The sequence below is a fragment of the uncultured Dysgonomonas sp. genome (assembly GCF_900079725.1).
Lineage (GTDB): Bacteria > Bacteroidota > Bacteroidia > Bacteroidales > Dysgonomonadaceae > Dysgonomonas.
Window position 1 is genome coordinate 1325530 of sequence record NZ_LT599032.1, and the last position, 230686, is coordinate 1556215.

Consider the following 230686-nt stretch of genomic DNA (forward strand, 5'->3'; position numbering starts at 1 on the left):
TATTTTCACTGTTCCAATTCCAATACTTGGAAGAAAAATTCTTTTGAAAAAAACTAGGACTTATACTTTTTATATACCCATTTGCTTTTGCCGAAACCTGCTTACCGAAAATATTCAGCATGGTGGTAATTTCCCCTTCGAGTTTATAATCCTTCCCATCCAGAATATTAAATTCTGCCGAGGCTTTATATCTCAGATATTTTCCTTTTTCTTTTGACAAAACACCGCCAATAGTCAATGCATTTTCGCTATACCTGTCATGCAAGCCTGGCAATCCTCCCGGCATTGAATATTTACGCATATCGTATTCGGCAAAGGCAGTCAGCCCGAACTTAGTCCATTTACGGAAACCTTCATTCATGGCCAACGCAAATGTATTCTTAAATGAATAATACGACATAAAGTCATTTACATTACTCATATATTTAGGCTCCAAATCAACACTTTCTCCGTCTATATTATTATAATAATGATATAAGGTATCCATCCCTGCATAATCGGACAGAAAACGACGTTTCTGATCTGTATAATGAGTTGTGAATATCACACTGGCCGGAGAAATATAATCTGCTTTCTTGCGCCAGGCTTTGGTCGTATCATTTACCATGTATTCCTCTTCGTCATTGCCCAGATCGTAGCGATTGGTCACATAGAGATGCTTACCCCGCATCTTATTCCATGTACTCTGCATTCTCACGGGAATGTCGAGAGAATTGCCTCTGAATTGTGTCTGTACTATTTCATCCGAATTAGGATTGGTAATATATAAAGGATTGGTGATACCGCCATTTTCTATATTGTTGAAATTATTATTTGACAGAAAGGCATGCATCTTATATTTATCGCCTATATAGCTAGCATAAAAATCATAATTCATCTGCTTATTAGACAGCGAAGTATAATTTCCCCGCGAATATATATAGTCGAAATCGAAGCCAACGTTCAGTTTCTTACCCAGATTCATGGAAATCTCCGTCTGCAAACGCTGTTCAGCGCTCTGCCCTCCGCCTCCTGTCTGATAGCGGACATTAGAATACGGTACTTTTGTATTGAGATAATATTTATCCTGCGGATCTTTACGCCAATAGTGCATGGCATCGAGAAATACAAAACGGGAGGATTCCGGGCGATCAAAAAATATCATCGATTGTGCCGGAGAACCGACATTCCCCAGATACCCCACATTAACATCGAGACCATCAACCAGCATACTCTGATGAAAATTAACGATAGCGGTATCCATCGGTAAGAAAATGCGCTCTCCCAGACGAGGAGAAATCTTCCATCCATATATAGGGGGTACTTCGACCTTGGCAGTATCTACCGTCGTACCCGTTACCGGAAAGTTATCCGGAACCGGTGCTACCGAATCCGTTTGTTGCTTTTGAACGGTGGGAGTAGTCCGATTGGGTCTACGCCTGCTATCCTGAGCATTCAGCACGGAAAATATGGCAAAAAATAGAAATGCTGTCAGTATATATTTTTTCATCGGTGCAAACTTACACAAAAAATGAAAAATTAGAAGTTAATGTTTCTATAAAAACAGAGATTAGCATTTATTTATTGTATCAAAATAACCAAAGAGTCAGATTACTCCTTTAGTAGATGGAAGTTCGTAGTTGAAAATATCTCGTTTCTTTGCCATCTTAACAGCACGGGCAAAAGCCTTAAATATACCTTCTATTTTGTGATGTTCGTTTGCTCCTTCCGCTTTTATATTCAGATTCATCCTCGCAGAGTCGCTCAACGATTTAAAGAAATGCAGGAACATCTCAGTAGGCATATCCCCCACCCTCTCGCGATGAAACTCGGTATCCCATACAAGCCACGGACGTCCTCCGAAATCAAGAGCTACAGAACACAGGCAATCGTCCATCGGCAAGTAATATCCATAGCGCTCTATTCCCCGTTTATCTCCAAAAGCTTTATAAATTGCTTCCCCCAGGGCTATCGCAGTGTCCTCTATCGTATGGTGTTCATCCACATTGAGGTCGCCTTTTACTTTTATGGTCAAATCCATACCCGAATGCTTGCCTATCTGATCGAGCATATGGTCAAAGAATCCAAGACCGGTAGTAATATTGCAAATACCTTTTCCATCGAGATTCAAGGCAATATAAATATCTGTTTCTTTAGTCGTACGTTTTATTTCGGCTTTTCGTTCTCCGGCAAAGAGGAATTCACTGATAATATCCCAGTCTGTAGTCTGCAATACACAAGCATCTTTCAATTCCTCGGGAACTTCCATATCGTCGCGAAGAAAAATTGCTTTTGCCCTGAGATTCTTTGCCAGTTCTACGTCGGTAAGACGGTCACCGATTACGAATGAATGTGCCAGATCATATTCTTCATTCATATACTTACCCAATAGTCCTGTACGGGGTTTCCGGGTAGGCGCATTATCTTCAGGGAAGCTGCGGTCGATAAGTATATCGTCGAAAGTAATCCCTTCACCCTGCAATGTTTTCAGCATCAGATTATGTGCCGGCCAGAATGTATCTTCGGGAAACGATGAAGTCCCCAGTCCATCCTGATTAGTTACCATCACAAATTCGAAATCCAGATTTTTACGGATAAAGTAAAGGTTACGGATAACTTTAGGATAGAACTCCAGTTTTTCAAGGCTATCCAGTTGATAATCTACCGGTGGCTCTATCACAATTGTTCCGTCACGATCTATAAATAATGCTCTTTTCTTCATTTCAAATATTTCTCAAAGTCTCTATCAATTTCTTATTTTCCTCATCTGTACCCACTGTAATACGCAGACAACCCGCACAGAGAGATACCGAATTACGATTGCGCACAATCACGCCTTTATCGGCCAGTTGCTTATATAAACTGTTGGCATCGCCAACATTTACCAGTATAAAATTGGAATCGGTAGGATATACTTTTTGTACAAAAGATAGTTTTAGCAATTCCTCATTCAGATAGTCGCGTCCTTTGAGTAAGGTTTGAATCCATTCTTTCCTTAACTCCAGTTTATCCAGTTCGCCGTTCACAAAGTTCTGTGTGAGGATATTTACATTGTACGGATATTTTACCTTATTGAATAGTTTGATAATTTCCGGTGATGCAAAAGCCATTCCTAAACGGACAGCGGCTAATCCCCATGCTTTGGAAAATGTTTGCAAAACTATCAGATTCGGGTATTTTTGCAAATCATTCAGCCATGTTTTTTCAGCTGCAAAATCTATGTAGGCTTCATCGACGATTACAATACCGGAAAAAGAATCCAACACTTTTTCTATTTCTTTTCTGTTCAGCAGATTTCCTGTCGGATTATTCGGAGAGCAAAGGAATATCAATTTTGTATTTTCATCTGTCTTTTCCAGCAATGTACCGGCTTCAAGATCAAAATTGCTGTCCAGTAATACTTTGCGATATTCCACATCGTTTACATCGGCACACACCTGATACATACCGTATGTAGGATCAATAGCCACAATATTATCGATACGGGGCTCGCAAAATATACGAATGACAAGGTCTATGGGTTCATCACTCCCATTGCCCAAGAAAATCTTCTCCGGCTGAATATCTTTTATTTTCGATATTTTTTCTTTCAGTGCCCATTGCAATGGGTCGGGATAACGGTTGTACTTATCGTTTAATGGATTTTCATTTGCATCCAGAAATACGGAAGCCTCCCCTTTAAACTCGTCACGGGCCGAAGAATAGGCCTTCATATTCCATACATTCTTGCGGACTAATTGTTGCAGATTCATTGTTTATTCAATTATCATTTAAAATCAATGCCCTTTGCACAAATCAAAAGCTTAGCACAAAGGACATTAAAACTATTTATCTTCGATCAGCCTGCAAAAGCTGACTATTTATAGCTCTACCCTTACTCCCAGCAATTTATAAAACTCCCTTAATATAGCAGGATGTCCCGGCCATGCAGGGGAAGTTGTCAGATTACCGTCTGTAATAGCTTCCGTTGCCGGAATATCTTTATAATTACCTCCGGCCAGTGTAACTTCCGGACCTACGGCGACATAACATGTCAATGTACGTCCTTTTACCACATTGGCGGCTGTCAGTATCTGAATGCCGTGACAAATAGCAGCTACAGGCAAATTCTTTTCGAAGAAATAGCGTGTGTATTCTATCACCTTAGGGTCGAGACGAATATATTCAGGTGCACGCCCACCTGTGATATAAAGCCCGGCATAATCTTCCAGTTTCACACTATCGAAACTCTTTGTCAGTGTAAAATTGTGACCTCTCAATTCCACATATGTCTGGAAACCTACAAAATCGTGTATTGCTGTTGCTACCTGATCCCCGGCTTTCTTTCCCGGACATACCACATCGACATGAAAGCCAATGCTGCAAAGAGCCTGATAAGGCACCATCAACTCGTAATCTTCGACAAAATCACCTGCCAGCATCAATATTCTTTTACCCATAATACAATAGATTTAGAAATTCGACAATTAATAAACTAGCCTAAATATAAGGATAATTGTTAAAATCGAACAGGTTCCTATAGTAAAAAATAATTAATCAGACCTTTTCGTATGTCGTTACCACAAATATGATCAACGGCTCATCACCGGTATTGATGATAGAATGGTAATTATCATCTCCCTGTATGGATGTCACATTTCCTTTTTTCAGGTTAAATTTCCTTGTTATTTTATCCTGCCCTTCACGTTCTATATATTCTCCTTCGCCATGTACAAGCACATACAGTTCCTGTTCTTTTTTGGTTCCATGCTCATGAAACCCCGCCTGATCACCCTTATTCAGAAGAACCATATATGTACCGATACGATTGTTTACCAACTCTCCTTTTTCAAAGACAGAGAGCATATATACCACACCATTCCCGCCGTACATAGGGTCACGCTTTTCTACATCGATCACACCACGCTGCGGCTTACCAAAAGGAGTAAGTGTAATGTCGATATATTTCGAAACTTCGTCAATTACCTGTTGTTTTTCTTTTTCCATTTTTATTTGCTTTTCCATTTCGAAGTGAGGAATACCCACCTCTGTAAATTCATCTCCTATTATTTTATAATCATATTTCCGATAAAAATCCACAGCGACCTTGCGGGCATGCAGCACGATTTTTTCAAATCCTTCCCTCTCGGCCACATATTCGGCAAAAGAGAGCATACTCGTACCGAGTCCGCTTTTTTGTACGTCTGTGTCTACGGCCATTTGCCGCATTTTAACTACTTTATCATCAATGCGGGTAAGGATACAGCAGGCGACCATCTTTTGAGTCTCGGACAGAACAAGCCCAAGAAGAATATCATCCCTGTCCTTTAAGATGTCGCCCTCTGTAAATATCAGACCTAAAGGCTCCCGCAATATTTTAGTGCGAAGAGTGAGCATTTCTCGGTAGTCTGCACTCTCGTATTTTATAATTTGTGGATATATCATCTCTTTTTTAATTTGTTAAGCCAAACATATACTTTCTAATGAATGATACTTTATTTAACTTTGGCAAAACATACAAAAATAATACTATAAAACTAAAAGAGAGCACATAATACTCTATATCATTATTTGCCAACGCCTTAGATAGCAACACAGGTAACATATGCCATAAATATATTGACATTGAGTTAATTCCCACCCATGTTAAAAATTTATTCTGATAATTATTTTGTAAATGACTGATTGCAAAATAAGCTAAAGAAATATTGAGTAATAGAAAGCAAAGGGGAATGAAAGAGCTTTTGGGATAAGAAAACAAGAACAAGTATCCTACAATAGACAGCAAGAGAATAGCCTTATTCAAAAAGCTATCTTTCAATTCTCTTTTTCTTAAAATAACTCCTAAAGTAAAAAATAAGATATAATATGGTCGAATACTCAAATTTAGAATATCATAATATGTATTTTCAAACAAATCAAATTTAGATATTAATTTAGTTATTATATATATACTAATAGATAGTACAATCATAAATTTAAACGACCCATTCAATTTAAAAAAGCTCCAATATACTAATATACAAAACAAATAAGATAAGATAAAATAAACCACAAATGATAATATATATAAGCTAAATATCCATCTTGTAAATAAAGTATTAGATTATAAACAATTAGAGCGATTATAAAAGGAATAATAATACGAAACAAATATTTATGAATCAAAGCACTAAAAGACAATTCTTTAATCTTAGAATAATTAAATAAATATCCAGAGACACAAAAAAACAAAGGCATATGAAAACTATATATCACATATCTAACAATGTTTTTATCAATTGTCCCTTGCAAAATATGTCCTAAAACAACCAATAATATCAAAAAGCCCTTTAAACTATCAATTTGTTGAATTCTAGTCATTCTTTCAACCGTAATGTTACAGCATTTTTATGCGCATATAACTCCTCATTCTCCGCCATTACTTCTATTGCCGGACCAAGATTACGGATACCGTCTTTTGTGATTTTCTGGAAAGTGATTTTCTTGACAAAGCTATCCAGGTTTACACCGCTGTAAGCTGTTGCATAACCGTTGGTAGGCAAAGTATGATTCGTTCCCGAAGCATAATCTCCCGCACTTTCGGGCGTATAATGTCCGAGAAAGACCGAACCTGCATTAATGACCTCATCCGCAATATCCATATAATCGGATGTTTCTATAATCAGATGCTCCGGCGCGTATTGATTCGTCATATCTATTATTTCATTGTTGTCTTTTAACAGAATAAGTTTACTATTCTGCAAAGCCTTTTCCGCTATTTCACGGCGGGGTAATTCAACCAATTGCAGTTCTATTTCCTGCAATACATCCGCAATAAACTGTTCGCTGGTAGTAGTCAGTATCACCTGACTGTCAGCCCCGTGTTCTGCCTGAGATAATAAATCCGCCGCCACAAATGCCGGGTTTGCCGTATCATCAGCTATTACCTGCACTTCCGATGGTCCGGCAGGCATATCTATTGCCACATCGCAAAGGCTTACAAGCTGCTTAGCCGCCATTACATACTGGTTGCCGGGCCCGAATATCTTATATACTTTGGGGACAGTCTCCGTACCATAGGCCATGGCTCCGATGGCCTGTATCCCCCCTATCTTGAATATCTTATCTACTCCGGCTTCCTGTGCGGCAAAAAGTATTGCCGGATGTATTTTACCTTCTTTATTCGGTGGAGAACAAAGTACGATTTCTTTACAACCTGCAATTTTTGCCGGAACGGCAAGCATAAGTACTGTGGAAAACAAGGGTGCTGTCCCTCCCGGAATATATAAGCCGACCTTTTCTATAGCTACAGCTTTCTGCCAGCATGTAACACCCTGAGTAGTCTCGATTATCTTACTTTCGAAAATCTGGCTACGGTGAAAAGCCTCTATATTTCTTTTTGCTAAACGAATAGCCGCTCTCAATTCTTCAGAAACCAAAGATTCGGAAGCCTCTATTTCTTCGCGGGTTACTGTTAACGAAGAAAGTTTCACTTTATCAAACCTTTCTTCATATTCAAGAATAGCCTTATCTCCTCTCCCCCTTATATCGGCAAGCACCGCACTCACTGTATTATTCAACGAAGATGTATCAAATTGAGGGCGAACCAATATAGAAGCCCACTCCAAACGTTCCGGATATCTTATTATCTGCATTTGTCTAACCTTTGTATTCTTTTTTCAATAAACTATATACTGCAATATCAGTAAATACATTATCAACGAGCAATTCACCATCTCGCTCAATCCCCTCAAGCTGAAAGCCGAGCTTTTCAGGTATCCGTCTGCTTTTGTGGTTGTTTACTGCTACTTTTATCTGTATGCGGTTTATATCCATTTCGGTAAAAGCACATTGAAGCAATTTTCTGACAGAATGTACCATAATACCTTTTCCCTGCGCATATTGTGACAGCCAGTAGCCTATCTCGATCTTTTTATTGGTTGAATCAGTATCTTTAAAGCCGACTAAACCTACAAATTGTTCCTGAAAATAAATGGTAAACTGCTTATCTGCTGTCTGCAAAACATGATTTACAAAGCTGGCGGTATCTTCCACTTCTTTCGTAGTATCCACAAAGGGCAGCCACTCGCGCATATATTCACGTTCGTCATTCAACGTATTGAAAATCTTAAAAATGTCATCTACTGACAACGGATATAAAACTATATCGTCCGAAACCTGTATCATAATATCATTTTTTCGATTGGTAACACTAATATTCCTTCTGCACCTAAGGATTTCAGTTTACTAATCACTTCCCAGAAACGCTTATCTTCCACTACTGATTGCACCGAGCACCAGCCTTTTGTTGCCAGTGGAGTTACAGTAGGACTACGCATCCCGGGGAGAATATCTATAATTTCCTCCAGTTTATCTTCAGGCGCATTCAAAAGTACATATTTTTTATCAGTCGCAGTTTGTACAGCTTCAATTCTGAATATCAATTCGTCAAGGATATCCTTCTTTTCTTGCGAAAGATTCTTTGTTGCTATTAACAAGGCTTCAGATTGCATAACGACTTCTACTTCTTTCAACCGGTTACTGACAAGCGTACCTCCAGAGCTGACAATGTCGAAAATTGCATCCGACAATCCGATACTCGGTGAAATCTCTACAGAACCTGTAATAATATGTATATCGGAATTAATACCCCGCTCTTTCATATATTTATTCAGGATAAAAGGATATGAAGTCGCTATTTTCTTTCCCTCGAACCATTTTACACCTTCATAATTTTCATCTTTAGGAATGGCCAAAGACAGGCGGCATTTACTAAAACCCAGCCGTTTAATAACTTCTGCGTCCTCATTTTTTTCCACGTATTCATTCTCTCCTACCACTCCTATGTCGGCAACTCCCGTTGCTACGGCCTGAGGAATATCATCATCGCGCAGGAAAAGTATTTCGACAGGAAACCCTTTTGCCGGGACAAGTAGCGTGCGCTTAATATTGTTCAGTTTTACACCTGCTTCCTGTAGAAGCTCCATCGTTTCTTCAAATAACCGGCCTTTCGATTGTACTGCAATTCTTAATACCATAATATATATTTCAAGATTTAATAATTTCAAGATTTAAAGATTGTAAGTAGACAACCAATATCTGTAAACTGAAAACAAAAAAAGAGCCTACCCTTATCAGGTAAGCTCTTACTATATCTTTGCTATCATCACATCAATATATGTTACTTACCAATGGCAGTAATATAAAATGATGATGATGTGCTTTATTGTACATAATTATAATCTTTACAAAAACAAAAGTATATATTTTTTACAATAAAACAAACTTTATGTCAAATTATTTTCGTTGTCCTTGTCGATGCGGGTTTGCTTTTCTGCGCTCTTCGATCTTTTTCAGCATATGCTCTTTGAATTTCATATCGACCGCCCGATATTTCTCAATCTTCTGAGCAGATAATACCTCTCCAAATTTTTTGTAATATTCTATCTGAAGCTCAGCCTCCCGTTTTTCCGATTCCAAATTCAATTTGGTTATACGTTGGTAATCTTCTTCTGTTTTGTTAGGCTTCTCATTCAACGCACGGGTTTCCCTGCGTGCATCCCTGTTTACTGCAAACTTTCTGGACATAAACTCCGACTCCAAGGGGATAAAAACCTTGGCTTCGGCATCTGTCAGCTCCAACTCTTTTATCAGGAAAGCTGCTTTTTCTTTCTTTATAGTTTCTATATCAAAACCGCCTCGCTTCAGACCCTGACCTTTTATTGAGAGTGTCGTAAACACTGCAAGAATCAATAAGACCAGAATACTTCTAAACTTCATATAAACATCGTTTTTTTTGGTTTAATTACTATACATCACATCCCTGTATTTAGCTCTTGCCACTTCATCCTCAAGAAACAAATAATAATCTTCTTCTTCTGAAGAGGAAGCCATAGCAGAAGCTACAACAGGCTCAGGTTCGGCTATCGTTTTTTGATTCAGTATTCCCGTTGAAAATATGACTCCACAAAATACGGCTGCCGCTGCTGTCCAAGGCAACACCTTTTTCCACAACGGGACAATCTTCCTTTTTTCTATTTCTTTTTCAGGAAGTTTACCCATTATTTCAGCATTAAAATTCTCGAAATAATTATCGGGAACCTTAAATGGACTCTTCTTTTTGTCAAAATTATCCAACATAACTACTATTCTTTAATAACTCCATCTATACTATAGACTGTAAATAGATAAAAAGGTTTAATCGTCAGTAGATAAAAAATCTTCAATTTTTTTCACTGCATGATGATATGATGCTTTCAGAGCACCAACCGAGGTTTCCAGTATATCCGACATATCTTCATACTTCATTTCATCGAAATACTTCATGTTAAAAACGATACGTTGTTTTTCAGGAAGTGTCAATATCGCTTTCTGCAATTTAAGTTGCGCTTCGTCTCCATCAAAATATTCATCACCTTCGAGGCGCGAGATAAGAAATGTATCTGCATCGTCCATCGATATATTGTTTTGCGCTCGTTGTTTATTCAAAAATGTAATTGCTTCGTTTATCGCTATACGATAGAGCCAGGTCGACAGTTTGGAATCTCCTCTGAAATTCTCGATGCTGGTCCACACTTTAATAAGAGTATTCTGAAGGACATCATTAGCATCGTCATGACTAAGCACTATTTTACGAATCTGCCAATAAAGCACCTCACTAAACTCTTTTACAAGTTCAGAAAAGGCAACCTGCTGGGTTTTGGGATCATGCAGCCTTTCTACTAAGTTATTCTCTGTATCCTGTAACATTTATTTCAAAATCCTTATTTATTGACCGCTATCTTCCAGATCGGAGTCATCTCCGAAATAGGCATCATCTTCCATTCCGCCCTGTCCGTTTTCGAACCACTCGATAAAGTTATCAACATTTGTCTTATTATTCTCCCACCATTTAAGTGATTCGGGAAAATATGCAACACTCACATAGCGACAATAGGTATCGAAATGTCCCGATCCCAAGATTTCCTCATAAGTAGGCACAAAGAAATACCATAAAAGACCATTCTGAGAATCGTTTTGCATCTGAGCCAATGTGAAAAATATCAATTTAGATGATTCTACAAAAAACGTATATTGGGAAATATCGTCTGTCGCTCCTGTTTTATGTTTTTGTATAGCATCATAAAGGTATCGTCTGTCTACTCCGTCTTCGGGCGATAATTTCTCCGAACCGGAATCTATTTTTGCTGAGACTATATCAAACATCTCTCCGAATGCATCTTTCGAGCGTTCTGTATTAGGTTCGAGTAACAAGAAGAAATGAAAGGCATAGAAACTTTGCACCCATCGCCCCAAATCATTCAGTGCATAGGCATAAAGCAAAAATGCGCTGGAATGAGTGGCATCTATTTCAATCGCTTTGCGCAAATGCTGAACAGCCATACGATTGTCCTTATTATTGAAGTAGCACAAACCCAGATTGAAATGCAGCAAATATTCATCGCCACATTTCTCTAATGCCTCATTAAGGGTCCTAAGAGCATCTCCCATTTTATCCTGATTGGCTAGTGCCGTACCTTTTACAATATATGCATCCATCAATAAAGGCTGAAAATTAGCCGTAATTACTTTTGTACTGTTGCGAATGGCTTTATCATAATCTTTGAGTTGCAAGTATGATAATGACATCTCGTAAACAGCAGACATTGATGTCGGATTCACTTTCAGCGCTTCTTCATAACAGGCTATTGCCTCTTTATAACGTCCTTTATCATGCAATGCCACACCCTGCCTTATTAATTTTTCGGAAGATGGTTGTGAATATATTGTTAAAGTTGTGAATAATAAGAATAATATAATTAAGCCGTTTCTCATGCAATAAATATTTACTTTTAAAAAATACAAAAGTAAGAAAATACTCTATAAATGCATTCTCTGTTCAGATTCTTTGACATTTTAAAGAGAAAATGGTTTAAACCGAGATAATAAAATGAGCTCTATAGATGATTTATTGTCTTGTTTTAATGTTGGATTCTTTTCGACATAATTACCGTCTTTGTTTATTTCTGGATACTTGGCTCAATTCTGCCGCGCCCTCCCGGGCTTGCCCTCACTTTTGGCATCGCCCAAAAGTAAGCAAAAGGCTAGCGCTAAGTTCCTCGGCGACCCACAATCGGCTTGCCGGCTGAAAGGGACGAACGGGCTATCGCCCCGTCCCTTTCCACCCCGCCTGCACCGTGTGGGTACCCCGCCTGCGGAACTAATGCGCGTCCGCTGGCGCCTTAGTGGAGCGAAGCCCTTTGAACTCAAATAAGACAACCTCTTGTCGTCGCATTGCGACCACGGCCTCGTCCCGCAGGCGGGTACCCAATCCGTAAAGCGGAGGTGTAGAGCAAAATAGGGCAGCTGCTATACCCGGTCGATAATCCGGCTAAAGATGACTCCGTATTATTTTGCTCCACCGAAGCTACGGCTTTGGGTCGCCGAGGGATGTAGCCTTGATTTTTTGGTTCGTTTTGCATCAAGGCAAAATGAACGTTCAGACGAAACGGAGTGAAGTCGAAAAGAATCCAACATTAAAATGTATCATTAAATCTATTGATTATATATAATTAAGCAGAATTTCTATCTTATTTTTCTATCAATGATAAATAGAATCTCTCACAATAGCCCTATATCACATTTCAATATGTCTTATTTATCAAAACAAACAATTACAAATTTCCACACATAAAGCCTTAAAACACAAAATTATCACAAAACAACACCCCACTAAAAACATAAAGACAAACATCAGATCTGTCGAATTTTAGAATTAGCCTAAATAGGAATGTCATATAAAAGACGCCATATCATAGAATATTTTTATTATTTTTGTTAGTTCAGGGAAATTAAAAAATTAACTAAAAACTTCAATTATAATGAAAAGTACCACTTTTGATATAGATATGATTCGCAAATTTTACGAATCTTACCCATCAAAGGTTGAAGAGGCTAAAAGCAAACTAAAACGCCCTTTGACACTGTCCGAAAAAATTCTTTATGCACATTTATCAACAGATGAACCTATTAAAGATTTTGTGCGCGCAACGGATTATGTCAACTTTTCGCCCGACAGGGTTGCCATGCAGGACGCTACTGCACAAATGGCCTTGTTGCAATTGATGAATTCGGGACGTACCAAGGTGGCTGTCCCATCGACAGTACACTGCGACCACCTGATACAGGCATACAAATCGGCAAAAGAAGACCTGAATACTGCCGAGGTTACAAACAAAGAGGTCTTTGACTTTCTGACCAACGTATCCAATAAATTCGGAATCGGTTTCTGGAAACCCGGTGCAGGCATCATCCATCAAGTAGTACTCGAAAACTATGCTTTCCCCGGCGGAATGATGATCGGGACAGACTCACATACGCCAAATGCCGGAGGACTAGGTATGGTAGCCATAGGCGTAGGTGGTGCCGATGCGGTAGATGTAATGGCGGGAATGCCCTGGGAACTGAAAATGCCGAAAATCATAGGGGTTAAGCTGACCGGAAAATTATCGGGTTGGGCTTCACCAAAAGATGTCATACTAAAACTAGCAGGTATACTTACTGTAAAAGGGGGAACAAATGCTATTATCGAATATTTTGGCGAAGGCACTGCGTCATTATCTGCTACAGGCAAGGGTACTATCTGTAACATGGGTGCGGAAGTAGGTGCAACAACATCCATTTTCCCGTATGACAAAAAATCGTCTGAATACCTGAAAGCTACCTTCCGTAGTGACGTGGCAGAACTGGCCGATAAGATAATGGAACATCTGCAACCTGATGCAGAGATAGCAAATAATCCGCAAAAATATTTTGACCAGATAATCGAAATAGATTTATCAACTCTCGAACCATATGTAAACGGACCTTTTACACCCGATGCGGCACACCCTATTTCTCAATTTGCCAATGCGGTAAAAGAAAACGGTTATCCCAGGCAGATGGAAGTGGGTCTAATCGGCTCATGTACAAACTCGTCATACGAAGACATGTCGCGTGCGGCATCGATCGTCGCTGATGCCAAAAAGAAAAATATAAAAGTAAAAGCCCAATTTATAATCAATCCCGGTTCGGAACAAGTACGCTATACTGCCGAAAGAGATGGCATATTACCTATCTTTGAAGAAGCTGGGGCGACTATTATGGCAAATGCCTGCGGGCCTTGCATCGGACAATGGAAAAGGGAGTCGGATAACCCGGAACGTCCCAATTCAATCGTAACATCGTTTAACCGCAACTTTGCCAAACGAAACGACGGCAATCCGAACACCCATGCCTTTGTTACATCACCGGAAATTGTGGCTGCACTAAGCATTGCCGGAGATTTATGTTTCAATCCGATGACAGACACATTAGTGAATGAAAAAGGGGAGCATGTAAAATTGCAAGAACCTCAGGGATATGAATTACCGCCGAACGGATATAAGAAAGATGATGAGGGATTTATAGCTCCGGCAGCAGATGGTTCAAAAATCGAAGTAAAAATAGCTCCTGACTCACAACGCCTGCAAGAACTGAAACCGTTTCCTGCGTGGAACGGGAAAGATATTATCGCTCAGCCGCTATTAATAAAAGCAAAAGGCAAATGTACCACCGACCACATTTCGATGGCCGGACCATGGCTTCGTTTCCGCGGACATCTGGATAATATATCCGATAATATGCTGATAGGGGCCGTCAATGCATTCAATGATAAAACAAACGCTGTTCTGGATGTGGAAACCGGCGAATATATCGCTGTTCCTAAACTTGCCCGGAAATTCAAAGCCGAAGGACTGGGCTCCGTCGTAGTAGCTGAAGAAAACTACGGAGAAGGCTCATCTCGCGAACATGCAGCAATGGAGCCCCGGTTCCTGAATGTAAAAGCCATACTCGTCAAGTCTTTTGCCCGCATACATGAAACCAACCTAAAAAAACAAGGTATGCTTGCCCTTACCTTTATCGATAAGAATGATTATGATAAGGTACGTGAAGATGATAAAATAAGCATACAAGGACTAACCGATTTCAGACCGGGAAAGAACCTTACCGTCGAACTCACCCATAAAAACGGTGAAAAAGAATCGTTCGGGGTAGCCCACACCTATAACGATACGCAGATAGAATGGTTTAAGGCTGGCAGTGCCCTGAATTATATGAAACAATAATAACCGGAGTCTGCATGATTTTCAATATACTTCTTTTTCCCGGTTTTGAAACACTCGATGTATTCGGGCCTGTGGAAATATTCGGTAAGGTTGAAGGTAGTACAATCAGATATTATTCTGAAACCGGAGGCCTTATATGCAATGCAGATAATATTAAGATCAAAACCAACCCGGTAGAATTATTAATACCGGAAGAAACGAATATACTGCTTATTCCCGGAGGAATGGGTACACGAAAGGAAATAGAAAATCCTGTCTTTATAGAGAAGATAAGGACATTAGCCATTGCTAGTCAATATACCCTTACTGTTTGCACGGGTAGTGCATTATTAGCTAAAACCGGTTTACTGGATGGCAGAAGTGCGACATCAAACAAACGTGCTTTCGAGTGGGTGGAAAGTGCTTCTTCTCAAGTAAACTGGATAAAACGGGCACGCTGGGTGAAAGACGGCAAGTATTATACCTCATCGGGTGTCAGCGCCGGAATGGATATGGCTTTAGGATTTATTCGTGATATGCTGGGGACAGAAGAAGCCCGGAAGATAGCTTTCAGAATAGAATATAATTGGCAGGAAGATGAAAGTGCCGACAACTTTTGCAATCAGTAAATTAAATGAATATAGATATACAGCCCATAAAGGAATCAGACTTTGAAGAGTTAATTACCCTCTTTCTGGAATTTGCCACCTTTGAAAAATTACCCGAAAAGATGACTAATTCCGTCGGACAGATGCTGAAAGAAAAGGATTATTTTCACGGCTTTGTTGCCAGGGATGTGGATGGCTCCATTATCGGGTATGCGACTTACTTCTTCGCTTATTATACATGGACAGGCAAATCCTTGTACATGGATGACTTATATGTCAGGCAAACATACAGAGGAAAGGGCATAGGTACACTCCTTATCAACAAAGTGATTACTTATGCAAAAGAAGAACGATGCAATGGCCTGCGCTGGCAGGTTTCGGAATGAAACCATCCGGCGATAAAGTTTTATAAGAGTCTGGGCGCAACAATTAATGAAGTGGAAAGAAATTGTGACCTATTATTTTAAGTCATAATTCGAATTCAAAATATAAATCATATAAAAAACATACTATGGAGAGATTACTGGATAAGGAAATAGTGGATAAAATATCGGCAACAGTGGGCGTAACGAGTAACTTCGACCCCGAACTGTTCCAAAAAATGAATGTAAAACGCGGCCTTCGCAACGAAGACCATACCGGTGTAGTTGTAGGACTTACCAAAGTAGGCGACGTTGTGGGATATGAACGCAGCGAAGACGGCAAGCTGACGCCTATCCCCGGCAAACTTATATACAGGGGAATCAGCCTCGAAGACATAGTCAGGGGTGCCCAGAAAGAAAACAGGCTGGGATTTGAAGAGGTAGTCTATCTTATCCTTTCGGGCAATATGCCGAACAAGGAAGAACTGAAAGAATTTTCGGAACTGATGAGTTGCATTATGGACCTGAAACCGAAAATTGTAATGCACATACTCGACCTCGTAGGAAATGATATTATGAATTATCTTTCCCGTTGTGTACTCGAATTATATACATTCGACGACAAGCCCGACGAAACCACCCCTGAGAACCTGATACGCCAATCTCTGAACCTTGTTGCCACTTTCCCGACCATCATCGCCTATGCACACAATGCATTAAGGCACAGCAATGGCAAGTCTCTCCACATCAGACATCCGCAAGCAAACCTGTCGCTTGCCGAAAACTTTCTGTATATGATGAAAGGGCACCACTATACACAATTGGATGTGAAAATTCTCGACCTTGCGCTCATGGTACATGCCGACCACGGGGGAGGTAATAATTCTACTTTTACGGTACGTGTGACCAGTTCGACAGGTACTGATACCTATTCGGCCATCGCTGCGGGTATAGGCTCTCTGAAAGGGCCTCTGCATGGAGGAGCAAACCTGAAAGTCATCGATATGATGAAAAATATTAAGACCAATGTGAAAGACTGGACAAGTGTTGAAGAAGTAGATTCCTATCTGCTGAAGATATTGAACAAAGAAGCTTATGACAAGACAGGCCTTATATATGGTATAGGGCATGCTATATATACAATATCCGACCCACGTACCATGCTGCTCAAAGAAATGGCCCGCGACCTTGCCATAGAGAAAGGACGGGAAGAAGAATATAACTTCTACAAGCTGCTGGAAGAAAGAGCTATCCTCAACTTTATGGAGAAAAAAGGTAAGAATGTCAACAAGCAGGTATGTGCCAATGTGGACTTCTATTCGGGTTTCGTATACGATATGATAGGTCTGCCTCAGGAAATATACACCCCATTGTTTGCAATGGCGCGTATAGTGGGCTGGTGTGCACACCGTATCGAAGAACTCAACTTCAAGCAAAAGCGTATTATCCGCCCTGCATACAAGAATGCCGCCGACATAAAAGAATATATACCTATTGCCGATAGAAAATGAAACAAACAGTATTAATTATTGCTGCTATATATGGAATGCTCTCGGTGATATTGGGAGCATTCGGTGCACATGCACTTAAAGACATACTCACACCTGAAAAGCTGATCAGCTTCGAAACCGGCGTGCGTTATCAGATGTACCACGCCATTGTATTGCTAGCCATAGGGCTGACACAGCCATTCGTATCACCATTAGAAAAATGGGCTGCTATCTGCATGATAGTAGGTGTGGTCTTGTTTTCATTCAGCATCTATTTTCTATCCTTTGCCGAACATTGGGGGATAAATCTGCGTTTCTTAGGGCCAATAACTCCTCTGGGAGGATTGTTTCTCATTACAGGATGGCTGTTATTGATCCTGTTTTTTATTAAAAATAAAATTTTCTGATTTTTTTCCATTTTGATGTAACCAAATTAAAAAAGGATGCGTCATACCTATAAATAATCATTTCAAAAAAGAATATTAAGATGAAAACACTATTGTACACAATCGGTATTACGCTATTAGTTTTAAGCGCCCAATCCTGTTCATTCAATTCAGTGAGAGGAAATGGAAACATAACAGAGAATGAAGTCAATATCTCAGATTATAAGGAGATAGAATTTAGTGGAGGCTCAAGCATTGTATATGAACAAAAACCTGATGCCGCGCCATATCTAAGGATAGAAACAGACGAAAACATTTTCCCTTTGTTAATTGTAGAATCCAATAACGGCATTCTTTCTATCAAAAATAAAGAAAATGTGAGTCCTACTAAATATAATATCTATACCAATTCGACAGCCTTGGCCCGGGTAAGTGCCAGCGGTTCTATTAAACTCCATATCAAAGGTAAACTGGAAACTACCGATCTAGTATTGTCTGTTTCGGGTAGTGCGAATATCCTCGGTGACAGCATTGTAGCACAAAGCGTAGTTACAAAAGTCTCCGGCTCAGGCGATATCACAATGACCGGTAAAACCACCAAGATGGAAAGCAGTATATCCGGAAGTGGAAAAACCAACACCATGAATATGATAGCCGACACTGTAACCTGTTCCGTATCAGGCAGTGGTAATTTCTCCGTATATGCCGAAAAGTTGCTGACCGTGAGAGTATCGGGTAGTGGTAACGTAGAGTACAGAGGAAATGCTCAGGTAGACCAGGCCATATCAGGCTCAGGAAAGGTTGTCAAAGTACAGTAATAATATCTCTCAAAATAAAAAGGCCGTGAAAAACAAATGATTTCACGGCCTTTTGTTTTTTTAGGAGGCTTCACATTCCTATCTGAGTCTTGATGTAATGATTCGCATCATCTTCTGTTAAAAAGTACAATAAGCCTTTAAACTCAAACGGGAACTTATCGACAGGCATCGGAAATGATCTTGACTCTCTCTTCTCCATCACGAAGTTTTCATGAGTAGTCGGTGCCTGCTGCTTCTCATCAGCATTACTTATCCGAAATACCTTTACTGACAATCTTTTGGGGTCTACTCTGTATAAAATATCCCCAACTCTTAAAGTTCCTTTTAATCTCATAGCTGCCTTCACTTTAAAAGATGAAACATAAGTGGTGTATTAATTACAAGGAATAAGGTATATAAATTGTTCACCCAAAGCGTCAATTTAACACTATATTTTAATGCAAACGTATTTATTTAAATATATTTTCACAGTTTCACCGTCCATTTAGAATAGAATATAACAGGCGTCATCGAATATTCCCAAGAGAACTTTATCTATGTATATAGCCGAAAGCTATTGGGTTCTTTGAAAGATTGATCGGCTCCCTAAATCCGCCAAGGGGACAGGGTTGTTAAGTTCTATTTTTTTATACTCTCTGTGTCATGTTGAACGGAGTGAAACATCTCGTTTCTCAGGGTCGAGATCCTTCGTTCCACTCAGGATGACAGCAGGAAATAACAGAACAAAGTAGAGAACTTAACAGCCCTGCCCAAGGGGGGGGACTTACAATGAGGGCAAAAAAGAATAAGTAGAAAAAGTGTAACCTTTGTTACCTTTTGAAAAAGGGTACAAGTAGACGAGGTACAAGATCTGAGTTGTTGACTGTAAAAGGTGTAACCTTTGTTACTTTTTACAAGTCGTAAGTTATATGAGATACGAGTAGACAAGATACAAGTTGTTAGCTGTTCACTGACGAGAAGCCTCGCTTTACCCTGCAAGACAAGCTAATTATTAATTTTTCATTATTAATTATTTTCAGTGTTATTTTTGTTACCTTTTGACAAGTAATAAGTATTGAGCAATAAGTATAAAGGAGTCCTAATCATTGACTGTTTACTGCTAACTGTTTACTGTCTACTATAAACGATGTTAGCTTTATTACCTTTTTGGGACAGAAAAAGTAACAATAAAAAATGCAGCAAAAGTGTCAACTTTGTCAGGTTTTTGAAAAAGTAACCAGAGAAAGCATTATTAATCATTCATCTTTAACTTTTAATTGTTTCCGTTACTTTTCTTACCTTTTTAAGAAAAGGAATCAGAACTAAAAAGAATAAATACAGCTGAAAAGCATGGATTTTTATCATTCAATAACAACAAACTTCCCGAAAAAAAATGATACTTTAATGTTAAAAAACAAACATTTAGAAAACGAAAAACACATATTGCACACTTTCTGTCATACTGTGCAAAAACAAAGTTTTTTTACAATTTTAATTTCGTTGTCTTATAATTTAATAGTACCTTTGCGCGGAACTAAATAATAACTTTTTATTCAGATAAAATCATGGATATTTCACACATTGAACATTTAGGTATTGCTGTAAAAAGCATCGAAGAACAACTACCTTATTACGAGGGTGTTTTAGGTCTAAAATGTTATAACATTGAAGTTGTAGAAGACCAAAAAGTAAAAACTGCATTCTTCAAAGTGGGACAAACGAAAATTGAGCTTCTGGAGCCAACTAGCCCTGATAGCACAATTGCTAAATTCATTGAGAAAAAAGGAGAAGGCATCCACCATATCGCATTCAGCGTAGCAGACGGAGTAGCTAACGCTCTTTCCGAAATGGAATCGAAAGGTGTACAGTTGATAGACAAAGCTCCTCGCGGTGGTGCAGAAGGCTTGAGTATAGCTTTCTTACACCCGAAATCAACAGGAAGTGTCCTCACCGAACTATGTGAACATCCAACCAAATAAAGTAAGAATGACTTTACTCACCAGATGATGATGTAAAGTCATTTTTATGTTGAACAGATTAATTTATTAGAATCTAAAATATTAAAACATGAGCCAACTTGAAAAGGTAAAAGAGCTAATGGAACTTCGTGCTAAAGCCCGTCTGGGTGGAGGTCAAAAAAGAATCGACTCTCAGCACGATAAAGGCAAATACACAGCACGCGAACGTATAGCTATCCTCCTTGACGAAGGTAGTTTCGAAGAATTCGACATGTTCGTAGAACACCGCAGTACAAACTTCGGAATGGACAAACAAAAATTCCTGGGAGACGGTGTTGTTACAGGTTGCGGTACTATCGACGGCCGTTTGGTTTATATTTTTGCACAGGACTTCACTGTAATCGGTGGTTCATTGTCAGAAACTATGGCTTTGAAAATCTGCAAAGTAATGGATATGGCGATGAAAGTAGGTGCCCCTGTAATCGGAATCAACGACTCGGGTGGCGCACGTATTCAAGAAGGTGTTAACGCTTTAGCGGGTTATGCTGAAATATTCCAACGTAACATCTTAGCATCCGGTGTTATCCCTCAGATTTCAGGTATCTTCGGACCTTGTGCCGGTGGTGCTGTATACTCTCCGGCTCTTACCGACTTTACGCTGATGACAGAAGGTACTTCTTATATGTTCCTTACCGGACCTAAAGTGGTAAAAACTGTTACAGGTGAAGACGTAACTCAGGAAGAACTTGGAGGTGCAAGCGTACATACAACAAAATCGGGTGTTGCTCATTTCTCTGTAGCAAACGAAGACGATGGTCTTGCACTTATCCGTCATCTATATAGCTTCCTTCCTCAAAACAATATGGAAGAAGCTCCTCGCAGAGAATGTACCGACCCGATTGCCAGAATGGAAGATTCATTGAATGAAATCATTCCTGACAACCCGAACAAGCCTTACGATATGTTCGAGGTTATCGGTGCGGTAGTAGACAATGGAGAATTCCTTGAAGTACATGGTAATTATGCTAAAAACATCATTATTGGTTTTGCCCGTATGAACGGACAATCGGTAGGTGTGGTAGCAAACCAACCTAAATATCTGGCTGGAGTGCTTGACATTAATGCATCACGCAAAGCTGCTCGTTTCGTGCGTTTCTGCGATGCTTTCAACATTCCGTTGGTAACATTGGTAGACGTTCCGGGATTCCTTCCGGGAACAGGACAGGAATACGGCGGCGTAATCACTCACGGAGCAAAACTGCTCTATGCTTACGGTGAAGCTACTGTACCTAAGGTAACTGTGACTCTTCGTAAATCTTATGGTGGCTCTCACATTGTGATGAGCTGTAAACAACTTCGCGGAGACATCAACTATGCATGGCCAACTGCCGAAATCGCAGTAATGGGTGCTGATGGTGCTGCTGAAGTATTGTATGCTAAAGATATCAAAGAGGCTGAAAACCCTGCTGAAGCACTTGCCGCGAAGAAAGCTGAATACAATAAACTATTCTGCAATCCTTTCAATGCTGCACGTTATGGATATATCGACGATGTTATCGAACCACGCAACACTCGTTTCCGTGTGATCCGTGCTTTGGAGCAGTTGAGAACCAAAAAGCAAGTTAATCCTGCTAAAAAGCATGATAACCTGCCTCTGTAATCCTTCAAAATAATATAACAATGAGCGATCAGAATATATCAAAAGAAGTATTGGCGGCGATAGCACTGGCTATATATGACACACAGCATCAGCATGATATAGAAAGCAATGTGCTTACTATAAAACATGTATCGAAAGATTATTTGCCTTGGGCCGACAAAAGGGAGGCTATGCTTCAAATGCCAATAAGAAAATAAAATTCGGAAAACATCATGAAACAATTCATATACAGAATCAACGGCCAGGAATATATCGTAGCCGTAAACAAAATGGAGGGTGACCTTGCAGAAGTAGCTGTAAACGGAACTAACTACAAGGTAGAGTTGGTAAACAGCGACGAGGATGTAAACTTTGTTGCCCGTCCTGCTGCGAAAGCGGTACCAGCGCCAGCAGCAGCGCCAAAAGCAACAGCAGCTGCCCCAAGTGCAAACAAGCCTGCCGGAGGCGGTGCAGGTACAGTGAAATCACCACTACCGGGTATCGTTATCGGAGTTCAGGTAAATGTGGGCGATGAAGTGAAAAAAGGCCAGACAGTAGCTATGCTTGAAGCCATGAAAATGGAAAATGCTATACAGGCACCAGTAGATGGTAAAGTAACTGAAATATATGTCAACGCAGGTGACTCTGTGCTTGAAGGCGTAGCCTTATTGGCAATAGGATAAAGAAAAATATCCCCAAATATGTAAAGAACACTGTATAATTTTATCTATACAGTGTTCTTGCTTTATGACCGGTCTCTATCCTGTAAAAGTAAGACTTGCTCTTTGACATCAATATTCATATGTTTGAGGAAAATATCCTGTAACAATGCAAGTTCTTTTTTATAAATTGTTTTTTTCCTCTGGGCAAAATACAGCGTATTTTCTATTGGAGTGAAACCTTCCCACACAAGTTGGATATTTCCTTCTTCCAACTGCTTACGGCATAAAAAATCCGGAATAACAGCAAAACCTTCCTTACCCGATATGCAACGTATAATCGAACTCATATTAGGTACAATATAGTTTGGCTTAAAATCGGGCCTTTTCTTGAAATTATGCAACCAAAAATTGCGGAGATGTTCCATATCGCCTGTTGTTCCAAACCAGGCCTGTTTATTCAGCCAGTCTTCAGCAGTTTTGGTATTACGGGTATTCACTGCCTCTGAGAATCCCGATACATCGCTCTTACTTCCGGCTATCAGTATCAGCCGCTCTTTGGAAAAAGGGGTGTACTGGATATTAAAGGTTTCATCTTTTTGCGGCGAAATCACAAAATCGAGCAGGCCTTTATCCAGATCATTCAGCATATCCTGATACACTCCAAACTTTGTAATAAGATTGAAAGGCAGTTTACTGATAAAAGGCTCGAGCACATACTGAAATGTTTCGAAACACATACCGATACTTACACTCGGCCTACCAGAATCTGCATTCCTGTAAAAATGCCCTTCGGCTTCCTCCAGTTTCTTCACGGCATCCACAATGGAATTATAGAGCATATTTCCGTATTCTGTCGGCAACATCTTACGTGTCCCCCTGTCGAATAGCTTATTTCCAATATGTGCTTCCAATGAATTCAGATGAAGACTGACTCCTGGCTGCGATATATAGAGCTTGTTGGCAGCCGAGGTTAATGAACCGGTTTCATATATTGCTTTAAATGTTCTGAACCATTCCAGATTTACCATAATATTTATTCATCATAATTATGATACAAATATATAATTTATATTATTTTATTTATCGATAAAAAGGTTATAATTTTGTAGCAGAAAATTAAAAATGAAAAATAATTATGAAAAAAATATTTGTAATAAATGGAGCGCCAAAGTTTGCTCATTCGGGTGGAGAATTTAACAAAACACTAACAGAGTGGACAGTAGATTACTTCAAAAATAATAAAGGTTATGAAGTAAAGACCACAGATATCAATGACAGTTATAAACCTGAAGAAGAGGTAGAAAAGTTTGTATGGGCAGATGTAATTATCTACCATACACCTATATGGTGGTTTCAGTTGCCTAACGATTTGAAAAAGTATATAGACGAGGTTTTTACCGCAGGTCACCAGAACGGTATCTATTTCAGTGACGGCAGGCGCTCTGCCAACCCTACGCGCAACTATGGCACAGGCGGGCTGTTACAGGGACGGAAATATATGCTGACAACAACATGGAATGCTCCGGTTGAAGCATTTACCCTGGAGGATGAGTTCTTTAAACAACATAGCGTAGATAAAGGGGTGATGTTCGGCTACCACAGGATGAATGCATTCGTAGGCTTAAATCCTCTTGATAGTTTTCATTTCTATGATGTAATGAAGAATCCAAATATCGAGCAGTCGGAAAAGAACTACCGTGCACATCTGGAAAAAGTATCCAAAGAGCTATAAAATAGATCATTAAGAAGAATAAAGGCTCAGAATAATTTATCATCTGAGCCTTTATTGTTTCTATATTTTCATTTTAGCGGGTAAATACTCTGTACTCCCATGCTTTTAGAGTATTAGGTAATTTATCCACTTTCTTTCCTGTGAAATAGTCTACATAATTGTCCCTGTTCAAAGCGTCGTTACTCTGATAAGTAACGTTCTTAGCAGACAGGTTCAGCATTACCATTATCTCTTTTCCTGCCGCTTCACGCGAATAAATCAAAATATCTTTGCTCGCCGAAGAGGTATAAAACCTGAGCTTACCACCTATCTCGCCTGCACGCAATGCCGGATGAGTATGTTTAAGTTCGTTCAGCTTTTTATAGAACGCAGTGGTTGCATTGGCTGTCCACGACGGCACCATATCTTTCTCGAAGAAAGAAAGGCGCTTCTTCAAACCGACTTCCTGCCCTGTATAAATCATTGGCATGCCATTCAGGGTATAAGTGAGCACGGCAAAAGTTTCCACTCCTTTTCCATAACGTTCAAACTCGGTACCATTCCATGAATTCTCGTCATGGTTAGTAAGAAAGTTCATTTTATAACCATCAGGACACATAAGAGTATCCAGTTTCTGAACGTATGCCTGAATATCTTCTGCGGTTTTGGTTCCTTTATTCACATCAGCCATCATATGCATCAGTTCCCATGAATAATTCGCATCGAAAGCATGTTCCAGTAAGTCATAGTTTTCAGATTCGGCCAGCATAAATACAGGTTTGATACTATCTAATGCAGGGCGAACATCGTTCCAGAAATCAGTAGGTACTTCATGCGCCATATCGCAACGATAACCGTCGATATTGAAATCTGTCACCCAATATTTCAACGCATCCGTCATAGCCGTACGCATATCCTTATTATCGTAATTCAACTCGTAAGTATCCGTCCAGTCATATGGACTTTTTGGATTTCCGGTCTCATCCTTTACATACCAGTCGGGATGGTCAGAGAGCCATACATTATCACAACCTGTATGGTTGGCCACCCAGTCCAGTATCACCTTAAATCCGGCTTCGTGCGCTTTATCGACAAGCCGCTTGAAGTCCTCTTTTGTTCCGTACTCAGGATTTATTCCTTTATAGTCCTTTACTGCATAGTAACTACCCAGAGTACCTTTACGGTTCTTCTCGGATATCGGATGTATGGGCATAAACCAAAGCACATCCACACCAAGTTCTTTTAGCCGTGGCAGATGTTGCTCGAATGCAGCAAATGTGCCTTCTTTGGTATATTGTCTTACATTCACTTCGTAAATAACGGCATTGCGCGTCCAATCGGGATGTTGTACAGTACACTTTTCCTGTGGTTCATAAATTGCTGTCTGTGGCTTTTGTTTACATGAATAACTCATAAGGGTTATTAAAGCGACCACAAATAATAGTTTATTTCTCATAAATTATATTTTAAATGAATATTACATTATATTCTCCGGTTGTACTTCTGCATTCTTATCCTGCACAAATGCGACAGAGATTGCAGCCAGTAGCATGGATATACCAGCTACTACCAGCATAGAGACAGAACTTCCTCCCACAACATATTTCAATATCAACCCACCTGTTATACCCGCTACAATTTGCGGAATAGTTATAGTTGCATTGAATATTCCCATATATACACCCATTTTACTGGCAGGAAGCGCAGCCGACAGGATGGCATAAGGCATTGCCAATATAGCCGCCCAGGCAATCCCCACACCAAGCATAGATACCAGCAGCATATATTTATCGTCGAAAATATACATCGAAGCCAGCCCTAACGCTCCCATAAGCAAAGCGAACGAATACACTTTCTTACGCCCCAGCTTATCGGCTATCCGAGCCATAAATATAGAAAATACTACTGCAAAGATACCGTATACCCCGCTCAGTACACCATTCCAGTTGCCGGCATCATTATAAGCCTGAGACAAAGGATCTGTCGTATGCCACACATTTTCGGCTATTCCTCCAATGGAATATACCCACATCAGGAACAGGGCAAACCAGGAGAAGAACTGCACAACAGCCAATTGAAGCATTGTCTTAGGTGTGCTTTTAAGAATCTCAATAAAAGACCGCTTCTGCTTTTCTTCCTCAGTGATATTATTGTATTCTTCGTATTCTTTCGGAGGATATTCCTTAACCCTGAAGCTTGTCCATAAAACTGTCAGCAATAGAGCCGTCCCCCCTATATAGAATGACCAGATTACCGATGGTGCTACTTTTTCTCCTATGGCAGGTATATTTTGTATACCAATCCATGTAAGGATAAAAGGCAGGAAAGAGCCTACAACCGCACCTACATTTGTCAGGAAACTCTGAGTAGAATAACCCAGATTCCGCTGTTTGTCATTTACCATATCACCTACCAGAGAACGGAAAGGCTGCATAGAAACATTAAAAGCACAATCCATGAACAATAACATAAATGCTCCGAAAAATACAGGAGGCATAATAGCTGCAACGAATTCCGAATTAGGCATAAAAAACATAGCTATTGCCGAAACTATTGCTCCTCCGAGGATAAACGGAATACGCCGTCCCAATTTCGTCCATGTGCGGTCACTCGACATCCCTATTATCGGTTGCACAATCAAGCCTGCTATCGGAGCCGCAAGCCAGAATAAGGGTAAGTGATGAGGATCGGCTCCCAAGGCTGACAATATACGGCTCGTCTGCGAACTCTGTAATGAATATCCTATTTGTATGCCTAAAAATCCGAAGCTGAGGTTCCAGATCTGCCAAAAGGTAAGTGTTGGTTTTTGTTTCATGGTATATTTTAGTATGTATTAATCAATCTCCTCCTTCGGCAGGCAATTCCCGTGTGGTTTGCCTTGCTATCAGAGAGGTCTTTATCAGTCTGTTTTTTCGCGATATATTTTCCGGGTTTTCTATTTTCTCCAGCATAAGCTGCATCGCTTCCTCCCCTACTTTTTTAGGATGTTGATCCATAGTAGTAAGCATAGGATCGGTATCCTGCGATATATTGGAATTGGAAAAGCCAAAGATAGAAACCTCTTCCGGCACTTTCAATCCGAGCTTTTTTGTAGCCAGCAATATACCCGAAGCCGTATAATCGTTCATCGCCATAAATGCATCCGGTCTATTCGGTTCCTGTAATATCGCCATTGCTCTCTCATAACCGAGCTGCTTGGTATCAGCTATACGCATCAGATTTTCATCTATCGGCAGATGGTATTTGCGCAATGCATCCAGATAGCCATTCTTCCTGTTCTTGGATATTTCGAGGTGCAACGGGGCCGAGAAAAAGGCTATACGCTTACAGCCTGTCTTTATCATATATTCCACTGCGGTAAATGTTCCCGAATAATCATCTACTACAACCTTATCCGAATCAATTCCCGTACAAATACGATCAAAAAAGATGACCGGGATATCATTATCTATCAATTCCTGAAAATGATCGTATTTCGTAGTCATTTTCGATTGTGAAATCAACACTCCACATACACGGGCCTTGATAAGAGTCTGTACATTCCGTATTTCTTTCAGATAATCTTCCGACGACTGACACACAATCACATGGTAATCCTTCTCCTCAGCAATAGTTTCCATACCGGATAATACCCCGGAAAAGAAATGGTTTGCCAGCTCAGGAACGATAACCCCGATAATATTGGTATGTTGTGTTCTCAGACTCAAAGCCAACGCATTTGGCTTGTATTTATACTTTTTAGCATAATCCTGCACCAATTTCCTGGTTTCGATACTTATATCAGGATTATCTTTCAAAGCCCTCGACACTGTCGAGGGCGATATATTCAAATCTTTAGCAATATCTTTAATTGTTAACGGCCCTTTTTTCATGGTCTCCAAATTTTGAATTTACTTTGTATAAAAGTAATCAAAATTCTAATACCAAGACACTTCGAGGCGGCAATGTTAAAGACCCGCTACTTAAGTTTACAATATTTTCACTTATAGCATCCTTTGCCTGACTCTTCGGCAACACTTCTTTATATGGTGAAAGGTCTATTGTTTTTTCACTATCCGATCCTGACAGGAATACAACAACGGACTTATCATTATACTTACGCTCATAAACATAAACACTATTATTTGTCACAAAATGCTTTAGAGTTCCTTTTGATATGGCTTCATTTCCTTTTCTCCATTGCAACAATTTGCGGAGGTAATTGAAAGCCTCATTCTGCTGTGAAGTTCTGTTAGCCGAAACGAACATATCTGTCTTGTCTCCTTGCCATCCCCCAGGAAAATCGCGACGCAAATAACCGTCTCCCTCTCCCTTATCGGCAGCCATCAATATTTCAGTACCGTAATATATTTGCGGGATACCACGAGTAGTCAACAGAAATGCAAGAGCCTGTTTGTAACGGTTCAGATTCGAAGTTTGTTCTTCCGTTTTGTAAAAACGCGATGTATCATGGTTATCAAGGAAAATGAGCAATTCCATAGGATCGGCATAAACTACATCCTGAGCCAGATATTCATGTATGCGCGACAGACCTTGCCCCCAGTCTGTGGTTTCCTGATCGAATGCACTATTCATTATATCTGTAAGGGGGAAATCCATCACCGAACGCAGGTACGAATTCTTCGGATAAGCCAGCTTGCTGTCTTTCTGCCAATAAGCTACTCCTACATTGGTATTGAGCCATGTTTCACCTACAATATTAAAATCGGGATATTCCTCTGTAACTTCCCGGCACCAGTCAGACATCATGTCATAATCGGCATACGGGTGCGTATCCTGGCGAATGCCATCGATACCGGCATATTCTATCCACCAGATACTATTCTGGATAAGGTATTTGGCCACATGCGGATTTCGTTGGTTCAAATCTGGCATAGACTCTACAAACCAACCATCTGCAGATCTCTTAAAATCGTATGCTGACACGTGCGGGTCGAACTGAGTAACTGTCTTATATGAGGTTTGCACATATCCGTCAGGGTAATTGAACCAGTCTTTAGATGGCCTGTCCTTAAAGAAGAAATGTTCACTACCACAGTGGTTGAATATCATATCCATCACCACCTTCATCCCTTTACTATGAACCTTATCTACTAAGTCTGCAAACTCTTGATTGGAACCGAAACGACGGTCTACTTTATAATAATCTGTAGTTGCATATCCGTGATATGAACCCTCCGGCATATCATTCTCCATCACCGGATTGAACCAGATGGCAGTTACACCGAGATCGTGTATATAATCCACACGGTCGCTTACTCCTTTAAAATCTCCACCATGACGGGCATATTGTCCGTTACGGTCTATTTTAGCTTCGCGCATCCCTGCAATCACATCATTCGATGTATCTCCGTTTGCAAAACGGTCGGGCATAATCAGATAAAGCACATCCGAAGCATTGAAGCCTTCGCGGTCAGCAGAACCTGCCTTCCGTTCTTTTACTTCATATGGAATTATTTTTTTTTCTTTACCCTGCTGTAACACAATATCGAACTTCTCCGGTTGAGATTCAGATAAGTCGAAATATAAGATAAGATAATTAGGACTCTCTAACTTTACAGTTTCTTTCAGTCTTACCGATTTTGAAGTAATACTTACGTCCGATTTAGCCACACCTTCCCCGTGTATCAATACCTGCAATTCAGGATTTTTCATCCCCGACCACCAAAAAGCAGGATCTACTGTTTTTATATCGATTGAAAAAACCGATAAACTCAGAAAAACAAGTAATAATACTAAATAGATTTTCTTCATGTACTATATAATTTATATTTGATTTACATCGATTTTGCGACTCTTTTATTTTTCGGTTAACAACTCGTAACTAAAAAAAGTAACAGCCTTTTTAGCCTTTGTACCCTCTGTGATTTCTTTCGTGTACTTAGAGGTTAAAGCTCTTTACCACAAGGAACACAAAGGTTTACACAAAGAACACTATACAAAAGGTAACAAAAGTAACACATATACCAGTTATCAGTGAACAGTCAACAACTTCTATCTCGTTTCTTGTCTACTCCTATCTCATATAACTTACGACTTGTAAAAAGTAACAAAGGTTACACCTTTTACAGTCACCAACTCGTATCTTGTGCCTCGTCTACTTGTACCCTTTTTCAAAAGGTAACAAAAGTTACACCTTTTACATATTTTCCACATTGTTACTTTTCTATCGACAACACGCTTGCTATCTGCACTCTATAGATAAAGTTATAAAAAAAAGTAACACCTATTCCCTCCCCGATGAACCTACCATCGACTTAACCCTCCGGTTAAAATCTGTAGCTTCAAGTAATTCTTCCAGAGTAAGATGCATCCTGTATCGCCAATAGTGTTGCGATACGGCCGGAATATTTATGCGTTCATCTTCTGCAACCGGACGTTTCAGATTGTCGTCTATCGACAGCCAGTCCTGAAGCGGCAGGATAGCCAACATAGCAGGAGAATATAAGTGATTCCCTACAATCTGCGCACATAAATCAGACGTACATTCTTCGGGAGCAGCACCCTGCTTCCACAATACCTGATTGTAATATTGCTGGGTCAACTGCCTGTCTTCTTTCCACCACAAACGGAGAGGTGACATATCGTGGGTCGATGTTGTGCAAACACTCAGGTATGGCAAATGATGCAGGTCGTTGAATAATACCTCCCGTTCTTTTGGCATCCGTTCTATCTCAAGGCTCAATATCTGAAGTTCGTTCATCACCGAAGGCACAGATTCGGGAACCATACCCAGATCTTCGCCGCATACCAGCATCGAGGTCGAAGAAATAAGAGTAGGTAGCTTCGTCATCGCCTGATCGCGCCAATACTGCGAATGGCGGCGATAGAAAAATTCATTATATAACCTGTTGAATGCATCTTTGGCTCCATCGTCCAGATCCCTGTACGAATAGTTGTACTGGGCGGTTATACGGGGATGAAACTTATAAGGCTCACGTTTATCCCTGACAAACAGCACTTCATTGCACAGGCTGTATAAACCATCCCGGATATAATTGGATTTCTCATCATCCCTCCCGGTAAAATGTTCCTTAATCTTGGCTTGCGTATCGAATTCTTCTTTCAGTTCGAAACGCTGCCATCCGGTAGGACGAAGGTATTTTTCAATAACCTCAGGCACATGACTACCAAATATATCAGCCAGGAAACTTTCGTGAATATAATGTTTCAGCATCCTGTCCTCATCGAACCAAAGACCGTAAGAACGGATTTCGTCGGCCGTAAGAGGAAGAGCCGGACTAAAATATCCCAACAATCCCTGAACGGATGACAAAGGTATTTCCCAGATGCGGAAAAATCCCAGAATATGATCGATACGGTAAGCATCGAAATAGTCTGCCATTTTGCGGAAGCGTTTCAGCCACCACCGGTAGCCATCCTTAGCCATTTCTTCCCAATTATATGTAGGAAATCCCCAGTTTTGTCCGAAAAACGAAAAATCATCAGGTGGCGCCCCCGTCTGTACATCCAGATTGAACAGATGCGGCTCTACCCATGCTTCCACACTGTCGCGGCTGATACCGATAGGGATATCACCTTTGAGAACGACCTCATTCTGGTGTGCATATTCTTTAACATCTACCAGTTGCTTGTGAAGCAAGTATTGTGTGAAACACGACAATTCGATACGATGTTTTGCATCTTTGTCTGTTTCGACCAGTTTAATAAGTTTCTTTTTATCAAAAGCACTGTTTGTCTTCCAGTTTCTGAAATTGGCGGTTTCATATTTATCCCGAAGATAAGAGAAGCAAGCGTACGGGAACAACCATTCTTCGTTCTGCTCATAAAAGGCCAGGTAGTCTTTGCTTTTTAATGTATTTGTGCCTGATTGGGTGAAAAGATCTTTTATATAACGCCATTTCAAAGCCAGAACTCTGTCATAATCGACATTCTCCAGAGCGTTGAGTTCGCCTGCTTCTCTTTCGTATTCTTTATATAGATTTTCATCTTTCAATGGATATGCTTTCAGTCCCAGATAGATGGGATGCAATGCATAAATGGAAATAGCATTGTAAGGGTACGAGTCTATCCAAGTGTATGTGATGGTAGTATCATTGATAGGCAGTACCTGTATTATTTTCTGTCCGGTCGCTACTGCCCAATCTATCATCTTTCTCAGGTCTGAGAACTCACCTATACCGAAACTGTCGTTCGAACGTAATGAAAATACAGGGATGGATACACCCGCCGCTTTCCAGTTCAACCAGCCATAACGATAGGCGATGGATTCCACCTTAACCAAATCTTCTTTTGCCGGGGAGGAAGGCAATGGTGATAAGACACGGTTGAAACCTTCTTCCCAATGTACAATTTTCTTTGTGCTATTATCATAGATCGCAAGTTTGTATTCTAATGTAGTTTTTATCTGTGGCGCATTAATCGCTACCTGCCAACTCCCAAATCTTACCTGTGTAAGCTCCAGAGCATCTTCGGGCTTCCAATTTCCTAATGTCTCCGAGGCTCCGCAAAGTATCAGTTTCTGATTTTTCTTTACATTCACACAGGTAACATTAATAAGGATGGTCTTCTTGTAATATTTGACTTTAGCATTGTCTCCATGAGCAAAAAAACTTTCTGAGAAACACGATGTGTAAAGGAATTTTTGTTGAGGTACACCCCGCCATACATCCTGCACCTCGAACCGTTTATCAGTATCGGTTCTTAACCAGTGGGGGCTACCCCATTCGTGTGCTATTATATCGTTTTGGTCTTTTACCAGATATTGGTATTCTATATCGGTGGCATCACCGGCTTCTATCTCCAGTTCCCATATGGATGGAGAGATATTCTTCATTTCCGCGGCTTTATCCTTCTCCCAATTACCTAAAGCAGGCACTGAACCGCAAACATATACGGTCTGTCCCCAATCGGTATGGTAATCTATTTGTAGTTTTAGTCTCATGAATGATGCATTTTATGGTTTTTAGACTTATGCGTTTTTATGCATGGCTTTGTCCTAAACAAATCTACATAATAATGAATAAGAATATATTCGGTATCTTATTATTTTAGGCGAAATTAACTTGCAAACGATTGCAAGGAGTATACAAATAAGTTACAGTCGGCGATATACAAGTTGTTAACTGTTACCAGTAAACTCTTAACTGAAAATTTCTATCTTTGCATCAGAATTGTATATAACAATGCCGGAATTTAGAAATATAAACGAAAAAGAAAAGATATCAGCACAGCGGTTTGCCGACCTTATACTCGACATAGGGACATTCCTGCTGGCATCAGGTGCACACTGCGGGCGTCTCAGTAGCAATATAGGAAGGCTGGCCTCGACCTGGGAATTCGATATAAACATGAGCCCTACCTTCAATGGGCTCACAGTCACAGTGAAAGACAAGAACGACCCGTCCAATTCCGTCACCTGCTATAAAAACTCACCTCCACATAGTGTACATCTGGCTATACTGACAGCCGTATCGCACATGTCGTGGAAAGTACAGGAAGAGAACCTGCCCATTTCATACGTGGAAAAAGAGTTTGCCAAAATAAAAACCAAGCCTAACTACAAAGATATTGTGGTGGCCGTAGCCGTCGGATTTTCGTGTGGCGGGCTTTGCCTGTTCTCGGCAGGAGATGAGAAAAACGCTTTAGTAGCTTTCGTTGCCGCATTTATTGGCTATCTGGTAAGGGTTTTCTTTGCCAAGAAGAAATTCAATCCGATGATATGTATATCTATCGCGGCTTTTATTACCACATTGATAGCAGGGCTCGGCAGATTATACGGATTCGGGGAGCATCCCGAAGCCGCGATGGCAACTGGAGTTTTATACCTGATACCGGGTGTACCTCTGATAAATTGTGTCATAGACCTGATAGAAGGTTATTTGCCTTCGGCTCTGAACAGGGCTTTGTTCGGAGGATTTATCCTGCTTTGTATTGCAGCAGGTATGACCCTATGTATCACACTGTTGGGAATAGGTAATTTTTAATCAGAAAATTAGCAAATGGAAGAACTGACAATCATAAATATATTCCGCGACTTTATCATCGCTTTCCTCGTAGGCTTTTGTTGGGCAATACTATTCGGCTCACCGAAACGTCTGTTGTGGGTTGCCGGACTGCTTGGCGGTATGGGGCATGCCCTCCGTTTCATTCTCATACAGCTCGATTTCGGGATGATAACGGCTACATTAGCCGGTTCGGTACTGATAGGGTTGATCGGCATTTTCGCAGCGCACAGGGTAGACAGTCCGCCCGTAGTATTTACCATGCCGGCATGTATCACAATGATTCCGGGCATGTTTGCCTATAAAACGATGTTGGCGGGAATAAAGGTCACCGACCTCCCTACTGTGGAACAAAACCCGCATATACTGATAGAGATGTCGCACAACCTGATGCTTACCATGTCACTACTGTTTACATTGGCGATAGGCATATGTATAGGGGCCCTGCTTTTCCGTAAGTCGAGCGTGAAGAATATATCGTTTAAAGATGTGATAGGAAAGGGTTAAGAAAATGCCTTTTCCCGCTTGCTTTTCTGAATGGCTTTCACTATCCAGCGAGAAGCGAGAAATACAACTATCTGCGTAAAGATAATAAACACCCCTGATGGAACATCCAATACCGCAGACAGAAACAAGCCTACAATACACCCAAAGAATCCGATCAGGATAGAAAGAATAATCATCTTCACAAAATTGGAAGTAAACAGGTTGGCTGTCATCTGAGGAACGGTAAGTATCGACATCAGCAGCACAATGCCTACCAAACGGATAGAAAGTACGATTGTAATGGCAATCCCCATCATCATGGCATACTTTATCAGATTGACGGGCAGATTGCGAGTCTTTGCAAAATCGGAATCGAAAGCCGCGAACAGTATATGGCGGCCAAAGAGCAAAAAGACAATAATCAGCACTATGGACAAGATGGCCAGATAAGTTATATCCGGCTTTGTGATAGTAAGTATATTACCAAAGAGATAATCCGAAAGATTAGGAGCGAAGCCGGGTTTGAGGTATATAAAAATAATCCCCACGGCCATTCCCAACGACCAGAAAGAGCCGATTGCCGAATCTTCCCTCACCCCCTGCCTCGATGATAACCATTCGATACCGAAAGCCGACAAAATGGAAAAGACCATAGCGGCAAATATCGGATTCCATCCGAAATAGAAACCCATGCCGATACCTCCGAGCGAAGCATGCGTTATTCCCCCGCTGATAAATACAAGGCGGCGTATAACCACATACGAGCCTACGATGCCGCAGGCGATACTGGCAAAGAGACTACCCAGTAAGGCATTCTGGAAAAAAGTATATGAAAGGAGGTCTATAAATTCCATAACTACAATAACTCAGTTTAGTAAAATATTTATTGTCTTATTTAAATGTTCCATTAACTTTGACTTCACTTCGTTTCGTCAGAATGTTCATTTTGGCATTGCCCAAAACGAACCAAAAAGCTAGCGCTTCATTCCTCAGCGACCCACAATCGGTTTGCCGGCTGAAAGTGACAAACGGGCTATCGCCCCGTCCCTTTCTACGCCAACTGCACCGTGTGGGTGCCCCGCCTGCGGAACTAATGCGCATCTGCTGACGCACCATAAGCTGACGCGGCTTTGGGCAAAAGGAACACAAGGAATTTTAATTCCGCGTAGAAAAATTTATATAAATTAATTAGAACAATTAAACACATCATTTATTTTTTTGATTACTTAATTGAATCTGATACTATCAAACGAACTGATTGTATATCGTAAAAACGTGAGTAACATTCATTCTCCCAATACTCAGGATCATCAGACAGATCGGATAGGTAATATTCCTCCGGCAAATCGAACCTCTTGGTGAAAACAATGTCATACTCGCCTTTATGCTTCTGCACAGCAATATATGCTTCACGCTCAGTCCAGAAGGAAGTTACATAGGTCAAATTATTACATACCGCTCTATACTGAAAGCCATATATCACGAACAATGCAACGAAGACAATAACAGCAGGAACCTTCAAATAGTTCGCCCTGAAATCTATATTGGCCAGCATAATCCCTACCGGTATAAGTAGCAGAACAATAATTCCGAATAATGCCCTTTCGGGAAAGATCGGAGAAACTACCATTGCTACAAGGGCAGCAGCCGCAGTCAGGATAAAGAGGATAGAACTGTATATTACTTTCTGCTTATCTTCTTTCTCTTTCGGATGCTTATTGTATATGAACAGTAGCATAAGATAGACAGCTAAAATTATTAGCAGATGATTCCAGATATGGGTCAGTATATAGTTAATACCCATCAGAAATATGTCTTTATACATTATCTCTGTCTGACCGAAAGAGGTCGTAACATCCTCAAGACGGACATAATTACCCGGAGCGGCCAGCATAATAATGCATCCGACAATTGTCCCTGCAAGCCCTGTTACAGCCCATGTGGGAATCTTTATCTTCTCATATTTATACAGGGTTAATGAAGCTATAATATAAAAGATAAGCGCTATTGACATATTCTCGTTCGTCCATCCGGCAATGATACCGAACAGGAAGAAAAGAACAGCTTTCAGCATATTATTAGTCACCCGCGAACGATAGTATGCATAATACGAATACAGAAACAGAAGTATAATCAGTGTCCCCCACAAATAATTTGCTGCCCCCGTCTTCCACAGGATAGTTGCAAAGAAAGCAGGCTGGGCAAACCAGATAAGCAGGCTGAACAAGAAGAACAACACAGGATTCGGTTTATTACCCCTGTTAGCTATCATGTACATCACATAGACGAAGGCAACGAAGGCCAGCGAATTCAGCATACACGTCCAGAAAAAACCGGTCATCAGCATCGTTTCTGCGATAAAATGGACTACGCTGCGCCCGCCCCAAGTCATATAATGATTGTACTGAGAGGTAAATATATCAGAGAACGATTTTATTCTGGTAGCTGCTTCGCCGTGAACGAAGCTGTAATTCCAATCATCGGCATACAGTGGATATAAGCTATTCAATATATAGATCAGGATAAACATAGCAAGCCCGGCCAGAAGCATAAGCGATAGCCTGACTTTATTATCCTTCAATATATCACTGGAAGATTCTTTCATTAAATCATATCAGATTTGCACTCAAAAACTTACGAATCTGTTCAGCATCCTCACCCCTTCTTTCTATATATGCCTGTAACTGGTCGTCGAGTATATTGCCTATATTGAAATATTTGGATTTAGGATGTGAAATGATAATACCGCTCACCGAAGCATTCGGAAGCATCACACCGTTTTCAGTCAGCTCTACACCTATTTCTTCGGATTGTAACAAGTCCTTATTCAGCAGGAAATTGATCGACTGGTCAGGTATGGACGGATAGCCCACTGCCGGACGGATTCCCTGATATTTAAGTGTAAACATATCATTTACACTTATATTTTCATCAGGTGCAAAACCCCAATACTTCTTTCTTATTTCGGCATGCAGCCATTCGGTAGTTGCTTCCGCCAGACGGTCTAAAACCGACTTGAGAAGCAATACTTTATATTCATCGCCCTGACGTTCATACTCGCTCATCAGTTCATTCGCGCCTACGCCTGCCGTTACGGTAAATCCTCCTACATAGTCTTTCTTTCCGGAAGACTTCGGCGCAACGAAATCGCATAGAGAGAGGTACTCCTTTTTGTCATTTTTCTTCTGTTGGCGTAGCATCGGAAAGCGTACACCGTCGATATACAGGGATTCATTATCGCTATATGATTCATAAACACCGAATACCGCATTGATATAACCGACCTTGGCATATACCAACTGGTCTAACAACGCCTTGGCATCTTTATACAATTGCATACCCTCTGATGCCTTTTCCCTCTCGTGTTCGGGGAAAGTGTTCAGCCACGTAGCCTTGCATGAAGGACAATCATCGATATTTTGCACAGTGGCGTAACGTGCCGACAGATTCCACGAATGGAAAAAGAATTTCCAGTCTATATAAGGTACAATAGTCTCAACGGGAATATGTTTCAGCGTCTGACGTCCTTTCACCTGTGGTTCGGGAGTTTTATAATCCCCCCAATTCAGTTTCATACCCTTATCCAGTACTTCGGATAATGGCAGTAAATCCGCTTTCTTATCACCCGCCGTATCCCTCAATGAAGCATATTCGGAACGTACATCTTTTATATAATCCTCCTTTGTCTTCGGATTTATCAGCTTGCCTACAGCCGCAGGCGCTTGAGAAGCATCCTTGACATATACCACCGAACCGTTATTGTATTTCGGATCTATCTTAATTGCTGTATGCAACTTCGATGTAGTAGCCCCGCCAATCATCAACGGAATGGTAAAGCCCGCCTTTTCCATTTCATGTGCCACTATACTCATTTCCTCCAGAGAAGGGGTTATAAGGCCGCTCAGACAGAGTATATCAGGTTGTTCTTCTTTTACTTTCTGAATAATCACTTCCGGCGGAGTCATCACCCCGAGGTCTATTACCTCATAGTTGTTACAGGCAAGGATAATAGATACGATATTCTTACCTATATCGTGTACATCGCCTTTCACGGTAGCAATAACCAGTTTTCCGGCTTTGTTGCTCCCTGCCGAAGATGCTTTCTGCGCTTCCAGAGTCGGTTGCAGAATGGCCACGGCACGTTTCATTGTACGGGCAGTCTTTACAACTTGAGGAAGGAACATTTTACCGGAACCGAAAAGATCACCGACTTTGTTCATACCATCCATCAGCGGTTTGTCGATAATATCTACGGCCTTCGGATACACCTGAAGCGCTTCCGTCAGGTCTTCTTCCAGATAGTCACTAATTCCCTTTATCAAAGAATATTGGATACGCTCATCCAGTGGATAAGAGCGCCATTCTTCTACCTTCTGCTCTGTTTGTCCTAAGCTTTCATTCTTAACTTTCTCTGCATATTCGATCAGTTCATCTGTAGATTCTGCCCTGCGGTTGAAGATAACATCTTCAACAAGATTTCTCAAATCGGTAGGAATATCATCATATACAACTGATTGTCCCGGATTTACAATACCCATATCCATGCCCCGCTGAATGGCGTAATACAGGAATACGGCATGCATAGCCTCACGCACATAATCATTTCCACGGAACGAGAACGAGAGATTACTTACCCCTCCGCTGATTTTGGCATGCGGCAGATTTTCTTTTATCCATGTTATCGTTTCCAAAAAGTCGACCGCATAGCCGCGATGTTCTTCTATACCGGTAGCAATTGCAAGTATGTTGGGGTCAAAAATAATATCCAAAGGATTGAATCCGTCATTGACCAATAGGTTATAAGCCCTCTCACAGATTTCAATCCGGCGGGCAAATGTATCGGCCTGACCTGTTTCGTCAAAAGCCATGACAATGACTGCCGCACCATAAGCCTTAACCAGACGTGCCTGACGAAGAAAATCTTCTTCCCCGCCCTTCAACGAAATAGAGTTAACAATCGGCTTACCTTGCACGCATTTCAGTCCGGCTTCGAGGACCTCCCACTTCGAAGAGTCTATCATTACAGGAATACGTGACACATCAGGGTCGGACGCCATCAGATTGAGGAAAGTAGTCATCTCCTTCACTCCGTCCAGCAAGCCTTCGTCCATATTCACATCCAATACCTGCGCACCGTCTTCTACCTGCTTGTGGGCAATAGTCAACGCTTCCTCGTATTTCTCCTCCTTTATCAGACGGAGGAATTTGCGGGAACCTGCAACATTGAGGCGTTCCCCTATATTTATAAAGTTGATTTCAGGCTTCGCTTCCAGCAACTCAAGCCCCGAAAGCCACATATATTTTGGCTTTTCCACAGGCTTGTGCGGAGTAGCGCCTTGTACAAGATCTACATATTTTGCAATGTGGTCGGGAGTTGTACCGCAACATCCACCCAGAATATTTACAAGACCTTCATCAATATATTCCTTTATCTGGCCTGCCATTATTTCGGGCGTCTCGTCATATTCTCCAAACTGATTCGGCAGTCCGGCATTCGGATAAGCCGATATGAAATTAGGAGCTATGCGTCCCAGTTCTTTCAGGAATGGTTTCATATCCGATGCCCCGAACGAACAGTTAAGTCCGACAGATAAGAAATCGATATGACTTACCGATGCTACAAATGCGCCGACTGTCTGACCAGACAATGTTCGCCCTCCTTTATCGGAGAGAGTAACCGAAATCATTATCGGCAGGTCTATATTACGTTCCTTTCTTACCTCATCGGCAGCAAACAAAGCGGCTTTAGCATTCAACGTGTCGAATATTGTTTCGATAAGTAATAAATCCACGCCTCCGTCTGCAAGTCCTTCTATCTGCTCTTTGTAAGCATGATACAGATCGTCGAAAGTCACTGCCCGGAATATCGGATTCTCAACTTTGGGACTCATCGAAGCTGTCTTGTTTGTCGGCCCTATAGAACCTGCAACAAAACGGGGTTTATCGGGGTTTTGCTTCGTATAATCGGCGGCAGCCTTCTTTGCCAGTCTGGCCGCTTCAATATTTATTTCCTTTACCAAATCGGACATATGATAGTCTTCCATGGATATGGAAGTAGCATTGAACGTATTCGTCTCAATGATATCAGCACCCGCTTCGAGATACTCACGATGGATGGCTTCTATCACATCGGGGCGGGTAAGGCAAAGCAAGTCATTATTGCCTTTCAGTAATGTAACCGAATCTTTAAACCTGTCTCCGCGGAAATCCTCCTCTGTCAGTTTATAACGCTGTATCATGGTGCCCATAGCACCATCGAGGATAAGTATCCTATCCTTCAGTATATCGTGTATATTACTCATTTTTATCTTCTATTTTCTTTATTCTTATGGTATTTACACCCATATATAACCCAAATTTCTCGATCCAGAAATGTCCTTCTCCCACATAAGCTTCTTTCAGCGTGAAAGTGGCTAAAGAGGATGCTTCCGATTTGAAATCGGTATATACTATTATATCTTGTATTCCTTCCTTTTTCTGTTGTTCTATTTCCTCAACCCATTCATTGTACCGCATATCAAACAACTTCATCTCTGAATATGTTTCTTTTGCGGAATAAATAAATATAACCAGCGCAACTATAACCAGAACATAGTTTACTATCCTCAGAGGCAGGAACGACATATCTATGTTAGCATATAATATCATAATAGCAACTATCAGGAAAATAAAAATACCACACCATGCCCGAGACGGAAAGTATGGCGCACCCGACATGACCACTGTTGCAATAAGTGCTACACCCAGAAACAGCAAGGATAAAATTAACTTTTTCTTCCGCTCTATCTTATCCTTTGGCCCTTTCCACAAGTATATCAGCAATACACCTGCATATATAGCCATTGGCAAAAACAGATACATATATGCCAGTTTCATAACTGTGACAAAACGGTAAAAATAGAACGATAGACTAACCTCTTCAAACCCGTGTACATTCAGCAGTTCAAACTTTCGCCTTATATTATTCCCCGGTGAGACTTGCAATATGATGCATCCTATAATAAATCCAACGATACCCAATATCATCCATTTGGGAACAGCAATCTTTTGATATCTCATTATCAAAACTAATGCAATCAGAAAGACAACAAAAGCCAACGACGTATTTTCGTTAGTCCATCCGGCAATAACACCGAACAACAATAAAAAAACACTTCTGAATGAAACACGATTTCTTTCCCGCGTATCTACATAATAAGATACAAACGGATAGATAAACATCAGAATAATCAACGATCCCCAAAGATAGTTGGCACTACCAGTTATCCAGAATAAATTCTGGGACAAGTCGGGCAGTAAAAACCATACCGACACAAGCAATACAATGAAGAATACGATATTTGTCTGGTTATTCTTGTTTGCTATAGCATAGATAAACAATAACAGGAGTATAAATGCAGCAGCATTGAGCATATCGGCCCATACAGGATTTATCCAGAGTAAAAACTGAGCTATGAAGTGGCCTACACAACGCCCACCCCATGTAAAATAATGACAATATTGACTTACAAAAATATCCCAAACAGAAGTAATCTCACTTTCGTCGCAAGCGCTGAATGCATACGCCCAATCGTCCATATACACAGGATACAGCTGATTGAGAAGAAAGCAGTATACTCCCAATATAAGTATAATTGAAGCAAAAACAACCTTTACTACTTTCGATGAAGTATCACTGTCTTTCTGCATCGATTTAAATAAGTCCATCTTTGATATATTATTGTTTCATCGCCCTGTCCATAGCCCGTTTATCATCTTTTTCACGTAGGCTCTGACGTTTATCATATTGCTTTTTACCTCTTGCAACAGCTATATTTATCTTTGCAAGCCCTCTGTCGTTAAGGAAGACACGGGTAGGAACAATGGTGTAGCCGGTCTCTTTCACAAGGCGCTGCATCTTCTTCAATTCTTTCTTGTTCAGAAGCAATTTGCGGTCGCGGCGTGCCGAGTGGTTATTATAAGAACCATAGAAATATTCGGCAATATACATATTGCGCACCCACAATTCGTTTTTCTCGAATATGCAGAAAGTATCCACCAGACTGGCCTTCCCTAAGCGTATCGACTTTATCTCTGTTCCGGTAAGCACAATCCCGGCAGTATATGTTTCGATAAACTCATAATCGAAACTTGCCCGTTTGTTCTTTATATTTATGTTCGGTTGATTCATACTTTTCGCTCTGATAACATAAGGTCACAGACCTGTTTATTAGTTTTATATCCGTAGCAGCAATAGTCGGTTACCGTAAAATAGTGCCACATCAGATACTTTCCTTTATTTATTTCTTATTAGAACCTACAAAAATAGTAAATATTAGGCTATTATATTCATTCGGGTATGCATTAAGTTCTCCGGAATAATTATTAGCCTATAAAACATATGAAAAAAGATTGTAAGCAAAAAAGAAAAGTTTCACATCTTAGCATTTACAGAACAATACAAAGACGAATAAGATCAATTTTCACAATAAACTCCGACACACCTCTTTCTTATTCACAATATAACGTATATTTCAGACCATATATACGATTTTTACCAAAACATCCTACTATTTGTGTACAAATCTTTGACAGGTATCAATTTCCTTTGTCAATATAAAAGATAAAAGTAGAAATAAAGATAAGAAGGACAAGAATAGAATTATAGTTCAACTATGCTATAAAGGGGGGAGACTTATGTGCGCTCTCCGGACAGACAAACAAAACAATCATGCTTCACATTCAAAATAATGCAACACACCAACACATTTTTTCTCCTGAACATTTGGGAGTTAGCATTATTTTACTAGAGAGAGAGAGAGAGAGAGAGAGAGAGAGAGAGAGAGAGAGAGAGAGAGAGAGAGAGAGAGAGAGAGAGAGAGAGAGAGAGAGAGAGAGAGAGAGAGAGAGAGAGAGAGAGAGAGAGAGAGAGAGAGAGAGAGAGAGAGAGAGAGAGAGAGAGAGAGAGAGAGAGAGAGAGAGAGAGAGAGAGAGAGAGAGAGAGAGAGAGAGAGAGAGAGAGAGAGAGAGAGAGAGAGAGAGAGAGAGAGAGAGAGAGAGAGAGAGAGAGAGAGAGAGAGAGAGAGAGAGAGAGAGAGAGAGAGAGAGAGAGAGAGAGAGCATAAACCAAAACTAACCAGACTCCGAAAGCGCACACATGCACTACACGCATCTACGCATCAGGTAAGAATAAAATCCGAAAAAAACAAAAATCCTGTAATTTTTATCCAAAAAAGATTACTGAGGGTATTGCTGTGCCTTTTTTCCTGCCATATATGTATTATTTGTCTTCACTATCTGACGGATTGTTTGAGAAAACGGGCTGCAGAATTTTTCATGGGCAGGGAGAAGGCATGGCTTTTCAAGTTTACCTCAAAACAAACATACAAAATTATAAAACCTATGAGAAAAATTTTAACTTATGGCCTCATGTGCTTATGCATGACAATTCCTTCCTTTGTTGCCGCACAGGTAACCATAGGCAGCGAAAATGACCCCAATCCGGGGGCACTGCTCGATCTGAAAGAGGAGGTATCAACAAATGATGTTACCGCTCTGAAAGGGTTACTTATGCCAAGAGTCAAACTTACCGACAGGGATAAACTATTTCCGATGTTCGATGCGGTTAGCGGAGCAAACTACACAAAAAACGGAGATGATTATGACAAGGATACACAGGATGCCATACATACGGGGCTATCGGTTTATCATATAGATAAATGCAGTTTTAACGGAGCCGGTATATATGTGTGGGATGGCCAACAATGGCAACCCTTATTAGAAGGTAATGCATCTGGAATAAATCTTCCGACAGACAAACTTTTTTTACCTAGTGGGCATGATTTACGTACACTCAATCCAGGCTATACTTTCGATATTAGCTGGACACCATCGGGAAGCGGAACAACCCCTCCCACATGGAGCTATGAACCGGGAGCAACGCTCATTCCTACCAGCCTCACTCCAGCCAGTGGTTCATTGTCTACCACCTCTCCACAAACAATGACTTTGATAGTACCCAAAATACCTGATGCTGTCATATCTGCTAACTTATTTGCCAGCCGTGAAGCAACAGTAAATTTCGAGTCCAGTGTATGTGCCGATTCTAAAACGTTTATCATAAATCAAACAAACAAAGCTCTACTCGTGAATGGCACTACAACACCAGGTATGAAATTATACGCTGCACCTGCTACTAATCAGAAGCTTAATATAACCAGTAATGCCAAATGGAAGCTTTCAGTTTCGCCTGCCAGTAATTCAGCTATCAGTAATACAAGTCCTGTAGAAGGCAGCATTCTAGGGAGCGAAGAAGAGAACAATGCTGCTGCACCGGATGTAATCCAAAGTTTCGACGTAAGCACTGGAGCCAATCTTCATCGTTATAGTTTTCTTACATTTTCGGACACACAGACACCTAAACGCTTCGGCGATGTATTGTATACGATTAGCCAATGTAGCGGAGAACACGACCTTACACTGAGAGAGTATGTAGATCTGTGGGAACAGATATACGGTCTGATAGACGGTGTAGATGAACCAGACAGTGACGGCAACACCACGCTAAACAAAAATAAGGTTCGCTGGCACTATACACGCCCCGACCTTGCCCCTGACGACCCTAAACAAAGTATTTTTTTCTCTACTATATTTGGTACAGAGCGCTGGATGAGTACCAATCTGTCGAACAAATATTATACGCCTCGTACAGGTGAAACCGGAGAGTGGACAGCTGCGCCTGCTTTAACTAACAGCTACAATGTGACCACACTTCCTCACAAAACTGCTTACTGGGGATATCCAAACATAGAGGGAAATACCGATCCGTCCGATGCATCTCTCTACAATACTCGTCAACGCCTGGGGCTTCTCTACAATTGGTCTGCCGCTACAGGCAACCAAAACAGCAGCAAAGGCGAACAAATAAATACTGTTCATGGCCCTCATCAGGGTATCTGCCCTTCGGGATGGCATCTGCCTACCAACTTAGAATGGAGTAATTTACTTACTGAACTGGAGGCTAATCCAAGAAAATACTCTACCAACAACGTCGGGATTAGTACCGGTTACACAGCTAAAGATGCATGTGAGGTCGTTGCTGGCACAGGTAAGTCGTTCGGTATACTCGAAGGTGGCTTTAATTATCTCTTTACAGGTTATGCAAACTGGCAAACCTATGACTATGGCAATTATGGCTACTACTGGACAGCGAGTAGCGGCTGGCCCAGCAGTAATGGAGAAGTTGCATATTATCGTATATTGGATATCATTTTCGACGAAAGCGTAGTGGCTGATGGCGGACAAAGCCGTAGTGGGCACTTCTCCGTCCGTTGCAAAAAAGATGAATAATAGTAAGAGTTCCAGAAAGTTCGAGAACAAATAATAAGAGAAACTTAGACATATACCTATAGGCAATTTGAGAGTTATAAGCTGATAAGGCAATTTTTTATTTATCTTTACATCCGAAAAGAAGTAAAGAAATGAAAAAGCTTTTATTTTTAATACTCCCCGTAATGATTGCTTTCGCTGCTTGTGGAAGTGATGATGGAATAAGTCCTATAAAAAGATGGACGGGAACAAACGACATTAGTGACTTTCAAGCGTATATCGGTGCAACAGGAGGCGCAAAGCCGATCGCATATGCGCTGGATACAATGGGCAGGATCGATAGTGCGAGAAACGCCTTTTATACAAGGAAGATGAACTCTGCGTACAATGCCAACCTGTTTAAAGAGATGAGTGTCTACTTTAACGAAGACAAAGTAACATATGTCGATTCGATGGGATATTATAAAATAGTATCAACTTATCATTTCAAAAACGATTCTCTTTTCGTTCTGAAAGATGGTAATAAAGATCTGTTTATAGCTTTGGGAAGTATGGATAGCTTATACAGGACAAAAGGTTATGCCCGCTATATAAGCCCTAAGACAGGGAATGATACGACCTCATATCATGATTTCCCTCTCACAGCGGACATAGTGGCCCGGCTGGCGGGATTCTCCGGAACAGCTGCTATGACCAATACAGAAGATACCATCGTGTGGCTCAACGCCAAATATATATTTAAATAACAGAATCTGAAGAATATTTTTTAACGGTTTGTATTTTACAAGCCGTTTTTTATTTATCTCAGATTCCGATAAAAATACGTACCTTTGCAGCAAAATTTAAAGAGTACAAGTATATTATGGGAAATTTAGTAGCTATAGTCGGTCGCCCCAATGTGGGTAAATCAACATTATTCAATCGTTTGACCGAAAGCCGGCAAGCTATTGTAGACGAAACTTCAGGAACAACCCGCGACCGCCAGTACGGAAAAACGGAATGGGGCGGCCAGGAATTCTCTCTGGTAGATACCGGAGGTTGGGTTGTGAACTCGGATGACGTATTCGAAAGCGAGATAAACAAACAAGTATCCATAGCGATAGAGGAAGCAGATGTCATCCTTTTCCTAGTGGATGTAATGAACGGGCTCACCGATCTGGATTCGAGCGTAGGCAATATGCTTCGCCGCTCCAAGAAGCCTATCATATTGGTATCCAACAAGGCTGATAATTTTAACCTGCATCACCAATCGGCAGAGTTCTATGCTTTGGGATTAGGTGATCCGGTAAACATTTCAGCTATCAACGGAGGTGGAACAGGCGATTTGCTGGATTTGATCATCACCAAGTTTACAAAGAAAAGTGAGGAAGAACACCTCGAAGACATTCCGCGCATAGCTATTGTCGGACGTCCGAATGCAGGAAAATCTTCTTTTGTAAATGCTCTGATGGACGAGGAACGGAATATTGTAACCAATATAGCGGGAACTACCCGCGACTCTATATATACCCGGTTCGACCGCTTCAATATGGATTTCTACCTTGTAGATACGGCAGGTATACGCAAAAAAGGAAAAGTGACGGAAGACCTCGAATACTATTCGGTTATTCGCTCTATTAAAGCGATAGAAAACTCCGATGTATGCGTGCTGATGCTCGATGCCACACAAGGTATAGAAAGTCAGGATTTGAATATATTCTCGCTGATTCAGAAAAACCGCAAGGGACTCGTTGTCTGCGTAAACAAATGGGACTTAGTAGAAAACAAGGAACAGATCGTTATCAAAACGTTCGAGCATGCCATACGCGAACGCCTGGCGCCTTTTACCGACTTCCCTATAATTTTTGCTTCAGCCGTAACTAAGCAAAGGGTGCTAAAAGTATTGGAAACAGCTAAAGAAGTATTTGTCCGCAGAAAGACAAAGATACCTACTCACAAACTGAATGAGGTATTACTTCCTATCATAGAGCACACTCCACCGCCATCGAACAAAGGAAAATATATTAAAATAAAATATATCACACAGTTGCCTAACACACAGGTCCCTACGTTTGTATTCTTCTGTAATCTGCCACAATGGATCAAAGACCCTTACAAACGATTTCTGGAGAACCGTATACGAGACAACTGGGACTTGTCTGGTACACCTATCAATGTTATTATCAGGGAGAAATAGAAAATCAGATATCTTTAAGCACAAAAAAAGGACAACCCATCAGGTTGTCCTTTTTTAATATTATGATTTTCTATCAATATGCCCATTTCAGATATAAAGCACCCCATGTGAATCCGGCACCGAATGCTGCAAGGATGATATTATCTCCTTTTTTCAGTTTCGATTCCCATTCATACAGGCACACAGGGATAGTCCCCGAACTAGTGTTGCCATATTTCTGTATATTCACCATCACCTTATCAGCCGACAAACCCATACGGTTACCTACAGCTTCGATGATACGGATATTTGCCTGATGCGGAACAAGCCACGCCACGTCTTCTTTCGACAAATTATTGCGCTCCATTATTTCTACAGAAGCATCTGCCATCCGTGATACTGCATGCTTGAATACAACCTGACCTTCCTGATATACATAGTGCATATCATTATCCACAGTTTCGTGTGAAGCGGGATAAACCGAACCTCCTCCACGCATATGCAGATGTGGTATACCCACACCGTCGATATGTAACGAGGAATCGATTATACCGACTTCTTCAGTAGTAGGCTCCAACATTACAGCTCCTGCGGCATCACCAAACAGAGGACAGGTAGTGCGGTCTTTGTAGTTAGTTATTGCGGTCATTTTATCTCCGGCAACTACCACTACTTTTTTGTATTGTCCTGAGCGTATGAAATTAGATCCGATTTCCAGTGCATAGATAAAACCTGAACATGCAGCTTGTATATCAAAGCCTAAAGCATTTTTTATACCACAAGCTTCGGCTGTCATTGCTGCCGTAGACGGAAATATAAAGTCGGGAGTAGTGGTGGCAAAAATTACAACCTCAACTTCCTCCGGCTTCGTATTTGTTTTTTGCAACAACTCCTTCACTGCTTCGGCTCCCATTACAGAAGTGCCGAGACCTTTGTCTAATACATGACGTTCTTTGATGCCTACACGCGACATGATCCATTCGTCGGTAGTATCAACTATTTTCGCTAATTCTTCATTGGTCAGAATATCCTTGGGGATATATGCGCCAATACCGGTAATTGCGGCTCGAATCATTATTATTTTCTGGTTTTGTGAGTACTTAATAAAAAAAATGCCCTATGCAGGGCTTGGAGTTTTAGTAAAATATAAATTAAACTGCAGCTCCTTTTTCTATAGCTAATTTGCCTCTGTAGTATCCGCACTCAGGACAAACTGTGTGGAATACATGCCAAGAACCACAATTAGAACATACAGCCAATGTAGGGGCTACTGCTTTGTCGTGAGTTCTTCTTTTAGCCGTTCTTGATTTCGACTGTTTTCGCTTCGGATGTGCCATTTTCTTGTTTTATTTAGTTATTTTTATTTATCTGAATTAGAAAAATCAATTTTCTATTATAGTATTCAATCTTCGTCTACAGGGACGTCTTTAAGACCATCCCAACGGGAATCGGTAAATGATGAATCATCTTCGTCCAGTGATATATCATCATCGGAATCGTCGTCCGAATCATCATCCGTACTCTTGGCCCTATGTTTATTTAACTTAGAAGACATCGCTTTATTGCATGTACCCGGAGGATGTACTTTTTTTGCAGGCAGGCTCAATATAATAAACTCATATAAAAACCATGCAATATTAATTTCGCCGTCTTCTTCGGGTATAATGACTATCTCGTCGCTCTCTTCTGAGTACTCTTTTCCGAATTTGACGATCAGTTTGTTCTTTGTATCGACATCCATCGATATATCATCCAGACATCTGTCGCATGGAACATGGACTGTTCCGGTTATATCAAAATTCAATTCGAAAGTAACGGATGTCTTCTTCAAAGATACCACAACTTTCAAATCTCCTTTTTTAACGTCGGCTGTACCGTCGTCAATCAGAGCGAAAAAGCTTTTATCCAAGTCGTACTTGAACTCATGCTTTCCTTCCGACAAACCTCTGAGAGGTATATTATATAAGCTAAACTTTCCCACGTCTGTATATATAACTCAAAAAAGAACGGCGCAAAGGTACAAAGTTTTTTTTGAATTAAAGAATAAATAATTCAAGTTTTCAGAAATTGGCTTTATCAGGCTTTTCTTCCTTTGATTTTGTATTTCGAAATGAGTGTGACCAGAATAAATTGTAAATATGAAATTCATTTATCTATACAGAAAAAGCTGTAGCTTATACCTGAGCGCTCTTTGAAAGATTGATGGCCCCTTCAATCCCCCAAGGGAAACTTACAATGAGGGTAAAAAGTAATAAGTAGAAAAAGTGTAACCTTTGTTACTTTTTAACAAGTAATGAGTTTTAAGTACTAAGTTGAAAGAACTGTATTTCTGTTTACCGTAAAGTTACTTATGCGATAACTTAAGCTAGCGACTAATAGCTATCAGCTAAAAGCTGAAATATGTGTAACCTTTGTTACCTTTTACGCTTTAGCTATGTGTGAAATACTGTTGACTGTTAACTGATATATCTGTTACTTTTGTTACTTTTTTTGAATTACCAAGCACAGACTACTAATATTAGTAACAGCATTAGGAGTCAGACTCCAAACTTTATCTAACTTTAAGATGTTGATTTATATGAATCTCAAATTTAAGAATCATGACAAACGATCCTGAAAATATTCTTAGCACATCGGACATCGAGAAAATAATAGAGGGTGAAGATATCGTAGATATATACAACCATAATCTGTCGGGAATAAGAAAAAATTGCGTTTACGCAATGTTACTCTGTATCCCTATATTGATTATAGCTATATTCTTTAATAAAATAAATTATGCCAATTATATCATGTGGGCACTGGCTACTCCGGTAGTCGTCCTCTTTGGAAAACAATTCTTCATTAAAGCATGGATACAAATCCGTCACTTCACAACTAATGTAGATACATTGGTGGCGCTGAGTACTGGCACAGCCTATATTGTAAGTGTGTTCAATACTTTTTATCCTTCTTTCTGGGCAGCTAAAGGACTACAGGCACATGTATATTTCGAAGTATCAGCGGTGATCGTTGCATTTGTACTACTGGGTAGGTATCTGGAGTATAAGGCAAAAAGGAATACTACCATCGCTATCAAACAACTGATAGGATTACAACCAAGTACAGCTACAATAGTCAAAGACGGCCAACTGGTAAAGACCGCGATAAAAGACATCTGTATAGGAGACAAAATATTTGTAAAACCGGGTGAAAGAATTGCCGTAGACGGGAAAATCACCCAGGGCAGCTCTTTTATTAACGAAAGTATGATAAGCGGGGAAGCAATGCCCGTGGAGAAATGTGAAGGAAAAAAGGTGTATGCAGGAACAATCAATGAGGCCAACAGCTTTTACTTCGAAGCATATAAGGTAGGCAAAAATACCCTGATCGGCCAAATCGTAAAAATGGTACAAGAGGGAGAGAACAGCCGTCTCCCGGTTACAAAAGCGGTGGATAGGGTTTCATCTATATTCATTCCCATTGTAGGGATTGTTGCCATCCTTACATTTTTGACATGGTTGCTACTGTCTCCCGAGGGTGGCTTTACACAGGGACTTTCGTCGATGATTGCCGTGTTGATAATGGCCTGCCCATGTGCATTGGGGCTTGCAACTCCGACCGCGATTATGGCAGGAATAGATAATGGCGCGGCTAACGGCATCCTGATAAAAGGAGATGAAGCCCTCGAAAACGCCAAGGAACTAACGGCAGTTGTTCTGGACAAAACAGGAACAATAACCGAAGGCATATTCCGAGTTACAGATATGAAATGGCTGACAGAAGCTACGCCTGAACTGAAGGGGATATTATATGGTATTGAATCATATTCGGAACACCCGCTTGCCGATGCTGTAAAAAACTATATAAGAGACGACATGCGGACAAAACCCGAGATGACAGTATCTTCTTTATCGGGACGCGGACTGATGGGAGAAACCGCGGCCAATAAATATTATGTGGGGACATCTAAACTCATGGGAGAATACAATATAAAGATTTCGGATAAAGAGAAAGATTGGATAGAACAGGAAACCGAAAAATCGAATACAATTGTCCTCTTTGCAAATGAGAGTTCCTTATTAGCTATTATAGCTATAACCGACGCGGTAAAAGAAACGTCCATGAATGCTATTGAAAAAATGAGGCTGGCACGATTGAAGCTGTATATGCTCACGGGAGACAGCAAACGCTCAGCCGATATGACTGCCAAAAAAGTGGGGATAGATACGGATAACGTTATGGCCGGAGCTTTACCGGCAGGCAAAGCAGCCTTTGTAAGAGACCTGAAGATACAAGGTGAAACGGTGGCCATGACCGGAGATGGCATCAACGATGTAGGTGCTTTGGCAATGGCTGACGTAAGTGTAGCTATGGGCAAAGGCAGCGACATAGCGATGGAAGTGGCACAGGTTACAGTCACCTCATCCAATCTGAATAAACTGATACAGACGATAAATCTGTCTAAAGTAACAACGAAAACGATACACCAGAATCTGTTTTGGGCCTTTATCTTCAATGCTATCGGGATACCGGTTGCGGCAGGAATACTATTTCCTGTAAACGGTTTTCTATTAGACCCCCTGTTTGCAGGGATTGTTATGGTATTAAGCTCGGTGAGTGTTATCTGCAATAGCCTCCTATTGAGAAGAAAACCAATATAAAAGGTCCGATACACTTATAAACAGAACAGCGGAAAAGAGTTCTTTGACATATTGACCCATAAAAAACAAGACCGCCCTTTCGAGCGGTCCTGAAATAGTAGTTGCAAAGTGTGAAACCTTACTTATTTTGCAGATGTGCAATAGTTAGATTTTTTAGATGCCCACCAGAGAGGTGTCGTTACTTTATCCGGTCCTCCCAATTTACTTACACCATCATCATATTTAGGCTTATTATTTATACTCTGAGTTTGAGGGTATATACTACGTTGATAATAATTTATAGGGTTGTATATATCTCCATCTTTCGGCCAGTTACCATACCCATCATCCCGGACCTGAGCTATATCCATTGCCGGAAGATTCAGTCGGCGTTTGTCATTCCACATCTGATTGGAAAGGTCCGTGAAAAGCCCCAGATAACGTTGTGTTACAATTTTCTCAAGATTGGTATTGCCGGCAGCAGAGGTATTATCTCCATATTTGGCAGAGGTACCCCATGTATTTCGCATTGTAGAGGTAAGATAATCTGCTGCTTTATTTTCAATTCCCCAACGTTTGAATGATGCTGTTACCCCTTTTGTATACCAGGATTCTGCTGTACCTCCGGCTTCAGCTGAAGATACAAAGCTTCTTTCCACGGCCTCGGCAAGCATAAAGCATGTTTGAATATAAGTCAATTGATCTAAAGGCCTTCTGTTGTCATCCTTAATTCTCTGACTTATTCTTGCACAAGCCGCATTATTATTTACTGTTGCTGATACATTTGTACCCTGAAAGTTAGAAGAAATTGCCGGATTCTTATCGTCTACAGGACTCGGGTCAAACCACATTACAGCTCGAGGATCTACATATTCAGGATGCTTATTTGTAGCCGTTCCATCGTACTTCATACCACCTATGCCTGTTACTATTTTCTCCATCGTAGTAGTCATCACAAAATTATTCCAACCTATCATGCCATATGCAGGTCCATTTCCCCATGAGTCATACCAACGGCCCAGCACATCGTCAGCGTCACTCTGTAGCAAACCTCCATCTGCAACAAGGGCGGCTTTCATCTGAGTCTTTGCTAACTCAGGATCTATCTCTGTAACTTTCAGAGCTAGATTGAATCTTAGAGAATTGGCAAACTTCTTCCATTTAAGCATATCACCACCAAAGATAAAATCATCTTCACTAATCATGTTCTTTGCAGGATCGAATAACTCTACAGCTTCTTCCAGATCAGCAAAAAACTGTTTATACAATCCGTCAACAGCCATATAGTCCGGGCTTACAGCAGCGGGGTCAGATGAGAATGGTACAGGTCCAAAAAAATCTGTAAAAGTAGACAGCATATAAGCCCGCCAAATAAGCGCTACAGCTTTTGAATTTTCCCGGCCTACATTTTTATCGGCATCTCTGATAACGCCATTAAGTAAAGCCATCCATGTTCCATAATTGGCAGTCCAATAAGGTTCGATCAGGTTATTTCCGGGATTCCCTCCCCAGACAACAAAATACTGACTCCAGGTTTCCCACAAATTATTCTTAACACGGTCGAAAAGGTCCCCTCCTCCGGCTTTATCTCCACTTGTGAGAATATAGTCTAAATTGCTACCATACCGGAGTGCAGCACCGAGGTCTGCCATCGAAAAATCGTAGTCTGAGTCTTTCACCCTGTTCGGGTCTTCATTCAGGTTATCAAGATCTGTACATGCAAAGCCTATAGACATAGCACCCAGCAATGATAGTATTATATGTTTTGCTTTCATATTTTTATTTAAATTAGTTGGTTAGAATGTAAGATTTACATTAAATCCTAAAGAGCGTAAAGTAGGCATAGAACCAGTTTCGATACCCTGAGCATTTCCGGTAGAGAATCCGGCTTCAGGATCGAATCCATCTGTCTTACTGTAAATCATCCATAGATTACGGCCAACAAAGCTTATCTTTGCTCCTTTGATAGGCGTCTTAGCTAATACTTTTCTTGGGATGCTATATCCGATACTTAATTCACGCAATCTGATATTTGTAGCATCATATATCCAAGGTTCAGTACCTGTTGCTAATCGTCCCCAATAACGTTGAGCGTTGGTCTTTCCAACTACAGCATTGCCGTCTTGGTTTACTCCATGTACCTCTAAGCTACCATCTGCACGATTAGCTTCAGTAAAGTCTAACGTTCCTGCAGAAGCACCACTTCTGTACGATCCCATATACACATCACCTCCATAGCGCATATCTATTTGGAATGACAATGTAAAGTCTTTATACCTAAGTGTATTTGTGAGTCCACCCATCCAATCAGGATTATAATTTCCTACTTTTTCAAAATTGCTATTAAAGGTTGGAAGCCCATCCTCATCGAGTATAAGATTTCCATTATCATCTCTCATATATTTTCTGCCCTTCATGTCACCGAAAGAACCACCTTCTTCTGCAACAACAATAATCTGACCTTGATAAGAAGCATCACTCAAGATTTGTGTTGTAATTCCTTCTCCAAGTTCCAATATTTTATTGCTATTCTTAGACCAGTTTAATGCAACATCCCAGGTAAAATCTTTGGTTGCTACCGGAGTTCCTGTAAGTAATACTTCAACCCCTCTATTTCTCACATTACCAGCATTAACAAATTTATAACTATAGCCTGCAATTTCAGGAGGAGTATTCATTCTCAATATCTGATCTTTAGTTTCCTTATTATAGAAAGCAAAATCTAAACCTAATCTATTGTCAAATGCTCTCATTTCGAGACCAACTTCCCAAGAGTTAACTGTTTCATTCTTCAGATTGTAAAAAGCTTCTACCTGATCTTTATTTCCTAACAATGTACCATCTTCAGCAACCTGAATGTTTCTATAGTTATACAGTCTGTAAGGAGATGTATCATTACCTACCTGAGCCCAAGACAGTCTGATTTTTCCATAATTGATAGGGCCTGTATTGATATTTGCTTTATGCAACGTTTCTGTCACCAACCAACTGGCTCCTATAGACGGATAAAAATAAGAACGGTTATCAGAGTTTAATGATGAAGACCAGTCGTTACGAGCGCTCATATCCAGATATAGCATATTATCCCATGCAAATGAAGCTGTACCATAAACAGAGTTTATCTGTTTGCGATAAAGAGTATTGGAAGCAAGTGGTCTCAAACCGTTTGAAAGGCTGTAGAAATGTTCAATTTTCAGACCATTAGCAGAAGACCAAATACCGTCGCTTCTATTATACATTATATTACCTCCGGCAGTAGCTACAAGCCCTAACTTATCAGTTAATTGCTTATTGAAAGTAAGCAGTACGTCTGCATTCATTTCATAACTGTCATTTTTGCTTGTCGATATATTACCACCTTTTTCTAAATACCATGTTGGAGCGCCTGTTGCCTGAATATCTTTCAGTTGAGAATTGGTATAATCGATACCATAGCGTCCTTGTATATTCAACCATTCGGCAAATTCATATTTAAGGGAAGCCAAACCTATAAACCGTGTTTTTCTGTCGTTTGTCGTATTCATATAAGTCGACCAGTACGGATTAGCCACATTACCTGCAGTTGGATCTGCATAACTTACAGTTCTACCTGTCATATCTATACCTGTAGCCGTTTTAGTACCATAAGGAAATGCATATCCTATGACTCTGTTTTATAACTAGACACATAGCCTTTATCTCCCAGATCGAAATCACTAAGTTGCACAGAACGAGGCATCAGCAAGAATTGATAGAAAATATTATCCGGACTAGCTCCCAACTTCACCATATTATCAGTATTCTGTTTAATAAAGCTACCTTTCACATCCACTGACAATTTATTTGTAAGTTGTGCCGTAGCTCTTAACGTAGCAGAGGTTCTACTGAAATCATTATTAGGGACAATGCCTTTATTTCTCAAGTCAGTAACTGCAAATCTGATACTATTTTTATCCGAAGAGCTGGATACCTCCACACTATTAGTCCAAGAAGTACCTGTACGTAGAAAATCTTTCATATCAGCTCCGGGAGCATACTTAACCTTCCGACCCACATAATCAACAACCTCTTTACCATCCATTTCATAACCCCAGCTATTAGCTGCATTGCTTGTTGCATATTCTCCATTTACCCCCTGCCCGTATTTGTTCTGGAAGTTAGGATACATCATTGGAGACTCAAATGTAAGGTTTGTACTATAAGAAGCGCTAAAGCCTTTCGACTCTTTTCCTGTCTTGGTCGTAATCATAATTACCCCATTACCGGCCCTAGACCCATATAACGCTGCCGCTGCAGGACCTTTCAATATAGAAATACTAGCAATATCATCAGGAGAGATATCTGACATACCTGAACCTCGGTCATATACTCCTTCACCCCAGATATTATCATTATCTGCACCTGTTCCAGCATCGATTGGCACACCATCCACAACTACCAATGGTTGATTATTACCATCAATAGAACTGTTTCCACGAAGAACAATACGGCTCGAACCACCTGCACCTGAAGCTGCCGACTTCACTTGCAACCCGGCAACCTTACCAGTCAATGAGTTTGCAATATTAGCATCTCTCGTTTCTGTCAGTTGATCTCCTTTTACCTCAGACAATGCATAGCCCAGAGATTTCCGGTCACGTTTAATACCTAAAGCTGTCACTACGACCTCATCAAGTACCTTGGAATCTTCAGTAAGCGAGATATTGATTGTTGTTTGTCCATTAACAGCAACCTCTTTCGAATTAAATCCGACATAAGTTGCAGTTAATATCCCATCAGAAGCAACCGATAAAGAAAAGTCACCATCAATACCAGTCATTGTTCCATTTGTCGTACCTTTCTCTGACACTGTTGCTCCAGCCAACGGTTCTCCGGTGGCGTCAGTAACTACACCTTTTACTGCAATCTTACTTCCTGTTTGCGAGTAAGCAGCACCACTCAGCATCATGAAAAATGTAAGAAGATAAATGAAAGCATGGACATTACGTCCAAAAGGATTAATCCTTTTTCTTTTAATTTTACACATCATAGTTTTTTTTATTTAAGGGTTCAGCACATTTGTTTTGTATATGCAAATGTATAAGAGAAAATAATAGAAACACAGCACAAATTGTTAATTAACACTTTAGTAACCCAAAAACTTAACACAGTAAGATAAACAATATAAATAATTGATTTAAAGATATATAAACATAAAATAGTCAATTTTAAACAGAGTTAATTTGTGAAAATGTGTTATTAAACATATTTAAACAAAAGACAAATAGAGGCGAAAATTAGAAAAAAAATCTCCTCAAATCTTAATTAACATTTGATAAATATATTTATAAACCAATAAACACAATATATAATACAAAAAAGAAAAATCAACAACACCAAAAGACATCTTTCAACTCAAACAAGACACGCAGTATATAATATTTATCTATAACATCCATATGTATATAATTAAATTCTATAAAACACACTATCCAAAACACCTTTAAAGGCAATTTGCAATCTACACTGAACAAAATGCTATATTTTTGTCTCAGTGCGCATTTAAATAACAATATCAATAAAATATATGAGTCATTTTATTCTTTTTTGACAAATAAAAAAAGTATATTTGTGTCCTGTAAAACAAAGTATGTTAAAAAGGAAATTATGAGTTCAAATCTATATGATTTTTTACCCATATTGATGCAGATAGCTTTTTCTGTCGTATTTGTCTTTGCCACAGTACTTGCATCAAATATGTTAGGTCCGAAACGCAAAAATGCGCGAAAGCAGGCAAATTTCGAATGCGGTCTCGATCCCATAGGCAATGCACGTTCGCCTTTCCCTATTAAGTATTTTCTGGTTGCGATACTCTTCGTTCTGTTCGATATAGAAATCGTATTCATGTACCCTTGGGCGGTAAACTTCAAGGCTATCGGATGGGATGGATTATTGAAAATGGGCGGATTTATTGCATTATTACTTGTAGGTTACCTATACATCGTGAAGCGTAAAGCTTTAGAGTGGGAAAAATAACTAAAAGAAGATATATAAAGTTATAATCCAGAACCATTACCCGCTATCATTGTTATCACAAAAGAGAGGGTTAATAAGGTTTTAAGATTTTAATATAAAAGAAATATGAGCAAGTCTTCTAATATAAATGTAGTACCAGCTCCTGATGGATACACAGGGCATGGATTTTTTGCTACAAAATTCGATTATGTCATAGGACTGGCACGCGCCAATTCACTATGGCCTTTACCATTTGCCACATCATGCTGCGGCATCGAATTCATGGCTACAATGGCTTCAACCTATGATATGGGACGTTTCGGCGCAGAACGAAACAGTTTTTCTCCCCGTCAGGCCGACATGTTACTCGTTATGGGAACCATATCAAAAAAAATGGCTCCTATTCTCCGTCACGTATACGAACAAATGGCCGAACCTAAATGGGTCATCGCCGTAGGGGCATGCGCTTCATCAGGTGGCATATTTGATACCTACTCCGTATTGCAGGGTATAGATAAGGTTATTCCGGTAGATGTATATGTGCCCGGATGCCCTCCCCGCCCGGAACAGATACTCGATGGAGTGATGCAATTGCAGGAACTCGTAAAACACGAATCTATCCATCGCAGAGGTTCGGACAGATACGAAGAATTACTTGAATCATATAAATTTGAATAAATAGGCATAATGGCACTTGAAACTACAGTTATTGAAAGTAAGATAAGTGAAAAGTTCGGGTCAGAAGTTCTTAACTTCAGAATGGAACACGATATTTTTGTATTCGAGGCTACACCTGCTGTCATTAAAGACGTGATCCGTTTTATGAAAGAGGATGAAACGCTACGTTTTAACTTCATGACTGACCTTTGCGGTGTACATTATCCCGACAATGATAAAAGTGCGCAATTTGCTGTAGTATATTTACTACACAATTGGATAGATAATGTTAGGGTAAGAATAAAGACGTACCTGAACGGAGACAAACCGGAAATAGATACTCTGGTGGAAGTTTTTGCAACTGCCAACTGGATGGAACGCGAAACCTATGACTTTTACGGCATTATCTTCAAAGGACACCCTAACCTGAAGCGTATATTGAACGATGAAGGCATGGTCTCTTTCCCTATGCGCAAAGAGTTTCCTCTCGAAGATTCGGGCCGTACAGACAAAGACGACCGTTTCTTCGGAAGAACGCCTAACAACTATGAACCAAATAAATAAAGCAAAGTAAGGAAATGTCAGACCAACTAATAAATCCCGAACATCGCTTTGCGAAAATAGTAAGAGAACAGAAGTTCGATGACGGAAGAGAGTTGAATATATTAAACTTCGGCCCTACTCACCCATCTACCCATGGTGTATTCCAGAATATACTGCTGATGGATGGTGAACGTATTCTGGATGCAGATACTACGATCGGATACATTCATCGTGCTTTTGAAAAAATTGCCGAACGCAGAACGTTCTATCAGATCACAACACTTACCGACCGTCTTAATTATTGTTCCTCCCCCATCAACAACATGGCATGGTGGATGACTGTAGAAAAAGCGTTGGGCGTAGAAGTTCCAAAGCGTGCGCAATATATGCGTGTAATCGTAATGGAGTTAGCACGTATCACAGACCACCTTATCTGTAATTCTATATTAGGTGTCGATCTGGGTGCATATACCCCCTTCCTATACGTAATGAAATATCGTGAGCTCGCATATGAAATCTATGAAGAAATCTGTGGAGCCCGCCTAACCACTAATATGGGGCGTATCGGAGGTTTTGAGCGTGACTGGAGTGAGGCTGCATGGCGCAAACTGGATGAATTCCTCGAAGGATTCCCTAAAGCATGGGGACAACTCGAAGCTCTTTTTGTTCGCAACCGTATATTTATGGACCGTATCGTCGGAGTTGGTGCAATCTCAGCAGAGAAAGCAATGAATTACGGCTTTACAGGCCCTAATCTCCGTGCTACCGGTATCGACTATGATGTACGTGTGGCAAAACCTTACAGTTCATACGAGGATTTCGACTTTACCGTTCCTGTCGGAGAATCGGGCGACACTTACGACCGCTGGTGTGTACGTGCTGCCGAAATAAAAGAAAGTCTGAAAATCATTCGTCAGGCACGTGACAATATGCCTGAAGGATCATACCATGCAGATGTTCCTGATTATTACCTTCCACCGAAAGAAGAAGTATATACAGAGATGGAAGCACTGATACAGCACTTTAAGATTGTAATGGGTGAAGTTCCCGTTCCGGTAACCGAAGTATACCACTCGGTAGAAGGTGCAAACGGAGAATTGGGTGTATATATGGTTACAGACGGTTCGCGTGTACCATATAGGGTTCATTTCCGCAGGCCGTGCTTTATTTATTATCAGGCATTCCCTGAAATGATAAAAGGAGGGCTGTTTTCGGATGCCGTGGCAACCCTTTCAAGTATAAACGTTATTGCCGGAGAATTAGATGCATAATCTAATATACCAATATGAAAATGTGCCAATTGAATATAATAATATAAAAAAGCTAATAGCTAAAGGCTAACAGCTAACAGCTAAAAACAATGGAACAAGTAAGAGATTACAAACAAATAATAAACATGTCGGAAGAATTGATGGCACGCATAAATGAATTGTTGAGCCATTATCCTGCCGACAAGAAAAAATCGGCGTTACTACCTGTTCTTCACGCAGTTCAAGATGCTCACGACAATTGGCTGAGCCTCGAACTCATGGATAAGGTAGCCGAAATATTAGAAATAACTCCTATCGAGGTGTACGAAGTTGTGACATTCTATTCAATGTTTAACCAGAAGCCTATAGCAAAATATATGTTTGAATTCTGCCGTACCGCTTGCTGCGGATTACGCGGTGGCGAAGACCTGGCAGAATACACATGTCAAAAACTCGGTGTTAAGCAGGGTGAAATCACTCCCGACGGTATGTTTAGTGTTGTGGGCGTAGAGTGTCTCGGTGCGTGTGGCTATGGCCCCATGCTTCAATTGGGAGACAACTATCACGAAAACCTCACTAAGGAAAAGATAGATAAGCTCATAGAAGATTGTAAAGAAGGAAAAGTAAACCTATATTAATTGCGATGGCTAAAAAGATATTATTTGAAAAATTAGATATTCCCGGAATACAGGAATACGAGGTTTATCGCAAGAACGGCGGTTATGCATCTGTAGAAAAAGCGCTGAAAACAATGACTCCCGACGAAGTCGTTGAACAAGTGAAAACTTCAGGCATGCGTGGTCGTGGAGGAGCCGGTTTCCCTATGGGTATGAAGTGGAGCTTCATCGACAAGAAGTCGGGAAAGCCACGCCATCTGGTAGTAAACGCCGACGAATCGGAACCGGGTACATTCAAAGACCGTTTCCTGATGCACCACATTCCTCATTTACTTATCGAAGGTGCTATCGTTTCCAGCTATGCTCTGGAAGCAAATCTCTCTTATATCTATATCCGCGGAGAATACATGTGGATATTCAAGATATTGGAAAAAGCAATAAAAGAAGCCTATGCCAACGGTTGGCTGGGTAAAAATATATTAGGTACAGGATATGACCTCGACCTTTATGTACACTGTGGTGCAGGAGCTTATATCTGCGGAGAAGAAACCGCACTGATAGAATCCCTCGAAGGTAAACGGGGAAATCCACGCATCAAACCGCCATTCCCTGCTGTAAGCGGACTTTGGAATGAACCTACTGTAGTAAATAACGTAGAATCCATCTCTACCGTTTCATGGATAATAAATAATGGCGGTGAAGAATATGCAAAAATCGGAGTCGGCAGATCGACAGGTACTAAACTAATGTCAGCTTCGGGACATATCAAAAATCCGGGAGTATACGAAATAGAATTGGGCATGTCCGTTGATGAATTTTTTAATTCGGATGAATATTGCGGGGGTATGCTGGACGAACGTCCTCTCAAAGCTGTTATACCGGGCGGATGTTCCGTACCGATCCTGCCTCCTCAATATATATTCAAAACAGCAAACGGAGAAGACCGTCTCTTATCTTATGAGTCTCTTTCCGACGGTGGATTTGTAACAGGGTCATCATTAGGTTCAGGAGGATTTATTGTATATAACGATACAGCCTGTATTGTTCGCAATACCTGGAATTTCTCCCGTTTTTTCCATCACGAAAGCTGCGGACAGTGTTCTCCTTGCCGCGAAGGAACAGGATGGATGGATAAAATACTTCACCGCATCGAAACCGGTTTCGGCCGCGAAGAAGATATAGACCTTCTGTGGAGTATACAAAGCAAGATAGAAGGAAACACAATATGCCCGCTGGGTGATGCCGCCTCGTGGCCTGTGGCTGCTGCCATACGTCACTTCCGTGAAGAATTCGAATATCATGTCCGTTTCCCTGAAAAGATTAAGGACAGGAACCACTTTGTAAATGAACCGATGGAAAAAGTCAGACATTTATTGAAGCCGTTAGCCAGTAGCCTTTAGCTATTAGCAAAACGGATTATCATTATATATTTATATTATTCTAAAAATGCTAATAGCTATAAGCTAAAGGCTAACAGCTAAGAAAATGAAAGTTACAATAGATGGACATACTATAGAGGTCGAAGCAGGAACTACCGTTCTGCAAGCTGCACGCATGATTGGCGGAGCCAGCGTTCCTCCTACTATGTGTTATTACTCCAAACTCAAAGATTGCGGTGGTAAATGTCGCTGTTGCTTGGTAGAAATAAGCAAGGGTAGTGAGAGAGACCCCCGCCCTATGCCAAAACTTCAGCCATCGTGCGTCACAGCCGTACAGGATGGAATGGAAGTATTAAGTGCCGACTCGCCGCGTGCATTGGAAGCCCGCCAGGCTGTTACCGAGTTTCTGTTAATCAACCATCCGCTCGACTGCCCTGTTTGCGACCAGGCCGGAGAATGTGATTTGCAAAACCTTGCATATGGCAACGGGAACTTTAAATCGCGCTACATAGAGGAAAAACGCACTTTCGAACCCGAGAATATCGGTCCTTATATACAATTGCACATGAATCGCTGTATCCTGTGCTACCGCTGCGTAAAACTGGCCGACCAGCTGACACCTGAACGTGTTCATGGTGTAGTCGGACGTGGCGACCATGCAGAGATATCCACTTACATCGAGCGGGCAATAGACAATGACTTTTCGGGAAATGTAATCGACGTATGTCCTGTAGGGGCACTGACTGATAAAACATTCCGCTTCAAATCGCGTGTATGGTTCAACAAACCGTTCAACGCGCATCGTCATTGCACCAAATGTTCGGGTAAAGTCACATTATGGATGTTCGGGGATACGGTTCAACGTGTTACTGCACGCAAGGATGAATGGCATGAGGTAGAAGATTTCATCTGCAACGAATGCCGTTTCGAACATAAGAATGTAGAAGACTGGATTGTGGAAGGCCCTCGTAAGTTTGAGAAGCCATCTGTAATCAATGTCAATAACTATACCACTCATCTGAAAAAGGTAAAAATTGAAACCGAAGAGCTTGTACTCGAAGGCAGGGATGAAGACCGGAAGAAAATAAGTATGGCCGGTTCACCTTACGATGAAAAGGAAAAAGAAGCTATAGAGAAAACAAAAGAAGAATGATATAAATGATGAGTTATAAGTTATGAATGATGAATTCACATCATGATAGCTGTTAACTGATGACTGATAACTGAATTTATGGAAGTTGCATTTATTTTAGAAAAATTGATTTTTATTGTTCTGGTATTTGCCGTTACAATGCTGGTTGCCTTGTACTCCACATATGCCGAACGTAAAGTCGCCGGATTCCTGCAAGACCGTTACGGGCCTAACCGTGCGGGTCCATTTGGGCTATTGCAACCTATTTGCGACGGCGCTAAACTTTTCTCGAAAGAAGAGTTTATGCCCAACACGCCCAATAAGATACTTTTTGTTGTAGCTCCGGCTATTGCTATGTCTGTATCCCTGCTGGGTGTTGCCGTAATCCCCTGGGCTGAAAAGTTTGACATACCGGGCTATGGCGAAGTGATGGGTTACATCGGTGATGTGAATGTAGCTGTACTTTACATCGTTGCTGTATTATCCACCAGTGTTTATGGAGTAGTAATCGGCGGCTGGGCATCAAACAACAAATACTCACTGATGGGTAGTATCCGTGCAGGTGCGCAAATGATTTCCTATGAGATAGCAATGGGACTTTCCATTATTGCACTGGTGATGATGACAGGTTCGCTCAGCCTTGTAGAGATTACAGCACAACAAGGCGGTTGGAACGGAATGCAATGGAACGTTATTTTTCAACCTCTTACTTTCATCATTTTCCTCGTATGTTCTTTTGCAGAATGCAACCGGACACCGTTCGACCTAGCCGAGTGTGAATCGGAGCTGGTAAACGGTCACCATACCGAATATTCATCTTTGGGGATGGGATTTTTCATGTTCTCGGAATATGCAAGTATGTTCTTTTCTTCGGCTTTCATATCCGTTCTTTTCTTCGGAGGATATAATTATCCGGGAATCGACTGGGTAAGGGAAAACTGGGGTATAAATTGGGCAAGCGGATTTGGAGTGTTAGCCCTAATGGCTAAAACGCTATTCTTCATCTTCTTCTATATGTGGGTACGCTGGACAATACCGAGATTCCGTTACGACCAACTGATGAAACTGGGATGGAAAATGTTGTTCCCGCTAGCTATCGTGAATATCTTCCTTGTAGGAATAGCTATTCTGATTTTTAAATAAAAAATAAGGATTTGAGATGTCATCAATAAAAGATATATCGTTATCAGGCAAGAAAGTAGAAGTTACCGATAAAAAAATGACTTTTATCGAGAGCATTTATTTGCCTGCTATTGTGCAAGGGATGTGGATTACGATAAAGCATTTCTTCAAAAAGAAAAATACAATCCAGTATCCCGAGCAGCAACGTGAGTTCAGTCCTGTATATCGCGGCCAGCATGTACTGATGCGCGACGATCAGGGACGCGAACGTTGTACTGCCTGTGGTCTATGTGCCCTGGCTTGTCCGGCAGAAGCTATTACAATGGTAGCAGCCGAACGAAAGAGGGGCGAAGAACATCTTTATAGGGAGGAAAAATATGCCGCCACATACGAAATTAATATGCTGCGATGTATATTCTGCGGACTGTGCGAAGACGCTTGTCCTAAAGAAGCGATTTTCCTGACCAAATCAAAACTTTTGGTAAAACCGAAACTGGAAAGAGAAGCATTTATCTATGGCAAGGATAAACTGGTGATTTCGGTAGAAGATGGTAAAGCCCGGAAATACGATTAGCCCCCTAATCCCCCAAGGGGGACTTAGAATGAAATAATGAAATGACGAGAAAATATAATAATATAACGCTCTCCATCGTGGTTTTACCACTCCTCCCTCTGGGGAGGTCGGGAGGGGCTTTAACTAATAATATATGATATCTGTAATTTTTTACATTCTGGCAGCCATTACACTCGGCACAGGTATTTTGACTGTAATATCAAAAAACCCTATCCACAGTGCTGTGTATATGATTATCTGTTTCTTTTCCATCTCAGGACATTTTCTGTTGCTGAATGCTTTGTTTCTGGCAGTAATAAACATTGTAGTTTATGCCGGGGCGATTATGGTATTGCTACTCTTCACACTCATGTTGATGAACCTCAGTGAACAGCACGAGCCTAAAAAGAAAGTGATCAGCCGTATAGCAGCCACTGTATCATCCTGCCTGATGGGTATTGTATTACTGGCAGCATTGATAAAATCCGCGCCTGTGGTAGAGACATATAAGGCTGAAGGGCTGGATTACCAGTCGGTAAATATTATCGGACAGGTACTACTCGACGAATACCTTGTTCCGTTCGAGTTTGCTTCTATACTGTTGATAACAGCCATGATCGGAGCCGTATTAATTTCTAAAAAAGAGAAAAAAGCTTAAGCTATGCTGAATAATATATTAGAACAAGTAGGAATCGACAATTACATCTACCTCTGCATACTTTTGTTTACAGTGGGTGCGATAGGGTTGTTGTATCGTCGGAGTACGATAGTGATGCTGATGTCGGTAGAACTGATGCTTGCAGCCGCCAATATGTTGCTTGCAGTATTTTCGGTTTACCATCAGGATACCAGCGGACAGGTGTTTGTAATTTTCTCGCTGGCAGTAGCCGCCGCCGAGGTTGCCGTAGGACTGGCTATTCTGGTAGCCATTTACAGGAATATAGGCACTATCGATATTGATGAATTAAAAAACTTAAAAGGATAAACACGGATGGACACACTATTAGTATTAATACTTCTGCTTAGCCCCTTTGTTGGTTTTTTAATCAATCTGCTCGTTGGCAAAAAATTTCTGGGACGGACAATGCCCGGAATTATCGCCACGTCGGCTGTACTTGTCAGTTTTGTTATCTCACTCGTATTTTTTCTCCGTGTACTTTCTTCGGGTGAAGTTGTACATGTAGACTTGTTTCAATGGATTGCTCTCGGTGAGTTCACAACAAACTTGGCCTTCACGCTCGATCAACTGTCTTTGTTATGGTTGTTGTTTGTGACTGGTATCGGCGCGCTGATCCATATCTATTCGATGGGATATATGCACGATGACAGGAATATAGACCGGTTCTTCGCTTATCTCAATCTCTTTATCTTCTTTATGTCGGTACTGGTAGCAGGAAGCAACCTGCTGGTTATGTTCATCGGCTGGGAAGGCGTCGGCCTGTGTTCTTATCTCTTGATCGGGTTCTGGTCGAGAAATCAAAAATACAACGATGCTGCAAAGAAAGCCTTTATAATGAACCGTATCGGGGACTTAGGCTTCCTTATAGGTATCTTTACACTGGCTTATCTGTTCAAGACAGTGGATTACGACACATTGAAAACGGCCGTATCCACAACATCCAATCCTGAAGTTTCCACATTACTCGGCGTTGCTACTTTAGCTCTATTTGTTGGAGCAACAGGTAAAAGTGCGCAGATACCTCTATATACATGGTTGCCTGATGCAATGGCGGGACCTACTCCGGTTTCCGCACTGATACATGCCGCTACAATGGTAACAGCAGGTATCTTTATGGTGACACGCCTTAACTTCTTGTTTGATTTAACAGAAGGTATTCGATTATTAATAGCCGTTGTGGGAGCAGTAACAGCATTATTCGCCGCATCCATAGCTATTGCACAGACCGATATAAAGAAAGTGCTGGCATATTCCACCGTATCGCAATTGGGACTTATGTTCCTCGCTTTGGGACTGGGAGCATATCATGTGGCCGTGTTCCATGTTATCACACATGCTTTCTTCAAGGCCTGTCTCTTCCTTGGTTCAGGTTCGGTTATCCATGCGATGGGTGGCGAACAAGACATGCGCAAGATGGGCGGACTAAGGAAAGCCATGCCTAAAACATACTATACATTCTTAGTATCTACACTATCCATATCGGGAATACCTCTTTTTGCAGGTTTCTTCTCGAAAGACGAAATAATGCTGACAGCTTTCGAGCATAACAAGATACTATGGATACTCGGCGCTTTGGCATCACTGCTGACAGCCTTCTATATGTTCAGGGTACTGTACCTGACATTCTTCGGAAAATTCAGAGGTACGGAAGAACAGAAGCATCATTTGCATGAGTCACCGAATACAATGACAATGCCATTAATCATATTAGGATTCTTAGCTGTATTCGGCGGAGTTATCAGCCTTCCTTCTTTCCTTGGTGTTCATAGCTGGTTAAACGGATTTCTTGCTCCGATACTGCCAAGCGCAACAGCAGAACATCCGCCTCTGGACATGCAGCTGACCACAGTGATAATCTCTTCTCTGATCGCATTTATTGGTCTGGGACTGGCTTACTTCAAATATATTAAGAAATCGGAAGTACCTGCCGAGGATAGTAAAATCACAGGATTTGGAAAAGTGCTTTACAATAAATATTATATCGACGAAATATACAATGCATTATTCGTAAAACCAATCTATGCTCTGGCTAATTTCTTCGATAAGTATATGGAACAATGGCTCAAAGGCTTCTTCAAAGGAGGAGGCGAACTTGTAGAAACTGTATCACCGTACTTCAAGAAGTTGCAGAACGGAAGCCTCGGATTTTATCTGTTCTTCTTTGTGTTAGGTTTCAGTGCGCTAATAATCTGTTTATTCCTTGTATAAAATTTTTAAAGAAACATGAATATCGCTATTATATTAATCATATTATTAGTAGGTGCAATTCTTACTTATTTTTCAGGGAACAGATTTGCCTCCAAGGTTGCTATCCTGTTCAGTGTCGCAGCAGCTATATTCTCTGTTGCCCTATGTCTAAAATTCGGTGCCGCAGGTACAAACTACAGTGCAGAGTGGATAAGCAATCCGAATATATCATTCTCGCTCAAAGCCGACGGATTGGCCATCGCCATGATCTTGTTAACAACGATTCTATTACCCATCATTATACTGGCCGCGCATAACCGCGAGTTTAAGAACGAAAAGCTCTTATACAGCCTTATCATGTTTATGGCTTTTGCCATGACAGGGGCTTTCCTGAGCAGTGACGCGCTACTATATTATGTATTCTGGGAAATGTCGCTTATCCCGATTTACTTCATCATCATACTATGGGGTAACGGAGAGATGGCTAAACGCCGCAAGGCAGCCATGACATTCTTCCTGTTCACATTCGCGGGTTCATTGTTTATGATGGCTGCAATTATATACATGTATACGAAGACAGGCAGTTTCCAGCTAGAAGCATTTTATAATGCCAATTTGAGCAATACGGAACAGATATGGATATTCCTTGCCTTCTTCCTTGCTTATGCTATTAAAATACCTATTTTCCCATTCCATACATGGCAGGCTAATGTTTATCAGAAAGCTCCGGCTGTAGGTACAATGCTGTTAGCGGGTCTGATGTCGAAAATGGGTGCATACAGTGTTATACGCTGGCAAATACCGACAACACCTTATGCAGCACAAGAACTAAGAACAATTGTTCTTATACTCTGTATTATCGGAGTGGTATATGGAGCAATAATGGCTCTGAGGCAAGACGACCTGAAACGCTTTATGGCTTATGCCTCACTTTCGCATGTAGGCTTTGTGGCTGCAGGTTCATATGCGCTTACGTATGACGGATTGCAAGGAGCGGTGGTGCTTATACTTGCGCACGGTTTCGGTATTGTAGGGCTGTTCTACTCAGTAGACATAATACAAAACCGTACAAATACATTATCTATAAGCAAACTTGGAGGAATCGCATCGCATACACCTAAATTTACAGTTGCATTCTTCCTTGCCATATTGTCTTCTATCGGGGTTCCGTTGACATTCAACTTTATCGGGGAGTTTACCATTATGTACGGTCTCTATGAAGTAAATCTATGGTATGCCCTGACAATAGGAACATCATTATTTCTGGGAGCATTATTTATGCTGCGGATGTTCCAGCACGTTATGCTTGGAGAGCCTTCCGAAACTAAGTTCAGGGATCTGTCCAAAACCGAAATTTTCGTATTCAGCCTGATCGTCGCAGTACTATTATTCTTCGGGGTATATGTAAAACCGGTGACAGACCTTGTATCTTCGAGTTTAGAAGAGATTGTAATGTATATTAACAGATAAAAATTTAGTCAGATATATAATGAGTACATTGATAGCCATCGCGGGATTAGGAATTATTTGCCTGTTATTAGAGATTCTCAATTTAAGAAAGATCCTCATACCTGTCACCCTTATCGGTTTGATAGCAGCATTGGGATTGACTGTTACCGAATTTTATCTGGGAGAGTCATTCCTTGGCACGGATAAATACAACATGGTGGTAACAAGCGGATTTTCGCAAGGATTTTCCATCTTATTCATTGTGCTTGCCATTCTCATCCTAACGATGAGCCCCAAATTCTATCAGGACAAGATGGTAAAAATCGCCGACTATGTAGCCCTGAAAGTATTTATGCTTGCAGGAGCTGTAGCAATGGTTTCGTTCGGTAATTTTGCCATGTTCTTTATCGGGCTCGAAGTACTTTCCATTGCAGCCTATGTATTGGCGGCAAGCGAACCCAAGAACTTGAAAAGCAATGAAGCGGGTATGAAATATTTCATCATGGGTGCATTTGCTTCCAGCTTCATTCTCTTCGGCATTGCGCTGGTATACGGGGCAACAGGCTCATTTGATATAAACGAAATATCTGTAGACTCGATGACATCGGGAATGCCTGTATGGTTCAATATCGGCTTCATTATGATATCTGTCGGTATGCTCTTTAAGGCATCTATCGTTCCGTTTCATTTCTGGGCACCCGATGTATATGAAGGCTCACCTACCCTTGTCACTGCTATAATGAGTACGCTGGTAAAGGTAGCGGCAATAGGCGCTTTATACAAAATAGTAAGTGTTCTTGCTGCTGGTATAACCCCGGCTTATCAGATAGCCCTGATCGTACTTTCGATACTGACGATGACCGTAGGTAACATCACTGCTATGAAACAGTCCAACATCAAGCGCATGATGGCTTACTCGGGTATCTCGCATGCGGGATTTATGATGATGACATTACTGGCTATAGGAAGTTCGGCCAATACAGTTTTATATTACGCTGCGGCGTACAGTCTTGCCGGCGTAGCAGCATTTGCTGTTATACTGGGTGTATGCAGAGGTAAGGACAACGAAGATATTTCCAATTTCTTCGGACTCATCAAACGGCAACCAACGATGACAGGAGTAATGATATGTGCATTTCTTTCACTGAGTGGTATCCCAATCTTTGCCGGATTCTTCGCCAAGTTCTTTGTATTCGGGCAAATGTTGCAAACAAACCATCTGATACTGGTTATATTCGGTATCATCAACTCCGTAATAGCCGTATCATATTATCTGGGTGTTGCCAATGTAATGATTACAAAAGAGCCTGAAACAACCGAACGGTTGAGAGTACCTTTCGAATATAAGGCGGTTGCTATCACAGCTATTGCACTGAACTTATTACTGGGTATCTTCCCCAATCTGATTATGGGGTTGACTTTGTAAAGAAGAAATAAAAAATGATATATGGAAAGAGCAGGCTTGGTAGTCTGCTCTTTTTTATAAATATTCCTCAATGCTTTAATTTTATCTCGAAAATTTATCTATATAAAAGAAGTTACAGGCTTGATTATCTTTGATGTATTTTGATAAAAGGTCAAAATATGATAATAGAAGAAACTGTATCAAAAGTGTTACTTTTGTTACCTTTTATACTTTAGTGAAACAAGTAGAAAATATTCAATTATTCTTAACAAATATGTGTTGCTATTTAATTGACATACCTGTTACTTTTGTTACTTTTTATTTTTATCAGTAAAGAGAATCTTATAATAAATATCTATAATATAGGATATATTAAGAATATATTGACGCTTATAGTCTGTAATTAGCTAAATAATAATTTGTAACTTTGAGAATCTTAATTAAACGAAAAATCTAAAAAAACAAATGAAAAAAGTAAGTGTGAGCTTATTGCTCTTCTTTGTATTTTCGATAACTGTTTTTGCCCAGCAACAGTATCGAAGACCTGTAAAACCGACAAAGAATGTCATAGTAATGATACCGGATGGAACATCTATCGGAGTTGTTTCTGCTGCACGCTGGTATCAGATTTATAATAAGCTGGGCGGTGAAAATCTTGCTATCGATCCTTATCTGTGCGGAACAGTGAAAACATTTTCGTCCAATGCTCCGATAGGAGACTCTGCCCCGACTACCTCGTGCTATATGACAGGGATGCCGCAACGTACAGGCAATGTTTCTATTTATCCGGTTGCCGATCCGGCGAATGATCTTATACCTGTAGATCCGACTATGGCCTACCAGCCTTTGCCTACGCTATTAGAAGCAGCTAAATACCAACAGAATAAAGCAACTGGACTAGTGGTGACAGTAGAATTTCCGCATGCTACCCCTGCTGATTGCTCGGCACATTATTATGCACGTGGCAAATATGAATATATAGCGTCCCAAATGGCATACCAGAATCTGGATGTAATGTTTGGAGGAGGAAATTCGATATTGACAAATGATATTAAACAGCATTTCAAAAATACTGGCACCACGCTGATTCAGGATGATGTCAAAGCTTTCAGATCTTTTAATGGAAAAGAAAAAGTATGGGCATTATTCAATGAAAGAGAATTACCATACGATCTGGACAGGGATCCTGAAATAATTCCATCGCTACAGGAGATGACCCAAAAAGCATTAGACAGGCTGTCTCAGAACGAAAACGGATTTTTCCTGATGGTAGAGGGTAGCAAAGTAGACTGGTCGGCACATGGTAATGATGCCGTGGGATGTATTACAGAATACCTGGCCTTTGATAAAGCAGTAGCTACAGTAATGGACTTTGCGAAGAAAAATGGTGAAACAACAGTTATAGTACTTCCCGATCATGGAAACAGTGGATTCACTATCGGTCGCAGAGACTTGAAAAGCTATGATAAAGCAACCCTTGATGACTTGTTTAAGAATGTATCGAAATTCAAGAAGACTGGCGAAGGATTAGAAAGGATCTTGCTGAAGTCTAAACCGGAAGATTTTAAAGCGATATTCAAAGAATACACAGATATTGATCTGAACGAGGAAGAGTTAAATCTGTTGTTGAGTTCAAAGAACTATAAAGAAGCAGATTATATGAAGGTCAGCAACAGCGTAAATATGGGTTCCAGCATTATTAACATTATGGATTCACATACTTACTTTGGCTTTACTACCGGAGGACACACCGGAGAAGAAGTATTCCTAGCTGCCTATCATCCCAGTGGTGATATACCTGTAGGTATGAATACAAATGTAGAGATCAATCAGTATCTATGTGCTGCACTGGGATTGAAAACTTCTTTACCTGAAATGAGAGAAGAGATATTTGCAAAACATACAGATGTGTTTAAAGGCATGGACTATACAATAGATAAATCTGCTGATTTTCCTGTATTGAAAGTAAAGAAAGGGAATGTGACTCTATCTGTTCCCGCCTTCAAATCGGTAGTGTACTTAAATAATCAGCCTATTGCACTGCCTTCCGTAGTAGTCTATATAGATAAGAATGATACATTTTATCTGCCGAAGAGTCTAGCCGCAAAGTTATAATTGATATGATGGATAAAATAAAAGGACTGAAAAAATTCAGTCCTTTTATTTTATCTTCCTAAACTTGCCATGTTTATTGAATCTAAGACGGTTGCCATCTTCCCTTTATGGAGATAGTACCAAACAGGATTTTTACTTACAGGTTTTACTGTAGCATCCGGCTTATAGAAAGTTCTTTCTATATCGTTATCGCAGGTAAAATATTCAGCCAGATCGACAGGTTCATTACCTTTGGACGTTACGATAAACATTCTTCCCCCGATTACAAAATAGCCATACGGGTTTTCGTCGGCACGGAACATATTGCACCACGAGTTGTCTATTGCTGTGACGTCGAAGTAGAGTTGACCGTCTTTTTTGGAGAATGCTATTTTTGTAGCCGGCCATAAGAATCCTTTATTCTTCCGGAGAATCATACTATGTATATCGGAAGCTGCAAATTCAATGGCTTCGTCTTTCACTTCAATATAGGTTAGAGTAACCTTGTCTTTCTCTATTTTTGTACGGGGAGGTATAGCAAATGTTTGTAATGAACAAAATGTGATGAGAATAAATAGAAGTCTTGCTTTAATCATAAGTAAAATAAGTATATATAATTAGTTCCAGTGCAAAAGTATAAAACTTTATTAGTTTTATCTATATTAAAATCAAAATGCTATAAATAGTTAATGTTTTTTTTCAAGTCGAACTATTATTTTACATTTGTGATCAGGAAATTAATGGATCATAACAGGTTAAGAATATGCGGAATATAATACAGAACATAAAGAAAATAACATTGTTTCTTTTCGGTGTTATTCTCATTGTCTCAGGCTACAGAGTAAATGCAGCGAATAATACGGCTAAGGCTGAAGAAGAGAAAGATAAGGCCACTAAGGAAGTAGAAGTTCTACCTATAGCTGCAACAGAAAAAGAAGATGACAACCCCCAAACAGAACAGCCGGCAGAACCGCAAGCAAAAGAGGTGAAGAAGGAAACTCCTGTGAATACTCCGGCGAAACCGAAAGCTGCATCTACTGTACCCGCTGTAAAAAAAGAAGTGGAGAAGAAAATAGAAGAAGAGCCGAAGAAAGTAGAAGAACCAAAACAAACAATAATAGAAAAAGCGATTCCGGAAGAAGCTTCAGGAACCGAGTAATAAATAATGGAGTTATTATACAAGGCACAGACGCGTTTCCTGTTTCATGCTCATATAAAAATTAAAGTATCAGCATTTTATGAAGATGATATTTTTGATGAATTGTATGCTGTTTTGGAGAATGTAAACAAAAAGTATAATTCCTATCAGCCGGATTCGTATATTGACCGGATAAATAAACATGCAGGACACTTTGTTGAGGTTGACGATGAAACGGTTAAGATATTAGAGCGGATTATCAGCTTTTCCGCCTATTTCGATGGTACATACGATATTACTATCATGCCGCTGCTTCGTCTATGGGGTTTCTACAAGGATAGACAACGAGGAATACCCTCTTCTGAGGAACTCATAGCGGCAAAGAAACTAATTGATTACCGCAGAATTGAAATAGAAGGAAACCGTGTCAGGATAGCAGAAGGTCAGGAGATTATCACAGGTTCGTTTATCAAGGCTTTTGCAGTTGACAAACTTGTGGAAAAGATGGCCAATATTGGTATTACGGATGCTATTATCAATGCAGGAGGAAGTACTATACGGGCAATCAATAACGAATCGCATCCGGCTTGGCAGGTAATAGCAAGAAACCCTGATGATGAGCAACTGCTTTTTAACTTGGATATCAGTAACCAATGCTTCTCAACTTCATCCCAAGACAAGACTTTTGTGAATATAGAAGGGATAAAGTACGGACATATATTGAATCCTAAAACTGGATTTCCATCCACCACTAAACAAATTGGTATAATAAGCGATAGTTGCATGGTTGGAGACATACTCTCCACCGCATTGTTTAATGAAACGGCGGAAGGATTTCTGCAAAAAGCAGATATCCTGGCTCCCTATTTCACGTTTGAAGGCTTCATTATAGATGAGAATAACAGGATGACCTGTACTAAAGGATTTGATGCTTTAACTCATCATTTATAATTCATAACTTATAATTAACATCCGGCTTATGATGCATATTTTTTCGATGAAGAGTAAGACTAAGAAGCTGAAGATTCAGCCTCTCGAAGATGCCCCCCTTCTTTACATTCCTTTGCTCAGATCCTATGGCAGTATGCCCGAACCGGTTGTGAATGTAGGCGACAAGGTAAAGAAATACCAATTGATAGCACGGAGTATAAACCATATGCCGGCTAATATGCATTCTCCCGTTTCGGGTATAGTGACCGATATAAAGGAAGCTTTGCAGGCTGACGGTTTTATGGCGACTACAGTTGTGATAAGTAACGATTTTGAGGAGGCAGAGGTAGAACTGTCCAAAGATGATACTGATCCATATACCCCTGAGCAACTAATAGAACTGATAGAAGCAGCCGGAATAGTCGGCGAGGGTGGAGCTCAATTTCCTACGTCACTAAAATATAGGCTTGAAGGCCATAAAATAAATACGTTTATTATTAACGGAACAGAATGCGAACCGTACCTGACGGCCGATTATGCTTTGATGGCAGAACGTACAGAAGAACTATTCAAAGGGATTGGCATAGCAAACAGAATACTTCAGGCAGATGATACTGTCATCACTATCGAAGAACAGAATAAGGAACTTCTGAAGATATTCAGTCCACTTCTTCAAAAGGCCGAATATAAGAACTTCCGTGTTGTAGTGCTCCCTAATGAATATCCTCAAGGTGGTGAGCTCCAGCTTATCCGGTCAGTAACAGGCATTGAGATGCCCCGTTCTCAGCGTCCCCGCGATATAGGAGTTATTGTTAGTAATGTAGGGACTATTTGTGCCATATATGATGCAGTGGTAAACCGCCATCCGGTAATCAGCCGGACAATAACCATATCGGGAGAGGAATCACTCAACGAGGGTAATTTTGAAGTTAAGATCGGTACACCTGTCGGTCATTTTATAAGCCTGCTTGGCCTGTCGGTCACCAATAAAACAGTTGTATTGGGGGGCCCTATGATGGGACGGGGTATTACCGACTGGAATGTACCTGTATCGAAAGGCTCATCCGGAGTACTGTTTTTCCGTAAAGAGAAAATTAAACGAAGCAATTGTATATCTTGTGGCTATTGCGTCGATGTATGCCCTATGCATTTGATGCCGATGAAGTTTGAAGAGAATTTTCGTAGGGGAAAATACTTCAATCTCGAAAAATATAGTATCAGCAGCTGTATAGAATGCGCTGCTTGCGAATACATTTGTCCGAGTAATGTGCCCTTGATTGAAAGTATAAAGGAGGGAAAAATCAAATTAAAACAACTGGCAGATGCAATACGATAAAATGATATACGCTCCTTTTGTAAGGAAAGATGTAAGTACCAGTAAAATAATGACCGATGTCATTATCTCTTTACTTCCCTGTATAGCCATATCATATCTGGCTTTCGGCTTTGTTCCGTTGATGGTGATACTCGTAGCGGTGGGCAGTGCATTGGTAACCGAATTTATCTTTTCCGCTATCTTTTTCAAACAGACTGATTCTGTCGCCGATGGCTCAGCCATTATAACGGGCATTCTGTTATCGTTTACCATAGCACCTTTTACGCCTCTGTATGTTGTTGCGTTCGGCGGAGCCATGGCTGTACTATTCGGGAAACTTCTTTGGGGCGGAATGGGACGCAATGTATTTAATCCGGCATTGGTTGGTCGCGAATTTATGGCAATATTCTTTCCTGCAGTAATGACTTCCCGTAGCATATGGTATGATAAAACAGCTGTGAATATACCCGAACTCAATCTTATCGGAGATAAGTTTTTCGACCAGTTGATATATAAAGCATCCGGGGCAATAGGAGAATACTCTGTTTTGCTGTTAGTCGCAGGAGGAATATTTCTTTTGGTACGCCGCAGGATTTCGTGGCATATACCTACTGCTTTACTAGTTGCATTCACCATTTTATTATTAACATTCTCCACCTTTACTTCATATAGTATACAGTTTTCGCTGGGAGGTCTTTTATTGGGCGCCATCTTTATGGCTACCGATATGCCATCAAGCGCCTCTACAAAGTATGGGAAACTTTACTATGGTGCAATGATAGGTATTGTAGCCATTATTTGTATTCTCAATGATGTGAAATACGAATATATGTCTTACTCGATTCTTCTGCTCAATGCTTTTGTAAATCCTGTCAATTGGGTATTCCGCCCAAAAGTGTGGGGTGAGAAGCTGGATGTATATACTCGTCTGTGGCAGGCATTATCCGTTACAGCTGCCATCCTGATTGCGACATTTGCTGTAATATACCTACACCATTTAGGGGCTATTATGTATCTGATATTTGTCTTTATCCTATATTGCGTGGTTAGATTCATTGCTAAGGATATGAGGCAGGATACTGTTAATAGCTAACCGGCGCAGCAAAACAAATGAAGTTAGATGCTATATACAAAATACTTAAAATATATATCAACCATCAGCACTAAGGGCACACAAAGGATATGCACTGTAAAAGATTTAAAAATTATTGACGTATCTTTGCTTATTAACAAAACAATGATAAATATAAACGCAAAATAATGGAGAATAAGAAGCCTCTGATACTGATAACAAATGATGACGGGTATCAGGCTAAAGGTATAAATGAATTGATAGAGAGCGTAAAAGGATTAGGTGAAATAATAGTAGTAGCTCCGGACGGCCCCCGTTCGGGAATGTCGAGCGCAATAACATCATTGCAACCATTGCGCGCACATTTAATCAAAGACGAAGCAGATCTGAAGATATACAGTTGTACCGGAACTCCTGTCGATTGTGTGAAATTGGGTATAACCGAACTGACCGAACGTCAACCCGACATTGTACTTTCAGGAATCAATCATGGTTCGAATGCAGCTGTTGCCGTACTATACTCAGGAACGATGGGTGCTGCAATGGAAGGTGCTGTATTTAAAATACCATCTATCGGCTTTTCGCTCTTGGACCATGACCATCATGCAGACTTCTCTGCCTGCCATAAGTATACACGCATGCTTACATCTCAGGTACTAAAGGACGGATTACCGACGGGAACATGCCTTAATGTAAATATACCGAAAGGACATGGCATAAAAGGCCTGAAAATATGCCGTCAGACATCAGGAAAATGGACGAATGAATTTGTTCTGTCGAAAGATGGCGCTAACAAGCAAATATATTGGCTCGCCGGGGAATTTACCAATGATGAGCCATATGATGAAAATACAGATGAATGGGCATTAGTCCACAATTATGTTGCGGTTGTTCCCGTAAAAGTGGATATGACAAACCATGATTACCTGGAACCAATAAAGGCATGGGAGAATTTAATTTAGTTATAAATTATAAGTTATGAGTTATGAGTTGAAGTCATCCATACGATGCATGACTGTTAACTGTTGACTGATAACTGTTAACTGATATTTATGAAATATTTTCTTGTAGCGGGAGAAGCCTCCGGCGACCTGCACGGGTCGAATCTGATGGCTGCATTGAAAGAGCAGGATGCAAATGCAGAGTTCTGTTTTCTGGGTGGTGACCTCATGCAGGCACAGGGAGGCAGACTGGTAAAGCATTATAGAGAAATGGCCTTTATGGGCTTTATACCTGTATTGCTTAATCTCAGGACGATTCTGCGCAACATGAAAATGTGCAATGAGGAAATTATCAGGTTTCAGCCGGATGTACTTATACTTATAGATTATCCGGGCTTTAACCTTAAAGTCGCCAAATATATAAAGACACATACACAGATACCTGTCTATTATTACATCTCGCCTAAAGTCTGGGCATGGAAAGAATACAGGGTAAAATCATTCAAAAAGTATGTGGATGAAATGTTGTCGATCCTTCCATTCGAAGTGGATTTTTACAAAAAGCATAACTATCACATCGACTATGTAGGCAATCCTGTAGTAGATGCAGTAGCAAATTTCAGAGAAGAAAACAAAGATGACACGCGGGAAAAATTTATCTCAGAAAACAAACTGGATAATAAACCTATTATTGCACTGTTAGCAGGAAGCCGCCAACAAGAGATAAAAGACAACCTGCCGGCTATGCTGGAATCGATAGAAAGATTCACGGATTACCAACCCATCATAGCCGGAGCTCCTGCAATAGAAGCAGATTACTATAAGAAATACATTGGAGATAAGCCCTGTAAGATCGTTTTCGGGCAAACATACCGTTTACTCGAATACGCAGAAGCAGCTCTAGTCACCTCAGGTACAGCGACACTGGAGACGGCCTTGTTCCGGGTTCCGCAGGTTGTATGTTACGAAACCCCGATACCTCATGTCGTATACTGGGTATTTAAGAACGTACTTCACACAAAATATATTTCGCTTGTGAATCTGATTGCCGACAAAACAGTAGTACAGGAATTGTTCGCCAAATTCTTTTCGGTCGAGGCTATAAGAAATGAAACTGACAGGCTATTGAATGACATTCCTTATCGGGACAAGATGTTATCGGAATATGATGAAGTAATAAATATACTGGGTAAGCCGGGCGCATCCGGACACGCAGCGACGATTATTATAGATAAATTGAAAAAGGGGAACTAAATCCCCTTCTCTCCTACTCTCTATCTGTTTAATATTTAAGGCAATGGTGTTAATGTCACGTTCCTAAACTCAACATCTTTGCCTTCGCTCTGTAAACCGATGTAACCTTCCTTGATTTTATTTGTACCCTTATTCTGGAAGGCACCGTTTATATATATCGTAATTACTCCGTTGCGGCAGTATACATCAGCACAATTCCATTCTCCGGGAACTTTTTCCGTCGAAGCCTTAGCCTTCGCTATTACCGGAAATTTAGGACGTCCGCTTTCAGGATTCTTGTATTCAGCCAGATCGGAACCGTTGAGTAATACAAAATCACCTGCGTTTCCGGCTTTCAACTGACATTCTATACCGTTTGGAAAAGGATTCTCCGGTTTTTCTATCAATAAGAAAATACCGCTATTCGATGCTACACCTTCAGGCCAACGCCATTCTGCATGTAAATGATAGTCGCCGTATTTCTGCTTAGTATACATATATCCAAGTGGCTCACCTGTAATGTGAATCAAACCATCCTTTACATAAAATACCTTTTCTGCCGGTATACTATTCTTATCCAGCACAAAATTCCAATTAGATAAGTCTGTTCCATTAAACAGCTTTTCCACTTCCTGAGCTTTCGCCTGCCCGGAGAACGATGTTACAAACAAAAGAGTCAGCGCTACTACATTAAAAATCTTATTCATCAGAATTTATTTTAAGAAATCACTTATTTTATCGAAAGTTAAACGGAACTGCTTATCCACCTCATCGGCAATCCTCGGAAGTGCCGGGAATGGGTCTTCATGGATATATTTATATGGATAATCCAACGTCTCTATCCTGATAGGAATATCCCTGTCCGAACCCTGCAATGTATTAATAACCTCATATGCAGGCACAACTTCATCTTTAGCTAATGTAATAGCATAGAATTGATGGCTCATTTCTCGGAAGCGGTTTTCTCTGGCTATCGTTTGTGACCGGTAGTTGAGCATGCTTCTGAAATTATTTCCCTCGGGATGGGTATGCATATAATGGCGAAGTACTTCGTCGCGTTTCATATGACTTTCAAGATGCTCCACCACATAAGAGTATAGGCTTACATTGGCTTCGCTATCGAGAATAAACTTCGATACGGGCGATAACCTATTAAATACAGCCCCCCCACAGAAGGTCGCGTATTTTGATTTCGCAAAGTGTCCATCCTTATTGCTCATCATTAGTATCTCGCCGAGGAATGTACCAATAGAGTAAGAGAAAAAATCAATTGAAGCATCCTTTTCTATTGCCGGGTGCAGTCCCTCTTTAAAAGCTTCGACAAAATCAATTACATCATAATATGTTTGCAGCCCCGACCACAGAAACCGCTGTGGCTTGTTATGCAAACGGGTACTGATAGCGACATTAGACAGGCTGGAACAGATAACATCAGGGTGACGTTGCTTACGTTGTTCGCTCACATGATACATCTCCCGTGAGTTACTCCATGTGGCAGGCGCACGGTTCATATGAAAAGCTATAGGGAACATCACTATGGATTTACCTGTTTTCTCCGCTATATATTTTGCCCAGGGCAAATATTTATTCCAGTATTTTTCATTAAAACCATGAAACATAAAGATAATACCTTTGGCCTTCTGCTCATTCTTTGGCATTATCATATGATAGCGGAACTTTATATTTTCCATAATCTCCGCATCCTTCTTATTCAGCATTTGCTGAATAACGTCAGGCTCATAATCTTCTGGTATACTTGGAATATACTCATAGTCGTCATTATTGCCAAGTCCCCCGGGAAGGATAAAACGATAATTCGATTCGAAAGTAAAATTACGCATAACAAGATGACTATCAATTTCAATCTCGCTATCGGTATAATTCTCTATTTTTTTAAGATGATTAAAAAGGTCTATATATTTCATTTTAGTCATAGGTTAATTGATTTGGTAACTGTTAACTGGTTAATAGTTGATGTCCCACCCTACAAAATAAACATTTCCTGGGCTCGCAATACTCGTGCTTGAGTTGAATCATAGCCTGCGAATCGGCAGCATTATTCAATGGCATTTTCAGTCTTTCGAAATGTTTCGTTATCGAATTTCTCTCCGGCTTCAATATCTCAAGAAAACGAAGTGCCCGCTCGCAATGTATTTCACTATCGATAGTCCTCCCATAAAAAAATAGAATCGGAGCTACCGTATTTATAAGTATAATGTCGAGAGAGGCATCTCCAAGGTATTTTACCTTTCGTTCGGATGAAACTCCGAATGCATAATGCGTCTGCCAATATTCAGAAGCGTTTACATGAAACATCAACCTGATGCGTCCCATATCATCGCAGGCTGTAATTTTAGAAAATAATCCATGTGAATTATGTAATAAAGCCGCTAACTGGGCTATCCGAATCTGAGGAAAAGCAGTTGGCCGCGTTCTTAAACTTTTGAATACATAAGATTCTAACGGGTTCAGTTCATATTTATTTTTCAGGAAAGCATATTCTTTTTGTAATAAAGAATAATAATCGTCATTTACTTTAAGATTGTCCAGCATGCCTGACTGCCCAAACAACAAAGCTTCTATCTGAATAAGGTTATCACCCTGCTTCCGGATATATTTCAATGGCAGGCTCAGTGCTAATCTCTCGAAAGAATCGGAATTTAATCCAAACCCGAAATTACGCGAAAGAATTACATAAAATACATCTTCCCACGAGTTATTATATCGCTCGAGTAATTCCTGTATATGTTTTGATTTTCGTTCCAAACGTTCTATCAACAACGTATTCATCCACGAATTGAGATGAAAAGATGACATGGAGCCAATATAATTGCAGCAAGGAATATCAGTATTGGAATGAATGAGGAAATCATAATTCTCCAATATATGTTTCGGATAAGTTATTTCGCATTGCATAACCGGTTGCCCCGATTCGTTATACACCTCACAATTAGCTTTTTCTACAATATGAAGTATAACAGAATTATAGTTCTTATTTACATCATGCTTATGCTTCACCCATTGATCCGACGATTTATGGATCTCTACATTACCGGCCCAAATCTTATCTCCTATCTTAATCTTAGCATTAAAGAAATCGGGACCTTCATTTGTGTTAGGCAGACCAACATCAATCACTTCTACTGGCTGACCTGTAGTAGTTTTCAGTCCTTTCTGAAAAAGCCTGAATTTCCATATGTAATGTAGTATATCTTCCATAATGTATTAGTTAAGCCCCCTAAATCCCCCTCAGGGGACTTTAGCAAAGCCATAAATTAATATCAATAACTCCCCACCCTTTCGGGGACGATGGGAGGGGCATCAAAGCCCTGTTATTCCCATTTTTTTCATCAGGAAACTTGCGTTCATATTCTGAGCCACCCCTTCCCTTATCTTGTATGTAAAAGACAATTGCTCATCCTTTATATCAGCCTCAAATCTGTAATTCTTTATTGCATCGGGGAATTCTTCTTCCAGATTACCCAATACGAGATCATGTGTGGCAATTATACCATTACCATCGAGCGAAACCAACTGTTTCATAAGAGCGATAGAACCTTTCTGCTTATCTTCCGAGTTGGTTCCTTTCAGTATTTCATCCAATATAATAAACAATTGCTCACCCGATTGTAAGCGATCTATAATCATTTTCAACCGTTTAAGCTCTGCAAAGAAATAAGACTCGTTATCTGTCAGTGAGTCTGAGGTACGCAAGTTTGTAACCAATTTATAAGGATAAAACTTTAGGGATACCGCACATACAGGTGCGCCTGCGCAGGCCAGAATTAAGTTTATACCGATTGTACGCAGATATGTACTTTTGCCAGCCATATTTGCCCCCGTAACAACCAAGAAATAAGGATGGCGGCTTATGGTTACATCATTGCGTACACAAACACATCTATTAAGCATCGGATGACCTAAATCTTTACCCTCCAGCATAAAAGTATCCGCAACTTCCGGATATGTGTAACCAGGGTTATTATAGGCAAATATCCCGAGAGAAACAAGGCTGTCGAATTTGGCTAATACCTTAAACCAACTGATAATATTATCTTTATGTAAAGTTATCCATCTTTCTATCTTTATAGAATAGATAACATTCCAGAAAAAGAAAGGGTTAAGGAAAAGAAGTCCCAGAATATTCGATGACTGGTCAAGGTTATTACTATACGACCTCAGTTGATGTATAGCTAGAGAAGCCGATTCTCCGCTGTTTATCTTGTTCTGTATGTTAATCAGCAATGTAGATTCAAATTTTTCCTTCTCTATTATTTTAAATAGCTTGGAGTATGTCCTGAGTGTCTCTATCTTTTTTTCAAACAAACTTTTCTTTAGATTAATATCCTTTAATGGAGCAAGACTCAGCAGGAAAAAAATTGTCCAGACAAGACCTAATACTGCATATGGAAGCAGACCTGCAATACATAGAATAAGAACCGTAATGGATACAACAGGAGCGATATATATAAAATATCTCCAGAAGCTTTTGGATAAAAGCTTTGTCTGCATAAACTGCTGTGAAAAGAAATGGATATTCAAATCTTCCGCATCAGTCATTTGCCCTATCGCCCTGAAATGGTCGAGTAATTCGGTCTTCCCCCTTAACTCTTTCAATGCTTCCTGCTGAGCTACAATATCCTCTTTCCTCTCGAAAGGGTAAAGCAGTGTATCTGCCAGCCTGTCTTTTCCAAAAGATGTCACAGTCCTGTTTATTGATTGGAAGAATGAATGATTGCCAAACAAGTCCAAATCTACACTGTAACTATGGTTTGCATCTGCTTTTTCGGGTGCGCCATCGAATGCAGAAAAGTCATAATCAATCCCTTTCAGTTCGTTCTCCGCATTTAGAATAAGTAATTCGCAATATTTTTTTTGAAGAAATAACCGGTTATGATATTTCATAAAAAAGAGATAAATCGCTACGGATATACCTATTGCAGTCAACACTACAGGTGTATCACTCCAGAAGATGTAACTTATGGCAATACAGGTCAATACGACAACCAACCGTATTGTCCCTACCTGAAATATAACCCTCTTTAGTCGGGATAACGTTGCTTTCTCTTTATCGATACGACTTTTATACGAATTCTTTACTTCCTCCAATGTCATAGATGTTAGTTATATATTACAAGTTACGAATATATGAAATTCCACTTAGAAACCCTATTAAAACAATTCATGCAATACATCCAACGATTTCAAGCCGGGAAAATCGTAAAGATGTAAGCGATAGTACTCCAGCACCTTATTTATTATATTTATCCTATCTTGACGTGAAAAGACAAAATGATGCATATTTTCATATGAGATACGAGCTAATAACGAAAGAGATTTACTGTCTGTCCTGTTCAGAAAGTGTTTATGCAAAGGCTGATAGAGCACAAATTCTCCATTCATCATATCAAACAGGCTATTCTCCCTGTATTCCTCCAAATTAGGGTAAAAGCCTAAAAAATGACTGAGTTTAAGCATGAATACCAAATGGAAATTAGAAATGCTCTTATCTGTCATTTCCAAAATCTGTACCGATTGTTCCAGAAAGCTAAATAGCAGGCGGCTATCGTTTGCATCCTTCAAGACCCTGGTAAGAAATTCGGAAAGGAAAAAAGCCATGGATGTCTTGCCCAAATCACCTGATATATCATACAAATACATATCTGCACGGGCTTCGCGTATTCGTTGTATATCACGGGAAGCCTGGTGCTCTACTTCCATATCGAGGATGGCAAGCGGCGAGAATAAAGATTTAGGCACTTTCGAACTCTTTCCTCTGACTTTCGACACCATATAAGTTACCCGCCCGAATGATTCAGTAAAAACCTGGGCAAGAACGTATTTATCGTTATAATTAATGGTGTTGAGGACGACCCCTCTTGTTTTATGAAGCACTTTACTAATGTTTTAATATTAACAAAAATACAAATACAAATTTGAAAATAACGGCTCTTAAAGAATAAATAACTAACTTCGTGCTATTATAGCACAAAATGTAATTTTTTAATTTTATGAGCAAAAAGATTAAGAACATTCTGTTCGACTTTGGCGGTGTGATAGTAAGCCTGCACAAACAAACTGCATTAGATCGTTTTACAGCACTGGGATTTCCTAATATCAACGAATATCTGGGAGAATTTCGTCAAAAAGGGATTTTCCTCGAATATGAAGAGGGTAAGATAAACCGCGAAGATTTTGTTACCGAATTTCGCAAATTATCAAATAATCCGAATGTAACAGCAGAACAGATAGACAATGCATGGTTAGGTTTCCTGGCCGATATCCCTGATTATAAATACGAGTTGCTGAAAGAACTCCGTAAAAAATATAAAGTTTATCTACTCAGCAATACCAATCCTTCAGTAATGGGATGGGCCATGACACATGAGTTTTCTCCGGAAGGGTTACCTATTAATGCTTTTTTTGACAAGTGCTATTTATCTTATGAGATAGGGCATGCCAAACCGGATCGGGAAATTTTCGATTTCATTATAGCCGATTCGAACATGGATCCGGCCGAAACCCTGTTCTTCGATGACGGAAAAGCAAATGTAGAGATTGGTGAGAAGCTGGGATTCCAGACTTACCTGACCGATCAGAATGAAGACCTGCGAAAAGTATTTACAGATAGGGGATTACTATAAAAAGTAGCCATATATGTTGCTTATAGACAGAGAACATAAACTTCAACATGCGCCACTAGTAGCTACAATAGGCTTTTTCGATGGCGTACACACCGGCCACCGCTTCCTGATAGACCAGGTGAAAGAAGAGGCCGCTAAGCGTGAACTACCATCTGCCGTCATTACATTTCCGGTACATCCGCGAAAAGTCTTGCAAAAAGATTACCAACCTGCTTTGCTTTGCGGATTTGATGAAAAAACAGAACGCCTGGCTTCTACCGGAGTTGATTATTGCATATGCCTCGATTTTACAACGGAGATTTCCCAACTATCAGCCAGAGAGTTTATGAAAGATATACTAAAAGATAAACTTTCGGTAAACACGTTAGTTATCGGATACGATCATCGCTTCGGACATAACAGGGAAGATGGTTTTGCAGACTATAAACGCTACGGTAGCGAAATTGGGATCGACGTTATTGAAGCCCGGGAACTTCCAGGAGAAGAACATGTCAGTTCGTCCCGTATCCGTAAATTACTAGTTGAAGGATATATCCGCAAGGCCGCTAAATTGCTCTCATACAACTATACTATCTCGGGAAAGATAGTGGAAGGTTTCAAAGTGGGACGGACAATCGGCTTTCCTACGGCAAACATACAGGTATGGGAAACATATAAAGTAATCCCGGCTTTTGGGGTATATGCAGTGTATGTGCATGTAGAGGGACAAAGGTATGATGGCATGCTATATATAGGCAAGCGCCCTACTCTCCACAACGGAGATAATATAAGCATAGAGGTGAATCTGTTCAACTTCGACGGAGACCTGTACAATAAGGAATTAACAGCCGAATTTATCGATTTTGTACGTCCTGACGAAAAGTTCATCGACATAGATACGTTAAAGAAACAAATAGGAAATGATAAGGATACAGTAATCAGTGTTATTGAAAATTACAAGAGGTTCAATTCCTGACATTTTCAGTCATAATCATACAATAAAATATAAAAAAGCAAAGCGTAACAAAAAAATAATTGGTTAAAATGCTAAATAACTGATTTTTATTTTTACATTTGCTATCGCATAAGAGTTCTTAAGTGTAGTTTAAATTTTTCTTTTCAAGTCATTTCCCTTCTTTGGTAACCTTTCTTGTCTAGTTTCTTTTAGCTTTCCTATTTATTTACATCTTCTGCATAGAGTATTTATTATTTAATTTTATTTTTTTACAATGAACATTTTTATCGCAGGGTTGAGCTACAGCATCAACGACAATGATTTGAAGGATCTATTCAGTGAATACGGAGAAATCACTTCAGCAAAAGTTATTATGGACAAAGCTACTGGCCGTTCTAAAGGTTACGGTTTTGTTGAATTAGCTGACAATGCAGCTGGCCAAAAAGCTATTGAAGAACTGAATGGTGCTGAATATGACGGAAGAACTATTTCCGTTTCTGAAGCTCGTCCTCGCACAGAAGGTGACCGTCCTCGCAGAAGTTATGACAATAACAGAGGTGGTGGCAACAATGGTGGATACAGAAGACGTGAATATTAATTGTCACTGACAAAATACATGAGGAGCCATACTGTAATAGTATGGCTCTTTTGTTTTCTTAATATCAACTACTACCCTCCTCTTCCGCAACATAAGTATAATTCCTATCCATATGCGCCCAATAAATCAGCCGGCAGAAGTAGACCGGAAAATATTTTCTCCTTCCTTTTTTAGGGCAAATGACGTTTATTTTTTTTTGAAAAGTTTATCTATATATTAGGAAGCTTTTGGCTTTTAGCTCTTTGAAAAAAATGATTAGCAGATTTGTATATTAGCATATCAGCAAATGAGTGACAAGTGTAACCTTTTAACTCCCCCCAACCTTCCCTCGGGCCAGAGCTGTTAAGCTCTCTACTTTGTTGTTATTTTCTGCTGTCATCCTGAGTGGAACGAAGGATCTCGACCCTGAGAAACGAGATGTTTCACTCCGTTCAACATGACACAGAGGGTATAAAAAATTAGAACTTAACAGCTCTGACCTAAAGGGAGGGTGCAGAGAGAGTAAAAAGCTAATTAGCTCCGCTGACCGTTGGTTCTTAATTTTTCATTCTTAATTATTAATTGTTCTTTGTGTTACCTTTTTTAAGAATCACAAGTTACTTCGCCTTGCAGGCAGTTAAGAGTTACGAGTAGGGAGACTGTTTACTGATATATCTGTTAGCTTTGTTACCTTTTTAACCACATATGGTTAATTGACGTAAAAACAATAAAATAAAAATGGTAAAATGTGTCAGAAGTGTCAGGTTTTAACATTGTACCATTAATTAAATTAATAAAAACAACGTGTGATTATCCTTGCCAATTTTCAGGCTTGCCGATATGACATCAGCAATCTGATTTTCATATAAAATTTTTCAGTATAAGATATGAAAATATGCTTTCATATTTATCTATATATACAAAAAGCCAGCAGCTCGTAACTAACGATTTTGCAGCTATAGTCTATAATAAAAAACATCAATGAGAAATCCGAGTAAAAGTGTCACTTTTGTAATATTTTTTTTATAAAAACGATAAATAGTTTTATATAATAAAAACCAATTGGAAAAAATTCTATTATTCCGGCTTAAAAAGCGCATAAAATGTCAGAAATATGCTTTACGACATACTTTCAGTAAATTAATATTCATAAACATTTTTATACATTTACTCTAATTTAATTAACCTAATATTATGAAAAAGATTGCCCTCTTCATTCTATTTATTTTTGCATTTCTGAATAGTTACAATTGCTATTCGCAATCAAAGTATGGTAATGCCACAGTTGAAGAATTGTCTATGACTTCATATCCTCAGGATACAACTGCCGCCGCTGTTATGTTACTAAAAAAAGGTGATACCCGCTTTGTGTATAGTAATCTATATGGTTTTCAGTTTGAATACACACTTCAGGTGAAAATAAAAATACTTAAAACCGAAGGCCTTGAGTGGTGCGACCAGGAAATATCATATTATCAGGCCAGTACTTCATCAAAAGAAGATATCAAAGGGCTATCCGGCACAACTTACAATATGGAAGGCGGTAAAGTAGTGAAGACAAAATTATCAAAGGACTTTATTTTTGAAGAAGATACCGATAATAAATGGAAAGTACGAAAATTTACGATGCCTGCGGCAAAAGTAGGATCTGTTATAGAATATAAATACACAATTGTATCCGATTTCTTCTACGATCTCCGCGATTTTAATTTCCAATCATCTATACCGATTCTCTACACCTCATTCGATGTCACACTACCTGAATACTTCCGGTACCACTTGAATTCCCAGGGATATATTGCACTAGCACCAAAAAAAGAGCCTGTAAACGAGACATTTCACATCCAATACAAAGATGAAAACGGGCGTACGCAAGGGACTCAAGTACGATGTTCTGCCGATCGTTATACTTTTATAGCAACTGATGTTCCGGCCATTAAGAACGAATCTTATTTATGGACAATAAACGATTATATATCGAAAGTTTCTTTCGAACTCCAAAGCATACAAATGCCATATTCCACAGTAAAAAATTATTCTTCGTCGTGGAGTAATATCGATAAAGAAATTATAGAATCCAGTATGTTTGGCGGTAATCTGAAGAAAGCAGATCTATTCAAAAACGAAATTACCAAAGGGGATGTAAGCTTCGACAGAGCAAAAGAAATACAGGATATGATCAAATATAAAGTGAAATGGAATGACCAGAACGCTTTCTATCCCAAGAACCTGAAAGATGCCTTAAAAAACGGGATTGGCACAAGTTCGGAAGTAAACTTCCTGTTAATAAATGCACTCCAGGCGGGAGGATTCGATGCATTCCCGGTAATATTGAGTACCAGAAGTAATGGCCGCATGCCAATTTCACATCCTAGTATATCAGCATTCAATTATGTAATCACAGGTGTCAAAATAGATACTACGATGTACTATACCGATGCTGCAGCCAAATACGGAGACTGGAATTTGCTTCCCGAAAAATGCATGGTACCGCAGGCACGTATCCTGAGGGCAGATCATTCGAACTGGGTAAACCTTACTGAAATTTCGAACGGTTCAATATTAAAAACAATAAATTTAACGATTAATGACTCTAAACTTATAGGTAAATCGACCGATACACGTAAGGGTAATGCGGCATACAATACCAAGGTCAGCTACTATAACCATAAAGATCAAAATGACTACATAGAATCGGTAAGTAAAAGAATTTCATGTGAAATAGACAGTTTTTCGATATCAAATCTGGATAATACAAGCGAAGCCTTAAAGATGAATTATATACAATCCTCGGATATCGATATGGCTGATGAATTTATATATATCACTCCACTTACTGATAAACCATATTCCGAAAATCCATTTAAGAAAGAAACCCGTGAATATCCCATCGAATTTGACTACCTCACTAATTTTGTACAAATAATAGATTTTATAGTACCAGAAGGATATACAGTAGAAGAGTTGCCCAAAGGAGAGAGAATGGTACTCAACGATAATGATATGACCCTTACATACCGGGTTGTTCTATCAGGCAGTCAGATCCGGCTTCATTATCAGTATCAATTGAAGAAGTTGCAATTCTTACCTGCAGAATATGAAAATCTGCGCGATTTCTTCTCAAAATTAATAGCTAAGAGCTCAGAGCAAATTGTACTCAAAAAGACGCCAAGTGCAGAATAAATTAGAACCGGAACTATTATGTACAGACACTTCATTTTAACTCTATGTATATTATCATCTGCAATAGTATCTGCAAATGGTAATTCGATAAACCAAGCCTCCGACAGCCTTCGTGAAAATGCAGTTGCGATTGTTCAGAACTCCGATATAGTCATAATCCAGTCGGATATGAATAATGCGACATGTAAGGTAACGAAAACAATGACAATCCTCAATAAACAAGGAGAAGGTTTTGCCCATTTTTATGCTTTTAATGATAAGTTCAGGGAAATGAAAGATTTCTCTGCTGTCGTAAAAAATGCATCAGGTAGTGTTATTCGGAAAATAGGAAAGAAAGACTTGACGATATCGTCCATGTCGGACCAGATGGCAACAGACGCCTACTCTATTGTCTACGAATACAAGATTCCCACATATCCATACACGATAGAATATACATATGAAGAAAAATGGAAGAACGGCATAATCTCATACCCTGCTTTCACTCCTATTCAGAGTTATATGCAATCGCTGGTCAATGCCAGTTACAGGATAGAACTGCCCGCGGATATGAATCTGAGATATGATGCAAATTTCGATTGCAATGTTAAAGATGAAGTTGTAGGTAATAAACACATATATTCATTTACGGCACACAATCTTAAAGCAATTAACAGTGAACCTTTGGCTCCGGCCCTAAGGGATATATATCCGAGAGTATTGATTGCTCCGGCTGATTTTTGCTATGATTCATTCTGTGGTAAAATGTCCAGTTGGCAAGATTTTGGAGTCTGGACATCTAAACTTTTAAAGGATAGAGATAATGTATCCGAAGCTTTCTCTAATAAGCTGATAGAATTGACAAAAGATGCCCGAGACAATAGAGAAAAGGTAGAAATACTATACAAATATTTACAGGATAACTGGCGTTATGTGAGCATTCAACTTGGTATTGGCGGCTTACAACCAATAGATGCAGCATCTGTAGCCAAGACTAATTTCGGAGACTGTAAAGGCTTATCAAACCTAATGAAAGCTATGCTCAAAGTTGTTGGCATACCATCCAATTATTGTAAGATATACATGGGGAGCAAGAAATATTTTCCTGAAAAATTCTCAAATGCCAATGAGACAAATCATGTAATCCTACTTGTCCCCCTCAAGAATGATAGTATATGGTTGGAATGCACGTCACAAACAATACCTTTTGGATTCGTTCACGATGATATTGCAGGGCATGACGCACTAGTTGTCACCGAAGATGGAGGCAAGCTATGCCGGCTTCCAATTTACACAGATAAACAGAATAAACAGCAATCATTCGTTGAAATCAATATTACTGAAGATGGTAGCTCGAAAGGAAATATGCGTTTTATAGAACATCTGAACGGATATTTATACAATGTGTCTGCAATGACATCTAAGGACAGGGAAAAAGTAATCGGATACATCAACCGCAATATTAAATTTCCTAAAGTGCAAATCGATAACATAAACACAAAAGAAGATAAGTCATCATTACCGTCCTGCTCTTTATCTGCAGACTTTGTAGCTACTGATTTTGTAAATAAAACAGGTACGCGTTTATTCATCCCGGCATGTCCTCTTGAAAAAGGGAGCTATAATATGCTTTCATCCAATACGCGCATTCAGGACATTGTGATTAATAATGGATTTTCAGAATCCGACTCTATTATCATCAACATTCCTGAATCATATACAACCGAATCTTTACCCAAGAATATATCCCTGACAACTCCCTTTGGTAAATTCGCAACAGAAGTAAAACAAGATGGGAATAAGATTACATATATTCAAAATATTGATATCTTTACAGGACGGTATAATAAATCGCAATATAAAGAGATCAAGGCTTTTTTCTCTGAGATTACTGCTGCCACTAAAAGGAAGTTAGTATTAAGGAAATCATGATCAATAATTATAGTAAACACTAAGCATCTTAACTGAGCATCAAGACTAAGCTAAAAAGCTGAGAACTAACGCTCTCAGCTTTTTATTTTTTTCTCTATCTCGGCTATCTCGTCCCGGAATACTTTGTCTACCTCCATTTGCTCTTTTACAGTCCTACATGCATGCAGCACAGTAGCATGGTTCTTCTTACCAATGAGGGATCCTATCTGAGCCAGCGACATTTCAGTATAGCTCTTCGACAGATACATAGTCACCTGTCTAGCCTGAACTATCTGCCGCTTACGGGAAGCGGTATGAATCAACTCACTCTTTATATTATAGAAGTCACAAACAACAGATTCTATCGCGCTGATTGTTATCTTCTTTGCTTCAATCTTCTTTATCGCTTGTCCGATAACACGTCGTGCAAGGGACAAATCAATCTCTTTATTGTATACCAATGAATGTGCCATTATAGATACAATGATTCCTTCCAAATCGCGGGCATTATCAGTTACATTCTCTGCTATATAATCGACCACATCCTCTGGTATGGACAATCCATCGTGAAGAATCTTATTTTGAAGGATCTTTAACCTCAAACCCTTATCGGGATGATCTATTTTCGTGGTCAACCCCCACCTGAAACGTGTAAGCAATCGCTCTTCCACTCCCTGAAGTTCAGACGGAGCTTTATCAGACGTAAGAATAAGCTGCTTATTATTCTGATGCAGGTGATTAAATATATGGAATAGTGTATTCTGAGTCCGTTCTATTCCGGCCAATTCATGTATATCATCTATGATAAGTACGTCGATACCCTGATAAAAGTTGATAAAGTCATTGGTCGTATTATAACGTCCGGCATCAGCATACTGAATTTTAAATAAGTGAGCCGATACATATAATACCCGTTTTTCGGGATACAGTTCTTTGATACGCGTACCTATGGCATGACAGAGATGGGTTTTACCCACACCAGATGTACCATGAAGAAATAATGGATTAAAGGCCGTTTTACCGGGATTCTTTGTTATAGTTTCACCAGCTGTCCGGGCCAACTTATTACTTTCGCCTTCAAAAAAGTTATCAAATGTATACTTTAGATTCAGTTGCGAATCAAAATCATCCGCTACAACCTTCTGGAAAGGATTGGGCACCTTATTAGTACTTTTGACAAAACCTTTTTCTGCTGGTAGTGTTTTTGCATCACCTCTATAATCTACAACTGTATTAGTTGTATTCTCCATCAATATGCGATACTGTAATATTGTATCTCTACCAATTTCGCGATGCAGAGTAGTTTTCAGTAAGTCGACAAACTTATCTTCCAAATACTCATAAAAGAATTGGCTTGGTACCTGTATCGTAAATACCTTATTTTCATAAGATAAGGGAACAATAGGTAAGAACCATGTTTTGAAAGCCGCCTCAGGTATATTATCCTGAATGACCGTTAAACAATTAGCCCATAATTTTTGAGTTGAAGAAGAATCCATTTATTAGTTTAGTTATTTTGTCTATATTACTCTCTCGATTTCGTAATGTAAATTTCATCATTTATTTCATAAAAAAAAAGTGCCTCCAAATTTGGTTTTCTAGTTTTAGAAACATCTATTTTAATTTCAATGACTTATGACGTTATTACAAAATCACCCCTTTTGGTACAAATAACCAACTAATTATCAGTCGATTGTGTTTTTAATAGCATTTTAATTACGTTTTAACAATTTCGTAATACTGCCCGAAAAGTATAAGGGTGACACTATTAAGCAAAAAAATTATTTTTACTTATTTAGACCAATTCTAAATAGAACAATTTAGAAGACTTTTACATTAATATAACGGGATGGATTTTGCCTTACATCCTTAAGTAACAACGAAGCATTACTAATTGTTCCGTTAATACTATCATATAATTGACGATCATTCAATAATAATCCCAAAGAATTATCTTTAGATGTGATTTTCGTAGAAAGATATTCTATATTTTTCATAGTAGAATCTACAGACTTGAATGTAGAAGCCAAATCCATCTGATTGATCTTACCCGATACACTACTTAGGTCGTTAGACATTTTCCCCAGATTACCGGTTATGGTAGGAAGATCCTTATTTAATGTAGTCATCATCGAATTTAGCTGCTTGGTCGATTTAGCCAAATCGCCCGTAATCTGATTGATATCTGTCAACGACTGGTTCAACGCCGGATTGTTTACCAATGTTTGGAGACCGATAAGTATTGAATCAATCTTGGGTATGAGCTGTTCTACCTGAGGTAACATAGTACCTGCAGCATCTAGCATACCTTTTACCCGGATACCTTTTATAGTATCGGTCGAGGACAGATTTTCTTTTGTATAAGGATTAGTCTCAAGCATGATTGTAGCCGACCCCAAAACAGAGACATCCAATGACATCTTGCTACCCTTGGGTATCTGCATACCTTTGTCCATGTTCAGATATACAATCACACGTTCTTGATTTTTCGGGTCTAGTTCCATGGAAGATACCAGACCTACCTGAAACCCATTCAGCGTAACAGGTGTCGACTGGGTTAGACCTGACACATCGTCAAAGACGACAATATATGAATTTGATGGTTTAAAAAGATTTACACCTTTCAGAAAACTGATACCGTAATACAAAAGGAAAATTGCGATTACAAAGGCTATACCTATCTTTACTTCTTTCGATATTTTACTCATAACTATTAAATTATGTAATTGTAAGGTCACAGACCTATTTATTATTTTGTTAAGTTTAAATACTACAAATAGCTTTATTGAAATAATATACTATCAAATACCATCTTCTATCCACATAGTGGTTTGTCATTATCTATTTAATACGTTCCCCGTTTCTAAATTTAACGACAAACGCATCTTTAAACTTAGCCCTTACTTGACGTTGTATTTTAATTATCTCATTATAATCAGTGGTTGAACCACATGTATATTTATAGCTATTACCATCTTTATAGAACATTATAGGCGAAAGACCTTTAAATTCTTTCGAAGTATCCGGGAGTTTCTTTGGTGATACCAAGAACTGCACCCGGTACTCCACCTTGTTACTAACATTTTTCGTAACCGTACTATTTTCCTTCGTCGAGGTTTCAGCTATATTTCTAGTGGTTTCACCGATTTTTTTAGGAGTTTGTTCTCTTTTCTTTGGGGCCGCTACCATGTTTTTCACTCTGGCTGATTCTTTCACAACCGGAGTATCGGTGTCCTCAACAATATAAGTATCTTCAACAGCTACTTTCTCTTTTACTATAGCTTCGTCGATTGCAATATCATCAAGCAACTCACTTTTATCCGGCGCAGCAACATAACGGCCTTGCTTTTTATCAAATTCTCGTTTATATTTTTTGAACCCGGAGTATATCGCAGTCGCCATTGCCCTTTGTCCCAACCTGGAGGATAAATATTTAGCCTCAGCCTGATTGTTTATAAAACCCAACTCGATAAGCACACTAGGCATACTTGTCTTTCTCAACACGAGAAATCCCGCCTGACGCACACCTCTGTCTGTACGCTTTGCTATACTTTTAAAATCTTTCTGTATGTAATCCGCAAACTGCAGGCTTTGTTCCATATACTTATTCGACATAAACTCGAATATGATATACGACTCCGTCGAATTAGGATCGAAACCCTCATATTTTGATGTATAGTTATCTTCCAATAGAATTACAGAGTTCTCTCTTTTTGCCACTTCCAGGTTTTCAGCACTACGGGCTAGCCCCAATATATAGGTATCAGCTCCGGAGGCGTTTGTAGTCTTTGCAGCAGTTGAGTTGGTATGAATGGATATAAACAGATTGGCTTTTGCCCGATTAGCAATTTGTGTCCGCTTGTCCAAATCTACAAAAACGTCAGTCTTACGGGTATAAACTACTTTGACATCATTAAAGTTTGCTTCTATCAGTTCTCCTAAAGTTTTAGCCACTCCCAGGTTTATATCTTTCTCCTTATATATACCTCTCACAGCTCCGCCATCCTTACCTCCATGCCCTGCATCGATAACAACAACGAACTTAGAATCAGCCGCAACGATGATCCCAAGAAATGCGAATATATAAACAAAAAGAATAAAGAACCGTTTCATACTTATAATTCTAACTGTATGAAATTTACACTAAGCTTTATTATATACAACCTCGTTTTTCAACTCTTTACCGTTGAAGAAATCAAGGATATTATTCATTGTTGTGTGCGCAATATTCGACATTGCCTCCTGAGTAAAAAAGGCCTGATGAGATGTCACGATCACATTATTGAAAGACAGCAACCGGGCAAGTACATCATCAGTCATCACACTATCAGAATGGTCTTCATAAAAATAAGCCCCTTCTTCTTCATACACATCTAAACCTGCATAACCGACCTTACCGCTAAGCAACCCTTCTATCAGGTGCCTGGTATGGATCAACTTTCCACGGCCAGTATTGATTATCATCACACCTTCTTTCATTTTGGCTATGGATTCATCACAGATAAGATATTCAGTTTCTTTTGTCAGCGGGCAATGTAATGTAATAATATTGGCATTAGCATATAATTCATCCAGCGACACATATTTAACACCTGTAGCATCAGCCCATTTTGTATCCGGATATAAGTCGTAAGCCAGAACATTCATACCTAATCCCTGAAAAAGACCTGTAGCGACCTTCCCTATCTTACCGGTACCTATCACTCCGATAGTCTTGCCATACATATCGAATCCCTGAAATCCTATCAAAGAAAAGTTACCGTCGCGTGTACGCAAAAATGCCCGATGAACCTTTCTGTTAAGACAAAGCATCAGGGCCAAAGTATGCTCAGCGATAGCATGGGGGGAATAATCAGGAACACGTACCACCTTTATGCCTTTTCTGGCGGCAGCAGCTATATCTACATTATTAAAACCGGCACAACGTAATGCTATCAGCTTTACACCATAAGAATGGAGCTTAGTCACAACCGCCTCATCTACCTTTGCATTTACAAAAATACAAACAGCATCTGTACCACTTGCCAAAAGCACATTATTCTTATCGAGATGTTCCTTATGATAGACCAGTTCGAAACCATATGCTTCGTTCGCCTTATTGAAAGTAGCCATATCATAAGGCTTTGCGTCAAAAACCGCTATTTTATATGCCATTGCTTTACCTACTATATATATTATTAATCCTTTATACCTGATTGCAAAAGTAATTAAAATAACCTTTATCCTCAAAAACTACATTGATTAGTTCTTTTTAAGCCTGCTTTTTTCATTTTATTTACATACTGTTTACCTAAAAAGATGACAAAGGTAACACAGAAAACAATTAATAATTAATAATTAAGAACCAACGGCCAGCGGAGCTAATTCGCTTTTTACTCTCTCTACACCCTCCCTTTGGGTCAGAGCTGTTAAGCTCTAATTTTTCAGACCCTCTGTGTCATGTTGAACAGAGTGAAACATCTCGTCTCTCAGGGTCGGGATCCTTCGTTCCACTCTGGATGACAGCAGAAAATAGCAACAAAGTAAAGAACTTAACAGCCCTGCCCCGAGGGGAGGCTGGAGGGGGTTAAAGGGTGACACTTATCATTCATTTGCTAATATGCTAATTTACAAATCTGCTAATCCATTTTTTCAAAGAGCTAATAGCTATCAGCTAAAGGCTAACAGCTATCTACATAGATAAACTTACCTCCAGTTCTTACATTTTTCTCCCCGACCTCAAAAAACACATTCAGATTGTGACCTTTTAGGGATAATAGCGACTTATATAAGACACCTCTGAAAGATCAGAGTTACACACTTCTTTTCTTAAAACAAAAAAACGGAGACAAAGTTTGTCTCCGTTTTTTTATTGTATAAAATCTGTTTCTCTTACTTAGCGTAACTCACAGCACGAGTCTCACGTATAACTGTAATCTTAACCTGTCCCGGATAAGTCATCTCGTCCTGTATCTTCTTTGCAATATCGGCCGATAGTTTTTCTGTTTCTACATCATCTATCTTATCCGCACCTACTATTACACGCAGTTCGCGTCCTGCCTGTATGGCATATGTCTTCAACACACCGGGATATGAAAGAGCTAGTTGCTCAAGGTCATTCAACCGTTTGATATATGCTTCTACAATTTCACGGCGTGCACCCGGACGTGCACCTGATATAGCATCACAAACCTGTACAATTGGAGCCAGAAGACTTGTCATCTCCACCTCATCGTGGTGAGCACCGATAGCATTGCAAATATCCGGTTTTTCCTTATATTTTTCTGCAAGCTTCATACCAAGTAATGCGTGAGGCAATTCCGGCTCATCATCAGGCACCTTACCTATATCATGCAACAATCCTGCTCTTTTTGCTTTCTTTACATTCAACCCAAGCTCTGACGCCATAATAGCACACAGGTTTGCTGTTTCGCGGGCGTGCTGCAATAAGTTTTGTCCGTATGATGAACGATATTTCATCTTACCTACAAGACGTATCAACTCTGGATGCAAACCGTGGATACCTAAATCGATAGTAGTACGCTTACCGGTTTCGATAATTTCTTCTTCAATCTGTTTCTTCACTTTTGCTACCACTTCCTCGATACGTGCAGGATGGATACGACCATCTGCAACAAGCTGATGAAGTGCCAAACGTGCTATTTCGCGTCTTACAGGGTCAAAACCTGAAAGTACAATTGCCTCAGGGGTATCGTCTACTACAATTTCTATACCTGTGGCTGCTTCCAATGCACGTATATTGCGTCCTTCACGGCCGATAATACGACCTTTTATTTCGTCTGACTCTATATGGAAAACTGTGATAGCGTTTTCTATAGCCGTCTCTGTAGCTACACGCTGTATAGATTGTATCACAATCTTCTTAGCCTCCTTGTTAGCTGTCATCTTAGCCTCTTCCATTATCTCATTGATATATGATTGGGCATGAGATTGCGCCTCGTCTTTCAAGGCCTCTACAAGCTTTTCCTTCACTTCCTCGGCCGACAATCCGGATAGGGCCTCGAGCCTTTCCACCTCTTGTTTGTGAAGCTTGTCCAAGTCCAGCTTCTTCTTTTCCACTATCTCAAGTTGACTTTCCAGATTGGCTTTAACCGTATCAGCTTCACTTTTCTTACGTTGGAGTTCCTCCTGTTTTTGATTCAGGCTCAACTCGCGTTGCTTGATTTTGCTCTCTGCTGCCTGTATTTTAGAGTTCCGTGCATTAGCCTGTTTCTCAAATTCAGATTTCATCTGCAAAGCCTGCTCTTTTACTTCCAGCAATTTATTTTTCTTGATTACTTCAGCTTCCAGTTCCGCCTCTTTCACCTGACGTTTGAACTTCGAATTCGCCATAGAATTCAAAGCTACCCACGCCACGGCTGCTCCGGCAAGGAAAGCTATTACATAAAATAATATATCCATAATTTATTTTTCATTATTTAAAAACTCAATTTATATAAACTAAAAAGCACTAATTTAAGTATGAACAATACCCTCATACTTAAAATTAGTGCTCTAGATTTTCCTCAGTACTATAATTTTATTTTACATGACCTCTCAGATAATTTTCCAATTCCTGCGTCAATTCTTTCATCCTGAACTCAAATTCATTCGCCCGTAACTGATGCTCAACCTTCTCTGCTACAGCTTGTATTGCTGTCATTGCCATATAATCGCTATTCTGCAATGAATGGGATGAATCTCCTGTAAAATAATTTTTATATTGAACTATTTTATAATCTATTTCCTCCGCAGCTTTTCTGAATACTTCTTCCTCCTGCCTTTTTATCCGGAGAGGATACCTCATATCAGCTACGCGTAGATTAATTATTAAATGCTCGTCCATATCTTTGCCTTTATTCGTTAATTTTTCAGCATGGCGATACACTTATCTACATCTCGCACTAATTTCGACAATCGCTTCTTTGCTTGCAATGTATCATCCTCATTCTCCGAAGAAAAAGATTTTACAAACTTCAGATTGTCATATTTTCTTTTCAGCCCTTCTACTTCCGATGTTAAATTCTCAATTGTCACGCTTCTTTGTGTCAATTGCTGCTTCAACAAGGCGTTTTCTTCCTTCAACGTATCACAGAGGTACATTAATTGCCGCATCCTTATTTCAAATTCGGCCAGAAGTTTTTCATCATTTTCAGTCATAAAGTAGCCAAAATGCTAGACAAAAATAAATAATACCAACGAATTAACAAAATTATTACTCTTCTAAATTTATTAAAAAGAAGCCGAACCTAAACAAATAAAAAAAAGAGCCGCTTATGCGAAAGATAAGCGCCTCTTTTATCTGAAAATGTTGTTTCTGCTTTTTACAACAAAACGACCTGCAAGTCGTCTTTTAATTCATTGAAAGCTATTTTGCCTTCTCTTGCTAACCAGCCTAAAGCAGCATACATATCTTTTTCTGTCAATTTGCATGCTTTTTTGATGTCTTTAAGAGGCTTGCTTCCTTCTGCATCTAGGTAAGTCCAAATAATACCTGCGTTTGATCCAATTTTTTCTTTCATAATGGGTGCTTGTTAAAAAATTAAACTCGTTATTATTTCGATGACAAAAGTACATAAAATGAACCATCTATACAATTTTACACTGTAAATTTTAACATAAATGTAAGATTATGACATTTCCGTTAAGCTTTCAAACTGTTTGATTATTAATTAAAATCTTGTAGATTTGTGTAAAAATGAATCCCCTTGCAATTCTTTAGCTTACATAAGAAAAAAGAATCGGATAGTGACGAGACACTCTTGTCAAAATTTAAAGAAACGCGTAAAGCTGAATATTTCCAACAGCTTTACGAACGCTATATTCCCCTTATTTATGGTCTTTGCCTTAAATACCTGCAAAGTCCGGAACAATCGCAAGATGCAGTAATAGATATTTACGAGAACCTGTCTCAAAAAATTCTGGATTACGAAATCAAGGTATTCAAAAACTGGCTTTATAGTGTAGTAAAGAATCACTGCTTTCATATCCTGAAAGAAAATAAGAAGGAGATTATTGTTAATTTCGATTCCCAGCTTATGGAATCCGACAGCTCTTTTACTCTATTTGATGAGAGCAGAGATGAAGAAAAGGAAAACGCACTGAATGAGTGCCTGGAGAAATTACCGGAACCCCAACGGATAGCGGTGGAAAAGTTTTTTTACGAGGACAAATCGTATGCGGACATCGTGGATGAAACAGGCTTTCATCTCAAAAGCGTAAAGAGTTATATACAAAACGGAAAACGGAATTTGAAAATTTGTATCGAAAAAAATCTGAAAGAATGAAATTCTTAGATTACATAAAAGGACAAAAAAAAGGTAAAGATGCCCATCGGATAGAAAAAGATTCGATGAAGGATCCGTTTTTGTACGAGGCTATAGACGGTTTCGATAGCATCGACGACAACCACATCGAACGTATCAACAATATACAAAACCGGCTAAAAGCCAGATCGAAGACAAAAAACAAAACAAACGGCAGACAGATGTGGCAAACGGCAGCTGCTGCTATTATCATTATAATAGGCATCGGAGGGTATTTTCTGACCGACTATCACAAATCGGGACTATATGCTCAGCAAGCTAACGAAAATTCCATCATCGAGATCTATGTGCCTGAAGAATATTATACTGAAAACATAGTAGTGATCGCACAAAAGAATGCTGAACTGGCAAAGGCTTATAAGCCGGATATTTCCCGCTTCAGAATAGAGAGCGAAGAAAGTGCTTCGATGAGTAAAGCCGAACAGGAAATCTTGTCGGAAGACACCAAGCGTATGAATGAAGTACCGATAGAAATATATGTACCCGACGATTTCGAGAGCAGGACATCTACTCAGGAAGAAACAAATAGCAGTAAACCTGAACCCATAGGCGGCTACGAAAAATACAATGAATATCTGAAAAAATCGCTCCGTCGACCAACAGACGATATCTGCAAAGACCGTAAGGGCAAAGTAGCTGTGGAGTTCTCGGTCAATTCATTGGGTCGTCCATTCCTTTTCGAGGTAAAATATAGCCTATGTGGCACATCCGATAATGAAGCCATACGTCTGATTCAGTCGGGTCCGCGCTGGACTACCGGGAGCAAAGAACGGGTGACAGTAAAGGTCGAATTCTAAGCATCTACTATTAAAGATTTATTCTTCACTTTTTAACAAGTCGGGACGTAGCCTTTCGGTGCGCTCCATTGCTTGTTGTAGCTTCCACTCATCTATCTTAGCCTGATGACCCGACAATAGTATATCAGGCACCCGCCATCCTTTATATTCTGCCGGGCGAGTATAAACGGGCGGCGCAAGTAAATTGTCCTGAAAAGAGTCAGACAAAGCCGACTGCTCATCTCCTATTGCACCCGGAATAAGCCGCACAATGGCATCTGCCATCACTGCAGCGGCAAGTTCCCCTCCTGTAAGAACATAATCCCCTATCGAAATTTCACGTGTAATCAGATGTTCCCTAACACGATAATCGATTCCTTTATAGTGCCCGCATAATATAATGATATTTTCATACGCTGACATCTGATTGGCAATCTTCTGATTGAAAACTTCGCCATCGGGCGAAGTATATATTACTTCATCATATGTCCGTTGTTGTTTTAAAGATGTAATAGCATTATCAATCGGCTCTATCTGCATCACCATTCCGGCTTCTCCGCCGAAAGGGTAATCATCCACATTACGATGCTTATTGGTAGAATAATCTCTCAGGTTATGAAGTACAATTTCCGCAAGCCCTTTATCTTGCGCCCTTTTAAGAATGGAGCAATCTATCAGACCACTAAACATCTGAGGCAGAACACTTATGATATCTATACGCATATTCAAATTATTATAACGCACAAAGGTAAAAAAAAGAGTGTGCCCGACAAAGGCACACTCTCTTATCCTGATTTATTTTATATTACTTCTTCTCTTCTTTATGGAACATATTGCCATTGGCTTGTGCTGTCGGCATCACCAACATATCCTGTATATCTACATGTGGTGGCTGGGACACTGCATAAAAAACAGCATCGGCAATATTTTCAGCTGTCAGTGCATCGTATCCGTCATATACCAAATCGGCTCTATCCTGATTCCCTTTGAAACGGACAAGAGAGAATTCGGTATTCACTGCACCCGGACACACCTGTGTAACACGTATCCCATATGGCAACATATCCATACGCATACCCTGGCTCAATGCATCCACTGCATGCTTGGTAGCACAATATACTGCTCCGTTAGGATAAACTCCTTTTCCTGCAATAGAGCCAAGATTGACGATATGTCCCGATTTTCGTGCGACCATTCCCGGAGACACCGCACGGGTCACATATAACAAACCTTTGATATTAGTATCAATCATGCGCTCCCAATCATCAACAACCCCCTGCTGTATAGGATCCAACCCCACGGCAAGCCCCGCATTATTGACAAGGATATCGATTGCCTTCCATTCTTCGGGCAGATTAGCTATGGCTTCCTCTACTTCACTGTACACACGTACATCAAAGCAAAGCGAATATACCTTCGATTCGTATTTTATTTCAATCTCCCGTTCCAGTTCTTCCAGTCTATCCTTGCGGCGTCCGGTTATGATTACATCATATCCTTCCTTTGCCAATCGCAAAGCTATCGCTTTACCTAAGCCGGAGGTAGCCCCGGTAATTAAAGCTATTTTTCTCATGAGCTTCTATTATTCTGTGATTATTTTATCCAAACGTTCAATATTTCACCCAAATATGTTTTATCCGATGCAGCCTTTGGATCGGAAGACGGCATTACCCCTGCTTTTTTGCATTCGATAACCATCCATGCTTCTGAAAAGACAGGCGTACCTGAAGGTGCAATAACCGGCGTAAGCCCGGAAGCCTTTATTTTGTCATTAATATTTCCTTTCGTATTTTCAAATTCTTTCAATGCATCACCATACACCTCGGTATAAAAAGATATCGTATAGGTTCCGGCTCCATCCGGCACTCCTGCATATTGTGCAGTATTGACATTACTTAATGCTACCGGTTTTTCCATTAATGAAGTGACACCTCCCCACGATGCTGGAACAATAGAAGGACTACTCAACGATCCAGAAACAATCAAGGCCTTACTTCCTTGCAAACTGGCGGGTATTTTGCCAGTATCAACTTTTTTGAACCCTGTAAAGGAAGCTTCAGCAAGAGCATCTTTTCCTGCCAACACCGGAGCAATAACCTCATGCGTATCGGCAATACCCACTGACACAGCCGCGGGAACTGCCGAGGATACAACACCTGTTGTAACTGTGCTATTCAGATATTTATCGATAGAATTAAATATACTGTTGATACTGTCAACTGTCTGTCTGCGGAATTTATCATAATACCGATTCAGTTTATCTCCTTTTTTACTCAATGCAAATTCATCTGTTATCATTTGTTCGGCAGGCAAAGGTGTTTTACTGTCCGAATATTCATACTTAATATAACGTACAGTAGCATTACATTTACCTCCTTCTATATCCAGAATTAGCTGATAAACCATTTTAGCCTGATCTAACACGAAAGCACTCTTCTTAAACACGAGATATTTTTCGCCCAGACATGCTATATCTTTTTCTTCGGGATTAGACAACAAAACCCTGTTATCCAAATCTTCTTGAATATTAGTCCCATAATTGTCATTTGCCCATTTATCCATAATATTAAATAGATCGGCATCAGATATAGAGTTCTTCACTGGTATCGATTTGGAAAAAATGACTTTACCGTCAACCTCAGGCACAGCACCTGCTAAATACTTTGCATCCTCCTGGGCATATGCCAGAACCGAGATAATTGCACATAATGAGATTAAAAGGAATTTATTCATATTCGCCGGATTAAATTTGTTTATTGTATAAAATTAGCATAAAATCAGAAACCGACAAACAAAGTCCCGGCCTTTTATCATTTATTAAAGCTGGATTCTATTCAAAAAAAATGGCATCAGCAAAATGCTGATACCACTTATATTGAGAATTATTTAATAAATTAAAAGTTATAAGCAATCCCTACTCCTATCATTTCTTTAAACTGAACTTTCGGACCGCCGGTAGTACCGTCTTCATTCACGATTTTCACATCGTCATCATATTTCAATGTAGTATTTACACTAGCTGACAGAAACTTATTAACTTTCATACTAATCAGTAAGTCCCAGTTCACATCCACATTACCAAAAGACTTGTCATATGCTGTAAAGAAATCGAGCGTCGATATAGCTTTTACGTTTTCCATCAATGTTTTTTCGGCACGGGCCTTGAAGTAAGCTCCCAATTCGGCTTTGAACTTATCTCCGGGATCTACTCCGAATGCACCGATACTGGAAAGATAATCATCTTCTACAAACGTCAATTTTCCGGCAAGTGGTGATAAGTAAAGGGAATAGCTTGTATTGGGTCTGTACTCGAAACCTATTGAGATGTTGGAATAAGCCGGCGCGAAAAATTTCGATATATAATTCGTCTTATCCGGATAATTATATCCTTTGTAGAACTGTGATTTAAAATCACCCATTATAGTATAGTACCATTTATTATTGGTAGAGTACCCTAGTTGAGTGGTAAAATCTATTTTATCGCTTGTTTTTTGTGTGCCCAACGATTTGGTATTTGTCAACCCATACTCTAAAGCAAGTGCATTTGAAAAAAGCCAGTTTCCACTTTTACGAACGAGAGACCCATTCAGATACGCTGTTCCAGCCATTGCATTTTCACCCCCGGCCGACCAGTTACTTACCGCTGTTTGCGAAGCATTGAGTCCTGTAACCCCTTTCAAATACCATTTTCCATCTTCGAGTTTATCCTTATCATCCTGCGCATAAACACTCATTGCCAATATAAAAAAGGCGACTGTAAAAAATAATTGTTTCATTTTTAATAAAAATTCAAGTTTTGTGTTTTAATTTTCATCTTAACTTTAAAACATCTCCTTCTTCAGGAACATATTCAAAGTCCTTTTTGTTCATTTTGTAAAGATTCTTGACTTTTATACCATATAATTGCGAGATACTATGCATCGATTCCCCAACCTGCACCACATGGTCGTAATAAGGTTTATCTGCTTTCGATTTCTTCTTCTCAAAGTAGACTAGATCCCCTTGCTTAAGCGGGAAGCCTTGCGGCACTTCGTTGTATTTATATAGATCTTTGGGTTTAAATCCAAATTCGGCAGCTATGGCTTCGTATGTATCTCCATCTTCTGCTCTCACATAGATCAGATTATGCGTTTTGTAAGGAGTATGCTTGTATTCTCTTATTACTATTTGCTCTTCCTTGTCTTTATCCTTGTCCTTTCCTCCGCCTTTTTTGTCATGTTGATAAAGTTCATAGTCTTCAATAATCTTTATCAGCTTGTTTGCATATGCTTTGTCTGTAGCATATCCGCATTGCTGCAAACCTTTAGCCCATCCCCGGTAATCAGTTATTTTTAGAGAAAAAAGGGATTTATAGCGTGGCTTCTCTGCCAAAAAACGGGAATGGTCTTCATAGGATTCTTCCGCTTTTTTATACTTCCTGAAACAGTCATTCGGGGTATCGTCTGCTTTGTATACCCGCCCGCCTTTCCAGTCATTATGGCATTTAATACCAAAGTGATTATTAGAACTCTGCGTCAAAGAGCTTTTGCCGGCACCCGACTCCAACAAACCCTGAGCGAGCGTAATACTTGCAGGAATTTTATATTTCTTCATATGATCTATCGCAATACCCTTGTAGGTATCGATATAATCGTCATAAATTTTATATCGCTTGGCCTGAGAAAAGGCAGATAGAGAAGGGAATAAGATAAGCAGAGATAATATAATAAATTGGGATAAAGTCTTCAGACAATAAGCTTTTTTCATATATCTATAATGTTTAATTAAGGTCTCGAACCTTTTTATTACATTTGTAAGTAAAACAACGATAGAAGGTTACATCCTGCAAACGAATCGTCAAATGTTTACTTCTACTAATTAACAACATTCACTATGGAAAGTTTAAGTTTAACTACAAAGATACTTGTTTATACCTTTGATGAAGGCACTGAAAATATAAAAAAGCTTATAAACGAAGCTAAATTAGCTACAAAAAATGCATATGCGCCCTATTCCGGCTTTCATGTCGGCGCAGCTGTGCTTCTATCGGGTGGTGAAATTATAACAGGGAATAATCAGGAAAACGCCGCATATCCATCCGGATTATGTGCTGAACGGGTAGCAATATTCGCCTCCAATTCTCAAAAACCGGATACTTCTATAGAAGCGATTGCCATCGCCGGATTTCACGATGGGGATTTTACGGATTTACCCTGCTGTCCTTGCGGAAGTTGCAGACAGGTCATGATAGAAGTGGAAAATAGGTTTGAAAAACCTGTAAGAGTAATTATGTACGGAAAAAGTAAAATTTATGAAGTAGAGTCGGCAAAAGACCTACTGCCTCTTAGCTTTGGAAAAGAATCGTTGTCTGAGTAGTTTATTATTTGATTAACAATGGCGAAGGTAACTAAAAATAGGTTATTGATATTTTCGTTCACTTGTTTACTCACAACTAAATTCTATTTACCAACCAGTATGGAAAGATTTCAGTTCTTTCGTCAGTTCTTTGGCTTTTCCATCGGAGACTTTATCCAACAATAGCCAGAAACCCTCTCCGTGATTCATTTCTTTGGTATGGCAAAGTTCATGGAGTATAACAAAATCAACGAGGTGTTCGGGCAATAACATACAATGATAAGACAGGTTTATCCCCTTCTTCGAAGAACAGCTGCCCCAACGGGTACGACTCTGATTGATTTTTACACTCGAAAAAGTAAAACCATGACGATGCGCCAATACTTCTACCTTCTGAGGAAAAAGACGTTTAGCCTCATAGCGTAATGCTTTCTCTATTAAACCCCTTATTGTGGTTTGCACAGCAGAGCTGTCATAATCCGTATCCGGCGGGCAAGATATAGATAAAATCCCGTCTTTCAGTTTCAGGTAATAGTTACTCGTCGAAGCACTTTCGAATATCTTCAGAGTAAAGCTAAATGTTTTGAATTCTGTCTCCGGAGTGAATAAAGATTCTGTCTTCTTCTTTTCCAAAAGTTTAAACAAACGGGGCTTCATTTCCTCTATTGTTTTTTCTATATAGGACATACTTACCCCCGGAGGGTATGTCAATTGCAGATAATCATCTTTGCGACGGACAATAATCCTCCGGGCCTGTGCATTCTTCACAAGCCTTATATCACCCAGGTCTTTATCTTTAATCACCATACTTTATACAAAAAAAGCTTAACTGTCCGGTTAAGCTTTTCTTTTCATATATCTTAATAACTTATTTTGCCTTATGATTCTCTTTTATGAAGCTTTCCAGAGCAGCAGTCATTGATGGCACACCCGGAAGCGGTGCTTCACAGTCGAGCCTCAAACCTGCATCGCGAACAGCCTTTGCTGTAGATGCTCCAAAACAGCCAATCGCTCTTTCGTCCTGTTTGAAGTGGGGAGCATTCTTAAACAGGGATACAATCCCTAAAGGGCTGAAAAATACCAGCATATCGTATGACAGGATTTCCTCTTCGGTAATATTGTTACTTACTGTCCTGTACATGATGGCTTTTGTATAGTTTATCTTCTTTTCATCAAGCACAGCGGTCAAATCTTCTGTATGTACATCAGACACAGGAACGATAAATTTCTCCTTATTATGCTTAGTCAAAGCAGTTGATAAACCATCCATTTTACCTGTAGTACTGAAAAATATTTTACGTTTTCTGTAAACAATATATTTTTGCAAATATAAAGCAACTGCTTCCGAAATGCAAAAATACTTCATTGTCTCAGGCATTGCAATTCTAAACTCTTCGCACAAAGCAAAGAAATGGTCAATTGCGGTTTTTGCAGTGAATACAACAGCCGTGTAATCCTGTATATTTATACGTTGTTGTCTAAATTCTTTAGCGTCTAATCCCTCTACTCTTATAAACGGTCGGAAGTCCAGTTGCATATGATATTTTTCGGCAATATCATAATATGGAGATTTCTCCGTTGTGGGCGCAGGCTGCGAGATCAAAACCTTTTTTACTTTTAAAGCCATAGTGTGTTAAATACGTCAATTCTATATAAATAAACCAAGCCTATCATTAAAAATATATATGGTAATATTTCAAAGGTGCAAAGGTACGCAATCAGATACAAAAAGTTAAATTTTTCCCTAATAAAAAAGATTATTATTTGGTAAAAAAGTATTAATTGAACTATTAGAAATAAAATAAACATGAAAACAATAATCTGCAAATGGTAGTAATTGGAATAGATAAGCAGTAGCGTAGGTATAAAATAAAGCATACCCAGAATTTCTATACCAATAATATACGTCCGCCTCCATACCCCCATCCGTTTCTGTTCATCGAAAATATATCCCAGCATAAGATACAGGACATCTTTTATTCCCAGAAACAAACCAATCAGCACTATATAAGATAAAATGGAAATGAATGGCCGCTGAACAGCTTCCGACCGCGCATCAAACTCAATAAAAATATTATATATACAGATAGAGATTAGAACTATTGTCTGAAAAATAAGAAAATAACTATACAAATATTCCCTTACAGTTGTCTGGCGATGTATTTTTTGGCCTTTCTCCGAAGAGAATAGCAGAGATACGTTTTCTTTGAGGAAAGCAATTCCTCCGTTGTATATATGCGCAAAGAATAGAAAGCACACTAGTAGCAATCCGAATACACCATCAGCCTGCTCGATATGAAATGGAATATGAATACCATCATGCCCGGCTTTCTCCTTTGTGGTACTTTTCTCTGTATACAGATTATAATTGGTATTTTCATCAGCCACATCAAATACTTCCCCCTGAACCGACCGGAGTCCGAAGTAGTCCTGACGGGTAGAATCGATTAAAGCGACACTATCCCTTGCAAGAGTGATATGAGGTATGGAATCTTTTACCAAAATAGTCCGTTATTACATATTACTACAAAGGCGCAGACTCTGTATGTACGGAATCTGCACCTTCTGATTATTCTTATTATAAACCAAATTCTTTTTTCACGATATCTACATAATCCAGTTTTTCCCAAGTAAACAGTTCTACTTCACGAGATACTCCTTCCGGATTGTAGCGCGACTTAAACAATTTAGTGACCACTTGCGGCTCACGTCCCATATGACCATAAGCAGCAGTTTCGGCATATATAGGATTACGCAATTTCAATCTCTGCTCGATAGCTTTAGGACGCATATCAAAGAGCTTTTCCACCGTCTTGGCTATCTCTCCATCTGTAAGATTCAAATTGCTCTTACCGTATGTATTTACGTAAATATTCATCGGTTTGGCTACACCTATGGCATATGATACCTGAACCAATATTTCGGAAGATACACCTGCTGCCACCAGATTCTTCGCAATATGGCGGGATGCATAAGCTGCCGAACGGTCTACTTTAGACGGGTCTTTTCCCGAAAAAGCTCCTCCACCGTGGGCACCTTTTCCTCCATATGTATCAACTATAATTTTACGACCGGTAAGGCCGGTATCCCCATGAGGTCCCCCGATAACAAAACGTCCGGTAGGATTTACGTGATAGATAATATTATCATTGAATAATTTCGAAATATCCTCTCTGAACTTATATTTTTCTTTTACACGAGGTATCAGAATATTGATAACATCGCTCTTTATTCGAGACTGCATGGCTGCGTCGTCCCCAAATTCATCGTGCTGTGTAGAGATTACAATGGTATCTATGCGTAACGGTGTTCCGTTATCATCATATTCTATCGTCACCTGAGATTTCGCATCAGGACGAAGGTAAGGCATTAATTGAAGTTCATTCTTACGGATTGCTGCCAGTTCCAATAAAAGAGCATGAGACAGATCTAGTGCCAAAGGCATATAATTATCCGTTTCAGAAGTTGCATAACCGAACATCATCCCCTGATCTCCGGCCCCCTGATCCATCGGATCGGATTTACCATCGACACCTCTGTTTATATCGTCTGATTGCTCATGTATGGCAGATAAAACCCCACAAGATTGTGCCTCAAACTGATATTCACTTTTCGTATAACCGATACGCTCAATCACCCTACGGGCAGTCTCGGGTATATCAATATATGCTTTTGATTTAACTTCTCCGGCTAATACGACCTGTCCGGTAGTAACCAGTGTTTCACAAGCTACTTTGGAATTTGCATCATATGCAAGAAACTCATCTAACAGAGAGTCTGAAATCTGGTCTGCAATTTTATCCGGATGTCCTTCCGAAACAGATTCAGATGTAAATAAATAACTCATTTGTATATAAGAATTTTACTGTTAAAAAAACAGGAAGGATATGTATAATGCAGTGCAGAAAATGGTTTAGCATTTTTTCATGTGGTTGCAATCAATACAAATCTATCCACTTAATTAGCTGCAAAGATACAGTTTTTTCTCTATTTAATCATTTTTTTTACAAAAAATAACCCGGACTTAATCAAGCCCGGGTTATCTCAAGTATATTCGTATGAATTATTTACCGCTTGCAAATTCGAATAAAGCTTTACCATTTGCATTTTCAGGATCTAATTCCAGAACCTTTTCTGCATATAATTTCACATTAGCTTTATCTTCTGCTTTTTTAGTTTTATCAAACTGTAAATAATAGAAGTAGCTTAGGTAGCTGTATGCTTCTATCAATATTCTGGTGTTCTCACCATCGTTTTTAGCAAGAATAACTTCAATAGTCTTCTCATAATGAGGTCTTGCTAAACCAAGTTCACTATCCGGGTCCAATTCAAAGTTTGTACGTGCTCTCTGATAAAAGCCAAGATAGCTATCAGGCATTCTTTCACTAACAGTAGCAAAGGCTCCGTCTGCTAATTTATAGAATTCTACAGATTTTGCTTTAGCTTGCTCTGCACTCACATTGATAGTATCAGCTTTTGCTGCTCTACCTGCATTAGTATAATATAAACCTAACTGATAGTAATCCTGAGCGTCGATCTTTTCGCCGCCAAGTTCTGTATATTTTTTGTAGAACTCTGCTGCTTCCGGATACATTTTCTCATTTGCACAAATAGTTGCAATCTCTTTGTATATGTCTACATTAGAAGGATCCAGTTCTATCAGTTTCTTATATTGCTCAATTGCTTTCGCTTTATCTCCGGTTTCACTCAAAGAGTTTGCATAAGCCAGATAATCTTGTTTCAGATATTTGATTGTATCATTCGCTTTCGGAAGGCTAAAGAATTTGTCTCCGGCTGACACTGCTGCAGCATAATCCTTCAGATCTGCGCTGGTATACATCGACAGACGATTTAATACAAAGTTATTTGGTTCTTTGCTTAAGCCTTCGCTAATTAGTGTTTTTGCTTCATTATACTGTTGAGTAAAATATTCCGCTGCTGCATAACGGGTAATATCTTCGATTGTATAATCACCACCTTTGAAATATTCCTTATAGGCGGCAATAGCATCCGGATAGAAACCATCACGATACGATACGTCAGCCAAAGCTTTGTAAGCAATACTATAGTTCGGATTTATTTCAATTACTTTCTTCAACATATCTGTAGCTGTTTTACGATTGATAAACTCGTAAACTCTGGCTCCTTTCATATAGGCAAGGACACAGTTAGCATCGAAGTTGATAGCCTGGTCGTATTGCATAGCAGCATCACCCGGTTTATTTTCCTTAGCTAACATATCACCTTCAAATATATATATATATGGAGATTTTTTATCCGCTTTGCGGGCATCCTGCAATTTCTCCAAAGCTTTTTCTTTCATGCCATTATCAAGATATGCCTGAGCAATAGCAAGAAGTACCGTCACATCTTTCTTATTTTTCTTCTGAATTTCCTTCAGTTGATCTTCTGCACCTTTCGGATCCGATTTTAATTGTAATTTAGCTAAACCAATAGCACCTAATGCAGACTCTGGATTACCTGCTATAGCTTGTTCGTAATAAGACTTAGCTTCAGCAGTTTTACCTTCCTGGAATGCAATTTCACCAAGATAGTAATTAGCTTCTGCCGGAGACTGTCTTAATACTTTTTGAAAATATTCTTTCGCTAACTTCAATTCTCCGAGACTCAAGTAATCCGCCCCTGGGCTATTTTGCGCTAAGGCCGAAATGCTGATCATAAGGCTCAGAAAAGAGCCTAAAAAATACTTCATTTTCATCTTTCTAAGTAATATTTTTGTGATTAATGATTTCTATTTTATATTAGTTGCCATATTATATCTACAGAGAAGGCCTTACACTCACTACTCTGGTTAAACCATATGCGGGGTAAAGACCAGCCTTATATACAATACGTTGTCCCCTTTCGCCAGCTGCAAAGTTAACAAAACCTGATGGTAATCCACCTCTCACATCGGAAATTATTATATACAGACTCCGGCTTAAAGGGTATTTTTCTAGTCCTATATAAGCCGCAAAAGGCTGATAACTATTTCTATCAGTAGCCTCTTCGGCCCTACTGACAGCCATCACATTGATTTTATTAATAAAACTTAAATTGGTTGTATCGGATGGATTACTAATCCAGTTCACTCCGATAATACCTAAAGCATTGGGTGTGGATGCAACATAATCTATCACCTGTTGGTTAGGTGTACGCTCCGACAAATCAATCGTTCTGGTACTATCTGAAGCTCTTGCTTTCAGATTATTCCCCAGTTTACCTCCACAGATAGAATCTCTGAGGAATCTGACTGTACTTGAATTGGGGCTATCGAATGTCACGGCGATTTCACCTAACGATGATTTGGGATTAAGCTCTTTCCATGTACGAACCTCCCCGGTCATTATTCGTTTTATATCTGCTACTGTTATTAATGTATCAGTATTCGCTTTATTCACAATCAAAGCAATTGCATCTGTACCATACTTCTGTGAACGAACAACCCGGTTTCTTTCCTTTATTATCAGTCCTTCATTCGGTGTCAGTTCGCGAGCTGCTATAATAACACGCACACTGTCTTTCATGAATAAGTCGAAAGCTTGATTTTCACCGGTATAAATAGGGATAATAGTAGCATCTCTGTTCAATGCTTCGAACACATCGACTTGTTCCTGGACGATAGGTGCGAAACATTCATCAGCAACTATTGCTGCCAAGCCACTGGTCGGTGTATCGGTACGTGTAACCTTAGGGCCACTGCACGAATACAGAACCAATGATAAGATGATGAATAAAATAAAGCTCAACCTTTTCATAAACCTTTTTTTAATTGTCAAATTTATTCTTTCCAAGCTCTGTAAGCTCTGAACAAACCATATACAATAAGTAAAACTCCTCCGATGGTACGAGGTACTCCAACCGGAATAATATTTTCTAATACTGCTGTAAACGACAATGCACAACCTATTCCAAAATAGAATAGAGACATAAAAAATCCATATATTTTTTTTACGGGAGTCTTGTTTTCTTCTTTCATATCTTCTATTATTATTGGAAAAGAAGAGAAGATGACTTTTAATTTCAAACTTCTCTTCTTTACTTAGTTTTATGTTTGTTATTTAAACAAATACTTAAAAAACATGCATTATTGTTTCAAGCGGAACACAATCGGAAGGGTAAAGTAAACCGGTACATTCAAACCGTTTTGCTTACCTGGAATCCATTTAGGCATCGCTTTCACAACCCTTACTGCTTCTTTATCACAAGATGGGTCGATACCACGAATTACCGTTACATCAGAGATTGTACCTGTTTTGGTAACAACGAAACGAATAGTAACACGGCCTTGTATTCCTGACTCCTGAGCTACAACCGGATATTTCAGATTATCATTGATAAATCTGTGCATCTCAGTTTCACCTCCGGGGAAGCTAGGCATCTGCTCTACTGTAACGAATGGTTTTTCTTCTACAGGTTTTTCTTCCACAATTTGCTTGTGCTCTCTCAACTCTGCGATATCTATACCATGTTTGTCGTCAGTACCTTTTACGTCAGCTACCGAAATCTGGATTTTAGTTTCCTGTATCTCGTCCTGACCTACCATCTTTTCTTCAGCTACTTCTTCGTCCTTAGCAATTGTTGGCGGAACGAATTTCACTGTTGTTTTCAACGGTGGTGGCGGTGGAGCTGTTTCTTGTTTAATAATGTTCTCTTCCGGAATTTCTTGTTCTACCGGAATATTAGACATCTCATATGCTTCATCCATTGGTCCGGCCTGGTTCTGCGTAAGCTTTTTGATTTCACTTACCAATCCTGGTAAAGCAGATACAAAACCCGCAAATACACAAACGACAAGGAATGCTACGATATGTCTCTTCGAAGATGATTGACGTAGTCTGTAGGCACCATACTGTTTATTTTTCCCTTCAAAAACTACATCACACCATTCTGCGGAATTTAATCTGATATCTTTTGACATAATTTACTCCTTTTTATAATGTGATTACTTTTTTGGTGGTGCTGCCTGTGCCCCATAAGCTCCCTTAGTCTTGAGATTTTCCAGAAGGAATTGATCTCCTTCAGTCATATCCACGATAGCATACTTGTCAATACTGCAAATCTGCATTTCATCCAGAGCATCTACAAGATTCGCGTAATTGGCGTCGGCTGTAGGTTTTATTACAACAACCTGTCCATCCTTATCGCCTTTTATTTCTTTAGATCTTGCTTGAAACTCTTCATCAGACATTTTCTTATTGGTCACAAATTTTTCATGTTTAAGTTCCTTCATTTTTGCCACAATGGTTTTGTTTCTGTCCAAAAGTAGCGAACGAAGTCCTTCCGGTGAAAAATCCGTTTCTTTCAAAGTTGTATAGTCTTCATAATTTGGTATACCTGTATAGTAATATACCTTATTATTTTCTCCTAATATAAGGGTGATTGCTTTTGATTCTTTCACCTTTACTTCTTCATCTTCGTTCAGTTTCTCATTGGTAGGCATCGCGATATCCATCACCTGCGGTTTACTCAATGTGGTACAGAACATAAAGAATGTGATCAAAAGCATGTTCATGTCTACCATGGGGGTAAAGTCTACCCTTAGGGTTTCTTTTTTTGGTTTTCCTTTTTTTACTTCTCCTCCACCGGTATCTATTGAAGCCATAATCTTTTCTTTTTAAAATTTTTAAATTTGATTATTACAAGCCTTCCGGCATTTTCTTGAGAGTTGTAACGAGGCTATACCTGTTTTCCTTCATCGCCACCAGAATTTTCATCACTTTATCCACTTCGGGATATGGTGTTGTCTGATCTGATTTAATTGCAATCTGGAGATTTTCTCCACCTATTTCACGTGCATGTTTCACCCAACGTGTCAACTGATTGTTAGTACTGTCGGTTGGAACACCCATTTTTTTGATTTCATCATCCTGCGCACTCAATGACTTGTCTAAGAAAGCAGACATTCTACTCATAGGCACACCAATGTGTGATTGTTCTACGAAAGATCTTACCTGTTTGTCATTAAACGTAATGCCATAGTCTTGCCCCATCAACTGTAATACCGATTTTTTGGTATTAGCATCGTCCAAATTCAAAAATACCCTTCCTTCTGTGTCTATCAATATAGTTAATACATTATATTCAGAGACTTTACGTTCGGATACTGATGCCGGTGTCAAAACCTGTACCGGCTCTTTTGGCAAGAATGTTGCTGTAAGCATGAAGAATGTGAGCAAGAGTACAGTAACATCACTCATCGCGGTCATGTCGATGAATGTGCTCTGTTTTTTTACCTTAATCTTTCCCATCTTCTTGTTTTTACTTATTAGAGTAGAATTTCACAGAAATTCCACAAATTATTCCGAAAAATTTTAATTATTTAGCTAAGCCACCGTGTAAATTAGTGTAAGTCTGGCCAATAGCAAAACCCACTTCGTCTACAGCGTTAGTCATATCTTCAACTTTTCCGGAGAAGTAAGAATAAGAAATGATAGCACAAGCACCAGTACCGATACCCATTGCAGTATTCATAAGTGCCTCAGAGATACCGAGTGCCAATACTGTAGAGTCCGGAGCTCCTTCTTGCGCCATCGCACCAAACGACTTGATCATACCAAGTACCGTTCCGAATAGTCCCATCAACGTACCTAATGTAGAGATAGTAGCGATAACTGACAAGTTTTGTTGTAAATATGGAAGTTCCAATGTTGTAGCTTCTTCAATTTCTTTCTGAATGATTGCAGCTTTTTCGTCATTGTGCAGGTCTGTCAATTTCTCAACATCTGCATATCTGATCAAACCAGCTTTAAGAATATTAGCAACCGAACCTTTTTGCTCGTCGCAAAGTTTAGATGCACCAGCGATATCACCAGCTTCTAATTTAGCTTTTGCGTTCATCACAAATTTAGCTGTACTTCCTTTACCGCTTGCTCTGTTCAATGCGAAAAATCTTTCAACAGAAAGAGTAAATACTGTAAGCAACAATGTGATTACGATTGGAATTACCCATCCACCTTGATAAAGTGTTCCCAGTATGTTTCCTCCTATCGGATGACCTTTTTCGTCGAAGTTACTGTCTGCACCTGCTACCAGATAGAAGAATAGGTGAGCTACGATAGCACATCCAATAACTACTACAAAAGCTGAAACACCTTTTGATCTAGGCTTTTTGTTCGATTGTTGTTTTTTAGTTTCCATAATGATAATAAATAATTTAAGTTTAGTGAATCAATTTTTTGTTTTATAATTGTTATACATTCAATATTTCAAACTCAAAAAAAGCCATTCAGGGCGTCAATTTAGGTTACAAATATACTATTCCGTTTTATCTTTCAATGTATTTTGTTCCAAAATTGCACTCCGACTAACGCTTTCAGTTAAATATAACGTAAAAAATAGGTTTTTATTTTTCGAAAAAAACAACTCTATAAAAATTATTACTAATAAATTCAAAGGTCTATATATCTGTATACGTGGAGTTTCTACATCTAGATGTGTCCACTAGGTATTAAATCTGCAAAATATTCCATTATTCCAGCTAACAAAAATAGAATTAAAAATGATTCTACACAATTAAAAAATATAAAAAAAGTCTTATTAAATCTATTTATCTATGCATAATTCATCATTGAGCGCTATTACAGCGTCATTGTAAAATTCTCTTTTTATTACAAACTGCATATTTACCTGGCGTAACGACTGCCCGAAACTTTCTACATTAATACCCCTGTCAAACAATGCTTTTGCCGCTCTGTACAAAAATCCCGGCAATGCGATATTAGTACCCATAGCGCAAACCAAAGCAACCCGCTCTACAACTACCTGATAGAAATTCTGTTCTAGTTCGGCAATCAGTTCGCGCGATTTATAATTATCCCAGACAATGTTAGTTATGGAGTTAGCGTTAGTCGACTTCAGTATATAACTCACTCCATATTTGGCAAATATCTGCATTATTTTAAGGTCGAATCCTACTTCCCCTACCATCATAGGGTCATGCACTTCGATAGCCAATACCTTATTTGTACCGGAAACGATCTCTATTTTAGGTACTTCCGAAACATAATCCCTCGTTATCAAAGTACCGGGATGTTCCGGCTCAAATGTATTCTTTATACGGATATCTATATTAGCCAATTCCAATGGTTTAGCTGCCTTAGGATGAATTGCCTCCATACCAATATCGGCCAACTGGTCAGCTATAATATAATTCGTTCTTCCTACAGGAACTGTTTTTTCAACCCCCACAATATTAGGATCAGCACTCGAAAGGTGGTATTCTTTATGTATAATAGCCTCATTTGCATGGACCTCCACTGCTACTTTACTAAAAGTAACTTCGGTGTAACCCCGGTCGAAAGCACGCATAATTCCCTCTGTACCTTTAGTATATCCGGTAGTTATACATAAGTCTTTACTAAAGTCAATCCCTTTAAATGCTCTGTGAATCCGTTCATCAATAGTCAGTGGCAATGAGTCGTTAAACCCGCACAGATCTATAAACCGTGCCGATATACCATTATTATTGAGAATATTAACTGAATTCCACGCAGAATGCGCTTCTCCGAGTGATGCCAGGATTTCACGGGCTGCCAGACAAATATCATCTGCATTTACATAGCCGGACGCCATTACCTTGCTCAAGCTGTGCAACATGGTCTTGGCCTGCTTGATACGATAAGTGATGAACTCGCGAGCTTCGAGCTGATCGAGTCCTATTTCTTCAAAACCTTTGTTAATCAACAATAAGCGTTGGCACAGACTATCGAGCCCTATGCTATAATCACTGTTTTCGAGAAACTGTACATACACCCCAGGCTCACCCGTTTTTTTGTGTTCCAACAGCCAGTTGGTCACATTATTATACGCTGACACCACAAATATACGGTTATATAATTCGTCCGGTGTTCTTTTTCCTACAATCACGTTTTCCAGTACATCTTTAAACTGGGACATGGAGGTTCCGCCAATTTTCTCTACTGTAAGCATTTTATTATTTAAGACTTCAACTTTTTTTAAACTGCGCAAAAATAATAAAATTATCCTATTTTCTACTCATTTATAGAATATTGTCATCTTTTTATAACAAAAATTTAACCTTAAGTGAAAATGAGATGTTCAGATAATAATAATTCTGATATATTTGTAATCATTTTTAGTGATGTTAATTAACGAATATCCCGATGAAACATCTTCACGCCCTCATTCTCTTAACCTTATCTTTGGCATACATACCTGTATCTGCACAAAATTTCAAAGGTAAGATCACTGACAAGTCGGGAGAACCACTGTATGGAAGTTCCATATATATCAAGGAAGTAAATCAAGGACTGGTATGTAACGACAATGGATTTTATCAGACAAATCTCACGACCGGCAGTTACAATGTAGAATATAAATGCTTGGGTTTTAGAAGGGTGGAACGAAAAATACAAATAAGAGAAAATGAGACTCTCACTCTCGATATTATACTGGAAGAAAATCCATATACTCTGAAAGAAGTCACTGTCTCCAACAATGAAGACCCCGCCTACCCTATTATCAGAAAAGCGATAGAAAAGGCTCCTTTATATGCAGGAGCAATAAAAGAATACACAGCTGATGTATATATAAAAGGAAACGGGGAGATACTGAAAGTCGGCTCCCTGGTAGACAGATTGTCGAAAAATGCGGAAGGGATTAAATTATCGGAACTGCAAAACCAGATATTTGTACAGGAATCTTTTAATGAAGTACAATTCACCTCTCCGGATAAGTATAATCAAACTGTAAAAGCATTTTCGAGCAGTATACCCGACAATCTCGATGCAAAAGATGCGATGGGAGTCATACAATCATCCCTATATATGCCTAAGGCCGGTATGTTTATATCCCCGCTAAATCCTAAAGCCTTTACTTACTACAGATTCAGGTATGAAGGTTTCTTCGAAGACGGCGATGCAACCGTAAATAAAATAAAAATAGAGCCGAAAATGAAGGACCCCATACTATATAGCGGGTATATCTATATTGCAGACAATACATGGCACATTTATTCTGCCGAACTGACCAGTAATGTATATGGCGTAAAAGAAGAGCACACCATCACTTACCAGGAGCTGAAAGAGAATGCTTTTCTGCCTGTTTCTTATCTGATAAATTCAAACATAGACATTCTGGGGAATAAATTCACATTCAGTTATTATGCTTCACTGAAATACAAGGATATAGAGATTAATAAAGAAATATCAAAAGAACTTGCTGAAAAGAAAAAAACGAAGAAAAGAGATTTTGAGATAAAAAGAGATTCCCTTTATAAAACGGAATCAGACAGCCTTGCTACCAAGCGTGATTCTGTATATTGGGCAAACATACGCGTGATCCCATTGGAAGAGAGGGAAATAGTAAGCTATGTAAAAAAAGACTCTATACAGCAGCATCTCGATTCGGTACGTAAGGAATACCACAATTCGAAATTCTCTTTCATGGATATTTTCAGCGGAGGAAAAATAGGAGGAGATTCCACCCGCTTCACATTCAAGTTTGATGGCCTACTGCTCGGTGTACCTGAATATAACTTCGTTGACGGGTTATGGTTGGGACAGAAATTCGATTTAACAACCAAAATCGGAAAGAACAATAAACTAAGTATATCTCCTTACATATATTACACAACTTCGCGAAAAAGAATAGTTGGAGGTAGCGATATAAATCTGCTCTACTCGCGTATGAAGATGGGCGAACTGATAATTTCGGGAGGCTCTATGAGTGAAGATTTCAATCCTACAGGCATACACCGGTTTAATAATGCTACCAGTTCCCTGATCAGAGGAAAGAACTACAACCACTTTTATCAGAATGACTATATATCCGTATCCAACACTATAGAGCTGAGCCATGGGCTGACACTTATTACTGGCCTTGAAATAGCAAAACGCTCCGGCTTGTCAAATCATACTGATTATACCTGGGGCAAGAAAAGCTGGATAACTCCGAACATGTTTTCGGGTGACCGTTTCGACAAAACAGCCTATAATATAGGAATAAATTATATACCATATGTATATTATACAGTAAACGATGGGGTGAAAAGGTATCAAAAAATCACCTCTCCTGTGTTCTTCTTCAGATATAGCGAGGCTTTTGCTTCGTGGCAGACAAATAATTCGAAATATAGGAAATTAAGAGTCGGAATATATCAGCAACTCAGGTTAAGCGAATTCTCCCGTTTCAACTACCATATAGAAGGCGGTGGATTCTTAGGAAATAAAGATAAAATGCATTTTGCCGACTTCCAGCAGTTCAATACTTCCGATGTCACAGTCAATCTGAGGTCACCGTTTACTTCGTTTATGTTACTCGAAAACTATACTGCATCAACCAACAAACACTGGATAAAAGGGGAATTCAACTATGACAGTCACTATCTACTCTTAAAACGCCTACCTTTTCTGCAAGGCAAAATGTTCACAGAAAGCATTCATCTGAAAAATTTATATACCCCGGATATGAGGTTATATTCGGAAATAGGCTATTCCATTAATATTACCAGTCTTTTAAATTTCGGAGCATTTGCTTCTTTCAAAAAAGCTAAATATCAGGATTTCGGACTCCGTATCCTTTTCGATCTGGAAAGATCAAAGAAATTATTTAAGTAAGAAACAGTTTAAATTTTAGTCAATGAAGCATTTTGAATTTAAACAGATTCTAAAGATTGAAAGATATAGGGAAATTAAAAATTCATATTTGAAGCCTCCTCTATTTTATTTCTTGTAAATTTGTACCTCGTAAATTAGATTCTTAAATAATGGCTTCATTCAAATCGTGGATATCAGCACTCCGCCCCCGTACTCTGTTTCTGGCTGTGGCAACTGCACTATGTGGCAGTGGTATTGCATACAGTACCGGAAACTTCAGCTTTTCGGTATGTATACTCACTATGCTGATAGCAACCATCCTTCAGTTATTATCAAATATGGCAAACGATTTAGGTGATTACCAACATGGCACTGATATTACAGGTGAACGTGTAGGCCCGCAGCGCACAGTACAAAGCGGAGCTATCACCCCCGGACAAATGAAAAAAGCCATTATGATGGCAATTGGTGCAGCAGCAATTATTGGTATACTCCTTATATATATAGCACTCCAATTCATGAACTGGAAATTTATCATTCTATTTTTGATTCTGGGGGCTGCCAGCATTGTAGCAGCGATAAAATATACAGCAGGAAAGAATCCGTATGGATATAAAGGATTGGGCGACATATTCTCTTTTACTTTTTTCGGATTGGTATCGGTAGTCGGCACTTACTTTTTGCATACACATGTAGTTGATTTTATGCCGTGGCTTCCTGCAATTGGGCTGGGGCTGTTAACGATAGCAGTACTTAACCTGAACAATATGCGTGATATGGAGAATGATAAGAATTCAGGTAAAATAACGATCCCCGTGCGTATTGGCTTCAGAAATGCGAAGTACTACCATGCTTTCCTTACATTAGGTGCGCTTGCCTGTTTTACAGTATATTCTATTTTATATACAAGCCATTGGTATCAGTATCTCTATCTGCTGTGCTTCCTTATCTTTATCAAACTGCTGATAAACATATTTCATATCACTGAAAATCGTCTGCTCGACCCCTACCTCAAATATACATCTATGGGCACATTTGTTTTGTCCGTTTGTTTCATCATCTGTATCAATCTGCAATGAAAAAGATCGGTCTCTTATCCGACACCCATGGCTGGTGGGACGACAAATACGAAAAATATTTTGCCGAGTGTGACGAGATATGGCATGCAGGCGATATCGGCTCCATGGACCTTGCCCTGCGATTCGAAGCCTTTAAACCATTCCGGGCTGTATATGGAAATATCGATGACAGTAAAATACGGGCGGCATATCCCGAATTCTTGCGCTTCACGCTTGAAGGTGTCGATGTATTGATGACACACATAGGCGGTTATCCGGGAAAGTACGATCCACGGGCCCGCTCCATTCTATCCGCTAATCCGCCCAAGTTGTTTATCTGCGGGCATTCGCATATACTCAAGGTGATGTTCGACAAAAAGCTGAATTGCCTGCATATAAATCCCGGAGCAGCAGGCAAGTATGGTTTTCACAAAGTAAGGACATTGATACGCTTCGTGTTGAATGAAGGTAATATTTCAGATTTGGAAGTAATAGAGTTGAAGGATTGATTGATTTGTTCGAGAAATCTTAAAAATCAATATTCAAATGATTCGTATCATTTTACTCAATAGCTGAACCATGTAAATTTGTATATTTATGCTCTTTATTGAACCTTAAATATTAACCTCATGTTTCAACGATTTTATTTACTCTTGGCTATACTGGCCTTTGGATGCACAGTTTATGCACAAGAAATCAATCCCGAATTATTAAAACGCCACTGGACGGCAAGCTGGATCACTTGCCCTGATGCTCCCCAAAAAGATTATGGAGTGTTTCATTTCCGTAAACAAATCAATCTGGAGCAGGTTCCCAATAAATTTATCATACACATCTCGGCTGATAACCGTTACAGGCTGTTTGTCAACGGACAATCAGTATGCTTCGGCCCTGCCCGCGGCGATTTGGTAAACTGGTATTTCGAAACTGTCGATATAGCACCTTTTTTACAAAAGGGGAATAACACAATAGCATCTACTGTATGGAATATGGGAACATTGGCCCCTGTTGCACAAATATCTAATCAGACAGGATTCGTTATTCAGGGCGACAGTGACAAAGAACAGGCCATAAATACCAACAGTACATGGAAAGTGATACAAAATAAATCTTATTCACCATGCTCAACTGACAATGGAGAACGACTTCAGGCATATATGGTCATCGGGCCGGGCGACCACATAGATGCTTCAAAATACCCGTGGGGATGGGAACAGGCAGGATTTAATGACAGTAATTGGATTAATGCGGTTGGAGTGACGTCTCCATCGCCCTATGGCATAGGCACCGACAACCTGTGGCAACTCACCCCCCGCAACATTCCACTCATGGAAGAAAGCATGCAGCGCATGCAGAAAATAAGAAAGACAGACGGGGTAACTGTAACTGATAAATTCCTGCAAGGTACCAATCCGCTTAAAGTGCCTGCAAACACAAAAGTATCTATCCTCATCGATCAGGAAGTGAATACTACGGCATTTCCTATACTCTCGGTTACAGGCGGTAAAGGCTCATCTATACAATTAACTTATACGGAAGCATTATTGGACAAAAACTTACAAAAAGGAGACCGCAATAAGATAGAAGGATTATCTGTAATTGGCAACTACGACATCTTCCTGCCCGATGGAGGAACCAACAGACAGTTCGGTACATTATGGCTGCGCACCTACCGTTATATACAAATAGACATCTCCACAGCAGACGAAGCTTTGACTATCAATGACCTGTACGCTTACTTTACAGGTTACCCATTCGAACAAAAAGCCCAATTCTCTTCCAATGACAAATCGCTACAAGACATATGGAATGTAGGTTGGAGAACTGCACGTCTCTGCGCCGGAGAAACTTATTACGATTGTCCGTACTACGAGCAGTTACAATATCCGGGAGACACCCGTATTCAGGCTTTGATTTCACTTTATGTTACAGGTGACGACCGCCTGATGCGTAAAGCGATACTCGATTTTTACAATTCCAGAGTTCCTGATGGACTTACACAGGGACGTTATCCAAGCAGCCGACTACAAGTAATACCACCATACTCACTCTATTGGGTATCTATGATTTACGATTACTGGATGTACAGGCAGGACGATGCTTTTGTGGCACAGTTCCTTCCGGCAATAGATGCAATATTTGGCTGGTATGAAAACAATATGGATAAAGAAAGAGGAATGCTAGGGCCAATGACATGGTGGAACTTTACCGACTACACCGACAGATTCCCTAACGGGGTACCTCCGGGTGCAGATGACGGCAACTCTTCCGTCATTACCTTACATCTGGCTTATACCCTCAATCAGGCAGCTCAACTTTACAAACATTTTGGTAAAGAATGCGAAGCTGACCAATATACTAATCTGGCTACAGAATTAACAAAGGCAACATACAACCTCTGCTTCGATAAAACCCGGAACGAGATGGCTGACACCCCTGAGAAAAAGTCATTCAGCCAGCATGCGGGAATAATGGCCGTACTGAGTAATACTATTGCTGATAGTGAGAAACAATCGGTTATGAGAAACGTTGTGGATGACACCAGTCTGATACCTGTTACTTTTTATTACAGGTTCTATCTGACTCAGGCATTGAAAGCATCAGGGCTTGGCGATCTGTATTATCCGTCTCTTGACTATTGGCGCGACATGATAAAGATAGGATTAACCACCTTTGCCGAGAAGCCCGAGCCTGCACGCTCCGACTGTCATGCATGGAGTGCCAGCCCGCTTTATGACTATTTCGCTATCATCTGCGGTATCTCATCCGCGTCTCCTAACTATAAAACGGTGAAGATAGAACCTTCTCTTGGCGAACTCAAAGAAGTTTCAGCCTCTACACCTCATCCACAGGGAGAAATAAAAGTAGACCTGAAAAGACAAGGGCTAAAAGGTATCATGGGAACAGTGGAAATCCCATCCGGTATTACCGGTATATTTGTTTGGAATGGACAAACCATCCAACTAAATGGTGGGACACAAAAGATTGATTTAAAATAGACTCTTTTCTATAGTAAATATTATTCAGCTTAATGCCTTTGGTCAGGATTTTCCAATCTGGCTAAAGGCATTTTTATATATAAATTTATCTATGTATATAGCTATTGGCTATTAGCTTATAGTTCTTTGAAAAAAAATAATTAACAGATTTGTAAATTAGCATATTAGCAAATGAGTGATAAGTGTAACCTTTGTTACCTTTTAACATGTCGTAAGTCCTAAAAAATAAGTACTAGTTGAAGAACTGTATTTCTGTTTATTGTTTACTGTAAATAGTGTTACCTTTGTTACTTTTTTTATTTAACCCGAAAATATAAAGGAATCGTATGGAGTTTTTATAACCTCGCGGCATCAGTACATTAATTCTTGCAACTTTGGCAAGCCTTTTGCTGTAAATAAAATATATAATTAGACAACGGCAGATCACGCGATAAAGATTTGCCACATATCTTTTTATAATAAACTGTAAATAAAATAGATACTAAAATATGAAAGAGGAATTTACCGAAAAGGAGTTTGATAACGGACAGCCTGTAAAGGCTGATAATATGACAAATAATCAGCCTGAAGCAGCAGCAGAGACAGAGATAGGTGACAATCTGACTGACTGGGAGGCCAAATATAATGATTTGAATGATTCATATCTGCGTCTGAATGCAGAATTCGATAACTACCGTAAACGTACTTTGAAGGAAAAGTCTGAATTATTGAAATCAGGCAGTGAACGTGTCTTAATCGACATAATATCCGTTGTGGATGATTTTGAACGTGCTTTGGAAAATATATCCAAGACTGAAGATATAGAAGCTGTGAAAGAAGGAGTAGATCTGATTTATAGTAAATTCACCACCTTCCTAACAAGACACGGTGTAAAAGAAATAGAAACAATCGGGCATACTTTCGATACCGACAAACATGAAGCTATCACCACCGTTCCTGCACAGTCGGAAGAAGATAAAGACAAAATTGTAGACAGTGTTCAGAGAGGATATACGCTGGATGATAAAGTTATCCGTTATCCAAAAGTAATCGTTGCAAAATAAAAAAGAAGGCACCCCAATGGCAACCACAACAAAAAGAGATTATTACGAAGTACTGGAAGTTACCAAGACCGCAACTTTCGAAGAGATAAAAAAGGCTTACCGCAAAAAAGCAATTCAGTTCCATCCCGATAAAAATCCGGGCAACAGCGAGGCTGAAGAAAAATTTAAGGAAGCGGCAGAAGCATATGAAATACTAAGCGACGAGCAAAAACGTGCCAAATATGATAGATTCGGACACGAGGCTCCGGGCGGATTCGGCGGACATTCGGGCGGATTCTCCATGGACGACATCTTCTCTCAGTTCGGTGACATCTTCGGTGGTCATTTTGGTGGAGGCTTTGGAGGTTTTGGAGGGCAACGAGGCCCAAGGCAAAATCGCGGTTCGGATTTACGCGTGAAAGTTAAACTTACATTGAAAGACATAGCCCAGGGGGTTGAGAAAAAGATAAAAGTAAATAAATTTGTTGCCTGCTCACATTGTAGAGGTACAGGCGCGGATGGTGGTACTGCATACGAAACTTGCTCTACTTGTAAGGGTTCGGGAGTAGTAACCCGTGTAATGAATACTATCCTCGGGCAAATGCAAACACAAACGACTTGCCCTACCTGTAATGGAGAAGGTAAAAGCATCACCAAAAAATGTAACCATTGTGCAGGAGAGGGCATTGTTCGCGAAGAAGAAGTAATCTCCATCAATATACCTGCCGGGGTTGCCGAAGGAATGCAGCTATCGATGAGCGGCAAAGGAAACGCAGCACGTCACGGAGGTGTAAACGGTGACTTACTTATCCTTGTAGAAGAAGAGCAACATCCGGAACTGTTCAGAGACGACAACGATGTTGTTTATAACCTATTACTATCGGTGTCTACTGCGGCACTGGGGGGCAATGTGGTAGTACCGACAATAGACGGAAAGGTAAAAGTAACGATAGAGCCGGGAACACAGCCGGGCAAAGTACTTCGCCTGAAAAACAAAGGATTACCGAGCATCAACAGATATGGCACGGGAGACCTGCTTATAAATATAAGCGTATATATACCTGAAAATCTTACTGATAGCGAGAAATCAACATTAGGAGGACTCGAAAATTCACCAAATTTTCAGCCTAGCAAATCGGTGAAAGAAAAGATATTCAGTCATTTTAGAAAGATGTTTGATTGATAAAAAATCTGAAAGCAGTCTCTTATCGACTGCTTTCATTCGATAGAATCGGGTAATATTTAATGGTAGTTTTGAACCGTAATCAGTTTTTGCTGTTATCCTAATTGAAAAAATAAAGAGGTTTGTGACCTTAATATCCTGTAAAACTATAACTTTGAGGATCTAAATACGGGAGATCATGAAAATAAAGGAAATCTTACATACCATAGAACAACTCGCCCCGATACCATTGCAAGAAAGCTTTGATAACAGCGGTATCCAAATAGGAGATGTAAATCAGGAAGCTAAAGGCGCCGTAGTATGCATCGATGTAACCGAGGCAGTGATGGATGAAGCCATTGCTTTAGGATGCAATCTGATTATTTCACACCATCCACTCGCCTTCCGCAGCTTCAAATCTCTGACTGGGAAAAACTATGTAGAACGCTGTATGATTAAAGCCTGCAAGCACGATATTGTAGTTTATGCGGCACATACCAATCTGGACAACGCAGCGCAGGGAATCAACCATTATCTGGCAGAAATGCTCAACCTGCAACATGTGCGCATTCTCGATCCACAGAAGGGTAAATTGCTCAAGTTGGTCACTTTCGTTCCTCACTCGCATGCCGAACTTGTACGCAACACCTTATTCAACGTAGGGGCGGGGAATATAGGAAATTACGATTCATGTAGTTATAATGTATCAGGAGAAGGGACTTTCAAGGCAGGAGAGAACACCAACCCCTTCACCGGAGAGATAGGAGAACTGCATACCGAGCCGGAAGTACGGATTGAGATAATCCTTCCCATATATAAGCAATCGGAAGTAAAACGCGCACTGATAGCAGTGCACCCGTATGAAGAACCTGCATATGATTTCTATTTATTAGAGAATACATGGTCGCAGGCAGGAAGCGGAATAGTAGGCACATTACCCGAAGAGACAGAGGAAGAAGATTTCCTTTACCTACTGAAAGATACATTCCACCTGAAGACAATACAGCATTCTGCTTTAAGGGGTAAGCCTGTAAGAGATATAGCCATCTGTAGCGGAAGTGGATCGTTCCTGATACCGAAAGCAATATCATATAGTGCCGATGTATTTATTACAGGTGAGGCTAAGTATAACGATTATTATGATGTGGAAGATAAGATTCTGCTGGCAACAGTAGGACATTACGAGTCCGAAATTTTCACAAAGAATATATTTTTCGATATTATTTCAAAAAAATATCCTACCTTTGCGGTATATATGTCAGGATTTGATGTAAATCCTGTGAACTATTTGTAAATAAGCGGTGACATACTCCTGCTATTTACGGATGATGTAGTAAGAGAATAGCGGGATGCTGTTTGATTACTGCATTTTTTTATGATAATTATCTTCAATTATAACTTATATATTATATAAACTTATGGCTAAAAAGCAAGAAAAAGAGATCACTGTAGAGGAAAAGCTAAGAACGCTTTATGCCCTACAACAGAAATTATCTGAAATAGATAATATAAAGATTCTTCGCGGAGAACTTCCTCTGGAAGTAGCAGACCTCGAAGATGAAATCATCGGTCTGGAGACCCGTATCAAGAAATACGAAACTGAGCTGAAAGAAGCAGATACTGCAGTTTCTTTCCAAAAGCAGAAAGCAAAAGACAGCACACTGAAAATTGAAAAATACAAAGAACAATTGGATAATGTGCGTAATAACCGTGAATTTGACCACTTGAGCAAAGAAATCGAATTCGAAACACTGGAAATCGAATTATCAGAAAAACGCATTCGTGAATTTACTCAAGATTCCAAAAATTTGACAGAGCAAGTAGAAAAGAGTAAAACTTTCTTACAGGAGCGTTCTGCCGATCTGGGACAAAAGAAAGAAGAACTTGACAATATAGTATCCGAGACTAAACAACAGGAAGAACAACTCCGCGAAGAGGTTAAGGATATAGAGACAGAGGTTGAACCTCGTTTGCTGCAGGCATTCAAGCGTATTCGCAAAAGTGCCCGTAACGGTCTGGCCGTAGTATGTATCGAGCGCGGAGCTTGCGGAGGCTGTTTCAACAAAATACCACCTCAGAAACAAATGGATATTAAGATAGGCAAGAAAATCATTGTATGTGAATATTGCGGGCGTATCATGATTGACCCTGAACTAATTGGAGCTGCAGAATAATACAGGCTATTAAAAATAACTTATATAAGCAAAAAATCGGAAAGGTTAAATATAACTTTTCCGATTTTTTTTATCTATACATAGTGAACTTTGCTTTTTGTATCGTGTTATATATCTTATAGTTCAAATTTTAAAATGGAAAACTTTTTCTAAAAATAAAAAAATTAAACAGCTAGTAAACAGTATATTAAATTTTATTTTGGAAAACTTTTATTTTTGTTCAAAAAATATTGTTACAAAATTTGTTTCATCTTTCTGAATTGAGTAATATTGTACTGTGAAAAATATCGCAGACTTTTCGTCATAAAACAAAGACTGAAATAATCTAAAAAATATAAGACAAATGGCACAAAAGGTTTATACTTTTGATGAGGCATATAACGCCGCATTAACTTATTTTAACGGCGATGAACTCGCTGCAAAAGTATGGGTAAATAAGTATGCATTGAAAGATGCTGCAGGTAATATCTATGAGCGATCACCTGAAGATATGCACTGGCGTTTGGCTAATGAGATTGGACGCGTAGAGGCTAAATATGAAAAGGGATTGACAAATAAAGAATTGTATGATCTCTTCGATCATTTCAAATACATCGTGCCTCAAGGGAGCCCTATGACCGGTATCGGGAATGACTTTCAGATAGCTTCTTTATCAAATTGCTTTGTAATAGGTCTGAACGGGCCTTCAGATTCCTACGGAGCAATCATCCGCATCGATGAAGAACAGGTACAACTAATGAAGCGTCGTGGTGGTGTAGGCCATGACTTATCACATATACGCCCAAAAGGTTCTCCTGTCAAAAACTCGGCTTTGACATCTACCGGACTGGTGCCATTTATGGAAAGATATTCAAACTCGACCCGTGAAGTTGCTCAGGATGGACGCCGTGGTGCCCTTATGCTGAGTGTATCCATTAAGCATCCTGACTCTGAATCGTTCATCGACGCTAAAATGACCGAAGGAAAAGTTACAGGAGCGAACGTTTCGGTAAGGATAGACGATGCTTTCATGCAGGCTGTTGTAGACGGATCCAAATATACACAACAATATCCTATCGACTCTTCGAATCCCACTACAGTAAAAGATATTCAGGCTACGGAAGTTTGGAGAAAAATAGTTCATAATGCATGGAAATCAGCCGAGCCGGGAGTTCTTTTCTGGGATACTATTATCAAGGAATCTGTCCCTGATTGTTATGCAGACCTCGGGTTCAAGACTATTTCAACCAATCCTTGCGGCGAAATACCTCTTTGCCCCTACGACAGCTGCCGCCTGCTAGCGATCAATCTATATTCATATGTGGTAAACCCGTTCAAAGACGATGCCCATTTCGACTTCGAACTATTTTCGAAGCACGTTGGACTTGCACAACGTATTATGGATGATATCATTGATCTCGAAACCGAAAAGATTGACAAAATATTACAGAAAATAGATGACGATCCGGAAACAGACGAAGTAAGATGGCCTGAAAGACATCTTTGGGAGAAAATCCGCACAAAAACCCTTCAGGGGCGTCGTACCGGAGTGGGGATTACAGCTGAAGGAGATATGATTGCAGCTATGGGACTCCGCTATGGAACGGAAGAAGCTACTGCTTTTGCTGAAGAAGTACACCGTGTTCTGGCTATTGCAGCCTATCGTTCATCTGTAGAACTGGCTAAAGAGCGTGGCGCATTTGAGATATTTGACTTCAAACGTGAAAAGGAAAATCCGTTCATTAACCGTTTGGCTGAAGTTGATCCACAGCTAATCAAAGACATGGAGAAATACGGACGCCGTAATATAGCCTGTCTTACAGTTGCACCAACAGGAACCACCAGCTTGATGACACAGTCTACATCAGGTATCGAACCGGTATTTATGCCAGTATATAAACGACGTCGTAAAGTAAATCCGAATGATAAGGAAGTTCGTGTTGACTTCGTTGACGAAAATGGCGACTCATGGGAAGAATACATCGTATTCCACCATAAATTTGTAACATGGATGGAAAGCAAGGGTTATCCTACATCTAAAAAATACACGAATGAAGAGGTGGAGGCTATGGTAGCCGAATCACCATATTATAAAGCTACTTCAAACGATGTTGACTGGCTGCAAAAGGTAAAAATGCAAGGCCGTATCCAGAAATGGGTCGATCACTCCATCAGTGTAACGATCAATCTGCCATCTGATGTATCTGAAGATCTTGTCAATGATTTGTATATTGAAGCTTGGAAAAGCGGCTGTAAGGGTTGTACAGTTTACCGTGACGGTTCGCGTGCCGGAGTATTGGTTGCTGCCGACAATAAAAAAGAAGCTGAAGAAAATTGTGATGACTGCTACGAACGTCCTGAAATTCTACAGGAGCGCCCTCGTGAACTTGCTGCTGATGTTATTAAATTCCAGAACAATAAAGAAAAATGGATTGCGTTCATCGGATTACATAATGGACGCCCATACGAGATATTCACCGGATTGTCGGATGACGATGAAGGTCTGATGTTACCTAAGAATATCAATCACGGAACTATTATCAAGACATTAAATGATGAAGGAAGCCGTTCCTATGACTTCCAGTTCAAAAATAAGAGAGGGTACAAAACCACAATCGAGGGATTGAACGGCAAATTCAACCCTGAATTTTGGAACTATGCCAAACTTATCTCCGGTGTACTTCGCTATGGTATGCCTATCGATCAGGTTGTGAAACTGGTACAAGGCCTGGAGCTGAACAGCGAGACAATCAACACATGGAAAAATGGTGTGGAACGCGCCCTCAAAAAATACCTTCCGAGCGAAACTGAAGCTAAAGGCCAGAAATGCCCAGTGTGCGGACTGGAAACTTTAGTATATCAGGAAGGATGTATGAAATGTACAAACTGTGGAGCATCCAAATGTGGATAAATAACCCATAAGATAAACAGGATGCCCCGTTTTCTGAGAAAGCGGGGCATTTTTATTGACGACTCTCTAATACCTTTGAAGGATTTACTATTCGAATCTTAGTGATTTAGCCGGATAAATCTTAGCTATCAGATAAGAAGGCCCTATCATGGCTATAATGGAAAGGATCAATGTCCCGATATTAATCAATAAGATATATAAGATATTGATATCTACCGGCATTTCCGACACGTAATATGTCTCAGGATCGAGCTTTATCAAGCCGAAATTCTTCTGAATCACTAATATCGCAATAGCGATAACATTCCCCCAGAACATGCCCTTCAGAATGAGGAATGAGGAGACATACAGAAAGGTCTTACGAATACTGAAATTACGCGCGCCGAGGGTTTTCAGCATACCTATCATATTAGTCCGCTCAAGGATTATGATCAGTAATCCGGATATCATGGTAAAAACAGATATGACAAACATTAGTACAATGATAACCACGACATTCATATCCAATAGTTCGAGCCAGTTAAATATCATTGGATTGAGTTCCTTAATGGAACGGGCAAGGAAAGTATTGTCTTTATGGTCACGATAGGTCATCATATCCACAAATACACGCTGATGTACTTCGTCCAACCTATCATAATCATTTACAAGCAATTCGATACCACTAACTTCATCATCATCCCAATCATTCAGCCTTTTGATAAGACTGACATCCGTTACTACAAACAGTTTATCGTAGTCTTCGAAGTTTGTACTATATATACCTGTTATGTAAAACTTGCGGAAACGGATATTCTCCCCCACAAAGTAGCAAAGGAAACTGTCTCCGGTCTTCAGATTTAACTTACTTGCGATATTCTTAGACAGAATTGCCTGATTGGCATGAGTCGTATCATCCGGACTGATTACCGTACCGGCAACCATATTTTGTTTAAAGAAATCCCAATCATAATCTGCGTCGACTCCTTTCAAAACCACACCCTGGAAAGCACTATCAGTCTTTATTATACCAGGCTTTGTAGCAAAGACCTCCACATGCTTAACCCCTTCTGTACTTTCAAGCTGGCTTATCAACTGTGGGCTAACACATACTGGCTGTGTTTCGTAAGTACTGTTGTTTGCCAGATTGGTGATTTGTATATGGGAACCAAAACCCACAACTTTGTTGCGCACTTCTTTTTTAAAACCCACAACGATAGATAGAGCCAGTATCATAGCCGCCAAGCCTATTGCCACTCCGGCAACAGCTATTTTAATGGCAGGAGATGAAGCTCGCTTCTCCCCTTTCTCTCCATTAAAATGGATACGTTTTGCTATAAATAGTTCTAAGCTCAAGATCAGTTATCAGTAAACAGTTATCAGTAAAAACCACTTATAACTCATAGTTCATAATTAAAATAAGAATCCCTGTTCGCTTTCCCGTTTCCGCCCCAAATGCTTGTAGGCTAGCTCGGTGACTTCACGCCCCCGGGGTGTGCGTTTCATAAATCCTTCTTTGATAAGGAACGGCTCATAAACCTCTTCTATTGTACCTCCGTCTTCGCCTAAAGCCGTTGCAATAGTAGAGATACCGACAGGCCCCCCCTTAAATTTATCGATAAGGATCAGGAGAATCTTGTTATCTATCTCGTCCAATCCGTATTTGTCAATATTAAGCGCTTCCAGCGAATAGGCCGCAATAGCTTTATCTATCTTACCTGAACCTTTTACCTGAGCAAAATCACGTACCCGGCGTAGCAATGCATTTGCAATACGGGGAGTACCCCTGCTGCGCGAAGCTATCTCTACCGCGGCTTCTTTAGAGGTAGGGACATCAAGTATATTAGCCGAACGCAGGATAATATTCGTAAGTGTCTCTATATCGTAATACTCCAGATGCATATTGATACCGAAACGGGCACGCAACGGACTTGTAAGCAAACCGCTCCGCGTAGTGGCGCCAATAAGTGTGAACGGATTCAGATCTATTTGTATAGAGCGGGCACTAGGGCCTTTATCTATCATAATATCGATACGGTAGTCTTCCATCGCACTATAGAGGTATTCTTCCACAACAGGCGATAAACGGTGTATCTCGTCTATAAAAAGCACATCGTTTGGCTCAAGAGAAGTCAGAAGCCCGGCCAGATCTCCAGGTTTATCCAATACTGGGCCCGAAGTTATCTTAAACCCCACACCCAATTCATTTGCTATGATATTCGACAGTGTGGTTTTACCAAGTCCCGGCGGGCCATGTAAGAGTGTATGATCCAGTGATTCCCCCCGCATTTTAGCTGCCGTGACAAAAACCTGTAAGTTTTCCACCACCTTGCTTTGTCCACTGAAACTATTAAAAGTAAGTGGGCGCAAGGCATTTTCAAACTCCTTTTCGCTGTCGTTTATATTTCCTCGATGTATGTCGAATGTTTCTTCCATATGTTCGGATGCAAATTTACATCAATATATTTAATTTACACACACTTTTCAGTTAACAGTTAACAATCCATAGCTTGTAAAAACTTCGCGCCTTTGCGTCTTTGCGTGAAATAAAACAGAGTATCTTGTAACCCCTAACTGTTAAAAGGTAACAAAGGTAACAGATATATCAGTTAACAGTTAGCAGTCAACAATATTTCACGCAGAGACGCTAAGGCGCAAAAGGTAACAAAGGTTACAAAGGTTACACTTTTTTACTTATTACTTTTTACCCTCTCTGTAAGTCCCCATTGGGGGATTGAGGGGGCCATTTCAATATTTCAAAGAGCTAAAAGCTAACAACTAAAAGCTATCAGCCATATACATAGATAAACTTTTACAAAAAAAATAAAAGAGACAAATATTATTATGGGATATAACCATAATATATTTCCTTTGCATTTCCAATTCATTATAAATGAACAATTATGTTAGACAAATTACGGTATTGGGACGAAGAACTTTTTCTATTCCTCAATGGAAAACACGTTGACTGGCTCGACCCTATCATGCTCTTTCTCAGTTCCTATACAAACTGGGCATTAGCCTGTTTGATCATGTCTGCCCTTATCTACTTCAAAGCAGACGTATGGAAGAAAACAGGTGTATTCTTTTTTCTCCTATCCACCGGAGCCAGCGCGCTGCTTACAAACATAATAAAACTGATTATAGAACGGCCCCGCCCTATACATAACGAATTATGGGAAGGCACGATTCATGCAATTGAAAAATATAGCAACAGCTTTAGTTTTTTTTCATCGCATTCGGCTACTACTTTCACGATGGCTGTATTTTTCCTACTCTTCTTTCGAAAGAAGAAATTCTATGGTTATTTTGCCGTTTTATGGGCTGCGGTGGTTGCCTATAGCCGGATTTATGTGGCCAAACATTACCCCTTCGATGTAATGATAGGGATCATATTCGGAATAATGATAGGAATAACGGGCTATATACTCTTCCAAAGATTCAAAAAGAAAAAAGAACTATTAAAGCCCTAACCACTTCCTTACTTTCTTCCTCTCCAAAAGCGAGTATATTTTCAGGCAAAAAGGAAATGCCCTGCCAATAGGGTACGATAAACGAAATAAGCTAGACGGATAAACATTCTTCTTCCCTTTCTCAATACCTTTTATATACTTCCTTGCAACTATCTTCGAATCTTGCACAGGAAAAGGAAGAGGTGTATCTTCTTCACCTGTAGCCTTATCAAAAAAGTCTGTGCGGGTAGCTACGGGATAAACTGCAGTCAATTGGAGATTATTCGCTTTCTCGTACCTGTAAGTCTGTATAAAATGATGTAGTGCCGCCTTTGTGGAGCAATAAAGAGAATAGGCAGGTAAGGAAACTAATCCCGCACCTGAAATAGTACAGGCGAAAGCCACCGGTCTACCATTATTGATCGCGACGAGTTTTTCCAATGAATAAATAGGAGAGAATACATTCAGACTATATATCTCCTCTATATGCTGCCAATCGGAAGTTTGCAGTCTTTCCAGATAGGCAAATCCTGCATTGGCTATAAAGATATCGATATTACCAAATATCTGTTGAGCGTATTCAAAAACTCTATCTACACCCTTCGAAGAGCTGACATCGGCAGAAAATGGATACACTACACCCTCTACCCCCATTATATTATCTGTGTGACGGGCTACTGCAAGAATCTTCACTCCGTTGTATGAAGCAAGTATATCTAGCATCTCTCGGCCTATGCCGGAAGAAGCTCCGGTGAGTATGATATGTTTGCCTCTGAAGTTCATAAGGTCAGGTCCTTATCTTATCAAAACCTTCACCGTAAACGCCCCGGACCGTACTTTGAGATATAAACGCTTTCTCATCTATACTCTTTATCAGACGGAACATTTCTACAGCCTCAGTCCTTTTAGCCAGTACAATGATCACTTTAGTCGGTTTCTTAGAATACCAGCCTGTACCATCCAGAACAGTGCACCCCCTATTCAATTCCTGATTTATAGCGGTAGCTATTATTTCATATTTTTCAGAAAAGATAAGTACCTGTACTGACTGTCGGAAACCATTAATAACCATGTCAATGCAATACGTCATCACACCCATCACAATCAGGGCATATACAATTTTCTGATAATCGTAAAAAAGGAAGTATGAAGAGGAGATAATAATAAAGTCGCAAAGAAGCATACCTCTACCGAAAGCGATATTCTTATATTTATTAATCAATGCCACTACAATGTCTGTCCCTCCAGTGCTACCGTTGGCACTGAAAACAAGCCCTATACCCGTGCCGCACATCATCCCCCCAATAACGCCCGACAGAAGCGGTTCGTTTTTGACGATAGGTTCGACTATGTAGGTCTGGCAAATTGTCAGGAAAAATGTAAGTAAGACTACACCATATATGGTTTTAATCATAAATTTGAATCCCAGCAACTTCAAAGCAACCAGCAACAATGCACAGTTTGTAAAAAAATATGTATACTGAAGCGGAATGCCCGATGCATATTCTACAAGGAGTGCTATACCGGTAAGGCCTCCTGTTACAATCCCTACCGGCTTAATAAAGCCTATAAGCCCTACGGCATAAAGCGCCAATCCAAAGGATATGATAATGTAATCTTTCCAGTAAAATTCTTTCAAATATCTTTTTGGCATAGCTTCTATTTTCCTGAAAGCATTCATATGTCTTTACAAAACAACATTTATCATTTTCTTGGGTACAAAGATGATCTTTTTAGGCGTTTTCCCCTCAAGCCACTTTTGAGCAAGTTCGTGCTTCAATACAGTTTCTTCTACATCAGCCTGAACTGCGTCGGCCGGGAATTCTATATCGAAACGTACTTTTCCATTGAACGCCACTCCATAACGGAACGAATCTTCCGCCAGATATTCTTCTTTAAATACCGGCCATTCGGCATCGAATATAGTAGTTGTATTATCCAAGGCACGCCAAAGCTCCTCCGCAACAAACGGTGCAAATGGCGCAAGAACGACAAGAAACTCTTGTAAAACTACTCTCTTGCTACATTTAGCGGCAGTCAGTTCATTTACACAGATCATAAAGGCTGAAACGGATGTATTGAATGAGAATGCTTCAATATCGCCCGAAACTTTCTTTATCAGCTTATGCAATGATTTTAATTCTTCCTTTGTCGGCAGTTCATCTGTTACTGCAAAATCATCTCCTTTGTAAAACAGATTCCATGTTTTACGCAAAAAGCGATGCACCCCGTCGATACCGTTCGTATCCCAAGGTTTGGACTGTTCTAACGGCCCCAAGAACATCTCATACATGCGCAATGTATCGGCTCCGTACTTTTCTGCAATATCATCCGGATTAACGACATTATGATACGACTTGGACATTTTTTCTACAGCCCAGCCGCAAATATATTTATCATCTTCAAGAATGAATTCCGCTGTTTCATATTCCGGCCTCCATTTTTTGAATGCTTCCAAATCCAGGATATCATTACTAACAATGTTGACATCGACATGAAGTTCCTGTACCTCATACTGATCTTTCAGATTGTAGGACACAAATGTATTTGTCCCGTTTATACGGTAAACGTAATTGCTACGTCCCTGTATCATCCCTTGATTGATCAGTTTCTTGAATGGTTCATCTTCACACGAAACTTCTATATCATATAAGAACTTATCCCAGAAACGGCTGTATATAAGGTGACCTGTAGCATGCTCGGTTCCCCCGATATACAAGTCAACGTTGCGCCAGTATTCATCTTTTTCTTTCGATACCAATTCCTTCGCATTATATGGATCCATATATTGCAGGTAGTAAGCAGACGAACCGGCAAATCCCGGCATGGTATTCAACTCAAGCGGGAATATAGTCTTATTATCTATTTTCGATGTTTCTACCACCACATTGTTTACTGTATCCCAAGCCCATTTAATAGCGCGTCCCAACGGTGGTTCACCCGTTTCGGTCGGCAGATATTTATCCACTTCCGGTAATTCCAAAGGCAATTTATCTATTGGAAGCATATATGGCAAGCCGTTTTTATAATAAACAGGGAATGGTTCGCCCCAATAACGCTGACGCGAGAAAATAGCATCGCGTAAACGATAATTTACTTTTATACGTCCTAGCTTATGTTCTTTGATATATTCACGGGCTTTGTCGATAGCATCTTTTACAGTCAGGCCATCCAAGAAACCAGAATTCATCATGATACCCTCTTTGGCATCGAAACTTTCTTCCGACACATCACAACCTTCTATCAACGGAATAATAGGCAAATTGAAATGCTTCGCAAAAGCATGGTCACGGCTATCGTGTCCGGGTACTGCCATGATTGCGCCTGTTCCGTATCCGGCAAGCACATAATCCGATATCCAGATAGGAATTTCTTTACCGTTCAACGGATTTATAGCATATGATCCCGTAAATACGCCGGATATCTTTTTATCCATCAGGCGATCACGTTCTGTACGGCGTTTAGTCGCTTGTATATAAGCCTCAATTTCCGCTTTTTGTTCCGGTTTGGTTACCTGAGATACATAATCGCACTCAGGAGCAAGCACCATAAAGGTAACCCCGAAGATAGTATCGGCACGGGTGGTGAAGATATCGAATTTCACATCAGAGTCTTTCACGCTGAATTGCATCTCTGCCCCTTCGCTTCGCCCGATCCAGTTGCGCTGAGTTTCTTTGATGGATTCACTCCAGTCTATCTTCTCCAAACCGTCAAGCAAACGCTGGGCATAAGCCGATACACGCAAGCTCCACTGGCGCATCAAACGCTGTTCGACAGGATATCCGCCACGCTCCGACAAGCCATTGATGACCTCATCGTTAGCCAATACCGTACCTAGAGCCTGACACCAATTTACTTTGGTCTCGCTGCGATATGCGATACGGTAGTTAAGCAATATTTCCTGTTTTTTCTCTTCAGAATATGCTTTCCATTCATCCGCGGTAAATTGCAACTCTTCGCTGCAAGCTATATTCATGCCGGTCGTACCTACTTGTTCAAAGGCCTCGACCAACTCAGTTATGGGACGAGCCTGATCTTCATCATAGCAATAATAGCTGTTGAACATCTGTATAAATGCCCATTGTGTCCATTTATAATATCTGGGATCGCATGTCTGAATTTCACGGCTCCAGTCGAAGCAGAAGCCTATCTTATCCAGTTGTTCACGGTAACGGTTTATATTCTGCGCTGTGGTAACAGCCGGATGCTGACCTGTCTGTATGGCATATTGCTCAGCAGGAAGCCCATAAGCATCATAGCCCATCGGATGAAGGACATTGAAGCCTTTCAAACGTTTGTATCGAGAGAAAATATCAGAGGCGATATACCCCAGTGGATGACCGACATGTAAGCCTGCTCCTGAAGGATAAGGAAACATATCGAGTACATAATATTTTGGTTTGTTCTTATCTTCCGTTACTTTGTAGGTTTTGTTGTCGATCCAATACTGATGCCAACGTTTTTCAATCTCTTTAAAATTGTATTCCATAACCGGGTTTTTATTGCGATTTTTATTGGCGCAAAGATAGTTATTTCTTTACATTAATACGAATTAAGATGTGCGCTTTCTTATACATACCAATTCCTATACTATGCGTAATTCATGGATACATCTTATAAAATACAGACAGTTATTATTTTCGGAATTCTTTATCTATATATCAAAGGTTCTTTGACATCTAATTCCTGAATTATAAATATTGGGGTAAAGATAACAGATAAAAAAGGGGTAAAAGTGTAAAGTTTGTCAACTTTTCGACTAAAATCAAGATATATATAGATTTAGGCACTTCTATAAAATAAGAAAAGGTTGTCATCCCGACAACCAATCTTCATTGTTAACCTTAAATCTAATACCATGAAAAACACAGTACAAAGATAATGGATTTTTATGTTATAAAACATATTTCGATGTTTTTCTTTCGAAAATTAGCAATATTTAACTACACATTACCGTCCGGAAGTTCTTTTTGTGCTTTAACTCCCAATTCTTTAAGCATTTCTGCCTGACGCATCAGATTCCCATTACCTTCTTTTAACTGGGAGAAAGCTTTATCATACGACTTTTGAGAACGCTCTATATTCTTCCCTACATCCTGGAGGGTATCCACAAAGCCTGCAAATTTATCGTAGAGTGCAGCGCCACGCTTGGCAATCTCAATGGCATTACGGCTCTGATACTCCCGTTTCCACAAGTCGGAAACAACCTTCAATGATGCAATCAGATTAGTCGGGCTAATCAGTAAGATACGCTTGCGGTAGGCATAATCCCACAGAGTAGAATCAAGCTGCATTGCTAGTATATATGCAGGTTCGTTAGGGATAAACATCATTACAAAATCGAGAGACTCTACATAGTCCTGATACGATTTCTGGCTCAGTTCATCTATATGCTGCTTGATGGATATTACATGTTCTTTCTCCGCTATCAGCTTAACATCGTCAGAGTCCGCCTCCACATACTTGACATAAGCGCTCAGGGACACTTTAGAATCTATAATTATTTTCCGTCCTCCCGGATATACCACGACAACATCGGGTTGCATATATTTATCCTGCGTATTCCGGATGCGGCTGCCATTCTCGTCCACAATGAATTCCTGAGTGAAATACTCTTCCCCTTTTTTTAGCCCGGACTTTTCAAGAATAGATTCGAGTATCATCTCACCCCAGTTTCCCTGTATTTTATTATTGCCTTTTAAGGCCTTAGTCAGATTATTGGCATCTTCGCTTATCTGATTGTTAAGGGCGACAAGTTCTCGTATACGCTCTTCCAGAGAAAAACGCTGCTTGGATTCTTTATCATAGGTTTCCTCTACTTTCACTTTAAATTCTACGAGTTTTTCATTCAAAGGCTTCAGTATGGCTTCCATATTCGACCTGTTCATATCCGTGAAGCGAAGCGTTTTCTCTTCCAGTATCTGATTGGCCAATATCTGGAAGTCCTTATTGAGTTGGGCTCGGGTATTGAGAAGTTCTTCCTGTTGAAGGCGCAGCTGCTCATCTTTCGATTGCAACAAAGCCCTTGTTTCGGCTATTTCGCGAATTTTATCCATTTGCTCTTTTTGTATAGCATCTTTATCTGCCGACAAACGGTTGATTTCATTCTTCAACTCCTGCTCACGCTGCTTATTTCCTTTTTGCATAAAGAGGACAAGCACAATTGCCAATACTAGTATAATAGAGGCATAAACTAATTCCATACTGATTTGTTTTAAAGAGAGCGAAAGTTATTCAAAATATAGCCTTTAACAAAATTTGCCTCAAAAAACTTGTGAACATTTGCTTTCGAAGATATTTTTGTTGGACAAAACCAAGATGAAAATAATATATAGTAAACATTTTCCACCAAAAGACTTCGGCGCAATTAATCTGCTCGGGCTAATTATTGTACGTAAGGACTATGGTGCATTGAGTGAGGCCGAAAAGAATCATGAACGGATTCACACCCGGCAAATGCTGGAGATGCTGATCATTTTATTTTATCTATGTTACATACTGGAATGGCTCATACGGCTGATACAATATAAAAACAGATTAAAAGCATATGAGAACATCTCATTCGAACGGGAAGCTTATTCCCAGATGTATGATCTATCGTATCTGAAAAGAAGAAAGTTATTCGCATTTTATAACTATTACAGAAAGAAATAATAAACATGAAACGGTTGATATACTTATTCTGCATAGCTCTGATGGGAATATCATGTATCCGGAGCCAAAACAAAATAAATAATGAACATATGAATTACAATAAACTAACACCCGAGGAAGAACATGTAATTCTCCACAAAGGGACTGAAGCACCATATACAGGTGAATATATAAATAATAAACGAAAAGGCGTATATGTCTGCAAAAGATGTAATGCTCCGTTATATAATTCATCAGACAAGTTCGATTCGCATTGCGGATGGCCTTCCTTCGATGACGAAATAAAAGGAGCGGTAAAGCGTGTACCCGATGCTGATGGAATGCGTACCGAGATTGTCTGCAACAATTGCGGGGCACATCTCGGGCATGTGTTCCTCAATGAGGGGTTCACAGCCAAAGAAACAAGACATTGTGTTAATTCTATTTCTCTAAAATTTATCCCGGAAGAAAATAAAATGATTAAGAAAGCTTATTTTGCCTCAGGTTGCTTTTGGGGCACAGAGTATTATTTTATGAAGGCCAAAGGTGTAGCGCATACATCTGTTGGCTTTATGGGCGGGCATGTAGACCACCCGAGTTATGAGCAGGTTTGCCAGAAGAACACAGGGCATCTAGAGACAACCGAGGTGGAATACGACACGTCTAAGACCACTTACGAAGATTTGGTGAAGTTATTCTTCGAAACGCATGACTTTACCCAAACAAATGGCCAAGGGCCCGACATAGGCCCGCAATACCTTTCCTGTATATTCTATACCGATCAAAGCGAAAAAGAAGTAGCAGAAAAGTATATAAAAATACTGGAGGGTAAAGGATATAAGGTTGCTACTATGCTAAAACCGTTATCTACATTTTGGAAAGCAGAGGATTATCACCAGCAATATTATGAGCATAAGGGCACAAAACCTTATTGCCATGTATATAAAAAGATATTCTGAAAGCAAATACTCTGTATTTTAATATCTTAACAAATACTTTGATATTTTTCTATATAGTAAATATGGTTATTAGTAGCTTTAGCATTATTTTTGTCGCTTGACTGAAAGAATAAAACAATAATAATACTAAAACTAAACTAAATTGTTATGTTAAAAACAATCTTATCCGTTTCCGGTAAACCGGGGTTGTACAAACTTATTTCGAGTGCTAAGAATATGGTTATCGTAGAGTCATTGGTCGATGGCAAGAAAATGCCCATCCATGCACGAGACAAAGTTGTATCCCTTGGAGATATATCTATCTATACCGAAACAGATGACGCCCCTTTGAAAGGCATTCTGACATCCATCAAACAAAAAGAAAACGGAGAGAAAGCTTCTATCAGTACCAGTGCAAAACCTGATGAAATGAAGAAATATTTCCTAGAGATACTTCCTGACTTCGACAGGGACCGTGTATATCCGACCGACATTAAGAAGATAATCGGATGGTATAACATTCTTATTAATGCAAATATCGACTTCGAGAAGGAAGAAGAGACTGTTGAAGAGAAAGCAGCTATTAAAACCGAAAATGCAGAATAAGAAGACGTTATACATTTAGTTATAAAAAAAGAGACCCGGCTAACATCTAGTCCGGGTCTTATTTTTTGCAGATATAGAGGAACATGACTGTCTACATATTAGCGACTAAACTTAGCAGACTCTGTTTCTAAAAGGACATTGCTTCCTTTAATTACTTTATACTGAAAAAGACATAAAAAAAGAGAGTAGGAATCCTACTCTCTTTTTCTATATTTCTGACTCAGATTATTGAGCTACGAAAATTGCAACACGGTTCCATGCATTTTCAGCATATGGTTGTACTGTGTCACCTTTCCATTCTACAGTTACACGGTTGCTATCGATGTTGTATTTCTTGATCAACTCGTTTGCTACATTCTTAGCACGTTTTTCAGAAAGTTTTTCATTGATAGAAGGAGTACCTGTTTTCTTGTCTGCATAACCTACAACTTTAACTTTAGCGCTAGGATTATCTTGAAGATATTTAGCTGTGTTAAAGATGCTAACTTCTTGGTTCTTGTCAATATTAGCACTACCTAGACGGAAGAACACTACGTTAGACACGAATGAACCTTTAGTTTCAGGACATTTAGGACAGTCTTTAACAACTTCCTTGATAACTTCTTTTGCCGGTTGGTTACGAAGTCTGTCGTTTTCCTGACGAAGTTTGTTGATCTGACCATTCAAGTCATCGATAAGACCTTGATCCATCAATAAAGCTTCAGAGAAATCAGTTTTCTTACCTACTTTGAATACTAAGCTGGCAGAAGCAGCCACCAAACCATCATAAGAGTTTTCTCCTCCGTGGTTGAAAGCTTCTTTAAGCAACATCGCAGACAAATCGATATCCAAAGCTACTCTTTCAGAAAATTTGAATTTGTTGATGATACCACCGTTGATAGTGAAGTTTCTTTGTTTTCCTCCCGGATGTGTTTTGTCATCCAATTTGTAGTCCCAACCGATAGCACCACCGATACCTACATAAGGGATAAGGCTATAAACACGTTTTTCGTTGTACTTTCCTAAATAGTTAGTAACATCCCACATAACATCAGCTTCTACAGCGAAATATTTGTTATGAATCATGTCTGTAGCATTGTTTTGGAAATTGTGCAAAGAACCTCCTTGGAATTTCAAACGGCCTCCAATATAAGGGTTGTACCATTTACCAACCTGAATAGTTGGAGCAACTGTAAGACGATTCAGGAAATCTGCATCTTTGTTGCTATCGCCTTGTACAAAATTAGCTCCAGCACCAAATCCAATAAACCAATTGTCCCAAAAACCATTACGCGCAAAAGTTGCTTTACGGCCAGCTTTTGTGCTAAATCCACTCTCCTGAGCAGAAATAGTAATAGCCGCAAAAACTAAAACTAAAAGTAAACTTACTTTTTTCATAATCAATCTTTTAAATTATAATTAAACACTATTTATTAATCTACTATATATTTATTGTACCACGAATACATCCGGTTTAATCCATCTTCTATTTCAACCTTATGTTTCCATCCCAATGAATTCAACTTAGAGACATCTGACAATTTTCTCATAGTTCCATCAGGTTTTTCTGTATTAAACCACAGATCTCCTGAAAAATCCACTACTTTTTTTATAATATTCGCGACATCTTTTATCGATATTTCAACACCTGTCCCCACATTAATATGTGTATTTCGGATTTCTTTACCTTCTATAACACTAATTAAGTCTAAAAAGTTTACAGACTCCATTACAAAAACAGTTGCATCAGCCATTTCGTCACTCCAGAGAAATTCCCGCATAGGTTTTCCTGAACCCCATAACTCAACCTGAACTTTATCTCCAACTTTCTTAACACCATATTTACACATAATATTAAGAATCTCTTCTTCTGAAGACTGTCCTGTTATACCTTCTATCGGGCGTAAGTCAAAATCCTTCCTTATTATATCCCACGCACTTACTTCGAGACACTTCCCTAAGTGAATCTTGCGAATCATAGCAGGCAGGACATGAGAGGTTTCCAAATTAAAGTTATCATTCGGTCCGTACAGATTTGTGGGCATTACAGCTATAAAATTTGTATTATACTGAATGTTATAACTCTCACACATTTTCAATCCTGCGATTTTCGCTATAGCATACGGTTCGTTTGTATATTCCAAAGGTCCTGTCAGCAGAACATTTTCAGACATCGGCTGAAATGCTTCTTTCGGATAAATACAAGAACTGCCCAAAAATACTAATTTTTTCACATTATTTACATATGATTGATGAATAACATTATTCTGAATCATCAAATTTTCATATATAAACTGACCGCGATATGTATTATTAGCCACTATACCCCCAACTTTAGCCGCTGCTAAAAAGACGTATTCTGGTTTTTCTTTTGCAAAAAAATCGGCTACTTCCGTTTGACTAGTCAGATCTAGTTCTGCATAGGTTTTTAATATAAAATTAGTATATCCTTTATTCTTCAGATTTCTGAGAATTGCAGAGCCAACTAACCCTCTGTGTCCGGCTATATATATTTTAGCGTCTTTTTCTATCATTTATTATCTACCGTTCCTGCTTACTCAAAGTAATTCAAAATCCGATATCCACCATTTTTCAAGAACTCCTCTTTCTTCATCAGTTCAATATCATGTACTACCATATCCTGACAAAGAGCCTTAAGGTCATAGGTTGGTTCCCATCCTAACTTAGTTCTGGCTTTAGTATTATCTCCAATTAATATTTCAACTTCTGTGGGACGAAAATAGGCCGGATCAACACCGACAACAACTTCTCCTACTCTTTTCTTAAAGGAAGATAAATATTCTTCACCAACGACTTTAGAGAAAATATCGTCATTTATACTAATAATATAACCTTCTTCTTTTTCATTCTCTCCCTTAAACTCTACTTCAACACCCAACTCCATAAATGACATTTTTATAAAGTCGCGGATCGTTGTAGTTACTCCTGTAGAAATTACATAATCGTCGGGAGTATCTTGCTGAAGAATAAGATACATGGCTTTTATATAGTCTTTAGCATGTCCCCAGTCTCTTTTGCTAGATAAATTCCCCATATATACTTTCTTCTGAAGCCCGAGAGCTATACGTGAAACAGCACGGGTAACTTTTCTTGTTACAAAAGTTTCGCCTCTCAATGGAGATTCATGATTGAACAGAATTCCATTACTGGCATGCATACCATATGCCTCTCTATAGTTTACTGTAATCCAATATGCATACAATTTTGCAACTGCATAGGGACTTCTAGGGTAAAATGGCGTTGTTTCTTTCTGCGGTATCTCCTGCACCAATCCATACAATTCGGATGTTGATGCCTGATATATCCTGGTTTTTTCTGTCAGATCTAATAAACGAACTGCTTCTAAAACCCTGAGAGGACCTATTCCATCGGCATTAGCTGTATATTCAGGAGTATCGAAACTAACCTTCACATGACTCATCGCTGCAAGATTATAAATCTCATCAGGCTGAACATCACCAATAATACGAGTAAGATTCATACTATCCGTCATGTCTCCATAATGAAGTATCATATTTCGGTTCTCATCATGCGGATCTTGATACAAATGATCTATACGGTCTGTATTAAACAAAGATGACCTTCTTTTAATACCATGGACTGTATAGCCCTTTTTTATCAAATATTCAGATAGATATGCTCCATCTTGTCCTGTAACGCCTGTGATGAGTGCAACTTTTTTGCTCATATAAACTACTTAATAAATAACTTATTAAGATTTACTATTTCAATAATTATTCTTTAACTCTATAAATCTAAGTCCAGTTATCCAAACAGAACATACAAGCCACAAAGATATAGTTTTTTTAACTAATACAAATAAAAATATCTTTATTTTGGTGAAAAAACTTCATTTTTCTCCTTTCAGGCTGGTATTGAAATCAATGTCTGTAACTAAAGCATAGCGTTTTATTACCACCCCATCCTTATCCAACAAAAAGAATGTAGGAGTACTCATTATCCCATATCTGACAAAGTTAATACCGGCAAAGCCTCTATAATCACAGAGCTTGTCCGAATCAGGCCATGGGAAATGCTTTACATCTTCAGCAAACATATCCTTATTAGTATCCGAAGATATGGAAACTATGCGTACATTTTGCTCCTTTAGTTTTGGATAATCACTTATTAATCGTTCTATTTGGGTATGGCAATTTTCACAATCGGGTTGATAAAAAACTAATAATGTACGGCTATATCCTGCCTCTATTAATGATGGCGACAGACCCTCCAAAACCGGGGCGAGTGTCCCTTTACGAACTTTAGCTAATGCAAACGCATCAAATATTCGACCTTGCGGGACAGCTATTCTCCCCGACTCTTCTATATAGGGTACTATAATATCGAATGCATCATCCCATCCGTATTGTTCGGTTATGAGAATTAAGTTATTAGCAAGATGTTCAAAAGCCTCTTGCGATTTTATACGCTTCATCAGACGCACCATATCTTCGGCCATCAACTGCTGATCGGCTGTCAACCGGGTCAATCCGTCTATAATATTATACCATATACCGCTGGTGTAGAGTTTATCCACATCAAGTTGATTTAACGCATACAAACGGGCATTAGCTTTATCCATAAGGCTTCCGCCCTGAGTAGCCAACCTGTTCAATTGTTGCATATAACGAACCAATTCGATAAAAGATGAAGCATAAAGAGTTGTGTCCTGAGCCGGTCGGGCGCCTTCTTGTATAACAGAATATAAATATTCATTTTCCGGCGAATTTTTGAATATATATTTCTGGTTTGGATCTTGCCTTACGCTAAGATCTTCATGATTAACGATTATATTCAATGGTCTGGAATCTTTTACCTGGAGTGATCCCATCCCTGCATATTTTTTTTCTTTTTCCGGTATGTTAATTGTCACATCACCGGCAAAAGAAAGCGTCCCTCTTTGAATCGTATCCTGCTTTATACCTTTACTTAGGATAAATACATACTCCTTATTCGACTGTTCGGGGAGAAATATGCTTATTTTCTGAGCATTTACGGCAAAAGTAATCAGATAGCTTAAACACAATATAAATAGTTTCTTCTTCATTCTATTTTTATAAGACTTGAATTATAACAACGGGGAAAATAGCCGCATAACCGATTCTTTAAATTTCTCGAATCTCGACCTTTTATCCCATTCTTCGGCCGATAAAAGAGAGGATTGCTCCATATCTCTGAAGAATATATCCTTTGCCGCATCACAAGTATTTTCATTATATATAAATGCGTCTATTTCAAAATTATGCTCAAAACTCCGCACATCCATATTTGCCGAACCGGTTATCGTCAGAGAATTATCAATAACCATCAACTTTGAATGCAGGAATCCGGCTTCATAGAAAAACACACTTACTTTTGCATCCAGTACATCCTTCAGGTATGACATAGATGCGATATGCACAAATGTAGTATCTGAATGCCGCGGAAGCATCAGCCTTACATCTACTCCGCGCATCGATGCCATCTGAAGAGCAAGCAATAATGCGTCGGTGGGTACAAAATAAGGAGTTTGAATATAAATGCATTCCTTTGCATTGGATATCGCCTGCAAAATGCCGAGATGAATATCTTTAAACGGGCCTACGGGTCCACTGGTAACAAGTTGCATCAGATTATCGCCCTTACTTTCCAAGACAGGGTAATATGTATCGGAAGCCAGAAATTCTTTACGGGAAGAGTACCAGTCTATCAGAAAAGATGTCTGTAATCCAGCTACAGCCTTACCTTCTATCTTAATATGACTGTCGCGCCAAGTCCCGAAGCTCACCCCGTTAATATATCTGTCGGCAATATTCATTCCTCCTACAAATCCTACTTTACCGTCTATAACTACAATTTTTCTGTGATTACGATAGTTAACCCGGCTCGTTAAAAACTTAAATGCCACTTTAAGGAATGGCTGAACTTCAATGCCCTGCGCCTGCATTTCCTTAAAGAAACGACGTTTAGCTTTCCATGATCCTACATCGTCATATATAAGACGCACTTCTACTCCTTCTGCTGCTTTACGCACAAGAATATCGCGAGTTTTTTGCCCGATCTCATCATCAAGGAAAATATAATACTGTATGTGGATGTGCTTCCGGGCTATTTCAAGTTCCTCGAAAAGAGCATCAAATTTTGCTATACCACTCGAATAAAAAGTAACATCACTCCCACCATATAAGGGCGCGCCCTTTAATCTGTTCAGAAGATTTACCAATCCTTTATGTTCGGCGGGCGGATTCAGCGTCTCTAATAATTCTTTGCGGCCTATAGAACGGCGGTTAAGTTTCTTGTACATCTTATGAGAGATAAGGCGCTGTTTGCGACTATCCTCTCCAAAAAAATAATAGATAATGAGTCCGACCAAAGGTAATAGCAATAAGATAAGTACCCATGAAATAGTTTTCAAGGGGTTCCTGTTTTCCGAGATGACAACTATCATCGTACCTAATGCTGTAACTACATACAGAATTTGGAAAATAAGAATTAGATTATCTGTAGCTTCCATCGATTCCATTGGCTCACAAATAGCTTATTGCACCAAAGTTATAATAAAATATGAGTTCTAGGCATTCACACCTTTTAAATTTAATCGTTATTGTCGAGGCGATGAAGAATATCTTCACGTAGGACTACCCTATCCCAAGAGTAGGTCACATCTGTATTCTGCAGATATTCGATAACAGCGAGAGCTCTATGCAAATCTGTTTTACTCTTCTCTTCCGACAAGTCATAGCGCATCATTAAGAGTTTCGGATACTGTTCGAGCAAATCCCGGTCATTTATCTTTTCAATCAATATATCCGAGTCGTCAGCAATTGATGTATGAAAATTGGTGGAAAAGAAAGTAAAGCATTCATTCAATATATCTTTCTGCTCCGAATTGCTCAGTTTTTCTCTGTTGTCTGTAAGTTGCTGCAACTTTTTCATGAATTCTTCCAAAAGCCGCATTAAAAAATCTTTCCTCCGTTGTTGTAGCATAACCTGATCATTTTTCTCTGTCTATCAAATAGCAAATGACTCCTCCAATCGTATAACAGAGTATATCCATCCAACTGAATGAGGAACCGATAACTACACGCATTATTTTATTATCCTGCATACCCAGTATTTCCACTAAATGTAAATATTGCCCTGCTTCTACAAGGTAAGCAAATAAAACGACACCTGTAATGATATAAACAATTTTCGTTTCAACAAAGGTCTTCACAAAATAATACATAAGAATAACAACCAGAATATCTCCTCCATACGGACGGATAAAGCTGTCATCGACAAATTTTGCGATAAGTACCTCTATTACAAATATAATAAGAAAAATGATAAAAGACTTTAAGTCGAATCTCCATTTCATATGTGTCAGGTTATTTTGATGGAATACAAAGATTATAAGGTCGCGGACCTTTTTATTGCTTTGATAAGTACAACTGCTAAAGGTAGTTATAATTCGAAATATATCATTAAATACTTCCTGTTACTTAAATTTTTAAAGCCCCATTATTTAATGCGTCAGGCTATTTCCTGTACTTCTCGTCAGTTTCCTCTTCCATCATATTGAGGTACGACTTGTAGCGGCTCTCGCTTATATAATGCTTTTCTACAGCAGCCCTCACCGCACAATCCGGCTCATTAATATGAATACAATTGTGAAAACGGCAGTCTTTCGAAAACTTGAAAATATCGGGAAAGAAATGAAAGATCTCGTCCTTCTCCATATCCACCGTACCAAAGCCTTTGATACCGGGAGTATCTATTATAAAACCGCCCTGAGATAGCTCTATCATTTCGGAAAAAGTGGTTGTATGCATCCCTTTGCCATGATATCCGGATATCGCTCCGGTCTTCAGGCCTGTATCGGGGATAAGGGTATTAATCAGAGTAGACTTCCCTACGCCTGAATGTCCGGAAAACAAAGTTATCTTCCCTTCTATCTTTTCTCGCAGAGCTTCTATCCCTTCTTTTTCTAAAGCTGATATTTTGAGACCCGGATAACCTATATGATTGTATAAACCAATCAGGGCATCCATATACTCGGTTTCATCTTCCGTATAGATATCCGTTTTATTAAATATAAGATTCACGGGAACCCGGTAGGCTTCTGCCGCGGCAAGAAACCGGTCGATAAAGACGGTGGATGTCACCGGATGATTGATTGTAACGATAAGAAAGCACAGGTCTATGTTCGCTGCCAGGATATGGGATTGCTTTGATAAATTGGAAGAACGGCGGATAATATAATTCTTCCGATCTTCTATTTCGGTTATCAGAGCGGTACCCTCATTGTTTTCAACAATGCTGACCCTGTCCCCTACTGCGATAGGATTGGTACTGCGTATACCCTTCAGGCGAAAATTTCCTTTCACCTTACATTCGATATTTTTCCCGTCATCGGTACGAACCAGATACCAACTACCCGTATTTTTTATTACAAGACCATTCATATATCAATTAGCAAATAAGCAGATTCGGAGATTAGCAAATTAGTAAATTTTAAACTCGATTTGCCCATTTCCGAATCTGCTAATCTCCGAATTTGCTTATTATTTTATACTGTCAATATTTCTTTTTCTTTCAGAGCAAATACATCGTCGATTTTCTTAATGTATTTATCGTGAAGTTTCTGCATATCATTTTCCGCATCCTTAGCCATATCTTCTGCAACCCCGTCTTTTACCGACTTTTTGATTGAATCGATAGCATCGCGGCGCGCATTGCGGATACTTACTTTTGCGTCCTCCGCTTCTTGCTTGGCTTGTTTTACCAATTGCTTACGTCGCTCTTCAGTCAAAGGAGGAATAGATAGGCGGATAATCTCCCCATTATTATCAGGAGTAATGCCCACGTCGGAGTTAAGAATAGCTTTCTCCACCTCTTTCAACATTTGTTTTTCCCATGGTTGAATGACAATAGTCCGTGCATCCGGTGTATTAATAGCTGCTACGCCGCTAAGTGGGGTAAGTGAGCCGTAATATTCAAGTTTTATCCCATCCAGGATATGGGGATTTGCTTTTCCCGCACGTATACGGGATAGAGTTTCGTCAAGAAACTCTACAGAAGCCTGCATTTTCTCTTCTGCTTTTTGTCCGATTTGTTTTAGGTCTGCTGCCATAATTTATATTTGGCTTACGCCGATTTTTAATTCAAGATTTAATAATTTCAAGATTTGCAAAATAAGATAAAAGGTCATTGCCATCTCTTTAGGAAGACTAGAAATACTTAGTATCTACGCATGCACATAAGTACCTATATTCTCGCCTTTCATCAGCCGTTCCAGATTACCTGGAGTATCCATATCGAAGACAACGATGGGTAGGTTATTTTCTTTACACATCACGGTTGCTGTCATGTCCATCACTTTCAGCCCGCGAGTGTAAACCTCGTCATACGATATACGCTCAAATTTAGTCGCAGTCGGGTCTTTCTCCGGGTCTGCAGTATATACGCCGTCGACACGTGTTCCTTTGAGCATAACGTCAGCCTCTATTTCTATCCCACGCAGAGACGAGCCGGTATCTGTAGTAAAGAATGGATTACCTGTACCGCATGAAAGAATAACAACTTCGCCATTTTCCATGGCTTCAATAGCTTTCCATTTACTGTAAATTTCGCCGATAGGTTCCATGCGTATAGCTGTCAGCACTCTGGCTTTTTGACCAATGGCAACTAATGCCGAACTTAAAGCCAGGCTATTAATAACTGTCGCTAACATACCCATCTGGTCGCCTTTCACCCTGTCGTAACCTTTCGAGGCTCCACTCAATCCTCGGAAAATATTTCCTCCTCCTATAACAATGCTAATCTGAACGCCCATATCTGCAACAGATTTTATCTGTTCGGCATAAGAGTTCAGCCGGTTAACATCTATACCATATTGCTGTTGACCCATCAGGGATTCACCGCTTAACTTCAGGAGTATTCTTCCGTATTTTGCCATATTTCATTTTTTGTATATGCAAATCTAGTACAATTTACTAAATTATGAAAAACAAAAGATGCTATTCGGTTTTTATTCTTTCAAAACATCGGGGCAAACGCATGGGGTTTTATCTTTTGGGGAGAAGTTTATCTATGTATATAGCTTTTAGCCGTTAGCTGATAGCTATTAGCTCTTTGAAAGATTGATAGCCCCCTCAAACCCCGAAGGGGGGGCTTACAATGAAGGTAAAAGTAATAAGTAAAAAAGTGTAACCTTTGTTACCTTTTGCGCCTTAGCGTCTCTGCGTGAAATATTGTTGACTGCTAACTGTTGACTGTTTGCTAATATATCTGTTACCTTTGTTACCTTTTATATAGCACCTTTCGTATAACTATCTGTGTACCTTGCGGTAAAGAGTTTTAGCCACCAAATACACGAAGGAAATCACAAAGGATAAAAAACTGTTACATGTGTTACCTTTTGAAGAAAGGCACGAGTAAACAAGATACAAGTTGTTAACTGCTAACTGATGACTGTTAACTAATATATCTGTTACTTTTTGCACTTTAGCATTTTTGCATGAGAGTATTTTTGATTGATAACCAAGAAACCGTTTGCCTTGTTCAAAAGATACTCATATGATAATATTTAGCTATTTTTGTTTCTAAGAATATCCGGAATAGAAATAAAAAATTATGAATTATGGTTATAAAAGGTTTGATTCTTCTGGTAGTTACTCTTTTGTCTGGATTGTTTATGATAGTGGCGATATTCTGGGCTATTGTAAAATGGAGTAATAAAAAGAGCCGCGACACGGGTTGCCTGCTGGCAATTCTTTTCTTTATACTCGCCATCTTTTGTGGGATCTATCTGGTATATAAAGGAGTAAATACCGTTATTGAAAAAGTACCAGAAATAAAAGAACAGGCTGTAGAATCCATCGCCGATGCATATACTATGTATTATGGCGATTCACCTTATATGAACAGCCTGAAAGCAATGCAGCCGACCGACTCCATCATTCCGGAAACATATTTTACGTATGCCGGATTCAGGGACAGCTACCGCATTCCGCTGATATATCCTTATTCTATAAATGCCATAGACGATATGGAATATGGTTCTCTGGATGATGAAAGTGGCATAAAAAATATAGTCAAGGAGAAAAACAAGGCTAAAAATATACTCTCCAACCTCACATTTTTTGCTTTCGATAAAAATATGCTGCTGGCAAAAACTGTATCGCATTCCAAGACCGAAATAAAATATGTTATATTCCATTTTGCGACAAAACAGGCGGAAGTATTCGATAATGAAGTGGACATGAGGAAGAAAGCGGAAGAGACAGGCTTTGATATGACAAAATCGATGGAAAGGATGAGTACATATTATTATGACTTATTTTAAGAATGAGTACATTTGTACCTGATTTAAAGAAACCGATATGAAAAAACTTTGGTTTATACCTATAATCCTATTAACAATAACTATGTGCAGTAACAAACCCAAAGAACCTGTCGTGCTATTACAGACCAGCTATGGCAATATAAAAATCAAATTGTATAACGAAACGCCCATCCATAGAGACAATTTTCTCAGATTGGCCAAAGAGGGTTTCTATAAAGATCTGACATTTCACAGGGTAATAAAGGATTTTATGATCCAAGGTGGTGACCCCAAAACCCGCAATATAGCTGACGGAGACTCTATTCCCGAAGATAAAACGATGGGAGATACCATCCCTTCCGAAATAAAATTCCCACTTCATTATCATAAACGGGGAGCACTGGGCGCAGCCCGCTGGGGTGACGCTGAAAATCCGACAAAGGCTTCTGATGCTTCGCAGTTTTATATCGTTACTGGCGAGTTGACTTTCGATAATAAATTGAATGAGCTGGAAAAAACACGTTTCGAACGCTTGAAACAAAGCATCTACAACCGATTGCAATCAGCGAATATGGACACAATCAAAGCTTTGTATAAAACCGGTGATCGCTCAGCCATAACCGAATTGAAAAATAAGATGCTGTCGGAAGCCGAAGAGCAGGCAAATACACAGAAGCCGGAAATAACATATAGTGAGGAACAACGTGAATATTATAAGACCAGAGGAGGTGCGCCGCATCTGGACAATGAATATACGGTATTTGGAGAAGTGATGGAAGGCATGGATGTTGTAGACAAAATACAGAACGTGAAAACAAATGAGAAGGATAAGCCACTGAAAGGTATCCTTATGAATGTTATAGTATTAGAAAAATAATATTGGAATTGCTTAAAGTATGAAAGAAAGTAAAGAATTCATTCTACAAAAAGATATAATAACCGAAACTGTCGGAGAGGGTGTTACCAGGCAGATACTGGGATATAATGATGAACTGATGCTAGTAAAGGTATCTTTCGAAAAAGGAAGTATCGGCAATATGCACAGTCATCCACATGTGCAATCGTCGTATATAGAGAGCGGCAGATTTGAGGTTACTATAGATGGGAAAAAGCAGGAACTTGTGCAAGGTGACGGCTTTTACGTGCCTTCCGGAGCCATTCACGGACTTATCTGTATGGAAAAAGGCGCAGTATTAGATGCATTTTCGCCCATGCGAAAAGATTTTATATGAGACAAACTATAAACAAACTACAATAATGAACAACAAAATTGACGATAAAGCCTGGAAAGTATTAAAAAGCGAATATCTCTTTCAGGAACCTTGGCTTACTGTTCGGCGTGAGCATATACAATTGCCTAATGGGAATGAAATCCCCGATTATTATCTGCTCGATTATCCTGACTGGGTAAATGTTCTAGCTATCACAAAAAACAAAGAGTTTATTCTTGTTAGCCAGTACAGGCACGGGCTCGGGTACACATCTATGGAATTATGCGCAGGAGTAGCAGAAAAGTATGATCCGTCATTTGAGGTTTCTGCACAACGGGAATTACTTGAAGAAACAGGATATGGGAACGGCAATTGGACAAAATACATGGAAATATCTGTCAATCCGGGAACACATACCAATATGACCCATTGTTTTCTGGCTACGGATGTAGAAAAGATATCGGAACAGAATCTGGAAGCTACCGAAGATATATCTGTACATTTATTATCAGCAGACGAACTTGTGACGTTATTGAAGAAGGATAGTATCAAGCAGGCTGTTCAGGCTGCTCCATTATGGAAATATATAGCTGAGAATCATTTGATTTGAGAAAACCTATTCTAAATTAGGCCTACAAAAGGCACTTCTATAAAATAAGAAAAGGTTGTCATCCCGAAGTCCAATCGTGAATTGTAACTTGCTATAATTCAGTATCATTAAAACCTTATAAGTCCAAAATGCCAATATCCGACAAAAAAACGCAACGTAGACTCGGTTAATACTATAATTTTTACGCCTGACAAATATATACAATATTTCTCACATTAAACAGCTTAAAATGAAGTATCAGCGTTAGAGTAATCATTAACACTTCTACATTAGAAAAATGCCAACAAAAATAGTTTTCCCCTTTATTCATCGTCTTTTCTATAAATTCCGGGAGAAGCCTTAAAGGATATTTTTATCTTGGCTTTTTCTAATGATACTTGCCCATTTTTAGGATTTCTAACAAACCTTTCATCTTGTTTTTTAGCTTTAAAAGTACCAAAGTTTGAAAACGTTAGTGAATTACCGTTTGTTAATTCTGTAGACATCGCATTTAACAAGATTTCTAAATAAGCATGTAAAGTTTGTTGAGGTACTCCACTGGTCTCCGATGCTATTTTGATTAGCTGCTTCTTATTCATAAATATACTATTTATACTTTGTGTAGTATCACAAAGGTTGGTCAATCTTTCTTAATTGGACAAACTACAAAGTTAATCAAAAATAAGCGGCAGATGAACGTTTATAATTCACCTGCCATTGCTATTTTGCTTTTTAAAATCTTAAAGTATCTGTTATGAATCTATTAAGGAAATTGAATATGTTTTTTATTTATATCTTTTTTGTACAGGAATAATATGAACTTCTATTCTGTCATCTTCCATAATACTTTTTATACCCTGATATATAGTCATTGCTTCAATTCCTGCAATCTTCAGTGCTTTTAGCGTTATATGATCTTCTATTAAAGTCATATAATCCCGCTCAGTTAGAGTAACACATTTTTCTTTGTCCTTTTTCAGTATTGCCATTGTCGTATAATAATAGAAAGCCCCTTAGTCTTCGCAGATATAGAGGCTATGTTACTTATTTCCAAAATCCGAAGGTATTTCACCCCATTCTTTTTTATTCCAGTGCAATATAGTAATACGGTCTACTTGTTCGGCAAATGCTTTTAAAAAAACTTCTGCTTTCAGTAAATCGTTATTTACTTTTTTAGATGCTGTCTTCTTTGCTTTAACCCAGGACAGGGCGGTTTGACTGTCGGTATAGATGATTTTATGGATGTAATTATTCTCTATAATGTACTTTATAGCATGAACAACACCTAAAAACTCACCGATATTAACGGTTTGAAATCCTAAGTCAATCAAGAATAATTGTTCTCCTGAAACTAAGTCAATTGCCCTGTACTGCGTTTTCTTGTTGTGAATGGAATGAGCAGCATCTGTTGCAATTCCTTTTTGCGGCTGCACTATGCTACTTACTTTTTGACGTTTTGATATAATACCCATCCTTTTTCATGGACTTAATAACAACGGTAGCCTCTTTACTAAACTCCTCGATTACCTGAGATAGATTTTCAATGTCAGTTCGTGAGTTCAGAAGTTCAATCACTCCTTCAACCGTGCTACTAGAGGGAGATTTTCCATCTTTGGGATCGAAATAGATTATTTTGTTTCCGAATGAAACTGTAACCTGATAAACTGCGTTACGAACAATGTTTTTTTCAATTTTTGCTTTAAATTCGATTGGTATTGCGGACACAACTACATATCCTTTACTGTTGTGCATCGACTTTAGCTCTACCTCATACAAAACATTGGGCAATACTACATCCTTTAAGTCTGAAGACAGTACACAGATTTGTTTTCCGTACACCGAGCCCTCCCTAACTCCTTTAAGTTTTTTAGTTTTAGAATGCCGGGATACAAAGCCGATAAGCTCACCCGACTGTTCTGATTTCGCAAATTTGATTTGCGACTTTTCAAGTGCCATAAATTAAATCCTGTTCTCATAAAACCTATAACTTTCAATTAACAAACTGATATTTCATTCATTTTATTAGATGCAAATTTAGACTAATTAATGTCGAAATACAAATAAAACATCATACATATACAGTTGTATAAATAAATGAAATATACATAGTTACTGATTTTCTAACGCACTCTATTTTCTTCTGAAAAATGGCTAAAACGTTCATCGGTTTCTGAGATATCGAACAACCCATAGCACTTCCAGTACCTGTAAATCCTTTCATTACCATTACTATAGTAAATATCGGAGTGTTTAAGATATTGGCAGCCTTGTTTTGTGTTAGGGTCGTACCAAGCAGCACTATTTTTAATTTGAGGATTATTGCCTATATGGATATTCCTATCAAACTAGTCCCCTAGTTCTTAATCAAATTGACCCCTTGTAGTTCTTATCAGAAGTATTGATATTAAGTATTGATTTTTCATGTAGATAATGATTCATTATGGGGTATATTTCACTTAATATTATTTCACAAAAATAAACATTTATTTATATTCATCATTAACTTTTTGTTTTCTTAACGACTCACCATATAGTTCAACTCTTAAAGATTGATGTACTAACCTGTCAAGTACGGCATCAGCAACTGTTTTTTCTCCAATAACATCATACCACTCTTTTACCGGTATCTGTGAGGTAATAATTGTTGATTTTTTTCCATACCTGTCTTCTATGACATCCAACAGGTTCATCCTGGCTGTAGCATCGAAGGGTTGTAAGCCAAAGTCATCCAAGATTAACAGGTCCATTCTTTCAATCTTTCTCAGTTCGGTCAGTATAGTAGCTTTTGCTTTGGCGGACTTAAGTAGTCCCATCAGGCGGGCTGTATTAGAGTACATGACCTTAAAGCCTCTCTGACAGGCTTCGTATCCTAAAGCCGTTGCCAGATAGGTCTTACCTGTTCCTGTGCTTCCTGTTATAAAAACATCCTTTTGGGTTGTAATAAAACTAAGATCGGCCAAGCGTTGAACCTGATTCTTATCGAGTCCTCTTTCTACCGAGAAGTTTAATTCCTCAATAGAAGCCTTGTGACGGAAGTTAGCTTGACGTATGGCTCTTTCTATAGCTCTGTTACGCCTATCATCCCATTCGCTGACAACCAGCCAGGAGATAAACTGGTCGATAGTCATACTCTCTTTTTGGGTGGTCTCAAGACTGGTCTTAAAGGCATTGAACATTCCTCTTAGGCGTAGTAATGTCATCTTCTCCAGGGTTTCTTTATTCATTTCCATATTTTATTCTATAAATGATTTTATCTGTTTTAATTAATTGTAATAATCTTTGCCTCTTATATTTTTATGATTAGGAACTTGGCTGTCATTTTCCGTTTCATCCTCTAATGGAACCTGATCCTGACCGCTGGAAAGGATATTTTCGATACTCGGATAGCTGTACAGACCGTAACTGTCAGCCCATCTGCAAGCATTGATAAGGCGTCTTTCTCCAACTCTGCGGGCAAAGCTGAGGATACCACGGGCAGACTTATAAGCTTGTTCGGGATGAGCTTTGGACTCCATGACTTTACGGATATAGATTCCCACATCACTATGGATCGCATTAGCTTCTGTTATAAACTTTTCTTCGTTCCAATCCGTATACTCCCTATGATGGGAAGCCAGATGATCTTTATCGGTAGTGTATTTAAAGCGGGCATAAGAACGTGGATGTTCCGCTAGCTTTTCATAGCGATAGTAAATCTCAACCACAGAAGATGTGTAAAGTATCTTCACTTTCTTGCCGATATATTTACAAGGGACACTGTAATAATGAGCATCTTCACTCATACGTACATGACCATTCTTCATTACGGTTACTATAGCCTGTTCCTTTAGCTCATAGCGGATAGGATTAAGCCTTCTTAAAGTCATTCGCTCAATCTCTTCAAACTGATCTCTGCGAGAGTAGCTGCGACCTGAGAAGGGTGCATTGTTATGAACTTCTAAAGCAACTCTGATAGCTGCATTTAAACTCTTGAGGTCATGGAAGACCCTGTCTTCGAGTCTCAGATATATACTGCGATAGATTAATTTGACCGCTCCCTCAACCAGTGCCTTATCTCGAGGTTTGTAGGCTCGGGCCGGGATAACACTGCAAGCATAATGGTCTGCAAAGCTGGCGAAGTCTTCGTTTATGACAGCTTCGTATTTACTGCTCTTGGTTACCGCTGAACGCAAATTATCGGGAACAATGACCTGAGGAACGCCCTCCAGGTATTGAAGCGTATGTTCGCAGGCTGAGATAAGGTCGTGTTTACGTTGACTGGCTACTGCCTCTACATAGGTTAGTTGGCTGCAGGGAAGGATCGCGACAAAAACTTCAACGGGGATAATTTCTCCGGTATCAATACTAACAATGGAAAGTTTTTGACCCGCAAAGTCAATGTAGAGTTTATCCCCTGCCTTGTGCTCCAGATGCATCACACTAGCATGTGTCTTCTCGTAGATCTGGATATGACGGCAAAAGCCGGAACGGGAGTAACCATCGGGGTACTTAGCCTTATATTCCTGGTGGAGCATCTCTTTCGTGACTCCTTTGCGTTTTAGGCGTTTACAATAGATGGGCAGTAAACGATCTAAAATCTCTTGTTTGCTACTTACCGGAACCTCCGGCTTATCCTGTAATAGTGATTGCAGCTCCAAATCACTCAGAGCCAAGGCTGTCTCAAAGTCTAATTTTGACTCCGCTAAACGGGAGAGATATTTTTTTACCGTATTACGGGCAATGCCAACCAAACTGCTGATAGCTTTAAGACCTTTGCCCTGACTGCGAAGCCGGAGTACTTGACGTGTTTTTTGCATACTGATTGTTTTATTTGCCATAAGTAAACATCCTTTAAATCTTAATTTTTGTTTAAAGAATGATATTATCTTACAATCTACAATCAATACTTTATCCCTTTTTTCAAGGGGTCAACTTCAATAGGAATAAGGGGTCAGTTTCCGTAGGAATAACTGATCAATTTGGATTGGACTAAAGGGGGCATTTTTAGTAGGATTTTCCACCTATGTAGTAAATACCTATAAGCTGGCTGGAATGACGTATTTGATAAAAATAGATGCAAACGAATTCGAACCCAATAAAAAAACGAATAAATGAAAGAATATATAGCGGAGTCCGGCGGACGGTATACTTATTCAGATGATATATCAAACTTACAGGAGCTGGCATTGAGTATGACATCCATATTCGATGCATGTTCGAATTTTATAATTTCAGGTTGTGAGGTAAACGGAGCTAACATTTCTCCGGGTTATGTGTGGTTAAATGGGAAGATCAGAAGGTATGACGGCTGCAATGATGCCGTTTTCCCTTACTATATCTATGAGATAAACTCAAATGACCCGGTTACTTATGCGAATGAAATAAATAAAAGAGGACGGTGTAATTATTTATGCACCGGAGGAAAGTCCGTTCCGGCTAAGCCGGATACTATTACAAATCTTGTTCCCCGGTTTATTGAGGTTAAAGCGGATTACGCGCCCCGTTTTATCGATAAGTTTATAGGGAAGTACGCGCTTCTGCTTGATTCCCCTTTCTCGAAACAGACTGTAAAGAAAGATTTGGTTGTTGCCGGCAATATTACCGGAGAAAAGAATATCGAGTCAAAGACCGCGATCTCTGTTATAAATGAAAGTACAGGATATTCATTGAAGAATATCGTTAAAGCAACCGGAGGCGGCTCACTAGGTATCTATCAAAACGGATTATTGGTAAATGAACTTGTTATCAATACTAACGGATCGTTCTCATTTTTTAAGCAAGGGGTAGAAATTGCCCGAATCGACAGTAACGGTTTATCGTTCGCAAATTCATCGTCACAGACTGCACATATCGGGGCCCTGGGTATCTATGGCAGTAACATTATTAATACAGCCGATGATGTGAATACCGGTTCTGTAAATGTCAACTATAGCGGATATAAGGAAGGAACGACGCGCTTCAGGAATTTTAATGTGTATAACGGCAAACAAGCCGGAGTCCCGATTTTGCAGGTTGAGGGTGCAACAGACTCAGTGTTTATCCATGGTTTATTATCAGTAAACGGAACCGGTCTTGAGATAAAAAATAAAACATACGATAAAGGAAATAAGTTATTACAGGGCTACATTGACTGGAAAGACAAAGCAAATGATATAATAGGTTTTGCCGGATATAAAGATACTTCAACTTTTGACTTTTGGATACGAAATGCAATCGGAAATATTGTACTATCTACTATCGGATATGTAGATATAATTGGTGAACTGAAAATTAATGGTGTAAACATAAAGGACACCTATGTAAACAAAACTGATTTTACATCAGCCCTTGCAAAAAAAGTAGCTGTGGTTGAAGGTAAACAGTTATCGACAGAAGATTTTACAACGGCCTTTAAGACAAAGCTTAATTCAATAAACAAAGGCAGTATAGCTACTCCTGATGACGGTTTTGCAACCACAGCGGAATTGTCAGGGGAGCTAAATAAAAAGCTATCCGGGAGTGCCAATCTCAGCGATCTGGCTGATAAGGGAACTGCCCGTGTTAATCTGAATGTATATTCAAAGGAAGACGCTAATAGTATGTTCCTGAAAATTACCGGTAATCTGTTAGAGCTGGTGACATTATCTGCAGAAGAGATTAACGGGCTGACAACTGAGCAGGCGCAGGAACTAAAAGCGAAAAAGCAGGCAACTGTAAGAGAGAATATAGATGCTGAGAAAAAAGGAGTGGTTGATCTCAGGCTTGCCAAAACAGCAAACCTGTCTGACGTTCCTGATAAGGTCCAGGCGAGAAAGAACATCAGTGTATATTCCATCAGTGAGGTAGATAAGAAACTGGAAGGTTATCTACAAACGGATGCAGAATATAAAGGGGTTCTTTTTACTGCAGAACACCGGACAAAATTAGAAGGCATCAGGTCGGGTGCTTTTGCTTCTGTAGACGAGTATGAGAATTCCGTAGCCATGAAAGATGGTTATGCAATGGTCGCCGATATCATAAAACAGCTTGAGAAAAAAGCAAACCTGTTACTGGATAATTACACGGATGACCAACGGAAAACGATCTGTACGAACCTGAAAATATATTCAAAAACAGATGCGGATACTACTTTTGCATCAGTTGGCAATATGTTCCAGGATTACATAGCATATCTTGCCAAAGAGGGCAAAACAACAGCTCAGGCCCAAACAATTCTCAGGGACAAACTAAATGTTCCAAGCAAAGAAGATGTCAGTGGCAATTATCTGCGAAAAGACGCTAAACTAACAGATTTGTCCTTGCCGAATGACGATGCGAAAAAGCTGGCATGCCGGACAATCGGAGCTGCGTATGCAGAAGAGTACCAGACAAAACTGAAAGATACCGGTTGGTTACAAATGTCAAATTCCGGAGGAAATACTGATACGAGACAATTATTTGTAAGGCAGATCGGAAACATGGTGTGTATACAAGGAATAATCAATACTGCCAAACGTGATGGTTCGAATCAGGGCGGCACAGTTGCAATAATTCCGAATCAGATAGATCCTCCCAAATACGGTTTAAGCACATCTGCTCAAAGCTTTAATGATGACCATAAGCATAACCGGGGTACAACTTTCGTCCTTAGGGGGAATACAAGGAATATTGTATTATACGAGAGTGGCCATTACAATATAGATACGGAAATTAATTTTAGTTATATGACGTAATATGAAAAAGAAAGTAAACATTCAGCGAGATTTAATAAGCAGGAATGCGATTGAGAATAAGGCCATTCCTGAAATAAAAGCAGTGGCAGTTGTGGAAATTGATAAGCTTACTGAAGAAGTCATACAAGATGACAAAGGCGAAAATGATAAAGAACAGAAGGCAGACCAGGAACCCGAATCTAAAGAGCAAAAGAAAGGAAACGGGAAGGCCAAAAGGAACGCTTAAACGTTTCCGGTTTGAAGAGACCCGGCTGGGGTTCATGCTTAAATATGAGATGCCTGCTGTATATGAGGTAATCATGAGCATGACTCAGCCGTATATGTTATGCGAACCACCTTATTTGCTGATTAAACTTGTATGTGAAAAGTCAGATGACACTTCCCTAAAGAAAAGAAAGTTCATCAGATACCTTGAAGAATATAAGGAACAAGGTTTGTTTTGCAGAAGACCTAAATTATTGACATCGGAACGGAAAAAATATTATGAGGCTATACGAAAAAAAAAAATGAATACTTATATACTGAAGAACAGAGAATCAATTGAACGGTATGGAATCATGAAACAACAGAAAGTATAACCGATATTACATTTCATCTTATGGGTCATTCTTTCTCCAAAGATAACTAAGAATTGATTGAGTATCAGCCCCCAATTGTGAATGGGCATCGTCCACTTCTTCTCAATCTCAGCAATAGACAGATATACAGACTTTTTCAAGGCATCATCTGTCGGGAATGACGGCTTGTTTTTGGTGTATTTCCTAATCTTGCCATTCAGATTTTCAATCAGATTGGTTGTGTAGATTATCTTTCTGATTTCCAGAGGGAAGTCAAAGAATGAGGTCAACTCATCCCAATTGGTTCGCCATGAGCGGATAGCATAAGGGTCCTTTGATCCCCATTTTTGCTCAAACAGATCAAGCTCATGGCTTGCTGATTCTTTTGTCGGAGCCTCCTTAAGTCCATTCTTATTAAGTCTTACGCATAGGTAAACTGTCTTGTTGATAACCTTGCCATTATCTCGGACTTTGAATACAATGCCATCCAAACAATCAAATAAAGATTATCTAAAGGACGGTTCTGCCACTCAATAGCCTGATGGCTGACTTTGTTGGTAATATGGGAGATTGCCGATGCGGAGAGATTAACCTCATACATCTCTGATTCAATATCAGAAACACTCATTCCTTTAGCATAAAGGCTGATTACCAAACGTTCGATAGATAAACCTCGACTTTGATGCTTAGGTACGACAATCGGTTCAAACCCTCCCTCTCGATCACGGGGGACTTCTATAACGGACTGGCCATGCTTGCCCTGAATCTTCTTGGGGTAACTCCCATTGCGAGAATTACCGCTATTGATACCTGACTTTGAGCCTTTTTCATAGCCTAAATGAGAGTCCACCTCTGATTGAAGCATCTGTTCATAAACTTTCACATGAAACTCACTCATAAAAGCTTCTACATCTTCCTGTGTCTTGAACTGGCTTAGGAACTCTTTACTTAAGAAATCTTTTGGTATGTCCATAACATTGACTTTTGATAAAATTATACATAAATGAAAAAACTACAAGTTGAAAAACTTGTAGTTTTCATTTACACAATATCTTGGACACTCACTGTCCATCTTGTCGAACACCGGTTACAATTCAGTGATAAAAGAGTCTATGAAATAGTGGATAAATTTGGATAATATGATATTTTATTTGTTTTTTATATTAATGTAGCGTTTCTATTGGTATGTCACATATAATCTATCTAGATATCTCAACATTCTGATTATCTACAGCCCGACAAACAAATAATCCCGAATTCCTCTCAAAAGAACCATCTGCATTTACACCTATATTGTCGCCTTCTTCTATAATTACAGTTTCTAAACCGTCTAAATATGGACGTAATAAATAACCTTTATGTTTTACATCACCACATTGTTTAGGGGCTATATCTTGCATAGCTACTCCTAGAAACAGGGATGAATCGTCCTTATCAGTCATTAATTCAATGCCATAGCCACTGCGCTTTACAGCCTTGCCCCGTGCAATCATTTGCAAACTAATATTTTTGAAAGCATCTATCTCATTTACTATTCGCGGATACCATGAAAGATTATTATTTACTGTACCAATCTGGTCTCTAATAACCTTAGATCCTCCAAGCACATTAAATACCATCTTCAAGCCAGGAGTATTGCAATATATCTCGTGTGTAGATGGATTGTGGAAACACAGATAGCCATTAATTTTACAATTAGTAAGTATTATCTTATCCGGGCTTTTCGAAGGTAAACTCTGTATAACAACAGGTGCTGTAAAGCCGATATCAACACCATCTACGTCAATACCATGCGAAATCATTTCACAGTCTTCAAGGACAGTTAATGATGCACCAAGGGTTTCATTGAAATTAACATTATTATGTGTGCTAAATGCCCGCAGAGGGCTTTCAAAATAACAACCTTTAAAGTAGCGTTTATCACCACCTTTTGTCCCTCCTCCCCATGCACTCTGCACTTTCATTACATCTGTGGGGCCGTCCGGTGATGTTTTCTTGTTCATAAGCCGATAATTATATATACTTCGATTACCATAATGAATAAAACGGCAATTAACAATTTCTTGTTTTGTTCCTCCTCTTGAAAAGTCAGAATGAACGGGATAACGCATATTCTTCGCAGTCACAAAAAGGTTCTCAAGACTACCATTATTAAACATATCAATTGTCGAAATATTTTCTAATTCTCTTGTCGTTACTGTTTCCGGCAGTTCCCCTTTAATATGCACATAACCGATGCCTATAAGACTTACCCCATCTGGAACAAGAAGCCCATATTCTTCATATATGCCCTCAAATATTCTAACCTTATCGCCGTCAATAGCCACCTTTAAGGCGGCACCAATGGTATTAAAAGTTGTAATATTATCTACTGTCAAATGCTTTTTCACTTCCAATATTTTCTCAGAAGCGAATAGTGGCACTCCAACATATATCCACAATAATATAAGTATTATTTTTTTCATTTTCTTTTTCATTTGTAATATCTATTACCATGTAATCACTAACTCTCCGTCTACATTCTTATACTCATAATATATCCCTTCAAACTGTGAGCCCTTAACCGATTCTAAAATAATCTCTTTTGACGGGTAATGATTGTTATGAGGCATTGCCTTATACATGCTTCCGTCCATTGCCGGATAGACACGTACTGTGGCATTTTTCAACCCAGTAATGCCAATCTTACGACCTACTTTAAATTCAACCGGAGCCATTTCACGACAGGCTACTATACCTTCCTCTTGTTCTATAAATACGCGGCACTCTTTACTCCATGATTTTGGAAATCTATAAGTAGCATACCCGTTTTGCAGACGAGTTTCCATTCCTGTAAATATTGGTGCTCCCTGAGGTAATTTCAAAATCTGTTCTACCGTCTGATTAGGAACATAACCGGCAAAATAGTAACCATTATTGTTTTTCGATATGCAGTTTACCGGATTCCTCACGTCTCTGTTAGGTTTGTTATAAACTATCGAATAGCCGAAACTGTTAAGACTGTAACGCATCAGAGAACCTCCGATAAACCATTCTGAGGCATCATCAGGAGAGAGTAGCATACCTCCTGTATACGTCGAAGAGTTAGTTCCTCTAATATAGCCTACTGCGCCATTATTCCACTTGTCAGCCTTACGCACTACTACCAAATCGCGATTTCCCCCTTTTTGCAAAGCCTTTGCAAGAATTTTTGTGTCGGTTTGCTGTTTAGCTAAGATAGTTTCAAGTCCACCTCCCGACATCTTTTTATCATGACGGAGTTTATATGCTGGTTGCAAACAATCAAAATGAGATGTCAATTGTACGTTGAATATACCGTCAAGAGGGGTGTCTAGTTTAATATTCAAAAAATCCAGAAATTCTTGACTTGCATGTCCTGCGGGGCCATAAACAATAAGTTTCCCCCCATTTTTTACAAAATTCATAAATTGTTTTTCCACCTTAGATCCTTTATCTGGGACAGTCGATACTAATATAGATTCGTCAAAAACTTTATTACCTTGTTCCATAAGTGATGTAAAGTTTGTTGTTGACACTACGGTGTTCATCGGAAAGCCATCATTCAATGCTTGACGAATAAACCAGTCACCATAGAATATTTCTTCCAGTCTTTCGGGTTGAGAAAATGCATAATTGTGATACTCATCGAAAGGGTATACCCAGACTATTGGTCCGGCTTTATCGGGAGCTATTTTTCTGGCTTGAAGAATATGTGGTATAACTTCATTAGGCACCTGATCAGGCATATTGCCATACGAGTTGTCGATGGAAAGGAAGTTCAGGTTTGTAGGTAGTTTGACCTCTCCTTGCTTATTTATACGGGCAACCGACATCGGCAAATAAATATCATGAGCTTCACGTCCATACCGATCTAACCATGGGCTGTTTGACCACCATGGATCGTGTGTATAGAAACGGAACAAGTAACGATCATCAGGAATCTCGGATATACGTGACATGAAACCCGTAAGTTCTAGCCCAAAATCGCCGTCCAATGCAGCCCAGGGAGAATTGGGCGGAGGGAGCAAATTAAAGCCTCCCGAATAGATACTCCTCAAATCGACTCCGTCACGTGCAAGGTCAATCCCGGCAGACAAATTTGTTCCTCGTGTTTCGATTCTAAAATCGGGACATCCTTCACGAAAAGATGTCCAAAAATGTAAGATCTTACTTTGGATATCTTCCATTTTTTCTCCATGAAAGTTTTCACCATCAAATATAGCTCCGATTGTATTCCACGTTTCCATGCCGAAACCAAAACCGTTTGACAACCACAGATAATCAAATCCGATATCTCTCATAAGCTCGCGACTTTGTTTTCCAAGAAACAACCCGAGAGGAGTATCCTGTGGAATTCCATGAGGATAAGCTGCATATTCATGAGTGTCTGCGTCGAGTGTTGCATAGCAACACACAAATGATTTTGTTCCCATTGTATTAGCCATGCATATCTCTGTATGTCTCTCATATTTGAATGAAGATTTCGCAAATTCAGGTCCTGGATCGAAAGTTTCTCCTATGCGGATTATTTTCCCTGTCATATCATGCCCTGTCTTTTTCAAAGTTTGCACGATATATTTGAGATCTCCATATGTGAATGAGGGTGGATTTTCCATATAGAGATAAGCTCTGTCATGCAAAGTTAATTCGCGGGGACCAGAGTTTACTTCATGTGGCGCATTTGGATTGCCAATATATTTTGCCCATTCGAGTGGCTGTGCCATATCTCCCGAATAATCGAGTATTTCTGAGCCATCCGAAGTCCATAAAAGCACCGAAATAGTATCTGCATATTGCAATAGAGGTTTCCATTGGCGAAATATTGTTTCGCAAACAGATTTTATATAATCCTTATCATTTTGCTTAAAGGGCTTAAGCGAAACTTCAAGGGTTATATTCTCAAAATTCTTTATAGGAGGATTGCCGACATCGATCATTTCTGTTCTTACTGATTTTGAAGAACAGGAAACTAATATTGCCGCCAATAATAAGAGGTTAGCCAGTTTCAGTTTTACCATGCTTTCTTTATTTAATACTGTTATTTATTCTGTAGTTTCAAGATTGTCCCCCCATCACCTACAATTATTCCTATCTCACTATTATCTTTAGCTAATGCAATGCCTCTCAATGACTTATCGCTATCAGCATTCATCCTCGACCACTTGGATCCGCCGTCCTGAGTTTTAAATACTTGCCCCGATTGTCCAATTATATATCCTGTTATATTATTTGCAAAAGCCATATTTAATAATTGGATATTGGTATTGATGAAAATCGGATTCCAATTTTTTCCGGCATCTTCGGTCTTTAACAATAAACCGGGATAACTTGAAATAAAACCGGAATTTTTATCTGTAAATTTAATGGCGAAAAAATGATTTGTCAATGATGTATTTGGAATATGAATTGTTTCCCAACTATTGCCAGCATTTGTGGTTTTAAGAATCGATGCCCCGTGTCCGACGATAAAACCGTTTTGGTTATCGACAAAGGAAATGGAACGCAAATAACTTGCAGGAATTGGATAGATATCCTTTTTCCATGTTTTACCGCCATCGGAAGTTCTTACGATAATCCCTTTCAAACCTACAGCATATCCGTTCAGTTCATCTGAAAAATAAAGGTTGTAAAAAGATGTGGTTTCGGGAATATCTCCTAAGTTCGATGATATATTCTTCCACGTTCTTCCTCCATCTTCTGTTTTAAGAATTGTTGCATTTGCTCCACCTGCATATCCTACTTCTGTAGAAGGAAAATATATGGTAAACAAATCAGAATTCACGTTTGTCTTTATTAGTACCCACGAATTGCCAGCATTTATCGATTGTAACAGTATCCCGCCAGTACCAACGGAAAAAACCGTTTTTTCATCAGTAAAAGCTACTGACCAAAGATTTGAGTTAGTATTACTTTTAACACTTACCCATTTTTGCGAAAACAGATTATTTGCGACAAATATAAAACATAGTAGCAATACAAATTTAATATTATTCTCTTTCATGGCTTTGAGTTTAAAATTGAGTTTAATTTATTTACCTAATTATTTTCTTTTAATAGCTTAGTCCACCACTCCCACGAGTTATTCCACTGCTCGGGGTATGCGTAGTGTGCAGTTTCAGGGACAAGCATCAGTTGTTTTGGCGATGCAATTACATTATAAGCCGAAAACGTTGTTGTTGGAGGACATACCATGTCATTATATCCAAACGAATAAAAACCCGGTTGGGTAAGAATACGTGCGAAGTTTACAACATCGTAATATGCGCTGTTTTTCACTTTTTGCTCTCTTATGACAGTAGGTTCACTTTCATCTTTAAACAAATGAGGCCATCCTCCTGCCCTTCCGTGCGTATATCCGCTAAGATCGCATAAAGCAGGAAAAAGCGAAATGACGCCTGTGATACGTTTGTCTAGCGCACCTGTCACTATAGCTAATGCTCCGCCCTGACTACCGCCTTGTACAAGAATATCCTTGCCATTGAACTGAGACATACTGTATATGTAGTCAACTGCTTTTACACAAGCAAGGTATACACGTTTATAGTATACACTCTCCCGGTCTTCCCAGCCTTTCATCGGATAACCGTTCAATGCCCCACTGCCCAGATAGCCGTATATTTTGCTATCCATGGTTACCGGAATGCCATGTATCCCTATCTCAAGCGTGATATAGCCGTTGTCGGCTCCGGCAACGTGTCCTGCATAACCTCGGATTCCTGCTCCTGGTACTCTTAGCAATGCCGGATATTTACCGGGCGCCTTTGGCACACATAAAATCCCGAATAGTCTTGCTCCTTTTTTATCAATCTGAATATTTACCTCATACACATCCGATTTGGAAGAGCAGCGATCAGGCAATAACGTCAATATAGGATTCAGTGCAACATTTGCGTTTTCGGCTTTAGCCTTATCCCAAAACTGTATGAAATCTTCGGGCATCTCTGTTGTCGGCTTTATTGTTTCGGGTATATATCCTGCTGTTGCACGCCCCTCATATTCTTTTCCACCCGATATACAAATACTTGACATCGGAGAAAACCTGCTGTTTTCATCGTTCCGGCATCTATACTGATCGTACCGTCTTTTAACGTTGCTTTTTCAACCTTAAATGGTTTTAGCATATCGTATGACAATTCGTAACGGACATCGATATTTTCCATTTGTATACCATTTTGAGTTACTGTTACATCAAAAATAGCCTTACTATTCAGGTTATAATTCCAATTATTACTGTTGGGGACAACCGCCACTTTTATAATTCTCTCGGCAGGCTGAGAATATACAGTGATAACATTCAGAATTAATATAAGTGTAAATAATATTTTATTCATGATTTTATATATAAGTAAAAGACAATATTAATGTCGTATTTTTAAGTTATAACTAACAGTGATAGTTATACTTGGATGGCCAATAAATAGGTCTGTGACCTTAATCAATTTATTGAGCATCCTCCATTCTTTTTTTCTCAAGATCAATTGTAATTCCCTCTAACTTCTTATCATTTAAAGGATAGAAGAATATGAACATTGCTGACAAAAATGTAGCTATGGCAGGGAAAAGACTAATCATCATCTTTATTCCGAACTGAGTTTCTACCGTTTGGACAATACCGCTCGTATAGCTAAAATAGGCTAACAACCAACCTACAATCGCTACACCCAGCGCACCTCCCAGTTTTTGAGACATTGACGAGGCCGAGAATATAAGCCCTGTAGCCCGCCGTCCTGTTTTCCATTCCGAATAATCGGCTGTATCAGCGTACATTGACCATAATAAAGGTGTTACCATTCCTGCACAAATGCTAATAAAGAATTGCATAACAAGAATTAAGGCAATATTGCTATATCCTAAAAAGAAGAATGCAATGCTTAGAATTGTAGCTAAAGCCATAGCCCCCAAGTAAGTGTATTTCTTCCCTATTCTTGCCGAGACAGGAGTTGCTAACACGATTCCGGCGATATTTGCTGCTTGTCCCAACACAAGGTATATAGTAATAATTGCCAGATTAGTATCTATATTCTCGAAATAAAATACCGGAGCGTCAATAACACAATATTTGAAATAATAAACAGCCACACCATCTCTGATAGAGTTGAACATGAGTGTCATTATACCCGCTCCGAGTAATATCCACCATGGGCCGTTTTTTAATAAATCCACAATATCGCTTTTTATCGAATTCGATTTTTCTTTGATCGGTTGTACACGCTCTTTGGTCCAGGCAAAGCAGAGGAGAAAAAGAATAATTGCTATTATGGAAAATACGATTATTGCCATTTGCCAACCGAACTTTAAATCTATATCTCCACCCCTTCTACTGAAGAAATCGACTAAAGGCTCTACCAAAAGTAAAACAAGAATACTACCTATAAAAGCAAATATCATGCGGTATGAGGACAACTCCGTCCGCACTTTAGTATCAGACGTCATCACACCTAATAACGAGGCGTAAGGTACATTAATAAGAGAATATACAATCATCATAATTGAATAACTCAGGTACGCGTATATAAGCTTTCCCGAATCATTTAAATCAGGAGCTGTAAATGTAAGTACACCTGCTATTCCAAATGGAATTGCCATCCATAGCAAATATGGACGGAATTTACCCCATCTGGTCTTAGTTCTGTCTGCCATGATTCCGATAATAGGGTCAAGAAATGAGTCCCAAAGACGTGTTATAAAAATCATCGTACCTACCGCAAGCGCATTAAGACCAACAATATCTGTATAAAAAAATAGCAGATACATAGTGAAAAGTTTCCAGAATATAGAAGAAGCGGCATCTCCAAATCCGTAAGCTATTTTCTCTCTTAACTTTACAATTTCCATTGTTTTTGGGGTGTTTTGTTATTTATATTGAAGAAAACGTTTTGTTATTATCGACTAATGAAATGATGTTTTTTACCGAAAGAGCCGAACGAAATCCGTCTTCAGGTGTATTTGTACAATAATCGACAAGCTTGTCAATAGTAGACACAGCAACATGCATACGTGTGTCGGATGAAGCATAGTACAAAAAGATTTTTCCGTCATCATCTGCAATCCACCCATTGGCAAATAGAACATTAGACACATCACCAATCCGCTCTTCACCTTCGGGAGCCATAAAATAACCTGCCGGCTGAGCAATTACTTTAGTAGGATCGTCAAGTGAAGTCATATACAGATATAATACATACCGTAGACCTGCAGCACAATTACGGACACCATGGGCAAAATGCAGCCATCCTGTTTTAGTTCTTATAGGGTGCGGTCCTTCTCCTATTTTTGCCTCACGTATCGTGTGATAAACACGAGTCTGTATCATCGTCTCTTCCTTTATCTCAGCATTCGTTATATCATCTATCGGTGCCCAACCAATGCCTCCACCGTTTCCAGCTTCAATAAATCCATCCTGTGGACGTGTGTATAATACATACCTACCGTTTACAAATTCGGGATGTAGCACAACATTGCGTTGCTGATGGGGTGTTTTTAAATCAGGTAAACGTTCCCATTTTATTAAATCTTTTGTACGCACTATCCCTGCAGCTGCAACAGCTGACGACTGATCACTTTCGGGTGCATTGGGGTCTTTACGTTCCGAACAAAAGATGCCGTATATCCAACCATCCTCATGGGCTGTAAGACGCATATCATATACGTTAGTATCAGGATTATCTGTCTCAGGAATTGTTACCGGATATTCCCAAAAACGGAAATTATCTATTCCATTAGGACTTTCTGCAATGGCAAAAAAAGACTTTCTATCATATCCTTCAACCCTGACAATCAACAGGTATTTATTGTTCCACTTAATGGCACCCGAATTCATTACAGCATTTATCCCGATGCGTTCCATCAGGTATTTATTTGTTTTTGGATTTAGGTCATACCGCCAGGTCAAGGGTGTATGATCGGCTGTAAGTATAGGGTACCTAAATCTGTTATATACGCCATTCCCTTTTTCTTCCATTTCGTTTTTGCGTGAAAGTAGCGTTTCATGGTCGGTGAAAACTTGTTTCAATCTATCATTCATTGTTTTCTGTTATTTATATATCTGTATTTTATATTTTTTCGAGAATTAAAACCCAATCATTTCCTATTCCAGATGTTACCGGCTGAGCGATATAACTCCCTTTGGCATAAACTTCACCTACTTGGGTTATTTTGCCGGTGCGGGGATCAAACCATCGGAGTCTTAGACTTGCAGCATCTGGTATTCTTTCTAAGGAGATTTCTATTTTATTACCGTTCGGTAAATAGACGAAAGCATAGTCCTGGCCTCGTGTAGCAACTGCCATGTCCGAATTATCTGTCTGAACAGAAAGAATAATACTCTGATCAGGAACACGGCTTAAGAAATCGTATGCAGAAAGTAAATTACGGGCATGGATTATCTGAGAAGCTCCCGGCAAACCCAATGCCTCTTTCCATTCACGCCTTGCATTACACATCGGTTCTTTATCTTTACTGAAAAATTGCCAGACACTATTACTGCCATATGCATAACCAAAACTACCGCTAAACAGGCTCCAGTACATCGACTTACGCACATCCGATTCATCGAACCAGCCTTTTTCGGGTTTAAAGAATTTAGGGATATCTTCGTACCGGGGTTCGGCATCCATACACGGTTTTACTGGTTCTTTATTATAATCGGTAATTATGAGCCTCTTGTATATTTCGTATGTTGTCTGCGCATGGCCTGTCTGGCATATATTAAAGTCGAGCCAGTGGCTATTATGAAACCATTGCGATGATGAAGCTTCGCCCTGAGGATGATAAGTCATCAGATGGTTCTTATCTTCTTCTTTTATTGCTTTTCCCAACGTATCCCAAATAGCAAAATTATCGCCTCCGCCTTGGCGATCACCTCCATTAATCCATATAATATTGGGATAATCTTTATATCTTTTGCCTAAAAATCGACCATAAATAGCAGCCGTTTCCGTATCGAAAATGACAGGCCCTTTTCCCCATTTCATATCGACTTTATCTCCCCATGTAGGTAATAATGCCATGTATAGACCTTTCGATTGGGCTTTTCGGATAACCTCATCCACCCAATTGAAATACTTTTCGTTCGGCTCGGCTGGATTGTTGTTTATCAATGGGCAATCCCCGCTGCGATTAGCTGTATTAAGTCCATCGAGTTCAGCTAAGATAACAGCCTGAATTACGGTAAAACCTTTTCGTAGCCGGTCTTCAAGATAATAATCAACCTCTTCTGCTGACAGACGATGAAACAACTCCCATGCCGTATCGGCAAAATAATAAAACGGAGTACTGTCTTCATGCACAAGATACCTGCCATTGGAAGATACGATAAGCCTGCCATGAGTAAAGCCGCAAGATTTGCCATCCGATATTGATTCCTGAGCATAACCAATAATCGTACAGTAAATAATATATATAATCAGAATAGTTATCTTTTTCATAAAATTAGTTTAACTAATTATTATACAGTTACATTCATAGCTTTCGTCAAAGATTTATCAACCGTTTTTTTCTTTTTATATAGTAATGTATATTCTGAACTAAATTCAGGGTAGTTTACGACTTCAACTATTAACTTGAAGAAGATTGTATTCCATCGAGGTAACTTAAACCGGACTGTAGGACCTGGCAAATTTGTATTGCTATTTATGTCCGAAGATGTCCATTGCAGAATCTCAATTTCTTCTTCCTGCGATTGCAGCTTAACTATAACTTGATGCTTATCGAATGTATCGAACGTATCGTTTAACATCCATATCTCGGCAAAGAAGTCCTTATCTTCGAACCATATAAATTTACTGATACGTGCACTTACACAAAATGGACGGCACGAATCGCGAACGGCATATAGCGCCATCTTCGGAATGGCCGGGTAGCTTATTAAAGAATTGTTGGCAGCAGTCGGCCAAGGCTCGTTGTAGCACCAATTCATAGCCACCGAACAATAGGGCTTTTGCCTGCGGGCTTCTTCAAATATGGCTTTATATCCAACAGACTGTATTATCTGGCTGTACTCGACCAACTCCGCTAATGAAGTTATTTCTCCCATATATTCAATCAATAAATTATAACATAACCATGTATTTTTATCTGCATCCCATGCATTAAATGCGTGGTGAGTTTCCCATGCTGAACCTTCTGTTGGAGGGAATAACTCTTCTTCGGTAATAATACTTTTCAATACGTCCACAGAAGATGCTCCGGGTATGCCAAATTCAGTATATGCTGTATTCTTACTATTGTTTATTGTCTCAAAAATATCTTTTCCATTCCATCTGAATACATAGTTTCCATGAGCCATCCCGAACAATGGGGATGTCATTATGAAGGGAGTATTACGATCATATTGCCAGCACAAACTATCGAGAAGCCTTAACGGCAAAGACTGTTCGGTCATACCCGACCAACTGTTGAACAGCTCGTTTCCACCGCACCAGAGTACAAGGCTGGCATGTTTTCGCAAGCGTTTGATAATTGATGTTGCCTCTTGTTTCAACACCGCTAAGTAATGCTTGTCATCGGGATACTCGTTACATGCAAGAGGAAATTCTTGCCAGACCATAATGCCTTTTTCGTCGCACAAGTCGAAAAAAGGCTCTTTGTTTATTATACCACCTCCCCACGAGCGGACAATATTAAAATTCGTCTCAACTACTAGATCTAACAGATGGTTATATTTTTCTTTGGTAATTATACCCGGAAAAATCTCGGGGTTAACCCAATTTGTCCCTTTAGCAAATATCTCGCGTCCGTTTATCTTAATTTGTGAGGGAGATACACTTCGTGTTTTTGGAAATTCTTTCGGTTCGCTCCACGCCCCCTGATTCATTACAAGATCGACCTGCCTGAAACCTATTCGCTGGATTCTCTGATCTAAAAGGTTAGACTCATCGTCGAAAAGGCAGAACTCAGAAATATACAGATATGGAGTGCCATGATCGTGAGGCCACCATAATTCGGGATTACTGAGACTGCACCTTTCTGTAACCAACTCACTCATTGAACCACTAATCGATAGGGTAACTCTATTGTCAGCAGATAGCAGTTTCCACTCGAAACGACTGGTTTCGGCGACATTGGCGTCCACATTCAATGTAATCTCTGCCTGGTCGAATGAGTCTGATAACTCATAGTCGATTTGTACATCTTTGATATAAGAACTATTGCGAATCTCAAAGAATGTTTCGTCCCATATCCCCAAGGGGACAAGGCGCGGATGCCAGTCCCACCCATAACTGACAGCAGGTTTTACCACATGCGATGCCTGAGTGCGATCGTCCGGGCATCCGGTCAATTTAGGAGCTGGATATATCAGAATCTCAAGGGTATTATTTACTCGAAGATAATCGGTAAGATCAATCTCCACATAGGAAAACATACCTTCCTGTTCGTGAATGGTTTCACCATTGATCTGTATCTCAAACTGATAGTCAATCCCTTTAGAAATGAACCAAAAGCGCCGACCTGAATCAAGTATCGGACGTGGGAAGACAGTTTTATAGGTATAATAAACATCTTCCATCCATCGGAACTTTTTACAATTATCGGCATACTTGTAGTCGGGATATTTTTCAGCACGTGCTATATCTAATTGTACAGCACCGGGTACAATAGCCGAAAAAAAAGACACCGGATATTGTTCCTTACTGAAAGAATAACCTAAGATCCATTCTATGGGATTAGTACTCATTATTAAAAAAAAGATTATTTCGTTTTCAGATATTTCTCCACCACTTTCATTTGAGGTCTGTCTACCCATCGATAGGCTCAATAGCCATAAAATTCTTGCCCCACCCCAAAAGCATGATCCAATATATGCACGCTATTGATGCCTTTTCTTGAGTCTATGAGAATCAGATGATCTATTGAGCAATACTCGCATTCTCATATATCTTATCCATCGTATTGTAGAGACGTATAAACTCTCGGGATTGAATTCCTGACGGTCTCAATACCCCTGTATCCCAACCACCTTCATAACTTCCGCGTGGTAATATCATAGAACAGGTCTCATTTTTGTTTGATATCGACCAATTGACCCAACTAATTCTATTTCTTTCCATATATTCAACCCAGTTTTTCCATTCCTCTACATTAAGATATCCGTTGCCAGTATGCTCCATTCCGGCACATTCAGTTACAAAAACAGGCAGCCCCATTCCGAGAGCTTTTGTTAAACGTGCTCGATGTTCATCTTTATGAGAAGCAGCGTAGAAATGAAACGTGTACATGATATTATTATAACCTTTAATCGGGTCGGCGGCAGCTATATCGACATGTTGATCCCATGAAGGGGTACCCACTAAGATTAAGTTGTCCGGATCGTATTTGCGTATTTCAGCTATAACCTCTTCGGAATAAGCTTTTATTTCCGGCCAGAAATGTTCATGTGTAGGTTCATTGAATATTTCATATATAACATTAGGGTGCTTACCATATTTGCGAGCCATAGCCCCAAAGAAGTCTTTAGCCTCTTGTGGGTAGAAGTCGTGAGCGTGCCAATCAATAATGACATAAACTCCCTCCTCAATAGATGCCTGAACGACAGGTTCAATACATCCGAGTGCAAATTCCGGATTATTCAAATAATTATCCTCCAGATATACCCCCATTGCTGCTCGTAGAACTGAACACTTCCAATCGTTCTTAAGCCATTTTACAGTTTGGGCATTATAAAAACGAGGCCATAAATTGTGCCAGCCATAACTAACCCCTCTCAATGTTACAGTATCACCTTTTTCACTACATAAATATCGTCCTTTAACCTGCAATTGCCCCAAGCTTTGTACCGGATTCCAGTCACTATCAATTGTTTCTATTACTCGAGGTGTATTATTACATGACAATAATAGTATAACAGTAATAATTATAGATCCAATTTTTTTCATTTTCATTTGATTTTTATTAAAACAAATATGCTCATTGTCTGTTAAGATGTTTTACTATTGCATCTTATAAATAGATTTTACCCACAAACCGAACTCATAAGAGATATTATTCTGTCCATAAATATTTTTCTACAACTTTCATCTGAGGCCTTTCAACCCCTTTTATTGGTTGTATAGCCATAAAGCTTGTTCCCCACCACGGACCGGCAGCCCAATATGTGCCATTAATATTTTTTTCTTGAAGATATTTGAGAAAATTATCTAAACACACCTGCCAACGTTCGTCCTTGTCTGGAATGCCATATTCACCAATAAACCCTCTAGCATTATTTTCGCTCAGCCATTTAATAAAAGGCTGTATCCGCTCTATTCCTTTATACGGATTTGCATTTTCTTCATCATACGATTTTTTGTAAGTCCCTGAAGCATCATCGTCAAAATATACATGTGCCTCGAAAATAAGATTGTGAGATGGGTCATATAGATTTTTCAGATCATCGCTGTATTCATACCAACGTTCTGCAGAACTCCAACTGTCACCTCCTACAACGATTGTATTCTTAGTGTCTATCTTACGGATCGCAGAAATACAAGCTTGTGCTATTTTGGCCCACGGTGTTGAATCAAGCATATTGTTAGGTTCATTCATCAATCCATACCCCCAGATATTATTGTAATCTTTAAATAAATCAGCTATTTTGCTCCAAAGATCCGCCAGATGTTCTATCTCTAGGCCCCCTTCACCTATCCGAAAACGTTCTTCTCCCAGATATCTGCGACCATAATTGTGAAGGTCGAATAATACAAGGATATCCCTCTTTGCGGCTTCGTCCACGACTCCTTTTAATCGCGCAAGTTCTTCTTTGTTCAATTCGCCAAATAAATTATGCTGTATACGATCCCATTTGAAAGGAAGACGCATCAACTTAAATCCTTTAGACACCATATAATCAAGATTGGCAGGTGTAGGATAGGTATAATCTTTATTGAATACACCTGGGAAATTTTTCCCGAAATCAGCTCCAGCCATGTTCAAGCCGAAAGGTTGCGGTTCATCTTTCTCCGGAACAATATTTTTCTTCTGCGCCAATATAGGCACAACCAAAACACTTGATATAAGCAGGAATGTCAATAGTTTTTTGCTCATCATACTTTTGTTCTTTATTCTTGTTTTTGTATATAAATACTTTCTGATTTATTCTCATTGAAAGGTTTTCTCCATTTCCGCCAGATTTCTATATAAGTAAATACTCTGATCGGGTTTTAAAGTGGATAGACCTTTTATGAATGAGATTAATAATTATTTGGAATCTGTTTTTGTATATTTTCTCAAAACTGCTATTTGTGGCTTGTCTTTCGTGTAATTCTCTGTCGGCTGTACTGATAGGGTATGGGGTGCACTCTCATTCCACCGTGGACCGGCTGACCAATATGTTCCTGGAACCCCGTTTTCGCTGAGATATTTGAGCATATTCTCTAATGCCGGAAGATATCTTGGTTCATTCGAAGGAACGCCATATTCACCTACAAGTCCCTTTTTATTATACTTCTTCAGCCATTCTACGAAAGGTTTAACTCTATCTACGCCGGTCTGATCAGTTGCTCCTTCGTCCTCAAATGAATTTTTATAAGTTCCGGATGAATCTTTATCAAAATATATATGTGCCTGAAAAATTAGTTTGTTTGACGGATCGATCAATGTTCGCAGATTATCACTGAACTGTACCCAATGTTCGGATGAGCTATACCTATCACCACTAATAATAATCGGAGTTTCGGTATCTACTGACCGAATTTTATATATTACAACTTGGGCAATATCTCTCCATTGAGTTGTCGAGGCCATAGAGTAAGGTTCGTTCATAATATCGTAACCCCAAATATTGGTGTATGATTTAAATTCTTTAGCAAGCTTTAGCCAGACATATCCCAAATGATCGGCAGTAAGCCCGTTGTCACCAATACGAACAAAGGTTGATCCTCCATCAAAAGACCGGCGGGCAAAGTTATGTAAATCGAGTATAATTGGCATATCTCTGTCTTCAGCTGCTTTGACAAAATTTTTCATCTTATTAATCTCGGTTTGGACTAAATCCCCATTCAAATCATGCTGAATACGTTCCCAACGAAAAGGAAACCGAATAAGTTTCAGTCCTTTCGAATTAAAGTAGTCAAGGCACTTAGTCGTAGGATAACCGTAGTGTGTGCCATCAACACCAGGATATACATAACTGAATTCAGCACCCGAAAGATTGACGCCGAAATTTTCTATTGCGATTTCAGGTTCGGGGGCTGGAATTGGCTCCGGTTTTTTATTTTCTTTTATGTCATCACTATCGCCGCAAGAGGCAAAAGCGACAGAAAAAGGGCAGAAAAAAAATAGCAGGTATATGATACTTCTCATAAATAAAATATTTTTGTGGTATGTAAATAATATTTTATTTCCACAAGCCTTCTGGCATTTGAAACTCGGCTTGTGGAAATTCTTTTATTAGCAAAGCTTTACTGTTGTTGCCTTCTGATATTTATCTTTTTTGCAAAACGGATATTTGTAACTGATACATCTGTGGGAACACCTAAACCTCCATTTATATATTGGAAAATAAATACATTTGCTGTTTCTTTAATTGTATTTACTCCGGAACTATTAACTAAGTAGTATTTCCCATCAGAAGTTCTTGTTGCCCATTTGTCATATGTTGTATATGGAATACCGGAGGCAGCAGGAACCCATTCGAATTCGACAGCAGGTCTCATTCCATTAAACGCCATTCGTACACGAGCTCCGGAATTTGTTATAGGAACTTCCTCTTTTACATAAATTTCATATTTGAGCTCATAGTCCAATGGGTTGGCTCTCAGATCATCATACCGTGAGTCTGTTAATGGAGCGTTAAACCCATAACTCGCAACCATTTGATGTGTACTATTGTTTGCAACAGTTCCGCTTACACGCGACAGATTCATTCCTGCGATTAATGGAATAGGATCTCCGTTTTTTGTCCCGTCGGTAGCCAATCCTTTTGTCGCATTATGGGTCAGATATGACGCTCCGTAGTCTATGAATTGGATTCCTGTATCGCGAAATGGAAGTTCAATTGGCTCAGTTCCCAATACGCTCGTAATTCTGGTACTTGATAATGTTAATACCGAGTTGTTATTTATACCTTCTGGCACGAGAAAACTCATTTTAGTATCCGTACATTCCACTATTGTAACCGGATTGCCGTTTATCAATGCCGTCCCATTTTCGGGAGTTAAATCGTATAAGCGCAGGTTTTCTCCCAATACATCTACGACATCGCCCGAATTGCCAAACTCTAGGGAAAAGCCTGTGATAATCAAATCGGGGAAAGCTATTTTTATCGGATAGGTTACTGTTCCTTTTTCTGTTGTCACTGTTACCGAATTTGTAATTTCGTTAGGAACGGTATTTGGTACCGGTACAACTATTTGTTTGGAAAGTGCATATATTTCTTTTATATCAACCTCCTGGTCATTAAATTTGATAGATGTAACTTTACTTAGATTATCACCATATATTTTTAACATTTGGCCAAAACTTACAACGGAGAGATTATCTTCACTATCATCTATCGATGCTATGCGATTAATGCTGGGGGGGCCGTACGATGTTGATTCATCATCGTAGTTGTCATTATATGTAACAATGTCATTGCATGAGATAAAAAACATTGTTAAACAAAATATAAGAGAACAATAGTTCAATGTTTTATTTTTCATATTCAGATTTCATTTTAATATTAATTCCAACCGGGATTATTCTCGGTAATAGCTGTATTTGTCAACAGTTCATCCTGAGGGATCGGGTATAAAAGGTGCTTAGACTCTCTCTTTTTGTTTGTATTTATTTCGTCTACCGAACCGATTGCATTCATAACATCTAAATAGATTCCCCAACGGATCAAATCCCAGCGTCTGTCAGATTCATATGCCAGTTCCATGGCTCTTTCTTCGATTACAGCCGAACGAAAATCTTCTTTTGTTTCCAGATCCCCTACATTATTTCCTATACTGAATTCGGTAGCACTACTTCTGCGCCGGATAGAGTTTAATGCTTCTAAAGCATCGGAATTAAGCCCATCTATTTCATTCGATGCTTCAGCATAGATAAGAACTACATCAGCATAACGTAACAATGGCAACATAGCGTCGGTGCGAGTTATCGCCCGATTGGAAACATCTGTATATTTTGTGACATAAGCTAGATTTGATTCTCCTGTACCCGAACTGTATGATTTCCCGTCATTAAATGGAGCGATGGGGTCTCCCACTACATTATTATTAGCATCTTTTCCAGTGGCCCTTATTTTCCATTTTTCGTTGTTCGGATAAAATGAACCTGTCCCATAAGGAGCCTGATTCTCTCGGACATACCGATGCATAACACCATCAATCGCACGCATATCACTCTCGTCATCAAAAAGTTTATACCAATGATCTCGCAAACCATGTGACAGTCCTCCACCGCTAGGTACATATCCGTCCACGATCTGCCCGCAATATGCTCTCCAAAATAATGCTCCGAAATAACTATCTCCGGAAATAGTTCCCAACCTGAAGAAATGCTCTTTACTATTTTGACCGGATTTCTTCCACAATGAAGAATAGGGTATAAGTTCGTGATCTCCGTAAAGTTTTTCTATTACAATTTCTTTTGCCAAATCACGAGCTAAGGTATAATATTCTTGCGAATCGAATGATTCGTATCCGGCCACCTGTTGTTTGTGAACAGTGACAATCTGAGGGTTAGTAAATACTTTAGTCGTTCCACTCAGGGTAAACGGGATACCACCTTTAACTTTAATTATTCCGGAAGGCATGGATGCAGAACCTATAGTTGCATATACCTTAGCCAACATTGCTGCTGCTGCCCCCGCATTTACCCGTCCTTCGACAAAGTTTGGATCTGTGTTCTTATAGAGATTATCTTTGGCATGAATCAACAGTTCTATTATATGTGCATATACCTCTGTAATAGGACGACGAGGTTGGTTCGGGTCGTTGCCTTGATTGATAGATGATGTATAAATCGGACAAGCTCCGTAGGCTCTTACAATAAGGAAGTATCCATAAGCCTTTAGAAAATTGATTTCAGCCAATACATTCTCTTTATGACGAGGTGTTGTATTCACCATTTTTTCGACGTGGTAAGATGCTTCATTGCCCCGATTGATTAATTCATATCCGAGTTTCCATACCGGATCCGGTTGATTTGTAGATCCCTGGAAATTTCCTGATCCCATTTCTCCGAATGCCCAGTTAGGTCCTGTAACATAGTCATTATCTAGTTCGATGCATCGAGGAAATTCGTCGTAGGTATACATGCGTGACAGACCGGCATATGTACCCATAGCCCACATATCGGCTCCTTCATTCGAGTCTTCTATCTGTCCATCATTGATTTTGGCATAAGGCTTCTCCTCCAAAAAATCGTTACAGGAAGAAAGTGAAGTTATAATCAGTAAAACACCGATAATTGATCCTATATATTTAAATTGTTTTTTCATAATAATTTTGGTTTGATATTTAAAATTGCACTTTTAATCCGAACGAGAATGTTCGGCTGGCAGGATATGAGTATATATCAACACCCCTGCGGGCAGGATCGGATCCAAAAGCATTTACATCAGGGTCATACCAGCTGTAGTCAGTGATGGTCAATAAATTGCTGGCACTGGCATAAACATTGATAGAGTTTATGTCTTTACAAAATTTAGGTTTTTGAAATGTATATCCGATATTGATGTTTTTCAGGCGGATATACGATCCGTCTTCGATATATCTGTCCGATATCAACCATGTTCTTTTCGGTTGATTAGTGGCTTTAGGCCAAGTAGCCGTTTCACGCGTATCGGAAGTCCAACGACCGTCATATACTGCAGTCGGGATATTGGTTGTATTATACAGTGTTACATTCATTAAATTGCCATTGAAGATGTCATTTCCCTGAACGCCCTGAATAAAGAAGCTAAAAGTAAAATCTTTCCACGAAAAATTATTTGTTATTCCGAATGTATAATCAGGATTTGTATCACCGATAATATCCATGTTTTCGCGATATTTTATCTCACCTATCATTGATTTTACTGTGGCTGCATCCGCATTTGCATAAGTAGGATTTGCCCTTACTTCCGCCTCATTGTCATAGAATCCGTCCTCGACATAACCATAGATTGCACCAATAGGCATTCCATTTCGCTGGATAAATACATTATCGGCCTTATACCAGAGCCTGTTGGAAAACTGATCTGCATTCAGATCGCTGATACGATTTTTATTGAAAGATAGGTTGCCGTTTACAGACCATTTGAACGGATTACCTGTCAAGATATCGTATGCGACTGTGAATTCAAGCCCTTCATTGGTTACCGTTCCGAAATTCACAAGACGATAACCATAGCCTGATGATGGCGGGATTTTAACATTCTGAAGTAAGTCCTTTGTTTTTTTATGATAATAATCTACTGTCATACTCAGGCGATTGTTGAGAAATCCGAAATCAATGCCAGCATTATATTGATCGGTTGTTTCCCATTTCAGATTCTCATTATATACATGATCCCCAGCGAAACCACTTGTTTGACCTCCACCAATAGGGTAATTTGACACTTTGAGGGTATACATGGTTTGGTAATCCTGGATACCCTGATTTCCTGTTTGTCCAAAACTTAATCTGAGTTTTAGATTATCAAAAATATTCAGATTCTTAATAAATTCTTCCTCAGAGGCTCGCCATGCGAAAGCTCCCGATGCAAAATTTGCATATTTGAACTTTGCGGAATGAAATTTAGAGGATCCGTCACGGCGGAAACTGGCTGTAAATATATATTTATTATTGAGTACATAATTAGTTCTTCCCAAAACAGAGAACAGCCTGCTTCTTGTCCTGTTCGATTTTAGGGCATCGGGCAGTAGTGCAGCTCCCATATCATAATTCTCGGTAAAATCGGTTGGGAATTGAGACGCACTCATTGCTTTTTCGGTAAGCATTGTCTGTTCGAAAGTTACAGCACCGACAACATTAAGGCTGTGTATTTTGTTGAACACTTTATTGAAAGTCAACATCGATTCGGTTGTCGTATGCGAACGCCTGTTATCACTCCAACCTCCCCTGCCGTTTGTCGTACCTAATCGACCTTCCCCCGTGTCACGATTATAATAGGTACTTCGTTCATTGAAAAAGTTGTTTAATCCGAGATTTTGACGAAATGTTAACCCTTTCATCAAATTTACACTCAAGTATGAGGATGCAAATATGTTTGAACTGGCCAATTCGTTTTTGGCTGATTCAACATATGTCCGTGGATTGGCCGACAACCACAATAAATCTTCACTTTGCGAATAATCGCCATAGTATATTGTTGAAGGGTAAAGTAGAGCTGAACGAAGTATGCTATAATCAAGGGAGTTTCCTTTAGCAAAGTCGGTAACCGAGTTCGTATAGTTGAGATTAAGCCCTACAGTAATATTTCTTGTTATTTTTTGCCCTATGTTTGCTCTAAGGGTATAACGGTCGAAACCTGTATTTTCAATAATTCCATCTTGTGTTGTATAGTTACCTGAGAAAGAGTAATTACCACGATCGTTGGCTCCCGATATTTGTAAGTTATACTCTTGGGATATACCTGTCTGGAAAATCTGATCCTGCCAGTCGGTTCCTTCTACCCATTGGTTCCATACACCTCCTGCCGGGTCTGTTCCGCTATACCATCCCGGACTCAAAAAATCTTCAGGTGAAGGAGTATATTCTCCGTTTACTACAGTTCCATTGTTGGTGGTGTACTTCCAGATACCCGGTGTGGGATAAGTATATTGTGTGAATGAACCTCCGTCATAAAAGGCTCCATTATCCTGTTGCTCGTTGCGATATCGTGCATAATGGTAAGCATCCAACACTTCGACTTTCTTCCTCAGCGACGAAATACTGATATTTGTGGTAAATTCTATTTTTGGTTTTCCTTTTTCTCCCTGTTTAGTCGTAATTATAACAACTCCGTTTGCCCCACGTGACCCGTAGATGGCTGTAGCTGAGGCGTCTTTCAGGACTTCAATGGATGCTATGTCGTGAGGATTGATAAACGATAGGGCATTTCCTGTCGGTTCGACACTGTTGTCTCTGTTTTCGGCACTCTGAGGTGAAGTCGGCGGAACAAAAGGTATTCCATCCACAATGTATAATGGTTGAGAATCTGTTGAGAATGAGTTGATGCCACGTACCTGCAAATTAATCCCCCCTCCCGGAGCTCCATCGTCTTGTGTTACGGATACGCCGGCTAAGCGTCCTTGGAGAGCTTGATTGATACTCGATGACGGATTTCCGGCTAATAATTCGTCTGCTTTTACTTGGACTACTGCTCCTGATAAATCACTCTTCTTCATTGTTCCGTATCCGACAACGACTACTTCATCCAGCATTTTCGTATTTTCGTCAAGAGTTACATTAATTGTATTCTTGTTGCCAACTTTTATCTCCTGATTAAGATACCCCAAATAAGAAAATACGAGAATTGCATCCGTATTCTTTACATTAATTTTATACGAACCATCTAGTTCTGTAATAGTTCCCGTTTTTTCATTTTTTACAGTGACACTCACTCCGATTAGAGGTTCTCCGGTTTTATCCACTACTTTTCCTGTAATAGTTATCGGACTCTGAGCAATTCCTTCTGAACCTGTCACTTTTATCGTATTCTCAGCTGAGTTTATCGTATTATTGCCTAACACAAATAGGAAAAGCATTAAACTTAATACCAAGGTCGTTTTGCCAGACAGATATGTCAGGCAGAACCTCTTCCGATCCTTTCTCGATAAATAGTCTTTTGTCATAAATTTGTTTTTATTAATTATGAATATTAGATTTGGTTGTGAACTTCATTTTCATTTTTTTAGAAAAAAATGTGTTGAAATTTATTCACATGATGAGAGGTTAGTCATTACAAGATATTAGTTACGGTTATCCTAATATAATTCTAATACGTATCTTTCATTGTACAAATATACTTGGTAATAGCATCTACAATCAAGTAGTTTTTATCCTATTATTGGTATTTTATTGCGGCTACAGAGAAGGGCGTATATGTATATAATCCATTGTAAATCACCAGCATATTGGAAAAACAATCTTTCCTTTAGAAAATCGTCAAACAATGTTTTTATTTTCAATCAGTTATAGCACAGTCGAGGATTTCATAGGATTACAACAAGATCCGTGTACCTTGATAATTTTCGCGAAATTCGCTAGGGGTACAATTTTTCTTCTTCCTGAATACTCTATTAAAGTTTGACAGATTATTAAAGCCGCAAGCAAAACATATTTCAGCAACATTGTTTGTAGTGTCAATAAGCATACGGCATGCATATCCTAAACGTATATCATTAAGTAAATCGACATAATTGCGTCCTCCTGTAGATCTTTTTACAAAACGGCTAAAAGCTGTTTCTGACATATTCAAAAGACCAGCAACATTTTTGTGCCGTAACGGTTTATTATAANTGTGTATTTTGTTGAACACTTTATTGAAAGTCAACATCGATTCGGTTGTCGTATGCGAACGCCTGTTATCACTCCAACCTCCCCTGCCGTTTGTCGTACCTAATCGACCTTCCCCCGTGTCACGATTATAATAGGTACTTCGTTCATTGAAAAAGTTGTTTAATCCGAGATTTTGACGAAATGTTAACCCTTTCATCAAATTTACACTCAAGTATGAGGATGCAAATATGTTTGAACTGGCCAATTCGTTTTTGGCTGATTCAACATATGTCCGTGGATTGGCCGACAACCACAATAAATCTTCACTTTGCGAATAATCGCCATAGTATATTGTTGAAGGGTAAAGTAGAGCTGAACGAAGTATGCTATAATCAAGGGAGTTTCCTTTAGCAAAGTCGGTAACCGAGTTCGTATAGTTGAGATTAAGCCCTACAGTAATATTTCTTGTTATTTTTTGCCCTATGTTTGCTCTAAGGGTATAACGGTCGAAACCTGTATTTTCAATAATTCCATCTTGTGTTGTATAGTTACCTGAGAAAGAGTAATTACCACGATCGTTGGCTCCCGATATTTGTAAGTTATACTCTTGGGATATACCTGTCTGGAAAATCTGATCCTGCCAGTCGGTTCCTTCTACCCATTGGTTCCATACACCTCCTGCCGGGTCTGTTCCGCTATACCATCCCGGACTCAAAAAATCTTCAGGTGAAGGAGTATATTCTCCGTTTACTACAGTTCCATTGTTGGTGGTGTACTTCCAGATACCCGGTGTGGGATAAGTATATTGTGTGAATGAACCTCCGTCATAAAAGGCTCCATTATCCTGTTGCTCGTTGCGATATCGTGCATAATGGTAAGCATCCAACACTTCGACTTTCTTCCTCAGCGACGAAATACTGATATTTGTGGTAAATTCTATTTTTGGTTTTCCTTTTTCTCCCTGTTTAGTCGTAATTATAACAACTCCGTTTGCCCCACGTGACCCGTAGATGGCTGTAGCTGAGGCGTCTTTCAGGACTTCAATGGATGCTATGTCGTGAGGATTGATAAACGATAGGGCATTTCCTGTCGGTTCGACACTGTTGTCTCTGTTTTCGGCACTCTGAGGTGAAGTCGGCGGAACAAAAGGTATTCCATCCACAATGTATAATGGTTGAGAATCTGTTGAGAATGAGTTGATGCCACGTACCTGCAAATTAATCCCCCCTCCCGGAGCTCCATCGTCTTGTGTTACGGATACGCCGGCTAAGCGTCCTTGGAGAGCTTGATTGATACTCGATGACGGATTTCCGGCTAATAATTCGTCTGCTTTTACTTGGACTACTGCTCCTGATAAATCACTCTTCTTCATTGTTCCGTATCCGACAACGACTACTTCATCCAGCATTTTCGTATTTTCGTCAAGAGTTACATTAATTGTATTCTTGTTGCCAACTTTTATCTCCTGATTAAGATACCCCAAATAAGAAAATACGAGAATTGCATCCGTATTCTTTACATTAATTTTATACGAACCATCTAGTTCTGTAATAGTTCCCGTTTTTTCATTTTTTACAGTGACACTCACTCCGATTAGAGGTTCTCCGGTTTTATCCACTACTTTTCCTGTAATAGTTATCGGACTCTGAGCAATTCCTTCTGAACCTGTCACTTTTATCGTATTCTCAGCTGAGTTTATCGTATTATTGCCTAACACAAATAGGAAAAGCATTAAACTTAATACCAAGGTCGTTTTGCCAGACAGATATGTCAGGCAGAACCTCTTCCGATCCTTTCTCGATAAATAGTCTTTTGTCATAAATTTGTTTTTATTAATTATGAATATTAGATTTGGTTGTGAACTTCATTTTCATTTTTTTAGAAAAAAATGTGTTGAAATTTATTCACATGATGAGAGGTTAGTCATTACAAGATATTAGTTACGGTTATCCTAATATAATTCTAATACGTATCTTTCATTGTACAAATATACTTGGTAATAGCATCTACAATCAAGTAGTTTTTATCCTATTATTGGTATTTTATTGCGGCTACAGAGAAGGGCGTATATGTATATAATCCATTGTAAATCACCAGCATATTGGAAAAACAATCTTTCCTTTAGAAAATCGTCAAACAATGTTTTTATTTTCAATCAGTTATAGCACAGTCGAGGATTTCATAGGATTACAACAAGATCCGTGTACCTTGATAATTTTCGCGAAATTCGCTAGGGGTACAATTTTTCTTCTTCCTGAATACTCTATTAAAGTTTGACAGATTATTAAAGCCGCAAGCAAAACATATTTCAGCAACATTGTTTGTAGTGTCAATAAGCATACGGCATGCATATCCTAAACGTATATCATTAAGTAAATCGACATAATTGCGTCCTCCTGTAGATCTTTTTACAAAACGGCTAAAAGCTGTTTCTGACATATTCAAAAGACCAGCAACATTTTTGTGCCGTAACGGTTTATTATAATTATCCTGTAAATATTTGTATACTTTATCGATATTTATCGAGTCGGAAGAAAAATCATAGTCAGCAAAAGAAGAACTTGATAAAATAATAATGTTGGTGGATAAGGATAAATCATACAGAATAGAGAATAAATTCAAAACAGAATGCCCTCCATCACGTCTACTTGCTAGGTCTAACAATCTGCTTCTTACTTTTAGAATAGTATCTTTCGAGAATGTAACACCTTTTTTTGCATTCTCAAACAATACCTTCATTGATTTGAACTGATTTCTTTGCAATAGATCTTTATCTATCAAATCGGGATGAAATTGAATTGTTATTTCTTTTATTTCCTTCGTTCTACATTTACCATTTAGCCATGCATGGCTTAAGTTCGAGCCAGTAATAAGAGTTAATTCCATGTCATCTATACTCTCTATACTGTCTCCAACAACTCGTCTAGCCCCTTTTGCATTCTCAATATAATTGAGCTCATATTCGATATGCGTATGAATAGGATATGTAAATTCTTTTTTTATCCGTGAAAAGATAGTAAAACAGTCTTCCTTAGATAAGGGCGTTAGCTCTCTTAATATGGCATTTTTCATATTCAGCTAATTTTAAATTTAGAACCAATTGAGAATAACAAATTGCTATTTTCACACTAAAAAGAGCAACGGTCCTTTAATCCTTATGAACTATTGCATATTCAATATTCAAGATATTGGCTATTTTAGCAATTGTCGATGCATGGTGTCCAATACCTAAGGCAAAGTGATGTGTAGGGCCCTCGTTTACCCATTTCTTGAGAAAACTCCTTATATCTGATCCAAAGAAACCACGTGTATTTGTATTTCCGGTTGGTGGTATCGGGCCACTGACAGATTCTCCTTCTGCTATAACAAATTTAAACTTCCCGTTGTAAGTTGAATTTATAGATAGTATGGTTATAGGACCTTCCTTTATTTTAAATTCCACTCCGGCTCCATACCCTGGTTTTCCATGATATTTCTTCAGGCTTCGCAATACCGGCTTCCCATCTGCAATAGATATATTATGTGGTCCGTCATGACCGACAAGAACGAAACCCTCCTTGAAATCGACCGGATGAAATTCAGCAAAACTGCCACCGATATCTAATCTGTCCATTATCATAAGAGCAATTAATGTCTTCAGATCCGATTCTCCACACATAGGGATATGTCGGGCTGTAAGAAGAGAGTTTCCAACGATCAAATTAGACATTACCCGACGCAACTCACTGTTGGCCGCTCCATCGTAATAATAGGCTAATCCATCCAGTCTGTGTTTCGCAATGAAATTTTCAAGTGCAACGCTTACCTTTGCAGCGATAAACAAATCTTCTTTCTTTAATTTAATCGCAATTGGGTCTGATTCTGGATCAGGGGTATCGAAGAAATTTAATATTTGCTCTTCTTTTTCGGAAATATCTTTTTCTTTTACATCCTCATAGCATGCCATTAGTTGATTCGGTTCGCATGCTACGATATGACATCCAAAAAAAGACGTTAACATTGTGGGGTCAGTATGCATATCGAGCATTGAATTAAGAGGATGTCCGATGTGTCCTAACTGTGCATTCTTTAAATCATGCAATACTTTTGCAATCTTACAGTACTCGTTTATTTCATTATCTACAAGGCTATCATCATACAGTGTTCCAATAATCGTATATGGTGCCTTTTTTCCAAGACGTAATGCTACTCCTGTAAATTCAGGGAGTGCACATATGTCATCATTCATTAATTGCATATAGGTTGATGCTTTGGTGTAATCCATTGCTTCAAGAGGTTGTAGTGCCACAAGGACTATCGGCACATTTATATTTCTCGCAATCGTAGCAAAAGTGCCCGATGTACCGTAAGTCAGCATATCGCAGAATAAGAGGTCGACATTGCTTGCCTTCATATTTTTCACTACTTCATATGCTTTTTCCGGAGAATCTATCATTCCAAAGTTTTGGACACATATGTCATCTGGTATCTTTTTTATAAAGACTTCCAGTTTTTCCATCATTTCGTCTAACAATCCCTCAAATTGACTCCAATAAACATCATATCCAATACCAAAGACTCCTATATTGGCAGTTTGTGGATGATGTAATTTCATTTGAGAATTCAATGTCTGTTCTAAGACTTTCTCTTCTTTTACAACTTCATTCATGCTCTCTGTTTTTAAGTTAACGCACTAAGTTTTTTTTGAAAAAAAATTATATTTTCAATTTTATTTTTGGTATAAACAAGACAAATATTATAAATGCTATCGGATACATTAATCCGGCATATATCCATAATACAGTGTAAGAATAAGTAATAATATAGCCTGTAAGAGGATTGATTATAAGCGATGATATTGCTCCTGCAGAGCCTGACAGACCGACAATAGTCGATGTAGATTTTTTACCAAATGTGTCACCTATGCATGTTATGTAATTCGTAATCCATAAACCATGTGCAAAAAATGCAAGAGACATGACTACAATAACAATTGTTGTAGATTCAATCCAACTAATAAAAAATACCGGCACAGTCAACACCGCGGCAATTCCCATAACCAATCTCCTTGAGTAACTGAGTTTTTTAGTCTTATTGTAAATAACATCTGAAAATACTCCTCCAAGAACATTGGCTATCCCTAGAGCCAAAAATGGTATCCAGGTAATGTATCCGATAACATCCAGACTTAATCCCCGATCGTCGCTTAGGTATTTCGGTATCCAGAACATATAAAAGTAAAAGATAGGATCAAGCAGGAAACGCATGATTATATATACTTTGGCCTCTTTTGATTTCATCGAACTTTTCAACTCTTTCCAGCTAAAAGAATTACCTCCTTTTTCTTGAACTTTTCCCTGACTATATTTGTAATAAAGTTTGTCGCGAGTTAGCAAATACCACGCTAAAACCCAAATCAATCCAAAGAGACCACAACCAAAAAATATGTACCGCCAATCAGCATAATTGAGGAGATATGCACATAATGGCAATGCGATGACTGAACCAATGGCAGACCCACCGATAGCAATACCAACGCCAATGGCTTGTTTATTCTCGGGAGCACATTCTTGCACAGCTTTAACTGCACCAGGGAAACAACCTCCTTCACCGACTCCTAATAAGAATCGAAAGAACCCAAAATGAAAAGCTTTTGTCGCAAATCCATGGAGTAACGTTGCAAAAGACCAAAATCCAACAGAATATGACAGCCCTTTGCGACTACCAAATCTATCCATAAATATTCCTGAAAGAGAAAACATTAACGCATAGCTAACTAAAAAACCCGAATTGATAAAACCATATTCAACATCTGTTATACCTAAATCCTCTTTGATTCTTATTATTGATATAGACAACACTTGCCTATCCATATAACTTAAAGCTGTTGCTAATAAAAGCATTACGATGATTATCCAAAAATATGTTGTTTTCAGTTTCATGATATAAATGGTTAACGCACTAAGAATAGACTGTAAAAATATAAATAAAATTTTGATATAAAAATATTCTTTGTTTTTTTCTACTACTTTTGTTATATTTACTGTTTATAGACAAATAGATAATCAAAAAAATCATGAAAAAAAAAATAGCGAAATATCTTGAGATTAGTAAAGATATAATATCTGAAATAGAATCCGGATATCTACAACCGGGAGACAAGATTCTGTCTGAAAATGAATTAATTAAAAAATATAAAATAAGCAATACTACTGCACGAAAAATACTATTGGAAATCGAATTAAAAGGTTACGTATTACGGCTCAAAGGCAAAGGAACCTTTGTTGTCAATCGGTCTGAAGATATGCACTTAACGCGTATACTTGGATCGTTTGACACAATGAAAGATAGTTTCAGTAATAATTTGATAAAAGAAGGCCTAACTCCCCGGAATTTAATGATGGAGAAAGTTATTCTTGAAAATGGTATTTCTACAAACGTCAATGGTCGTAACTATTCAATAGAAGGGCCAGTTCTTAAATTACATCGGCTAAGATATGCTAATGATATATTAATGAAAGATGAGACAAAATATGTTTCAATGACCATATGTAAAAAAATACATTTACAAGATCTTGATAAATCCTCTTTATTTCAACTTTATGAAGACAAATACAATCTGCAGATAGAAAATGTTCAACGGACGATAGGGACAACAGTCCAATATCCAGATACCCTGAATAACTTTTTCGAAAATGAAATACCGTTAGCTATGTTTATCTTAAATGGAATATGTACTGTTGGAAAAGGTAAAATAGTAGAAATAGAATATTCCCTTTACAGAGGAGACAAATATCGGTTCGCGATCAATACCAAACCTGAATTATTATTATCTTAACCCAAAACAACTCTTTCACCAATTCATAGCCGCGGAAGACCCAAACCGGCATACTTTCATCTCGCTTCGCAAAAGGCATATATGATGGATTCCACATCGGATAACGAAGTATAACAACTGAAAAGAAAGTCCCACCAATCTGTGTTAAGAGATATTCTGGATCTGATCCATAAGGGTGTATTTAAAGAAACAGACCAAGCTGGGTGAAGTGTCAATTACGAATTAGTTGAAAAATAGCTTTATTATATTGAACAAAACCGGAACAGTTTCTTACCATGCATATTACAAGAAATTATTGGAAGTAAAAAGAATTATTAAAAGTTGTATATTAACGTCTGTTTATTAATGATTTAAAATATCTGACACAAAGAGGATTTTAAATTATTTGGAAGTAATGGAATTTGGATTTATTTTTGCATAAATTCCTATCAAAGGATTTATAATACGATTCATTTGAGCCCTGTCCAGGGCATGTGCGAGTGATTAAAATCCTCCAAAGATTATAAGCTGATAAACAAACAGTGGAATCCGAACCTGTTTGTTGTTGTTTAGACTACTTCGGCAATAATTAATCATCGCAATATTCACTATGCAAGAAGAACAAAAAAATGAAGCTCCCGGCACGAACGAAATGTCGGTGGAAGAAATTTTCCTGAAATCCCAGGTGTCTTACGAGGAAGCACAACGACAAGCTATTGAGGAAAGCACCTCATTCAACAAAACAGAATTTTTCCGGATGGATAAACTCGGAACTTACCGTTTACGGGTAATGCCTTTGGCTCCGAATGCAGATGGTACACTGGATCGTAAAAGTTTCCGTATCCCGGTGCATCACCTTTTAATGGAATTAGAAAAACCGTCTACCGGCAACAAACCATCCTTTGTGTACGTGAGTGTTCCGAGGGCTACGCAAGCAGGCTATGAAACAGACCTGATTGATACCTACCGTAAACTTGCGGTTGATGTTTCCACTGAGAACGGTGACGAAAAACTTGCAGATAAGATTAAAGGAGGTTCCTATGGCGGAGGCCTGAAATTTAACTATGAACATGCCCTCTATATCCTGGACATGCATGAAAGGGCAAAAAGCTTACAACTCCTGTACCTGTCACATGCCCAGTATTGCGACCTGAACGAAAGACGCATGAAACTGTGGCAAAAGAAACTGGATAAAAACCCCAATTATCCTTGCCCGATCTCTTCTGTTTACAACGCTTATCCTGTTGAAATAGAGAAAAAGAAAAACGGTGGGAAAACTGAATATATTATTGGGATCGATAATGAGGCAGACAATGATGCACTAAATCTCGACGAACTGAACAAGTTGTTATCAGCCCCCCGTATTCCTGAAGTAGTCTATCGCTATTCGCGTTATCATTTCGAGGCAACATTGGAATTCTTAAAACAATGTGATGCCAAGTATGATCTTCATATTATGGAGACAGACGAAATGATAAAGGTTATCGAGAAAATGAAGCTGGACATTCCAAAGGATGACAAAAGTACATTTTCTTTCGATAAACGCGCCAAAGACTCCAAAGAAAATGCCGATGAGAATGAGTTGTCTATTGATGTGCTTGTCAATAAATACGATGAACTGCAAAGCCAATCTCTCGGAGACAAAACTGAAGAAGGTCAGGAACTGCGTGCTCAAATACGTGCGTTCATTGAACAGGAAGGTTTACCGGTACATGTTACCCGTTCGACAACAAACTCCGAGCTTCTCGATTTAATTGAGGAAGCCCTTCAAAACACTGAAGAAGAGAAACAGAATCCGGGTAATGAATCCGGGGCTGATGAACCCGAACCGGAAGACCCTAATACAGGACGTCGCAGAAGATAATCTGAATTCATTCTTATAAATTTAATTGTGATTTTTGGAGCGTGGTTTTATTGGCTGCGCTCCTTAAATTAATCTTACGTGCATATGAACAAGATGGAAACCCTATGTGCATTATTACTCAATGATATGCACATATCAAAAGATAACATATCCGAATTCAATATCAACTGGGACGAGGCTTTGGATCTCTGTAAGGCAAGATGCGTTAGCCATATTATTCTTGGCGGCGACCTGTTTCAATCGAGGTCTTCTCAAACGCTGGATGTGTTGTTGGCTGTATATGATGCTTTTCTGAATGCAGGCAAGCTGGGTATCCTTGTTATTTTGGCTAATGGAAATCACGACAAGGTAAACCAGGAAGCCATAAGAGGTTATTGCCATGTATATGGTGAACACAGCAATGTAAGGGTGATAGACGAGTTTTTAACCTTGCAGGATGAAAAGTGGGCATTTGACTTACATATCATACCTTATTTTCCTGAAAACGGAAGTTTCACAGAAAAGCTCGGCGTTATCAATTCGTCTTATCTGTCCTCCCAAAAGATGAACTACCTCTACCTGGAAATAACAGTAAAAGAGCCCCCCATCCGCCAATCTAAATTGACCCCTTGGAAAGTTTTTGTTTAGGAGTAAAAAAAGCAGTCATATTTTGTTTGTAAAAAGCCATCATTTTTGTCGGTTTTCACTAATTAAATTTCACAAATATAAACATTCCTGATTAGATTTTTTACGTCTGAGCGACTCTCCATGTAACTCTACCCTCAGTGATTGATGTACTATCCTGTCCAGAACAGCATCAGCAATAGTTTTCTCCCCTATAATATCATACCATTCCTTGACTGGTATCTGAGATGTAATCAGAGTAGACCTTTTACCATGCCTGTCTTCTATAATATCCAGCAGGGTAACTCTTGCCTGGGAGTCAAAAGGTTGTAAGCCAAAATCATCCAAAATAAGCAGGTCTGTTCTCTCTATTCTTTTAAGTTCTGTCAGGTTAGTACCTTTAGCTTTAGCCAGTTTAAGCTGTCCCATCAACTTGGCTGTTGAAGCATATAGTACTCTGTATCCCATCTGACAGGCATGAAAGCCCAATGCTGATGCCAGATAGCTTTTGCCTGTTCCTGTACTGCCTGTAATAAACAGATCCTTGTGTTCCTTTATAAAATCCAAAGAGGCCAGCCTGTGTACTTCATTCTTATCGAGTCCCCTTTCTACAGAGTAATCCAGTTGTTCCAGCGATGCTTTGTAGCGGAAGTTAGCCAGTTTAATAAGCCTGGATATAGACTTGTTCTTACGGTCATCCCATTCACTGTTTACCAGCATGGCGATGAACTGGTCGGGTGTTAATGTCTCTTTAATGGAGCCTTCCAGATTAGTCCTAAAAGCTTCATACATGCCAAATAAACGCATCTGGCGTAACTTGTCCAATGTTTGATTGTTCATGATTTATTTTTGGTTTAAATGTTTACTGATAATAATCTTTACCTCTGATATTTTTATGGTTGGGTATGCGTGCAGCTTCATCCTCAAGCTTTAACCTGTCCAGGCGCTTGTTCAGGATCTCTTCTATTACTCTGTAACCGTATTGCCCGAAGGATTGGGCGCAGCGGCAGGCATCTATCAGCCGTTCGTTACCCACCCGCCTGGAGAAACTCAGTATGCCCGAACAAGACTTGTAGGCCTGCTCAGGGTATGTTTTTTCCTCCAGTAATTTGGCGATGTACTCTGCCACATCCTCATGTATATCCATAGCCTGGGAGATGAACTTCTCGGCAGACCACTCGGTCAGGAACTGATGTTGGGAGGCCAGGTGTTCGGTGTTGGTCGTATATTGGTATTTACGCCTGTTACGCACATGCTGGGCTATAAGCTCATGACGGTAGTAAACCTCTACTGACTGCGATGAGTAAAGGACTTTGACTGTTTTACCGATGTATTTATAGGGTACACTGTAATAATGGGTATCCACTCCTAAACGTATATATCCGTTCTTCCAGACGGTTAGTTGAGCCTGTTCCTTTAACTCATAACGGATCGGGTTCAGGTCCTGCAACACATCACGCTCAATCTCCTCGAACTGCTGACGGCGGCTGTATTCCCGTTTATACATAGGAGTGTTGTTGTGTATCTCCAGGGCGACCCTGATAGCAGCATTTAATGAACTTAAATCATAGAAGATACGCTTGTCCAGCTTGGTAAAGATTGTTTTATATATCAGCTTTACCGCACCTTCGACCAGGGACTTGTCTCGCGGTTTATAGGCTCTTGCCGGAAGGACGGTCATCGAGTAATGTTCGGCAAAGCAGGCGAAGGACTCGTTGAGTACCGCTTCATATTTACTGCCCTTGATTACGGCTGCTCGCAGGTTATCGGGCACAACAACCAAAGGTACTCCCTCAAAATAAATCAGCGAGTTCTCACAAACCCGTATCAGGTCTTCCTTCTTCTGGCTGGCTACAGCTTCCACATAGGTTAGCTGGCTGCAGCCCAAAATGGCTACAAAGACTTCTACTTCGGTCTTGGTACCATCTCCATTATCCAGGTGGAGTTTTTGTCCTGTAAAGTCAATGTACATCTTATCACCGGCTTTATGCTCAATATGCATGACCGGACGATGCTGAGCTAAATACAGACGGATAAAACCGCAGAAGCGGGAGATACCGTAACCTTCAGGATACTTCTCTATATACTGCCTGTAGAGCATCTCTTTGGTGACTCCCTTACGTTTGAGCTCCCTGCATATACCCGGAAGCAGAGCCTCCAGGTCTATCTGGCGCTGACTTTTCTCCGGATGGGTAGCCACCAGAAACTTCTGGGATAACTCCAGGTCGCTCATCGCTGAAAAGGCATCGTAGCTAAGACCCGAACTAAGGAAAATGTGCAGGTACTTCTTGATGGTGTTGCGTGAGATAAACAACATGCCGGCAATGGCTTTGGTGCCTTTGCCTTGATTGTAAAGACGGATTACTTGTCGTAGTTTTAACATACTAATGGTTTTGTTTGACATGATGATAAATTTTTGTTGCTCAGCTTTTAAGTAACAAAAATTTTAACACTTTAAAACAAAATTGACAAGCTTCTGTTTTACTCTTCTTTCACGGGGTCAATTTAAACTGCAACCAAGGGGTCAGTTTAGATTGTTACATGGGGGGCAATTTGGATTGGCGGGATGGGGTCAATTTTAGCTAATTTTTCCAATTAGCTACCTATCAGCTAATCCCTTATTTTCTATTGTGAGAGTTATTTTTCAAAGTCTTCCTCTATAGTTCTATTATCTGTTTAATTAATATCATCTTAATAAAGATTCTTATGCCCTTAGCGATTATATATAATAGTGAACTAAAATATCATCAAATACAAAACATATTTCATGTACTCTATTTTAGAAAATTTATTAACGCAATAATGAATCATGTCGTGCAGTTTTTTTGTTTCCAAGATAAACGGATTTATAATAATAAAATTTAATTCATATGAGAGATGTAAGTATTTCAGAAAAAAAGTTTGCTCAGGTTGATGATCTACTGTGGGAAATCATCACGTTACTAACAAGAAAGAAAACAGAGATATTGGATGAATTCGACCTCACGATGGCTCAATATGATATATTGGTTGCAATATGCCATTTTTCTGATAATAAGGAAGAGATTATACAAATAGACTTGGCCGAAAAAGCCCATAAAAATCCGATGACAACATCAACCATATTAAAAAATTTAGAACAGAGAAAATTTATAAAAAGACAAAGAGGACTTGTAAATACACGTACTGTTAAGGTAAATCTGACACAAGCCGGGAAAAACTTTTATATTTCAGTGAAACAAAGAATAGATGAAGTTAGTGCGGAGCTTTTTAAAAACATCAATCATAAACATTTTACATCTCAGCTATTAATATTGTCTGATGAATTAAACAAACTAAATAATTAGTTCCTATGTTTAAAATCGGAAGCGACGGATAGGTAGCGAAGAAATAAGTGTTACGACATTTATAAAATTGCTGGTTCCAGTCCTGCAAAGCATTTTTGCAGGGCTTTCTACTGATCTGTTATAATATTATTCTTTATCCCTTAATCATTGAGCCTCCTTTAAGACTATTCTTCTATAAATAATTTATTATGTTATGTATAGAAGGTTCTTAACCAACAATGATTATTTAGGAATAATCTCACAGGAAGCTTTAGACCAGATGACACGAGGAAATCAAAATCGTTTTATTCAGGCCGAGGAATCCGCAGAGATGAGTATTACAGAATACCTAAGCGAAAATTTTGAGATAGAGAAAGAATTAGCTAAAGGGAAATATATTGCAGAATATGAAAGTCAAATCACATATCCCGTAGGTGCTCATATCTATGTGGATGGACAAATATATGAAGTAATACGCTCCATAAGCGGATTCAAAACACCTTCTGATATTTTGTTCTGGGAAGAGCATACAGACTTAAATCTAATAGTTGAGAAAACCCCATGTTATTCGCAATTTAAAACATACTATCCTGGAGATATTGTTATCTATAATGGAGATTTATTTAAATGTTTACATGAAAACGGATATAAATTTAACGATATACGGATTCCTTTAACTACAGGCTGGATAGAAGCCGATTTTGAAGAATGGCAACCGACAGATTATGACGTGTGGGATGTAGTCCGGTTTGATGGAGTATTCTATGCATTACTTTCACTTGCTGCTTTTGACAATAATATTAATCCATTCGAATCTGATAACTGGGGGGCTATTGCGGATTACACATCGAATTATAATGAATATGAACTATCGAATCATGAGTATGTAGTGTACAGTGGTAAGGTATTTTATCCTGAGATTGACGTAAATGCCGATATCGTAGAGATAGGCAAACATATATCATTACATGATCCTCGAAATTACAATCTAAAAAAGCATATGGTAAGATTAGCAATCTATGAATTAACTAAGCTAATTGCACCAAACAATATCAGTGTAGTACGAATCAGGGATTATGAAGATTCTATGAAGTGGCTTTCGGATGCAGCAAAGCTTAAGCTAAATCCTCAAATACCGAGAAAGCTGGATAAAGAAGAGAAGCCGGTTTTAGACTGGCAGTTAGCCACATTCCAAACAGACTACGACCCGAATAAGAATCCTTGGTTGACGTAAAAAGATGTATTATATAGTAACTTTATTGATGCCAAATCTTAGTCCTAATGACAAAATTATTCAAGTATTTTGCACGTTAAAAACATCGGGCTATCTTTGTCCGCATAATTTTAAAAATAAAGAAAATGAAAAATTTAGTAGAGACATTAAAAACAAACTTCGAAGCATTTGCAAAAGATGCAGAGTCACAAATCGAAAACGGAAATAAAGCCGCTGGCCAACGTGCACGCAAAGTGTCACTTGAAATAGAGAAAGCTTTAAAGGACTTCCGCAAGAAGTCTATCGATGCAGGTAAATAATATGCATTTATTAAAAGATATTGGAGCTATACAAAAGTGGATAGCTCCTTTTATTTATTTTTAAAACATCTTATCTGAAATTCAATGTCTGCTCATTTGCTTGACGCACTTCATTTGGCTTAGTCATCTTATAATAATGCTTTTCTATCATCTGAGCACTATTTCCTGCCTGAACAGCTACAAGAGAAACCGGATAACCGGCATCTATCAAGGCTGTAATAAAACTGCCGCGTGCTGAATACCATGTTATCTTTTCCGGATACCCAATAATCTCGCAGACTTTCTCTAGTGTATTATTTAAGCGGTATGAGAAACTTTCTACACGGTTTCTTTTTTGCTCCTCTGTCTGGTGCTTATGTGTCAGTATCGGGAATACATAATTGCCATAACTTAGACCTTCATATTTATCGATAATAGCTTTAGCCTTATTGATCAGAGGCACTATTGCATCTTTAGGGACTTTCATGCGCTCATATTCTATTATGCCGTCATTTATCCTGTCCTTAGTCAGGTTTATCAGGTCAATATTGGAAATACCGCCTGAGTAGAAACTGAAAAGAAAAATGTCGATGTGAAAGTTTTGATTCCTGGTAAGCAGTGAACGGTCAATATTTTCAATTTTTTTGATAATATCCGTTGACACTGCCCTCGATTCAAACTTACCGTGCTGCATAAACTTGCTGAAGTTGTCGAATATCCGTATGTCAGCTCCCGGAACACTCAACTTAATGCCATAATTGCAGACTGCCCTTAATTTTCTCACCCGATGGCTTACTGCACCATTATTGCCTTTCTTTTTCCCACGCTGTTGCAGAAACTGGACAAAGTCTGTAAGTAACTTTTAGTCAATGTCTGCAAAATAAATACGATTCAAAGCCGTTTTGTACTTTTTCGTAGTGAATTCTGTAAGTACGCGTTTAAGTATCTCGTACTCCTTAACGTTAGAAGAGCTCTTCACAATCTCACCGTTCTTTATCCTTTCTTTTTGGTTAAATTTTTCGATGAGATAATCGAGCATCTGTGAAAGGGACTTCATTTTTGTTTCGTTTGCCTTGTTACTTTTATTCAAAGCACTAAAACAATACTTCCACTGGACAGGCGTCCAGTCTATTCCTTTAGCTTCCCACTCAACAGCTACTCGTTCGTACTGTTCTTTGATTTCGAATAAAATCTTGTTTTTCTTCTGATGCTCGTCGTCCTTTGGTTTGAAGGATTGTGTTGCATCATCCCAGTCTTTTAAATACCCTGTGACATCCTTCAAAGATTTTGTCACGCGAGAATAACCAGACCTGTAAAAAACCACCTCAATTTTAACCAGTTTTTCGTTCTTAGGGTTTGGTGCCCCTTTAAAGTTGATTGAGAACATTTTAGTTGGTTTAATGAGTCTATATTACGTTCTTTTTTTTGCCACATTTTTTTGCGACATGAACGAATAGTGGTAAGTGGGTTTTAGGGTTTATAAATCATAGGAAGTTTTCAAAAAAGTGATTTTTAGGGTATATAACCCATCTTTTACATTAGTATAACTCACTTATTTTGTGCCGTTTATTAGAAAATAAGTCTGTATATATAAAAAAGAAAAGGTTGTCATCCCGACAACCAATCTTCATTGTTAACCTTAAATCTAATACCATGAAAAACACAGTACAAAGATAATGGAATTTTTATGTTGTAAAACATGTTTTGATGTTTTTCTTTCGTGATTAATATAATTTAACCATAGGGTTTTTCTTTCCTTAATAAAATGCAGCTTAATGACCCTCTCTTGATACTGAATAGGAGGTGTTATAAACGCTCTACTTTACAGGTCTGAAGTTCGAATTCTTCAAGTAGTTCTTTATTCGCTTTGCACGGTCTTCTTCCGACATACTGGCAGGTACTTCTATCGATGTTCTTTCATCTATTTTAATACATACAACCTTACCCAGACTTTTCTTATGATCGTCTAAAATCTGCTTCAGGATTTCTTCCTGCGTAAGACGTTCAATTTTTTTCATACTGCGTCCTCTCCCTTTTGAGGGAGCTTTGTTTTGTACATTCATTTTGTAATGATTTTAATTTTTACGGATTGTTGAAAATCCTTTATATTATACAATTACTGATATAGAGCATTATCTTTACATAGACAGCGGAGCTCATTTTTAGCGATTTAGATAAACATAAGCCTTAAAGTATGGATTACCAAACATTTTATAGATACTTCACAAATAAGAGTATAATCAGCCGATTAGTAACAAATCTTATACATTGGTTACTAGACAATACTTTAGTGGGAAGAAGGGGAATTTCGTAGCAAAACAAGAATAAAAGGTTCTTGCTAATGACAAAACTCTAAAGACCTATATAATATTGATTCTAGTTGTCCATATTGGATTTCAGCCTAAGGCCCATCAGAGGGAATTATATTATACAGAAGTGCTTATCTGCAAAGAAATCTATCAAAGACATTAATGTCCTCTAAAGTTTTTCACAAACTTCGATCTATTATATTAATAGCAGGCTAAAACTCCGGCTTATCTTTATAGTTACGTGAATTCGGATGTGGAACACCAAAAACCTTTGTGGAAACACTTTCGATTTCAACTTTCCATATCCGAACATTATTTACAGATGGTATGGAATACGTAAATTTTCTTTCGGTATATTGCTGCATTATGATATCCAATGCCTTTATCTTTTCTTCAAAATTCTCTTCGAAAACAACACGACCGCGACATATAACACTACTACCTTTTACCCTATAGCTACAGGCTACTTCCTTGTTCTGATATGTTAATACAGGCTCTGTGCAGAAAGTTATGCATACATTCGAATTCTTCTCCAAAGCCTTGATGCTACCACCCTCTTGAGCTGAATGCAGATAAATAATATCGTTCTGATAACCAAAGTTCATCGGTATAACATATGGCATACCATCAATATCAATCATACCGACATAACATATTTGGTTCTTTAGAATAATTTCATTTATCAGGGTACGTTCCTCAACAGTCACTGTCATCATAGCATGCCAAACTTTATTTTGAGGTAAAGATAGCAAGAATATGCTTTCAGAAAAAGGGACTTATTCCTAATTCTTCACAGACAGTATATAATTACCTGCCGGAAAAGCCAGTGTATGCTTTGTTTGATGTTTATAAATCTCTTTTGGCTTATATTGTCCAAGGGAAAGTTTCTTTCCATTTACTGTAATTGTTTTGTCACGGCTTTCAGGCAGATAAACGACGGCCTGAGTTCCATGAGGGACGGAGAATTTTAACAAAAATTCATTATCTGTGTTTACAAAGCCGGATTTTATTTTGCCTGCTATAGATGGTATTGTAATAGATGCATCTGAGAGGGATGCCGGATTTGGCTCTATCTTAAAGACTTTATATCCGGGCTCTAACGGATAAACACCACAAAGATACTGAGCCAACACAGTCAAAGCACCTCCGCTCCAAGCATGATTTGTGCTACCGCCCCCATATCCGCCGACATCCCAACCTTCAAATAAAGTAGTATACCCCTTGTAATCCACCATATTAGAGAAACGATTCTTAGTCCTCTCCATAGCATATTTACCTTCTCCCATTATAAACAGAGCTTCCATGACATATTTCTCCATATAAGGACTTGCATAAAATTGCGTATTAAGCAGCTTAATTATATCCGGATATTTAGTTCTGTCAGCAATACCCGCTATAACAGCCAGTGCCTGCACACGATCGTCGGTACTATCCTTATAATCATGATGCCTGTATTCCAATCCGTTCCAACATGAATTATAACCTGCCTTCACTCTATCCATAATAGCCCTGTATCCCTCAGCATCATCAACAAACCCCAGTTCATCAGCCATCAGGGCCGCTCCTTTCAATGCAAGGTAATGCCATCCTGCAAATATCAATCGGATATCCTTGTTATCACCCCAATCGCCCCAAGTCCAGCCTCCTGCACGGAAATCCGTTAAGCCTGTATTGTCCTGCGACCATAATGAAAGATATTTTTTAACGGCAGGGTAAACCGCTTTTATCGTTTCTTTGTCTCCGGTATTCATATAGTAATTCCAGAAACCATAATATCCTATACTAGCCAGCATTTGTCCGGGAAGTTCGCTGTTGTAATTTCCTGCCGGAATAGGAGAAAACAGAGTCCCGTCATTTTTCTGCCAGGCGGCAAGTTCTTTTATTGCTTTACTCATTAATGAGTGCGTAGAAGGTGAGTATGTATAGAAACTCTGCCCCATAAGCACCACTACATCACCCCACCACTGAGCACGCTCCCTATCTGGGCAATCGAAATATGTATCCCGCATGTTTATGTAAAGTGTACGAAGGGCTTTATCCCAAAAACGCATATAAAAAGTATCACTACATGAAAATGCCCCTTCCATTTCTGTATCATAGCCGGTTTCCCGGTATCTTACCCCATCTATCTTTACACCTGACGGTACTGTTACGTATATCTTTTGTCCATTGAGCCAACCAAGTGATTCATAGTTTTGACTTCCTTTCTTTGTGATATATTCAGCTCTCAGGTTTATATCTCCGCCAGCCTCCATATGATCTGTAAAAATAGAGATCAGATTACCTCCATCTTTATCAGAAATATCTACAATAGGCGTCATCTGCATATTGTACGGAAGGCAAGCTATAACCGTATCACGTTCTACACCCTTTACCCGTTGCAGTTTGGAAGCTTTTTTAAGACCGAAATCCTTCCAGAATGGGATTGGTCTTTTTATCAGGTTATTCCATGGGGCATCCCCCCAATTACCTAGTTCAACTGCATTTTCGAAGCCATACAAGCTCTGGCAATCTGCTGTTTGCCAATCATCAATATCCTCCCGCGCATCGAAACGGATATTTGACTCAGGCAGACGATAATTAGGGAAAGGTTCTCCCGTATTACCATAAGCAGGATGTCTCTTGCACAACCACGAAGCATCGCTTACCAAATTCTGAGTACCCAATTTTGCATCAAAAATGAGTCCTGCTTTACCACTACTCTTATGAGAAAATCCGTCTTTGCCAAAATACCATAAAAGAACGGCTATTTTATTTTCACCGCTTTTAAGGAAAGGAGCTATATTCACCTCGTCATAGTATGTGTCTATCGGGTTAGGCCCACGTTTAAGTCCCCCTTCAAAAACAACCATTTTTCCATTAATCCAAAGCCAGTATTTACTGTCAACGGCAATCCTGGCTATAACTGCAGCAGGTACTTTCTCAACCGATACGTCTTTTCGGTAAGCAATCCAGGTATTCGGTTCATTTATGGTTTCATCTGTCGATGTTATCCATCTGGATTGGGCATTTGTAATTTGAGAGCTAGTTAAATAGCAAACAAGCAATAAGAAAATGTTAATAATATTTTTCATGTTCCATAAATTAGTGAAGCATATATAAGTTTAGTCTCCGAACTTCTATCTAAGGGCATTAATATAGAGCAACGAACTATTATATATTGTATCAGAAAAAGGGAAGTCGGGCATATTATTCACATCCCTCAATCTCTGATTTTTAAAGCATATCTACAATGCTACGTTGATAGTAAAAATATTCATTTCTCTGCAGTTCTCCAGATACAGAGATTAAAGTTGAAAACCGTATCAATGATTTTATCCAACGTTTGTGGTTCTCACATACTACAGGATTGTCGCAAGACAGAAAATCGACACAATACAAGCCTATTGCTCCAGCTTCATAACCAGCCCCGGACATATAGGTATAAGTACAGTCAAAAGAAATATGGGATATATAAATATCGAGCTTCTTTCCATATAACGATAGTCCCGAGATGGCACATTTCTCCATGTCGTTCAGCATCATATGAAGTTCCTTTTTTATCTGTGCAGTCTCGTCATTAGAAATCATTTCCATGCTCTGAAAATATTTCACAATCTCTACAAAATCAGTAAAAATATGCTTATCGAAAATCAGAACTGAATTGACACGATGAACTGCAGTTATCGCTTTCTTTTGCAATACATGAACTTCATTCGGAATCTGAACTTTTGAAAATTCCTTTGGTACAGATTGCGGATATAACTGATACAGTAAAATATAAAGATATACTTTCCCTAATAGTTGATATTTGAATAAGAATTCTTGCGGTAATGCTTTATAGGCCATATACAGAAAACATGCCGGATCTTTTTTTATATATTCTATTCCATCAGTCACCTCTCTCATCATACGGCAATACTCAGCCATAGGTTCTTCGGTAAAGACAGCACCCAGATGAAAAGCATAAGTATTATCATGTTTCACCCCTATCAGGAGATCCAGTGATACGTTCATTTTTCTGCAAATGTTTACGGCTTCATCTAATGTGAAAGGTATTTCACCCCGGAGTCTGCGGTATGCAGCTTCCTTCCCCAAGGGAATGATACTCATCAATAGATCTACAGTATTTTGATCTTCAGTAGTATTTCTCTTTAACGCTCTAATTAATTCTTCTGTTATTACATCCATAAGATTAATCTAAGATATATTTATTGGGCAATCTCACTAAGCACAACTAAATTACTACGTTTTACCTAGATGGCAAAATTAAAAGCCCGAAAACTCGAAGAAAGTTTACGAACCATGCTTTCGAGGCTCTATAAGGGATACAAAAAAAAACTTCCGGCACAATTTTGTGCCGGAAGAATATATATAAGTTAGTTTTATCGAATCAAAATGTTTTATTCTTAATTGGCGTTTTTTGTCATACGCTTACGGTCATTCTCATCAAGATATATCTTCCTCAAACGGATAGAATTAGGAGTAACCTCTACATATTCATCTTCCTTAATATATTCCAAAGCATCTTCAAGGCTAAAAATAATGGCTGGAGCCAATCGTACCTTATCATCTGTACCGGATGCACGCACATTTGTTAATTTCTTAGATTTTGTGAGATTCACAACCAGATCGCCATCCTTATTGTGCTCACCTACAATTTGCCCCATATAAATATCCGTTTGTGGCTCAACAAAGAAGCGTCCCCGATCTTGTAGTTTATCTATGGCATAGGCAAAGGCATTGCCCGATTCGCTGGCAATAATAGATCCGTTCGCACGCTTTTCGATATCACCCTTCCATGGTTGGAATTCAAGAAAACGATGTGCTATAACAGCTTCTCCTGCCGATAGTGTAAGAGCTGTATTATTCAACCCTATTATACCTCTCGACGGTATGGTAAATTCGAGATACACACGATCTTTTTTACTTCCCATCATTGTCAGCTCACCCCGGCGACGTGTTACCAGATCGATAATCTTACTGGAGTATTCCTCCGGAAGGTTAATAGTCAACTCTTCTACCGGTTCATGTTTAACGCCGTTTATTTCCTTTATAATTACTTTTGGTTGTCCTACCTGTAATTCATATCCCTCGCGACGCATTGTCTCTATCAGGATAGATAAGTGAAGGATACCACGTCCGAATACCAGCCAGCTATCGGCACTTGCAGTAGATTCTACACGCAAAGCCAGATTACGGTCAAGTTCCCTCATCAGACGGTCATGTATATGGCGCGATGTCACAAACTTACCATCCTTTCCGAAGAAAGGAGAATCATTGATTGTGAAAAGCATTGACATTGTTGGCTCATCAATATCGATAGTCGGTAATGGCTCCGGATTTTCTATACTAGCAATTGAATCTCCAATTTCGAAACCCTCTATTCCTACAAGGGCACATATATCTCCGCATTGAACAACAGGGACTTTTGTACGTCCCAGTCCTTCAAATGTATTTATTTCTTTTATCTTAGTCTTAATTATGCTCCCATCCCTTTTGCAAAGAGAAACATCCATATTCTCTTTCAATTCGCCACGATGAACACGTCCTACAGCTATACGTCCTACATATTTGGAGTAATCGAGCGATGTAATCAGCATTTGCGGGGTACCTTCCAAAATTTCGGGGGCAGGTATATGCTTTACAATAGCATCGAGAAGCGGGGCGATATCTTCGGTGGGTTTACGCCAATCATCAGACATCCACCCTTGTTTGGCCGAACCATATATGGTAGGGAAATCTAACTGTTCCTCAGAAGCGTCCAGACTGAACATAAGGTCAAAAACCATTTCATGTACTTCATCAGGACGGCAATTCGGTTTATCTACTTTATTGATAACCACAATCGGTTTCAGTCCCATCTGAATAGCTTTCTGTAAAACAAAACGCGTTTGCGGCATAGGCCCCTCAAAGGCATCGACCAACAACAAACAACCGTCAGCCATATTCAATACCCGTTCTACCTCACCTCCGAAGTCGGCGTGTCCGGGAGTATCTATTATATTGATCTTTGTTCCTTTATAATTGATGGAAACGTTCTTGGATAGGATAGTGATTCCACGCTCACGCTCCAGATCATTATTATCGAGAATAAGTTCTCCTGCTGATTGATTCCCTCTGAAGAGTTGTCCGGCAAGCAGCATCTTATCTACAAGGGTAGTCTTACCGTGGTCTACGTGCGCGATAATCGCAATATTTCTAATATTTTGCATATATATGATTTGAGGGTGCAAAGGTACTACTTTTTAATAACATACAATCAAAAATAGCATTAAAAGAGAAGCGATACTTCCAATAAAATAGGATACCATTTACCTGCTATATTTAGGATATAATCAGGATAAGGCTTTACCCTGGGGATGTATAAACAAAAAGTCACCCGATAATTTTCTTAGAGCCTCTTCATCAGAGGTGAGGAGACTGCCTTGCAATTTATGAGGGATGTAACCAAGTCTCTTAAATAAGTTTTTTACGGGTTCTTCGTTTTCTCCCCATACTTCTACCTGAACTACCGGCCTAAACTTATTTATAATATTTTCCATATCGGACAAGACAACGTGTTCAAATCCTTCTATATCACATTTTATATAGTCCAGTCTTTTTATGGATGAAAATAACTTTGACGGAATTTTCATTTTAGCGTCAAATGTAAATTCCTGAGTCCGAATATCCCCATCTCTCCGGGAATCATATACATGAGGCAAACCCGTCCTTAAATATCCGACGTTAGGAGAACAGACCAATGTGACATCCTTTTCTTCTTTTCCTAATGCGTAGGGATACAATACGATATTCTTTCTTTTATGGGCTTTTTCATTAAATATCTTATTATACAAAGCGATGGGCTCCACCGAATATACCATCCCCGATTTTCCTACCCACGAAGACATCAATATGGAGTAATAGCCAAGGTTAGCTCCGATGTCTATTACAATATCTCCTTCGTGTATTAGATTTCTTATATAATAATGATATTCGTATTCCTTCTTATTCTTTAGCAACCCCCATCTATACATTACAAAAAATAATCTTTGCAACAGCCGTAAGTAGTTTTCAATACTCAGGTAGCGAAAGATTATTTTTTGTATGCTATTTTTCATATGTTACGTAGATTTGACTATTTACAGGACTTTATTCGTAAAGCCTTTTATAATCAAAAAAGAGATTAATTACCCCATGTATCCTCTAACGATTCCGCGAGGTGAGTTTTTCACAAAATCTACGATTAATCTCATCTCGGGAGTTTCTTCAAACTCTTTCTCAATTTTGCTTATGGCATCAGAGAAATTGAAACCCGACTGATAGATAATCCGGTATATTTCCTGTATTTCATTTATTTTCTCATTGGAATAACCATTCCGTCTCAGTCCGACAAGGTTTACACCGGAATAACAAACAGGCTCACGTCCTGCAATAATATATGGAGGAATATCTTTACCTAAACGGGTACCTCCCTGAATCATTACATGTGCTCCGATACGTGTAAACTGATGTACCAATGTACCTCCACTCAAGATAGCATGATGATCGACCTCTACCTCTCCGGCCAGCTGTGTTGCATTTCCAACTATTGCATAATCGTTTATCACACAGTCGTGCGCAATATGGCTATATGCCATTAACAAACAATTACTGCCAACTTTTGTATATCCCTTCGATGCTGTTCCACGATTTACGGTAACACACTCTCTAACGGTAGTATTATCTCCCACAATAGCAAGACTGTCCTCTCCTCTGAATTTTAGATCCTGAGGATGACCTCCTATCACAGCTCCCGGAAATATGCGGCAACCTTTCCCTATACGGGCTCCATAACGTATATTAGCGCCGGACATGACTAGCGTGCCATCTCCTATTTCTACATTTTTATCGACAAAAGCGAATGGTTCTATTACTACATTCTCTCCTAATATTGCCTCAGGATGTACATATGCCTGATGAGATATATTTGACATGATATACTATAATTAAGATCTTAGATCTATTTATAACTTTTGTATCAACTGCAACTATAGTCAACTACGATCTAATAATGTTGCATCAATACTTTATTTTACTTATTTATTTTTTACAATTTGGGCTGTAAATTCCGCTTCAGAAACGAGCTTATCACCAATAAAAGCATATCCTTTCATATTAGCAATCCCCCTGCGTATTTCCGACATGAGGTTTAGTCTGAAAATAAGCGTATCTCCCGGCACTGCTTTGTTTCTGAATTTAACATTGTCTATTTTCAGGAAATATGTCGAATATCTCTCTGGCTCATCAACCTGTGAAAGAACCAGCAGCCCTCCTATTTGTGCCATAGCTTCTATCTGGAGTACTCCCGGCATAACAGGTTCTTGAGGGAAGTGACCTTGAAAAAAAAGCTCATTCACACTAAGATTTTTAATGCCGACAATATACTTTTGTCCGATTTCAATTACCTTATCTACCATCAAGAATGGATATCGGTGAGGTAAAAGCTCTTTTATTCTGTTTATATCAAATACAGGCTCTTTGTTTGGCTCGTATACTGGTGGTTGCACTTCGTTGAGCTTAATCTGTTTACGAACTAAACGTGCCAGTTTGTTATTTATTTTATGTCCCGGACGAGTTGCGATTATCCGCCCCTTAATCGGTTTGCCTATCAGAGCCATATCTCCTATGATATCGAGGAGTTTATGTCTGGCCGGTTCATTTGGATACTGAATCTGTTTGTTGTTAAGATAACCTAGTTCCGACGCGTTTTTATGCGGCACACCCAACAAATCGGCAAGACTATCCAAATCTTGCTGAGAGATCTGGCGTTCGTATATAACGATTGCATTATCCAGATCTCCTCCTTTTATCAATCCGGCATCACGCAACTTCTGTACTTCACGAACAAAAACAAAGGTACGGGCGCTTGCAATCTCTTTAGTAAAATCTTCCAGATTATCAAGAGATGCAGATTGATTCGGTATATATTTTGATTCGAATTCAATGAATGAGTTTATGCAGAAGCGGTCGTCCGGCAGCAAAGTCAGCTTAGATCCGGTCTCTTCGTCTACTACCTCCATTTTCTGACGAACAACAAAATAATCTCTTTCTTCAGTCTGCTCTACGATTCCTACTCCATATATCGCCTGAACATATTGTATAGAACTTCCGTCCAGGATAGGAAATTCAGGAGCATTCACTTCGATAAGACAATTGTCTATTCTCAAAGCATACAAAGCAGCCATAGCATGCTCTATAGTGCTTATCTGTACTCCGTCTTTTGTGAGTACTGTTCCACGTTGAGTATTACCAACATTTTCGGCCAGAGCGTCTATTACAGGCTGGTTTTCCAGATCTACTCTTTTAATTTTATATCCGTGGTTTTCAGGAGCCGGATTAAATGTTATCGTAATTGGTAGTCCTGTATGTAAACCTTTTCCCTGTAAAGTGAAACTGCCTTTCAGCGTATGTTGCTTGCTCATTATTAATTAATAAATGGTTCTTATTTGTTTTGGTTAGATTTTAATTCTTCTACTTCCTTCTGTAGCTGGGCCAATTGACGATACATATCGGGCAACTTAGGAAATACAACACTTGATTTGAAGAAATTCTTGACAGGTATGGCGGGAGATCCTAAGATTTTGGAATCTGATTCAATATTGCTTATAATTCCGGATTGGGCACCCACACTGGAATTATCTCCGATAGTAATATGTCCTCCAAGCCCTACTTGTCCTCCAAACACACAATGCTTCCCTATTTTTGTAGAGCCGGATACGCCGACCTGGGCTGCCATTACCGTATTTTCTCCAATTTCTACATTGTGGGCTATCTGGATAAGGTTATCCAACTTAACGCCTCTGTGCACCACAGTAGCGTCCATCACAGCACGGTCTATGGTTGTATTTGCCCCTATCTCAACATCATCTTCGATGATTACAATACCCATCTGCGGAATCTTTTTATATATTCCGTCTTCAGGAGCAAACCCAAAGCCATCGCTGCCTATTACAGCTCCGGCATGAATTATACAATTATTGCCAATGGTACATCCCTGATATACCTTTGCGCCGGGGTATATGATAGTATTATCCCCTATAGTAACATTTTCTCCAATGTATACCTGAGGGTATATTTTAGTGTTATTTCCTATTTTTACATTTTCTGCAATATAAGCAAATGCTCCTACGTATATATTCTCCCCGTATTTAACATTCGAGGCAATATAAGACATGGCTTCTATCCCTGTTTTCTGAGGCTTCGTCTTCTCTACCATATCTAACAGGATAGCCAATGCTGCATATGCATTAAAACAACGGATAAGAGTCGCCTTTACAGGCTGATCGGCTACAAAATCGTTATTTACCAGAACAATACTGGCATCTGTACTATATATATAGTGCGTATATTTGGGATTCGCTAAAAAAGTCAGCGTTCCCGGCTTACCGTCTTCTATTCTGGAAAAATTATTCACCACAACTGAAGAATCACCTTCAATTGTACCATTTAATACTGTAGCAATTTGCTCTGCAGTGAAGGATATTTGCATAAATAAATATTCAAAAGTATTTGGCGTCCCTTTAAGAGATGCGAAATAAATAATAATTTTCCAAATATATGACTTTTATACTTAAAAAAACAGTTGCCAAAGGTGAAATATTATATATTTATTCTATCTTTCCATAAAAACTTATGGTCTGGCGATTCGTATCCTGCACTGTCAGAGTAGCATATCCGGTATTCCCTATTTGTAATGTGAGAGTGTATCTTTTGGCATTATCCCGCGGTTTTATCACAACCTCCCACATATCTTTCTTTCCTTTGATCTGTGTATATTCAAAATCTGTACAGACAAACTTTATGCCCCCTTCATCCGTCGAGATCGGAGCCACATATGCCCGGCCAAAGTAAGGTAAATATGAATCTACCGTATCTTTGGAAATGTCTAACGAATATGAATAATTAAGATTTATCGATTTACCGGATGCTGGTAGAGCTGCAGTAGGGACAAATTTATAATTCTGACTTTCTACTTTATCCGTAATCTGCGATATAGTTTCTTCTTTAGACAGGCCTTCTCCCGATTTACAACTAATCATAAATAATGCAATCAGTGCAGTTGCTATGAGTGTTTTCATGCTGAAATTCCTCCTTTATTAGTTTATGTTTCAATTTGTGAATCCAGTTCACTAAATAGAAACGTGTAAAAGGTTACAAATGTTTTATTTATAGGGATAAAAAAGGTAAAAAACAGACAAGAATATAAAAAAGCATCGAAACATAAAAGAGAATAACACTTCCCCTCTTTTCGGCCAAAGCAAAAAAATGCGATAATAAAAAGGCGCCGGCAACCAAAGCTATAAATAAATATACAATAAAGTCAATGCTTAAAAAGAGGTAGGCCAATATACAGAAAACCACTGTAAAAGTGAGCAGTCTCAGATAAGCCCGTGTTTTTATCTTATCCTTATGGCGATTGATATAATTATCGCTCACAATCACAGCTAATAGAATGAGTGAAAATCCAAGAATGATCCAGTTTCCTGCATTTAATTGATAGAATGAGAAATCTGCCAGTTTCTGTACGTTCACAGATACGAAAGGGATAAGGAATGTGTCCAGGCTGTCGGTCAGAAAATAATAGGAAAATGCCGGAAAGTATAATATAGATACACCCAAAAAGGATGCCAAGAGTGATTTGAAATTAAAGCATCGCATCATACCCAAAACAATCCATAGCACGGGTAGATATACCAGTAGTGCAGGCGTAAACAGGCTACCCAGAGCCAGCATAAAACTTACTTTAAAAGCGTATATCTGCTTGCTTGTACTGTTATATGCCCCAAATAACATATATATTATAATAAGAAAAAGCAAGGCACTTATACACTCGGCAGACATCAGCATAAACCGGGGATGACAACTAAATAATAAAATAACAACAGCCGGCAACAATATGGTTTTCCTACGGATAAATACGTGTGTTGTATTTATATGTGTAGCCAGAATAGCCATACCTGCAATAAACAGGCTGCTACATATCAAAGAAACCAGATGATTGGTAAAAATAGTTGATAAAGGTATCCACAGATAACCGTTTGCCGGGCTACTATGGGTAAAATCAAAATATAGAAAATAAACAAGACGAATGATAATAGCAAACACAATGGAAAAAACAAGCATTCCATTTCCATCTGCAACATTCTTCTTATATGATTTTGGTACTGCCGTCATTTATTTCAGATCAAAGCCGATATCTTTTCTATAATATTTTTTCTCGTAAATTACTTTCTCTGCATTCTTGTAAGACTTAGCCAGTGCTTCGTCTTTCGTGTCCCCATAGGAACTGACAGCAATAACGCGTCCTCCACTGGTCAGTACTTTATCACCTGCTAATTTTGTTCCTGCATGAAAGAGTATACTATCCGAAACAGAATCCACCCCTGTCATTTCCTTGTTCTTATCATAATCTCCGGGATAACCTCCCGATACAAGCATGACAGTGACAGCATAACGATTATCTATCTCCATTGTTTTTTCTCCGAGTGTGTTTGTAGCCACGCCTTCCAGCAATGACACAAAATCCGATTTGATACGTAACATCACGGCTTCCGTCTCAGGATCTCCCATACGTACATTGTATTCTATTACCATCGGCTCGCCTTTTACCTCTATCAATCCTAGGAAAATAAAGCCTTTGTAAACAATATTGTCTTTCTTCAATCCCTCAACTGTAGGGATGACAATGCGTTCCTCAACCTTCTTCATAAACACATCGTCGGCAAAAGAAACGGGAGAAACTGCTCCCATACCGCCTGTATTCAATCCGGTATCGCCCTCGCCTATACGTTTGTAATCTTTGGCCACAGGAAGTATTTTGTACGAATCACCATCTGTAAGAACAAATACCGAACATTCTATACCCGAAAGGAACTCTTCAATGACAACAGTCTTACTGGCTTCGCCGAACATACCTCCAAGCATTTCTTTCAGTTCTGTCTTGGCTTCGTTCAGATTATTGAGAATAAGTACGCCTTTACCGGCTGCCAGCCCGTCAGCTTTCAGTACATAAGGAGCTTCCAGTTCTTCCAGAAAAGAATAAGCATCCTCAAGCTGCTCCAATGTAAAACTCCGGTAGCGGGCAGTAGGGATATTGTGACGCATCATGAACTGCTTTCCGAAATCCTTGCTGCCTTCCAGTTTAGCGCCTTCTTCCGAAGGTCCGATCACAGGTATGTGCTTAATCTCGGTATCGGTTACAAAATAATCATAAATCCCGCGTACCAACGGTTCTTCCGGCCCTACCACAACCATATCGATATTATTTTCCAACACAAACTGCTTTATTGCAGGAAAATCGGTAATAGACATTTCCACATTTTTTGCAATCAGATGTGTGCCTGCGTTACCGGGTGCTACATACAGATTGTCGACTTTTGTACTTTGTACTATTTTCCATGCAAGCGCATTTTCGCGTCCTCCGCTCCCTAACAATAAAATGTTCATAGTTGTTATTAATAAGTGGTATCTCAAAACTTTGGACTGCAAAGATACATGATTATTTTCTTAACAGAATAATCAGAAATAATTATTGTAAATTTGCACGCCGAAAAATTAAGAAAAAACAAGTAACTTAGATATATGCAAGAGGAAAAAGGAATATTTAAAAGAGCTGAATTGCTGCTCGGGAACACATTAATGAACCGAATTGCCGATACCCGGATTATATTATTCGGAATAGGCGGAGTCGGTAGCTGGTGTGCGGAGAGTCTTGTTCGCACCGGTGTAAAGCACCTTACAATAGTGGATTCAGATTTTGTTTGTGAAACGAATATCAACCGCCAGCTAATGGCCACAACCAAAACCGTAGGACTAAGAAAAGTAGATGTGCTGAAAGCCCGCTTGCTCGACATAAACCCCGATGCTGAAATTACAACAATCGCGGGAGTATACAGCGAAGAAACTTCGGCATCTTTCGACCTTGAAAGCTATGATTACATTATCGACGCCATAGACAGCCTCAAACACAAAGTGAACTTAATACTGACCGCCACCCGTACCAAAGCTAAAGTCTTTTCGTCGATGGGAGCGGCTTTGAAAATGGACCCTTCCCGCATAAAAACCGCCGAATTCTGGAAAGTAAAGGGCTGCCCTTTAGCTGCTGCCATCCGCCGGAAAATGAAACAAGGAGGAAAGCCTTCTAAAAAAGTGATGTGTGTTTACAGCGATGAAGTCCTCGATAACAAGGGGCTGAAATATGAAAACGATGAATCGAAAAGCTCTCAGTTACTTAAACAGGATAATCCTAGTGTGAAAGCGCAAACAAATGGTACATTGGCACATATAACGGCTATATTCGGGTTTACGCTGGCCGGATTGATAATAAAAGATATTTGCAAAGAAAAATAAATGGAAAGAATACACATTGATGATTGTTTACTATATTTGAAAATCTATTTAAACAACGATTCTTATGATAAAATATACCCTGATACTTTTTAGTATATTAACTTCCCCTTTACTTACAACAGCCCAGACCTTAAAAACCGAGAGTGACACACATATCTTCTGGCAACCAAATCGTAAATTGACAGTAGCAGACTTTAAAGGCGAGTGCTGTACTGAAGAACGATTAAGAGATTTGTGCAAAGAAAAAAATATGTGTACAATGGCTTATACCGGATTTTTCTCGATACTGGATATACCTAAAAAGAAAAAAGACAGAGGCAAACTGATCGAAAAAGCATATTTTGCTCCCGCATTTGAAAAGAACACTTCGTATATGGTCTTCAAAAACGATACTCTGGGAATCGAAAAACAACAAATAGTATTCGACATATATGAATTAGCCGCACGAAAAGTTCGGAAAGATTTGGACGATGTTTATAAAACAACGAATGCATACGGCACTATTCACCTTATGTATGGTAAAGTGAAAGATAGTATTGATAAATATAGGACCACCCTGGTCGAATTGTTTGTAAAAGATACATATTTGGATAATAGGGAGGGTGCCTATAAAGAATGGAGAGAAAAAATTGACGAGGAACTAGACAAACTAAGAGCTTATGCCACGACTCCCGAAGATTGTTACAGGTTTGTCCTCAACAAACCAATGAATGAACAATATGTAATGGCAGAGGTTATTTATCCATAAGTAATACTGATTTTGTAGTTTCGCAATTACAAACTAAATATAAAAATATGAACGAGCTGAACATCAACTACGAAGGAATATCGTCAACCAGAAAGGTCGCGAATATAGTTACAGGTATATATCTGGCTGCCTTTACGCTGTATTTTACAGTTACGGAAGGAATTGCCAGCAGGTTCGGATTTTTTTTCTTCTGCGCTATTGTCGGGTTTATTCTTGCGGATATATTGATTTTAAGTAATACCCTATGGCTACAGGGTTCAATTCTCAAAATTGATACCGGTTCGGTTACATCCGCTTTACCCAAACAAAGTAAAGTGACAATTGACTGGACCAGTGTAAGCCGCGTAAATATCGGTATAAGCTATATCGTTTTCCTGATAAACGGGGAGAAAAAACAAAGACGGATCGACCTTGTAACCCTCAGATATGAGGATGTACTTGCCACTAAAGCTAAAATAGTGGAAATATGCGAATATAAAAATATCCCGTATCAGAACGATTAACTGAAAAAACTTTATCTATGTATATAGCTTTTAGCCTTTAGCTATCAGCTGATAGCTCTTTGAAAAAATAATTAGCAGATTTGTAAATTAGCATATTAGCAAATGAGTGAAAAGGTGTAACCTTTGTTACCTTTTTGTAAAAAGATACGAGTAGACAAAATATCGGATCAGGTTGTTAACTGATGACTGCTTACTGTTGACTGAAAATGTTGTTACCTTTGTTACTTTTTGACCGTTACGGGTTGTTTACTGAAAGATATCCGCTCCCGCTTTTTTCTTTCCGGGAAAAAAATGTAGTTTTGTATTGTCCAAAATTTAAGACATTCTGTCTTGAATCTTTTGTAACCGATAAAACAGCTAACGTGTGAAAACAGAACATGAAGAGAAGGTGACCGGGCTACCTGAAAATGCCTTCCGTGAACTGAAGTCCGGCGAAGAATACAAGCCGGTAATGTCTCCCGACAAACAGTATAAAGAAGTAACTCCATGGTCGGTACTATGGGGGCTGGTAATGGCTGTACTCTTTAGTGCCGCTGCGGCTTACCTCGGGCTGAAAGTGGGCCAGGTTTTTGAAGCAGCCATCCCGATAGCCATTATTGCTGTGGGGTTATCGACAGCTACCAAGAGAAAGAATGCTCTGGGTGAAAATATAATTATCCAATCCATTGGAGCCAGCAGCGGGGTTATTGTGGCAGGTGCGATATTTACGCTTCCGGCTTTATATATCCTGCAATCCAAATATCCCGAAATTAGTGTCGACTTTTTTCAGGTATTTTTAAGCTCCTTATTGGGCGGTATATTGGGTATTCTCTTCCTTATCCCGTTCCGTAAGTACTTTGTATCCGATATGCATGGAAAATATCCTTTCCCTGAAGCTACAGCAACCACACAGGTACTTGTATCGGGAGAAAAAGGTGGCAGTCAGGCTAAGCCACTTATATTTGCCGGAATCATCGGGGGAGTTTACGATTTTGTTATTGCCACATTCGGCGCATGGTCGGAAACATTTACCACACGCGTTTTGCCTTTTGGCGAGGAAATTGCCGATAAAGCTAAAGTGGTATTCAAAGTAAACATAGGTGCCGCCGTTTTAGGGTTGGGCTATATAATAGGGCTGAAATACGCGGCAATAATCTGTGCCGGTTCCGCATTGGTATGGTTCGTTATCGTTCCGCTTCTTCCTTTTCTGGGAGATACTATGCTGGCAACTTTAAATCCTACTTTTGCAGGAGTCATTTCTAGTATGACGCCGGAAGCAATATTCACTACTTTTGCCCGCCATATCGGTATCGGAGGTATTGCAATGGCCGGAGTTATCGGTATTATAAAATCGTGGGGAATTATAAAAAGCGCAGTCGGTCTCGCTTCTAAAGAACTTAGAGGCGGAGCTGCTGATACAAAACAGATAGACAAGCGTACTCAATGCGACCTGCCGATGAAGATTATCTCTATCGGTATCATTGTTGCACTGATTGTGACATTCCTTTTCTTCTACTTCGGAGTGATACATAACTTATTGTATGCAATAGTGGGTATTCTTGTTGTGGCCATTATAGCTTTCTTGTTTACTACGGTTGCTGCTAATGCAATTGCGATTGTAGGTACAAATCCGGTTTCGGGCATGACGCTGATGACTCTGATCTTAGCCTCAGTGGTTATGGTAGCCGTAGGATTGAAAGGGACATCGGGTATGGTTGCCGCCCTTATTATAGGGGGTGTGGTTTGTACGGCGTTGTCGATGGCGGGAGGTTTCATTACCGACCTTAAAATAGGTTACTGGCTGGGATCAACACCCGCGAAGCAACAGTCTTGGAAGTTTTTAGGCACACTGGTTTCCGCAGCAACAGTAGGCGGTGTAATACTGATATTGAATAAAACATACGGATTTACAGGAGCCAATGCTCTGGTAGCACCACAGGCCAACGCCATGGCAGCGGTTATAGAGCCATTGATGATGGGAGCCGGGGCCCCGTGGGTATTATATGCAGTAGGAGCTCTGATAGCCATTTTACTCACTTTATTACGCGTGCCTGCACTGGCATTTGCTTTAGGGATGTTTATTCCGATGGAACTGAACGCACCTTTGTTAATTGGTGGTGCTGTTAGTTGGTACGTTGGCAGTCGCAGTAAGGATGAAGCCCTGAATGCCGCACGGCTGGAGAAAGGTACATTATTAGCCTCCGGATTTATAGCGGGAGGTGCATTGATGGGTGTAGTCAGCGCTGCTATGCGTTTTGGAGGTATAAACCTTGTGAATGAAGAATGGTTGGCTAACAGTGGTTCCGAATTACTGGCTCTGGCTATGTATCTGGTCATAATTGGTTATCTGGGTTATTCTTCGTTGAAAGCAAAGAAAGAAATGTTGTAATACTCTGTATTCTTAAATATAAGGAAAAGGATGGGGCGATTGTTCCATCCTTTCTTTTGTTAAAAAAAGTCCGTATTTTTTTCTGGAAACTTTATCTATGTTATAGATTACCTTATAAAGGTTTTTTGACTTTCTGGAAAAATTTATTTGTTTCTGATTGCAATTAAATGAATTTTGGTAAAAAAAATATCAGACAAACTAAACTATTCGTCGATAAAACTATCCCATTTGTCGAACATTCTTGTCGTATTCTTTGAATGGTAGTAATATTGAAAGCTCAAATTCACAAAAACTTATTAAAGTATGAGAATCCATAAATTCGTTTTTAGTTTATTCTGTAGTATATGTCTATTTATCGTTTCATCCTGTAGTGATAGTACAGACGACATTATTACTGATGAAGATGGAGTTGACGATGATACTGAAGTTGTTATTGATGACGATTTTGAGACCAACTCCCGGGACTCTGTGTTCTCAAATGCAGTTACCATTACCTTTTCTGATAATGCAGCAATAATTACGAACCCGTATGAAAATGACGGAGTGAATATTACCCAAAGTGATGGCAATGTAGTTGTTACCTCTACAAATCTGGTGACAGAAATTAATTATGTCTTGTCAGGAAGCATACAAAACGGTTCATTTAAGATTTACAGCGATTATAAATTCGGACTTATGATGAACGGGGTGGATATTACCAGTAGCGATGGCCCTGCCCTCAATGTTCAATCCGGGAAAAAAGTAACTGTAACTCTCGTAAACGGAACAAACAGCAGACTTATCGACAGTAATACCTATACGGCATATGCTGATGAAGATATGAAAGCTGCATTCTTTAGTGAAGGGCAGTTGAACTTCGAAGGAGAAGGAAGCCTGCTTGTGTATGGAAGATATAAACATGCTATTTGCAGTGATGATTATATAAGAGTGAAAACGGGAAATATCACAGTAGCCACAGCCGTCAGCGATGGTATCCACGCCAAAGATTATTTCCGTATGGATGGTGGAACCCTGAATATTAAAGCTTCGAGCGATGGCATAGATTGCGATAAGGGATATATCCGGATAGATGCCGGAAATATAACAATAAACAGTAGTGATGATGGTATAGTAGCTTCATATGAAGACACTGATACAACTATCGATCCATATATAACTGTAGGTGATGCCACCATAAATATTACTACCACAGGCCAAAAGGCTCAGGGTATAAAAAGCGACTTAGGTTCTTTGTCCGTTACTGCCGGAACAATCAACATAACGACTAAAGGGACAGCTGCCAAGGCCTTCAAGACAGGGGGTGATATGAATATAAGCGGAGGTAATATTACATTGGTTACAACCGGAGATGCTTTTTATGATACGGATGATAAAGATATATCATCTGCAGCAGGTATAAAATGTGACGGCAATCTGGCCATTGATAAAGGAACAATCACTATAGAAAGTTCCGGCGCAGGAGGAAAAGGCATCAGTGTAGATGGTGAACTTGTCATTAATGGAGGAACTATAAAAGTCACAACAACAGGGGGGCAGTTTAAATACGGTTCGGATGATACTGCCGCCAAAGCTATAAAAAGTGATGGAAACCTGACTGTCAATAGCGGAAATATCACGATCAAGACCTCCGGCGTGGAAGCTGAAGGACTGGAAAGTAAAAAGACCCTGACCATCAATGACGGCACAATAGAGATAGAGGCATATGATGACTGTATCAATGCATCCAATCACATAGGGATCAATGGTGGAAATATATACTGCTATAGTGAAAGTAATGACGGAATCGACTCTAACGGCACATTGACGGTTACAGGCGGGGTTGTTGTTTCGTCGGGTACAAAATCTCCTGAAGAGGGTTTCGACTGCGATAACAACACGTTCAAGATTACAGGCGGAATACTTGTAGGCACCGGCGGAGCAACCAGCAACCCAACAGCGAGTGTCAGTACCCAACGGTCGGTTGTTTATGGAACTACGGGCACAGCCAACCAGATTATACATATAGAATCTGCGGATGGGAAGAGTGTACTAACTTATAAAATACCACGTACATATTCACCGCTGACGCTATTGTTCAGCAGTCCCGATCTGGCAGCAAATACGAGTTACACTATATATACAGGCGGAAGTGTTTCGGGCGGAAGCGATTTCCACGGACTATATACACGAACGACATATACAAAAGGTACGGCAGCTACGACTTTTACAACAAGTTCTATGCTGACAACTATCGGAACATCTTCAGGAGGGCCGGGAGGACGGCCCTGATTAATACGTTTTTTAGGTTAATTGTAGGGAGCTATTCCGGGATGGAATGGCTCTTTATCTTTTTCAAATAACTTTATCTATATATACAAACAGAGGTATAGACTGATTTTCCGGAGAGAACTATTAGTGAGATTAATCTAAAATGATAATTTGTATATATCGGATTTTAATAATATACTTGTATAAGAATAATCGGTTTCTATAAAATCTAACCGTATGAAACAAATAATCTGTTTTATAATAATTTTATTAGCTGCCACATCCTGTAGTTCTACTTACTTCTTTTCTACATTGAATACGAATAATGAATATGTAGAAAAAGTAGACAACGGAGACTTTCTTTTGGAAACAGACAGCTTATGGATTGCCTATTGTTTCAAGGGTGAAAGTGCTCCCATACAGATTACGGTTTTCAACAAGCTGCCTGTTCCCTTGTATGTAGACTGGCAACGCTCTGCACTTATACTGGATGGCACAGCATATTCTTATGCGAAAGACAAACTTAATTTCTCTGGAAGTGCTGAAGTATTCGTGGATAGTTATAATCTTTCGCCTGATCAGACATACAGTTTTGCAGACGGAAGTTTTGCCGGAGATATAGAATCGCCTCAAAATATAAGTTTCATACCTCCCAATACAATGATTAGCTATATTCCTTTAAGGCTGAATATGAATTTCGACAAATTGGACAAGAATCTATATCGAGACTCTTATCTAGGAGATAAAGACAATAATGCAATAAAAGTAAAGAGGATAGATTATTCCGAATCCGACAGCCCCTTACACTTCGAAAGTTATCTGACTGTTTATGCCCGACCGGAACATCCTATGACATTTCAGCAAAACTTCTATATGTCGAATTTAATCAAAACCCAGTCTATAAAGCCATCTAACCTTCCAGGAGATATGGCCGAAAGAGGAGATTTCTTTTACATAGAAAAACCAGCTAACAACACTTTCTGGGAGATACTGTTGGGCACAACCCTCGTTGTTGGAGCTGTAGCAATTGAAGTTGCCGTAGACGCAAATACCAGATATTAGAAATCACCCCTCCAACAGCTTTACAGCATCAATGTAGCGGGCTATTCCCCGCGCCACTTGCTTAGCTTCACGCATAGCTAAAACAACAGTCTGTGGCGTATGCACGACATCCCCTCCGGCAAAGACTCCTTTACGGGTGGTCATACCGTATGGATGTTCTTTAGTTATTACATAGCCGCTATCATTCACTTCAATACCCAAGGATGTAGACACTATACGGTTGGCTGGCTTTGAGCCGATAGCAATGAAAACACGTTCCATAGGCATTATCTTTTCCCCTTCGGGTGTTTCTACACGAATGGCTTTGAGTGTATTATTTTCACCGAGACATTCCACTGTCCGGCTCTCCCAAAGAAAAT

Annotated in this window: 200 protein-coding genes and 1 pseudogene (2 of these 201 running past the window's edge); 80 read left to right on the plus strand and 121 right to left on the minus strand. The window is 39.3% G+C overall.

All coding sequences use genetic code 11. The features are described 5' to 3' along the window. The 13 genes from QZL88_RS05770 to QZL88_RS05830 all read right to left on the minus strand — a co-directional run. Positions 1 to 1489: the 5' portion of a putative porin gene (locus QZL88_RS05770; protein ID WP_296939081.1), read on the minus strand. It extends 599 nt beyond the left edge of the window; 1489 of the gene's 2088 nt are visible here — the first part of the coding sequence; the start codon lies at positions 1487 to 1489; its stop codon lies off the left edge, out of view. Between the two features lie 96 nt (positions 1490 to 1585). Then, positions 1586 to 2701, minus strand: coding sequence for a bifunctional histidinol-phosphatase/imidazoleglycerol-phosphate dehydratase HisB (gene hisB, locus QZL88_RS05775; protein WP_296939082.1), 1116 nt, complete (start codon positions 2699 to 2701; stop codon positions 1586 to 1588). 1 nt (position 2702) lies between these two features. Beyond that, on the minus strand, positions 2703 to 3731 hold the full coding sequence (gene hisC, locus QZL88_RS05780) for a histidinol-phosphate transaminase (protein WP_296939083.1): 1029 nt from the start codon (positions 3729 to 3731) through the stop codon (positions 2703 to 2705). Positions 3732 to 3839: 108 nt separating this feature from the next. Next, on the minus strand, positions 3840 to 4418 hold the full coding sequence (locus QZL88_RS05785) for a DJ-1/PfpI family protein (RefSeq protein WP_296939084.1): 579 nt from the start codon (positions 4416 to 4418) through the stop codon (positions 3840 to 3842). Between the two features lie 97 nt (positions 4419 to 4515). Continuing rightward, complete coding sequence (locus QZL88_RS05790) at positions 4516 to 5403, minus strand: GNAT family N-acetyltransferase (protein ID WP_296939085.1); 888 nt, start codon at positions 5401 to 5403, stop codon at positions 4516 to 4518. Between the two features lie 570 nt (positions 5404 to 5973). Next, complete coding sequence (locus QZL88_RS05795; protein WP_296939086.1) at positions 5974 to 6321, minus strand: acyltransferase family protein; 348 nt, start codon at positions 6319 to 6321, stop codon at positions 5974 to 5976. Next, positions 6318 to 7595, minus strand: a complete 1278-nt coding sequence (gene hisD, locus QZL88_RS05800; protein WP_296939087.1) for a histidinol dehydrogenase — start codon at positions 7593 to 7595, stop codon at positions 6318 to 6320. Before hisD ends, QZL88_RS05795 begins: the two co-directional genes overlap by 4 nt. 4 nt (positions 7596 to 7599) lie before the next feature. After that, positions 7600 to 8127: a GNAT family protein gene (locus tag QZL88_RS05805; protein ID WP_296939088.1), complete on the minus strand. Its 528-nt coding sequence runs from the start codon at positions 8125 to 8127 to the stop codon at positions 7600 to 7602. Next, positions 8124 to 8978 (minus strand): ATP phosphoribosyltransferase, encoded by an 855-nt coding sequence (gene hisG / locus QZL88_RS05810; protein ID WP_296939089.1) that lies wholly within the window; start codon positions 8976 to 8978, stop codon positions 8124 to 8126. The genes QZL88_RS05805 and hisG overlap by 4 nt, the downstream gene beginning before the upstream one ends. Positions 8979 to 9237: 259 nt before the next feature. Next, positions 9238 to 9720 carry a hypothetical protein gene (locus QZL88_RS05815; RefSeq protein WP_296939090.1) on the minus strand — a complete coding sequence of 161 codons (483 nt, stop codon included), beginning with the start codon at positions 9718 to 9720 and terminating at the stop codon, positions 9238 to 9240. A gap of 21 nt (positions 9721 to 9741) precedes the next feature. Continuing rightward, complete coding sequence (locus tag QZL88_RS05820; protein WP_296939091.1) at positions 9742 to 10080, minus strand: hypothetical protein; 339 nt, start codon at positions 10078 to 10080, stop codon at positions 9742 to 9744. A 57-nt stretch (positions 10081 to 10137) separates the two neighbouring features. Further along, positions 10138 to 10689 (minus strand): sigma-70 family RNA polymerase sigma factor, encoded by a 552-nt coding sequence (locus tag QZL88_RS05825; RefSeq protein WP_296939092.1) that lies wholly within the window; start codon positions 10687 to 10689, stop codon positions 10138 to 10140. An 18-nt stretch (positions 10690 to 10707) separates the two neighbouring features. Continuing rightward, entirely contained in the window at positions 10708 to 11754 is a 1047-nt protein-coding gene (locus QZL88_RS05830) for a tetratricopeptide repeat protein (protein ID WP_296939093.1), read from the minus strand. A 241-nt stretch (positions 11755 to 11995) separates the two neighbouring features. Here QZL88_RS05830 and QZL88_RS05835 point away from each other — a divergent pair, with 241 nt between their 5' ends. From QZL88_RS05835 to QZL88_RS05865, 7 genes are all read left to right on the plus strand, one after another. Continuing rightward, positions 11996 to 12193 carry a hypothetical protein gene (locus tag QZL88_RS05835; protein WP_296939094.1) on the plus strand — a complete coding sequence of 66 codons (198 nt, stop codon included), beginning with the start codon at positions 11996 to 11998 and terminating at the stop codon, positions 12191 to 12193. Between the two features lie 607 nt (positions 12194 to 12800). Then, positions 12801 to 15065 (plus strand): aconitate hydratase, encoded by a 2265-nt coding sequence (locus QZL88_RS05840; protein WP_296939095.1) that lies wholly within the window; start codon positions 12801 to 12803, stop codon positions 15063 to 15065. A 14-nt stretch (positions 15066 to 15079) separates the two neighbouring features. Continuing rightward, positions 15080 to 15673 carry a DJ-1/PfpI family protein gene (locus tag QZL88_RS05845; protein WP_296939096.1) on the plus strand — a complete coding sequence of 198 codons (594 nt, stop codon included), beginning with the start codon at positions 15080 to 15082 and terminating at the stop codon, positions 15671 to 15673. 5 nt (positions 15674 to 15678) lie between these two features. Then, positions 15679 to 16038 (plus strand): GNAT family N-acetyltransferase, encoded by a 360-nt coding sequence (locus QZL88_RS05850; protein ID WP_296939097.1) that lies wholly within the window; start codon positions 15679 to 15681, stop codon positions 16036 to 16038. A 125-nt stretch (positions 16039 to 16163) separates the two neighbouring features. After that, positions 16164 to 17525 (plus strand): citrate synthase, encoded by a 1362-nt coding sequence (locus QZL88_RS05855; RefSeq protein WP_296939098.1) that lies wholly within the window; start codon positions 16164 to 16166, stop codon positions 17523 to 17525. Continuing rightward, positions 17522 to 17911 (plus strand): DUF423 domain-containing protein, encoded by a 390-nt coding sequence (locus QZL88_RS05860; protein WP_296939099.1) that lies wholly within the window; start codon positions 17522 to 17524, stop codon positions 17909 to 17911. Before QZL88_RS05855 ends, QZL88_RS05860 begins: the two co-directional genes overlap by 4 nt. Positions 17912 to 17991: 80 nt before the next feature. Further along, the gene (locus QZL88_RS05865) at positions 17992 to 18708 is read left to right on the plus strand and encodes a head GIN domain-containing protein (RefSeq protein ID WP_296939100.1); all 717 of its coding nucleotides are present in this window, start codon (positions 17992 to 17994) and stop codon (positions 18706 to 18708) included. A 70-nt stretch (positions 18709 to 18778) separates the two neighbouring features. On the opposite strand, the gene QZL88_RS05870 is transcribed toward QZL88_RS05865, so the two are convergent. Further along, positions 18779 to 19042: a hypothetical protein gene (locus QZL88_RS05870; protein WP_296939102.1), complete on the minus strand. Its 264-nt coding sequence runs from the start codon at positions 19040 to 19042 to the stop codon at positions 18779 to 18781. A gap of 1210 nt (positions 19043 to 20252) precedes the next feature. On the opposite strand from QZL88_RS05870, the gene mce reads away from it, so the two are divergent. The 4 genes from mce to QZL88_RS05890 all read left to right on the plus strand — a co-directional run bounded on the left by mce (position 20253) and on the right by QZL88_RS05890 (position 22967). Beyond that, positions 20253 to 20666 (plus strand): methylmalonyl-CoA epimerase, encoded by a 414-nt coding sequence (gene mce, locus QZL88_RS05875; RefSeq protein WP_296939103.1) that lies wholly within the window; start codon positions 20253 to 20255, stop codon positions 20664 to 20666. Positions 20667 to 20754: 88 nt separating this feature from the next. Next, positions 20755 to 22305 carry an acyl-CoA carboxylase subunit beta gene (locus QZL88_RS05880; RefSeq protein ID WP_296939105.1) on the plus strand — a complete coding sequence of 517 codons (1551 nt, stop codon included), beginning with the start codon at positions 20755 to 20757 and terminating at the stop codon, positions 22303 to 22305. 20 nt (positions 22306 to 22325) lie between these two features. After that, entirely contained in the window at positions 22326 to 22502 is a 177-nt protein-coding gene (locus QZL88_RS05885) for a hypothetical protein (protein WP_296939106.1), read from the plus strand. A 15-nt stretch (positions 22503 to 22517) separates the two neighbouring features. Then, positions 22518 to 22967, plus strand: a complete 450-nt coding sequence (locus QZL88_RS05890) for a biotin/lipoyl-containing protein (RefSeq protein ID WP_296939107.1) — start codon at positions 22518 to 22520, stop codon at positions 22965 to 22967. 62 nt (positions 22968 to 23029) lie between these two features. Here QZL88_RS05890 and QZL88_RS05895 read toward each other — a convergent pair whose 3' ends face one another. Next, complete coding sequence (locus QZL88_RS05895; protein WP_296939108.1) at positions 23030 to 23974, minus strand: LysR family transcriptional regulator; 945 nt, start codon at positions 23972 to 23974, stop codon at positions 23030 to 23032. 107 nt (positions 23975 to 24081) lie between these two features. Here QZL88_RS05895 and QZL88_RS05900 point away from each other — a divergent pair, with 107 nt between their 5' ends. Further along, entirely contained in the window at positions 24082 to 24678 is a 597-nt protein-coding gene (locus QZL88_RS05900; protein ID WP_296939109.1) for an NAD(P)H-dependent oxidoreductase, read from the plus strand. A gap of 73 nt (positions 24679 to 24751) precedes the next feature. Here the strand turns inward: QZL88_RS05900 and QZL88_RS05905 are convergent, their stop codons facing one another. From QZL88_RS05905 to QZL88_RS05925, 5 genes are all read right to left on the minus strand, one after another. After that, the gene (locus tag QZL88_RS05905; RefSeq protein WP_296939110.1) at positions 24752 to 26113 is read right to left on the minus strand and encodes an alpha-amylase family glycosyl hydrolase; all 1362 of its coding nucleotides are present in this window, start codon (positions 26111 to 26113) and stop codon (positions 24752 to 24754) included. A gap of 21 nt (positions 26114 to 26134) precedes the next feature. Beyond that, positions 26135 to 27472, minus strand: coding sequence for an SLC45 family MFS transporter (locus QZL88_RS05910; protein WP_296939111.1), 1338 nt, complete (start codon positions 27470 to 27472; stop codon positions 26135 to 26137). Between the two features lie 22 nt (positions 27473 to 27494). After that, positions 27495 to 28529 carry a LacI family DNA-binding transcriptional regulator gene (locus QZL88_RS05915; RefSeq protein ID WP_296939112.1) on the minus strand — a complete coding sequence of 345 codons (1035 nt, stop codon included), beginning with the start codon at positions 28527 to 28529 and terminating at the stop codon, positions 27495 to 27497. A 37-nt stretch (positions 28530 to 28566) separates the two neighbouring features. Further along, positions 28567 to 30411, minus strand: coding sequence for a glycoside hydrolase family 13 protein (locus tag QZL88_RS05920; protein WP_296939113.1), 1845 nt, complete (start codon positions 30409 to 30411; stop codon positions 28567 to 28569). 472 nt (positions 30412 to 30883) lie between these two features. Further along, positions 30884 to 33562, minus strand: coding sequence for a 4-alpha-glucanotransferase (locus QZL88_RS05925; protein WP_296939115.1), 2679 nt, complete (start codon positions 33560 to 33562; stop codon positions 30884 to 30886). Positions 33563 to 33803: 241 nt separating this feature from the next. Between QZL88_RS05925 and QZL88_RS05930 the strand changes: the two genes are divergently transcribed. Next, positions 33804 to 34604: a threonine/serine exporter family protein gene (locus QZL88_RS05930; protein WP_296939134.1), complete on the plus strand. Its 801-nt coding sequence runs from the start codon at positions 33804 to 33806 to the stop codon at positions 34602 to 34604. Positions 34605 to 34619: 15 nt separating this feature from the next. Beyond that, entirely contained in the window at positions 34620 to 35129 is a 510-nt protein-coding gene (locus QZL88_RS05935; protein WP_006798564.1) for a threonine/serine exporter family protein, read from the plus strand. On the opposite strand, the gene QZL88_RS05940 is transcribed toward QZL88_RS05935, so the two are convergent. Then, positions 35126 to 35962 carry a metal ABC transporter permease gene (locus QZL88_RS05940; RefSeq protein WP_296939137.1) on the minus strand — a complete coding sequence of 279 codons (837 nt, stop codon included), beginning with the start codon at positions 35960 to 35962 and terminating at the stop codon, positions 35126 to 35128. The two genes, QZL88_RS05935 and QZL88_RS05940, sit on opposite strands and share 4 nt — an antisense overlap. A 59-nt stretch (positions 35963 to 36021) precedes the next feature. Between QZL88_RS05940 and QZL88_RS05945 the strand changes: the two genes are divergently transcribed. Then, positions 36022 to 36216 carry a hypothetical protein gene (locus QZL88_RS05945; protein ID WP_296939138.1) on the plus strand — a complete coding sequence of 65 codons (195 nt, stop codon included), beginning with the start codon at positions 36022 to 36024 and terminating at the stop codon, positions 36214 to 36216. A 114-nt stretch (positions 36217 to 36330) separates the two neighbouring features. Here the strand turns inward: QZL88_RS05945 and QZL88_RS05950 are convergent, their stop codons facing one another. From QZL88_RS05950 to smpB, 4 genes are read right to left on the minus strand one after another with little or no spacing between them, the layout of a single operon-like run. Beyond that, positions 36331 to 37713 carry a DUF6056 family protein gene (locus tag QZL88_RS05950; RefSeq protein ID WP_296939140.1) on the minus strand — a complete coding sequence of 461 codons (1383 nt, stop codon included), beginning with the start codon at positions 37711 to 37713 and terminating at the stop codon, positions 36331 to 36333. Between the two features lie 4 nt (positions 37714 to 37717). Next, positions 37718 to 41410 carry a methionine synthase gene (gene metH / locus QZL88_RS05955; protein ID WP_296939142.1) on the minus strand — a complete coding sequence of 1231 codons (3693 nt, stop codon included), beginning with the start codon at positions 41408 to 41410 and terminating at the stop codon, positions 37718 to 37720. After that, positions 41403 to 42815, minus strand: a complete 1413-nt coding sequence (locus QZL88_RS05960; RefSeq protein WP_296939143.1) for a DUF6056 family protein — start codon at positions 42813 to 42815, stop codon at positions 41403 to 41405. Before QZL88_RS05960 ends, metH begins: the two co-directional genes overlap by 8 nt. Positions 42816 to 42825: 10 nt before the next feature. Continuing rightward, on the minus strand, positions 42826 to 43278 hold the full coding sequence (gene smpB, locus QZL88_RS05965; protein ID WP_296939145.1) for an SsrA-binding protein: 453 nt from the start codon (positions 43276 to 43278) through the stop codon (positions 42826 to 42828). A gap of 540 nt (positions 43279 to 43818) precedes the next feature. Between smpB and QZL88_RS05970 the strand changes: the two genes are divergently transcribed. From QZL88_RS05970 to der, 4 genes are all read left to right on the plus strand, one after another. After that, complete coding sequence (locus tag QZL88_RS05970) at positions 43819 to 44223, plus strand: hypothetical protein (RefSeq protein WP_296939146.1); 405 nt, start codon at positions 43819 to 43821, stop codon at positions 44221 to 44223. 266 nt (positions 44224 to 44489) lie between these two features. Next, positions 44490 to 46436, plus strand: coding sequence for an FISUMP domain-containing protein (locus QZL88_RS05975; protein WP_296939148.1), 1947 nt, complete (start codon positions 44490 to 44492; stop codon positions 46434 to 46436). A gap of 131 nt (positions 46437 to 46567) precedes the next feature. Beyond that, positions 46568 to 47161: a hypothetical protein gene (locus QZL88_RS05980; RefSeq protein WP_296939151.1), complete on the plus strand. Its 594-nt coding sequence runs from the start codon at positions 46568 to 46570 to the stop codon at positions 47159 to 47161. Between the two features lie 116 nt (positions 47162 to 47277). Next, positions 47278 to 48591 (plus strand): ribosome biogenesis GTPase Der, encoded by a 1314-nt coding sequence (gene der, locus QZL88_RS05985; protein ID WP_296939152.1) that lies wholly within the window; start codon positions 47278 to 47280, stop codon positions 48589 to 48591. A gap of 73 nt (positions 48592 to 48664) precedes the next feature. Here der and QZL88_RS05990 read toward each other — a convergent pair whose 3' ends face one another. From QZL88_RS05990 to QZL88_RS06000, 3 genes are all read right to left on the minus strand, one after another. Then, on the minus strand, positions 48665 to 49651 hold the full coding sequence (locus tag QZL88_RS05990; protein ID WP_296945019.1) for a beta-ketoacyl-ACP synthase III: 987 nt from the start codon (positions 49649 to 49651) through the stop codon (positions 48665 to 48667). 70 nt (positions 49652 to 49721) lie between these two features. Continuing rightward, positions 49722 to 49907, minus strand: a complete 186-nt coding sequence (rpmF, locus tag QZL88_RS05995; protein WP_006798555.1) for a 50S ribosomal protein L32 — start codon at positions 49905 to 49907, stop codon at positions 49722 to 49724. Between the two features lie 65 nt (positions 49908 to 49972). Next, entirely contained in the window at positions 49973 to 50551 is a 579-nt protein-coding gene (locus QZL88_RS06000; RefSeq protein ID WP_296939155.1) for a DUF177 domain-containing protein, read from the minus strand. Positions 50552 to 51170: 619 nt separating this feature from the next. Here QZL88_RS06000 and QZL88_RS06005 point away from each other — a divergent pair. Further along, on the plus strand, positions 51171 to 53213 hold the full coding sequence (locus QZL88_RS06005; protein ID WP_296939157.1) for a copper-translocating P-type ATPase: 2043 nt from the start codon (positions 51171 to 51173) through the stop codon (positions 53211 to 53213). A 122-nt stretch (positions 53214 to 53335) separates the two neighbouring features. Here the strand turns inward: QZL88_RS06005 and QZL88_RS06010 are convergent, their stop codons facing one another. From QZL88_RS06010 to QZL88_RS06020, 3 genes are read right to left on the minus strand one after another with little or no spacing between them, the layout of a single operon-like run. Further along, positions 53336 to 54967 carry a SusD/RagB family nutrient-binding outer membrane lipoprotein gene (locus tag QZL88_RS06010; RefSeq protein WP_296939159.1) on the minus strand — a complete coding sequence of 544 codons (1632 nt, stop codon included), beginning with the start codon at positions 54965 to 54967 and terminating at the stop codon, positions 53336 to 53338. 21 nt (positions 54968 to 54988) lie between these two features. After that, positions 54989 to 56788, minus strand: a complete 1800-nt coding sequence (locus QZL88_RS06015) for a TonB-dependent receptor (protein ID WP_296939160.1) — start codon at positions 56786 to 56788, stop codon at positions 54989 to 54991. 44 nt (positions 56789 to 56832) lie between these two features. Further along, the gene (locus QZL88_RS06020) at positions 56833 to 58200 is read right to left on the minus strand and encodes a TonB-dependent receptor plug domain-containing protein (RefSeq protein WP_296939162.1); all 1368 of its coding nucleotides are present in this window, start codon (positions 58198 to 58200) and stop codon (positions 56833 to 56835) included. A gap of 653 nt (positions 58201 to 58853) precedes the next feature. On the opposite strand from QZL88_RS06020, the gene QZL88_RS06025 reads away from it, so the two are divergent. The 15 genes from QZL88_RS06025 (at position 58854) to QZL88_RS06095 (ending at position 74253) form a co-directional block, all read left to right on the plus strand. Continuing rightward, complete coding sequence (locus tag QZL88_RS06025; protein ID WP_363927911.1) at positions 58854 to 59186, plus strand: NADH-quinone oxidoreductase subunit A; 333 nt, start codon at positions 58854 to 58856, stop codon at positions 59184 to 59186. 105 nt (positions 59187 to 59291) lie between these two features. After that, complete coding sequence (locus QZL88_RS06030; RefSeq protein ID WP_296939165.1) at positions 59292 to 59843, plus strand: NADH-quinone oxidoreductase subunit B; 552 nt, start codon at positions 59292 to 59294, stop codon at positions 59841 to 59843. 9 nt (positions 59844 to 59852) lie between these two features. After that, the gene (locus tag QZL88_RS06035) at positions 59853 to 60386 is read left to right on the plus strand and encodes an NADH-quinone oxidoreductase subunit C (RefSeq protein WP_296939167.1); all 534 of its coding nucleotides are present in this window, start codon (positions 59853 to 59855) and stop codon (positions 60384 to 60386) included. A gap of 14 nt (positions 60387 to 60400) precedes the next feature. Next, a complete protein-coding gene (gene nuoD, locus QZL88_RS06040) occupies positions 60401 to 61636 on the plus strand; it encodes an NADH dehydrogenase (quinone) subunit D (protein WP_296939168.1) in 1236 nt (411 codons plus the stop codon). 89 nt (positions 61637 to 61725) lie between these two features. Next, positions 61726 to 62253 (plus strand): NAD(P)H-dependent oxidoreductase subunit E, encoded by a 528-nt coding sequence (locus QZL88_RS06045; protein ID WP_296939170.1) that lies wholly within the window; start codon positions 61726 to 61728, stop codon positions 62251 to 62253. 5 nt (positions 62254 to 62258) lie between these two features. After that, positions 62259 to 63632 (plus strand): NADH-quinone oxidoreductase subunit NuoF, encoded by a 1374-nt coding sequence (gene nuoF / locus QZL88_RS06050; RefSeq protein WP_296939171.1) that lies wholly within the window; start codon positions 62259 to 62261, stop codon positions 63630 to 63632. 85 nt (positions 63633 to 63717) lie between these two features. After that, positions 63718 to 64764, plus strand: coding sequence for a 2Fe-2S iron-sulfur cluster-binding protein (locus QZL88_RS06055; protein WP_296939173.1), 1047 nt, complete (start codon positions 63718 to 63720; stop codon positions 64762 to 64764). A gap of 78 nt (positions 64765 to 64842) precedes the next feature. After that, entirely contained in the window at positions 64843 to 65886 is a 1044-nt protein-coding gene (gene nuoH / locus QZL88_RS06060) for an NADH-quinone oxidoreductase subunit NuoH (RefSeq protein ID WP_296939175.1), read from the plus strand. Positions 65887 to 65902: 16 nt separating this feature from the next. Then, a complete protein-coding gene (locus QZL88_RS06065) occupies positions 65903 to 66439 on the plus strand; it encodes an NADH-quinone oxidoreductase subunit I (RefSeq protein ID WP_296939178.1) in 537 nt (178 codons plus the stop codon). A 133-nt stretch (positions 66440 to 66572) separates the two neighbouring features. After that, positions 66573 to 67076: an NADH-quinone oxidoreductase subunit J gene (locus QZL88_RS06070; RefSeq protein WP_296939180.1), complete on the plus strand. Its 504-nt coding sequence runs from the start codon at positions 66573 to 66575 to the stop codon at positions 67074 to 67076. A gap of 3 nt (positions 67077 to 67079) precedes the next feature. Then, positions 67080 to 67403, plus strand: a complete 324-nt coding sequence (gene nuoK / locus QZL88_RS06075; RefSeq protein WP_006798591.1) for an NADH-quinone oxidoreductase subunit NuoK — start codon at positions 67080 to 67082, stop codon at positions 67401 to 67403. 6 nt (positions 67404 to 67409) lie between these two features. Further along, complete coding sequence (gene nuoL / locus QZL88_RS06080) at positions 67410 to 69305, plus strand: NADH-quinone oxidoreductase subunit L (protein WP_296939183.1); 1896 nt, start codon at positions 67410 to 67412, stop codon at positions 69303 to 69305. 15 nt (positions 69306 to 69320) lie between these two features. Continuing rightward, positions 69321 to 70754 carry an NADH-quinone oxidoreductase subunit M gene (locus QZL88_RS06085; RefSeq protein WP_296939185.1) on the plus strand — a complete coding sequence of 478 codons (1434 nt, stop codon included), beginning with the start codon at positions 69321 to 69323 and terminating at the stop codon, positions 70752 to 70754. Between the two features lie 19 nt (positions 70755 to 70773). Next, complete coding sequence (locus QZL88_RS06090; protein ID WP_296939188.1) at positions 70774 to 72159, plus strand: NADH-quinone oxidoreductase subunit N; 1386 nt, start codon at positions 70774 to 70776, stop codon at positions 72157 to 72159. A gap of 444 nt (positions 72160 to 72603) precedes the next feature. Then, on the plus strand, positions 72604 to 74253 hold the full coding sequence (locus tag QZL88_RS06095; protein ID WP_296939191.1) for an alkaline phosphatase: 1650 nt from the start codon (positions 72604 to 72606) through the stop codon (positions 74251 to 74253). A gap of 50 nt (positions 74254 to 74303) precedes the next feature. On the opposite strand, the gene QZL88_RS06100 is transcribed toward QZL88_RS06095, so the two are convergent. Continuing rightward, positions 74304 to 74828: a hypothetical protein gene (locus QZL88_RS06100; protein ID WP_296939193.1), complete on the minus strand. Its 525-nt coding sequence runs from the start codon at positions 74826 to 74828 to the stop codon at positions 74304 to 74306. 167 nt (positions 74829 to 74995) lie between these two features. On the opposite strand from QZL88_RS06100, the gene QZL88_RS06105 reads away from it, so the two are divergent. From QZL88_RS06105 to lpxB, 6 genes are all read left to right on the plus strand, one after another. Further along, on the plus strand, positions 74996 to 75391 hold the full coding sequence (locus QZL88_RS06105; protein ID WP_296939195.1) for a hypothetical protein: 396 nt from the start codon (positions 74996 to 74998) through the stop codon (positions 75389 to 75391). Between the two features lie 6 nt (positions 75392 to 75397). Continuing rightward, positions 75398 to 76321 (plus strand): FAD:protein FMN transferase, encoded by a 924-nt coding sequence (locus tag QZL88_RS06110; RefSeq protein ID WP_296939196.1) that lies wholly within the window; start codon positions 75398 to 75400, stop codon positions 76319 to 76321. A gap of 28 nt (positions 76322 to 76349) precedes the next feature. Continuing rightward, a complete protein-coding gene (gene rsxC, locus QZL88_RS06115) occupies positions 76350 to 77636 on the plus strand; it encodes an electron transport complex subunit RsxC (RefSeq protein WP_296939198.1) in 1287 nt (428 codons plus the stop codon). Further along, positions 77623 to 78708 (plus strand): RnfABCDGE type electron transport complex subunit D, encoded by a 1086-nt coding sequence (locus QZL88_RS06120; RefSeq protein WP_296939199.1) that lies wholly within the window; start codon positions 77623 to 77625, stop codon positions 78706 to 78708. Before rsxC ends, QZL88_RS06120 begins: the two co-directional genes overlap by 14 nt. Positions 78709 to 78875: 167 nt before the next feature. Continuing rightward, a complete protein-coding gene (gene surE, locus QZL88_RS06125; protein ID WP_296939200.1) occupies positions 78876 to 79649 on the plus strand; it encodes a 5'/3'-nucleotidase SurE in 774 nt (257 codons plus the stop codon). A 90-nt stretch (positions 79650 to 79739) separates the two neighbouring features. After that, complete coding sequence (lpxB, locus tag QZL88_RS06130) at positions 79740 to 80882, plus strand: lipid-A-disaccharide synthase (RefSeq protein WP_296939201.1); 1143 nt, start codon at positions 79740 to 79742, stop codon at positions 80880 to 80882. Between the two features lie 35 nt (positions 80883 to 80917). Here the strand turns inward: lpxB and QZL88_RS06135 are convergent, their stop codons facing one another. The 5 genes from QZL88_RS06135 to recO form a co-directional block, all read right to left on the minus strand. After that, positions 80918 to 81568 carry a DUF1080 domain-containing protein gene (locus QZL88_RS06135; protein WP_296939202.1) on the minus strand — a complete coding sequence of 217 codons (651 nt, stop codon included), beginning with the start codon at positions 81566 to 81568 and terminating at the stop codon, positions 80918 to 80920. A 6-nt stretch (positions 81569 to 81574) separates the two neighbouring features. Continuing rightward, the gene (locus tag QZL88_RS06140) at positions 81575 to 82795 is read right to left on the minus strand and encodes a DUF6051 family protein (RefSeq protein WP_296939203.1); all 1221 of its coding nucleotides are present in this window, start codon (positions 82793 to 82795) and stop codon (positions 81575 to 81577) included. Between the two features lie 22 nt (positions 82796 to 82817). Beyond that, positions 82818 to 84080 (minus strand): DUF2851 family protein, encoded by a 1263-nt coding sequence (locus QZL88_RS06145; protein ID WP_296939206.1) that lies wholly within the window; start codon positions 84078 to 84080, stop codon positions 82818 to 82820. A 102-nt stretch (positions 84081 to 84182) separates the two neighbouring features. Then, the gene (locus QZL88_RS06150; RefSeq protein WP_296939209.1) at positions 84183 to 85976 is read right to left on the minus strand and encodes a hypothetical protein; all 1794 of its coding nucleotides are present in this window, start codon (positions 85974 to 85976) and stop codon (positions 84183 to 84185) included. Between the two features lie 57 nt (positions 85977 to 86033). Continuing rightward, a complete protein-coding gene (gene recO / locus QZL88_RS06155) occupies positions 86034 to 86756 on the minus strand; it encodes a DNA repair protein RecO (RefSeq protein ID WP_296939211.1) in 723 nt (240 codons plus the stop codon). A gap of 116 nt (positions 86757 to 86872) precedes the next feature. Between recO and QZL88_RS06160 the strand changes: the two genes are divergently transcribed. From QZL88_RS06160 to QZL88_RS06180, 5 genes are all read left to right on the plus strand, one after another. Then, positions 86873 to 87505: an HAD family phosphatase gene (locus tag QZL88_RS06160; RefSeq protein WP_296939213.1), complete on the plus strand. Its 633-nt coding sequence runs from the start codon at positions 86873 to 86875 to the stop codon at positions 87503 to 87505. A 13-nt stretch (positions 87506 to 87518) separates the two neighbouring features. Continuing rightward, positions 87519 to 88460 carry a riboflavin biosynthesis protein RibF gene (gene ribF / locus QZL88_RS06165; RefSeq protein ID WP_296939214.1) on the plus strand — a complete coding sequence of 314 codons (942 nt, stop codon included), beginning with the start codon at positions 87519 to 87521 and terminating at the stop codon, positions 88458 to 88460. Between the two features lie 253 nt (positions 88461 to 88713). Beyond that, positions 88714 to 89037, plus strand: coding sequence for an RNA-binding protein (locus QZL88_RS06170; protein ID WP_006798612.1), 324 nt, complete (start codon positions 88714 to 88716; stop codon positions 89035 to 89037). 1173 nt (positions 89038 to 90210) lie between these two features. Then, positions 90211 to 92199, plus strand: coding sequence for a DUF3857 domain-containing protein (locus QZL88_RS06175; protein WP_296939219.1), 1989 nt, complete (start codon positions 90211 to 90213; stop codon positions 92197 to 92199). Between the two features lie 18 nt (positions 92200 to 92217). After that, entirely contained in the window at positions 92218 to 94110 is a 1893-nt protein-coding gene (locus tag QZL88_RS06180; RefSeq protein ID WP_296939220.1) for a DUF3857 domain-containing protein, read from the plus strand. Between the two features lie 74 nt (positions 94111 to 94184). Here QZL88_RS06180 and dnaA read toward each other — a convergent pair whose 3' ends face one another. The 8 genes from dnaA to QZL88_RS06220 form a co-directional block, all read right to left on the minus strand. Further along, complete coding sequence (gene dnaA / locus QZL88_RS06185; protein WP_296939221.1) at positions 94185 to 95588, minus strand: chromosomal replication initiator protein DnaA; 1404 nt, start codon at positions 95586 to 95588, stop codon at positions 94185 to 94187. A gap of 321 nt (positions 95589 to 95909) precedes the next feature. Then, positions 95910 to 96797, minus strand: a complete 888-nt coding sequence (locus tag QZL88_RS06190; RefSeq protein ID WP_296939222.1) for an MlaD family protein — start codon at positions 96795 to 96797, stop codon at positions 95910 to 95912. Between the two features lie 133 nt (positions 96798 to 96930). Beyond that, positions 96931 to 98202: an N-acetylmuramoyl-L-alanine amidase gene (locus tag QZL88_RS06195; RefSeq protein ID WP_296939223.1), complete on the minus strand. Its 1272-nt coding sequence runs from the start codon at positions 98200 to 98202 to the stop codon at positions 96931 to 96933. Positions 98203 to 98232: 30 nt separating this feature from the next. Continuing rightward, a complete protein-coding gene (locus QZL88_RS06200) occupies positions 98233 to 99243 on the minus strand; it encodes a 2-hydroxyacid dehydrogenase (protein ID WP_296939224.1) in 1011 nt (336 codons plus the stop codon). 717 nt (positions 99244 to 99960) lie between these two features. After that, positions 99961 to 101490, minus strand: a complete 1530-nt coding sequence (gene rny, locus QZL88_RS06205) for a ribonuclease Y (RefSeq protein ID WP_296939225.1) — start codon at positions 101488 to 101490, stop codon at positions 99961 to 99963. 118 nt (positions 101491 to 101608) lie between these two features. Further along, the gene (locus QZL88_RS06210) at positions 101609 to 101914 is read right to left on the minus strand and encodes a cell division protein ZapA (RefSeq protein ID WP_296939226.1); all 306 of its coding nucleotides are present in this window, start codon (positions 101912 to 101914) and stop codon (positions 101609 to 101611) included. Positions 101915 to 101931: 17 nt separating this feature from the next. Beyond that, the gene (locus QZL88_RS06215) at positions 101932 to 102228 is read right to left on the minus strand and encodes a hypothetical protein (protein WP_296939227.1); all 297 of its coding nucleotides are present in this window, start codon (positions 102226 to 102228) and stop codon (positions 101932 to 101934) included. Positions 102229 to 102392: 164 nt separating this feature from the next. Next, positions 102393 to 102590 carry a winged helix-turn-helix domain-containing protein gene (locus tag QZL88_RS06220; RefSeq protein WP_006798623.1) on the minus strand — a complete coding sequence of 66 codons (198 nt, stop codon included), beginning with the start codon at positions 102588 to 102590 and terminating at the stop codon, positions 102393 to 102395. 186 nt (positions 102591 to 102776) lie between these two features. On the opposite strand from QZL88_RS06220, the gene QZL88_RS06225 reads away from it, so the two are divergent. Both QZL88_RS06225 and QZL88_RS06230 read left to right on the plus strand, forming a co-directional pair. Beyond that, positions 102777 to 103355: a sigma-70 family RNA polymerase sigma factor gene (locus tag QZL88_RS06225; protein ID WP_296939228.1), complete on the plus strand. Its 579-nt coding sequence runs from the start codon at positions 102777 to 102779 to the stop codon at positions 103353 to 103355. Beyond that, complete coding sequence (locus QZL88_RS06230; protein ID WP_296939229.1) at positions 103352 to 104191, plus strand: hypothetical protein; 840 nt, start codon at positions 103352 to 103354, stop codon at positions 104189 to 104191. Before QZL88_RS06225 ends, QZL88_RS06230 begins: the two co-directional genes overlap by 4 nt. Before the next feature lie 18 nt (positions 104192 to 104209). On the opposite strand, the gene trmD is transcribed toward QZL88_RS06230, so the two are convergent. The 5 genes from trmD to QZL88_RS06255 form a co-directional block, all read right to left on the minus strand. Then, positions 104210 to 104893: a tRNA (guanosine(37)-N1)-methyltransferase TrmD gene (gene trmD / locus QZL88_RS06235; protein WP_296939230.1), complete on the minus strand. Its 684-nt coding sequence runs from the start codon at positions 104891 to 104893 to the stop codon at positions 104210 to 104212. Between the two features lie 82 nt (positions 104894 to 104975). Next, complete coding sequence (locus tag QZL88_RS06240; RefSeq protein WP_296939232.1) at positions 104976 to 105743, minus strand: SDR family oxidoreductase; 768 nt, start codon at positions 105741 to 105743, stop codon at positions 104976 to 104978. Positions 105744 to 105763: 20 nt separating this feature from the next. Further along, positions 105764 to 106903: a DUF4468 domain-containing protein gene (locus tag QZL88_RS06245; RefSeq protein ID WP_296939233.1), complete on the minus strand. Its 1140-nt coding sequence runs from the start codon at positions 106901 to 106903 to the stop codon at positions 105764 to 105766. Between the two features lie 161 nt (positions 106904 to 107064). Beyond that, on the minus strand, positions 107065 to 107946 hold the full coding sequence (locus QZL88_RS06250) for a DUF3078 domain-containing protein (protein WP_296939234.1): 882 nt from the start codon (positions 107944 to 107946) through the stop codon (positions 107065 to 107067). Between the two features lie 34 nt (positions 107947 to 107980). After that, positions 107981 to 108916, minus strand: coding sequence for a glucosaminidase domain-containing protein (locus QZL88_RS06255; RefSeq protein WP_296939235.1), 936 nt, complete (start codon positions 108914 to 108916; stop codon positions 107981 to 107983). Positions 108917 to 109042: 126 nt separating this feature from the next. On the opposite strand from QZL88_RS06255, the gene cdd reads away from it, so the two are divergent. Next, positions 109043 to 109525 (plus strand): cytidine deaminase, encoded by a 483-nt coding sequence (gene cdd, locus QZL88_RS06260; RefSeq protein WP_296939237.1) that lies wholly within the window; start codon positions 109043 to 109045, stop codon positions 109523 to 109525. An 87-nt stretch (positions 109526 to 109612) separates the two neighbouring features. On the opposite strand, the gene QZL88_RS06265 is transcribed toward cdd, so the two are convergent. The 12 genes from QZL88_RS06265 to QZL88_RS06320 form a co-directional block, all read right to left on the minus strand. Beyond that, positions 109613 to 110311, minus strand: a complete 699-nt coding sequence (locus tag QZL88_RS06265; RefSeq protein ID WP_296939238.1) for a YgjP-like metallopeptidase domain-containing protein — start codon at positions 110309 to 110311, stop codon at positions 109613 to 109615. 61 nt (positions 110312 to 110372) lie between these two features. Next, entirely contained in the window at positions 110373 to 111131 is a 759-nt protein-coding gene (locus tag QZL88_RS06270) for a uroporphyrinogen-III synthase (RefSeq protein WP_296939239.1), read from the minus strand. After that, on the minus strand, positions 111122 to 112006 hold the full coding sequence (locus tag QZL88_RS06275; protein ID WP_296939241.1) for a DUF4271 domain-containing protein: 885 nt from the start codon (positions 112004 to 112006) through the stop codon (positions 111122 to 111124). Before QZL88_RS06275 ends, QZL88_RS06270 begins: the two co-directional genes overlap by 10 nt. Positions 112007 to 112082: 76 nt before the next feature. Further along, a complete protein-coding gene (gene metK / locus QZL88_RS06280; protein WP_296939244.1) occupies positions 112083 to 113351 on the minus strand; it encodes a methionine adenosyltransferase in 1269 nt (422 codons plus the stop codon). A gap of 216 nt (positions 113352 to 113567) precedes the next feature. Then, the gene (locus tag QZL88_RS06285) at positions 113568 to 115217 is read right to left on the minus strand and encodes a tetratricopeptide repeat protein (protein ID WP_296939247.1); all 1650 of its coding nucleotides are present in this window, start codon (positions 115215 to 115217) and stop codon (positions 113568 to 113570) included. 67 nt (positions 115218 to 115284) lie between these two features. After that, a complete protein-coding gene (locus QZL88_RS06290) occupies positions 115285 to 116262 on the minus strand; it encodes a substrate-binding domain-containing protein (RefSeq protein ID WP_296939249.1) in 978 nt (325 codons plus the stop codon). Between the two features lie 23 nt (positions 116263 to 116285). After that, positions 116286 to 116483, minus strand: a complete 198-nt coding sequence (locus QZL88_RS06295; protein ID WP_006798638.1) for a hypothetical protein — start codon at positions 116481 to 116483, stop codon at positions 116286 to 116288. 108 nt (positions 116484 to 116591) lie between these two features. Further along, positions 116592 to 117425, minus strand: coding sequence for an energy transducer TonB (locus QZL88_RS06300; RefSeq protein WP_296939252.1), 834 nt, complete (start codon positions 117423 to 117425; stop codon positions 116592 to 116594). A gap of 24 nt (positions 117426 to 117449) precedes the next feature. Next, positions 117450 to 118109, minus strand: coding sequence for a biopolymer transporter ExbD (locus tag QZL88_RS06305; RefSeq protein ID WP_296939253.1), 660 nt, complete (start codon positions 118107 to 118109; stop codon positions 117450 to 117452). Between the two features lie 34 nt (positions 118110 to 118143). Then, complete coding sequence (locus QZL88_RS06310; RefSeq protein ID WP_296939254.1) at positions 118144 to 118755, minus strand: biopolymer transporter ExbD; 612 nt, start codon at positions 118753 to 118755, stop codon at positions 118144 to 118146. 67 nt (positions 118756 to 118822) lie between these two features. Next, a complete protein-coding gene (locus tag QZL88_RS06315) occupies positions 118823 to 119644 on the minus strand; it encodes a MotA/TolQ/ExbB proton channel family protein (protein ID WP_006798642.1) in 822 nt (273 codons plus the stop codon). A 405-nt stretch (positions 119645 to 120049) separates the two neighbouring features. Then, positions 120050 to 121435 carry an aspartate kinase gene (locus QZL88_RS06320; RefSeq protein WP_296939259.1) on the minus strand — a complete coding sequence of 462 codons (1386 nt, stop codon included), beginning with the start codon at positions 121433 to 121435 and terminating at the stop codon, positions 120050 to 120052. 194 nt (positions 121436 to 121629) lie between these two features. On the opposite strand from QZL88_RS06320, the gene QZL88_RS06325 reads away from it, so the two are divergent. The 9 genes from QZL88_RS06325 (at position 121630) to QZL88_RS06365 (ending at position 135367) form a co-directional block, all read left to right on the plus strand. After that, positions 121630 to 124083: a DUF5686 and carboxypeptidase regulatory-like domain-containing protein gene (locus QZL88_RS06325; protein WP_296939260.1), complete on the plus strand. Its 2454-nt coding sequence runs from the start codon at positions 121630 to 121632 to the stop codon at positions 124081 to 124083. 149 nt (positions 124084 to 124232) lie between these two features. Further along, positions 124233 to 125141 carry a 1,4-dihydroxy-2-naphthoate octaprenyltransferase gene (menA, locus tag QZL88_RS06330; RefSeq protein ID WP_296939262.1) on the plus strand — a complete coding sequence of 303 codons (909 nt, stop codon included), beginning with the start codon at positions 124233 to 124235 and terminating at the stop codon, positions 125139 to 125141. Next, a complete protein-coding gene (locus tag QZL88_RS06335; RefSeq protein WP_296939264.1) occupies positions 125138 to 125629 on the plus strand; it encodes a metallophosphoesterase family protein in 492 nt (163 codons plus the stop codon). Before menA ends, QZL88_RS06335 begins: the two co-directional genes overlap by 4 nt. A gap of 120 nt (positions 125630 to 125749) precedes the next feature. Continuing rightward, a complete protein-coding gene (locus QZL88_RS06340) occupies positions 125750 to 128119 on the plus strand; it encodes an alpha-L-rhamnosidase N-terminal domain-containing protein (RefSeq protein WP_296939266.1) in 2370 nt (789 codons plus the stop codon). A gap of 488 nt (positions 128120 to 128607) precedes the next feature. Next, positions 128608 to 129162: a nucleotide exchange factor GrpE gene (locus QZL88_RS06345; protein WP_296939268.1), complete on the plus strand. Its 555-nt coding sequence runs from the start codon at positions 128608 to 128610 to the stop codon at positions 129160 to 129162. 16 nt (positions 129163 to 129178) lie between these two features. Then, positions 129179 to 130324: a molecular chaperone DnaJ gene (gene dnaJ, locus QZL88_RS06350; protein ID WP_296939270.1), complete on the plus strand. Its 1146-nt coding sequence runs from the start codon at positions 129179 to 129181 to the stop codon at positions 130322 to 130324. Between the two features lie 175 nt (positions 130325 to 130499). After that, positions 130500 to 131597, plus strand: coding sequence for a Nif3-like dinuclear metal center hexameric protein (locus QZL88_RS06355; RefSeq protein WP_291108476.1), 1098 nt, complete (start codon positions 130500 to 130502; stop codon positions 131595 to 131597). Between the two features lie 124 nt (positions 131598 to 131721). Continuing rightward, a complete protein-coding gene (locus tag QZL88_RS06360; protein ID WP_296939273.1) occupies positions 131722 to 132477 on the plus strand; it encodes a C4-type zinc ribbon domain-containing protein in 756 nt (251 codons plus the stop codon). Between the two features lie 343 nt (positions 132478 to 132820). Beyond that, entirely contained in the window at positions 132821 to 135367 is a 2547-nt protein-coding gene (locus QZL88_RS06365; RefSeq protein ID WP_296939274.1) for an adenosylcobalamin-dependent ribonucleoside-diphosphate reductase, read from the plus strand. Between the two features lie 87 nt (positions 135368 to 135454). Here QZL88_RS06365 and QZL88_RS06370 read toward each other — a convergent pair whose 3' ends face one another. Then, entirely contained in the window at positions 135455 to 136702 is a 1248-nt protein-coding gene (locus QZL88_RS06370; protein WP_296939276.1) for an ABC transporter permease, read from the minus strand. A gap of 57 nt (positions 136703 to 136759) precedes the next feature. Next, complete coding sequence (ruvB, locus tag QZL88_RS06375; protein WP_006798653.1) at positions 136760 to 137782, minus strand: Holliday junction branch migration DNA helicase RuvB; 1023 nt, start codon at positions 137780 to 137782, stop codon at positions 136760 to 136762. Between the two features lie 467 nt (positions 137783 to 138249). On the opposite strand from ruvB, the gene QZL88_RS06380 reads away from it, so the two are divergent. After that, positions 138250 to 138819, plus strand: a complete 570-nt coding sequence (locus tag QZL88_RS06380; protein WP_296939279.1) for a phosphatase PAP2 family protein — start codon at positions 138250 to 138252, stop codon at positions 138817 to 138819. On the opposite strand, the gene QZL88_RS06385 is transcribed toward QZL88_RS06380, so the two are convergent. The 4 genes from QZL88_RS06385 to rmuC form a co-directional block, all read right to left on the minus strand. Beyond that, the gene (locus QZL88_RS06385; protein ID WP_296939281.1) at positions 138808 to 139581 is read right to left on the minus strand and encodes an SDR family NAD(P)-dependent oxidoreductase; all 774 of its coding nucleotides are present in this window, start codon (positions 139579 to 139581) and stop codon (positions 138808 to 138810) included. The two genes, QZL88_RS06380 and QZL88_RS06385, sit on opposite strands and share 12 nt — an antisense overlap. A gap of 4 nt (positions 139582 to 139585) precedes the next feature. Then, complete coding sequence (locus QZL88_RS06390; RefSeq protein WP_296939282.1) at positions 139586 to 140452, minus strand: YitT family protein; 867 nt, start codon at positions 140450 to 140452, stop codon at positions 139586 to 139588. A gap of 33 nt (positions 140453 to 140485) precedes the next feature. Then, positions 140486 to 143287, minus strand: coding sequence for a leucine--tRNA ligase (gene leuS, locus QZL88_RS06395; protein WP_296939285.1), 2802 nt, complete (start codon positions 143285 to 143287; stop codon positions 140486 to 140488). A gap of 454 nt (positions 143288 to 143741) precedes the next feature. Beyond that, the gene (rmuC, locus tag QZL88_RS06400) at positions 143742 to 145001 is read right to left on the minus strand and encodes a DNA recombination protein RmuC (protein ID WP_296939286.1); all 1260 of its coding nucleotides are present in this window, start codon (positions 144999 to 145001) and stop codon (positions 143742 to 143744) included. Between the two features lie 115 nt (positions 145002 to 145116). Between rmuC and QZL88_RS06405 the strand changes: the two genes are divergently transcribed. From QZL88_RS06405 to QZL88_RS06415, 3 genes are all read left to right on the plus strand, one after another. Beyond that, entirely contained in the window at positions 145117 to 145452 is a 336-nt protein-coding gene (locus QZL88_RS06405) for a hypothetical protein (RefSeq protein ID WP_296939288.1), read from the plus strand. A gap of 5 nt (positions 145453 to 145457) precedes the next feature. Then, positions 145458 to 146390: a bifunctional methionine sulfoxide reductase B/A protein gene (locus QZL88_RS06410; RefSeq protein ID WP_296939290.1), complete on the plus strand. Its 933-nt coding sequence runs from the start codon at positions 145458 to 145460 to the stop codon at positions 146388 to 146390. A gap of 147 nt (positions 146391 to 146537) precedes the next feature. Continuing rightward, positions 146538 to 146975: a DUF5606 domain-containing protein gene (locus QZL88_RS06415; RefSeq protein ID WP_296939293.1), complete on the plus strand. Its 438-nt coding sequence runs from the start codon at positions 146538 to 146540 to the stop codon at positions 146973 to 146975. A 225-nt stretch (positions 146976 to 147200) separates the two neighbouring features. Here the strand turns inward: QZL88_RS06415 and QZL88_RS06420 are convergent, their stop codons facing one another. The 10 genes from QZL88_RS06420 to pyrH form a co-directional block, all read right to left on the minus strand. Beyond that, positions 147201 to 148352: an OmpA family protein gene (locus QZL88_RS06420; RefSeq protein WP_296939295.1), complete on the minus strand. Its 1152-nt coding sequence runs from the start codon at positions 148350 to 148352 to the stop codon at positions 147201 to 147203. Positions 148353 to 148387: 35 nt separating this feature from the next. Then, positions 148388 to 149485: a GDP-L-fucose synthase gene (locus tag QZL88_RS06425; protein WP_296945025.1), complete on the minus strand. Its 1098-nt coding sequence runs from the start codon at positions 149483 to 149485 to the stop codon at positions 148388 to 148390. A 23-nt stretch (positions 149486 to 149508) separates the two neighbouring features. Then, positions 149509 to 150663, minus strand: coding sequence for a GDP-mannose 4,6-dehydratase (gene gmd, locus QZL88_RS06430; RefSeq protein ID WP_296939297.1), 1155 nt, complete (start codon positions 150661 to 150663; stop codon positions 149509 to 149511). 162 nt (positions 150664 to 150825) lie between these two features. Next, on the minus strand, positions 150826 to 152022 hold the full coding sequence (locus QZL88_RS06435; RefSeq protein ID WP_296939299.1) for a thioredoxin family protein: 1197 nt from the start codon (positions 152020 to 152022) through the stop codon (positions 150826 to 150828). A 21-nt stretch (positions 152023 to 152043) separates the two neighbouring features. After that, entirely contained in the window at positions 152044 to 153477 is a 1434-nt protein-coding gene (gene cls / locus QZL88_RS06440; protein ID WP_296939301.1) for a cardiolipin synthase, read from the minus strand. A 71-nt stretch (positions 153478 to 153548) separates the two neighbouring features. Next, positions 153549 to 153941 (minus strand): hypothetical protein, encoded by a 393-nt coding sequence (locus QZL88_RS06445; RefSeq protein ID WP_296939302.1) that lies wholly within the window; start codon positions 153939 to 153941, stop codon positions 153549 to 153551. 7 nt (positions 153942 to 153948) lie between these two features. Beyond that, entirely contained in the window at positions 153949 to 154314 is a 366-nt protein-coding gene (locus QZL88_RS06450) for a DUF2809 domain-containing protein (RefSeq protein WP_296939304.1), read from the minus strand. 160 nt (positions 154315 to 154474) lie between these two features. Then, positions 154475 to 155401 carry a ribosome small subunit-dependent GTPase A gene (gene rsgA / locus QZL88_RS06455; RefSeq protein WP_296939306.1) on the minus strand — a complete coding sequence of 309 codons (927 nt, stop codon included), beginning with the start codon at positions 155399 to 155401 and terminating at the stop codon, positions 154475 to 154477. Between the two features lie 104 nt (positions 155402 to 155505). Beyond that, a complete protein-coding gene (gene frr / locus QZL88_RS06460; RefSeq protein WP_006798670.1) occupies positions 155506 to 156069 on the minus strand; it encodes a ribosome recycling factor in 564 nt (187 codons plus the stop codon). A gap of 114 nt (positions 156070 to 156183) precedes the next feature. Continuing rightward, positions 156184 to 156894, minus strand: coding sequence for a UMP kinase (gene pyrH, locus QZL88_RS06465; protein ID WP_296939309.1), 711 nt, complete (start codon positions 156892 to 156894; stop codon positions 156184 to 156186). Between the two features lie 684 nt (positions 156895 to 157578). Here pyrH and QZL88_RS06470 point away from each other — a divergent pair. The 4 genes from QZL88_RS06470 (at position 157579) to QZL88_RS06485 (ending at position 160083) form a co-directional block, all read left to right on the plus strand. After that, positions 157579 to 158283, plus strand: a complete 705-nt coding sequence (locus QZL88_RS06470; protein ID WP_296939311.1) for a hypothetical protein — start codon at positions 157579 to 157581, stop codon at positions 158281 to 158283. Positions 158284 to 158365: 82 nt separating this feature from the next. Then, a complete protein-coding gene (locus QZL88_RS06475; protein ID WP_296945028.1) occupies positions 158366 to 159139 on the plus strand; it encodes a peptidylprolyl isomerase in 774 nt (257 codons plus the stop codon). A gap of 19 nt (positions 159140 to 159158) precedes the next feature. Next, positions 159159 to 159494 carry a cupin domain-containing protein gene (locus QZL88_RS06480; protein ID WP_296939313.1) on the plus strand — a complete coding sequence of 112 codons (336 nt, stop codon included), beginning with the start codon at positions 159159 to 159161 and terminating at the stop codon, positions 159492 to 159494. 25 nt (positions 159495 to 159519) lie between these two features. Next, entirely contained in the window at positions 159520 to 160083 is a 564-nt protein-coding gene (locus QZL88_RS06485; protein WP_296939316.1) for an NUDIX hydrolase, read from the plus strand. 302 nt (positions 160084 to 160385) lie between these two features. Here the strand turns inward: QZL88_RS06485 and QZL88_RS06490 are convergent, their stop codons facing one another. The 6 genes from QZL88_RS06490 to istA (QZL88_RS06515) form a co-directional block, all read right to left on the minus strand. Continuing rightward, positions 160386 to 160661, minus strand: coding sequence for an HU family DNA-binding protein (locus QZL88_RS06490; protein ID WP_296939318.1), 276 nt, complete (start codon positions 160659 to 160661; stop codon positions 160386 to 160388). Between the two features lie 186 nt (positions 160662 to 160847). Then, positions 160848 to 161051 carry a hypothetical protein gene (locus QZL88_RS06495; RefSeq protein WP_296939319.1) on the minus strand — a complete coding sequence of 68 codons (204 nt, stop codon included), beginning with the start codon at positions 161049 to 161051 and terminating at the stop codon, positions 160848 to 160850. A gap of 51 nt (positions 161052 to 161102) precedes the next feature. Beyond that, positions 161103 to 161534 (minus strand): ribonuclease H, encoded by a 432-nt coding sequence (locus QZL88_RS06500; protein ID WP_296939321.1) that lies wholly within the window; start codon positions 161532 to 161534, stop codon positions 161103 to 161105. Further along, positions 161500 to 162018 (minus strand): hypothetical protein, encoded by a 519-nt coding sequence (locus tag QZL88_RS06505; protein ID WP_296939323.1) that lies wholly within the window; start codon positions 162016 to 162018, stop codon positions 161500 to 161502. The genes QZL88_RS06500 and QZL88_RS06505 overlap by 35 nt, the downstream gene beginning before the upstream one ends. A gap of 527 nt (positions 162019 to 162545) precedes the next feature. Beyond that, entirely contained in the window at positions 162546 to 163292 is a 747-nt protein-coding gene (gene istB, locus QZL88_RS06510; RefSeq protein ID WP_296939325.1) for an IS21-like element helper ATPase IstB, read from the minus strand. 33 nt (positions 163293 to 163325) lie between these two features. Next, positions 163326 to 164879 (minus strand): IS21 family transposase, encoded by a 1554-nt coding sequence (gene istA, locus QZL88_RS06515; RefSeq protein WP_296939326.1) that lies wholly within the window; start codon positions 164877 to 164879, stop codon positions 163326 to 163328. Positions 164880 to 165152: 273 nt separating this feature from the next. Here istA (QZL88_RS06515) and QZL88_RS06520 point away from each other — a divergent pair, with 273 nt between their 5' ends. After that, on the plus strand, positions 165153 to 167732 hold the full coding sequence (locus tag QZL88_RS06520; RefSeq protein WP_296939328.1) for a hypothetical protein: 2580 nt from the start codon (positions 165153 to 165155) through the stop codon (positions 167730 to 167732). Position 167733: 1 nt separating this feature from the next. Further along, on the plus strand, positions 167734 to 167958 hold the full coding sequence (locus QZL88_RS06525; RefSeq protein ID WP_296939330.1) for a hypothetical protein: 225 nt from the start codon (positions 167734 to 167736) through the stop codon (positions 167956 to 167958). A gap of 378 nt (positions 167959 to 168336) precedes the next feature. Here the strand turns inward: QZL88_RS06525 and QZL88_RS06530 are convergent. The 20 genes and pseudogenes from QZL88_RS06530 to QZL88_RS06620 form a co-directional block, all read right to left on the minus strand. Beyond that, positions 168337 to 169262, minus strand: a pseudogene (locus QZL88_RS06530) (transposase); the annotation flags it as partial. A 226-nt stretch (positions 169263 to 169488) separates the two neighbouring features. Then, a complete protein-coding gene (locus QZL88_RS06535) occupies positions 169489 to 170766 on the minus strand; it encodes a hypothetical protein (RefSeq protein WP_296939331.1) in 1278 nt (425 codons plus the stop codon). A gap of 12 nt (positions 170767 to 170778) precedes the next feature. Next, complete coding sequence (locus tag QZL88_RS06540; protein ID WP_296939332.1) at positions 170779 to 173307, minus strand: hypothetical protein; 2529 nt, start codon at positions 173305 to 173307, stop codon at positions 170779 to 170781. A gap of 20 nt (positions 173308 to 173327) precedes the next feature. Then, complete coding sequence (locus QZL88_RS06545) at positions 173328 to 174290, minus strand: YCF48-related protein (RefSeq protein WP_296939334.1); 963 nt, start codon at positions 174288 to 174290, stop codon at positions 173328 to 173330. Positions 174291 to 174325: 35 nt separating this feature from the next. Continuing rightward, positions 174326 to 175318, minus strand: coding sequence for an acetylxylan esterase (locus QZL88_RS06550; protein ID WP_363927258.1), 993 nt, complete (start codon positions 175316 to 175318; stop codon positions 174326 to 174328). Beyond that, on the minus strand, positions 175243 to 175620 hold the full coding sequence (locus QZL88_RS21185; RefSeq protein ID WP_363927260.1) for a hypothetical protein: 378 nt from the start codon (positions 175618 to 175620) through the stop codon (positions 175243 to 175245). The genes QZL88_RS06550 and QZL88_RS21185 overlap by 76 nt, the downstream gene beginning before the upstream one ends. Positions 175621 to 175729: 109 nt before the next feature. Then, complete coding sequence (locus QZL88_RS06555; RefSeq protein ID WP_296939336.1) at positions 175730 to 177124, minus strand: MFS transporter; 1395 nt, start codon at positions 177122 to 177124, stop codon at positions 175730 to 175732. A gap of 22 nt (positions 177125 to 177146) precedes the next feature. After that, positions 177147 to 178313: a glycosidase gene (locus QZL88_RS06560; protein WP_296939338.1), complete on the minus strand. Its 1167-nt coding sequence runs from the start codon at positions 178311 to 178313 to the stop codon at positions 177147 to 177149. 28 nt (positions 178314 to 178341) lie between these two features. Further along, positions 178342 to 179715 (minus strand): glycoside hydrolase family 140 protein, encoded by a 1374-nt coding sequence (locus QZL88_RS06565; RefSeq protein ID WP_296939340.1) that lies wholly within the window; start codon positions 179713 to 179715, stop codon positions 178342 to 178344. A gap of 20 nt (positions 179716 to 179735) precedes the next feature. Then, the gene (locus tag QZL88_RS06570) at positions 179736 to 181964 is read right to left on the minus strand and encodes a glycoside hydrolase family 2 TIM barrel-domain containing protein (RefSeq protein WP_296939342.1); all 2229 of its coding nucleotides are present in this window, start codon (positions 181962 to 181964) and stop codon (positions 179736 to 179738) included. 172 nt (positions 181965 to 182136) lie between these two features. Continuing rightward, positions 182137 to 183162, minus strand: coding sequence for a glycoside hydrolase family 5 protein (locus QZL88_RS06575; protein WP_296939344.1), 1026 nt, complete (start codon positions 183160 to 183162; stop codon positions 182137 to 182139). Positions 183163 to 183268: 106 nt separating this feature from the next. Beyond that, positions 183269 to 184312, minus strand: a complete 1044-nt coding sequence (locus tag QZL88_RS06580; protein WP_296939346.1) for a glycoside hydrolase family 5 protein — start codon at positions 184310 to 184312, stop codon at positions 183269 to 183271. Between the two features lie 150 nt (positions 184313 to 184462). Then, positions 184463 to 185566: a glycoside hydrolase family 5 protein gene (locus QZL88_RS06585; RefSeq protein ID WP_296939348.1), complete on the minus strand. Its 1104-nt coding sequence runs from the start codon at positions 185564 to 185566 to the stop codon at positions 184463 to 184465. A gap of 98 nt (positions 185567 to 185664) precedes the next feature. Further along, positions 185665 to 186906: a glycan-binding surface protein gene (locus tag QZL88_RS06590; protein WP_296939350.1), complete on the minus strand. Its 1242-nt coding sequence runs from the start codon at positions 186904 to 186906 to the stop codon at positions 185665 to 185667. Positions 186907 to 186926: 20 nt separating this feature from the next. Then, positions 186927 to 188693 (minus strand): RagB/SusD family nutrient uptake outer membrane protein, encoded by a 1767-nt coding sequence (locus tag QZL88_RS06595; RefSeq protein WP_296939353.1) that lies wholly within the window; start codon positions 188691 to 188693, stop codon positions 186927 to 186929. Positions 188694 to 188712: 19 nt separating this feature from the next. After that, a complete protein-coding gene (locus QZL88_RS06600) occupies positions 188713 to 192012 on the minus strand; it encodes a TonB-dependent receptor (RefSeq protein WP_296939354.1) in 3300 nt (1099 codons plus the stop codon). Positions 192013 to 192380: 368 nt separating this feature from the next. Next, positions 192381 to 194477 carry a SusC/RagA family TonB-linked outer membrane protein gene (locus tag QZL88_RS06605; RefSeq protein ID WP_296939357.1) on the minus strand — a complete coding sequence of 699 codons (2097 nt, stop codon included), beginning with the start codon at positions 194475 to 194477 and terminating at the stop codon, positions 192381 to 192383. A 368-nt stretch (positions 194478 to 194845) separates the two neighbouring features. Continuing rightward, on the minus strand, positions 194846 to 195730 hold the full coding sequence (locus QZL88_RS06610) for an AraC family transcriptional regulator (protein ID WP_296939359.1): 885 nt from the start codon (positions 195728 to 195730) through the stop codon (positions 194846 to 194848). Positions 195731 to 195806: 76 nt separating this feature from the next. Beyond that, positions 195807 to 197306, minus strand: coding sequence for an L-fucose/L-arabinose isomerase family protein (locus tag QZL88_RS06615; protein ID WP_296939360.1), 1500 nt, complete (start codon positions 197304 to 197306; stop codon positions 195807 to 195809). 46 nt (positions 197307 to 197352) lie between these two features. Continuing rightward, positions 197353 to 198579 (minus strand): MFS transporter, encoded by a 1227-nt coding sequence (locus QZL88_RS06620; RefSeq protein ID WP_296939362.1) that lies wholly within the window; start codon positions 198577 to 198579, stop codon positions 197353 to 197355. 134 nt (positions 198580 to 198713) lie between these two features. On the opposite strand from QZL88_RS06620, the gene QZL88_RS06625 reads away from it, so the two are divergent. The 3 genes from QZL88_RS06625 to QZL88_RS06635 all read left to right on the plus strand — a co-directional run bounded on the left by QZL88_RS06625 (position 198714) and on the right by QZL88_RS06635 (position 201945). Continuing rightward, positions 198714 to 199475, plus strand: coding sequence for a GntR family transcriptional regulator (locus QZL88_RS06625; RefSeq protein ID WP_296939364.1), 762 nt, complete (start codon positions 198714 to 198716; stop codon positions 199473 to 199475). Between the two features lie 589 nt (positions 199476 to 200064). After that, positions 200065 to 201318 (plus strand): hypothetical protein, encoded by a 1254-nt coding sequence (locus tag QZL88_RS06630; protein WP_296939366.1) that lies wholly within the window; start codon positions 200065 to 200067, stop codon positions 201316 to 201318. A gap of 84 nt (positions 201319 to 201402) precedes the next feature. Next, positions 201403 to 201945: a metallophosphoesterase gene (locus tag QZL88_RS06635; RefSeq protein WP_296939368.1), complete on the plus strand. Its 543-nt coding sequence runs from the start codon at positions 201403 to 201405 to the stop codon at positions 201943 to 201945. Positions 201946 to 202014: 69 nt separating this feature from the next. Here the strand turns inward: QZL88_RS06635 and istB (QZL88_RS06640) are convergent, their stop codons facing one another. Beyond that, positions 202015 to 202761: an IS21-like element helper ATPase IstB gene (gene istB, locus QZL88_RS06640; protein ID WP_296939371.1), complete on the minus strand. Its 747-nt coding sequence runs from the start codon at positions 202759 to 202761 to the stop codon at positions 202015 to 202017. Positions 202762 to 202783: 22 nt separating this feature from the next. Then, positions 202784 to 204304: an IS21 family transposase gene (istA, locus tag QZL88_RS06645; protein WP_296939373.1), complete on the minus strand. Its 1521-nt coding sequence runs from the start codon at positions 204302 to 204304 to the stop codon at positions 202784 to 202786. Between the two features lie 487 nt (positions 204305 to 204791). Between istA (QZL88_RS06645) and QZL88_RS06650 the strand changes: the two genes are divergently transcribed. The 3 genes from QZL88_RS06650 (at position 204792) to QZL88_RS06660 (ending at position 206759) form a co-directional block, all read left to right on the plus strand. Then, a complete protein-coding gene (locus QZL88_RS06650; protein WP_296939376.1) occupies positions 204792 to 205247 on the plus strand; it encodes a MarR family transcriptional regulator in 456 nt (151 codons plus the stop codon). A 193-nt stretch (positions 205248 to 205440) separates the two neighbouring features. Beyond that, positions 205441 to 206460 carry a hypothetical protein gene (locus QZL88_RS06655; protein WP_296939378.1) on the plus strand — a complete coding sequence of 340 codons (1020 nt, stop codon included), beginning with the start codon at positions 205441 to 205443 and terminating at the stop codon, positions 206458 to 206460. Positions 206461 to 206585: 125 nt separating this feature from the next. Continuing rightward, the gene (locus QZL88_RS06660) at positions 206586 to 206759 is read left to right on the plus strand and encodes a histone H1 (RefSeq protein ID WP_296939380.1); all 174 of its coding nucleotides are present in this window, start codon (positions 206586 to 206588) and stop codon (positions 206757 to 206759) included. A gap of 70 nt (positions 206760 to 206829) precedes the next feature. Here the strand turns inward: QZL88_RS06660 and QZL88_RS06665 are convergent, their stop codons facing one another. The 14 genes from QZL88_RS06665 to purD form a co-directional block, all read right to left on the minus strand. Next, a complete protein-coding gene (locus tag QZL88_RS06665; RefSeq protein WP_296939382.1) occupies positions 206830 to 207522 on the minus strand; it encodes a hypothetical protein in 693 nt (230 codons plus the stop codon). A 78-nt stretch (positions 207523 to 207600) separates the two neighbouring features. Then, the gene (locus tag QZL88_RS06670; protein WP_296939384.1) at positions 207601 to 208125 is read right to left on the minus strand and encodes a hypothetical protein; all 525 of its coding nucleotides are present in this window, start codon (positions 208123 to 208125) and stop codon (positions 207601 to 207603) included. 430 nt (positions 208126 to 208555) lie between these two features. Further along, entirely contained in the window at positions 208556 to 208756 is a 201-nt protein-coding gene (locus tag QZL88_RS06675) for a hypothetical protein (protein WP_296939386.1), read from the minus strand. Between the two features lie 503 nt (positions 208757 to 209259). Continuing rightward, on the minus strand, positions 209260 to 209763 hold the full coding sequence (locus QZL88_RS06680) for a pyridoxamine 5'-phosphate oxidase family protein (protein ID WP_296939388.1): 504 nt from the start codon (positions 209761 to 209763) through the stop codon (positions 209260 to 209262). A gap of 66 nt (positions 209764 to 209829) precedes the next feature. Further along, on the minus strand, positions 209830 to 212121 hold the full coding sequence (locus QZL88_RS06685; RefSeq protein WP_296939390.1) for an alpha-L-rhamnosidase C-terminal domain-containing protein: 2292 nt from the start codon (positions 212119 to 212121) through the stop codon (positions 209830 to 209832). Between the two features lie 142 nt (positions 212122 to 212263). After that, positions 212264 to 213217 (minus strand): helix-turn-helix domain-containing protein, encoded by a 954-nt coding sequence (locus tag QZL88_RS06690; protein ID WP_296939392.1) that lies wholly within the window; start codon positions 213215 to 213217, stop codon positions 212264 to 212266. A 218-nt stretch (positions 213218 to 213435) separates the two neighbouring features. After that, positions 213436 to 215241 (minus strand): translational GTPase TypA, encoded by a 1806-nt coding sequence (typA, locus tag QZL88_RS06695; protein ID WP_296939394.1) that lies wholly within the window; start codon positions 215239 to 215241, stop codon positions 213436 to 213438. Between the two features lie 123 nt (positions 215242 to 215364). Beyond that, the gene (locus QZL88_RS06700; RefSeq protein WP_296939396.1) at positions 215365 to 216129 is read right to left on the minus strand and encodes an FkbM family methyltransferase; all 765 of its coding nucleotides are present in this window, start codon (positions 216127 to 216129) and stop codon (positions 215365 to 215367) included. Between the two features lie 69 nt (positions 216130 to 216198). Next, positions 216199 to 216984 (minus strand): acyl-ACP--UDP-N-acetylglucosamine O-acyltransferase, encoded by a 786-nt coding sequence (lpxA, locus tag QZL88_RS06705; RefSeq protein ID WP_296939397.1) that lies wholly within the window; start codon positions 216982 to 216984, stop codon positions 216199 to 216201. A 102-nt stretch (positions 216985 to 217086) separates the two neighbouring features. Next, a complete protein-coding gene (locus QZL88_RS06710) occupies positions 217087 to 218472 on the minus strand; it encodes a bifunctional UDP-3-O-[3-hydroxymyristoyl] N-acetylglucosamine deacetylase/3-hydroxyacyl-ACP dehydratase (protein WP_296939399.1) in 1386 nt (461 codons plus the stop codon). Between the two features lie 20 nt (positions 218473 to 218492). After that, positions 218493 to 219533 (minus strand): UDP-3-O-(3-hydroxymyristoyl)glucosamine N-acyltransferase, encoded by a 1041-nt coding sequence (lpxD, locus tag QZL88_RS06715; protein ID WP_296945031.1) that lies wholly within the window; start codon positions 219531 to 219533, stop codon positions 218493 to 218495. Between the two features lie 124 nt (positions 219534 to 219657). Beyond that, a complete protein-coding gene (locus QZL88_RS06720; protein ID WP_296939400.1) occupies positions 219658 to 220128 on the minus strand; it encodes a DUF4251 domain-containing protein in 471 nt (156 codons plus the stop codon). Positions 220129 to 220216: 88 nt separating this feature from the next. Next, entirely contained in the window at positions 220217 to 221224 is a 1008-nt protein-coding gene (locus QZL88_RS06725) for a hypothetical protein (RefSeq protein ID WP_296939401.1), read from the minus strand. After that, positions 221225 to 222496 (minus strand): phosphoribosylamine--glycine ligase, encoded by a 1272-nt coding sequence (gene purD, locus QZL88_RS06730; protein WP_296939403.1) that lies wholly within the window; start codon positions 222494 to 222496, stop codon positions 221225 to 221227. Between the two features lie 135 nt (positions 222497 to 222631). Between purD and QZL88_RS06735 the strand changes: the two genes are divergently transcribed. From QZL88_RS06735 to QZL88_RS06760, 6 genes are all read left to right on the plus strand, one after another. Continuing rightward, positions 222632 to 223399 carry a tRNA threonylcarbamoyladenosine dehydratase gene (locus tag QZL88_RS06735; protein WP_296939404.1) on the plus strand — a complete coding sequence of 256 codons (768 nt, stop codon included), beginning with the start codon at positions 222632 to 222634 and terminating at the stop codon, positions 223397 to 223399. Positions 223400 to 223463: 64 nt separating this feature from the next. Continuing rightward, positions 223464 to 224147 carry a hypothetical protein gene (locus QZL88_RS06740; protein WP_296939406.1) on the plus strand — a complete coding sequence of 228 codons (684 nt, stop codon included), beginning with the start codon at positions 223464 to 223466 and terminating at the stop codon, positions 224145 to 224147. 47 nt (positions 224148 to 224194) lie between these two features. After that, positions 224195 to 224650, plus strand: a complete 456-nt coding sequence (locus tag QZL88_RS06745; RefSeq protein ID WP_296939408.1) for a hypothetical protein — start codon at positions 224195 to 224197, stop codon at positions 224648 to 224650. Positions 224651 to 225014: 364 nt separating this feature from the next. Then, positions 225015 to 227018 carry an oligopeptide transporter, OPT family gene (locus QZL88_RS06750; RefSeq protein WP_296939409.1) on the plus strand — a complete coding sequence of 668 codons (2004 nt, stop codon included), beginning with the start codon at positions 225015 to 225017 and terminating at the stop codon, positions 227016 to 227018. Between the two features lie 303 nt (positions 227019 to 227321). Continuing rightward, the gene (locus QZL88_RS06755) at positions 227322 to 229286 is read left to right on the plus strand and encodes a carbohydrate-binding domain-containing protein (RefSeq protein ID WP_296939411.1); all 1965 of its coding nucleotides are present in this window, start codon (positions 227322 to 227324) and stop codon (positions 229284 to 229286) included. Between the two features lie 216 nt (positions 229287 to 229502). Next, the gene (locus QZL88_RS06760) at positions 229503 to 230327 is read left to right on the plus strand and encodes a hypothetical protein (RefSeq protein WP_296939412.1); all 825 of its coding nucleotides are present in this window, start codon (positions 229503 to 229505) and stop codon (positions 230325 to 230327) included. Between the two features lie 3 nt (positions 230328 to 230330). Here QZL88_RS06760 and QZL88_RS06765 read toward each other — a convergent pair whose 3' ends face one another. Next, positions 230331 to 230686 carry the final stretch of an NAD(P)-dependent oxidoreductase gene (locus QZL88_RS06765; protein WP_296939414.1) on the minus strand. It continues 967 nt past the right edge of the window, so the window shows 356 of its 1323 coding nt (coding positions 968–1323); the start codon falls outside the window, past its right edge; its stop codon occupies positions 230331 to 230333.

Bases quoted from the DNA above. Each gene is read 5' to 3' on its own strand.
- hisB (WP_296939082.1), bottom strand. From the start codon at position 2,701: ATGAAGAAAAGAGCATTATTTATAGATCGTGACGGAACAATTGTGATA.
- hisC (WP_296939083.1), bottom strand. From the start codon at position 3,731: ATGAATCTGCAACAATTAGTCCGCAAGAATGTATGGAATATGAAGGCC.
- QZL88_RS05785 (WP_296939084.1), bottom strand. From the start codon at position 4,418: ATGGGTAAAAGAATATTGATGCTGGCAGGTGATTTTGTCGAAGATTAC.
- QZL88_RS05790 (WP_296939085.1), bottom strand. From the start codon at position 5,403: ATGATATATCCACAAATTATAAAATACGAGAGTGCAGACTACCGAGAA.
- QZL88_RS05795 (WP_296939086.1), bottom strand. From the start codon at position 6,321: ATGACTAGAATTCAACAAATTGATAGTTTAAAGGGCTTTTTGATATTA.
- hisD (WP_296939087.1), bottom strand. From the start codon at position 7,595: ATGCAGATAATAAGATATCCGGAACGTTTGGAGTGGGCTTCTATATTG.
- QZL88_RS05805 (WP_296939088.1), bottom strand. From the start codon at position 8,127: ATGATACAGGTTTCGGACGATATAGTTTTATATCCGTTGTCAGTAGAT.
- hisG (WP_296939089.1), bottom strand. From the start codon at position 8,978: ATGGTATTAAGAATTGCAGTACAATCGAAAGGCCGGTTATTTGAAGAA.
- QZL88_RS05815 (WP_296939090.1), bottom strand. From the start codon at position 9,720: ATGAAGTTTAGAAGTATTCTGGTCTTATTGATTCTTGCAGTGTTTACG.
- QZL88_RS05820 (WP_296939091.1), bottom strand. From the start codon at position 10,080: ATGTTGGATAATTTTGACAAAAAGAAGAGTCCATTTAAGGTTCCCGAT.
- QZL88_RS05825 (WP_296939092.1), bottom strand. From the start codon at position 10,689: ATGTTACAGGATACAGAGAATAACTTAGTAGAAAGGCTGCATGATCCC.
- QZL88_RS05830 (WP_296939093.1), bottom strand. From the start codon at position 11,754: ATGAGAAACGGCTTAATTATATTATTCTTATTATTCACAACTTTAACA.
- QZL88_RS05840 (WP_296939095.1), top strand. From the start codon at position 12,801: ATGAAAAGTACCACTTTTGATATAGATATGATTCGCAAATTTTACGAA.
- QZL88_RS05845 (WP_296939096.1), top strand. From the start codon at position 15,080: ATGATTTTCAATATACTTCTTTTTCCCGGTTTTGAAACACTCGATGTA.
- QZL88_RS05850 (WP_296939097.1), top strand. From the start codon at position 15,679: ATGAATATAGATATACAGCCCATAAAGGAATCAGACTTTGAAGAGTTA.
- QZL88_RS05855 (WP_296939098.1), top strand. From the start codon at position 16,164: ATGGAGAGATTACTGGATAAGGAAATAGTGGATAAAATATCGGCAACA.
- QZL88_RS05860 (WP_296939099.1), top strand. From the start codon at position 17,522: ATGAAACAAACAGTATTAATTATTGCTGCTATATATGGAATGCTCTCG.
- QZL88_RS05865 (WP_296939100.1), top strand. From the start codon at position 17,992: ATGAAAACACTATTGTACACAATCGGTATTACGCTATTAGTTTTAAGC.
- QZL88_RS05870 (WP_296939102.1), bottom strand. From the start codon at position 19,042: ATGAGATTAAAAGGAACTTTAAGAGTTGGGGATATTTTATACAGAGTA.
- mce (WP_296939103.1), top strand. From the start codon at position 20,253: ATGGATATTTCACACATTGAACATTTAGGTATTGCTGTAAAAAGCATC.
- QZL88_RS05880 (WP_296939105.1), top strand. From the start codon at position 20,755: ATGAGCCAACTTGAAAAGGTAAAAGAGCTAATGGAACTTCGTGCTAAA.
- QZL88_RS05885 (WP_296939106.1), top strand. From the start codon at position 22,326: ATGAGCGATCAGAATATATCAAAAGAAGTATTGGCGGCGATAGCACTG.
- QZL88_RS05890 (WP_296939107.1), top strand. From the start codon at position 22,518: ATGAAACAATTCATATACAGAATCAACGGCCAGGAATATATCGTAGCC.
- QZL88_RS05895 (WP_296939108.1), bottom strand. From the start codon at position 23,974: ATGGTAAATCTGGAATGGTTCAGAACATTTAAAGCAATATATGAAACC.
- QZL88_RS05900 (WP_296939109.1), top strand. From the start codon at position 24,082: ATGAAAAAAATATTTGTAATAAATGGAGCGCCAAAGTTTGCTCATTCG.
- QZL88_RS05905 (WP_296939110.1), bottom strand. From the start codon at position 26,113: ATGAGAAATAAACTATTATTTGTGGTCGCTTTAATAACCCTTATGAGT.
- QZL88_RS05910 (WP_296939111.1), bottom strand. From the start codon at position 27,472: ATGAAACAAAAACCAACACTTACCTTTTGGCAGATCTGGAACCTCAGC.
- QZL88_RS05915 (WP_296939112.1), bottom strand. From the start codon at position 28,529: ATGAAAAAAGGGCCGTTAACAATTAAAGATATTGCTAAAGATTTGAAT.
- QZL88_RS05920 (WP_296939113.1), bottom strand. From the start codon at position 30,411: ATGAAGAAAATCTATTTAGTATTATTACTTGTTTTTCTGAGTTTATCG.
- QZL88_RS05925 (WP_296939115.1), bottom strand. From the start codon at position 33,562: ATGAGACTAAAACTACAAATAGATTACCATACCGATTGGGGACAGACC.
- QZL88_RS05930 (WP_296939134.1), top strand. From the start codon at position 33,804: ATGCCGGAATTTAGAAATATAAACGAAAAAGAAAAGATATCAGCACAG.
- QZL88_RS05935 (WP_006798564.1), top strand. From the start codon at position 34,620: ATGGAAGAACTGACAATCATAAATATATTCCGCGACTTTATCATCGCT.
- QZL88_RS05940 (WP_296939137.1), bottom strand. From the start codon at position 35,962: ATGGAATTTATAGACCTCCTTTCATATACTTTTTTCCAGAATGCCTTA.
- QZL88_RS05950 (WP_296939140.1), bottom strand. From the start codon at position 37,713: ATGAAAGAATCTTCCAGTGATATATTGAAGGATAATAAAGTCAGGCTA.
- metH (WP_296939142.1), bottom strand. From the start codon at position 41,410: ATGAGTAATATACACGATATACTGAAGGATAGGATACTTATCCTCGAT.
- QZL88_RS05960 (WP_296939143.1), bottom strand. From the start codon at position 42,815: ATGGACTTATTTAAATCGATGCAGAAAGACAGTGATACTTCATCGAAA.
- smpB (WP_296939145.1), bottom strand. From the start codon at position 43,278: ATGAATCAACCGAACATAAATATAAAGAACAAACGGGCAAGTTTCGAT.
- QZL88_RS05970 (WP_296939146.1), top strand. From the start codon at position 43,819: ATGCTTCACATTCAAAATAATGCAACACACCAACACATTTTTTCTCCT.
- QZL88_RS05975 (WP_296939148.1), top strand. From the start codon at position 44,490: ATGAGAAAAATTTTAACTTATGGCCTCATGTGCTTATGCATGACAATT.
- QZL88_RS05980 (WP_296939151.1), top strand. From the start codon at position 46,568: ATGAAAAAGCTTTTATTTTTAATACTCCCCGTAATGATTGCTTTCGCT.
- der (WP_296939152.1), top strand. From the start codon at position 47,278: ATGGGAAATTTAGTAGCTATAGTCGGTCGCCCCAATGTGGGTAAATCA.
- rpmF (WP_006798555.1), bottom strand. From the start codon at position 49,907: ATGGCACATCCGAAGCGAAAACAGTCGAAATCAAGAACGGCTAAAAGA.
- QZL88_RS06005 (WP_296939157.1), top strand. From the start codon at position 51,171: ATGACAAACGATCCTGAAAATATTCTTAGCACATCGGACATCGAGAAA.
- QZL88_RS06010 (WP_296939159.1), bottom strand. From the start codon at position 54,967: ATGAAAGCAAAACATATAATACTATCATTGCTGGGTGCTATGTCTATA.
- QZL88_RS06015 (WP_296939160.1), bottom strand. From the start codon at position 56,788: ATGACAGGTAGAACTGTAAGTTATGCAGATCCAACTGCAGGTAATGTG.
- QZL88_RS06020 (WP_296939162.1), bottom strand. From the start codon at position 58,200: ATGATGTGTAAAATTAAAAGAAAAAGGATTAATCCTTTTGGACGTAAT.
- QZL88_RS06025 (WP_363927911.1), top strand. From the start codon at position 58,854: ATGCAGATAGCTTTTTCTGTCGTATTTGTCTTTGCCACAGTACTTGCA.
- QZL88_RS06030 (WP_296939165.1), top strand. From the start codon at position 59,292: ATGAGCAAGTCTTCTAATATAAATGTAGTACCAGCTCCTGATGGATAC.
- QZL88_RS06035 (WP_296939167.1), top strand. From the start codon at position 59,853: ATGGCACTTGAAACTACAGTTATTGAAAGTAAGATAAGTGAAAAGTTC.
- nuoD (WP_296939168.1), top strand. From the start codon at position 60,401: ATGTCAGACCAACTAATAAATCCCGAACATCGCTTTGCGAAAATAGTA.
- QZL88_RS06045 (WP_296939170.1), top strand. From the start codon at position 61,726: ATGGAACAAGTAAGAGATTACAAACAAATAATAAACATGTCGGAAGAA.
- nuoF (WP_296939171.1), top strand. From the start codon at position 62,259: ATGGCTAAAAAGATATTATTTGAAAAATTAGATATTCCCGGAATACAG.
- QZL88_RS06055 (WP_296939173.1), top strand. From the start codon at position 63,718: ATGAAAGTTACAATAGATGGACATACTATAGAGGTCGAAGCAGGAACT.
- nuoH (WP_296939175.1), top strand. From the start codon at position 64,843: ATGGAAGTTGCATTTATTTTAGAAAAATTGATTTTTATTGTTCTGGTA.
- QZL88_RS06065 (WP_296939178.1), top strand. From the start codon at position 65,903: ATGTCATCAATAAAAGATATATCGTTATCAGGCAAGAAAGTAGAAGTT.
- QZL88_RS06070 (WP_296939180.1), top strand. From the start codon at position 66,573: ATGATATCTGTAATTTTTTACATTCTGGCAGCCATTACACTCGGCACA.
- nuoK (WP_006798591.1), top strand. From the start codon at position 67,080: ATGCTGAATAATATATTAGAACAAGTAGGAATCGACAATTACATCTAC.
- nuoL (WP_296939183.1), top strand. From the start codon at position 67,410: ATGGACACACTATTAGTATTAATACTTCTGCTTAGCCCCTTTGTTGGT.
- QZL88_RS06085 (WP_296939185.1), top strand. From the start codon at position 69,321: ATGAATATCGCTATTATATTAATCATATTATTAGTAGGTGCAATTCTT.
- QZL88_RS06090 (WP_296939188.1), top strand. From the start codon at position 70,774: ATGAGTACATTGATAGCCATCGCGGGATTAGGAATTATTTGCCTGTTA.
- QZL88_RS06095 (WP_296939191.1), top strand. From the start codon at position 72,604: ATGAAAAAAGTAAGTGTGAGCTTATTGCTCTTCTTTGTATTTTCGATA.
- QZL88_RS06100 (WP_296939193.1), bottom strand. From the start codon at position 74,828: ATGATTAAAGCAAGACTTCTATTTATTCTCATCACATTTTGTTCATTA.
- QZL88_RS06105 (WP_296939195.1), top strand. From the start codon at position 74,996: ATGCGGAATATAATACAGAACATAAAGAAAATAACATTGTTTCTTTTC.
- QZL88_RS06110 (WP_296939196.1), top strand. From the start codon at position 75,398: ATGGAGTTATTATACAAGGCACAGACGCGTTTCCTGTTTCATGCTCAT.
- rsxC (WP_296939198.1), top strand. From the start codon at position 76,350: ATGATGCATATTTTTTCGATGAAGAGTAAGACTAAGAAGCTGAAGATT.
- QZL88_RS06120 (WP_296939199.1), top strand. From the start codon at position 77,623: ATGCAATACGATAAAATGATATACGCTCCTTTTGTAAGGAAAGATGTA.
- surE (WP_296939200.1), top strand. From the start codon at position 78,876: ATGGAGAATAAGAAGCCTCTGATACTGATAACAAATGATGACGGGTAT.
- lpxB (WP_296939201.1), top strand. From the start codon at position 79,740: ATGAAATATTTTCTTGTAGCGGGAGAAGCCTCCGGCGACCTGCACGGG.
- QZL88_RS06135 (WP_296939202.1), bottom strand. From the start codon at position 81,568: ATGAATAAGATTTTTAATGTAGTAGCGCTGACTCTTTTGTTTGTAACA.
- QZL88_RS06140 (WP_296939203.1), bottom strand. From the start codon at position 82,795: ATGACTAAAATGAAATATATAGACCTTTTTAATCATCTTAAAAAAATA.
- QZL88_RS06145 (WP_296939206.1), bottom strand. From the start codon at position 84,080: ATGGAAGATATACTACATTACATATGGAAATTCAGGCTTTTTCAGAAA.
- QZL88_RS06150 (WP_296939209.1), bottom strand. From the start codon at position 85,976: ATGACATTGGAGGAAGTAAAGAATTCGTATAAAAGTCGTATCGATAAA.
- QZL88_RS06160 (WP_296939213.1), top strand. From the start codon at position 86,873: ATGAGCAAAAAGATTAAGAACATTCTGTTCGACTTTGGCGGTGTGATA.
- ribF (WP_296939214.1), top strand. From the start codon at position 87,519: ATGTTGCTTATAGACAGAGAACATAAACTTCAACATGCGCCACTAGTA.
- QZL88_RS06170 (WP_006798612.1), top strand. From the start codon at position 88,714: ATGAACATTTTTATCGCAGGGTTGAGCTACAGCATCAACGACAATGAT.
- QZL88_RS06175 (WP_296939219.1), top strand. From the start codon at position 90,211: ATGAAAAAGATTGCCCTCTTCATTCTATTTATTTTTGCATTTCTGAAT.
- QZL88_RS06180 (WP_296939220.1), top strand. From the start codon at position 92,218: ATGTACAGACACTTCATTTTAACTCTATGTATATTATCATCTGCAATA.
- dnaA (WP_296939221.1), bottom strand. From the start codon at position 95,588: ATGGATTCTTCTTCAACTCAAAAATTATGGGCTAATTGTTTAACGGTC.
- QZL88_RS06190 (WP_296939222.1), bottom strand. From the start codon at position 96,797: ATGAGTAAAATATCGAAAGAAGTAAAGATAGGTATAGCCTTTGTAATC.
- QZL88_RS06195 (WP_296939223.1), bottom strand. From the start codon at position 98,202: ATGAAACGGTTCTTTATTCTTTTTGTTTATATATTCGCATTTCTTGGG.
- QZL88_RS06200 (WP_296939224.1), bottom strand. From the start codon at position 99,243: ATGGCATATAAAATAGCGGTTTTTGACGCAAAGCCTTATGATATGGCT.
- rny (WP_296939225.1), bottom strand. From the start codon at position 101,490: ATGGATATATTATTTTATGTAATAGCTTTCCTTGCCGGAGCAGCCGTG.
- QZL88_RS06210 (WP_296939226.1), bottom strand. From the start codon at position 101,914: ATGGACGAGCATTTAATAATTAATCTACGCGTAGCTGATATGAGGTAT.
- QZL88_RS06215 (WP_296939227.1), bottom strand. From the start codon at position 102,228: ATGACTGAAAATGATGAAAAACTTCTGGCCGAATTTGAAATAAGGATG.
- QZL88_RS06220 (WP_006798623.1), bottom strand. From the start codon at position 102,590: ATGAAAGAAAAAATTGGATCAAACGCAGGTATTATTTGGACTTACCTA.
- QZL88_RS06230 (WP_296939229.1), top strand. From the start codon at position 103,352: ATGAAATTCTTAGATTACATAAAAGGACAAAAAAAAGGTAAAGATGCC.
- trmD (WP_296939230.1), bottom strand. From the start codon at position 104,893: ATGCGTATAGATATCATAAGTGTTCTGCCTCAGATGTTTAGTGGTCTG.
- QZL88_RS06240 (WP_296939232.1), bottom strand. From the start codon at position 105,743: ATGAGAAAAATAGCTTTAATTACCGGGGCTACCTCCGGCTTAGGTAAA.
- QZL88_RS06245 (WP_296939233.1), bottom strand. From the start codon at position 106,903: ATGAATAAATTCCTTTTAATCTCATTATGTGCAATTATCTCGGTTCTG.
- QZL88_RS06250 (WP_296939234.1), bottom strand. From the start codon at position 107,946: ATGAAACAATTATTTTTTACAGTCGCCTTTTTTATATTGGCAATGAGT.
- QZL88_RS06255 (WP_296939235.1), bottom strand. From the start codon at position 108,916: ATGAAAAAAGCTTATTGTCTGAAGACTTTATCCCAATTTATTATATTA.
- cdd (WP_296939237.1), top strand. From the start codon at position 109,043: ATGGAAAGTTTAAGTTTAACTACAAAGATACTTGTTTATACCTTTGAT.
- QZL88_RS06265 (WP_296939238.1), bottom strand. From the start codon at position 110,311: ATGGTGATTAAAGATAAAGACCTGGGTGATATAAGGCTTGTGAAGAAT.
- QZL88_RS06270 (WP_296939239.1), bottom strand. From the start codon at position 111,131: ATGGCTTTAAAAGTAAAAAAGGTTTTGATCTCGCAGCCTGCGCCCACA.
- metK (WP_296939244.1), bottom strand. From the start codon at position 113,351: ATGAGTTATTTATTTACATCTGAATCTGTTTCGGAAGGACATCCGGAT.
- QZL88_RS06285 (WP_296939247.1), bottom strand. From the start codon at position 115,217: ATGAAGTATTTTTTAGGCTCTTTTCTGAGCCTTATGATCAGCATTTCG.
- QZL88_RS06290 (WP_296939249.1), bottom strand. From the start codon at position 116,262: ATGAAAAGGTTGAGCTTTATTTTATTCATCATCTTATCATTGGTTCTG.
- QZL88_RS06295 (WP_006798638.1), bottom strand. From the start codon at position 116,483: ATGAAAGAAGAAAACAAGACTCCCGTAAAAAAAATATATGGATTTTTT.
- QZL88_RS06300 (WP_296939252.1), bottom strand. From the start codon at position 117,425: ATGTCAAAAGATATCAGATTAAATTCCGCAGAATGGTGTGATGTAGTT.
- QZL88_RS06305 (WP_296939253.1), bottom strand. From the start codon at position 118,109: ATGGCTTCAATAGATACCGGTGGAGGAGAAGTAAAAAAAGGAAAACCA.
- QZL88_RS06310 (WP_296939254.1), bottom strand. From the start codon at position 118,755: ATGGGAAAGATTAAGGTAAAAAAACAGAGCACATTCATCGACATGACC.
- QZL88_RS06315 (WP_006798642.1), bottom strand. From the start codon at position 119,644: ATGGAAACTAAAAAACAACAATCGAACAAAAAGCCTAGATCAAAAGGT.
- QZL88_RS06320 (WP_296939259.1), bottom strand. From the start codon at position 121,435: ATGCTTACAGTAGAGAAAATTGGCGGAACCTCCATGTCCCAGTTTAAA.
- QZL88_RS06325 (WP_296939260.1), top strand. From the start codon at position 121,630: ATGAAACATCTTCACGCCCTCATTCTCTTAACCTTATCTTTGGCATAC.
- menA (WP_296939262.1), top strand. From the start codon at position 124,233: ATGGCTTCATTCAAATCGTGGATATCAGCACTCCGCCCCCGTACTCTG.
- QZL88_RS06335 (WP_296939264.1), top strand. From the start codon at position 125,138: ATGAAAAAGATCGGTCTCTTATCCGACACCCATGGCTGGTGGGACGAC.
- QZL88_RS06340 (WP_296939266.1), top strand. From the start codon at position 125,750: ATGTTTCAACGATTTTATTTACTCTTGGCTATACTGGCCTTTGGATGC.
- QZL88_RS06345 (WP_296939268.1), top strand. From the start codon at position 128,608: ATGAAAGAGGAATTTACCGAAAAGGAGTTTGATAACGGACAGCCTGTA.
- dnaJ (WP_296939270.1), top strand. From the start codon at position 129,179: ATGGCAACCACAACAAAAAGAGATTATTACGAAGTACTGGAAGTTACC.
- QZL88_RS06360 (WP_296939273.1), top strand. From the start codon at position 131,722: ATGGCTAAAAAGCAAGAAAAAGAGATCACTGTAGAGGAAAAGCTAAGA.
- QZL88_RS06365 (WP_296939274.1), top strand. From the start codon at position 132,821: ATGGCACAAAAGGTTTATACTTTTGATGAGGCATATAACGCCGCATTA.
- ruvB (WP_006798653.1), bottom strand. From the start codon at position 137,782: ATGGAAGAAACATTCGACATACATCGAGGAAATATAAACGACAGCGAA.
- QZL88_RS06380 (WP_296939279.1), top strand. From the start codon at position 138,250: ATGTTAGACAAATTACGGTATTGGGACGAAGAACTTTTTCTATTCCTC.
- QZL88_RS06385 (WP_296939281.1), bottom strand. From the start codon at position 139,581: ATGAACTTCAGAGGCAAACATATCATACTCACCGGAGCTTCTTCCGGC.
- QZL88_RS06390 (WP_296939282.1), bottom strand. From the start codon at position 140,452: ATGCCAAAAAGATATTTGAAAGAATTTTACTGGAAAGATTACATTATC.
- leuS (WP_296939285.1), bottom strand. From the start codon at position 143,287: ATGGAATACAATTTTAAAGAGATTGAAAAACGTTGGCATCAGTATTGG.
- rmuC (WP_296939286.1), bottom strand. From the start codon at position 145,001: ATGGAATTAGTTTATGCCTCTATTATACTAGTATTGGCAATTGTGCTT.
- QZL88_RS06405 (WP_296939288.1), top strand. From the start codon at position 145,117: ATGAAAATAATATATAGTAAACATTTTCCACCAAAAGACTTCGGCGCA.
- QZL88_RS06410 (WP_296939290.1), top strand. From the start codon at position 145,458: ATGAAACGGTTGATATACTTATTCTGCATAGCTCTGATGGGAATATCA.
- QZL88_RS06415 (WP_296939293.1), top strand. From the start codon at position 146,538: ATGTTAAAAACAATCTTATCCGTTTCCGGTAAACCGGGGTTGTACAAA.
- QZL88_RS06420 (WP_296939295.1), bottom strand. From the start codon at position 148,352: ATGAAAAAAGTAAGTTTACTTTTAGTTTTAGTTTTTGCGGCTATTACT.
- gmd (WP_296939297.1), bottom strand. From the start codon at position 150,663: ATGAGCAAAAAAGTTGCACTCATCACAGGCGTTACAGGACAAGATGGA.
- QZL88_RS06435 (WP_296939299.1), bottom strand. From the start codon at position 152,022: ATGAAGAAGAAACTATTTATATTGTGTTTAAGCTATCTGATTACTTTT.
- cls (WP_296939301.1), bottom strand. From the start codon at position 153,477: ATGGAATCGATGGAAGCTACAGATAATCTAATTCTTATTTTCCAAATT.
- QZL88_RS06445 (WP_296939302.1), bottom strand. From the start codon at position 153,941: ATGCTACAACAACGGAGGAAAGATTTTTTAATGCGGCTTTTGGAAGAA.
- QZL88_RS06450 (WP_296939304.1), bottom strand. From the start codon at position 154,314: ATGAAATGGAGATTCGACTTAAAGTCTTTTATCATTTTTCTTATTATA.
- rsgA (WP_296939306.1), bottom strand. From the start codon at position 155,401: ATGAATGGTCTTGTAATAAAAAATACGGGTAGTTGGTATCTGGTTCGT.
- frr (WP_006798670.1), bottom strand. From the start codon at position 156,069: ATGGCAGCAGACCTAAAACAAATCGGACAAAAAGCAGAAGAGAAAATG.
- pyrH (WP_296939309.1), bottom strand. From the start codon at position 156,894: ATGGCAAAATACGGAAGAATACTCCTGAAGTTAAGCGGTGAATCCCTG.
- QZL88_RS06470 (WP_296939311.1), top strand. From the start codon at position 157,579: ATGGTTATAAAAGGTTTGATTCTTCTGGTAGTTACTCTTTTGTCTGGA.
- QZL88_RS06475 (WP_296945028.1), top strand. From the start codon at position 158,366: ATGTGCAGTAACAAACCCAAAGAACCTGTCGTGCTATTACAGACCAGC.
- QZL88_RS06480 (WP_296939313.1), top strand. From the start codon at position 159,159: ATGAAAGAAAGTAAAGAATTCATTCTACAAAAAGATATAATAACCGAA.
- QZL88_RS06485 (WP_296939316.1), top strand. From the start codon at position 159,520: ATGAACAACAAAATTGACGATAAAGCCTGGAAAGTATTAAAAAGCGAA.
- QZL88_RS06490 (WP_296939318.1), bottom strand. From the start codon at position 160,661: ATGAATAAGAAGCAGCTAATCAAAATAGCATCGGAGACCAGTGGAGTA.
- QZL88_RS06495 (WP_296939319.1), bottom strand. From the start codon at position 161,051: ATGGCAATACTGAAAAAGGACAAAGAAAAATGTGTTACTCTAACTGAG.
- QZL88_RS06500 (WP_296939321.1), bottom strand. From the start codon at position 161,534: ATGGGTATTATATCAAAACGTCAAAAAGTAAGTAGCATAGTGCAGCCG.
- QZL88_RS06505 (WP_296939323.1), bottom strand. From the start codon at position 162,018: ATGGCACTTGAAAAGTCGCAAATCAAATTTGCGAAATCAGAACAGTCG.
- istB (WP_296939325.1), bottom strand. From the start codon at position 163,292: ATGGAAATGAATAAAGAAACCCTGGAGAAGATGACATTACTACGCCTA.
- istA (WP_296939326.1), bottom strand. From the start codon at position 164,879: ATGGCAAATAAAACAATCAGTATGCAAAAAACACGTCAAGTACTCCGG.
- QZL88_RS06520 (WP_296939328.1), top strand. From the start codon at position 165,153: ATGAAAGAATATATAGCGGAGTCCGGCGGACGGTATACTTATTCAGAT.
- QZL88_RS06525 (WP_296939330.1), top strand. From the start codon at position 167,734: ATGAAAAAGAAAGTAAACATTCAGCGAGATTTAATAAGCAGGAATGCG.
- QZL88_RS06535 (WP_296939331.1), bottom strand. From the start codon at position 170,766: ATGAAAAAGAAAATGAAAAAAATAATACTTATATTATTGTGGATATAT.
- QZL88_RS06540 (WP_296939332.1), bottom strand. From the start codon at position 173,307: ATGGTAAAACTGAAACTGGCTAACCTCTTATTATTGGCGGCAATATTA.
- QZL88_RS06545 (WP_296939334.1), bottom strand. From the start codon at position 174,290: ATGAAAGAGAATAATATTAAATTTGTATTGCTACTATGTTTTATATTT.
- QZL88_RS06550 (WP_363927258.1), bottom strand. From the start codon at position 175,318: ATGTCAAGTATTTGTATATCGGGTGGAAAAGAATATGAGGGGCGTGCA.
- QZL88_RS21185 (WP_363927260.1), bottom strand. From the start codon at position 175,620: ATGAATAAAATATTATTTACACTTATATTAATTCTGAATGTTATCACT.
- QZL88_RS06555 (WP_296939336.1), bottom strand. From the start codon at position 177,124: ATGGAAATTGTAAAGTTAAGAGAGAAAATAGCTTACGGATTTGGAGAT.
- QZL88_RS06560 (WP_296939338.1), bottom strand. From the start codon at position 178,313: ATGAATGATAGATTGAAACAAGTTTTCACCGACCATGAAACGCTACTT.
- QZL88_RS06565 (WP_296939340.1), bottom strand. From the start codon at position 179,715: ATGAAAAAGATAACTATTCTGATTATATATATTATTTACTGTACGATT.
- QZL88_RS06570 (WP_296939342.1), bottom strand. From the start codon at position 181,964: ATGAGTACTAATCCCATAGAATGGATCTTAGGTTATTCTTTCAGTAAG.
- QZL88_RS06575 (WP_296939344.1), bottom strand. From the start codon at position 183,162: ATGAAAAAAATTGGATCTATAATTATTACTGTTATACTATTATTGTCA.
- QZL88_RS06580 (WP_296939346.1), bottom strand. From the start codon at position 184,312: ATGATGAGCAAAAAACTATTGACATTCCTGCTTATATCAAGTGTTTTG.
- QZL88_RS06585 (WP_296939348.1), bottom strand. From the start codon at position 185,566: ATGAGAAGTATCATATACCTGCTATTTTTTTTCTGCCCTTTTTCTGTC.
- QZL88_RS06590 (WP_296939350.1), bottom strand. From the start codon at position 186,906: ATGAAAAATAAAACATTGAACTATTGTTCTCTTATATTTTGTTTAACA.
- QZL88_RS06595 (WP_296939353.1), bottom strand. From the start codon at position 188,693: ATGAAAAAACAATTTAAATATATAGGATCAATTATCGGTGTTTTACTG.
- QZL88_RS06600 (WP_296939354.1), bottom strand. From the start codon at position 192,012: ATGACAAAAGACTATTTATCGAGAAAGGATCGGAAGAGGTTCTGCCTG.
- QZL88_RS06610 (WP_296939359.1), bottom strand. From the start codon at position 195,730: ATGAAAAATGCCATATTAAGAGAGCTAACGCCCTTATCTAAGGAAGAC.
- QZL88_RS06615 (WP_296939360.1), bottom strand. From the start codon at position 197,306: ATGAATGAAGTTGTAAAAGAAGAGAAAGTCTTAGAACAGACATTGAAT.
- QZL88_RS06620 (WP_296939362.1), bottom strand. From the start codon at position 198,579: ATGAAACTGAAAACAACATATTTTTGGATAATCATCGTAATGCTTTTA.
- QZL88_RS06625 (WP_296939364.1), top strand. From the start codon at position 198,714: ATGAAAAAAAAAATAGCGAAATATCTTGAGATTAGTAAAGATATAATA.
- QZL88_RS06630 (WP_296939366.1), top strand. From the start codon at position 200,065: ATGCAAGAAGAACAAAAAAATGAAGCTCCCGGCACGAACGAAATGTCG.
- QZL88_RS06635 (WP_296939368.1), top strand. From the start codon at position 201,403: ATGAACAAGATGGAAACCCTATGTGCATTATTACTCAATGATATGCAC.
- istB (WP_296939371.1), bottom strand. From the start codon at position 202,761: ATGAACAATCAAACATTGGACAAGTTACGCCAGATGCGTTTATTTGGC.
- istA (WP_296939373.1), bottom strand. From the start codon at position 204,304: ATGTTAAAACTACGACAAGTAATCCGTCTTTACAATCAAGGCAAAGGC.
- QZL88_RS06650 (WP_296939376.1), top strand. From the start codon at position 204,792: ATGAGAGATGTAAGTATTTCAGAAAAAAAGTTTGCTCAGGTTGATGAT.
- QZL88_RS06655 (WP_296939378.1), top strand. From the start codon at position 205,441: ATGTATAGAAGGTTCTTAACCAACAATGATTATTTAGGAATAATCTCA.
- QZL88_RS06660 (WP_296939380.1), top strand. From the start codon at position 206,586: ATGAAAAATTTAGTAGAGACATTAAAAACAAACTTCGAAGCATTTGCA.
- QZL88_RS06670 (WP_296939384.1), bottom strand. From the start codon at position 208,125: ATGTTCTCAATCAACTTTAAAGGGGCACCAAACCCTAAGAACGAAAAA.
- QZL88_RS06675 (WP_296939386.1), bottom strand. From the start codon at position 208,756: ATGAAAAAAATTGAACGTCTTACGCAGGAAGAAATCCTGAAGCAGATT.
- QZL88_RS06680 (WP_296939388.1), bottom strand. From the start codon at position 209,763: ATGATGACAGTGACTGTTGAGGAACGTACCCTGATAAATGAAATTATT.
- QZL88_RS06685 (WP_296939390.1), bottom strand. From the start codon at position 212,121: ATGAAAAATATTATTAACATTTTCTTATTGCTTGTTTGCTATTTAACT.
- QZL88_RS06690 (WP_296939392.1), bottom strand. From the start codon at position 213,217: ATGGATGTAATAACAGAAGAATTAATTAGAGCGTTAAAGAGAAATACT.
- typA (WP_296939394.1), bottom strand. From the start codon at position 215,241: ATGCAAAATATTAGAAATATTGCGATTATCGCGCACGTAGACCACGGT.
- QZL88_RS06700 (WP_296939396.1), bottom strand. From the start codon at position 216,129: ATGAAAAATAGCATACAAAAAATAATCTTTCGCTACCTGAGTATTGAA.
- lpxA (WP_296939397.1), bottom strand. From the start codon at position 216,984: ATGTCAAATATATCTCATCAGGCATATGTACATCCTGAGGCAATATTA.
- QZL88_RS06710 (WP_296939399.1), bottom strand. From the start codon at position 218,472: ATGAGCAAGCAACATACGCTGAAAGGCAGTTTCACTTTACAGGGAAAA.
- QZL88_RS06720 (WP_296939400.1), bottom strand. From the start codon at position 220,128: ATGAAAACACTCATAGCAACTGCACTGATTGCATTATTTATGATTAGT.
- QZL88_RS06725 (WP_296939401.1), bottom strand. From the start codon at position 221,224: ATGACGGCAGTACCAAAATCATATAAGAAGAATGTTGCAGATGGAAAT.
- purD (WP_296939403.1), bottom strand. From the start codon at position 222,496: ATGAACATTTTATTGTTAGGGAGCGGAGGACGCGAAAATGCGCTTGCA.
- QZL88_RS06735 (WP_296939404.1), top strand. From the start codon at position 222,632: ATGCAAGAGGAAAAAGGAATATTTAAAAGAGCTGAATTGCTGCTCGGG.
- QZL88_RS06740 (WP_296939406.1), top strand. From the start codon at position 223,464: ATGATAAAATATACCCTGATACTTTTTAGTATATTAACTTCCCCTTTA.
- QZL88_RS06745 (WP_296939408.1), top strand. From the start codon at position 224,195: ATGAACGAGCTGAACATCAACTACGAAGGAATATCGTCAACCAGAAAG.
- QZL88_RS06755 (WP_296939411.1), top strand. From the start codon at position 227,322: ATGAGAATCCATAAATTCGTTTTTAGTTTATTCTGTAGTATATGTCTA.
- QZL88_RS06760 (WP_296939412.1), top strand. From the start codon at position 229,503: ATGAAACAAATAATCTGTTTTATAATAATTTTATTAGCTGCCACATCC.